Source organism: Streptomyces sp. CB00455 (assembly GCF_001905445.1).
Taxonomy (GTDB): Bacteria; Actinomycetota; Actinomycetes; order Streptomycetales; family Streptomycetaceae; genus Streptomyces.
Genome location: NZ_LIVQ01000001.1, coordinates 1,069,390 through 1,298,558 on the forward strand (window position 1 = coordinate 1,069,390; position 229,169 = coordinate 1,298,558).

Below are 229,169 nucleotides of genomic sequence, written 5' to 3' on the forward strand. Positions count from 1 at the left end.
TTCGACTCGATCCCGGCCGACCTCGGCGCGTACTTCACCGTCGGCCGGCTGCCCGAGGGCGTCCCGCTCACGGTCGACGGGTTCATGCGTTCCAACGCCCTGTTCTCCGGCGGGACCCTGGCCTCCGCGCTGACCGCGCTGGGCCGCGGCCCCCAGACCCTGGCGGCCGCGCGGGCCCGCCGGATGCACGAGCCGCGACTGCTGGGGCGGCGGGCGCGGGGACCGGTGGGAGCGCCGCGGTTCAGCCGGGAGACCGGCACCTGGGCGCTGCCGCTGCCCACCCTGGACCCGGCGGTCGTGGCGCGGTCGGCGGCCGCCCTGGAGCGGTACGGCCCGGACTTCCGCTACCGGCACTACGCCTCGGTCAAGCACCTGCCCGTCGCGTTCGGCGGTACGGCGGCGCTGGGCGCGGCGGTGGCCCTGGCCCAGCTGCCGCCGGCCCGGCGGTGGCTGATGGACCGCTGGCAGCCCGGCCAGGGGCCGGACGCGGAGCGGCGCGCCCGCAGCTGGTTCTCGGTGCGGTTCGTCGGCGAGGGCGGTGGCCGCCGGGTGTTCACCGAGGTCTCGGGCGGCGATCCGGGCTACGGGGAGACGGCGAAGATGCTGGCGGAGTCCGCGCTGTGCCTGGCGCACGACGCCCTGCCGCAGACCGCCGGCCAGCTGACGACGGCCGTGGCGATGGGCGACGCGCTGATCCCCCGTCTGCAGAAGGCCGGCATCACCTTCCGGGTGGCGGACGCGCGCTGACGTCGCCGCGACCGCTACGGGGCCGCCACGCACCCGGGCGATCCCTCCGGGCCCCCGGCCGTCGAACCGCGGCCGGGCCCTGCCCTCGAAGTCCCGCCCGGCCCGCGACGCCCGACCCGCGACGCCCGGCACCGTACCTCTCCCCCGGCTACCGCCGGGGGGGGTACCCCCGGCATTGTCGGAGCACCCCAGTGCGCCGCCCGGTGATCGGGATCTGCTCCGCCTCGCGAGGCACGGCACCGGACGCCGCGGGCCTCGCCGGCGCTACTTCGACGACCGGACCTGGCCGGCGGCCTCGCGCAGGGCGCGCCGGCACAGGGAGTCGGCGTGCCGGGTGGTCTCGGGGATCCGGAAGCGCGGGCTGAGCGCGAGGACGTGGGCGCACGCGTTGTCCAGGCAGACGCGGTTGCCGACGGAGACGTACACCGGCTTGATGCCGTCCTGGGTGCGCAGCGCCCGTCCGACCTCGGTGCCGTCCGCCGCGAGCAGTGGGGCGAAGTCGCCGCGACGGGGGCCCGGTTCCGCGTGGGTGAAGGTGAACGGGTTCTTCGCGACGCCGATCGCCGGGAGACCGGTGACCACCCCGAGGTGGCAGGCCAGGCCGAAACCGCGGGGGTGGGCGAGCCCGTAGCCGTCGCAGACGACGAGACCGGGCTCGGAGTTCAGGGAGTCGAGGGCGGCCAGTACGGTCGGCAGCTCGCGGAAGGCGAGCAGCCCGGGCACATAGGGGAAGCTCACCTGTCCGACGGCGGTGGCCTCCTCCACGACCTCCAGGGTGGCGGCGTCGAGCACCACGGCGGCGGCGGCGACCAGGTCGCGCGCGTCGTCGTAGGCGACGTCCACGCCCGTGACCAGTCCCCTGCCGGCTGCCGGGCCGGGCTCGGTGGTCACGAGGTGATGGCGCAGTTCGTCCTGGATCGCCCGGGCCTCGGCCTCGTCTGCGGGGGTTTTCGTCCTCGTCATGATGGTGCGAGAGTAGCCTGGCGATCATGTTCGTCATGGAGCTCACCTACACCGCGCCCATCGAAGCCGTCGAAGAGCAGATGGACGCCCACCTCGCCTGGCTGGACGGCTACTACGCCGCCGGCGTCTTCCTGGCGTCGGGCCGCAAGGTCCCCCGTGAGGGAGGCGTGATCCTGGCCGGCGGGCTCTCGCGGGCGGAGATCGAGAAGATCGCGGCCGAGGACCCCTTCACGCTGGCGGGCGTCTGCGCCTACCGCATCACGGAGTTCATCGCCACGAAGACTTCCGCGGACCTGTCGACGGTCCGGGAGAACCCGGCTGCGTGAGCGCTCCCGCCGCCGCGTTCCCTCTCCGGATCACCCGCCCTCCCCGTCGCCCGCTCTCCCCGTCGCCCGCTCCGCCGCTCCACCCCTCCGCCCCTCCACCGCTCGCCCGCTCGCCCGCTCGCCCGCTCGCCCGCTCGCCGCGAAGGAGAACGCTCCGGTGCCGCCCCGCCCCGCCACCCCCGCAGACATACCCGAGCTGATACGCCTGCGCGCCGTCGCCCTCGCCTCGCTGGGAGTGGACCCGGGGCCGGCCGATGCCGCCTGGCGGCGCAGCGCCTGCGACTGGTTCGGCGAGCGCGTGGGCGAACGGGCCGACGTGCGCTGCCTGGTCCTGGGCGGTGCGCCCGGCGAGCCGCTGCTGGCCACCGGGATGGCCTGGGTCACCTACCACCTGCCCGGTCCGCAGTGGACGGACGGTCGCCGGGGCTACCTCGACGGGATCGTCACCGACGGGCCGGCGCGCGGCCGGGGCCACGGACGCAGCATCGTCGACGGGCTGGTCGAGTGGCTGTCCGGTCTGGGGATCGGCTACATCCAGCTGCACGCCAGCGCGGACGGCGAGCCGGTGTACCGGGCGGCGGGCTTCGTCACCGGCCGCTATCCGGGCATGGACCGGATCTCCCCGACCGCCTGACCACCGGCGCGGCCACCGCGGTCCTCCCGCGGTCCTCCCGCGCGAGCCCGTCAGCGGCGTTCCAGCCGTGCCACCCGCCCCTTCTCGCCCGCGGCCCAGCATCCGCTGTCCGGCGCGCAGTCGACCGTGTCGAAGGACCCCGCGTCCAGAATCCGCCAGGTGCGGCCCCCGTCCGCGGTCACGTCCGTGCCGGTCGGTCCCACGGCCAGCGCCGTGCCGCCGCTGTACGGGTACCAGGCCGCGCCGGAGCGGTAGGCCGGCGGCGGGGCCGCCGCCCGGCGCCACGTGCGCCCGCCGTCGGAGGAGACGGCCGCGGCCTCGGGAGATGCCTCCCCGGCGCGGTAGTCGCCGCCGACCGCCAGGCCCCTCGTACGGTCCCGGAAGGCGAGGGCGAAGACGCCCCGCGCCGGGTCGCCCGCCGGCACGGTCGCGTCGGCCGCGCTCCAGGTCCGGCCGCGGTCGGCGGAGTGCAGCACCCGCGCGGCCGCCCCGCCGCCCGTGGCGAGCCAGACGTCCCGCGGGCCCGCACTGACCAGGCACTGGCCGCTCGCCGCGAAGCCCGCCTCACCGGGCAGCGCCTCCGGCATGCCCTCGCCCGGCAGCACCCGCCACGTGCGCCCGCCGTCGTCGGTGGACAGGATGCGGAACCTGCCGTCCACCGGGTCGCTCATCGCCAGGCCGTGCCGCGCGTCGAAGAAGGTCAGGCAGTCGTAGAAGGCGCGGGGGTCGGGGTTGCGGAAGGTCTCGGTCCAGGTCGCGCCGCCGTCTTCGGTGCGCAGCACCCGGGAGGCCTCTCCCTCGCCGATCGACAGGGCAACCGCGCGCCGCGCGTCGAGGGCCTCGACGTCGCGCAGCTCCAGGCCTTCCGCGACGGCGCCGGGCGGCGAGACGTCCTGCCAGCTGCGGCCGCCGTCCACCGTGCGCAGGACGGTCCCCTTCGTGCCCGCCACCCAGGCCGTGGTCCGGCTGACGGCGGCCAGGCCGCGCAAGCGCGCCGCCGTGCCGGTGTCCTTCAGCGCCCAGCCCGCTCCGCGCAGCTCCCGCGGGGTCCCGTCATCGGCGGCCCGGGACGGCGCGGCCGCCACCCCCAGCACCAGGACCGCCGCGGCCAGGCCGGCCCGCACACCCATACCCACGCCCACGCCCACGCCCACGCCCATGCCCACGCCCACGCCCACGCCCATGCCCATGCCCATGCCCATGCCCATGCCCATGCCCATGCCCATGCCCATGCCCATGCCCATGCCACCCGGAAGTCTCATGGCGCCGGAAGCTAACGCACGCCCGATATCCCGTCCAGAGCGCCTCGGCGGCCGGCCGGATGCTCCCGTGCGCCCGTTGGAGTGAGCGGTAACCGGCCCTTGTGCGACCGACCGGGGACGGTGGCTGCCGCCCCGGGCTCCTTCCGCCACACCCGCTCTGTCATCACTCTGTGCGATCACACGGACCGCTTCCGGACACTCGGTGACACAGCTCACGTCACCTCCCGTGCACGGATTTGCCGTTTCCGGCGTCTATCGGGTTGCCGGGTTCCACCCCCCAGCCCGGCAGCAGATCCGCCGCAAGGGAGTGAGCTTTGATCACTGTCATCGAGCAGGCCGTACAGGCCCGTCTGGTCGCCACCGCGCCGAAGGTCGACACCGTGCCCGTCACCCTCTGCTACGACCGGGCGGATCCCTTCGCGGTGCGCATGGCCTTTCCCGCCCCGGCCACGCTGGAGGGGGTCGAGGTGTCGTGGACGTTCTCGCGCGAGCTGCTGGAGTCGGGGCTGGAGTGCCCGTCGGGCTGCGGTGACGTGCGGGTGCGGCCGTACGACGCCGACCGGACCACCATCGAGTTCCACGCCCCCGAGGGCGTGGCGATCGTCCTGATGGTGACGTCCGAGCTGCACCGCTTCCTGGAGCGGGCCTCCACCGTCGTCCCGCCCGGGCTGGAGCACCTCTACCTCGACATGGACCACAGCCTGGCCCGGCTGCTGCGCGACACCTGCTGACTGCCCGGCGTCGCCCCGGCCCGCCAGGAGGCTCGTAATTCGATTGCGGGCGGCTGCGGCGGCCCGTAGCTTCGAAGACGCCCCATTGCCGTCGAACGGAGCAGGACATTGCTCGTCTGAGGTCGAGACACCGGCCACCGCCGTGGCACTCATCGCCACCCTCCCCGTCCCGGGGACGGAAGTCGGCTGTCTCCCCGCGTTGCACGCACCATTCACGCAACCTGGAGGCCTCCATGAGTAACGCCCCTTCCTTCGTCACCTGCTCCTCCCTCTCCTTCGACTGGCCCGACGGCACCCCCGTCTTCGACGGGTTCCACCTGGCCGTGGGCCCCGGCCGTACCGGTCTGATCGGACTCAACGGCTGCGGCAAGTCCACCCTGTTGAGACTCCTGGCCGGAGAACTCACGCCCACCGAGGGCCAATTGTCCGTGTCGGGCACGGTCGGGTACCTCCCGCAGAACGCCACCCTCGACACCGCGCTGCGCGTGGACCAGGCGCTCGGCATCCACGCGGCCCGGGCCGCCCTGCACGCCATCGAGGCGGGTGAGGCCACCGCGGCGAACTTCTCCGCCGTGGGCGACGACTGGGACGTCGAGGAGCGGGCCCTCGCCACGCTCGACCAGCTCGGCCTCGGCCGGATCGGCCTGGACCGCACGGTCGGCGAACTCTCCGGCGGCGAAGGCGTGTTGCTGCGGCTGGCCGCCCTGCTGCTGGCGCGCCCCGACGTCCTGCTGCTGGACGAGCCCACCAACAACCTGGACCTGCGGGCCCGCGGCCGCCTGTACGCGGCGGTGGAATCCTGGACCGGTGTGATGGTCCTGGTGAGCCACGACCGGGAACTGCTGGAGCGGGTCGACCAGATCGCCGACCTGCGCGACGGCGAAGTCCGCTGGTACGGCGGGAATTTCACGGACTACGAGGAACTGCTGGGCGCCGAGCAGGAGGCGGCCGAGCGGATGGTGCGGGTCGCCGAGGCCGATGTGCAGCGACAGAAGCGCGAACTGGCCGACGCACAGGTCAAACTGGCCCGGCGCAAGCGGTACGGCCAGAAGATGTACGACACCAAGCGCGAGCCGAAGATCGTGATGAACGCCCGCAAGAGGGCGGCGCAGGAGTCGGCCGGCAAGCACCGCACCCTGCACACCGAGAGGCTGGCCCAGGCCAGGGAACGGCTGGACCACGCGGCGGAGGCGGTGCGCGACGACGACGCCATCCGGATCGAGCTGCCCGCCACCCAGGTGCCACCGGGGCGGCGCGTGCTGACGCTGAGCGATCTGCGCCTGGTCCACGGCGCGGCCGTGCCGGGCGAGTGGGAGCTGCGCGGGCCGGAGCGGATCGCGCTGGTGGGCCGCAACGGTTCGGGGAAGACCACCCTCCTGCGCACGATCGCGGGGCGGCTCGCACCGGAGTCCGGAACGGCACAGACCCATGTGAGCACCCGCTTCCTGCCGCAGCGGCTGGACGTGCTCGACGAGAGCCGTTCGGTGGTGGAGAACGTGGCCCGCTTCGCCCCGCAGGCCACGAACAACGTGATCCGCGCGCGGCTGGCGCACTTCCTCTTCCGGGGCGCCCGGGCGGACCGGCCGGCCGCCACCCTGTCCGGCGGGGAGCGCTTCCGCGCCGCCCTGGCGGCGCTGCTCCTCGCGGAACCCGCGCCGCAGCTGCTCATGCTGGACGAACCGACGAACAACCTGGACCTGTCGAGCGTGCGCCAGCTGACGGACGCGCTGGAGTCGTACGCGGGCGCGCTGGTCGTGGCCAGTCACGACGTGCCGTTCCTGGAGTCGATCGGCATCACCCGGTGGCTGATGCTGGACGGGGAGCTGCGGCCGACCACGGCCGAGGAGGTCCGCGACACGCTCTGGCACGACTGAGGCACCGGCCGACGGCGCGCGGCGACGGCGCCGCCTCCCGGGGGGCGCCCCCCGGGAGGCGGCTCGCCCGAGGCGACTTTCCCTTCTCGCACCCCTCAGACCCCTCCTAAACTGCATAGATAGCCGGACGTAATCAGACATAGCCACCCCTGGGGCTTGGCTGACTCTTGATGTCGCGCTTAACCTACGATTCCGTAGGCTACGGAACCGTAGGTAATTCGCTTTTGCACTCAGGAGTACCCGTGACGATCACCTCTCCCCACCTCGGCAGCTCGGAGGCGTGGACGGACGCCAAGCTGCTGTTCGCGCTGGAAGAAGTGGTCGAGAAGGAGCTCAACCGCCATCTGAAGGTCACCAAGGACTGGATGCCCCACGAGTACGTCCCGTGGAGCGACGGCCGCAACTTCCCCGGCTTCTTCGAGGACGGCGAAGCGTGGGACCCGGAGCAGTCCAAGGTCACCGAGATCGGCAAGATCGCGCTCGTCGTGAACCTGCTGACCGAGGACAACCTCCCCAGCTACCACCACGAGATCGCGTCCCTTTTCGGCCGCAATGGCGCCTGGGGTACCTGGGTGCACCGCTGGACGGCCGAGGAGGGCCGTCACGGCATCGTGATGCGCGACTACCTGCTGGCCTCGCGCGCCGTGGACCCGGACAAGCTGGAAGCGTTCCGGATGCAGCACATGTCGGAGGGCTTCGAGTCCGACAACCGCCACTCCATGCTCCACTCCGTGGCGTACGTCGCCTTCCAGGAGCTCGCCACCCGCATCTCGCACCGCAACACCGGTCACCAGTCCGGTGACCCGGTCTGCGACCGGATGCTGGCGCGCATCGCGCAGGACGAGAACCTGCACATGGTCTTCTACCGCAACCTGCTGGGCGCGGCCTTCGAGATCGCCCCGGACCAGACCATGAAGGCCGTGCGGGACGTCGTGGTCGGCTTCCGGATGCCCGGACACGGCATGCCCGGCTTCGAGCGCATGGCCGCGCAGATGGCGATCGGCGGGGTCTACAACCTGCGGATCCACCACGACGACGTACTGAGCCCCGTGATCCGCTTCCTGAAGATCATGGACATCGACGGTCTGGGCCCCGAGGGACTGAAGGCCCAGGAAGAGCTCGGCCTGTTCATGAACGGCCTGGACGCCGAGGCGCGCAAGTTCGACGAGCGCCTGGCCGCCCGCGCGGCGCGGATCGCCGCCCGCAAGGCCTGACCGGTTTCCGCTCGCCCGGTCGGGTGACGCCGATTGCCCTGGCAGAGCCCCGCTCTGCCAGGGTTTCGCGTCATGACCTCGCTCCGGGTGGACATCGACCAGCTGACCCGTCTGACCCGCGCGCTGGACTCCTCGCTGCTCTCCCTGCGGGACGCCCGGCGCGCGCTGGACCACGTACGGGCCGACCAGCTCGGTACGGCGGACCTGGACGAGGCGTGTGACGGCTTCCAGAAGAGATGGGCGCACGGCGCACGAGAGCTGACCAAGCGCGTCAAAACGGTGCGGGAGGGCGTGGACCGCAGCGCCGCGGAGTTCGCGGAGCTGGAGGAGGCCATCCGAGTGGCCTTCCGCCAGGCGGCGGCCACGCATGACTGAACACGCCGCGCTGGGCTTCGACCCGGCGCCCGGGGATCCGGTGGCCGTCCTGGCCCTGACGAAGCGGCTCTCCACCTCGGCAGCTTCGCTCGGCGAGGCCGCGCGCGTGGTGAAGGCGCTGGTCTCGCACAGCTCGGCCTGGCAGGGGGAGGCGGCGACCGCCTTCCGCGTCTCCCTGTCGCAGGACCTCCCCCGCTATCTCGGCTCCGCGCACACCTCCCTCGCGGAGGCCGTCCGCCGGCTCACGGGGTGGCACGAGACCCTGCTGGCCCACCGCGCCCTGGCGTCCCGGTACGAGGCCAGGGCCGCGGCCGCGACGACCCCGGAGGCGCTGGCGGACGCCCGCCGCCTGGCCCATGAACTGGCCGCGGAACACAGCGCGGCGGCCCGCCGCGTGGCCCACACCCTGAACACGGCATCGGACCGCCTGGCCCCGAAGGAACCGGGCCTGCTGTCCTCGATCTGGCACAAAATCACCGCCGACCCGGCCGACGCCTTGTCGAACGCGTCGGCGATCCTGGGCGCGATCGGAGCCGGCGTGGCACTGCTCTGCCCGCCGGCGGGGCTGGCGGTGATGCTGGTCGCGGGGGGCCTGTCCCTGGCGGCCCTGACGGCGCACATGGCGGATCCGAAGTTTCGCAAGCCGTTGGTCGACGGTGTGACGAAGGGCGAGTTCGACGCGGACTTCTGGAAGAGCAGCGTGACCCTCCTCGGCGACACCGCGGGCTCGGTCCCGGGCCTCGCCGCGGTCGCCTCAGGCGCGAAGGCCGGCACGGCGGCAGCCCGCGCGGCCCTTGCGGCAGCCCCGGAAACCAGCGCCCTGGCGGGCCTCGGCACGGGCGCCCAAACCTTCCGCAGCACGACATGGTCGACCGGCCTCGCCATCCAGGAGGTCGAGAACCCGTTGCTCACGTGGGGCGTGCGGTCCACGAATCCCACGGTCAGGAACTCCGCCAATATGGTCGCTCCCACCATGGGTATGACGACGGCTCTGCTCGACTACGGTCCGGAGAGCGATACGGTCGAGCACGCGTCAACTGCCGCAGACGGTGTCCGAGGTGTACTGGACGACGTCCCTTCGGCCTTGGAGAAGACGAGCCGTGCTTGGTCGGTGATCACGCCGTGAGCGCACCACCCGTTTGGTTCCGACTGCCCCCAGGCTTTCACGACATCTCAGCGAGCGATCGCGGCCTACTGGACGCCGTTGCGGGCGCCTTCGACAGCCCGGTTGCCCAACAGGAGCTAGCGCAGCTCATGGACGGCTTGGACCAGCTCGCCAGGCATGATGTCGTACACGCCGCGCTCGGGATGCACCCTGACGGGATCACAGGGTTGTCCTCGTCGCTGTTCTCCCTGGCGATCCGGCCTGCCGAGCCTTCCAGGCTGCACCTGACCGTGGCCCGAGAGGCACTCGCGGCCGCACGGTCCCCCCTGTGGAAGAGCTCGACGCGCCGGATTGTCGACCTGCCCTCTGAGCTTCCGTGCTACTTGGTCGCCGGAACGATTTCTGTTCCTGGAATCGAGCAACCACTATTTCAGGCCAAAGTCACAACGGCCCACGCGGATGGGCTGCACTTCCTCGTACTGGACCTGACCAGCGCGGCGTTGCAGTACTTGGACTCGTACACCGAAATCATCGAAGCGATCACACACACCATCAGCTTCTCCGACCCAGAACCCAAGCCCGCGCCGCCCGGTCCGCCTGCTACCTCACGCATTCTGGAGGTGCTCCAGTGAGACTTCAGCTCGCCAAAGTGGCATGGGACAACCCGCGAACTGTCAGCGGCTACAAGCGGCTGGCCAGGAGACGCACCATCCAACTGGTCAGCCTGAGTGTGCCATTCCTCCTTGCCGTGGGGTGCCTCGGTCTCGGGAAGTTCCCCGACGGCGTGGTCGCCTTCTTGGTGATTATCATCGGATCCCTCCCCTGGTTGCCGTGGGTCGCCATCACCTATCTCAGACGTCTTCGTGTCGAGGCGATCCTCCGGTCCTACCCCTGGCGTGAGCTGCCGTGTCGGCACGTTCCCTACGTCACCGGGAGCCCCTCGACGATCCTCGTCCGTTTTCAGGAGGACTTCACAGCCACGCTCCGGATCGTCCCTTTCCCCGTCAACCTGGCCGAACGGGAGAACGACCAGCCGGACCGGATCTGGTTCGCGGGGGATCCCCGGTTCGGGGGGGTCGTGTCGCCCGTCGGGGGGCATTACCCCGTTCGGGTTGTGCCCGACAAGGTGGTCCCGGACGGGTGGGTCGGTGGGGATGACGGGCTGGCCCGCCGGGTGGGGCTGGTGCGGCGGAACGGCAAGGCGACGCAGACCTGATCAGCCGCGGCCCGAGCGGAGGGCCTGGCGTTCGGATTCGGACAGGCCGCCCCAGACGCCGAAGCGCTCGTCGTTGGCCAGCGCGTACTCCAGGCACGCCACCCTCCCCTCGCACGCCCCACACAACCGCTTCGCGTCGCGCAGCGAAGACCCCGGCTCCGGGAAGAAGAAGCCCGGCCCCGTCTGAGCGCACAGGGCGAGTTCGTACCAGGCGGCGTCCGCGGTCTCGGCGGTGTCGGCCGTGTGGGTTGCAGTGGTGTTCATCGACATGCGGGAGATACTGACCCGCCAGGATGGACGTCCGATCAACGCCTGATCAACACCCCACCGCATCCGCCCTCCCCAGCATCCCACCCACCACTGACAGCGGGTTCGGGCGGTAGCCGGGCGGTTGCCGGCCGGCCTCAGTCCGCTTGTTTCGCGCGGCTCGGCTGGACCCGTTTCGGTTCGCCCGGCATCTTCGGGTAATCCGGCGGGTAGGGCATGTCGCCCAGGCCGTGGTCCTGTTCCTGGCGGTCCGCGAGCTCCAGGACGGCGTCCAGGGCGAAGGCGTGGTCGTCCATGTCGGCGCGCAGGTCGCCCAGTTCGGCGAAGCGGGCCGGCATCGTGACGATGTCGAAGTCGCGCGGCTCGGCGTCGTCCACCTCGTCCCAGCGCAGCGGGGCCGACACCGGGGCGTGCGGGCGGGGGCGGACGGAGTAGGCGGAGGCGATCGTGCGGTCCCGGGCCGTCTGGTTGTAGTCGACGAAGATCCGCTCGCCGCGTTCCTCCTTCCACCAGGCAGTGGTGACCTTGCCCGGCATCCGGCGTTCCAGTTCCCGGCCCAGCGCGATGGCGCACCTGCGGACCTCGGTGAAGGTCCAGCGCGGTGCGATCGGTACGAAGACGTGCAGGCCGCGGCCTCCCGAGGTTTTGGGCCAGCCCAGCAGGCCCACCTCGTCGAGCAGGGCCCGCAGTTCGTGCGCGGCCGCCACCGCGTGGCGGTAGTCGGTGCCCGGCTGCGGGTCGAGGTCGATGCGCAGTTCGTCGGGGCGGTCGGTGTCCTCGCGCCGCACCGGCCAGGGGTGGAAGGTGAGGCAGCCCAGATTGGCGGCCCACAGCACGGCGGCCGGCTCCGTCGGGCAGATTTCGTCGGCCGTGCGGCCGCTCGGAAAGGCGATGTGGGCGGTCGGGATCCAGTCGGGCAGGTTCTTCGGCGCCCGCTTCTGGAAGAAGGACTCGCCTTCCACCCCGTCCGGGAACCGTTCGAGGGTCGTCGGCCGGTTGTGCAGGGCGCGCGTGATCCCCTCCGCGACGGCCAGGTAGTACTCGGCCACGTCCCGCTTGGTGAGGCCGCGCTCCGGGAAGTAGACCTTGTCCGGATTGGACAACCGCACCTTGCGGCCGCCCGCCTCAAGCTCGATGGCATTGCCCGCAGCACCCATGTGCGCCACGGTAGGCGGGTCCGGCCGGCCGCGCACACCGGGCGGGGCCGGGCGGACCACCGCAGAATCTCAGGTATGGATCTGCCGGTGATGCCCCCCGTGAAGCCGATGCTCGCCAAGTCGGTGGCCAAGATCCCGCCGGGCATGCAGTACGAGGCCAAGTGGGACGGCTTCCGGGCCGTCGTGCACCGTGACGGGGACGAGATCGAAATCGGCAGCCGCACGGGCAAGAGCCTGACCCGGTACTTCCCGGAGCTGGTGGCGGCCCTGAAGGAGAACCTGCCCGCCCGCTGCGTCGTGGACGGCGAGATCGTGATCGTCCACGGTGGGCGTCTCGACTTCGACCGGCTGACGGAGCGGATCCACCCCGCCGCTTCGCGCGTGAAGATGCTGGCGACGACCACTCCCGCCAGCTTCGTCGCCTTCGACCTGCTCGCGCTCGGCGACGAGGCGCTCCTCGCCACCCCGCTCGCCGAGCGCCGCGCCGCCCTGAAGCGGTCCCTCTCCACCGCTCGGCCCCCCGTTCACCTCGCGCCCGCCACCACCGACCCCGCGCTCGCGCAGCAGTGGTTCGAACAGTTCGAGGGCGCCGGGCTGGACGGGGTGGTCGCCAAGCCGCTCGACCTCCCCTACCGGCCCGATGCCCGGGTCATGTACAAGATCAAGCACGAGCGTACGGCCGATGTCGTCGTCGCGGGTTTCCGCTTCCACAAGAGCGGTCCGATCATCGGATCACTGCTGCTGGGCCTGCACGACACCCGGGGCACCCTCCAGCACGTCGGCGTGTGCGCCGCCTTCCCCATGAAGCGCCGCGCCGAGCTCGTCGAGGAGCTCGAACCGCTGCGCATGCCGGACCCCCAGGGCCATCCGTGGGCGGCCTGGGCGGAGGAGTCCGCGCACGAGAGCGCCCGGCTCCCCGGTGCGCAGAGCCGCTGGACCGGGAAGAAGGACCTGTCCTGGGTCCCGCTGCGCCCGGAGCGGGTCGTCGAGGTGGCGTACGACCACATGGAGGGGGACCGTTTCCGGCACACCGCGCAGTTCCGCCGCTGGCGGCCCGACCGGGCGCCGGAGAGCTGCACCTACGCCCAGTTGGAGGAGGTCGTGGGCTACGACCTCGCCGAGGTGCTCGGAGCGCCCCCGGCCGACTGACCGATTCCGCTGACCTCCTCGCCCGCCCGCCCCCCGCCCCCACCCCGCTCGGCGCCCCTCCGCGCCCCGCACCCCGCGCCGGCCCCTCAGGAGCTTGCCGCGCCCCCGTCGGCGCGCCGCGCCGCCCGGTACGCCGCCAGCTCCCGGGCCGTCTCCGCCTCGATCAGGTCGGCATTGACGGCGACGCCGGCGCGCTCCCCCTGGGCGACGGCGCCCGCGACCTTCTCCATGGGAGCGGTCACGTTCCCGGCGGCCCAGACTCCCGGCAGTGCGGTCGCCCCGGTCAGCGGGTCGGACTCGACACAGGTGCCGAGTATGTGGCCGTCCCGTTCCAGGGCGGTCGTGGGCAGGCCCAGACCGGTCAGCACCCCGGAGCGGGCGGTGAAGCGGGGGGCCACCACGAGCGCCCGGCACGCCACGGTGCCACCGCCGGCCAGGCTCATCCCGGTCAGCCGGTCCCCGCCCCCGGCCCTCGCCCTCCCCCCGCCACCGGCCCCGTCGTCCGCCCCTCCGCTCCCGCTCCCGCCGTGCGCCCCTCCGCTCCCGCCCCCGCTCCCGCTCCCGCCGTCCGCCCCGGTCAGGATCCCGGTCACCTCGCCCTCCGCCACCGCGACCCCGCGGGCGGCCAGCAACTCCCGTTCCGCGTCGGTGAGCCGCCAGGTGTGCGACAGCAGGGTGATCCGCCGGGTCCACTGCCGCCACAACCCCGCCTGGTGCACCGCGAGGGGCCCGTCGGCCAGCACCGCGACGGCCTGGTCCCGTACCTCCCAGCCGTGGCAGTACGGGCAGTGCAGCACGTCCCGCCCCCAGCGCTCCCGCAGCCCCGGGACGGCCGGCAATTCGTCCACCAGGCCCGTGGCCACCAGCAGCCGCGAGGCCCGGACCGTCGAGCCGTCCCCGCAGCGGACCAGGAAACCCCCACCGGGCAGCCGGTCCGCGGCGACCGCGCGGCCCGGCCGGATCCGGCCGCCGTAACCGGTGACCTCCGCCCTGCCCCTGGCCAGGAAGCCGGCCGGGTCCTCGCCGTCGAGGCCGAGGTACCCGTGCACGTGCGCGGCGGGAGCGTTGCGCGGGCCGCCGGAGTCGATCACCAGCACGGAGCGGCGGGCCCGGACCAGGGCCAGGGCCCCCGCGAGCCCCGCGGCGCCGCCGCCCACCACCGCCACCTCGAAGTCGAAACGGTTCGTCAGCGCGTCGTCGTCCATACGGGTGAGGGTCGTCCTCGGGGCACCCACTTGACAAATGATGTTGCCGATGCGGCAAATGGAGTCATGGCCACCCCGGAGCAGGACGACGAAGTCGCGGGCGTACTGACCGCCGTCGGCCCGCGGCTGCGCGCCCTGCGACGCCGGCGCGGCACCACGCTGGCCCAGCTCAGCGAGACCACCGGGATCTCGCTGTCCACCCTGTCCCGGCTGGAGTCCGGGCAGCGCAGGCCGACGCTGGAACTGCTGCTACCGCTGGCGCGGGCCCACCGGGTGGCGCTGGACGAGCTCGTCGGTGCGCCCGAGACCGGCGATCCCCGGATCCGCCCGCGTCCGTTCGTCCGGCACGGCCACACCTTCGTACCGCTGACCCGCAACCTCGGCGGTGTGCACGCCTTCAAGCAGATCCTCCCGCCCGCCGAAGACCCGCCGCCCCCGCCGGAACTGCGCGTCCACGAGGGCTACGAGTGGCTGTACGTGCTCTCCGGGCAGGTGCGGCTGCTGCTGGGCGAGCACGACCTCGTGCTCGGCCCGGGCGAGGCGGCCGAATTCGACACGCGCACGCCGCACGGTTTCTCCAACGCCGGCCCCCGGCCGGCGGAGTTCCTCAGCCTCTTCGGCCCCCAGGGCGAGCGGATCCACGTCCGCGCCAGGCCGGCCGCCACCCGATCGGAAGGACCTTCATGACCCCCACCGGCGAGCGTCCCGAACGGGCCGTCCCCCAGCCCAACGCCGTCGTCGGTGTCGGCCTCGTCGTGATCGGCGCCGACGGCCGGATCCTGCTCGGCCAGGCGCACGACGGCCGTTGGGAACTGCCCGGCGGAAAGGTCGACGCCGGGGAGGACTTCGAGCGGGCCGCGGCCCGGGAGCTGGAGGAGGAGACGGCGCTGCGGGCGGATCCCGGGCAGATCCGGGTGCTGTCCGTCCAGATCGACGCCAAGGGCGGCCTGACCCGGCTGACGGCCGCCGCCGTGACCTCGGCGGCGCAGGGCGCCGCCGTCGTCACCGAACCGCACAAGATCGTCCGCTGGCAGTGGTTCACCCCGCAGGAGGTCCCAGGGGCGCTCTACCCCCCGTCCGCGGCGGTCCTGCGCGCCTGGCGCCCGGACCTCCCCACGCTGCCGGACGTGCCCTCGTACGACTACGCGGTCACCCCCACCGCCCCGGCCCCCACCACCACTTAGGAGCGCACGGCGAGCCGCGGCGCGAAGTGGGGAGAAGGTGACGCCGGAGGTCGCGGGGCCGAGGTCGGCGTGGTCGGCGGTGTTCTGCACGACGAAGACGAGCACCCGCATGCACAGGCCGATGCCGGCACCCAGGACGACCATGTGCGCAGGCCCCGTACCAGGGGCGCGCGGGGGGCTGTGCCGGGGCCGGTACCCGGGCCGTGCGGCCCCCGCTCCCCCGCCCTCACTCCCCCGCCCCCGTCAGCGCAGGTAGGCCAGACCCGGGTGCTCCGCCGCGTACCCGTCCACCAGCCGCCGCGCCACCCCCACCGAGTCCACCAGCGGGTGCAGGGCGAAGGCTTTGACCGCGGTCGCCCGCGAGCCGCTCGCCGCCGCCGCCAGCACCTCCCGCTCGACGGCCTTGACGGCGCTCACCAGCCCGACCGCGTGCAGCGGCAGCGGATCGACGCCCACGGGGTGGGCGCCGTTCGCGTCGACCAGGCAGGGCACCTCGATGACCGCTTCGGCGTCCAGGACGGACAGGGTGGCGCGGTTGCGGACGTTGAGGATCAGTGTGGCCCGCTCGTCCCGGGCGATGGCCCGCATCAGCGCGAGCGCGACCCGTTCGTAGCCCCCGGACTCCAGGTCGCTCTCCTCGCGCTCCCCCACGCCCGCCACCTCGCGGTTCTCGGCCATGTAGGTGGCCTCGCGCTCGGCGCGGGTCCGGTCCCAGGCGGCCAGCGCAGCCCCGGCCGGCAGGCCGCCGCTGCCCGCCTCGGCGTAGAAGCCGCGCTGCTGGTCACGCAGGAAGGCCCCGCGCGTCTGCCCGGCCTCCAGGTAGGCGCGTACGGTGTCGCGGTTGAAGTAGTAGTAGTGCAGGTATTCGTTCGGGACCGCGCCGAGCGAGCGCAGCCACTGCGCGCCGAAGAGCCGGCCCTCCTCGAAGGACTCCAGGGCTTCGGCGTCGGCCAGCAGCCGGGGCAGTTCGTCGCGGCCGTTGATGTGCAGGCCCCGGACCCAGCCGAGGTGGTTGAGGCCGACGTAGTCGATCCAGGCGTCTTGCGGCCGGGCCCCCAGCAGCCGGGCGATGCGCCGGCCGAGCCCGACGGGCGAGTCGCAGATGCCGATCACCCGGTCCCCGAGCTCCTCGGCCATCGCCTCCGTGACGAGACCGGCCGGGTTGGTGAAGTTGATGACCCAGGCCTCCGGGGCGCTGCGGGCGATCCTGCGCGCCAGTTCCCGGACCACCGGCACCGTCCGCAGGCCGTACGCGATGCCGCCGGCGCCGACCGTCTCCTGGCCCAGCACCCCCTCCGCGAGGGCGATGCGTTCGTCGGCGGCCCGCCCTTCCAGGCCGCCCACCCTGATCGCGGAGAAGACGAAGTCGGCCCCGCGCAGGGCCTCGTCGAGGTCTGCGGTGGCCGTGACGGCCGGGGCGTCCGCCACCCCGGCGGCGGCCGCCTGGTCCGCCAGGACCCGCGCCATGGCGCCGAGCCGCTCCGGGTCCCGGTCGTACAGGGTCACCCGGGTCACTCGGCCCTCGGCGTGGTCGCCGAGCAGTGCTCCGTAGATGAGCGGTACCCGGAAACCGCCCCCGCCGAGGATCGTCAGCCGCACGTCCCTACCGCCCTTCGTCCGTGCCCCGTGGCGTGCCACTGCCCGTCCGGCCCGTCGAGAGCGCGAGCACGCCCCGTCGAGGACGGCAACGCGCCCGCGCCGGTGCCACGATCCGTGACACCGCGGTCCGGCGCCCGCGGCGAGAACGCCACGGGCGCGCGGTCGGCACACCTGCGGTGCGCCGTCGGCGCACCGCAGTCAGGACACCAGTGTCCCCCGGCGGGTCACGCCCCCAGCGACGGCACGGCGCGCAGCCGGGCGCCGCCCTGCTGGCGGGCGGGTCCGCCCGGCGCCACCGGACCCGTCGGCGCGCCCTGCGGGGCCGAGAGGATCAGGGTGATCCGGGTCAGCCCCATTGCGTCCAGCATGCGGCTGCTCTCGGCCACCATCCGGCAGCGCACGACCCCTCGCCGCGGGTCGGGGTGGCGCACGGTGCGCACCGCTCCGTCCCGCTCGGCGGCCCCCGCTCCGCGCATGCTCAGCCAGTGCGGGACCCCGTACCGGTAGGCCGCCTCCATGAACGGGTCGCGGGCCACCTCCTGACGGATGCTGCGCAGTCCCTCGTCCTGCGGGGCCGCGGCGAGCGCGGTGGCGAACTGGGCCAGCAGCGGCACGCACCAGGCCGGTTCGTGGTCCTCCAGCACGCCCGCGGCGTCCGGGTGGAACAGCACGAAGCGCAGGAAGTTGTCGTCCGGCAGGGCCGTGGGATGCGGCCGGACGGACTGGAAGAGCTGGTCGAAGGCCGAGTTGGTGAGCGCCACGTCCCAGCGGTGGTCCACCAGGAAACTCGGGTAGGGGACGGCCTCCATCAGGGCGGCGTAGTCGCACAGGTAGTCGCGCTGCGCCGGGTCCTCGGGCAGCCTGCTCTCCTCGGCCGCGCGCCAGGTGGGCGGCGGGTCGCGCTCGACCATGACGCGGAAGAGCCAGAAGCACTGCCGCTCGCTCATCTCCAACGCCTCGGCGAGGGCGAGCAGTTTGCGGTCCGTCCACTCCTTGACCAGGCCGCGTTCCCAGTTTCCGTACGCACGCACGCTGATGCGCAGACGCGCGGCGAGGTCCTCCTGGCTCAGTCCGAGCTCCTCGCGGCGCTGGCGCAAAATCTCCTTGCGTCGCTCCGACCGCACGGCGCCGCGTGCGGACTCCTCGCCCGCCAGGCGCTCCTCACCGGCTCGGGCGAGGCCATCGGACGGGCCCACCGCTGCGAGATGTGGCACCGAGAGCTCCCCCTCCTCACGGTCTGGATCTTCATTTCCGTGTGGCGATCCTGCTACCGACCTCATTCGAGTGTCAACTATTGTGGCAATTCCAGCCTCTTGACAGCTCATTCCCGCCACAGCTGTGGCACGTTCTAGCCCTTCGGGGCCGGAACGGCTAGATTCCAGAAGCCGACCATGTGCCCCGTCCGACTTCGCGCGATCTAGGAGAACCCCTGGTGACAGACGGCTTCCCGGCTCCCGTCGCGGTGGCCAACGCACCCCTGGCAGCCACCGTCACGCGCGTCGCCGAACTCGCGGGCAAGATGGGCCGCGACCTGAACCAGGTCTTCGACCTGCGACGCCTTTCCGAGGCCTCGGGCGTGCCCGCGGACGTGGTCAGGACGCTGCTGGACGGCAGGCCCGCAGGCGAACCCGATCTCCAGACCCGCTTCCTCCAGCGTCTCGACCTGCTCCGTCGCACACGGGTCAAACCCAACGGCCGCCGCTACACCCAGCAGGAGATCGCGGACGGCGCGGGCATGTCCCGGCAGCAGGCCGGCGCCCTGATCAACGGCGACCGCCGCCCCACCATGGAGCACTGCGACGCCATCCAGCGCTTCTTCGGCGTGCACGCGGGATTCCTCACCGCCCACGACGCCGACGCCCTCACCGACGCCCTCCAGCGGACCGAACAGCAGCTGCTCCAGGACTTCGCAGGCCGCGCCCGGGAAAACGTACCGGCGGTAACTGCTTCGGCCGGCGATCCGCTGGCAAGACTCCTGCAGAACCACGGCGTACGGGGCATCGCCTGGCGGGCCGCCCAACTGCCCAGCGACAAGCACCGGGACAAGGTGACCGAATGGCTGGACATGCTCCTCGAAAGCGTCAAACCGAACGAATCCTGACCCAGTCGAAAGTCTGGGTCTGATCCTTGAGTCCTGATCCGGATCCGCGCCGACGGGGAGAACGGTGAGCATAGGCAGAGAGCAGCGGCGGTTGTGCGGCGAGCTGGTGGCCGGCATCCGGCTGACCGCCCCCGTGGAACCCATGGACCTCTACGCCGCCCTCTGCGAGGGCATGAGCAGGCACCGCGGCCGCCGGGTGGACTTCCGGATGGCCTCGTTCCCGCCGGGGACGGCCAGCGGACTGTGGCTCGACATGGCGGACCGCGACCTGGTGGTCATCGAGGAACGCACCGCGCCGGACCACCAACTGGTCATCCTGGGACACGAGCTGTGGCACATGAAGGCCGGTCACTGCAGCCACCACGTCGACGGCGCCGCCGTCGCCGCGCGGCTGCTGTCCGACCAGGCGGACATCGGCGAGACGGTGCGCCGCGTCGCCGCGCGCACCCGTGCCGACGTCCAGGAGGAGAGCGAGGCCGAGACCTTCGGCTTGCTGCTGGGCAGCCGGTGCCGGACCTGGCTGGCCGGATCGTCGAGCCACCGGGCTCCGGCGCAGCGCGACCACGTGGCGGGCCGGATCGAGGCCTCGCTGGGCTACCGGGGGCACAGGAACGACCGTTGAACGGCAAGGACTACTACATACCGGCAGCCGCGATGGCGATCTCCCTCGCCTTCAAACTGCCCGCACTGCGGAGCAACTGGCGCGATCCGCTGCTCCGTTCGGTCTGCGCCCTGCTGACCCTGGCCGGTGCGGTCTTCACCTTCGCCGCACCGCCGACCATCGCGGCGGTCAACCGCTGGACCGGGATCCCCAACATCTCGGCCCCCCTGGTCTACTGCCTGATCACGGCCTTCAGCGCCTCCTGCCTGGTCCTGGTCGTCAACTGGCGGGGCGGCCCGCCGGAGCAGACCCGGCGCGTGTCACGCCGCTGGATCCTCGGCTACAGCCTCGTGGTGGTGGCACTGGTCGTGCTGTTCGCCCTCGGCGACGCCCCCGTCGAGCACCTGCGCGACCTGGACACCGCCTACGCGAACACCCCGTACATCCGCGAGATGATCGCGCTCTACCTGGTCGCCCACAACGTGGCCGCCGTCGTGATGGTGTCCCTGTGCTGGCGCTGGTCGCTCCAGGTGCGCGGCTGGCTGCGGGCCGGCCTGGTGATCATCGTCACGGGTTACGTCTTCAACCTCGGCTACGACGCCACCAAGATGTCCGCGGTCGTCGCCCGCTGGACCGGCCACGACCTCGACTACCTGAGCACCTTCGTCGCCCCGCCGCTCGCCTCCCTGGGCGCGCTGATCAGCGCGATCGGGTTCGTGCTCCCGCTGGTCTGCCAGCGGCTGTCGGACAGCTGGCGGTCCTGGTCGACCTACCGCCGGCTCGGACCGCTCTGGCAGGAGGTACAGATCTCCGCCCCCGCCGGCACCCCCTCCGTGCGGATGTCGTGGTGGGCCGCCGTCGAACTGCGCATGATCCAGCGCGAGTCCGACATCCACGACGGCTTCCTGCACCTGGGCCCGTACTTCGACCAGCGGCTGCGCGACGGGGCCCACGAGCGGGCCCTCGCGGAGGGGGCCGACGAGGGGACGGCGCGCGCGGTCGCCGACGCCGCCATGCTCGCCGCCGCCGTACAGGCCCGCGCGGCGGACCCCGAGGGCAAGGTCATCGGAGCCAGCGAGGAGGCCGCCGCCGACACCTCCGACGGCCCCCGCGACCTCCTGCGGATCTCCCACGCCCTGCGCCACTCGCCGGTGGTCCAGACGGTCCGCCGGCGCGCCGCCGCCCTGGAGGGGAGCGCCGGACTCGTCTAGGCGCGTCCGGGCGACTCGTCTGGACGGGCAGCGGCTCGCCTGGACGGGGAGCGACTCGCCCAGACGCGTCCAGACGGGCAGCGCCGGGCCCGTGGGCGGGGCCGCGTGCTGCCGGGAGCGCCGGGCCGCCCCGGCGGATCCCAGGCCGGCGTCCCGCGGCTCAGCCGCCGGCCGCGACCGCCGTCGCCGTGGCCGGGAAGAGGTCCTGGAAGGGGCCCGCCGAGTCGACGCCGGCCCGTCCGTAGGGCGCGTCGAAGCTCCACACCATGAACAGCAGGAACACGATCAGCGCGCTGAACAGCCCGGCCAGCAGCAGCTCCCGCCCGGAGCGGCGGATCTGCAAGGTGAAGATCAGCCCGACCGTGACCACGCCGCCGACGAGCAGCCCGAACCACACCACGCCCGGCAGTGTCGACTCGGAGCTCTGCGTCCGCGAGTGGCGGGCGTCGTCGGCGGCCGCGATGTGGTCCAGCAGCGGCTGGTAGGCCTGCGCCTGGAGTTCGTTGGCGGGACTCTGGTGCGTGACGTCGCTGCGCAGCTTGCCCAGCAGCTGGGCGCCCTCGGCCGACGCGCCCTCACCGGAGGTCAGCCGAGGCCAGTCGACGGCGACGGTGTGCGAGACGTACGCGTCCACCTCGCCGCGAATCCGGTCGCGCACGGGCGCCGGGTAGACGTCGGCGCGCTGCGTGACCTCGTACAGCGACTGCGCCTCACGGCGCACGCTGTCCTCGGCGGCGCCGCGGGCCTCCCAGACGCCCGCGATGGCCAGGCCCAGCACGATGGCGTAGACCACGCCCACCATCATCGTCATGTACTCGATGACGTCGGGGGTTTCGCTGGTGTCCTCGTCGGCGGCGACGCGGCGGTGCCGGATCGCGGTGATGGCGAGGACGACGGTGCAGACGAGCGCCATGGCGATGGCCAGGACCAGCCATTCGGACACGTGGGTTCTCCCGTTGTTGATCGGTGGCAGTGGGGCGGGGGCGGTGGGGCGGGGCGAGTGGCGGTGGGCCGCGCGGGGGCGGCGGGGGTCAGCCGCGGCTCTTGGAGCGCGGCCGCAGGGCGGCTGCGGCCAGTACGGCGGGGGTGGTGACGACGACCATGAGCATCACGGTGGACATGCCGCCGGGGCCGCGCCGCTCCAGGGCCACCGAGTGGTACGGGCGCACGTGGAAGGCGGGCACGGGCGCGGCGGCGGCCTTGAGCCGGGGTGGGGCGGGGGCTCGCGCCGGCTCGGGGCCGGTCCCGGGCCCAGGACCCGGCGCGGGCGCCGGTGGCTGCGACTCCCCGGCCCGGGCCTGCGCGGAAGGCCCGGGGCCGGGCCCGGGCGGCGGCGTCGGCGGCCCCGGCGGACCGGCGACGGTGGCGGGCCGGGTCGGCCGCCCCGGGTGGTGCACGGTGGGCCGCCCGGGACCGGGCACGGCCGGCAGCACCGACGGCGGGCGGAAGACGGGCCTCCCCGGCCGGCCGGCCGGCACGCAGAGGTCGACCCGGGCACCGCCGCCGTTGCCGGTGGCGTTGGCGTTGGCGTGGCCGTTGCCGTTGCCTTCACCGGCGACGGCCACGTGGGCGTGCAGCGGGCACAGGGCCGCCACCAGGCCCGCCCCGGCGAGGTACTGCCAAGCGGTCACGGTCACCGCGCGTCCTCCCGATTCCGCTGCACGTATGAGGGTTACGGCTGAAGAAACGATCACGGAGCGGGTTCGACACGCGGCAGACCGGTCGGAATCCTTGACGCGGGGGTGACGTCGCCGTGCGCCCGCCACCACGCCGCACCCCCACACCCGCCCCATGCCGTCGCAGCGCCACCTCCGCACCCGGGCCCGCCCCCGAGGAGACCCCGGGCGTGTCCCCACAACCGGCCGCAAGAAGCCCCCGGCCAGCGCACCCGAACCTTCCCGCACGCCGCCCGCACCGACCGAGACCCGAGCAGCCCCGCACGCGCCCGGGAACCCGCCCCGGGCCGCCTGACCGGGGCCCAGGCGGCCCCGCAAGGGCCCCGGAACCTGCCCCCGCCCGACCGGGCCGGGTTCGCGCCCCGGGCGCTGCACGGACGGCCCCCGCGCGGCGCCCGCATCGACCCGAGCCAGGCGGCTCCACACGTGCCCCCGGAACGTGCCCCGGGACACCCGACCAGGGCCCAGGCGCCCCCGCACGGGCCCCCGGAACCGCCCCGACGCACACGGCCCCTCTGGTCCGGAACCTGCCCCGGCACACGCCGCCCGACCGAGCCGGGTTTCGCACCACGCGCGCACCCGGCATCCGGACCTTTCCGCACCGCGTCCGCACCGGCCGAGACCCGACGGCCCCGCACGCGCCCGGGAACCTCCCCCGGGACGCCTGACCGGCCCAGGTTCGCGCCCCGGCGCACACCGCCCCGACCGGGCCGGGTCGCGCGCCGGCGCACGTCGCCCGACTGGGCCGGGTTCGCACCACGCGTGCGCCGGTCACCCGGACCTTCCCGCACGGCGTCCGCACCGGCCGAGACCAGAGCAGCCCCGCAGGCGCCCGGGAACCTTCCCCCCGGGCCGCCCGACCGGGGCCCAGGCGGCCCCACACCGGCCCCGGAACTGCCCTGGCGCACGCCGCCGGAGCCTGCCCCTGCGCACACCGCCCTGACCGGGCCGGGGCGCACCCCCGGACGCCCGACTTGGGCCCGGGCGGCCCTGTATGGGGCCGGAACTGCCCCGGCGCGCGACGCCCGACCGCGCCGGTTCGCGCGCCCCGGGCGCGCACGGACGGCCCCCGCGCTCCCAGGACTCCGCGCGGGCCGTTCCGCTGTCCCGGGGGCCGTGGCGGCGGTTCGGCGCGTCACGGCCCGGGCAGGGCCGTCCGCGCAGAGGATGGCGCCTGTGGACACCGACGTCATCGTGACCGGCCGGCCGGCCGGGCCCGGCGGACGGCCGCGCGGCCCCCGCTGCCCGGCGCGCGCCGAGCACAGGCGCGGCCCGCGCGCGATTCCGCTCCGGCCCGCAACATCCCGGAACGGTTCCGGCCCCTGTCCCCCGCCCCACCCGGCGGCGGCAGCGGGGCCGCCGGGCCCGCCCGGCCGACCGCGCCGCGGTCCGGCGGCGCCGGTATGAGCGCCGAGGCCTCCGAGCTGTCCCGGGGTGTGCGGCGGATCAGCCTGGACGCGGGCGGCGCTCCCCTGTCCGCCCTGCTCTGCGAACCGGCCGAGGGCTCCCCGCGGGCGACGGTCGTCGCCGTCCACGGCGCGGGGATGAGCGCGGGCTACTTCGACGCCCAGGCGCTGCCCGACCTCTCCCTGCTCACGCTGGGCGCCCGGCTCGGGTACACCGTGCTCGCCGTCGACCGGCCCGGCTACGGGCACTCCGCGGGCGGCTTCCCCGAGGGCCAGCCGGTCCGCGAGCAGGCCGCCACGCTCGCCACCGCGCTGCGCGACTTCGGCGCCCGGCGCCCGACGGGGGCCGGGGTCTTCCTCCTGGCCCACTCCTTCGGCGGCAAGGTCGCGCTGCTCACCGCCGCCGACCACGCCGGGCCCGATCTCCTGGGCCTGGAGGTCTCCGGCTGTGGCCACCGCTACGTGCCCGACGCCTTCACCGGCGTGGGCGCGTCCCGCGGAGGCCGCCGCAACTGGGGGCCGCTGGCGCTCTATCCGGCCGGCACCTTCAACGCGGGCGGTTCGTTCGCCGCCCCCGTGCCACCGCGCGAGCTGGCCGACATCAGCCGCTGGCCCGAGGTGTTCCGGGGCGCGGCGGGCCGGGTGCGGGTACCCGTACGGTTCACCTTCGCCGAGCACGAGGCGTGGTGGCGGCACGACGCGGAGGCGCTCGCCGAGCTGCGGGCCGCGCTCACGGCCGCCCCGTCGGTGCACGTCGAGCGGCAGGCGGAGGCCGGCCACAACATCAGCCTCGGCCACTCGGCCCGCTCCTACCATCTGCGCTGCTTCGGCTTCTTCGAGGACTGCCTGGTGCGGCGGAACCTCGCGTACGGCTGAGGTGCGCACCGCCGGACAGGCGCCCGACCGCCCCGCCCCGGGCGCGAAGGGCTCCGGCACGAAGGGCCCCGGCACGAAGGACCCCGGCACCAGGGGCCCCGGCACGAGGGGCCCCGGCGTCAGTCGTCCGCCGGGGACGGCGCCCCGGCCGGCGAGGACACCGCGCGGGGATCCGCGGAGCGGGAGACGGCCAAGCCGGCCCCGGCCACGGCCGCGAGGATCCGCAGGGCGGCCCCGGAGGAGGAGCCGCCCTCCGCCGTGTACGTGATCGGCGTCTGGTCCGGATCGTCCGGCAGGTTCAGGCTCTCGCAGGCGCGCGGGGAACTCCCCCACGAGCGGGTGGCGCAGGTGGCAGCCGCCGGTGGCGAGGCGCTCTTCTCCCGCACCTCCTGGGCTTCGCACACGCACCTCCTGGGCCCGGCACGCCGCTGGACTCCGCTCTACACCCGGGCAGTTCGGCGATCGGCGATCGGCGCGGCGAAGCCCGGAGCGTGGGGGTGGCGCCCGGAGTCGAAGCGGAGGGAGGCGACCACATCGCGGCCTTGCGCTCCCGGTTGACGCAGCGCCCGCGCACCTCGGGGTCGGGGACGGCCGGCCACGCCTCGTCGCGCCGTTCCGGCGGCAGCGCGCCGAAACCGGTGACGAGGGTGGCGACGAGGGCGGCGACGAGCGGGTTCCGGGCCGGCACGTCCGTGCGGCGCCGCCCGATGGCGAAGGCAGGGGCCTGCGGCATCGACTCCAGCAAGTCCGAGCAGCCCCGGCCCCGCCGGACGTCCTGCGGCTGCTCCGCGGCCGCCGCGGAAGCCGCAGGCTCCGTGGCGCTCGCCGCCGCGCCCTGCTGCCCGTACCAGCCGGGGCAGGTGCGCCGGCCCGGCGGCGTCCAGGCGCAGGCTCCTCGCAGCGGGGGTGCGGGCCCGGCGGTGGCCCGCGGCCCGGACGCGCCGAAGGGCGCGACCTCGACAGGTCGCGCCCTTCGGGACGGGGTCAGCGCGGGGCTCAGGCCTCCGGCGAACCGCCGAACCGCTCGCGGTAGGACTCCAGGTCCTCCTCGGTGATCTTCGCGAAGAGCACCGGCGGCACGGTGAACGGCGTACCGGCCGGAACGGCGTCCAGCGCCCTGGCCTGCTCCGGGCTCACCCACGCCGCCGTGTCGTCGGCCAGCGCGAAGGCGGAGCGCATGGCGCGCGCCGAGGCGGGGATGAAGGGCTCGGAGACCACCGAGTAGAGGTGGATGAGGTTCATCGCGGTGCGCAGGGTCAGCGCCGCGCCCTCCGGGTCGGTCTTGATCTCCAGCCAGGGGGCCTTCTCCTCCAGGTAGGAGTTGCCCGCCGACCACAGGGCGCGCAGCGCGGCCGCCGCCTTGCGGTACTGCAGGGCCTCCATGTGACCCTCGTACTCGGCGAGGAGGTCGGCGATCTGCTCGCCGAGCCTGGTCTCGGCCTCGCCTGCCGCGTTGCCCGCGGGGACGTCGTCGCCGAAGCGCTTGCGGGAGAAGGACAGGACGCGGTTGACGAAGTTGCCGAGGGTGTCGGCGAGGTCCTTGTTGACCGTGGCGGTGAAGTGCTCCCACGTGAAGGAGGAGTCGTCGGACTCGGGCGCGTTGGCGATGAGGAAGTAGCGCCAGTAGTCGGCCGGGAGGATCTCCAGCGCCTGGTCGGTGAAGACGCCGCGTTTCTGCGAGGTGGAGAACTTGCCGCCGTAATACGTCAGCCAGTTGAAGGCCTTGACGTAGTCGACCTTCTTCCACGGCTCACGGGTGGCCAGCTCGGTGGCGGGGAACATCACCGTGTGGAAGGGGACGTTGTCCTTGGCCATGAACTGCGAGTAGCGGACGTCCTCGGCCTCGTACCACCAGGACTTCCAGTCGCGGTTCGCGGAGTCGAGGTCCGACCACTCCTTCGTCGCACCGATGTATTCGATCGGAGCGTCGAACCATACGTAGAAGACCTTGCCCTCGGCGGCCAGTTCGGGCCAGGTGTCCGCCGGGACCGGGACACCCCAGTCGAGGTCGCGGGTGATGGCGCGGTCGTGCAGGCCCTCGGTCAGCCACTTGCGGGCGATGGAGGACGCCAGCTGCGGCCACTCCTCCTCGTGTTGCGCGACCCACGTCTCGACCTCGTGCTGCAGCTTGGACTGGAGCAGGAAGAGGTGCTTGGTCTCGCGGACCTCCAGCTCGGTGGAGCCGGAGATCGCCGAGCGGGGCTCGATCAGGTCCGTGGGGTCCAGGACGCGGGTGCAGTTCTCGCACTGGTCGCCGCGGGCCTTGTCGTAGCCGCAGTGCGGACAGGTGCCTTCGACGTAGCGGTCCGGCAGGAAGCGTCCGTCGACCGGCGAGTACACCTGCCGGATCGCCCGCTCCTCGATGAAGCCGTTCTCCTGGAGGCGGCGCGCGAAGTGCTGGGTGATCTCGCGGTTCTGCTCCGAGGAACTGCGGCCGAAGTAGTCGAAGGACAGCTGGAAGCCGTCGTAGACCGCCTTCTGGGCGTCGTGCGCCTGCGCGCAGAACTCGGCGACCGACAGACCGGCCTCCTTGGCGGCGAGCTCGGCGGGGGTGCCGTGCTCGTCGGTGGCGCAGATGAAGAGGACGTCGTGGCCGCGCTGGCGGAGGTACCGGGAGTACACATCCGCCGGAAGCATCGACCCGACCATGTTGCCCAGGTGCTTGATCCCGTTGATGTAGGGAAGCGCGCTGGTGATCAGGTGTCGAGCCATCCTCGGATGCTCCATTTCCTCTGAGCGGTACAACGTGACGTGACGGACTGTGAGTGCGGTTCATCGTATCGAACCGCCGAAAGGCCACGCGCCGCATTTGTTCGGGTGGGCGTAACGCAAAAGCGAGGGCAGTGACCTCTCCGTCACGGCCCTCGCGATCGCGCCCATGCTACAGCGGGCCGGGCCGGCCCCCGACCGTCGCCCACCCCCTCGGTCCCGCCCGCCGGACCACCCGTCGAGCACCGTGATGCGGGCGCCGCCGCAGAGCCCGCCCGCAAGGACACGGCTGCGCCCTTCGGGCCCCCGCGGTGAGCGGGGCGGTCAGGGTCCGGCCGTTCGCCTCGGCCCGGACCGCGCCGGTCACCCACGGGGGCGGCCGGCATATGCGTCTGCGCTGGCCAGGACCTTGGTCGATCGACTTCGATCATCAGTCGTTCATCGCCGAACGTAATATTTCCAGGTTTCTTCTCTGCGCCCCCGAGTGCGCCCGCGCTGGTTTCCTGTTCGCGCACAGGGGATGAGGTGGAGCGGTGATTGATGGCGGTCCGGAGGAGTCCGGTGGGGCGGTGGGGCTGCCGAGCCGGCGACGGCGTCCGACCCCCATGAGCCAGTGGGGTCCTACGGCGCGCCTGTCGTACTGGGCGTTCCACGCCAACCGCCGGCCCGCGTACATGCGCTACGCCTACCTTCAGCTGGGTTCGGACGCGGCGGCGGAGGACGCGGTGGACCGCGCCTTCGACTCGATCATGGCCGAGTGGCTCCGGATGCTCCACATGGACCGCCTGGACGCCTACGCGTGGACCGTGCTCAAGCACTGCCTCGCCGAGCGGCAGCCCCTGCGCCGCCCCTGGCGGCGTCACCCTCCCGAGCCGATGGACATCACCGCCTTCGAGGCGGCCCTCAAGGAGGCGCACGCCGACCGGTACGAGGTGCTGTCGGACACCATCCGCTTCTACTGCGCCGTCTCCCGGCTCGCCGAGCGGCAGCGCGACGCGGTGCTGCTGCGGTACGGGCTCCAGTGCTCCCCCGGGGAGGCCGGCGACGTGATGGGCGTCGACGAAGCCACGATCCGCTCCCAGCTCGGCCAGGCCCACCGGCGCCTCGCCCGCCTGCTGGACACCCCCGCGGCACCCGAACCAGCCGCCGCACCCGACCCGGCTGCCCTGCCCGGCCCGGCCGTCCCGCCCCACCCGGCCGCATCATGAAGCGCAGCGAACGGCGCCAGCCGCCGCAGGGTGGCGGGGGCCCCCGCTCCCTGGCCGACTTCCTCGCCCGGGCGGGCGTCCGCGACCGCTATCCGCACTACGACCTGGGCGCAGCCGAGGCCCGCCTGCTGCACGCCGACCCGCTCGCCCCCGCCCACGGCGCGCGCCCCCGGTGCCGGCCGGTCCTTGGCTGGAGCGACCCGGCACGGGACTGCCCGCTGGACTCCGAGCGGGCCCGGCGCGACCTCACGGCCGCCTGCCTGGCCTCGGTGTGCGCCCCCGGGGCCGAGACGCAGCTCGGCACCTTCCTCTCCTGCGAGCACACCGACCCGGCCGGTTCGGTCGTCTTCGGCTGCCTGCTGTACCTGGCCGGGCTGCGCGAAGGGGCCCGGTTCTGGTGGCAGTTCGCCGCGGGCGCGGGCACGTCGCGGACCGCTGCGGCCGCGTACTGCCTCTTCCTCGACCACTCCCGGCGCGGCGAGCACCACGACGCCCGGGTCTGGGCGCGCGAGCTGCACTGCCGCGGCTTCCGGCCGGGCGGTCACCGGGAACCGCGGGAGGCGCGGCCGTGCGCGCAGGCTGCCGTCCTGCGCTACGTCGACCAGCTCGACGACCCCGATCTGGGCCCGGTGCCGCTGCCCAGGCCCGGACTGCCGGGCGTGCTGGCCGCGTTCCGCCCGACCCCGGCCGTCGTCCCGGTCGCCGGGGCTGCCGCCACCGCCGTGTCGCCGGAGGCGGCCGCCTCCCGCTTCGGGTCCGGCCCGCCGCGCCACCCGGCCCTCACGGCGGCTGTCCGCGGGACCGTCGTCCAGACCGCGACGGGCGCCGCCCTGGCGCAGGCCCGGCGGGCCCTGGGCGTCGTACGGGTCCTGGAGCGGCATCCCCTGGGCGTGGGGCTGCGCCGCCTGGCCCGCACGTCCGGCCTCACCGAGGCCCAGCTGCGCCCCCTCCTGTCCATGCTGTGCGAGGAGGAGTACGCGTACCGCGCGGGCGCCGGGTTCTACGCGCGCGGGCCGGCCCTGGACCGGCTGTCCGCCCCGGGCGGCGGCCCGACGGGCCGGCTCCGGAGCACCCCGGTCCTGGCCCGGGACAGTGCGGGCGCCGCCGTCCACCCGGGCCGGTACGCCGAGGGCGAGGTCCGCATCGCACAGACGGCGGGCGGGCGCGGGGCGCCGCCCGTGCGTGAGTGGGTGGACTTCCGGGCGGCCGCGCACACCTGCGCGGCCGACACGTGCCTGCCGTCCCAGCCCGACCGCGACCACCGCGCCGATCACGCCGAACAGCCCCGGCCCGCCCTGTTCACCGCGCAGACCATCACCGGCAGCCGGGCCCTGTTCACGGCGCTGGACGCGGTGGCCCCCGGCGCCGGAGTCCACGCCCTGCTCGGATGCTCCCCGGGGGTCCTCTGCCAGGAGGTCCCGATCTCCGCCCGCAGCGCCGCCGGCAGCCTCGTGCTCCCCCTCCCGGCGCCCCGTGCCCGCCGCCCGCGCCCGGCCACCGAGTCCCTGCACCGCAAGGCCGTCCCGGTCCTCCTGGCACTGCTCCTGACGGGCACGATCCCGCCGTCCGCGACCCTCCCCGAAGCCACCCCCCTGCCCACCCGGCCGGACCTGCCGGTCCTCGGCACGTAAGACGGGACAAGGTGGACCAGCGGACGAACAAAAGGAGCCCCACACATGGTGTGGGGCTCCTGCTGGTGTCCGAGGGGGGACTTGAACCCCCACGCCCGATAAAGGGCACTAGCACCTCAAGCTAGCGCGTCTGCCATTCCGCCACCCGGACCAGGTGGTCGGCCCCGGTTTCCCGCGGCGACATGGACAACAATAGCAAAGGATCGGCCGCTCTCCGACCACATATCCGGTGGGGTGGTCGGCCGCCACGCCGTGCTGACCTGCACGCATACGGCGCGGGGTGCGCCGGTGCGGGGCGCCCGGCCGCTGGCGGCGGCAGCAGGCTGCCGGGGGTCAGGGGCAGCGGATGACCTGGCCGGCGTAGGAGAGGTTGCCGCCGAAGCCGAAGAGGAGGACGGGGGCGCCGGTGGGGATCTCGCCGCGCTGCACCAGCTTGGAGAGGGCCATCGGGATGCTGGCGGCGGAGGTGTTGCCCGAGTCGACGACGTCGCGGGCGACGACCGCGTTGACCGCGCCGATCCTCGCGGCGAGCGGCTCGATGATCCGCAGGTTCGCCTGGTGGAGGACGACCGCGGCCAGGTCCTCGGGAACGATCCCGGCCTTCTCGCACACCTTCCGGGCGAGCGGCGGCAGCTGGCTGGTGGTCCAGCGGTAGACGGACTGGCCCTCCTGCGCGAAGACCGGCGGCGAGCCCTCGATGCGGACGGCGTGGCCCATCTCGGGGACCGAACCCCACAGCACCGGGCCGATGCCCGGCTCCGCGGCGGCCTCGACGACGGCCGCGCCGGCGCCGTCGCCGGTGAGCACGCAGGTGGTGCGGTCGCTCCAGTCGGTGATCTCGGTCATCTTGTCGGCGCCGATGACCAGGGCGCGGGAGGCGGAGCCGGCCCGGATGGCGTGGTCGGCGGTGGCCAGCGCGTGCGTGAAGCCCGAGCAGACGACGTTGAGGTCCATCACGGCGGGGCCGCCGCCCATGCCCAGCTTGGCGGCGACGCGCGCGGCCATGTTGGGCGAGCGGTCGATCGCGGTGGAGGTGGCGACCAGGACGAGGTCGATGTCGTCGGGGGTCAGCCCGGCTCCGGCCAGGGCCTTGCCGGCGGCCTGGAAGGCGAGCTCGTCCACCGGCTCGTCGGGTCCCGCAATGTGGCGCGTCTTGATGCCGACGCGCGAGCGGATCCACTCGTCGGTGGTGTCGACCATGGCCGCGAGGTCCTCGTTGGTGAGCATTCTTGCGGGCTGGTAGTGCCCTAGCGCCACCACGCGTGAACCGGTCATGGGCGGGGTCCCCCCTCGTACGGAAGTCAGGATCACCCAGCTTTGCCTGCTACTGGTGGGTACGTGTGCGTGTGACCCGACAGGATTCCGGCACCGGAATTTGGAGCTTCCCGAGGATCCGGCTGCCGGGGGCGGTGCCGGGAAGCGGAACCGCGACAATGAGGTTGTCCGATGCAGCCGGATCCGGTCGGGTGCGCGGCAGGAGCGAAGGGGTGGCTGGATCACCATGGGACGGGTCACCGAGCGCCGCCGCGTCGTCCGGATCCGCGACGGCGTCGCGGGCGTCCGCCCGGACACGCTGGTGGCGGAGGAGCCGCTGGAGATACGGCTGAACGGAAAGCCGCTGGCCATCACGATGCGGACCCCGGGTGACGACTTCGCCCTGGCAGTCGGATTCCTGGTCAGCGAAGGCGTGCTCGCCACGGCGGCGGACGTCCGCGCCGTCACCTACTGCGAGGGGGCGACGGAGGACGGGTCCAACACCTACAACGTCGTCAACGTACAGCTGGCCGCCGGCGTTGCGGTGCCGGACATCACGCTGGAGCGGAACATCTACACCACGTCCTCCTGCGGCCTGTGCGGCAAGGCCAGCCTGGACGCGGTCCGTACGGCCACCCGTTTCCCGGGCGCCGTGGCCGCCGACGCCGTACGGATCTCCGCGGGTGTCCTCGCCACGCTGCCGGACCGGCTGCGCGCGGCGCAGAAGGTCTTCGAGCGCACGGGCGCGCTGCACGCGGCCGGGCTGTTCACGGCCGGAGGCGAGCTGCTGGACGTACGGGAGGACGTGGGGCGGCACAACGCCGTGGACAAGATCGTGGGCCGGGCCCTGCAGGCCGGCCGGCTCCCGGCGGCGGGCGCGGTCCTGCTGGTGTCGGGCCGGGCCTCCTTCGAGCTGGCCCAGAAGGCCGTGATGGCCGGCATCCCGGTGCTTGCGGCGGTCTCGGCGCCGTCCTCCCTCGCGGTGGACCTGGCGCTGGAGTCGGGGCTGACGCTGGTGGGGTTCCTGCGCGGGCCGGACATGAACATCTACGCGGGCGAGGAGCGGATCACCTTGTGACGGCCCGCCGGTGAACCGCCCCGGCGGACCGCCGCCGGCCCCCGATGCACCGCCGCCGGTCCCGGCGGTCCCGACGGCCCCGGCCGTCCCGCCGCCGGCCGCTCTCCCCGTACCGGCCTTCCCATACCGCTCTTGCCGTACCGCTCTTGCCGTACCGGCGGCGTCAGCGGCCGCGGCGGGAGCGGCGGGACGGGCTCGGGGAGGGCTTGGGCTCCGGCGGGTCGATGCGGTGGAGGTCCAGGGTGGCCGGGATCGGGGCGGAGCCGGGACCGCCGGACCGGGCCCAGGCGATGATCTCGTCGGTCGCGGTGTCGTCCAGGGCCCAGCCGAACCAGGCCGCGCGGGCACCGCGGCGCCGGGCCTCGCTGGTGGGCTGGACCACGATCACGTTGGCCTGCGCGCACGGCCCGAGGCAGTCGCTCGTCCGGACGGCCAGGCGGCCCCCCGAACCGGCGGCGGCCTCGCGCAGCCGGGCGAGCTGACCGGCGTGGTCGGAGCCGGGGTTCTTGCGGGGATCGCCGCAGCAGCAGCCGCGGCAGACCACCAGGGTGCAGGGGCGTTCGGCGTGGGCGGCGATCGGGCGTATCCAGGTCACCGCCGCACGTTACCGGGCCCGGCGCGGGCTGTGGGGCCCCGGGGTCGCACTGCCCGGCGCCGGAGGGCGGGTCCGCAGCAGGGCCGTTCCGGGCCGGGCGAGCGGCCGTTGGGGAGAGGGGCTCCACCGCGCCCCCGCAGACCGGCCCGTTGGCCCTGTCGGCCCCGCGGACGTCACAGCACCCGGGGAGCGGCCGCCGCGGCCGGGGCCGAGACCTCCGCCGGACCGTCGGCGGCCGGTTCGCGTCCGGGCGCGGCGCGGGCGCTCGCGGGGGCGCTCCGGGGAGTGCTCCGGGGAGTGCTCCGGGGAGTGCTCCGGTGCGCCGATTCCCGCTCCGTGCCAGGTCACGGGGGGATCTTGTGGAGGTTTCCGCGGAGCCGCCGGACGGCATGACCGATGCAGTAGCGTCGCCGCGCCGCATGGAGAGGAGCCTGGCCTTGCGCGAGATCACCGTTCCACCGGTCCTCACGGGCACACCCGTCGGCGGTCTGGCCGACGTCGTCTTCCGGCATGCGCAGGAGGACCCGGACCGGGTGGTCCTGGGCCGCAAGACCGACGGGGCCTGGCGGGACGTGACCTCCGGGCAACTGGCGGCGGAGGTGCTGGCGCTCGCCAAGGGGCTCCTGGCCCAGGGGGTGCGGTTCGGGGACCGGGTCGCGGTCATGTCCCGGACCCGGTACGAGTGGACCCTCTTCGACTTCGCCCTGTGGGCCGTCGGCGCCCAGCCCGTCCCCGTCTACCCGACTTCTTCCGCCGAGCAGGTGCACTGGATCCTGTTCGACTCCGAGTGCACCGCCTGCGTCGTGGAGAACGAGGACCAGGCCATGACGGTGGGCTCGGTCATCGACCGGCTGCCGCGCCTGCGCCTGCTGTGGCAGCTCGACGCCGGGGCCGTGGACGGGCTCGTCGCCGACGGGCGCGGTGTCGCGGAGGACGTCGTGCACCGCCACCGCGGGGCGGTGACGCCCGACGCCGTCGCCACCGTCATCTACACCTCCGGGACCACCGGCCGCCCCAAGGGGTGCGTGCTCACGCACGCCAACTTCATGTTCGAGACCGACACCATGGTGAGCCGCTGGAAGTCCGTCTTCCGGGCCGGTCCCGGCGAGCAGCCCTCCACCTTGCTCTTCCTGCCGCTGGCGCACGTCTTCGGGCGGATGGTGGAGGTGGCCGCCATCCGGTCGCGGGTCAAACTGGGCCACCAGCCGGCCCTGGCGGCGGCCGAGTTGCTGCCGGACCTCGCCGCGTTCCGGCCGACCTTCGTCCTGGGGGTCCCGTACGTCTTCGAGAAGGTCTTCGCGGCGGCCCGGCGCAAGGCGGAGGCGGAGGGGCGCACCGGGCCCTTCGACCGGGCGGTGGAGACGGCCGTGCGGTACGCGGAGGCCCGCGAGCAGAAGGCCTTCGGCATCGGGCCGGGTCCCTCGGCCGGGCTGCGGATGGAGCACCAGCTCTTCGAGCGGCTCGTCTACGGGAAGGTGCGCGAGGCGATGGGCGGCCGGGTCCGGCACGCCATGTCGGGGGGTTCGGCGATGTCGCGCCGTCTCGGGCTGTTCTTCGACGGCGCCGGGATCACCGTCTTCGAGGGGTACGGCCTGACCGAGTCCTGCGCGGCGGCCACCGCCAACCCGCCGGGGGCGACGAAGTACGGCACGGTGGGCCGCCCCATCCCGGGCAGCACGGTGCACATCGCGGACGACGGGGAGATCTGGCTGCACGGCGGGCACATCTTCTCCGGCTACCTGAACGACTCCCCCGCCACGGAGGCGGTGCTGCGCGGCGGGTGGCTGGCCACCGGGGACCTGGGACGGCTGGACGAGGGTGGCTACCTCACCATCACCGGCCGCAAGAAGGAGATCCTGGTGACCTCCAACGGCAAGAGCGTCGCGCCGAACGCGCTGGAGGAGCGGGTGCGCTCGCACCCGCTGGTGTCGCAGTGCGTGCTGGTGGGCAACGACCGGCCGTACATCGCGGCGCTGATCACCTTGGACTCCGAGGGGATGGCGCACTGGCTGGCGATGCGCGGGCGTCCGCAGCTGCCGGCGGCCGACCTGGTGCACGACGCCGATCTGGCGGCGGAGGTCCGCCGGGCGGTGGTGGCCGCCAACACCCTGGTCTCGCAGGCGGAGGCGATCAGGACCTTCCGGGTGCTCTCCGAGCAGTTCACGGAGGAGCGGGGACTGCTGACCCCTTCCCTGAAGCTCAAGCGGCGGGCCATCGAGAAGGCGTACGCGCGGGAGGTCGCGGCCCTGTACCGGCCGTGAAGACGGGCCTGTACCGGCCGTGGACACCGACCGTGGACACCGGCCGTGCACACCGGTCGGCGGCCGAGGCGCGGGCGGGCGGGCGGCCCGGTGCGTGAGGCCTGTCCCGGGAGGTGCCCCGGCGCGGGGCGGGAGGGCGCGCCGTGACGGCGGGAATACGTCGTCCGAGGGGCCGGTTGTGGCCCCAGTACGACGCCCCACCGACGCGAGGGAACGATCCAGACGTGAACCAGGTCCCCACCATCAAGCTCAACAACGGCACGTTCATGCCCCAGCTCGGTTTCGGCGTGTGGCAGATTCCGGACGCGGATGCGGAGCAGGCCGTCGCGACCGCGCTGGAGGCGGGCTACCGCAGCATCGACACGGCGGCCGTTTACGGCAACGAGTCCGGGACCGGGAAGGCGGTCACCGGCTCGGGGCTGGCGCGCGAGGAGCTGTTCGTCACCACCAAGCTGTGGAACGGCCCGTCGCAGGCGTGGGGCCGCGACGAGGTGCTGCGCGCCTTCGACGACTCGCTGGCCAAGCTGGGTCTCGACTACGTCGACCTGTACCTGATCCACTGGCCCCGCCCGATGCGCGACGACTTCCTCTCCATCTGGGAGACCTTCGGGGAGATCGCCGCGAGCGGCCGGGCCAAGGCCGTCGGCGTGTCCAACTTCCGCCCCGCCGATCTGGCGCGACTGGCCGGGGCCGGCGATCTGGTCCCCGCCGTGAACCAGATCGAGCTGCACCCGCTCTTCCCGCAGGCCGAGTTGCGCTCCGTGCACGCCGAGCGCGGGATCGCGACCGAGGCCTGGTCCCCGCTGGGCCAGGGCAAGGAGCTGCTGACGCTCCCGGCGGTGGCCGAGATCGCCGGCCGGCGCGGCCGCACCGCCGCGCAGGTCGTGCTGCGCTGGCACCTGCAGCACGGCAACATCGTCATCCCGAAGTCCGTGACGCCGGCGCGCATCCGGGAGAACCTGGACGTGTTCGACTTCGAGCTGGCCGACGACGAGATGGCGGCGCTGGACGCGCTGGGCGCGGACGGGGCGGGCCGCCGGCTCGGTCCGGACCCGGCCGGCTTCGACGCCTGAGGCAGCCGGGGGCAGGGCGAGCGAGAGGGAGGACGGCGCGCGTGGACGTCCCCGACGGGGTGTACCGGATCCGCAACGCGGCGAGTGGCCTGCTGCTCCTGGTAGAGAGCGGCAGCCGGGTCTCGGTGGCCGCCGGGGGAACGCTCCCGGCGGCCGAGCAGTGGGAGATCTCGCCCGTCCACACCGGGGGCGGGATCTGCCACGTGGTCAGCGTCCACAACGGCAGGCTGCTGGACGTGGCCAACGCGTCCACGGAGAGCGGCGCCCGCGTCCAGGTGTGGCGGGCCAACGCCTTCGGCGCGCAGGAGTGGATCGTCGAGGAGCACCTCGACGATCCGGGCGTCGTCTCCCTCATCGCCGTGATCAGCGGGCTGCCCTTGGAGGCGGACCCGCAGGGCCGGGCGCGCCAGTTCGAGGACACCGACTCCCCCGCCCAGTGGTGGCGCCTGGAGCCGGTGTGAGCGCGACGCGGCCCCGGGCGCGCCGCGGCCGCACCGCCGTCCGGTCCTGTCGGTCCCGTCCCGCCGGTGCGCGATGCCGTCAGCGGCGTACGAAGCTCCGTACGCGGTACGTCGGCTCCGCGCGCGGGGCGTCCGGGCCGGGCAGGATTTCCAGACGGGCCGCGAGATCGTGCGGCGTGAGGCCGCGGGTGGCGTCGTACGCCTCGGCCTCCGCGTCGTAGTCGAGCAGGGCGGGTGGCAGCGGCATCAGCTCGCCCCGTGGGACGGGGCGAGCGATGCGACCCGTTCGGCGAGTTCGAAGTCCTTCTCCGTCACCACGCCGCCCGCGTCGTGGGTGTGCACCGAGAGGCGGACGGTGTTGTAGCCGAGGGTCAGGTCGCTGTGGTGGTCCAACTCCTGCTGGAGGCACGCGATGTGGGCGACGAGGGCACTGGCCGCGAAGTGGGTCGCCAGCCGGTAGGTGCGGATGATCCGGTCGTCCTCGAAGGCCCAGCCGGGGAGTTCCCGCAACCGGTCCTCGATCTCCTTCTGTGACAGCGGTGCACTCGGCATGAAGCGGCTCCTTCTCCCGTGTCCCGTCCCCGTGACGTGGAGTCAAGGTTCCCACAGTGCGCCGGCGCGAACCCCTCCCGCCATGCTGTGCGCGGGTCCGTCCGAGCGGCCCCGGCCCGGGCCCGCTGAGCTACCGTCGCGGCATGACGACGACGAGTGTGGGCGCGCTGCTGCGCACCTGGCGGGAGCGGCGCGGCATCAGCCAGCTGGAACTGGCCGGCCGCGCCGACTCCTCCTCCCGCCACATCAGCTTCGTGGAGACCGGGCGTTCGCGGCCGAGCGAGGAGATGGTGCTGCGCCTCGCGGACCACCTGGACGTCCCCGTCCGGGACCGCAACGCGTTGCTGATGGCGGCCGGTTACGCGCCCCGGTACGCGCACACCCCGCTCGACGACCCGTCGCTGGGCGCGCTGCGCGAGGGCCTGGAGCGGCTCCTGACCGGCTACGAGCCGTATCCGGCGCTCGTCGTGGACGGGACCTACACGGTGGTGGCCGCCAACCGGGGCGTCACGATGCTGCTGGCGGGCCTGCCGGAACACCTGCTGCGGCCGCCGCTGAACGCGATGCGGATCACCCTGCACCCGGAGGGGCTGGCGCCGCGCATCCACAACCTGAAGGAGTGGCGCGGCCATCTGCTGGCCCAGATGGAACGTCAGATCGCGCTGGCCCGCTCGGAGCCGCTGCGCGCGCTCCACGAGGAGGTGTCGGCCTACCCGGTGGCACAGCGCCCGGGCGACGCACAAGCGGAGCAGTCCGTACCGTACTTCGCCCTGCCCCTGGTGATCGAGCACGACGGCCGGCTGCTGTCCTTCGTGTCGTCCATCTCCACCTTCAACACCCCGATGGACGTGACGGTCGCCGAGCTGGCCGTCGAGACCATGCTCCCCGCCGATCCCGCGACGGCGAAGTACCTGAGGTCACTGGACTCCTGAACCGCACGCGCGCAGCGCCGGCCGCTGGAGGAGGGCGAAGGCGGCGACCGCGGCGGCCTGCGCGGCGATCCAGCCGGCCCCGGTGCCGGTGGGGCGGGCGAAGCCGCCGAACGGGCTTGCGGACATGGCGGCTCAGCCCGCGTCGAGGGCGGGTTCGCGGGTGGGGGACGGGCTCCGGAGCCGAGTGCGCGGCACCGGAACCCGCGTGTCCCACTGTGCCGGGCGGCCCGCCGGGGGGTCGATTACCTCGGGGGTCATGCCAACCCTTTTTGAGCTGGAGGGCAGGAAACGTTGGGGTTTCCCTGGTTCTGCCTGGGCCGGAAGGTTAGGCTTCACGCAGCCCGAGTCACTCGAACTCCCTGTCGACTTACGGAGAACCAGCCGGTGCGAGCCGCCGCCCGTCCCTGCCTCGCCGCGCTCTGGCGGCGCGTGGAGGAGCTGTCGGAGCGGCGCGGGCAGGACCCCGCGGTCGTCCTGGACGCGCGGCGTCTGAGCCACCTGTGTGGCGTCGAACCCCGCCGGGTCCCCCTGCTGGTCGCGGGCACGGCCGCGGAGGAGCCCCTCGAACAGCGGGTGCACCGGCGCTTCCTGCGGCTGCGCGCCACCCGCCGGGACAAGCACGGCCGGGAGTGGCCGCTCTCCGCGATCGCCGAGGACTTCGATGCGCCCGGCGCCTCCCTGGGGCCGTTGAACGCCGGCACCGGACTGCCGAGGCTCGGTCACGCGGCGGGCGTGCAGCGCTTCTTCGGGGTCTATGCGGGCTTCCTGCTGGCCGACCACAAGAGCGCCGTGGAGCGGGCCCTCGTGCTGTCCGCGGGCACCGCCACGGGCGGCCGGGACGACCTGGAGCACCTCTCGTACCTCACGGGCATCAGCGCGCCGGCCATCCGGCTCACCCTCGACGGCAGCCCGCCGCGCGTCCCGCTGAAGGAACAGGTGCGCCAGCGGTTCGAGCACCTGCGCCGCACCAGGCCGCGCGAGGACGGGCAGGCCCACTCGCTGGCGGCCATCGCCGGGTCCTTCGACGCCTCGGGGCAGTCCCTGACCCGCCTCGCCCGGGGCGAGGGACTGCCCAACCTCGCCGCGGCCGCCGGTATCCAGCGGTTCTACGGGGTCGAGGGCGGCTTCCTGCTGGCCGAGGACACCGAGGCGCTGGCCGGCGCCCTCACCGGCATCGCGCACGAGCTGGAGTCCGCCGAGGCCGAGCACGAGAATCCGATGCTGGCCGTGATGCGGGCCCACGACGTGCGGAGCATCGTCACGCGGGCCGGCCGGCTCTCCCCCCGGGGCTGGAAGTCGCTCGCCGACCACCTCGACGACCTCCTCGCCCGGGAGGGCCACCTCGGCCGCCCGGCCGAAGGCGACGGCGAGGGGCAGGCCCCGTGAGGACCGCCCGGGCGGTGTGGGCACACCCCGGCGCACTGTCCGCCGACGGCCGCCCGCTCCCCGGCGGAGCGGTCCGGCCGGCCGCCGCCCGGGCCGGGCGCGCGGACCCGGCCGGCCTCCGGGCCGAGCTCTCACGCCCGCACCCGGACAGGCTCCTCACTCCGTACCTCCCACCACCCAGGGAAGAACGTTTCCCCGAGGCGATCGAGCGCATCACGACCTCGCTCGGCCGGCGGCGTCCCGCGTCACGCAGGTGACCGGGCCGGCCGGCCGCCGCACCCCTCGCGCCGATGCCCTCAGCACGGCCCTGACAGAGAGCACGACACGATGACCCAGTCCTCCCCGCCCCGCCACGCCGTCGTCATCGGCGGCAGTCTGGCCGGCCTGCTCGCCGCCGCCGTCCTCGCCGACCACGCGACGGTCACGATCATCGACGCGGACCCGCTGCCCGAGGGCCCGGCGCCGCGGCGCGGACTGCCCCAGGCCAGGCACACCCACCTGCTGTGGTCGGGCGGGGCACGCGCCATCGAGGAGATCCTGCCGGGCATCACGCAGGACTGGACGGCGGCCGGGGCGATCCGCCGGAGCCTGCCCACCGACCTGGTCACCAAGACCGCCCAGGGCTGGATCCCGCGCTGCGGGGAGAAGCAGTTCAACATCTCGTGCAGCCGCGACCTCCTCGACTCGGTGGTCCGCGCCCGGGTGACCGCCCTCGAAGGCGTCTCGACGCTCCAGCAGAGCCGGGTCCGGGCCCTGGAGGGCACCGCGTCCCGCGTCGTCGGCGTCCGCGTCGACACGCCGCAGGAGGAGGACCGGCTGGTGCGCGCGGACCTCGTCGTCGACGCGAGCGGGCGCGGCTCGCGCGCCCGGACCTGGCTCCAGGCGCTGGGTGTGACCGGCATCCGCCAGGCCGAGGTCGACTCCGGTCTCGTCTACGCGACCCGGATCTTCGAAGCGCCCGGCGGGGCGCACGAGATGGGCTTCCCCATCGTGAACGTGCAGTCCGACCCGCGGGTGCCCGTGCCCGGGCAGACGGCCACGATCGTGCCCATCGAGAACGGCCAGTGGCAGGCGACGCTGTCCGGCACCCGCGGCGGCCAGCCCACCGGCGACCCGGAGCAGTTCATTCCGTTCGCCAAGGGCATCCGGGACCCGATCGTCGGAGAGCTCTTGGAGGGTCGCAGGCCCCTCACGGACGTCGCCGTCACCCAGGGCACCGCCAACCGCCGGGTCTACTTCGAGAAGGCCGCCCTGCCCGACGGCTTCTTCGCCGTCGGCGACTCGGTCGCCACCTTCAACCCGCTCTACGGGCAGGGCATGACCGTCGCGGCCCAGGGACTCCTGGCCGTACGGACCCTGCTGCGCGCCTCGGACCCCGCGCGCCCCGGCTTCGGCCGGGAGGCGCAGCGCGCGATCACCCCGCTGGTGGGCATCGCCTGGGAACTGGCCACCTCGCAGGACATCCTCTATCCGGGCGCCACCGGGATGAAGCCGCGGGCCGGATCCGGGCTGCTCAACGCGTACACGGGCCGGCTGATGACGGGGGCCACCACGCACGAGGCCCTGACCGCCGCCCTGTTCAAGGTGCTGACCATGAGCAGCGCCCCCACCCACTGGCTGCGCCCGTCGGTGGTGTGGCACGTGCTGCGCGCCTCGGACCGGGGTGCGCTCGACGCGCCGCCGCTGAGCGACGCCGAGCGTGCGGTCGCCGGGCTCGGCCGGGGCGCGGGGCCGGTCGGCCCGGCGGACCCGGTCGGCCCGGCGGACCCGGTCGGCCCGGCGGACCCGGTCGGCCGGGCCCGGTGACGGGCGCTCGTGCGCGTACGGAGCCGGGCGGCCGGGTGCGGCCCGGCCCCGCCGCGGCGGGGTCCGGGAGGCCGGGCCCTCGGCGCGGCCGGGAAACGCGACGCCCCGGGCCCGAGGGCCCGGGGCGTCCACCGTGCGCGGAGGGGGGTCAGAGGGCTCCGAGGTCCAGTCCGGCCTGGGCGGCGGCCGCCCGGACGGTCTGCTCCAGGAGGACGGCGATGGTCATCGGGCCGACGCCGCCCGGTACCGGGGTGATCAGCGAGGCGCGGGCGGCGGCCGACTCGAAGTGGACGTCGCCGACGTTGCCCTCGTTGTAGCCGGCGTCCAGGACGACGGCACCCGGCTTGATGTCCTCGCCCCGGATGAACTCGGCCTTGCCGACGGCGGCGACCAGCACGTCCGCCTGGCGCACGATCGAGGGGAGGTCCCGGGTGCGGGAGTGGCAGTAGGTGACGGTGGCGTTCTGCTCCAGCAGCAGCATGCCGGCCGGCTTGCCCAGGATGGCGCTGCGGCCGACGACGACGGCGTGCTTGCCGGTGAGGTCCACGTCGTAGGCGGCGAGCAGGCGCATGATGCCGCCGGGGGTGCAGGAGACGAAGCCCGGCAGCCCGAAGCCCATGGCGGCGAAGGAGTGCATGGTGACGCCGTCGACGTCCTTGCCGGGCGCGATGGCCTCGAAGGCGGCGCGCTCGTCGATGTGGTGCGGGACGGGGTGCTGGAGCAGGATGCCGCTGATCTGCGGGTCCGCGGAGAGCGCGGTGAGGGTGGCCACCAGTTCCCCGGTGGTGGTCTCGGCCGGCAACTCGACGTGGCGGGAGGTGATGCCGGCCTTGGCGCAGCGGTTCTGCTTCATGCGCACGTAGGTCACGGAGGCCGGGTCCTCGCCGACCAGCACGGTCGCGAGACAGGGCGCCGTCCCCGTGCGCTCGGTGATCTTCGCCGCCCGGGCGGCGGTCTCCTCCGAGATGCGGCGGGCGAGTGCGGTGCCGTCCATCAGACGGGCGGAGGCAGTCTGGGCAGTCGTCACGGGGTCTCCTGAACGTCGCTGCGGATCGCGGATCGCCCAGGCGCGCGGCAGTCGGCGCAGGGGGTGCGCCGGGCCGCTCCCCGGTGGTGATCCACCCGAACGCCAGTCACGGCCCGCCGCCCACTGTAGTCGACCCCCGGGCAATCCGGTGGTCGAGGCGATCCCCACCTGCGACGATCGGGACATGACGCGTACCTTCGACCATCTCGTCGCCGACGCCGAATCCGTCTCCGTGGACGGCTGGGACTTCTCCTGGCTCGACGGCCGGGCCACGGAGCAGCGCCCCTCCTGGGGCTACCAGCGGCTGCTCGCGCAGCGCCTGGCCCGGGTGCGGTCCGCGCTCGACATCCAGACCGGTGGCGGCGAGGTCCTCGCCGGGGCCGGCCCCCTGCCGCCGCTGATGGCGGCGACGGAGTCCTGGCCGCCGAACATCGACAGGGCGACGCGGCTGTTGCACCCGCTCGGCGCGGTGGTGGTCGCCGACGACGACGAGCCGCCGCTGCCCTTCGGTGACGGGGCCTTCGAGCTGGTCGCCAGCCGGCACCCGGTGACCATCTGGTGGGACGAGGTCGCCCGGGTCCTGCGGCCCGGGGGCACCTACCTGTCCCAGCAGGTCGGTCCGGCGAGCGTTTTCGAACTGGTCGAGTACTTCCTGGGCCCGCAGCCGGAGGAGGTGCGCCGCGGCCGGCACCCCGACGACGCCGTGGCCGCGGCGACCGGGGCCGGCCTCGAAGTCGTCGATCTGCGCTCGGAGCGGCTGCGGACGGAGTTCCACGACATCGGAGCCGTGATCTACTTTCTGCGGAAGGTGATCTGGATGGTGCCCGGCTTCACGGTCGGGCAGTACCGGGACCGGTTGCGCGAGCTGCACGAACAGATCGATCGCGAAGGTCCGTTCGTCGCACATGCCGCCCGTTTCCTCATCGAAGCCCGCAAAACGGACTGACGGAGGGGGCGGACGGATCCACGCCGGATCGGTTGCGCGGCCACAGCGTGGCGCAGGTCACTCAATTCAGCGCGTAACGAATCGACTCGGGCATGCGATGAACCGACAGGTGTCCTCGCGCGGCCCCGGAATACAGACCCCCCTCGGGTCTGTTTCCCGAGTTCGCGCGATGATGTCCCGCTCACCCCTTATCTGCTCGCAACGAGAGGCTCCTTGTGTCGCTCAGCCCGTCCCGTACGTTCCCTCCGGAGATCGCCGAATCGGAGGCCCTCGTCACGCTCGTCGAGCGCGGCCGCGAGCAGGGTCACATCAACGGTGACGACGTGCGCCAGGCCTTCGAGGCCGGTCGCATCCCGGTGGACCAGTGGAAGCGGGTCCTGCGCAGCCTGAACCAGGTCCTGGACGAGGAGGGTGTCGCCCTTCACGTCAGCGCGGCGCCCGCCACCAAGGCCGCGGCCAAGAAGCCCCGCAAGGCAGCCGCAGCCCCGGCTCGCACCGTCACCAAGAAGGCGGCCGCCGCGCCGCGCCCCATCGGCGCCCGGAAGGCCTCGGCCGCCGCCGTGGCTCCCGCCGCCGCCGCGGCGATATCCGCTCCGCCGGCTCCCGCCACCGGGGAGGAGGCGGCCGAGGCCGCCGCCGAGCCGAAGAAGCGGACGGTCAAGAAGGCCGCCACCGCGAAGAAGACCGCCACCAAGAAGACGGCGGCGAAGAAGGCCGGTGCCAAGGACGCCGACGAGGGCGAGACCCCCGCGGCCGAGGGCGAGGACTGGGCGGCCGAGGACCTCGCGGACGAGGCCGAGGAAGAGACGCCCAAGCCCGGCGGCACGCAGGGCTTCGTCCTGTCCGACGACGACGAGGACGACGCCCCGGCCCAGACGGTCATGGTGGCCGGCGCCACGGCCGACCCCGTCAAGGACTACCTCAAGCTCATCGGCAAGGTGCCGCTCCTGAACGCCGAGCAGGAGGTCGAGCTCGCCAAGCGCATCGAGGCGGGCCTGTTCTCCGAGTACAAGCTCGAAGAGGAGGAGGACCACAAGCCCGCCTTCAAGCGCGAGCTGGAGATCCTGGTCGAGGACGGCCGCCGCGCGAAGAACCACCTGCTGGAGGCCAACCTCCGACTCGTGGTCTCCCTCGCCAAGCGCTACACCGGCCGCGGCATGCTCTTCCTGGACCTGATCCAGGAGGGCAACGTCGGTCTGATCCGCGCCGTGGAGAAGTTCGACTACACCAAGGGCTTCAAGTTCTCCACGTATGCGACGTGGTGGATCCGCCAGGCGATCACGCGTGCCATGGCCGACCAGTCGCGCACCATCCGCATCCCGGTCCACATGGTCGAGATCATCAACAAGCTCGCCCGCGTGCAGCGCCAGATGCTCCAGGACCTCGGCCGCGAGCCCACTCCGGAGGAGCTGGGCAAGGAACTGGACATGACCCCCGAGAAGGTCATCGAGGTCCAGAAGTACGGCCGCGAGCCGATCTCCCTGCACACCCCGCTGGGTGAGGAGGGCGACAGCGAGTTCGGTGACCTCATCGAGGACTCCGAGGCCGTCGTGCCCGCGGACGCGGTCTCCTTCACCTTCCTCCAGGAGCAGCTCCAGTCGATCCTGGGCACGCTCTCGGAGCGGGAGGCGGGCGTGGTCTCCATGCGCTACGGCCTCAACGACGGCCAGCCCAAGACGCTGGACGAGATCGGCCGCGTGTACGGGGTCACCCGTGAGCGCATCCGCCAGATCGAGTCCAAGACCATGTCGAAGCTGCGCCACCCCTCGCGCTCGCAGGTGCTGCGCGACTACCTGGACTGACCGGGCCGGGCCGGTCGCGAGACCGGCCCCCGGGGGGTGAACGGCGGGGAGGCACCCGCGGAGCCGGGCGGGCCCGCCCGGCTTCCGCAGGTGCCTCCCCGCCGTGTTCTCAGGCGGTGGAGTGCTCCAGCAGGTGCTTGAGCTTCTCCTCGCCGCGCGGCATCTCCTTGCGGGCGAACCGTCTGACGACGAGCGGGACCAACGCCTTGCCCAGCCCGTGCCCCTCGAAGTCGAGGGACAGGGTGACGCGGGAGCGCATCCCGCCGTCCAGGGGTTCGATGCTGCCCCGCACGTCCGGGCGCACCGCCCCCTCGACCCCGTGCATGTGCCAGCTCCTCGGCGGGTCCAGGTCCAGGACCTCCATGGTCGTGGGGAAGCGGCGCTTCCCCATGCGGCGCGTGACGAGGACCCGCGAGCCGACGTGTACGGGGAGCGCGCCCTCGGGGACGGCGGACAGCGCGCTGTCCTGCCACTCGGGCAGGTGCGTGGGATCCGTCACGTAGGAGAAGACCTCGGCGGGACTGCGGTCGATCTCGATGCTCTTCCTGATCGCGGACATGGCGACCCCTTCACTGCCCCCTGGCGGTGCTTCCTTACCACGCTACCGCGCAGGTCAGGCGGCGCGGGACTTGCGGGCCGACATCAGGGCGTGGACGAGCACCCCGGCGAAGAGGAAGATCACGCCCTGGTAGACGGCCGCGTAGCCGGAGCCGGCCACCAGCCACATCGAGAAGGCGAAGGCCAGGCAGGCGACGGCGGTGTCGCGCACCAGGCGGCCCCGGTGGACGCGCTCGGACCGGCCCGAGAACAGGAAGTACAGCTGCGCGGCGCTGGAGAGCAGGTACGGGACCGTCGCGGTGAAGGTGGTGACCAGGACCAGGATCTCGAAAACGCCCTGCGAGGCGGCCGTGTAGTTGTACACGGTGAGCGCCGAGGCGAGGACGGCCGTGACGATCACGCCGGCCACCGGGACGCCACGCCTCTTCGTCTCGAAGACCTTCGGGAAGAGGCCGTCGCGGGCCGCCGCGTACGGGGTCTGGGCGCTGAGCAGGGTCCAGCCGTTGAGGGCGCCGACCATCGAGACCACGGCGGCGCAGGCGACGGCCGTGCCGCCCCAGGTGCCGCCGAACATGGCGTTCACGGCGTCCGTGAAGGGCGCCTGGGAGGAGACGAGGGTGTCGTGGGCGACCAGGCCGAAGACGGCGAGGGTGCCCAGCAGGTAGACGGTGGCGGCGCCGGCGGTACCCAGGATGGTGGCCCGGCCGACGTTGCGCGCCGGGTCGCGGACCTCTCCGGCGCTGACGGCGGCGGACTCGACGCCCAGGTAGCTGAAGAGCAGGATCGCCGCGGAGGCGGAGACGGCGCCGACCGCGCTCTGTCCGGTGGCCCGGAAGGGGCCGAGGTTGGCCGGGTCGAAGAAGAGGAGGCCGCCGACGGCCACGAGCAGCAGCGGGGCGAACTTCAGGACGGTGGAGACCAGTTGGACGGCGCCGACGTAGCGGGTGCCGGCCAGGTTGGCGAGCGCCGGGAACCACTGCACGGCGAGGGCCGCCAGGCACATGGACCACTGGTGGGCACCGACCGCCGGGAAGAGCACGGTGAGGTAGCCGACGGCCGCCACGGCGAGGGCGGCGTTGGAGACCCAGGTGGTGATCCAGTAGCTCCAGGCGGCGAGGAACCCGGCGAAGTCGCCGAAGGCGGCGCGGGCGTAGACGTAGGGGCCGCCGGTCTGCGGGTGGCGGTGGGCGAGGCGGCCGAAGACGAGGGCGAGGGCGATAGCGCCGAGGGTGAGCACGCCGAAGGCGACCAGGCTGATGGTGCCGAAGGGGGCCACCGAGGCGGGCAGGAGGAAGATCCCGCCGCCGATGACGTTGCCCATGACGAGGCAGGTGGCGACGGGCAGCCCGAACCGCCGCGCGTGCGGGGTGCCGTGCGGGTCGCCCTGCCGGGAGTCCTGCGCCTCGCCGTGCGGGGAGTCGGCCGGCGCGGGGCGGCTGGCACGGGCCGGGGGCGTGGTGTCCCCGGCCGCTGGGGCTGCGGTGCTGGTCATCGGTGGTGCGCCTCGGGATGTCTCACATGGTGGGCAGGTCGCCCCATGGTCGACCACCGCGGGAGACGCGCCAAATCAGCGGGTTTCGTCCCGTACGGAACCGTCCGCGGACGGAAAGACTCCGCTCCCGGTGGCCTGCGGCCGGGGATTCTCCACCGGGACCTGGGGGCCGTCCACCTCGCGCAGCCAGCGCCGCAGTACGCCGTGCACCGCCTCCGCGCCCACCAGCCCGGCTCCCCCGCCGGCGCCCTCCCCCGCGGCCTCGACCGGACGCGGACGCGGATCCGCACGCACGTCCGCGCCCTCGCCCGCGTCCGACGCGCCCTCGCCCCCGCCCGCTTCCGTTTCCGCTTCCGTCTCCGCGTCCGACAGTTCCTTCGGCCACATCAGGAAGGCGTGCGACTGCTCCCCGCCCATACCGCCGTGGGAGCCGATCTGCTCCTCGAAGGCGTGCACCTCGCCCGTGTCCGGGTCGTAGGCCGAATTCACCATGATGTCGGCCACGTGCGGGAAGCCGTCGGTACGGCGCACGGCCGCGGCCGCGCCGGGGCCGAAGGGCGCCAGCAGCTCCTCCGCCTCGCCGGGGACGTCGAGGCGGGCCACCGCCCCGCGCGGCCCCAGCACCACGCCGTCCACCAGGACGAAACCCACCCCGGGGTGGTTCGCCAGGGTCGCCAGCAGGGCGGGGTGCGCGTGCTCGACGTGTTCGCGCGAGGCCCGGCCGGGCACGTCCGGGAAGGAGATCAGCCCGAGGTTGCCGGAGGCGAGCACCACCGGGTCGGAGCCCGGACCCGGCCGGGCCTCCTCGCCCTCCTCCACCGGCCGGTGCAGGGCGGCCAGGAAAGCCGCCCGGGCCTCTGCCCCGCTGCGGGTACGGCGCGCCCGGCGGGAGACCGGCAGGCCGCAGCCCGCCCGGACCAGGTCCTTCAGCGTCAGCCCGTACCTGCCGAGGAAGGTCTCCCCCGGGCTCTGGCCGTGGTCGGAGAGCAGCACGATCCGGTACTCCCGAGGCGCGTGCTCGGCGACGCGGGCGATCAGCGCGAGGCTGCGGTCGAGGCGCTCCAGCACCTGGTCGGCGTCCCGGCTGCGGGGGCCGGAGTGATGCGCGACCTCGTCGTAGGCGACCAGGTCGGCATAGACCGCGGCGCGCCCCGCGAGCATGTCGCCGATCACGGCGGCCACCACCACGTCCCGTTCGACCACGGTCGCAAAAGCCCGGATCAGCGGGTAGAGGCCGCCGCGGGAGACGCGCGGCCGGTCCCTGCGGATCCGCGCCCGCACCGACTGGCCGATCTCCCGGCCGGCCTCGGCGAGGAAGGACAGGGCCGTGCGGACGGCGTTGGCCGGATCGGAGAAGTACGCGAAGTAGCCCGCGCGGGAGCGGTTGGACCGGCCCCGGCGTGCGGAGACCGACAGCACGAGCGCCAGCTGGTCCGCCCCGCCGCTGAACAGGTTGCCCCGGCTGGCCCCGTCGAGGGTGAGCAGACCGCCGTCGGCGGTCCGTCCGACGGCGCGCCGCTGCAGCTCGGCGGCGCTGGTGGGCCGGTTGCAGACCACCACCTCGCCGGTGTCCTTCTCGTACCAGCGGAAGGCGGGCACGTCGAAGGTGGAGCCGTGCAGGATGCCGAGCTGGCTGGCGCCCGTCTGGCTCGACCAGTCGGTGCGCCAGGAGGTGATGCGGTGGCTGCCCGCCAGCCACCCGGCGACGGTCGGCATCAGGCCGTTGACCGTGGCGCGGCGCAGCGTCCGGTACCCGACCCCGTCGAGCTGGAGGAAGAGCACGCCGGGCGCGCATCCGCCGGCGCGGGTCGCGTCCGGCCGCGGCTGTCTGCGGCGGCGCCGGTCGGCGAGGCGGTAGAGCCGGCGCCGGTAGGCCTCGTCGTCGCGCACCGCGAGCGTGGTGGAGGTCGCCGAGGCGACGGCGGACATCACGGCGGCCACGACCACGGCCGTCTCGGGTGCCACTTCGCCCCGTCCGGCGGGGACCAGGGCGAGGGCCATCAGCAGCAGCGAGCCGTTGAGGAAGAAGACCAGCACTCCGAGGACCAGGGCGGGCACCAGCAGCAGGGCCCGTACGACCACCGGCCAGACGAGCGCGCTCAGCAGGCCGAAGGCGCCGGCGCCCCAGGCGGCGGCCAGCCCGATCTGGGTGATGCTCTCGTCCCCGCCGGAGCGGAGGCGGAAGTCCGGCAGGATCCCGGCCAGCGCGAGCATGGTCAGCGTGGACACCGCCCAGACGACGGCCACCCGCACCAGGGCTCCGCCCGCCGTCCGCCACCGTCCTCGCACCACGCCCTGCCCGCCTCACCGTCCCGGCCCCCGGGCTCGCGCCCGCCCGGCGCCCCGCGGCCGGCACTGCCAGGCTCGCACAGCCGCACTCGCCCGGCCGGGTGACACCGGTGGGGCACGGATGTCCGCAAAGCCCCGCTCGGGTGGCCCGCCCCGGGCGTCCGGCGGCGGGCGTGTCAGGTACCGGGCCGGGCGGGTCAGGTGCCGTCGTAGCCGGCGGTCGGCATGGACAGCCGGCGGTGCACCTCGGCCTTCATCGCGGAGGTGTACTGCGGCTCCTGGTGCCCGGCGGTCTCCAGGCGTACGCCGCGCCGCTCGCACTCGGCGGTGAACTCCTCGACGGAGCACAGGGCGCGGGCGAGGACACGGGGGTTGGCGGCGACGAAGAGGTCGACCTGTCCGGCGTCGACGTCGGACCAGAGCCCGCAATGGTCGGGGCGCAGGCCGTAGACGAGCAGGTGCCGCGTCACGGCGTACCCGTGCTCGGCCGCCCACCGCGCGCACACGGCGTGCTGACCGCGGGTGTCCACGGCGAAAGGGTCGGCGTCGAGGTCCTCGAGGGGGGCGAGGCTGGCGATCGCGGCCACGCGCAGCGCTTCCATGCCGCCCGACCCTACTCCGATCCACCTCCGGGCAGGAGGCGCGGGCCGGTTCCGGTTCCGGACGGTTCCGCGGGGCAGGACACCCTCGGGGGACCGGGGCCGGGCAACCTTCGGGACCCGGCGGCCCGTGGTCGTGGACGAGGTGCGAAGGAGGAGGCGCGAGTGCCGGTGGAGATCACCTGGTGGGGTCATGCCACGTGCACGGTCGAGGACTCCGGCGTCCGGTTGCTGACGGATCCGCTGTTCGCCCGGCGGCTGGCCCACTTGCGGCGGCGGCGCGGAGCGGTGCCCCCGCCGGAGGCGGCGGTGGCCGATGTGGCGCTGGTGTCCCATCTGCACGCCGACCACCTGCACCTGCCCTCGCTGTCGCGGCTGGCGCCGGGGACGCGGCTGGTCGTGCCCAGGGGCGCGTGCCGGGCGGTGCCGGGCCTGGCGCGGACCGCCCGGCTGGGCGGGCTGGTGTTGACGGAGGTGGCGCGGGGCGAGGAGGTTCCCCTGCGCGACGGCGTACGGGTACGGGCGGTCAGCGCCCGGCACGACGGGCGGCGGCTGCCGTTCGGGCCGCAGGCCGCGCCGGCCCTCGGCTACGTGGTGCAGGGAGCGGCGCGGACGTACTTCGCCGGGGACACCGGGCTGTTCGACGCCATGGCCGAGGAGGTCGGTCCGGTGGACGTGGCGCTGCTGCCGGTCGGCGGCTGGGGTCCGTACCTCGGTCCGGGCCACCTGGACGCGGGGCGGGCGGCGCGGGCGCTGGCGGAGCTGGCTCCGGCGGCGGCGGTCCCGGTGCACTACGGGACGTACTGGCCGATCGGGCTGGACGCGGTGCGGCCGCACGAGTTCCATGCGCCGGGCGAGGAGTTCGCACGCCACGCGGGGCGCCTCGCTCCGAAGGTGACGGTGCGGGTCCCCGCGCACGGCGAGCGGGTGCAGCTGCCGTGACCTGGCGGGACCTCGCGGTGGCGGCGGGCCAGGTGCCGGGGGCCACCGGGCAGGCGGTGGGCTATCCCGCGCTGTTCGTGCTGGTGGCGCTCGGCGCGCTGGTGCCGGTGATCCCGACGGGTGCGCTGGTGAGTTCGGCCGCCGTGGTGGCGTTCCATCAGGATGCGCTGCCCTTCGGGGTGCTGCTGGTGTTCGCGGTCTCGGCTTCGGCGGCCTTCGCCGGGGACGTCGCGCTGTACTGGCTCGGGCGGCGCGGGGTGCGCTCGCGCAACGGGTCGCGCTGGTTGCAGGCGCTGCGCGGCCGGGCCACGCCCGAGCGGCTGGAGCAGGCGCGGACGAAGCTCGACGAGCACGGGGTGCTGGTGCTGGTCGTCTCCCGGCTGCTTCCGGCGGGCCGCATCCCGGTGATGCTGGCCTGCCTGCTGGCGGAGATGCCGCTGCGCCGCTTCGCCCGCGGCGACGCCCCGGCCTGCCTCGCGTGGGCGGCGACGTACGGGCTGATCGGCATCCTGGGTGGCTCCCTCTTCTCGGAGCCCTGGAAGGGCGTGGCCCTGGCGGTGGGCCTGACGCTGCTGATCAGCGCGGGGCCGGCCCTGTGGCGCCGGGCCCGCGGCGGCGGTTCGCAAGAGGGCTAGTTTTCGGGAGGGGCGGCGTGCGGACCGGGCCGGATCGGCCCGGGGCGCGCCGCTACGCCGTGTCCGCGCCGGGCGGGGTGGTGGCGCCCGCGGCCGCGGGGTCGTCGCCCAAGGTGCGCGAGGCGCCGATCGGCAGGTCCCACAGGCGGGTGCGCGCCAGGCCCGCGCGGGACCACGCGGACCGTACCCGGTGCAGCGGCTCCATGACCGGCTCGGCGGACAGGACGAAGGTGGCCCAGTGCATGGGGGCCATTCGCCGCGCGCCGAGGTCGAGGCATGCCCGGACGGCCTCCTCCGGGTCGGTGTGGACGTCGCCGAGCCACCAGCGCGGGGCGTAGGCGCCGATGGGCAGGAGCGCGAGGTCGATGCCGGGGTGGCGGCGGCCGATCTCGCCGAACCAGCGCCCGTAGCCGGTGTCGCCCGCGAAGTAGAGCGTCTTCGGCTCGGGGCTCAGGGTGTCGGTCAGGATCCAGCCGCCCCACAGGGACCGGCAGGTGTCGATCAGCGACCGCTTCGACCAGTGGTGGGCCGGTACGAACTCGAAGCGCACGCCGTGCAGTTCGGCGGACTCCCACCAGTCGAGCTCGGTGACCCGGGTGAAGCCGCGCCGGCGGAACCAGCGGGCCAGGCCGGCGGGGACGAAGAGCGCGGTGTGCCGCGGGAGCCGCTTGAGGGTGGGCGCGTCGAGGTGGTCGTAGTGGTTGTGGCTGATGACCACCGCGTCCACCGGCGGCAGGTCCTCCCAGCGGACCCCGACGGGCGTCAACCGCGCAGGGGTGCCCAGGATCCGCCGGGACCATACGGGGTCGGTCAGTACGGTCAGTCCGCCGGTCCGCAGCACCCAGCTGGCGTGCCCGGCCCAGGTGACGCCGACGCAGCCGGGGGCCGCCGCGGGCAGCGGGCCCGGCTCGTACGGCAGGTCGGGGATGCCGCGCAGCCCGTCGGGGCCGGGCCGGAAGGCCCCCTCGCGGGCGAGCCTGGCGAAGGCGCGGACGCCGGGGAGCGGAGCGGTGAGCCGGTCGGCGAAGGAACGCGGCCAGCGACGGTGCTCGCCGAGGGGACGCGGGGCGCCGGGGAGCGGGACCTCCGGGGGCGGGGCGCCGGGGAGCCGGAGCTCCGGGGGCGGGGTGCCCGAGCCCGGGACAGCGCCGCCGGCGACACCCGGGCCCGCGACGCCGCCACCCGCGACACCCGGGCCGCCGGAAGCCGCCGGGCCCGCGACCGCGCCGCCCGCGACAGCCGGGCCCGCGACGCCGCCGCCCGCGGCCGCGGCTTCCGGAGCGTCGGGGGGTGGCGGCGGGGGCTGGGGCGACGGCGGGGCGGGCCGCCGGCCGGGGGTGTCCCGTGCCGCGTCGGGCGGGCGGGTGGAGGCGTCCGTCCGGTCCCTCATCAGGAAGTCTCCGTCCGCCGGCTCGGACATCAGGCCAGCCCGGCCAGGACGGATCCGAGGAGGTCCAGGGAGCGCCGCACGTGGGGCAGCGCGAGCGGGTCGGGGGCAGTGAGCGCGGCCAGCCGTTCCTCCGGGGTGGCGCCCAGCAGCGGGCCCGTCGACAACCGCACCCGCAGCGCCACCGGCTCGTCCGCGAACCGCTGTCCGCCCGGGGTGGCGGCGCCGAGCCGGCCTGCCAGCCAGTCCTCCAGTTCCATGGCGTCGCCGACTCCGTGCCGGGCGAGTCCGGCGCGCAGCGGGGTCAGGTCCGCGTAGAGGTGCCGCCCGGCCTGCGGGGGCCGGGCCAGCGCGCCGACGGCCAGGAGTTCGCGGTGCGCCGCGGCGGCGACCGCGCCGTGCAGGGTGGCCGCCGCGCAGACCCGTCCGGCGACGGCGTCCGGTTCGTCGAGGGCGTGCGCGGCGGCTCCGGCGACCGGTCCCGCGACCAGCGCGCCGGTGGCCGTCAGGACGTCGAGGGTGCCGGCGCGCAGCCGGGTCCCCCGGGGGGTGTCGGGGAAGCGGACCACGGCCGCGGGCCAGCCTGCGGGCAGCAGCGCCCCGGACAGGTCGAGGAGGACGGCCGCCCGGTCCGGGAGCATCTCTGCGGGGCTCAGGACCAGGGTGTCGTGCGGGCGGTGGACGGTGTCGCGCCAGCTCTCGTCGCTGACGACGAAGAGACCGGCGGACTCGGCGGCCTCGCACGCCTCGCGCAGCATTTCCGGCGGCGGCACGGTGGCCGTCGGGTCGTCGGCGACCGACAGGAGGAGCACGCGGGGGTCGCCCCCCTCGGCGCGCACCCTCCGTACGGTTTCCAGCAGGGCGTAGGGGTCGGGGACGCCGCCGCATTCCGCAGGGGTGGCCACATGGTAGGCGCGCCGTCCCAGCAGCCGGACCTGCGGGGTCCACCAGGCGGGACAGGGTCGGGGCAGCAGCACGTCCCCCCCGTAGGCGCCGAGCAGGGCGAGCAGCAGCGCGGGGGCGCCGGGTCCGGCGGCGACGTCCTGCGGGGCGGTGACCAGTCCGCGGCGCCCCCAGTGCCGGCAGGCGGCCTCGCGCACGGCCTCGCCGCCGCCGGGCGGTTCGGGGGCGGCGCGGCCGGCGGCGGCGGCGAGGACGGAGAGGAGTTCGGGCAGCACGGGCAGGCCGGGCTGCGGAGCGAGCGGGCCGTACCGGACCGGGCCGCGGCCCTGCGCCACCGTGCGCTGCATCCCCTCCACCGCCGACCGCCTTCCGCGCTCGTCCCGCTCGGCCCGTTCCACGGGGCCCGCGGGTCCCGCGAGTGCCGTGGGCTCCGACGTTCCGGCGGCCCGGCGGCTCGGGGGCCCGGGGGTTCCGACCACTCTGCACCTTTAGCGGCCCGGGGGTTCCGCCCACTCTGCACCTTTATACGATTATTTGCGGCCAGATGCCGCCTTTGATGCCGCCTGCCGGGTTCAGGCCCGTCGCCCCATCAGTCCGAGGAGTGCGGTCTGCGCGTCCGCCCCGGCCGGCACCTCCACCGGCGCGGCGAACATCCCGCTCGCCGCGAGCTCGTCGGCATGCGGCGCGACCCGCTCGGCCGCGAAGGCGACCAGGTCCTGCGGCAGGCGGTCGTCGACCCCGACCGCCCGGGCGAGGTCCCAGGCGTGTACGGCGCAGTCGGTGATCAGGTCCGCGCAGTACGCCGAGCCCTCCGCGGGCCCCTGCGAGAGCCGGACGGTGCGGTCCAGCGCACCGGGTGCGGCGAAGGCGGCGTGCGCGGCGGCCGATGCGGTCTCCCAGGCGGCCACCGGGTCCTCGCCCAGCACGTCGCCGGAGAAGGCGTCGCCCACTTCCTCGACGGTGCGCCCCTCGGCGACCAGCGGGGGCACCCACAGCTGCTCCCCGGTGACGTGGTCGACCAGGTCCCGCACGGTCCACTCCGAGCACGGGGTGGGTGCGTCCCATTGGCCGTCCCCTACGGCGCGCAGCCGTTCACCGAACAGCCGCAGCGCTTCGGCGTGCCGATCCAGCAGCGTCTTGGCCATGCCTCTCACCGTCCTGTGGCCCTGTGGCCCCTCCTGCGGTCCACTCTCCTCGCCCCCGCACCGGTCCGCCACGGCCCCGCCCGGCCCCCTTGGCGGGCACGGCAGTCGTCCACATGTCAAAACGCATATCTCACAGGGCGAACATTTCCCTTACGGTGGGGACATCGCTTCGACGAGGAGGGGTCAGGCCATGAACGCCCGCAAGGAGACCGCCGTCTACACGCACGGCCACCACGAGTCGGTCCTGCGCTCGCACCGCTGGCGCACCGCCGCGAACTCCGCCGCCTACCTGACCGGCGAGCTGCGCCCCGGGATGTCGGTGCTGGACGTGGGGTGCGGTCCGGGCACGATCACCGCGGACCTCGCGGAGCTGGTCGCTCCGGGCGGCCGGGTGACCGCCGTCGACGCGTCCGGGGAGGTGGTCGCGCAGGCCCGCGCGTACCTGGCGGAGCGGGGCACCGGCGGGGTGGAGTTCGCGACGGCGGACGTCCACGCGCTCGCCTTCCCGGACGCCTCCTTCGACGTGGTCCACGCCCACCAGGTGCTCCAGCACGTCGGGGACCCGGTCCAGGCCCTGCGCGAGATGCGGCGGGTGTGCCGGCCGGGCGGGACCGTGGCCGTGCGGGACGCCGACTACGCGGCGATGATCTGGTACCCGGCGGCGCCCGGCCTGGACACCTGGCTGGACCTGTACCGGAGGGTCGCCCGCGCCAACGGCGGCGAACCGGACGCGGGCCGCCGCCTGCGGGCCTGGGCGCGGGAGGCCGGATTCACGGACGTGCGGTCCTCGGCGTCGGCCTGGTGCTACGCCACCGCGGAGGAGGCCGCCTGGTGGTCGTCCTTGTGGGCGGACCGGACGACGGCCTCGGCCTACGCGGACACGGCCGTCGGCGGCGGCCACACGACCCCGGCGGAACTGTCGGACATCGCCGGGGCCTGGCGCGCCTGGGGAGCGGACCCCGACGCCTGGTTCTCGGTCCTGCACGGCGAGGTCCTCTGCCGGGTCTGACCGGCCGCCGCAGACAGCCGCAGACCGCCGCAAGACCTCCAGCCCGTCCGTGGCCCAGGCCCTGGGGCGGCAGGGGCGTCACCCCCGGCGAAGCGCCATCCCGCCCGCGCCCCGCCCCCGCTACACCGGCGGTCGCATGCGGAAGTCGTACCGCTCGGGGAGCGGCCGGTCCGTCAGCGCGGCCCAGACCTCGGCCAGGACCTCTTCCCCCTCCCGCAGGTCGGCCAGCTCGAAGCCGTCCTCGAACACCCGCCGGGCCGCCGCCACGTGTCCCTCGGCGGCCAGCAGCCGGGCCGCCAGGAGGCGGAAGCGGCCCTGTTCGCGCACGGCGGGCCGCAGCCGGTCCCATACCCGCCGCGCCTCGGGCAGCCGTCCCACCCCGAGCAGCGCCGCCATGGCCTCCTGCCCCAGCGCGGCCTCCGCGGCCGCCCACGCCTCGCCTCCCCGGCTCTCCCCCGCCAGGTCCTCGAAGGCTTCCGCGTAGCCGTCGGCCGCCCGCGCCGGGTCCCCGGCCAGGGCATCGGCCACCGCCAGGCAACGCAGCAGCGGCCACCGCGAAGGGGCCAGGGGCAGCCCGCGCTGCCAGCTCCGTACCGCCTGGGCCACGTCTCCGGCGTGCCACTGGGCCACGCCCAGGTGGTATTCGGTCAGCGGGTCCGCCGGGGCCGTCTCCAGCATGTCCCGCCAGTGCGCGGCGACCAGGCTCGGACCCGGCGGCGCCACCCGGCGCGGAGTGGGGAAGACGCCCGTGCGCCAGAGCTCCAGCCACGGTTCCTGGACCTCGCCGAGGGTGGACGCCTCGAAAGGGGTGCCCGGCAGCTCGAAGCCCCCGCACAGCACCTCCAGCGCACCCCAGCCCGAGCCCGTCGCGAGCCGCTCCCCCGGCTCGGTGTCGGCGCAGGCCCGCCACGCCTCGTACGCCGCCTGCACCCGCTCCGGGGGCAGTGCGGCGTCCAGCGCCTCCTGGGCCGCGCCGCGGGCCGCCGCCCAGTCGGTGCCGTGCACCGCCGCCGGTTCCGCGGCCAGCGGCCCGTAGGCTTCCAGCCAGCTGAACTCCGCCCCTCCCTCCAGGCGTACGTGTTCCAGCTGGGTCCGGGCGAGCCCGGCCTGGATCTCCGCGTAGCCGTCCGTGCCCGGCTCGGTCAGCCACTCCTGCCAGCGCCTGCCGCCGCCGCCCGCGCCCCACACGAACAGCTTGCGTCCGCGCAGCCGGTCGGTGGAGGTCTGCACGAGCCCCTGACCGGTCTGGTCCAGCGAGGCGATCCAGGGCCGCGTGCCGTCCTGGACGTCGTAGAAGAAGTCGGCGGGGTACTCGCTGCGCAGGGGGTAGGTCCGGTCGGCGCCCTCCCACCGCGGCACCGGGACGCGGCGCAGCGAGCGCTCGTAGCCGAAGTGCCAGGCCTCGTCGGCGGGGGCCAGGACGCGGGTGCCCGCCTCCTCGGGGACGGCGGTGTTGGACCACCAGTACACGGGCGCGGGCCGCTCGTGCGGATTGCGCACGCGCACGCCGACGTAGAGGAAGTGCGACTCCCCGGGCAGCCACAGGTCCACCTGGAAGGGCAGGTCGCGCAGCCGCTCCCACTCCCACAGCCGGACCATCGCACCGCCGTCGGGGGCCGGGACCACCGCGGCGTGCAGCGGGGCGCAGGAGAGGGCGGTGTGCCCGGTGGCGCCGGTGTTCCATTCGATGCCGCCGGAGAACCAGGCGCCGTTCAGGGCCAAGTTGGCCGGCTGGAACACCGGGTTGCGGTAGAGGAGTTCACGGCCGGTCGGCAGGTGGACGAGGGAGTGGACGCGCCCGCCGAGCTCGGGCAGGACGGTCACCCTCAGGTGTTCGTTCTCGATGACGATCGAGGCGAACTCCCGCTCGGAGCGCTCCCGGCCGTAGCCGTCCCGGAGCCGGACGGGCAGCAGCGAACGCAGTGGCTCGTAGCCGATCTGCCGGGCCATGTCGCGCGGCAGGCCGTCGCGCCCGGGGGCACCTCCCGGCGGTAGCCGGGGGACCTCGTCCACCGCGTGCACGCCGTCGGGTGCGCGCAGGGCGGGCAGCGGGTTCTCGGAGCCCAACGGGGCTGCGGGAAGGGTCAGTACGGCGCGTCGGACGGTGGTGGCCATGAGGAAAGGGAACACGCCGGGGCCCCCGCTGCACAGGGGTTCCGCGGATCACCACCGGTCAGGATTACGCAAAGGCGCCCGCGGTGGGTGGTGGACGTGACCGGCGGCCGTCGCACGGACCCGGACCCGGCCGGGGACCCGGACCCGGCCGCGGGAGGGCCCCGGGCACAGCACTAGGGGAGCGGCATGTCGCTGGTCACGGCCCAGCGTTCGTGGTCGCGCCAGGCGCCGTCGATGTGGAGGAAGTCCGGGGAGAGCCCCTCCAGACGGAAGCCCGCTCCCCGGACCAGCGCGATCGAGGCGGTGTTGCCCGGCTGGATGTTGGCCTCCAGCCGGTGCAGGCCCAGACCTTCCCCGGCCGGCGCGAAGGCGTGCGCGAGGACCAGGCGCAGGGCCTCGTGGAAGAGGCCGCGCCCGGCGGCGTGCGCGAAGGCGGCGTAGCCGAGCGCGCCGCAGCGGAAGGCTCCGTGCACGATGTTGTTGATGTTGACGAATCCGGCGAGGGCTCCGGTCCCGAGTTCGCAGACGAGGAAACCCGCCCTGCCCTCGCCTTCGGTCAGCCGGGTCGCGTACGGCTCGTACTCCTCGATGGTGGCGGGCGGGAACAGCCAGGGGCGGTGCAGCTCCCGGCTCTCGTGCGCGCGGGCGGTGAACTCGGGTCCGTCGGCGAGCCGGTAGGGCCGCAGGCCCACCCGCCCGCCCTCCCGCAGGTACGTGGAAAAGGTCATCCGCCCAGGCTAGTGCTGTGGCCGGGAAGGTTTGGGGGCGCCGCGGCCCGGTGAACCTTCCCGGTCACAGCACTGGGAGATGTGACAGGATCCGCGGTGTGATCATCCCCTCCGACACCCGCGGTCTCCTGGCCGCGGCGGCCCGCGACAACGCCGAATGGTGTGACGCGGTGTGCCGCGCCCACGGGCTGCCCGGTGTGTTCGGACCGGACGCCTGGTCCGCCGCGCGCCGGACCCCGCCGCTGTACCCGGACGCCGTGACGCTCACGCCGGAGGCGTCGGGCGCCGCGCTGGTGGCCGGGATCGACACCGGCTCGCCCGGCTGCTCGGTCAAGGACGGCTTCGCCGCGCTCGATCTGGTCCCGGCCGGCTTCGAGGTCCTGTTCGAGGCGCAGTGGATCCACCGGCCCGCCCCGGCGGCCGGGGTGTGCGGCCCGGGCCCCGAGTGGTCCGAGGTCACCACCGCCGGCGAGCTGGAGGCCTGGGAGGCCGCGTGGGACGGAGGGGGGAGCACCGGCCTGTTCCGCCCGGCCCTGCTGGGCGGGGACATCGCCTTCCTGGCGGGCCGGGCCGGGGGCCGCATCGTGGCGGGGGCGGTGGCGCACCGCGGCAGTGGGCCGGTGGTCGGCGTGTCCAACCTCTTCGCCCACGCCGCAGCGGATCCAGCACCCGGACCCGAGGCCCGTGCCGGCGCCGCCGCGCACGCCCGCGCCGACGCCGCCTGGTCCGGCGTCCTCGCCTCGATCGCCGCCCGCTGGCCGGGGCTGCCCGTCGTGGGCTACGAGTCGGGGGACGACCTGGAGGCCGCGGTCCGGGCCGGCTTCACCCCGATCGGCCCCCTCCGCGTCTGGCTGCACACCGCCTGATCACACCGCCCGATCACCACCCGATCGCCGCCTGATCGCCTCCCGATCGCCCGTCGCCCGATCGCCCGATCGCCCGATCGCCCGATCAGGACCGCAGCTCCAGCCGCGGGACGTCGGTGCGCTCGATCCCGAAGACCTGTGCGTACAGCGACAGTTCCGCCTCCAGTGCCCGGACCATCGTCTCGGCCCGCCGGAAGCCGTGCCCCTCGCCCTCGAAGGCCACGTACGCGTGCGGCACCGACCGCCCCCGCATGGCGGCGAGGAAGCGCTCCGCCTGGGCCGGCGGGCAGACGGGGTCGTCCAGGCCCTGGAGCAGGACGAACGGGGCCGTGATGCGGTCGGCGCGGGCCATCGGCGAGCGCTCCCGGCCCCGCACCGCGAGGGTCTGCGGCGGCCCGGCGAGACCGTCGATGTAACGGGACTCCAGATCGTGGGTCTCCTCGGCGAAGCCCGCCAGGTCCAGGACCGGGTAGAGGACGGCCGCGCAGGCGTACAAGCCGGTGGCGGCCAGGGAGGCCGCCGCGGTCCAGCCGCCGGCGCTGCCGCCCCGGATGGCCAGCCGGTCCGGGTCCGCCGTGCCCTCGGCGGCCAGGGCCCGGGCCACGGCCGCGCAGTCCTCGACGTCGACCACGCCCCACTGCTCGCGCAGCCGCTCCCGGTAGGCGCGCCCGTACCCGGTGGAGCCGCCGTAGTTCACCTCGACCACACCGATGCCGCGCGAGGTGAAGTAGGCGATGTGCAGGTCGAGTACGGGCGGCACGTGGTCGGTGGGGCCGCCGTGCGCCCACACCACGTACGGGGGCAGCTCGTCGGCGGCGGCCCGGCAGGCCGGGTGGTGCGGCGGGTAGACGTGCGCGTGGATCTCCCGGTTGTCGGGGCCGGGGAAGGTCCGGCTCTGCGGCTCCGGGTAGTAGGCCGGGTCCACCCCGTCCGCCGGCGGTGCGGCGCGCCCGCCGACCGCCCGGGCGTGCCCGGTGGAGGTGTCCAGCTCCACCACCTCGTAGGCGCTGCGCGGGCTGGCGGCGACCCCGTAGACACGGGTGCCGCTGACCGCGAGCGTCGGCTGCCAGGCCGTCCAGGGGCCCGCCGCGTCCACCAGGCCGCCGCTCTCCGGGTCCAGGACGCCGAGGACCGGGGAGCCCAGACCGTGCAGGACGGCGACGAGCCCTTCGGGCAGCGGGGCGAGCCAGCGCAGCCCGGGCTTCCACAGCGGGCCGCCGAACTCCTCCTCGCGGGGGCACAGGCCGACCGCCTCGCCCGTCTCGGGGTCCACCCGGTACGGGTTCCACCAGCCGCTGCGGTCGCTGACCGCGAGGAGGGTTCCGCCGGGCGTCCACTCGACCTGGGCGACGGCCTCCTCGGGGCCGCCCAGCACGGTCCGCGCTTCGCCCGGTGTCCCGTCGGCGTCGATCTCGGCGAGTTTCAGCTCGGTACCGTCCCAGGGCATCCGCGGGTGGTCCCACACCAGCCAGGCCGCGTACCGGCCGTCCGGGGAGAGCCGCGGCCCGGTGGTGAACCGGTGCCGGTCGTCGGTGAGTTCGCGCACCGCGCCGCGGTCCCGGGCGGCCGATCCGTCCAGCGGTACGGCGGCCAGCACCCGGCGCACGTCGGTGGGGGCGGGACCGGTGAACTCCTCCATCACGCACCACACCTCACCGCCGCGCAGCACCGGGTCGACCCAGCGCAGCCCGCCGCCGACCTCGGAGAGGGGGGTCAGGGGCCGGGGTTCGGCGCCGCCGGGCGCGTCCGGTTCGAAGGCGTAGAGGCGCTGGTCGGCGAAGTGGACGAAGACCAGCAGCGGCCCGCCTTCCGGCCGCTGGACGCCGGCCCAGGGGTGGCCGCCGTACTCGGTGACCCTGCTGCGCACGTTCCACGGCGCGGGCAGGACGGCGCCGTCCCGGCCGGGCCCGCCGGCGCCCTGGGAGGTCCGGCGCACCAGGGTGCGCCGGCCGCCCTCCCGGGGCCGGGGTTCGGTCCACCACACCTCGGGACCGACCGTGCCCACGTATTCGGGGCGGCCGTCGAGCGAGGCGGCGAGCCGGGCGTCGAGGGGCGAGGGCCAGCTTCCGTAGGGCCGGGTCGCCGCCACCGCCATTACGGGGTCCCCCTCACAGGGTGCGCAGGGCGCGGTCGAGGACGCGGACGCCGAAGTGGAGGGCGTCGACGGGCACCCGCTCGTCCACGCCGTGGAAGAGGGACCAGTAGTCGAAGCCGGGCGGCAGCTTCAGGGGGGAGAAGCCGTAACCGGTGATGCCGAGGCGGGAGAACTGCTTGGCGTCGGTGCCGCCCGCCATGCAGAAGGGCACCACGTGGGCGTCCGGATCGAAGTGCTCGACGGACTCGCGCAGGATCCGGTACGTCCGCCCGTCCACGGGCGCTTCGAGGGCGATCTCCCGGTGCTGGAACTCCCAGCGCACGTCCGGGCCGGTCAGTTCGTCCAGGGTGGCGATGAACTCGGCCTCACCGCCTGGCAACGTCCGCCCGTCCACGTAGGCGGTGGCCTGCCCGGGGATCACGTTCAGTTTGTAACCGGCGCTGAGCATGGTCGGGTTGGCGCTGTTGCGTACGGTCGCCTCGACCAGCGCGGCGGCCGGCCCGAGCCGGCCGAGCAGGGCGTCGAGGTCGAAGCCGGGTGCGCGCGGATCCACCGGCAGGCCCTGCAAGGCGGCGAGTTCGGTGAGGCAGGCGACGACGGTGCCGGTGAGCCGGACGGGCCACTCGTGGGCGCCGATCCGGGCCACGGCGGCGGCGAGGCGGCTGACCGCATTGGCCTTGTTGGGCTTGGACCCGTGGCCGGCGGTGCCGTGGGCGGTCAGCTTCAGCCAGGCGGTGCCGCGTTCGCCGGCGGCGATCGGGTAGAGGGCCCGGCCCGGCGCGGTGTGCACGGTGAAGGCACCGGATTCGCCGATCCCCTCCGTACAGCCCTCGAAGAGGTGCGGGTGGCGGTCGGCGAGGAAGCCGGAGCCGTCGACCGCGCTGTCTTCTTCGTCCGCCGTGAAGGCGACCACGATGTCGCGGCGCGGTTTCACGCCGGCCCGCGCCCAGGCGCGTACGACGGCGAGCACCATCGCGTCCGTGTTCTTCATGTCGACGGCTCCGCGGCCCCACACCACGCCGTCACGGACCTCGCCCGAGAAGGGGTCCGCGCTCCAGTCGGCGGCTTCGGCCGGGACCACGTCGAGGTGGCCGTGGACCAGGAGCGCCTCGGCAGTGGGGTCGGCGCCCTCGACACGGGCCACGACGTTGGTCCGGCCGGGGGTGCGTTCGAGCAGCACCGGTTCCAGCCCGGCGGCGGCGAGACGCTCGGCGGCGTATTCGGCGGCGGGCCGTTCCCGGCAGTCGCCGCCGCCGCGGTTGGTGGTGTCGATCCTGATGAGGCCGGAGGTGAACTCGACCACCTCGTCCAGGGCTGTGCGGTCCACGGCGTCGACCGGGACCTCGCTGGTGACTGTGTGCATGTCAGCCATACTGCTCCTCCACGGCTGCCGAGACGACCGTCGTGACCGCCTTGAAGGTCCGGATCCCCTCGTACATCGTCCGGCTGGTGTAGGAAATCCTGCGCTCGCCGCAGCGCTCGGCGCCCGGGACGACGGTGGCGGCCATCGCCAGGTGCTCGGCGTCGAACTCCAGCTCCACGGTGAAGGGGCCGCCGCGCACGGGTTCGCGCCGTACCGCGAGGGCCGTGGCCTCCTTGGCCGCGGCGCGGATGTCGGCGGCGGTGCGGGCGGGCGTCCGGCACACGGCGGCGTAGCGCGAGACGTGGTCCTTGACCGCGACGGTCACCGCACGGGGGGCGTAGCCGGCGGCGTCGAGGCAGGTCAGGTTGTCGCCGGTGACAAGGATGACCGGAACGCCGTACTCGGCCACGACATGGGCGTTGAGCAGTCCCTCGCTGGCGCGCACCCCGTTGACCCAGACGCCGGTGATCGAGTTGGCAAGGTAGGTGTGGGCGAGGACGCCCTCGGAGCCGGCCCCGGTGTGGTAGCCGACGAAGGCGATCCCGTCGACGTCCCCGTGCTGGACGCCTTCGACCATGGAGAGCGACTTGTGGCGGCCGGTGAGCATCTCGACGCGGGCGTCGAGGTGTTCCAGGAGCAGGTTGCGCATGGTCCAGTGGGCCTCGTTGACGAGCACCTGGTCGGCGCCGCCGTCGTAGAAGCCGAGGACGGCGGCGTTGACGTCGGAGGTGAACATCGACCGGCAGCGCTCCCACTGCGGGGTCCCGGGCAGGACGTCCGCGGGCCAGGTGACGCCGGTGGCGCCCTCCATGTCGGCGGAGATGAGGATCTTCATCGGGCCCCCGGGCGGTCTGGTGCACGCGGTCGGTCGCGCGCGGTCGCCGCACCGCCCGCGCGCGTGGTCGTTTCGTACGCACGCGGCCGGTCGGTCCCGCGCACGCGCGTCCGCACGCGCAGCGGCAGCACGCGCGGGCCCAGACTAGCCCTCCGTCCCCCCGCGGGCCCGGGGCCACGCCCCGGGGCGTACGGCGGATCGGGCCGGCGCGCCCGCGCAGGCTCTCGGGTGCGCGCCGGCGGCGGCCGCCGGCCGGGTGGGTCCACCCGTGCGGGCGGGACCGGGCGTCCGGCCCCGCCGTCCACGGGTTTGCTCAGCGCTCGACTTGCGCGGCCAGGTTGGCCAGCACGGTGTCGTAGATCCGGCCGAGGCCCTTGGGCGCGAAGGTGCGCTCGAAGAAGCCGCCGATGCCGCCGGCGCCGTTCCACACGGTGGTGACCACGGCCCTGGCCTTGCCCTCGCCGGCCGGGGTGACGGTCCAGGTGGTGACCATGGAGGAGTTGCGGTCCTTCTCCACCAGCTGGCCGTCGGTGGGCTCGGTGACCTCCAGCAGGCAGTCGCGCACGCGCTTGCTGGTGGCCTGGAGCTTCCAGTGCACGAGGGTCCCCTCGCCGTCGCCGCCCTCGCGCACCTCGTACTCGCTGAAGTGCTCGGGCAGCAGCTTGCCCCGGGTCCCGGTGTAGTCCGCCAGCGCGTCGAACACGGTCTCCGCGTCGGCCGCGATGATCCGCTCCGTGGTGGCCTCGACCTGCGCCATAGCTGTTCCTCCAGCAGTTGTGATCGCTCGTCACGGCGAAGCCAACCACCTCCGGCCCGGGCGCCCAAATCCGGACCGGGCGCGGGCACGCGGCCCGCGCCGGTCGCCCGTCGCGCCCCCCGCGCGCCCGCGGGGAGGGGTCCTGGGCGGCCGCGCCGCGACGAGGTACCGCGGGAGGCCGTCCGCCCCCGCCCCGCCCCACTGACCAGCACGTTCCCCGGGGCGCACGATCATGGGAACGTTTGTTCTATTCTCGACGGGAGCTACCGAGGGAGGCGCTCATGCGCTGGGACAACCTGACCGACGACGACGCCGGGAACACGCCGGGCGGCCCGGTCGCCGGACCGGCCGCGCTCTTCGGGGCCGGCGCCGTCGTCACCCGCACGATCGACACCCCGGAGTTCCGGGGAATCACGTTCCACGAGGTGAGGGCCCGGTCGATCGTCAACCGGGTGCCCGGAGCCTCGCGCATGCCGTTCGAATGGACGGTCAACCCCTACCGGGGGTGCAGCCACGCCTGTGTCTACTGCTTCGCGCGCAAGACCCACAGCTACCTCGACCTCGACACCGGCCTCGGCTTCGATTCCCAGATCGTCGTCAAGACCAACGCCCCCGACCTGCTGCGCCGAGAGCTCGGCTCGCGCCGCTGGACCGGCGCCCACATCGCCATGGGCACCAATGTCGACTGCTACCAGCGCGCCGAGGGCCGCTACCGCCTGATGCCCGGGATCATCGAGGCGCTGCGCGACCACGCCAACCCCTTCTCGATCCTCACCAAGGGCACGCTGATCCTGCGCGACCTGCCCCTCCTCCAGCAGGCCGCCGCGGTCACCGACGTCGGGATCTGCGTCTCCGTCGGCTTCACCGACCCCGGCCTGTGGCGGACGGTGGAACCCGGGACGCCCTCCCCCGCCGCCCGGCTGAACGCCATACGGACCCTGACCGACGCGGGCATCGAGTGCGGGGTGCTGATGGCCCCGGTGATCCCCTTCCTCGGGGACGCCCCGGAGCAGCTGCGGGAGACCGTCCGGTCCGTCGCCGCCTCCGGCGCCACCTCCGTGACACCCCTGGTACTCCATCTGCGGCCGGGCGCCCGCGAGTGGTTCACCGCCTGGCTGGCACAGCGCCACCCGCACCTCGTGGAGCGCTACGAACGGATGTACGCGGGCGGCTCGTACGCGCCCACCTGGTACCAGCGGCAGATCACCCGCCAAGTCCACCAGCTGGCGGCCGAATTCGGCATCGGGCCGAACGGTCGCGGGACGGCCCGCCGGATCACGGCTCCCGAACGGCCCGCGGCCCGGGCGGCGCGGCCCGGGGCCGCCGGACCGACGCAGCTCAGCCTCCTCTGACCCCGCGGGAGGGGCAGCGGGTCATCACATCGGGCCAATGCGGGGCCCAATCCCGCCTTCCAGGCGAGGTTTCCGGGACGATTCCGCCCAGAACCCTCGGCTGGGAGGCCCCATGCTGCACCCCGTGAAGAAGCGCGCCGCTGTCCTGCTGTCCCTTTCCACCGTCGCCGCCGTCCTCGCGGGGCCGGTCGCCGCCGCCCCGGCCGCGCCCGCCCCGCGGCAGGCCGCCGCGTTGCACTGGACGGGCTGCGCGACGACCCGCTATCCCTCGCTCCAGTGCGCCTCCCTCCAGGTCCCCCTCGACCACGCCCGGCCCGCCGGACGCCGGATCACCCTCGCCCTGACCCGGGTCCCGCACACCGCCGCCACCTCCCAGGGGCCGCTGCTGGTCAATCCGGGCGGCCCCGGCGGCAGCGGCCGCTCCCTCGCCGGCTTCGTCGCCTCGGCGCTGCCCAAGGACGTGGCCGCCCAGTACGACGTCATCGGCTTCGACCCCCGGGGCGTCGGCCGCAGCGAGCCCGCCCTCGACTGCGCGGCCGGCCACTTCGCCTCCGCGCGGCCCGACTCGGTACCGCGCGACGCGGCCACGGAGCGGGCCAACCTGGAGCGGGTGCGGTCCTTCGCCGAGTCGTGCGGGGCCAAGTACGCGGATGTGCTGCCGTACATCGACACCGTCTCGGCCGCCCGCGACCTCGAAGTGCTGCGCACCGCCCTCGGCGCCCCGCGGATCAGCTACTTCGGCTACTCCTACGGGACCTACCTGGGCGCGGTGTACGCCAAGCTCCACCCGGGCCGGGTGCACCGGCTCGTCCTGGACTCCGTGGTCGACCCGGACGGGGTCTGGTACGAGGACAACCTCGCGCAGGACCGGGCCTTCGACGCCCGCCACAAGGCGTTCCTGGCCTGGGTCGCGAAGTACAACGCCACCTACCGGCTCGGCACCGACCCGCAGGAGGTCGAGGAGCGCTGGTACGCGATGCGCGACGCCCTGCGCGGGGCGCCGGCGGGCGGGAAGGTCGGGCCGGCCGAGCTGGAGGACACCTACATGCCGGGCGGCTACTACAACGGCTACTGGCCGAGCCTGGCCGAGGCCTTCGCGGCGTACGCGGTGAAGGGCGACCCGGCGCCGCTGGTGTCGGCCTACGAGCGCTTCGGCGCGGTGGAACCCTCCGCCGGCAACGGCTACAGCGTCTACATGGCGGTGCAGTGCCGGGACTCGGCCTGGCCGAAGAACTGGAACCAGTGGCGCGCGGACATGTGGCGCACGCACGCCGCGGCTCCCTTCATGACCTGGAACAACGCCTGGTACAACGCCCCGTGCGCGTTCTGGCCGGCCCAGCCGCTGCGGGCCGTGGACGTGACCAACGACGGCCTGCCGCCCGCGCTGCTGCTCCAGGCGACGGAGGACGCGGCGACCCCCTTCGGCGGTGCGCTCGGCATGCGGGACAGGCTGAAGGGGGCGGCCCTGGTCGTCGAGGAGGGCGGCGGCAACCACGGCGTCGCGCTCAGCGGCAACAAGTGCCTCGACGCGAAGGTGTCGGCGTACCTGCGGACGGGTGAGGCGGCGGACGCGACGTGCCCGGCGCAGGAGGCGCCCGAGCCGACGGCCGCGACCCGCGCGGTCCCGTCCTCGGCGGGCGGCGCGGCCCTGCACGGCCTGCTCGGCTTCCGCGGATGATCTTCGGCGGGCAGGATCGGGGCCGTGACCACTCCTGATCCCGCACCCGCGCCGGTAGCCGTACCCACATCCGCACCCGCACCCGCCGACGGACGCCTCACCCGCGTCGCCGCCCCCGAGGGCGTGAGCCCGAGTCCCCACTACAGCCACGTCGTCTGGGGGACGGGGCGGTTCGTCGCCGTCTCCGGGCAGTGCGCCCTCGACGAGAAGGGCGAGGTGGTGGGCCCGGGCGACGCCGCCGCCCAGGCCCGGCAGGTGTTCGAGAACCTGCGCCGCTGCCTGGCGGCGGCCGGGGCCGGCTTCGCCGACGTGGTGAAGCTGACGTACTTCGTCACGGACATCGGCCACCTGCCGGCCCTGCGGGCGGCCCGCGACGAGGTGATCGCCGCGGACCGCCTGCCGGCCTCCACGGCGGTTCAGGTCGGCGCCCTGTTCCGGCCGGAACTCCTGTTGGAAGTCGAGGCCTTCGCGATCGTGCCGGAGGCGCGCTAGCCGGCGATGTCCCCTAGCCGACGACGTCCACGACCGTGCCCAACGGGTTCCACCCGTGGGGGCCCGAGACGTCGCCGCCGTCGAAGAGGTACGCGCTGACGGCGGCGCCGGTTCCGGCGCCCGCGCCCGCGCCCGCGCCGGTGAGCAGGTAGTCCGCGTGTGTGTCGGCGTCGAAGTCGACGAGGTGGACCCGGGTGTGGTCGGTGGTCACGCCGGAGGCGGTGCGGCTGATGGACTGCCAGCCGCCGTGCCCGTCGCCGCCCCGGTTGACGTAGGTGGTCACCGGGCCGCCCGGGCTGATCATCCAGTAGTCGGCCCGGCCGTCGCCGTCGTAGTCGGCGAGGCGCACCCGGCTCCGGTCGGAGGTGGTTCCGGTGGCGGTCTGGCCGAGGGCGCGCCAACCGCCGCGGCCGTCGCCGCCGCGGTTGAGGAAGACGGTGACCGCGCCGCCGTCGGCGATCGTCAGGTAGTCCGCCCGGCCGTCGCCGTCCCAGTCCGCGAGGCGGACCTGCTCGCTGCGGTTCGTGGTGCCCCCCGCGACGGTGCCGAGGTCCTTCCAGCCGCCGGCGGGGTCGCCGCCGCGGTTGAGGTGGACGTTGACGGAGCCGTCGGGGCGGATCTGGAAGGATCATGGGTGTGATCGACGAGGGCTGGCTCAAGCGCGGCACTCCGGACCCGTCCGACCCGGCGAAGTACGTCATCGACATGGGCAAGGAAGTCGGAACGCAGGGCGAGAAGAAGCTGAAGATCGTGGTGGTCCCCGGGACCAACAAGATCATCACTGCCCACCCCATGTTCTAGGGAGAATCACATTGATCTGGTGTCCTCGATGCGAGCAGGGATGGGTCATCGCAGCCCGCGTGAAGGAACGTGATGACACGTTCATGGTGTGCAAGGAGTGCGACACGGTGTGGGAAGACGGTGATCCCGTAGCCAAGGCTCCTTACGTCATCCTCGAGGAATACATGGCCAGGTTCGGCAAGAGCCAGCTCTGGACGAATCTCGAACAGCTCGAGGGCTAGATCCGTCCGACGGGCGGCCGAGCGGCGGGTACCCACCTCATTGCGAGGGGTGCCCGCCGCTTCGTCCTTCCCGGGGCCGGTGCGCCCGCCGTCACCGCAGGTTGTGCAGGGCCCTGGTTGCCGCCACCGCCAGGCGGGGGTGGGACTGGGCTCGGGTCAGGACCTCGCGGGCCCGGGGGTCGGCCAGGGCGCCCAGGCCTTCGACGCAGGCCAGGGCCACGCGCCAGTACGGGTCGTGCGGGGCGAGCAGCCGGCTCAGGGTGGTGATCAGTGCCGGGGCCGACTCGGGGGCGCGCAGCGCGGTGAGCAGGCGGACGGGCTGGAGGGCGTAGGCGGTGCGCAGCGCGTTGGTCGCCAGCGCCGCCGCCGCGCGGGCGGTGCGGGGGTCGCCGAGCACGGCCAGGGCCTCGGCGGCAGCCGCGCAGCGCGGGGGGTCGCGGTGGTTGAGCAGGAGGACGAGGGGTTCGAAGGCGCGGGCGTCGCCGGCGAGACCGAGCCGGTACGCGGCCAGCTCCCGGGCCCACAGCGGCAGCCCGGTCGAGGCGAGGGAGGCGGCCAGGCCGTCGGGGGGCGCCGCCAGCAGTTCCTCGTACTCCGCCGGGGGCTCGGCGGACGGGTTCTCCGCCGCGCGTCCGGCCTCGGCCCGCAGGCGCTCCAGCACGTCGTTCACCCGGCCACTTTAGGGCGGCGCCGACGCCCCCACCGGCAGTTTTCCGCGATTGATGATCGATGATCGATGATCGGTACATTTGGGCGGTACAGGTCACATCTCCGCGCTCTGGCGCGCCAGTTACCGGCGGGTTACTGTCGCTACAACACGTACGGAGCGGCCTGGTGACGCAGCCGCCCCGTGCCAGTCGGTCCAGCACCACCCGCACCACATCCACGGCGTGACCCCGGGACAGGGTTGCGCCGCTCCGGCCCGCCGGGCTCTTGCCGCCCCGGGGCTCCTCGCCTCCGGGCCCTCGCCCACGGGCTCCCTCCGCACGGCACTCCGTACGGCATCCGCGCGCGCCGTGCGCCGCGCGCTCCCCAGTCGTCACCCTCTTCCACTGGAGTCCCTCGATGGACCGTCCGTCCAGTCACCCCACCCTCCAGACCATCGCCGTCGTCGGCCTCGGCACGATGGGCACCGGCATCGCCGAGGTCCTCGCCCGCGCCGGCCGGGAGGTCATCGGCATCGACGTCAGCGAGTCCGCCGCCCGCCGGGCCGCGGACGCCCTCGCCTCGGCCACCGCGCGCTCCGTCACCCGGGAGCGCCTCACCGAGCAGGAGCGGGCGGACGTGCTGGCCCGTTTCCGCGCCTTCACCGACCTGGGCGCCGCCGCCGAGGCCGACCTCGTCATCGAGGTCGTGCCGGAGTCCTACGAGCTCAAGCAGCAGGTGTTCCGCGAGCTCGACGCGATCGTCCGGCCCGACGCGATCCTGGCCACCGGCACGAACGCCCTGTCGGTCACCCGGCTCGCCGCCGACTCCCAGCGCCCCGAACGCGTGCTGGGCCTGCACTTCTTCAACCCGGCGCCGGCGATGAAGCTGGTCGAGGTCGTCTCCTGCGTCCTGACCTCCCCGCCGGCCGTCGAGGCCGTCACCGAACTGGCCCGTGAGCTCGGCAAGGAGCCCGTCGCCGTCGGCGACCGGCCCGGTTTCGTCGCCGACGGCCTGCTCTTCGGCTACCTGAACCAGGCCGCCGCCATGTACGAGTCGCGGTACGCCTCCCGAGAGGACATCGACGCGGCGATGCGGCTCGGCTGCGGCCTGCCCATGGGCCCGCTCGCGCTGCTCGACCTGATCGGCGTGGACACCGCGCGCACCGTCCTGGAGGCCATGTACACCTCCTCCGGCGACCGGCTGCACGCCCCTGCCCCGATCCTGGGGCACCTCGCCGAGGCGGGCCTGACCGGGCAGAAGGCCGGGCGCGGTTTCTACACCTACGAGGCACCGGGCAGCTCCAAGGTCGTCCGCGACCCGCAGAGCCCGGCGGAGGGTTCCGGCACCGGCGGGGGCCGTGCCGTCTCCTCGGTCGGCGTGGCCGGTTCGGGCACCATGGCGAGCGGGATCGCGCAGGTCTTCGCGCAGTCCGGCTACGACGTGGTCCTGGCGGCGCGCAGCCAGGAGAAGGCGGAGGCGGCGAAGGCCGCGATCGGCAGCTCCCTGGGCCGTGCGGTGGCCAAGGGCCGGCTGACGGACGAGGCGGCGGCGCAGACCCTGGCCCGGATCACGCCGGCCGGTTCGCTGGACGCCTTCGCCGGGGTGGACCTGGCCGTGGAGGCGGTGGCCGAGGACCTCGCGGTCAAGCAGGAACTGTTCGCGGCGCTGGACAAGGTCTGCAAGCCGGGCGCCGTGCTGGCCACGACCACCTCCTCGCTGCCGGTGATCGCGGTGGCCCGCGTGACGTCGCGCCCGCAGGACGTGATCGGCATGCACTTCTTCAACCCGGCCCCGGCCATGAAGCTGGTCGAGGTGGTCCGCACCGTCCTGACCGCCGACGACGTGCACGCCACGGTCCGCGAGATCTGCGTGAAGGTGCGCAAGCACCCGGTGGACTGCGGGGACCGGGCGGGCTTCATCGTGAACGCGCTGCTGTTCCCCTACCTCAACAACGCGATCAAGATGGTCGAGCAGCACTACGCCAGCCTCGACCAGATCGACGCGGCGATGAAGCTGGGCGGCGGCTACCCGATGGGTCCCTTCGAGCTCCTCGACGTGGTCGGCCTCGACGTCTCGCTGGCCATCGAGAAGGTGCTCCACAAGGAGTTCCGCGACCCGGGCCTGGCCCCGTCCCCGCTGCTGGAGCACCTGGTGGCGGCGGGCTGCCTGGGGCGGAAGACCGGTCGCGGATTCCGTGAGTACGCCGCCCGCCGGTAATCCCCGGCCGGGCCACGAACCGGATGCGTGGGGAGGGCTCCTCGGGCCCGCCGGACCAGTACGGCGGGCGAACCCTCCCGGCGAGCACTGTGTGCCCAGTGCCTGCCCTCCCCCGCATCCACCCCCGCCCCACCCCCCTCGGGCGCGGTCCTCCCCGCGGATGAAGTACGTTCGCACTATGTCCCAGCCCGCCAAGCCCTCGCCCCGTGCCTCATCGGCCTCCGACGCGCCGGAGAGCACGGCCGGCACCAAGGCGGCCGCGCAGCGGCTCAAGATGCGCAGGGAGCTGGCGGCGGCGGCCATGGAGCTGTTCGCGACCAAGGGGTACGAGGCGACGACGGTCGACGAGATCGCCGCGACCGCCGGGGTGGCCCGCCGGACCTTCTTCCGGCACTTCCGGTCCAAGGAAGAGGCCATCTTCCCGGACCACGACGACACCCTGACCCGCGCCGAGGCGGTCCTCGACGTCGCCCCGGCGCACGAGCACCCGCTCGACACGGTGTGCCGCGGGATCAAGGAAGTCATGAAGATGTACGCCGCCTCGCCGGCGGTGTCGGTGGAGCGCTACCGGCTGACCCGCGAGGTGCCGGCGCTGCGGGAGCGGGAGATCGCCTCGGTGGCCCGCTACGAGCGGCTGTTCACCCGCTATCTGCTGGCGCACTTCGACGAGCAGGACCACCACGCCGGCAACGACGACCCGCTGCTCGCCGAGGTCGCCGCCTCGGCGGTGGTCACCGCCCACAACCACGTCCTGCGGCGCTGGCTGCGGGCGGGCGGGGAGGGCGACGTGGAGGCGCAGCTGGACCACGCCTTCTCCATCGTGCGCAAGACCTTCGGCACGGGGATCGGCGCGGGCCGTACCCTGGGCACGCCGCCCGCCGCGCCCGCCGAGGTGCGCACCCGGGGCGAGGTCCTGGTGGCGGTGGCCCGGACGGACGCTCCGCTGGACGAGGTCATGCGGACCATCGAAGAGGCCCTGCGCACCAGGTAGCCGGTCGCGCGCACACCATCCGGCGACATCCGTCACAGCGGCCGCCCCCGACCACGGGGGCGGCCGTTTCCGTATGTCCAAGTTGCCCCTACTCGCGGGTAACTCTGATCGATCATCGCTCATCTGCGCAGGTCAATAGGCAAATGAGAGAAACTTTTGGCACGCGGTGCCTTGCTAGGTGACACGGGGTGCCATACGTTGAATCTTGTCCGGATGTCCCCGCGACCCACGCCCACTCGGCACGGAACGCGCCCCGGATGCCTGCGTCACCAGGCCCAGCACGCCCCACCACAGGCGTCGCCAGCACGACCGCACAGCCGGACCGACGGCACGCCGCCCCACCCGCCCACACGCACGCAAACGCGTATCCCCCAGCGCACCCTCATCAGCGCCAAGCCGGAGGCTCTACCGTGAAGGACATCCTGGACGCGATCCAGTCGCAGGCCGCGACGGCCGCCGACTACGCGGCCCTGCCGCTCCCCGACTCCTACCGCGCGATCACCGTGCACAAGGACGAGGCGGAGATGTTCGCCGGGCTCACCACCCGCGAGAAGGACCCGCGCAAGTCCCTGCACCTCGACCAGGTCCCGGTCCCCGAACTGGGACCCGGCGAGGCGCTGGTGGCCGTCATGGCCTCCTCCGTCAACTACAACTCCGTGTGGACCTCGATCTTCGAGCCGGTGTCCACCTTCAGCTTCCTGGAGCGCTACGGGCGCCTGTCGGAGCTCAGCAAGCGCCACGACCTCCCGTACCACGTCATCGGCTCCGACCTCGCGGGCGTCGTCCTGCGCACCGGCCCGGGCGTCAACGCCTGGCAGCCGGGCGACGAGGTCGTCGCCCACTGCCTCTCGGTCGAGCTGGAGTCCTCCGACGGCCACAACGACACGATGCTCGACCCCGAGCAGCGCATCTGGGGCTTCGAGACGAACTTCGGCGGCCTCGCGGAGATCGCGCTGGTCAAGTCGAACCAGCTGATGCCCAAGCCCGGCCACCTCAGCTGGGAGGAGGCCGCCTCCCCCGGCCTGGTGAACTCCACCGCCTACCGCCAGCTGGTCTCCCGCAACGGCGCCGGCATGAAGCAGGGCGACAACGTCCTGATCTGGGGCGCCAGCGGCGGCCTCGGCTCGTACGCCACCCAGTTCGCGCTGGCCGGCGGCGCCAACCCGATCTGCGTGGTCTCCAGCCCCGAGAAGGCGGACATCTGCCGCGCGATGGGCGCGACGGCGGTCATCGACCGCAACGCCGAGGGCTACAAGTTCTGGAAGGACGAGCACACCCAGGACCCCAAGGAGTGGAAGCGCTTCGGCAAGCGCATCCGCGAGCTGACCGGCGGCGAGGACATCGACATCGTCTTCGAGCACCCCGGCCGCGAGACCTTCGGTGCGAGCGTCTACGTCACCCGCAAGGGCGGCACCATCACCACCTGCGCCTCGACCTCGGGCTACATGCACGAGTACGACAACCGCTACCTGTGGATGTCGCTCAAGCGGATCATCGGTTCGCACTTCGCGAACTACCGCGAGGCGTGGGAGGCCAACCGCCTGATCGCCAAGGGCAAGATCCACCCCACCCTGTCGAAGGTCTACTCCCTGGAGGAGACCGGCCAGGCCGCCTACGACGTCCACCGCAACCTCCACCAGGGCAAGGTCGGCGTCCTCGCGCTGGCACCCGAGGAGGGCCTGGGCGTGCGCGACCACGAGCTGCGGGCCGAGCACCTCGACGCGATCAACCGTTTCCGGAACGTCTGAGACCGGTCAAGGGCCAAAGGGACAGCCTGAGATGACAGAGCGCCAGAAGGACCGTCCGTGGCTCATGCGGACGTACGCCGGCCACTCCACGGCCGAGGCGTCCAACGAGCTGTACCGCCGCAACCTCGCCAAGGGCCAGACCGGCCTGTCGGTCGCCTTCGACCTGCCGACACAGACCGGCTACGACCCCGACCACATCCTCGCCCGCGGCGAGGTCGGCCGGGTCGGGGTCCCGGTCTCGCACCTGGGCGACATGCGGCGGCTGTTCCAGGACATCCCCCTGGAGCAGATGAACACCTCGATGACGATCAACGCCACGGCCATGTGGCTGCTGGCGCTCTACCAGGTGGCCGCCGAGGAGCAGGGCGCCGACGTCTCCCGGCTCCAGGGCACCACGCAGAACGACATCGTCAAGGAGTACCTCTCCCGCGGGACGCACGTCTTCCCGCCGGGGCCCTCGCTCCGCCTGACGACGGACATGATCGCGTACACGGTCAACCACATCCCGAAGTGGAACCCGATCAACATCTGCTCCTACCACCTCCAGGAGGCCGGAGCCACCCCGGTCCAGGAGATCTCGTACGCGATGTCGACCGCGATCGCGGTGCTGGACTCTGTCCGCGACTCGGGCCAGGTGCCCGAGGAGCGCTTCGGCGAAGTGGTGGCCCGGATCTCCTTCTTCGTGAACGCGGGCGTCCGCTTCATCGAGGAGATGTGCAAGATGCGCGCCTTCGGCCGCATCTGGGACAAGGTCACCCGCGAGCGGTACGGCATCGAGGACGACAAGCAGCGGCGCTTCCGCTACGGCGTCCAGGTCAACTCCCTGGGCCTGACCGAGGCGCAGCCGGAGAACAACGTCCAGCGCATCGTGCTGGAGATGCTGGCCGTGACCCTCTCCAAGGACGCCCGCGCCCGCGCCGTGCAGCTGCCCGCCTGGAACGAGGCGCTGGGCCTGCCCCGGCCCTGGGACCAGCAGTGGTCGCTGCGCATCCAGCAGGTCCTGGCACACGAGAGCGACCTGCTGGAGTACGAGGACATCTTCGCCGGCTCCCACGTCATCGAGGCGAAGGTCGACTCCCTGGTGACCGAGTGCCTGGCGGAGATCGACCGGATCCAGGAGATGGGCGGCGCGATGGCCGCCGTCGAGTCCGGCTACCTGAAGTCCCAGCTGGTCTCCTCGCACGCCGAGCGGCGGGCGCGGATCGAGGCGGGCGAGGACAAGATCGTCGGCGTGAACTGCTTCCAGCAGACCGAGGAGAACCCGCTCACCGCCGACCTGGACGGCGCCATCATGACGGTCGACGCTGCGGTGGAGGCGCTGACCGTGGAGCGCATCGGCCGCTGGCGGCAGGAGCGGCAGGAGTCCTCCGACCGGCAGGGGAACGGCGACCCCTTCGTCTTCCCCACCACGCAGCAGGCCCTGGAACGCCTCAAGGAGGCCGCGGCGGGCACCGAGAACCTGATGGAGGCCACCCTGGAGTGCGCCAGGGCGGGTGTCACCACCGGGGAGTGGGCGAACGCGCTGCGCGAGGTGTTCGGCGAGTTCCGCGCCCCGACCGGGGTCTCCTCGGCTCCGGTGGCGGTCACCGCCGAGGCGGGCACGCCGATGGCCCTGGTCCGCGAGAAGGTCGCCCGTACGGCCGAGGAGCTCGGCTCGGGCCGGCTGCGCCTGCTGGTCGGCAAGCCCGGCCTGGACGGGCACTCCAACGGCGCCGAGCAGATCGCCGTCCGGGCCCGCGACGCGGGCTTCGAAGTGGTCTACCAGGGCATCCGGCTGACGCCGCAGGAGATCTCCTCGGCGGCACTGGCCGAGGACGTGCACTGCGTGGGACTGTCCATCCTGTCCGGCTCGCACAGCGCGCTCGTCCCGGATGTCCTGGAGCGCCTGCGTACCGCGGGGGCGGGTGACATCCCCGTCATCGTCGGAGGCATCATTCCGAACGCCGACGCCGTGACGCTCAAGGCCGCCGGAGTCGCCGCGGTCTTCACTCCCAAGGACTTCGGCATCACGGAGATCATCGGCCGTATCGTCGACGAGATCCGCAAGGCCAACAAGCTCCACCCGCTCGACAACACCGCAATCGCTGCAAGCTCGGAGGTCCCCGCATGACCACGCCCGTCCACCCGGTGAACCGTCTCCGCCCGCGCCGCTCCTGCCTCGCGGTCCCCGGGTCGAACCCGCGCTTCCTGGAGAAGGCCCAGGGCCTGCCGGCCGACCAGGTCTTCCTCGACCTGGAGGACGCCTGCGCCCCGCTCGCCAAGGAGGGCGCCCGCCACACGATCGTGGACGCGCTGAACAACGGCGACTGGACGGGCAAGACCCGGGTGGTGCGCGTCAACGACTGGACCACCCACTGGACGTACCGCGACGTCATCACCGTCGTCGAGGGCGCCGGGCAGAACCTCGACTGCATCATGCTGCCGAAGGTCCAGGACGCCCAGCAGATCGTGGCGCTGGACCTCCTGCTGACCCAGATCGAGAAGACGATGGGCTTCGAGGTCGGCAAGATCGGCATCGAGGCGCAGATCGAGAACGCCAAGGGCCTGGTGAACGTCGACGAGATCGCCGCGGCGTCCCCCCGGCTGGAGACCATCATCTTCGGCCCGGCCGACTTCATGGCCTCGATCAACATGAAGACGCTGGTCGTGGGCATGCAGCCGCCCGGCTACGGCGCGGACGCCTACCACTACATCCTGATGCGGATCCTGATGGCGGCCCGCACCCACAACCTCCAGGCCATCGACGGCCCCTTCCTCCAGATCCGCGACGTGGACGCCTACCGCGAGGTGGCCGGCCGGGCGGCGGCGCTGGGCTTCGACGGCAAGTGGGTGCTGCACCCCGGCCAGGTCGACGCGGCGAACGAGGTCTTCTCCCCCTCGCAGGAGGACTACGACCACGCCGAGCTGATCCTCGACGCCTACGACTGGTGCACCTCCGAGGCCGGCGGCAAGAAGGGCTCGGCGATGCTCGGCGACGAGATGATCGACGAGGCCAGTCGCAAGATGGCCCTGGTCATCGCGGGCAAGGGCCGCGCCGCGGGCATGCAGCGCACCAGCAAGTTCGAGATCCCGGAGGCCTGAGCGCCATGCAGTTCGGACGCACGTACGAAGAGTTCGAGGTCGGGGCGGTCTACAAGCACTGGCCCGGAAAAACGGTCACCGAGTACGACGACCACCTCTTCTGTCTGCTGACCATGAACCACCACCCGCTCCACATGGACAGCAACTACGCCGAGAACACGACCGACTTCGGCAAGAACGTGGTCGTGGGCAATTACATCTACTCGCTGCTGCTGGGCATGTCCGTCCCGGACGTCTCCGGCAAGGCGATCGCCAACCTGGAGATCGAGTCGCTGCGGCACGTGGCCCCGACCTTCCACGGCGACACCCTCTACGGCGAGACCACGGTCCTCGACAAGACGCCGTCGAAGTCGAAGGACGACCGCGGCATCGTCTACGTGGAGACCAAGGGCTACAAGCAGGACGGCACCCTCGTCTGCGTCTTCCGGCGCAAGGTGATGGTCCCGACCGAGACGTACATCAAGGAGCGCGGCGGCGAGCAGCCCGGCCGGCCCACGCTGAAGGAACAGGGGAAGTAGCCATGGCCCGACTCGCCCAGACCGCCGGGCTCAACGACGTCCAGCGGGAGATCCTCAAGACCGTCCGGGAGTTCGTCGACAAGGAGATCATCCCGGTCGCGACCCAGCTGGAGCACCGCGACGAGTACCCCCAGGACATCGTCGACGGCCTCAAGGAGCTCGGCCTCTTCGGGCTGATGATCCCGGAGGAGTACGGCGGCCTGGGTGAGTCGCTCCTCACCTACGCCCTGTGCGTCGAGGAGATCGCGCGTGGCTGGATGTCCGTCTCGGGCATCATCAACACGCACTTCATCGTGGCGTACATGCTCAAGCAGCACGGCACGCAGGAGCAGAAGGACCACTTCCTGCCCCGTATGGCGCTGGGCGAGGTGCGGGGCGCGTTCTCGATGTCCGAGCCCGCGCTGGGCTCGGACGTGTCGGCCATCACGTCCAAGGCGGTGAAGGACGGCGACGAGTACGTCCTGAACGGCCAGAAGATGTGGCTGACCAACGGCGGCACGTCCACTCTGGTGGCCGTTCTGGTCCGGAGTGACGAAGGACACCCCGAGGGCACGGCGCCCCACAAGTCGATGACGACCTTCCTCGTCGAGAAGGAGCCGGGCTTCGGTGAGGTGCGTCCGGGCCTGACCATTCCGGGCAAGATCGACAAGATGGGCTACAAGGGCGTCGACACGACCGAGCTCATCATGGACGGACTGCGCATTCCGGCCAATCGGGTCCTCGGGGGCCAGACGGGCCGAGGGTTTTACCAAATGATGGACGGGGTCGAGGTCGGGCGGGTCAACGTGGCGGCCCGTGGCTGCGGCGTCGCACAGCGTGCCTTCGAGCTGGGCGTCTCGTATGCCCAGCAACGTCACACTTTCGGCAAGGCGATCGCCGAGCACCAGGCCATCCAGTTCAAGCTGGCCGAAATGGCTACCAAGGTCGAAGCCGCCCATGCCATGATGGTCAATGCAGCACGCAAAAAGGACTCTGGGGAACGAAACGACCTCGAAGCGGGGATGGCGAAGTACCTCGCCTCCGAGTACTGCAAGGAGGTGGTGGAGGACGCCTTCCGTATCCATGGCGGATACGGGTTCTCCAAGGAGTACGAGATCGAGCGCCTTTACCGCGAGGCCCCGATGCTGCTGATCGGTGAAGGTACCGCCGAGATCCAGAAAATGATCATCGGGCGACGCCTGCTGGAGGAGTACCGGCTCCAGGGCTGAAAGTACCTTTTGCGGCGGATCATCCACTGGTCCGTCGCAGAAGTGTCACTGGCAGTCACTGGCCGACGGCCATCGACTCGGCTTCTGGCTTGCCCAGTTGTTGCGCGCAACCGATAGCATTCCAGTAAAGCCGCCGTCCCGTCCCCCTGTTTGCGGCGCGGCAATCACCCGCTACGAAGGTCATCCATGCCCCACAGCCAAACCTCTGCACCTCGCGACAGCCTCCTTGGCGTACGCCTCGCGCGCGGAGCATCGCCGTGGCTTCTGCCGACCGTCGCCACCGCGGCGCTCAGCCTCACCCGGGCTCGCAAGTCCGGGCGCTGGGCCGCGGCGGCCGTGCCCGTCACCGCGCTCGCGGCGGGCATGCTGTGGTTCTTCCGCGACCCCGAGCGTGAGATCGCCCAGGGCCGGGTCATCTCGCCCGCCGACGGTGTGGTGCAGAGCATCATGCCGTGGAAGGACGGCCGGACCCGGGTCGCGATCTTCATGAGCCCGCTGAACGTCCACGTCAACCGTGCACCCCTCGCCGGCACGGTGACGTCCGTGGAGCACATCCCCGGCGGATTCGTTCCGGCGTTCAACAAGGAGAGCGAGAACAACGAGCGCGTTGTCTGGCACTTCGACACCGAGCTCGGCGACATCGAGATGGTGCAGATCGCCGGCGCCGTCGCCCGGCGCATCGTCCCGTACCTCCCGGCCGGCACCAAGGTCGAGCAGGGCGAGCGCATCGGTCTGATCCGCTTCGGCTCCCGCGTCGACATCTACCTTCCCGAGGGTGTCGAGGTCGCGGTCGAGGTCGGGCAGGCCACCACCGCGGGGGTGACCCGAATTGACCGTGACTGACCCCGAGACTCCCGCCACGCCGTCGGGCGGGTGGGTGCCCGAGCCCGCCGAGGAGGAGTCCGCCGAGGACGACATGCCGCTCTCGCTGCGGCTGTCGATAGCGGACACGCTCACCCTCGGCAACGCGACGTGCGGATTCATGGCGGTGTACTTCACCACCACAGGGATCCTCATCCCGCACCTCACCGGCAGCGGGGAATCGGGCATGGCCCGGCACAGCGCCGCGACGGCGGTGATACTGATGCTGCTCGCCGCGGTCTTCGACCTCTTCGACGGCATCGTGGCCCGCAAGCTGCGCAGCTCGCCGATGGGCGCCGAACTGGACAACCTGTCCGACCTGATCAGCTTCGGCCTGGCTCCCGCCTACTTCGTGCTCGTCTACGGCATGGTCGCCGACGACGCGCACCAGAAGGTGTCGGCGCTGGCCGCGATCGTGGTGCTGCTGGCCGTGGTGCTCAGGCTGGCCAGATTCAGCTGCGTGACGATGAAGGACGGCATGTTCCAGGGCATGCCGAGCCCCTTCGGCGCCCTCACGGTCGTCTCCGTCGTCCTGCTGGAGCTGCCCTTCCCGCCCACGCTGCTGGCGATCGTGGGCGTGGCCTGGCTGATGGTGAGCCGGGTCGAGTACCCCAAGCCGCGGGGCGTCCTCGCGGTGGCGATGCTCAGCTGGATCGTCGGTGCGATGGGACTGCTGGCGGCCTGGGCCTTCGACGCTCCGGGCGGCCAGCTGCTGCTCCAGACGGGCTGTGCGCTCCAGATCGCCCTGGCGGCGACCATCCCGCTGTTCGCCACGACCCGTCGGGCGAACACCTTCCGCCACAACCGTCGTGAGGCCCGCGCCGCGACGCCGCGCTGACCACACGCTCCCGAAGGCCCCGGATGCACTCCGCATCCGGGGCCTTCGTGCTGCCGGCCGGCGCCGCCGGACGCTGACCCTGCGACGCCTCCGAGGCCTCCGACGCGCCGTGGGGCGTTAGCCTTGATGTCGGAAAACCGCCAGCCGACAGGGGGCCGGGGCCGGATCCTGGAGCCATGCACACCGATACCGAGCGTTGCGTCAGAGCCGTGCGGTCGAAGGACGCCCGCTTCGACGGCTGGTTCTTCACCGCCGTCCTGACCACCCGGATCTACTGCCGGCCGAGCTGCCCCGCCGTGCCGCCCAAGGTCGAGAACATGACCTTCCTGCCCAGCGCCGCCGCCTGCCAGCAGGCCGGTTTCCGGGCCTGCAAGCGGTGCCGGCCCGACACCAGCCCGGGCTCCCCCGAGTGGAACGCCCGCGCCGACGCCGTGGCCCGCGCCATGCGGCTGATCCAGGACGGGGTCGTCGACCGGGAGGGCGTGCCGGGACTCGCCGCCCGCCTCGGCTACTCCGCCCGCCAGGTGGAACGGCAGCTCGGCGCCGAGCTCGGCGCCGGTCCGCTGGCCCTCGCCCGGGCCCAGCGCGCCCAGACCGCCCGGCTGCTCATCGAGACCTCGGAGCTCCCGATGGGCGACGTGGCCTTCGCCGCCGGATTCTCCTCCATCCGCACTTTCAACGACACCGTGCGCGAGGTCTACGCCCTCTCGCCGAGCGCACTGCGCGAGCGGGCGGTCAAGGCCAGCCTCCGGAAGAACGCGCAGCCCCGGATCCCGGGGACGATCAGCCTCCGGCTGCCGTTCCGGGCGCCCCTCAACCCCGACAACCTCTTCGGCCACCTGGCGGCGACCGCCGTCCCCGGCGTCGAGGAGTGGCGGGACGGCGCCTACCGCCGCACCCTGCGCCTGCCCTACGGCACCGGGATCGTCGCCCTGACCCCCCAGCCGGACCACATCGGCTGCCGGCTGGCCCTGACCGACCTGCGCGATCTGACCATCGCCATCAGCCGCTGCCGCTGGATGCTCGACCTCGACGCCGATCCCGAGGCCGTCGACGAGCAGCTGCGCGCCGACCCGCTGCTGGCCCCGGTCGTGGACAAGGCCCCGGGGCGCCGGGTTCCCCGTACGGTCGACGCGGCGGAGTTCGCCGTACGGGCCGTACTGGGCCAGCAGGTGTCCACGGCGGCGGCGCGTACCCACGCGGCCCGGCTGGTCGCCGCGCACGGCGAACCCGTCGAGGACCCGCTGGGCGGCCTCACCCACCTCTTCCCCTCCCCGCAGGCCCTCGCCGGGGTGGATCCGGAGTCCCTGGCCATGCCGCGCAGCCGTCGGACCACCTTCACCACACTGGTCGCGGCGCTGGCGGACGGCTCGCTCCCGCTCGGCATCGACAGCGACTGGGAGGCGGCCCGGTCCCGGCTCTGCGCGCTGCCGGGCTTCGGCCCGTGGACCACCGAGATCATCGCGATGCGCGCGCTCGGCGACCCGGACGCCTTCCTGCCGTCGGATCTGGGCGTGCGCCGGGCGGCGAAGGGGATCGGCCTGCCGTCCACCCCGGCCGCCCTGACCGCCCGCGCGGTCGGCTGGCGGCCCTGGCGCGCCTACGCCGTCCAGTACCTGTGGGCCACGGACGCCCACCCCATCAACCACCTGCCCGCCTGAAAGGCCCCCGGACCATGAACCGCACGACCACGAACGGCCCGACCGCGCACCGCCCGATGACGGGCGACCAGATGACGGGCGGCCCGATCACGGGCGGCCCGAGCGGGACGGACCGGAACGGGACGGACCCGAGCCCGATGGGCCCGACCGCGACCGGCGCGCACGCGACCCGCCCGGCCGCGACCCGCCCGGCCGCCGCCCGCGGCGGTCTGCACGTGCGGACCGTGCACCTCGCCCGCAAGCAGCACACCGTCGTCGACAGCCCCTACGGCCCGCTCACCGTCGTCGCCACGGACGGCGTCCTCAGCGGCCTCTACATGACCGGCCAGCGCCACCGCCCCGCCGAGGAGTCCTTCGGGGAGCGGGTCGCCGCCTGCGAGGAGCCCTTCCCCGAGGTGGCGCGGCAGCTGACCGCCTACTTCGCCGGGGAGCTCACCTCTTTCGACCTGCCGCTCCGGCTGGAGGGCACCGACTTCCAGCGGCGCGTGTGGGACCAGCTGGTGCGGATTCCCTACGGCGAGACGTGGTCGTACGGGAAGCTCGCGGCCGAGCTGGGCCGGCCGACGGCCTCGCGCGCCGTGGGACTGGCGAACGGGAAGAACCCGGTCGGGATCATCGTGCCGTGCCACCGGGTGATCGGGGCCTCCGGCGCCATGACCGGATACGGCGGCGGGGTGGAGCGCAAGGTGCGGCTGCTGGCCTTCGAAGCGGGCGCCCGGCAGCTCTGAGGCCGGCGCGTGGAGGGGCAAGGGGGTGCCGTGCAGGTCGGGCCGGCCCGGGGCGCGTGCTCCGACCGGCACGGCACCCCCTGGCTGGTGCTGTGACCGGAGAGGTTCACCGGGTCGCGGCGCCCGCCAAACCCTTCCGGTCACAGCACTAGACGACGAGCAGCGGGACCAGCAGGGCGAAGGCGGCGCCCGCCTCCACCGCGTAGCCGTAGAGCGACGGGTGCTGGACGGGCGCCGCGAGCAGGACCACGCTCTGCTGGGCGCAGGCCGCCGCCACCCAGTCGGCGTCGGCGCCGAGGTTGCCCTGGTACCAGCCCTCGCAGGAGCCGGGGCCGTTGACGGCGAGGAGGTCGTCCTCGCGGCGGTAGAAGGCCTGCCACTGGGTGGCGGGCACGGACCATCCCTCGAAGTCGGTGAACTGGGCCCAGCCGCCCTCGCGGATCGCGGTGTCGAACAGCCAGACCGGTGTCCCCTCCGGGGTCACCTCGCCGCCGGCCTGCTCGTCGGTGGTGAAGTGGACCATGGGCAGGGCGTCGGGCCCGTCGGCGGTACTGGGCCAGGCGTACATCGTGATCATCAGCTGATTCTGTCCTGCTCGCAGTAAGCCCGGTGTCACGAGGAGGCCGGGCGCCGGCCGTTCTCCAGTTCCACGGTGCCCTCGCCCGACTGGAGGACCCGGTAGGCCTCCCGGGCGCGCAGACCCAGCGATCCGCCCAGGCGGGCCGTCAGTTCGGCCGGCTCCACGAACCGCCAGGACAGGAGTTCCTCCTCCTGGAGCGTGATGGAGGCGATCTGAGCGGCGTCCAGGACGCCGCCGTCGTAGAGGTAGGCGACCAGCGGCGGACGGCCCGCGCCCAAGGTCCAGTCGACGGCGAGCAACCGGCCGAGCGGCACGTCGATGCCGATCTCCTCGGCGCTCTCGCGGCGGGCTGCGGCCCGCGGTGACTCGCCCTGGTCCGATTCGATCGTGCCGCCCGGCAGGGCCCACCCTTCGCGGTAGTTGGGCTCGACGATCAGGACGCGACCCTCGGCGTCCCGGTAGAGGGCGGCCGCGCCGGCCAGCACCCGGGGCAGGCTCGCGATGTAGGTGGCGTAGTCATCCGTGGTGGTCACTGCGCCACCCTACCCAGGGCCCCACGGCCCGCGGCTGCCCGGTCCGCCCCTGCCCACGCCCGGCTTCGCAGCCGTATGTCCCTGTCTGGACGCATGTCGGGCCGGGTGTGACCCAGGCCACCCATGGGCATAGGAGGATCCTCCGGATAGGCTCATGGCGGCGCGACTGCACTGTTCGATAGCAAGGGATCAGCAAGGTGACGGACGGAGCAGTAAACGAGGCCGCGCGCGTGCTCATCGCCGCGGACAAATTCAAGGGTTCGCTCACGGCCGTGCAGGTCGCGGAGCGGGTGACGGCGGGTCTGCGCAGGGCCGTACCGGGCGTGGAGATCGAGACCCTCCCCGTCGCGGACGGCGGCGACGGCACGGTCGCGGCCGCGGTGGCGGCCGGTTTCGAACGCCGGGAGGTACGGGTCACCGGGCCCCTCGGCGACCAGGTCACGGCCGCCTTCGCGCTGCGCGGGGAGACCGCCGTGGTCGAGATGGCGGAGGCCTCCGGGCTGCAGTTGCTGCCGACGGGCACCTTCGCGCCGCTGACGGCCACCACGTACGGCTCGGGCGAGCTGCTGAAGGCCGCGCTGGACGCGGGCGCGCGCACGATCGTCTTCGGTGTGGGCGGCAGTGCCACCACCGACGGCGGCGCCGGCATGCTGGCCGCGCTGGGCGCGGTCTTCCTGGATGCGAACGGCGAACCGGTCGGACCGGGCGGCGGTGCGCTGGCCGGGCTGGCCTCGGCCGACCTCTCCGGCATCGACCCCCGCTTCGCGGAGGTGGAGCTCGTCCTCGCGAGCGACGTGGACAACCCGCTGACGGGTCCGAAGGGCGCACCGGCGGTCTACGGCCCGCAGAAGGGGGCGTCCCCCGAGGAGGTGGCGGCGCTCGACGCGGCGCTGGCGCACTTCGCGGGGGTGCTGGAGAAGTCGATCGGCGCCAGGGCCGCCGAGTGCGCGGCGCTCCCGGGCGCGGGCGGTGCCGGCGGCATCGGCTACGGGGCGCTGCTCCTCGGGGCCACCTTCCGCCCCGGCATCGAGCTGATGCTGGAGGTGCTGGGCTTCGCCCCCGCGCTGGAGCGGGCGACGCTGGTCATCACCGGTGAGGGCTCGCTGGACGAGCAGACCCTGCACGGCAAGGCCCCGGCCGGTGTCGCGGCGGCCGCCCGGGCCGCGGGCAAGCCGGTCGTGGCGGTCTGCGGCCGGCTTTTGCTGGACCAGGAGGCGCTGGAGACCGCCGGCATCCGCAGGGCGTACCCGCTCTCGGACGTGGAACCCGATCCGGCCAAGTCCATCCCGAACGCCGGTCCCCTGCTGGAGCAGGTCGCGGCCCGCATCGCGGCCGACGTGCTCTGACCCCGTACGGCCGAGGGCCCGGATCCCCGCCCGGGGATGCGGGCCCTCGGCCGTGCTCGCGGCGGCCGGGCGGGCCGCCCGGCCCGCTTCACGGGGCCGCGGGGGCGCTCTGGACGGCCGCCAGCACCTCCGCCGTCGTCACCACGCGGGCGAAGCCCCCGCCTGCCAGGTTGACCGCGGTGGCGGTGGCCAGTTCGTCGGCGGTCAGGCCCGGGCCCTGCGGGCCGGCGAGGTCGAAGGTGTGGGTGGCGTCGAGCGGGACGAGGACGTCGTAACCGAGGTTCCCGGCCATCCGGGCGGTGGTCTCGACGCACATGTTGGTCTGGATGCCCACCGGCACGACCTGGCCGATGCCGCCGGCGGTGAGCCACTCGGCCAGGTCCGGGGTGCCGTAGAAGGCGGAGTTCACGGTCTTGGTGATCAGCAGGGACTCGTACCTGCGTTCCTCGACCAGGTCCTTGAAGGCGTGCCCGGGGTGGTCGGGCGCGAGGACGGAGCCGGGACGCGAGGCGTGCCGTACCAGCACCACCGGCCGGCCCGAGGCGCGCCAGGCGTCCATCAGGGCGGCGATGTTGTCCTCGGCGGCCGGGTTGTTGCGCGGCCCCCAGAAGGAGGGGTCGTCGAAGCCCCGCTGTACGTCGATGACCAGCAGGGCGCTGTTCGGGGCGATCTCGATCGCGGTCTGTGTCATGCCTCCATCCTCTGCGTCCGGGCCGGGCGCCGACAGGGCCGTCGGCGCCCCGGACCGATGGGATCCTGCCAGCGCTGGCAGGATGGCACACTGGGCTGGTGCACCGTGTCGCGATCCTCGTCCAGCCCGGCATCCGCAGCTTCGACCTCGCCGTGATCACCGAGGTGTGGGGCCCGGACCGCAGCCGTGACGGGGTGCCGCCCTTCGAACTGCGCCGGTGCGCGGTGGAGCCCGGGCCGATCTCCCTGCCCGGCGGTCTGACGCTGGCTCCCGACCGCGGGCTCGACTGGCTGGCCACCGCGGACCTGGTCGTCGTACCGGCGCTGGCCGAGCCGGCCCGTCCGACGCCGGGGCCGGCCCTCGCCGCCCTGCGCGGGGCGCACGCCCGGGGCGTCCCGGTGGCGGCGCTGTGCGCGGGGGCGTTCGTCCTGGCGGAGGCCGGGCTGCTGGAGGGACGCCGGGCGGTGACGCACTGGTGGCTGGCGCCACGGCTCGCCGCCCTGTACCCGGGGGTGCTCGTCGAGGACGCCCCGCTCTACGTCGAGGACGGCGGACTGTGGACCTCCGCCGGGGTGGCCTCCGGGATCGACCTCTGCCTGCACCTGGTCCGCGAGGCGCACGGCGCCGAGGCCGCCGCCGCCGTCGCCCGCTCCATGGTGACGGGCCCCTACCGCACCGGGGACCACGCCCAGTACCTGGACCGGCCGACGCCCGCCGCCGACCGGACCGCCGAGGCGCTGGCCGCCGTACGGGAGCGGGCCCTGCTGCGGCTGCACGAACCGCTGGACGTGGGCACCCTGGCCGGCTGGGCGGGCATGTCCCCGCGCTCCTTCGCCCGGCACTTCGTCGCGGCCACCGGCACCACCCCCCACCGGTGGCTGCTGGGCCACCGGCTGGACGCGGCCCGCAGGCTGCTCGAACGCACCGACCATCCGGTCCCGGAGGTGGCCCGGCGGGCCGGTTTCGCCAGCGAGGTCACCTTCCGCCAGCACTTCACCTCCCACGTGGGGCTCAGCCCGCGGGCTTACCGGGCGGCCGCCGCCGTCCCGCAGCCACCCCCAAACACCCGCGACAGTGTTAGAAAGGGCTCATGACCGGACGTTTTGGCCGCCAGCCGACCGGATGGGCCCCGCGCCTGCTGTCGCGGCTGTCCCTCGGGGCGCGCAGCGTCGCCGGTCAGGTCTTCGCCTTGCAGGCCGTCATCGTGCTGCTGCTGATCACCGCGGCCGCGGTGGCGCTGGTGGTGCAGTCCCGCTACGACAGCCAGCGTGACGCCCGCAACCGCTCGCTCGCGGCCGCCGAAGCCTTCGCGCACGCCCCCGGTCTGCCCGCTGCGCTGAAGTCGGACGACCCGAGCGCCGAACTCCAGCCGCTGGCCGATTCCGCCCGCCGGGCCGCGGGCGTCGACTTCATCGCCGTGATGAGCCCCGAGGGCATCCGCTACACCGACTCGCGCCCCGAACTCATCGGCAAGCGCGCCACGGGCGACCTCTCCCGCGCCCTCGCCGGGGAGTCCTTCATCGAGACCTTCAAGGGGGCGCCCAGCGACGCGGTGCGGGCCGTCGTGCCCGTACGCGACGCGCGGGGCGCCGTCATCGGCCTGGTGGGCAGCGGCATCGAGGTGGGGAACGTCTCCGGCGCGGTGCAGGGCCAGCTGCCGCTGCTCCTCGGGGTGGCGGCGGGCGCGCTGCTGCTGGGCACGGGGGGCGCCTTCCTGGTCAGCCGCCGGCTGCGGCGCCAGACCCACGGCTGGGGCGCCGCCGAGATGACGCGGATGAACGAGCACCACGAGGCCGTGCTGCACGCCGTCCGCGAGGGCGTGCTCATCATCGGCGCCGACGGGAGACTGGTCCTGGCCAACGACGAGGCCCGGCGCCTGCTCGACCTGCCGGCCGACGCCGAACAGCGGCACGTCGGCGACCTCGGACTCGACCCGCGCACCGCCGAACTGCTCGTCTCGGGCCGGGTCGCGACCGATGAGGTCCACCTGGCGGGCGACCGGCTGCTCGCGGTCAACGTACGGCCCACGAAGCCGTACGCGGGCCAGCCTTCGGGCACCGTCATGACCCTGCGCGACTCCACCGAGCTCGCCGCGCTCTCCGGCCGGGCCGAGGTGGCCCGCGAGCGGCTCCAGCTGCTCTACGACGCGGGGGTGCGGATCGGTACGACCCTGGACGTGGTGCGGACCGCCGAGGAACTGTCGGAGGTCGCCGTTCCCCGTTTCGCGGACTTCGTCACCGTGGAGCTGCTGGAGCCGGTGCTGCGGGGCGACGAGCCCTCCAAGGCCTCGGGCACGTACACGGAGATGCGGCGCGCGGCGATCAGCGGCGTCAGGCCCGGGCCGCCGCTCCAGCCGGTCGGCGACGTCATCCGGTTCGTGGTGGCGACGGCGCCGATGGCGGCGGCCCTGGAGGCAGGCGAAGCGGTGCTGGCCGCCGATCTGCACGCCGCCATGGGATGGCGGGCCCAGGACGCCGAAGGGACGCGGGTGGCCCTCGACTACGGCCTGCACTCCCTGATCTCCGTCCCCCTCCAGGCGCGGGGCGTGGTCCTCGGCATGGCCAACTTCTGGCGGGCGGCCGACACCCCGGATGCCTTCGAGGAGGAGGATCGTTCCTTCGCGGCGGAGCTCGCGGCCCGCGCCGCCGTCTCCATCGACAACGCCCGTCGCTACACCCGCGAGCACGCGACGGCCGTGACCCTCCAGCGCAGTCTGCTCCCCCGGGTGCTGCCCGACCAGACCGCCGTGGACGTCGCCTTCCGCTACCTGCCCGCGAAGGCGGGGGTGGGCGGTGACTGGTTCGACGTGATCCCGCTGCCCGGCGCCCGGGTGGCGCTGGTCGTCGGCGACGTCGTCGGGCACGGGGTGCACGCGGCGGCCACGATGGGCCGGCTGCGGACCGCCGTGCACAACTTCTCCACCCTGGACCTGCCGCCCGACGAGCTGCTCGGGCACCTGGACGAACTGATCAACCGGATCGACCAGGACGAGACCGCGAGCGGCGACGACGACCCCGGCAACGGCAACGGCAACGACCCCGGCAACGGCAACGGGGACGGGGACGGCATCGCGGACGGGGTGCCCGGACCGGCCGGCGTCACGGGAGCCACCTGCCTGTACGCGGTCTACGACCCGGTGTCCGGACGGTGCGTGGTGGCCAGTGCCGGGCACCCCGGTCCCGCGCTCGTACGACCCGACGGTCAGGTGGAGTTCCCGGAGCTGCCCGCCGGGCTCCCGCTCGGGGTCGGCGGCATGCCCTTCGAGGCCACCGTGCTGGAGCTGCCCGAGGGGAGCCGGCTCGTGCTGTTCACCGACGGCCTGGTGGAGGACCGTCACCGGGACTTCGACACCGGCGTGCGCATGCTGGCCGAGACCCTGACCCGGCCCGGCCGCACTCCCGACCAGGCCTGTGCGGACGTGCTGGCCGCGCTGCTGCCGCCGACGCCCGCCGACGACATCGCGCTCCTGGTCGCCGACACGCGGCGGCTGGACTCCGGCCGGATCGCCGAGTGGGAGGTGCCGGGCGAGCCCTCGGCCGTCTCGCGGGTGCGCAACGCGGGCGCCGCCCAGCTCGCCGCCTGGGGGCTGGAGGGCATCGCCTTCACCACCGAGCTGATCCTCAGCGAGCTGGTCACCAATGCCATCCGGTACGGGAGCGCGCCCGTCCGGGTCCGGCTGATGCTCGACCGCAGTCTCATCTGCGAGGTCTCCGACGGCAGCAGCACCTCGCCGCACCTGCGGTACGCGGCCACGACGGACGAGGGCGGGCGCGGGCTGTTCCTCGTCGCGCAGTACGCCGACCGCTGGGGCACCCGCTACACGGAGCGCGGCAAGGTCATCTGGGCCGAACTACCGCTGACCGGGGGCACGGAACCACCGCCTCCGGCCCCGCTGGACCTGGAGTCCCTGGAGGACCTGGCCTGGTGAGGCGGCAGCGGGACCGGGGGTGGGTGCCGGCAGCCGCTCGGTGACGGCGGCGGGTGAGGGGCTGCGGGCCTCGGCCGGCGGGTGGTGCGGGGCGGGCTGCGGGTGGTGTGGGCGCCGGCCTGCGGCTGCGGGCTGCGGGCTGCGGGCTGCGGGCTGCGCCTGACGGTTCAGGCCGGCCGGGTGCGGGCCAGCAGGACCGCCACGTCGTCCTGCGGGGCGTACGGCAGCAGCTGCTCCAGGATCCCGTCGCAGAGCTCGTCCAGCGGCTGCCCCACCCCGCGAAGGGCCTGCGCCAGCCGGTCCAAGCCCTGGTCCAGGTCCCGGTCCCGGGCCTCGATCAAACCGTCGGTGTACAGCGCGAGCAGGCTGCCCGCGGGCAGCCTCACCTCCTCGGTGCGGAAATCCCGCCCGCCCGCGCCGAGGGGGGTGCCGGGCGGCCCGTCGAGGAAGGTGACCGTCCCGTCGGCGCCGACCACGGCCGGGGGCGGATGGCCTGCGCGGGCGATCACGCAGCCGCCCGTGGCGGGGTCGTGGACGGCGTAGACACAGGTGGCCATCTCGTCCTCGCCGAGGTCGGCCACCGTCTCGTCGAGCGAGCGGAGCATCCGGTCGGGCGGCACGTCGAGGCGCGCGAGGGTCCGTACGGCCGTGCGCAGCTGCCCCATGACGGCCGCCGCGTGGACGCCGTGGCCCATGACGTCCCCGATGACCATCCCGGTCCGGCCGCCGGGCAGCTGGATGACGTCGAACCAGTCCCCGCCGACGTCGTGGTCGCTGGCGGGCAGGTAGCGGCCGGTGAGTTCGAGGCCGGTGACCCGGGGCAGGGCGCTGTTGGTGAGGCTGCGCCGGAGGGTGAGGGCGGCGTGCCGCTGGCGGGTGTACATCCGGGCGTTGTCGATGTTGAGGGCCGCGCGGGCGACCAGCTCGTCGACCAGGACGCAGTCCTGCTCGTCGAAGGGCTCCCGCTCGCGCACCCGCGTGACGACGACGGCGCCGAGCACCGTGCCGCGCGCGACCAGCGGGATCAGACGGGCCGACCCGAGGGTGGCGAGGTAGGCGCGCAGCGGCTCGGCGCGCGGGTCGGTGACCAGCGCCGGGATGTCGGAGACGTAGAGGTTCATCGGCTGCCCGTCGGCGATGACCCGCTCGTAGACGGAGCCCGCGGGGATCTGCCCGGTCTGTCCGGCGGCGAGTTTCGCGGTGGGCGCGGACGGGTCGGGGAAGGTGACCGCGATCCGGCGCATGACGCCGCGGTTGGAGGCGGCGGCGTCGTCCGGTTCGAGCACGCTCTCCAGCAGCTGGACGTCGGCGGAGTCCGCGAGCTGCGGCACCAGGACGTCCACGACCTCCCGTGCGGTCTGGCTGAGGTCCAGGGTGGTGCCGATGCGGGTGCCGGCTTCGGCGAGCAGGGCGAAGCGGCGGCGGGCCCCTTCGGCTTCGGCCTGGGCCCGCTGGCCCTCGGTGATGTCGATGAGCGACGCGATCACGCCGAGGGACCGCCCGGAGACGTCGCGGAGCGGGGCGTAGGAGCAGGACCAGGTCCGCTCCCGTCCGGGATCGGCGGCGGTGCGCCCGCTGCGCCGGACGTCGACGACGGCCCGGCCCGTCTCCAGGACCTGGCGCATCGTCGCCTCCAGTGCGGCGGCGTTGACGCCGGGCACCACCTCGGTGAGCCGCTTGCCCAGGTGGCCGGCGGCGGAGACGCCGTTCATCCGGGCCAGGGCGTCGTTCACCCGCAGGAAGCGCAGGTCGCGGCCGAGGGTGGCGAGGCCGATGGGCGACTGGGTGAAGAGGCTCTGCAGGGCGGCGAGCGAGTCCCTCATGTGGAGTACCTGGGAGGTCTCCACGGCGATGAGCATGGCGCCGGTGCGGCCCTGCGGATCGGGTGCGGGGACGATCCACATCTCCATGGCGACGCGGTGGCCGTCGCGGTGGCGCACGGGCAGGGTGCCGACCACGGTCTCGCCCGCCTGGACGCGGCGGGTGAGGTCTTCGGCGAGTTCGCGGTTGCCCTCCGGGACCAGGACGGCGGTGCCCGGCAGGCCCAGGATGTCCTCGGGGCGGTGTCCGAGCAGGTCCTGGGCGGCCAGCGACCACTCCACGATCCGGCCGTCCGCGTCCTCGCGCCACAGGGCGATCGGCAGCAGCTCGCGGAGCACGCCGGCGTACCCGACCGCCGCCACCGGCGGATCCGGCACCTCGCTCGTCGACTGGTAAGTGTCCAACGCACCGACCTCACCCCGGGGGGCCTGATTCCTACCGATTCACCCTAACCGAGGCATCGGCGCGGGGCTCTGTCTCCGGCGCCTTCCGGCCTCTTCCGCCGGAGGGCGGAAGCGGCGGGCGCCCGGGACCCGGCGGGCACCCGGATGCCTCCGGTAACTCCCGGTGCCTCCGACAGCCCCGGTGCCTCCGGTGCCTCCCGATGCACCGGCTAGTGCACGAGCCCTTCCAGGGGCCGCCCCGCGTGGTCCGAACCGAGGACGCCGGCGATGCCCCGGGCGAGTTGCGGGATGCGGTGGGCCGCGATGCCCGCGATGTTGATCCGGCCCGAGGTCGTCCCGTAGACGGCGTACAGCCGGCGCAGCAGCAGCATCTGCGGCCGTGTGAGCGGCAGCATCGAGAACATCCCCTTCTGCCGCGCGAGCGCCCGCGCCTGGGCTTCGCAGCCCAGCGCGCTCAAGTGGGAGGCCAGCTCCGCCCGGTTGTGGGTGATCCGGCCGCGCATCGCCTCCAGTTCCGCCTGCCAGGCGGCCCGCAGGCCGTCGTCCGCGAGGATCGCCGTCACGACGGCGGCGCCGTGTTCGGGGGGCATGGAGTACAGCGTCCGCGCGGCGTTCTGCAGGGCCGTCTCGGCGTGCCGCACCGCCCGGCCGGAGGCCCCGAGAACGATGGCGCAGCCGGTGCGGTCGGCGTAGAGGCCGAAGTTCTTCGAGCAGCTGACGGCGATGAGCAGCTCCGGCACGCGCGCCGCCAGCAGGCGCGTCGGCCACAGGTCGGCCTCCAGGCCGTCGCCGAGCCCGTGGTAGGCGAGGTCGACGAAGGGGACCCAGCCGTTGCGGGCGGACAGCTCGGCCAGCGCCTCCCAGTCCCGCGGCGCCGGATCGGCGCCGGTCGGGTTGTGGCAGCACCCCTGGAGCAGGACGACGTCGTCCCGCCCGGCGGCGCCCAGGTCACGCAGCACGCCGTCCGCGTCGAAGCCGCCCTCGGCGTCGCACCAGCCGTAGGTGCGCACCCGCAGCCCGGCGGCTTCCAGGATGGGCCGGTGGTTCACGTAGGCCGGGTCGCTGATCCACACCGTCGTCCCGGGGCGGGTGCGGCAGATCAGGTCGGCCAGCAGCCGCAGCGCGCCGGAGCCCGCGACGGTCTGGACGGCGGCGGCCCGGTCGGCGGGTACGCCCGGCCCCAGCACCAGGGCCGCCAGCGCCCGGTTGAAGGCCGCGTTGCCGGACAGCCCCCGGTACTCCTTGGAGTCGGAACGTTGCGCCAGGCGGATCTCGGCCTCGCGCACCGCGGCCATGACGGGCGTGCGGCCGTCGGGGTCGCGGTAGACCCCGAGGACGAGGTCGAGGCGCTCGGGCCGCTCGTCCGCGGCGAATTCGGCGGTCAGCTCCCACAGCGGGTCGGTGGGCGGCGTGGGGAGGAGCTCAAGCATCTGCGGGAACCTCGGGTACGGGGCGGGTGCCGGGGCGGCGGTTGGCGAGGACGACCCCGGCGGTGATGAGGGGTACGCCGACGAGCACGGCGAGGGTGGGCGACTCGTCGAGCAGGGGGACGGCGAGCAGGACGACGGCCACCGGGCTGAGGCTCCCGACGACGGAACTGCGCTCGGCGCCCAGCCTGCGGATGGCGAAGGCGTACAGGAGGCCGGCGCACAGGCCGACGCCGAGTCCCTGCACGACGAGGAACAGGACGATGTCGCCGGCGGCCGCGTGCGCGAGGCCCGTCGGGAGCGCCCCGGTCAGGACGAGGATCCCGATCACGGCGAAGGAGGGCAGGCACAGCAGCCCGATCGAGCCGACGGGGTCGAGGTCGACGTCCCGCAGCCCGACCGTGTAGAGGGCCCACAGTCCGCTGGCGACCAGGAGCGTGCCGGCCCCCTCCAGCACGTCCGCGTCGACCGGGACGACGTAGCGCCAGACGAGTGCGGCCACGCCGAGGGCGATCAGCGCCAGGCCGGCGGCCTGCGTGCCCCGGGGCGCGCCGTGGCCGCGGGCCGCCATGAGCGCGGAGACGAACAGGGGGACCATCCCGGGGACGATCGATCCGACGAAGGCCGCCGAGGTGAGGGCGCCGCCGTGCATCGCGGCCAGGAAGAACGGGACCCCCGCACCGCAGACGATCTTGAGGGCGGGGCCCGGCCGCACCGCGGCGATGCGGCGCCGGCGGCGCCACAGCGCGGGGAGCAGGACGACGAGCGGCACGCCGAAGCGCAGCAGGGCCGCGTCGGCCGGCAGCAGGGTGGAGGCGCTCAGGGCGCGGGCGCTGAGCGCGAAGGCGGCCCAGATCGACACGGTGACCAGCAGGGCGGCTGTTCCACGGGCCTGCGGGGAGAGCCGGTAGGAGGAGATCCGGTCCGGGAGGATCCGGTACGGGGGGAGGAACCGGTACGGGAAGGGCCCGCGCCGGCCGGGGTGCCCGGCCGGCCGGGCCGCCGTGTCGGCGGGCGCGGCCGCCCCGATGGTGTTCGTCGCGACCACGGACATGGCTCCAGCCTCTGAGGGCGGACCGGTCTGGTCCGTCGCGGGCAACGCTAGGGCCTGGAGCGGGGCAGGCGATTGCCAGTTCTGCCTCTCGGACATACGTTTGGGGCAGGATCTGCCAAGGAGCGGCCATGGACGCAGTCGATCTGCAGATCATCAGGGAGTTGCAGGCCGACGGACGCCTGAGCAACCAGGACCTCGCCGACCGGGTCCGCCTCTCCCCTTCGCCCTGCCTGCGCCGGGTCCGGCGGCTGGAGGAGGCCGGCCTGATCCGCGGCTACACCGCCATGGTCGACCAGGTCGCCTTCGGGCTGCCGGTCACCGTCTTCGTGCGGATCCGGCTGGAACGCCACACGGCCGAGGCGGTCGGGGTGTTCGAGGAGCACGTGGCGGTCATCGAGCACATCCAGGACTGCTACCTGATGGCGGGCAGCAGCGACTACCTGCTGCGCGTCGTCATCGAGGACCTGGAGGCGTACGAGGCCCTGGTGCGCCACCGGATCCACGCCATCCCGGGGATCGCCTCGATCGAGTCGAGCTTCGCGTACGGCAGCGTCAAGCAGTCGCGGACCTACCCGCGCCCCTCGCCGGGCGCCTCCGCGCGCCCCCGCTGACGCGCGGGCCGCACAGCGAAGCCCGCGGCGTCCGCGGCGGCCCACCGACGGCTGCCCGTCGGCTAACCGGCGGCTAACCGGCGGCTAACCGGCGGCTTCGAGCGCCGCCGCGAAGGCTTCGTGGGCGGCTTCGCCGAAGAGCACGAACCGCACCTCCTCCACCTCGGTCCGGGTCGCCCGTACGGTCTCCACCGCGATCCGCGCACCGTCGTCCAGGGGCCAGCCGTACACGCCGGTGGAGATGGCCGGGAAGGCGACCGTACGGGCCCCCAGCTCGTCGGCGACGCGCAGGGACTCGCGGTAGCAGGAGGCCAGCAGCTGCGACCGGTCCTCGTCGCGCGACCAGACCGGGCCGACCGTGTGGATGACGTGCGCGGCGGGGAGCCGGCCGGCGGTGGTGGCGACGGCCCGGCCGGTGGGCAGGCCCTTGCCGTAGTGCGAGGCGCGCAGGGCGCGGCAGGCCGCGAGGATCTCCGGGCCACCGCGCCGGTGGACGGCGCCGTCCACTCCCCCGCCGCCGAGCAGCGAGGAGTTCGCGGCGTTGACGATCGCGTCGGCCTTCTCGGCGGTGATGTCGCCGAGCACCAGGGAGATGGCGGCCATCAGGAGTCCTTTCGCAGGTGGCGCCAGACGGCCTTGGCGGCGTTGTGGCCGGACATCCCGTGCACCCCGGGGCCGGGCGGCGTCGCGGAGGAGCAGAGGAAGACCGCCGGGTGGGCCGTCGTGTACGGGGAGAGGGAGATCTTGGGGCGCAGCAGGAGCTGGAGTCCGGAGGCCGCGCCGCAGGCGATGTCCCCTCCGACGTAGTTGGGGTTGCGGGCGGCGAGCTCGGGCGGGCCGGCCGTGGCGCGGGCCAGGACCAGGTCGCGGAAGCCCGGTGCGAAGCGCTCCAGTTGGCGTTCGACGGCGTCCGTGAGGTCTCCGTGCCAGCCCTTGGGGACGTGCCCGTACGCCCAGAAGACGTGCTTGCCCTCGGGTGCGCGGCCGGGGTCGACGAGGCTGGGCTGCGCGGTGATGAGGAAGGGGGTGCGGGGGGCCCGGCCGGTCGAGGCGAGCTGCAGGGCCGCGTCGATGTCACGGGTGCGCGGGCCGATCTGGACGGTGCCGGCGCGGCGCGGCTCCTCGGCGGTCCAGGGGACCGGGCCGTCCAGCGCATAGTCGATCTTGAATACGGAGGCGCCGTACCGGTAGCCGTCGTAGGCGTGCCCCAGCCGGGCGATGCGGGCCAGCGCCGTCGGCGAGGTGTCGAAGACGTAGGTCCGGGCGGGCGGGAGGTCGTCGAGGCGCTTGACCTCGAAGCCGGTGTGGACGGCGCCGCCGAGGTCGTGCAGGTACCCGGCGAGGGCGTCGGAGATGGACTGCGAGCCGCCGCGGGGCACGGGCCAGCCGCCCGCGTGGGCGGCCAGGGCGAAGACGAGGCCCACGGCGCCCGTGCCGATCCCGCCGAGCGGGGCGATGACGTGCGCGACGAGCCCCGCGAACAGGGCGCGTGCCCGCTCGTCGCGGAAACGGCGCATCAGCCAGGTGGAGGGCGGCAGCCCGGTGAGCCCGAAACGGGCGAGGGTGACGGGGTCGCGGGGCAGGGCGGTGTTCGGCAGGGACATGAAGTCCCGGGCCAGGGTGTCCCACTTGCCGAGGAAGGGTTCGACGAGCCGCCGGTAGGCCCCCGCGTCGCCGGGCCCGAAGGAGGCCGCCGTCTCCGCGACCGAGCGGGAGAGGACGGCGGCCGTGCCGTCGTCGAAGGGGTGGGCCATGGGCAGCGGGGCGTGCAGCCACTCCAGCCCGTAGCGCGCCAGCGGCATCGTGGCGAAGACCGGGGAGCCCGCACCGAGCGGGTGCACCGCCGAGCAGGGGTCGTGGCGGAAGCCGGGAAGGGTCAGCTCCTCGGTCCGGGCCCCGCCGCCGACCGTGCCGGCGGCTTCGAACACGGCCACCGAGAAGCCCCGCCTGGCCAGTTCGACGGCGGCCGTCAGCCCGTTGGGGCCCGCTCCCACCACGACCGCATCGAGAAGCGACGGCACTTGCGACTCCTTCGTCCGGCGGCGCCTGCGCTGTCCAGGATATTGCGCCCGCCCGCGCTCCCCGACCGGGCGGGGGTCGGCGCGGCGGGCCGGGGCCCGTGAGGGCGGGCCGGCCCCGGGTCGTGGCGTCGATACGGCACCGCCCCGATATGGCACCGCCACGGGTCGGCCGGGACTACGACGAGCAGGGCCTACGCCCCCCGCAGCAGTTCCCGGATCCGTATCGCCGTGGCCTCGTCCCGCCCGACGGCGAACGGCAGCGCGTTGTCCCGGTCCACCCGGAAGGGGATCCCGTCGACGGTGCTCTGCGCCCCGCCGGCCTCGGCGACCAGCAGCAGTCCCGCCGCGTGGTCCCAGGCCGAGGGCCAGGTGAAGGCGAGGCCGTCCATCTCGCCGCGGGCCACCTTCAGGTACTCCAGGCCCGCCGAGCCGCACGGCCTGGCGGCGACCCCGGGCACGTCCAGCCGGCCCAGGGTCCGCTTGTCCTCCTCGGAGGTGTACAGCGGGTGGGCCATGGCGATCCGCAGCTCCGCGCCGGGCTCGGGGGAGCCGCTGCGGATCCGCTCGCCGTCCACATACGCGCCCTGGCCGCGCACGGCGGTCGCCAGCTCCTCCAGGGCCGGGGCGAAGGTCCAGGAGGCGAGGATCTCACCGCGGTGGGCGAGCGCCACCAGGGTGCAGAAGGCCGGGTCGCCGGAGACGAACTGCCGGGTGCCGTCGACCGGGTCCACGATCCACACCGGGGCGTCGGCGCGCAGCGCCCCGTACACGGTGGGGTCGCCGTGCACGGCCTCCTCGCCGACCACGGCCGAGCCGGGCAGGAGCCGCGTCAGGGAGGCCGTGAGGTGTTCCTCGGCCCGGCGGTCGGCGACGGTCACCAGGTCGTGCGGTCCGCTCTTCTGGTCGACTTCATGGTCGGCGAGCTGCCGGAATCTCGGCATGATCTCGATCGCCGCCGCCTTGCGGACGGCCTCTTCCACATCGGACAGGCCATGGTTCAGGAACTCATCGATCATGCCCCCAGCAAAGCACGCCCGGCTGACAAACCCCACCGACGATCCGGTACGGCCGGCCGGCCCGCGCGTGACCTCCCGGTGAACGGCGGGGCGCTGGGGGCCTGCGGCGGGCCGAGCAGGCGGAAGCGGTCGACGATCCCGTCCGGGAGACCGGCGCAGGTCGATGCGGTGCGCGGGGCAGCGTCCTCACCGCCCGTGCGCTGATCGCGGCCGAAGCCGTCATCGGCCGAACGCCCGCTCTCCGTACCCGCGAAGACGCCTGGGAGAACGACGGCGGGGCGTGCATGTCCCCCATCGGACTCCCGGCCATACGACGAGCGGGCCCCTTGTCCGCCGGCGCCTGGTGGTGAACACCGTGGATGTCGACGCCCGCAAGCTGACGGCGCGGACGGTGCGCGGAGGTCATCCGGTGAGGGCGGGGATGATCTCCGATCCGTACGCGTCGATGGTCGCCTCCCGCGCGTCGTGCATGTCGTAGACGGCGAACTGGTCGACGCCGAGGTCGCGCAGGGCCCGCAGCTTCTCGATGTGGGCCTGCGGGGGCCCCAGCAGGCAGAAGCGGTCGACGATCTCGTCAGGGACGAAGTCCGCGGACGGGTTCCCGGCGCGGCCGTGGTGGCTGTAGTCGTAGCCCTGGCGGGACTTGACGTACTCGGTCAGCTCCTCGGGGACCATCGAGGAGTGCTCGCCGTAGCGGGAGACGAGGTCGGCGACGTGGTTGCCCACCATGCCGCCGAACCACCGGCACTGGTCGCGGGCGTGCGCGAGGTCCTCGCCCACGTACGCCGGGGCCGCCACGCAGACGGTGATCGCGTCCGGGTCGCGGCCGGCCGCCGCGGCCGCCTCCCGGACGGACTTGACCATCCACTCGGTGAGGTAGAGGTCGGCGAGCTGGAGGATGAACCCGTCCGCCTTCTGCCCGGCCAGGGCCAGGGCCTTCGGGCCGTAGGCGGCCATCCAGACAGGCAGCTTCCCGTTCTTGATCCACGGGATCCGCAGCGGCTTGCCGTCCACCTCCGCCTCACGGCCCTCGGCGAGGTCCCGGATCACTTCGATGGCCTGGCCGAGCCGGGCCAGGGTGTTGGGGGCGCGTCCGGCGACCCGCATCGCCGAGTCACCGCGGCCGATCCCGCACACCGTGCGGTTGCCGTACATGTCGTTGAGGGTGGCGAAGGTGGAGGCGGTCACCTCCCAGGTGCGGGTGCCCGGGTTGGTGACCATCGGGCCGACGTGCAGCTTTTGTGTGTTGGCGAGGATCTGGCTGTAGATGACGAACGGTTCCTGCCACAGGACCGCCGAGTCGAAGGTCCAGCCGTAGCGGAAGCCGTTGCGCTCGGCGCGCTTCATGAGGCTGACGACCTGGGAGGCGGGCGGGTCGGTCTGCAGGACGAGGCCGAAGTCCATGGCGGCTCCTTGCTCCTTGCTGCTTGCTGGTGGGCCCTTTACAGGTACTGGCAGGTGGAGCGCGGGATGAAGGCCCCGTGGCCGGCCCGGCCGGTGTACTCGCGCCGGTCGATGACCAGTTCCCCGCGGGAGAGCACGGTGTCGACGCGTCCGGTGATCCGCTTGCCCTCGTACGCCGAGTAGTCCACGTTCATGTGGTGCGTCTCGGCGGAGATGACCTGCTCGGCGTGCGGATCGTAGAGGACGATGTCGGCGTCGGAGCCGGGTGCGATGGTGCCCTTCTGGGGGTAGAGGCCGAACATCCGGGCCGGGCTCGCGCAGGCGATCTCGATCCAGCGGCGGCGGCTGATGTGCCCCTCCACGACGGCCTGGTGGAGGAGGTCCATGCGGTTCTCCACCCCCGGCAGCCCGTTGGGGATCTTGGAGAAGTCGCCGCGGCCGAGCTCCTTTTGACCGCGGAAGCAGAACGGGCAGTGGTCGGTGGAGACCACCTGGAGGTCGTTGGTCCGCAGGCCCCGCCACAGCGCCGCCTGGTGCTCCTTCGGCCGCAGCGGCGTGGAGCAGACGTACTTGGCGCCCTGGAAGTCGGGCTGGGCCAGCTGGTCGGTGGACAGGAACAGGTACTGCGGGCAGGTCTCGCCGAAGACGGGCAGGCCCTTGTCGCGGGCGGCGGCCAGCTCCGCGACCGCCTCCTCGGCCGACACGTGGACGACGTACAGGGGGGCGCCCGCGACCCGGGCGAGCTGGATGGCGCGGTGGGTGGCCTCGGCCTCCAGGAGCACCCTGCGGACCTCCCCGTGGTGGCGGGGGTCGGTTTCGCCGCGGGCCAGGGCCTGTTCGACGAGGACGTCGATCGCGATGCCGTTCTCGGCGTGCATCATGATCAGCCCGCCGTTGGAGGCACCGCGCTGCATGGCGCGCAGGATCTGCCCGTCGTCGCTGTAGAAGACGCCGGGGTAGGCCATGAAGAGCTTGAAGGAGGTGACGCCCTCGCCGACGAGGCGGTCCATCTCCTTCAGGGTGCCTTCGTTGACGTCGGAGAGGATCATGTGGAAGGCGTAGTCGACCGCGCAGTTGCCGTCGGCCTTGGCGTACCAGGTGTCGAGCCCCTCGCGCAGGGAGCGGCCCACGCTCTGCACCGCGAAGTCGACGATGGTGGTGGTGCCGCCCCAGGCGGCGGCCCTGGTCCCGGTCTCGAAGGTGTCCGAGGCCGCGGTGCCGCCGAAGGGGAGCTCCATGTGGGTGTGCGCGTCGACCCCGCCGGGGATGACGTACTTACCGCCGGCGTCGATCGTGCGGTCGGCGGTCCAGGACTCGGCGACGGCGGAGCCGTGCGCGGCCAGGGCCGCCACCCGGCCGTCCTCGATCAGGACGTCGGCGTGCAGTTCGTCGGCGGCGGTGACGACCAGGCCGCCGCGGATCAGTGTGCGGATGCTCATGACAGGCCCCCTACTGGACACCGTGCACTTGGTGGAGTGCCTGTTCGAGGATCTCGGCGCCTTCTTCCGCCTCGGCGACGGTGAGGGAGAGCGGCGGCGCGATGCGCAGCACGCTGGTGTTGTAGCCGCCGCCCTTGCCGACCAGCAGTCCGCCCGCGCGGGCGGCTTCCAGGACGGCGGCGGCCCCCTCGGGGTCGGCCTGGTCGGTGCCGGGCTTCGTCAGCTCCAGGCCGGCCATCAGGCCCCGGCCGCGCACCTCGCGTACGGCGGGCACGGTGGCGGCGATCGCGCGCAGCCGTTCCAGGAGCAGGCCGCCGACGCGGCGGGCGTTGCCCTGGAGGTCGTGCTCCAGCAGGTAGGCGAGGTTGGCGGCGCCGGCGGCCATGGTGACCGGGGAGCCGCCGAAGGTGGAGATGGAGTTGGAGTCGATGCAGTTCATCAGCTCTGCGCGGGCGACGACCCCGCCGATGGACATGCCGTTGCCGATGCCCTTGGCGAAGGTGAGGATGTCCGGCGGGCCGTTCTGGGCGTGCGCCTGCCAGCCCCAGAAGTGCTCGCCGGTACGGCCCCAGCCGGTCTGCACCTCGTCGCTGATCCACAGGATGCCGTGGCGGTCGAGGACCTCCCGGAAGGCCCCGTACAGCCCGTCGGGCGGGGAGGTGAAGCCGCCGACGCCCTGGATCGGCTCGGCGATGAGCGCGGCCACTCCCCCGCGGGTCTGGCCCAGGACGTCTTCGAGGTCCGCTACGGCCGCGGCGGTGAACTCGCCGTCGCCCAGGTGCGCGAAGGGGCCGCGGGTGCGGACGGCGCCGTGGACGTAGTGCGTCTGGAGCGGGGAGAGGCTGGTCGGGGACCAGCCGCGGTTGCCGGTGATCGAGACGGTGGAGAAGGAGCGGCCGTGGTAGCTGTTGCGCATCGCCAGGATCTGGTTGGAGCGGCGGTAGGTGGTGGCGAGCAGCAGGGCGGTGTCGTTGGCCTCGGTGCCGGACGTGGTGAAGAAGACCCGGGCGTCGGGGATGCCGGAGAGGGCGGCGACGCGCTCGGCCAGCTCCACCATCGGCCGGTTGAGGTAGAGGGTGGAGGAGTGGATGATCCGCCCGGCCTGTTCGGAGACGGCCTTGGTGACCTCGGGCAGGGCGTGGGCGGTCATCGTGGTGAGGATGCCGCCGAAGAAGTCGAGGTAGCGGTTGCCGTCGGCGTCCCAGACGTGGCGGCCTTCGCCGTGGGTGAGCTCGATGGGGCGGTCGTAGTAGAGCGCGAGCCAGTCGGGCAGGACGGACTTGTGGCGGCTGTGCAGGGGGATCGGGTTGGTCACGGCTGTACGAGCCCTCCGTAGGCGTCGGGGCGGCGGTCGCGGTAGAAGGCCCACTGGTCGCGGACCTCCTTGATCAGGTCGAAGTCGAGGTCGCGGACGAGGAGTTCCTCCTCCTTGTCGCTGGCGGCCTCCCCGACGAACTGGCCGCGCGGGTCCACGAAGTAGCTGGATCCGTAGAAGTCGTTGTCGCCGTACTCCTCCTGGCCGATGCGGTTGATCGCGGCGATGAAGTACTCGTTGGCGACGGCCGCGGCGGGCTGTTCCAGCTGCCAGAGGTAGGCGGAGAGGCCGCGGTGGGTGGCCGAGGGGTTGTAGACGAGCTGGGCTCCGGCCAGGCCCAGTTGGCGCCAGCCCTCGGGGAAGTGGCGGTCGTAGCAGATGTAGACGCCGATCCGGCCGACGGCGGTGTCGAAGACGGGCCAGCCCAGGTTGCCCGGGCGGAAGTAGTACTTCTCCCAGAATCCCTTGACCTGGGGGATGTGGTGCTTGCGGTACTTGCCGAGGTAGCTGCCGTCCGCGTCGATGACGGCGGCGGTGTTGTAGTAGAAGCCCTCGGACTCCAGCTCGAAGACCGGGACGACGATCACCATGCCGGTCTCGCGGGCGAGGTCCTGCATGCGGCGGACGGTCGGGCCGTCCGGCACGGCCTCGGCCCAGCGGTAGTGCTCGGGCTCCTGCACCTGGCAGAAGTAGGGGGCGTTGAAGACCTCCTGGAACCCGATGACCTTCGCGCCCTGGGCAGCGGCCCGGCGGGCGTGCTCCTCGTGCTTGGCGATCATGGATTCGGTGTCTCCGGTCCAGGTGGCCTGGACGAGAGCGGCACGGACGACTTGGGCCATGAGCTGCTCCTCGCGACGGGAACGCCGGTTCTACGCACGTAGACGGTGTGCGTAGGGAGTAGAACGTAGGCCGCGTCACAGCGTGGGGCAAGACCGCCGTGCGCGGTTGGAGTAGTCGATCACCTTACGTCGCCGGGTGATCGATTGCGGTCAGGAGGCGGACGGTTTACGACGTGGGGATGCCGGCCACGCGGAGGGCGCGGGCCAGGTCCCGGTGGTGGGTGCCGGACAGTGCCGCGGCGGCCCGCAGCAGGCGCGGGGCGAACCACTGCGGGGCCCGGCGGGCGAGGTCGGCGGCCTCGTCCGCGGTGCGGACCCGGACGAAGGCACCGAGCAGGGCGTCGGCCTCGCGGGACCGGCCCGCGCCGCCGAGCGCGAGGGCGGCGTCGGCGATCTCGGCGGTGGGGCGGGCCGCGCCCTGGCGCAGCAGGCGGTCGCAGTCGGCTTCCCGGCCGGCGTCGCCGAGGGCGGCCGCGGCCGCGGCGAGGCGCTCCGGCGGCAGCGAGGCGGCCTCCCACAGCAGGGTGGCCCAGTCGGCCGACAGCCCGGCGCGGCCCAGCTGGTCGGCGAGGCCGGGCAGCCGGTCCGCGGGCCAGGAAGCCGCTTCGCACAACAACGCGTGCGCCTCGCCACCACGGCCCTGCGCACGCAACACGATCAGCTCACCGACCACGACCGGTGTGGCCCGGCTCCCGGGCGGGGACGACGTGCCGTGCGGGGACGACGTGCCGTGCGGCATCTCGGGGCCGAACGGCGCCCCCTGGGGCGACTCGGGGTACCCGGTCCCCTCCCAGACCCCCGACTCCGGCGCCCCGCCCGCACCGTGAGCGGCGACGCCCGCGCCGCCCCCGGCGCGGGACGACTCACCCGGGGATGCCTGCGGGTAACCGGTTCCATCCCACGACCCCGACTCCCACCATCCCGACCCCGACTCCGGTGGACCGGCCGGACCCGCGCTGAGAGTGAAGGCGGCCGGGCCGCGGACCGCGCGGGACGACTCACCCGGGGACGCCTGCGCGTAATCGGCTCCGACCCACGCCCCCGACCCCGGCGGACCGGCCGGACCCGCGCCGTGGACGAAGGCGGTCGGGCCGCCCCCCGGGCGGGGACCCGGCACGCCGGGGCCCGCCGAGGGTCCGGGCCCGGGCAGGTGGGGCAACGCTGTACCAGGGGCAGTGTCCTCGGAGCGGTCGAGCCCGGCGCGACGGAGCGAGGGAGCGGCCTCCGGGCGGCCGGAGCGCGCTCCTCGGGGGGCCGGTCCCGCGAGACCCTCCGCGTCGTGCGGACTGTCACCGTCCGGGTGGCCCGGCGGCGGCGTGAAGGCCGGGGCCTCGGGAGCCGCCGACCCGGCGTACCGCGCACCCCCGGCACGTCGCCCCCCACACGACCACCGGCCTGTGGGTGCGCCCTGGCCGCCGGTCGGGGCGTCGGGCCGCGGGTTCCGGGGCGGTGAGGGGTCGTGGGCGCCGGGGGATGCCGCGGGCGGGCGGAGGGCCGTGAGGCGGGACGTGAAGTCCTCGTGGCGGGCCGCCGCGCGGGCCGCGTCGTCCTGGGTCCAGGAGAGCTCGCGCGCCAGCGCGTCCGCCTCCGCCGGCCCGGCGGCGGCGGCGAGCCGGGCGGTCAGGCTCCGCAACGCCGCCGTCGCCGCGTCCCGCTGCGCGGCCGACTGAGCGCGCTGTAAGCGCAGTTCCTCCCACCCGCCCGGCATCCGGTCCCACGCGGCGACGGCCGCGGCCCGCAACCGCCCGGCGTATACCGTCTCGCGCGCCGCCACCTGCTCGCCGCGCGTCACCGCCAGGTCCCGCAGGAGCGACTCCAGCACGTCCCACGGCGGTATCGCGGCCCCGTCGAGACAGGCCCGGACCCCTGCCGGGTCCCGCCGCAGGAACTCCCCGTACCAACCGGCCCCGGGATCCAGTCTCTGCGTCAACCCACGCAAGTAATCGGCGAGTTGACTGATCACCAGCGAAGTCGCGGTCTCCATGGGCGCATTGGATCCCACCCGTGTTACGGGCGGGCTACGGGCGCCTCAAAGCTTGACGGCGATCGCGGTGTGCGGCCGCTTCCCCCGCCGCGCCAGCGTGGCGGGCACGTCGACGAGCCAGAACTGCCAGGTGTACTTGCGCGACATGAGCCTGCGCACCCGCCGCAGCCCCGCCTCGTCGAGCAGCCTGGCCTCGCCCTCCAGGACGGGCGCCCCCGGCGCGACGCGCCCGCGCACATCGCACGCCGTGACGGTCACCCGGCCGTTGTTGCGGATCCGCTTGACCTTCCACGTCTCCGTGCGCGTCCACACGCACAGCTCCCCGCCGTCGGCCACCGCCCACACCGGCGTCGCCACGGGTGTGCCGTCCTTGCGGAAGGTGGTGAGACTGACGTACCTCGCCCTGCCCAGCTCTTCGAGATCCATGGGCAGACCCTACGGGGGCGTGCGTGCGTGGGATACGGCCGGCCGTGGTCACCCACCCGGCTACCCGGCGCCGGGGTGGCGGCCGGCGAGGACCGATGGCGGCAAGGGGTCTCCCGGCTCCCCCGCCGGGGCCCCGCCGTCGGGGGCGGCGCAGACCGCGAACCGCACTCCCCCGCAAGGAGGGCGCCGGGAAAGCCGGACCGGCACGCCGGGACGCATGCGAGGCGGGCACGCTCCACGCCCGCCCGCACCTTCGCGCCCCCACCGCCGGCCGGGCCGTTCAGCCGCCGGGGCCGCCCGGACGGACGGACCTCAGGCGGGCACCAGCGCGCACCGCCGCATCACCTCGTCCAGGGAGAGCCCGAGGACCCCGGCGAGGGCCGCCACGGTGAAGAAGGCGGGGGTGGGGGCCCGGCCGGTCTCGATCTTGCGCAGGGTCTCGGCCGAGAGGCCGGCCCCCGCCGCGATCTCGACCATGCTGCGCGGGCCGCGCGCCTCGCGCAGCAGGGCGCCCAGGCGCTCGCCGCGCTCGCGCTCTTCGGGTGTCAGGGGGGTGCGGACCATGTCCCCATCCTACCCCGCACGGCAATAACTATCCCGTTACAGTTATACCGGTATAGTTATTGGCATGATGGAACTGAAGACGGACCGATCGATCGAACAGATGCGCGCCGCCGGCCGCGTGGTGGCCCAGGCCCTCGCGGCCGCGCGGGAGAGGGCGCGTGTGGGGGTCTCCCTGCTGGACCTGGACCGGGTGGCCCGCGGGGTCCTGCGCGAGGCGGGCGCGGCCTCGCCGTTCCTGGGCTACCGGCCCGCATTCGCTCCGGTGCCCTTCCCCGCAGTGATCTGCGCCTCGGTCAACGACGCCATCGTGCACGGCATCCCCGGGGACCACCGGCTGCGCGACGGCGACCTGGTCAGTGTCGACTGCGGGGCGCTCCTCGACGGCTGGGCCGGGGACGCGGCGGTCAGCTTCACCGTCGGCCGGGCCCGCCCCGCGGACCTGCGCCTCATCGCCACGGCCGAGGAGGCACTGGCCGCCGGCATCGCCGCCGCCGTGCCCGGCAACAGGATCGGCGACATCGCCCACGCGGTCGGCACGGTCTGCCGCGCCGCCGGCTACGGCATCCCGGAGGGCTTCGGCGGCCACGGCATCGGCCGCCGCATGCACGAGGAGCCGGGCGTTCCCAACGAGGGCCCGCCGGGGCGCGGCACGGTGCTGCGCACCGGGATGGTCCTCGCGATCGAGCCGATGGTGATCGCCGGCGGCACCGACGACTACTACTGCGATGCGGACGGCTGGACCCTGCGGACCGTCGACGGCAGCCGCGCCGCGCACGCCGAGCACACGGTCGCGATCACCGCGGACGGCCCGAGGATCCTCACCGCGCTCTGAGCAGCGCCGAGGGCCCCAGGGCCCCTCACCGCGCCCTGAACGACGCCGACGGCGCGAGGGCCGGCCGCCGGGTACGTCTGGTACGGGCCCTCACCGCGCCCTGATCACCCGGCACCCCGAGGACCCGTACCGCGTCCCGGTCACGGCTTTCCGTACGGGTGGACGACCATCGCCGAGCCGCCGCCCCGGCGGCTCGGCTCGGCCGCCGCCAGCCAGCGCCCGTCCGGCAGCCGCTGCACACCGGTGGCGGCGCCGATCTCCGGGTTCTGCCGGAAGCCATGGCCGAGCGCCTCCAGTTCCTGGCGCAGCGGGCTGTTCCAGAGCGGCGGTTCGAGCTCGGTGGTCGTCTGGTTGCGCTGGCTGGCGCGCGGCGCGGCGATCGCGTCGACCAGCGGCAGCCCCCGGTCCAGATGACCGGTCAGGACCTGCAGGACGGTCGTGATGATGGTGGCGCCGCCCGGGGAGCCCACCGCGAGCACCGGCCGCCCGTCCTCCAGCACGATGGTCGGTGACATGGACGACCGCGGCCGCTTGCCGGGGCCGGGCAGGTTCGGGTCCGGGACACCGGGGGCGGCCGGGGCGAAGGAGAAGTCGGTCAGCTCGTTGTTCAGCAGGAAGCCCCGGCCCGGCACGGTGATGGCGCTGCCGCCGGTGGACTCGATGGTGAGGGTGTAGGAGACCACGTTGCCCCAGCGGTCGGCGACCGTCAGATGGGTGGTGTTCTCCCCCTCGTAGGTGGTCGGCGCGGGCCGGCCGGTGGTGGCGCAGGGCGCCGGGTGGCGCGGGTCGCCGGGGGCGAGCGGGCTGGTCAGTGCCTGGTCGGGCTTGATCAGGCAGGCGCGGGAGTCGGCGAACCGCTGGGAGAGCAGCTCGCGCGTCGGCACGTCCTCGGCGGCCGGGTCGCCGACCCAGCGGCCCCGGTCGGCGAAGGAGATCCGGGATGCCTCGATGAAGCGGTGCAGGTACTGCGCCTCGGACAGCTTCGAGAGGTCGGTGCGCTCCAGGATGTTCAGTGCCTCGCCGACGGTGGTCCCGCCGGAGGAGGAGGGGGCCATGCCGTAGACGTCCAGCCCGCGGTAGCCCACCTGGGTGGGGGCCGGCCGTTTGGTGGCGTACGCCCGCAGGTCGCCGGTGGTCAGGTCGCCGGGGCGGACGTTGCGGGTGGCCGCCGGGTCGACGGGCGGCTTGCGGACGGCCTTGACGATGTCCTCGGCGAGGGGGCCCCGGTAGAGGGCGCCGGTGCCCTTGCGGGCGAGTTCGGCGTACGTGGCGGCCAGGTCCGGGTTCTTGAAGGTGGAGCCGACCACGGGGAGAGCGCCGCCCGGCAGGAAGAGCTCGGCGGTGTCCGGGAAGTCCTTGAAGCGGTCCTGGTTGAGCTCGGTCTGGGCGCGGAAGGTGGCGTCCACGGTGAAGCCGTCGCGGGCCAGTTTCTCGGCGGGCCGCAGCAGTTGCCCCAGCGGGCGGCTGCCCCAGGAGTCCAGGGCGCTCTTCCAGGTGGCGGGCGTGCCGGGCACGCCGACCCCGCGTCCGCTGGTCTGCCCCTCGGCGAAGGGGATGGGCACGCCGTTCTCCTGGAACAGGGAGGCGGTGGCCGTGGCGGGGGCGGTCTCGCGGCCGTCGATGGTGTGCACGCGGTGGCTGCGGGCGTCGTAGTAGACGAAGTAGCCGCCCCCGCCGATGCCGGCCGAGTAGGGCTCGGTGACGCCGAGCGCGGCGGCCGTGGCGACGGCCGCGTCCACGGCGTTGCCGCCCGAGCGCAGGACGTCGATGCCCGCCGCCGAGGCGTCCGCGTCGACACTGGCGACGGCCCCGCCGTAACCGGCGGCGACCGGCACCTTGGCCGGGGCGGCCGTCCCGGCCGCGGAGGGCGGCGCGGCGGCTCCGGTCGAGACGAGCGCGCCGGCGAGGGCGAGCAGCGGTAGAGCGCGGGCGACGGGACGGTGCATCCGGACCTCCAGTGGCAGCGTCCGCCGAGCCTAACCGGCGTTCCGCCGTCCCGTCAGGACGTCCGCGCCGCGCCGCAGTCCGCCCTTCGGGGACGGCGCCCGGCCGCCGTCGGGGGCGTCGCACCCCGGCCGGCGAAACGGCCGGCCCCGGCCTGGTGAACCGCCGCGTTCCCGGCGCTAGCATCCAGCGCATGAACGACGACGTCCGCAACATCGTGCTCGGCGTGATAGCCACCGCCGTCAGCGGCGGGTTCGGCTGGTTTTCCCGGACCTACCTCTGGCGGCGCGCGCTGCGCCGCAAACAGGCCTTCTTCGGACTGCCGACCGGGTCCGACTGCCTGTTCGTGGTCAACCGGCAGATGGGCGGCACCGATTCGTCCCTGCACCGCAACGACGCCTTCGCCCTGCTGGAGATCTCCGCCCTGATCAAGGACTGCGGGGCGAACGTACAGATCGTGACCCACGACGGGGCCCGCCAGGGCTTCGGGGAGCGGGCCGAGTTCTGTGTCGGCGGGCCGGCCTCCAACGCCCGTACGACGGCGCACCTGGTCTCCATGCTCCCGGGGGTGCGGGTCGGCACTTCCGGCGACCCCGGTCCGGACCGGGGGGCCATCTCGGTCGGCGGGGAGACCTACCGCTGGGAGAAGGGCCTGGTGGAGTACGTGCTGCTGGCGCGGCTGACGACCGGGCAGGGTTCCCGGCCGGTGTTCCTGCTGTCCGGGCAGACCGCCAACAGCAACCAGGCGGCCGCCCGGTACCTCGCCAAGCACCACAGGCAGCTGGCCCGCACCTACGGTACGGAGTCCTTCTGCATCGTGCTGAAGGTGATCAATTCGGATGCCTACGGGCCCGACGTGACCGAACTGGTGGCGGACGTCACCGGCCCGGCCCGGACACCCGCAGCGGCAGTCGTGTGATCCCGTTGATGAAGTTGGACACCAACCGCCGCGGCGGGCCGGTCAGTTCGGGCGGGGGCATGGCAGCGCACCACTCCTGGTAGAAGGTGCGCAGCTGGAGCCGGGCGAAGTGGGCGCCGAGGCAGACGTGCGGGCCGTCCCCGAAGGAGACGTGCGGATTGGGCGCGCGGTCGAGGTCGAGGCGTCCGGGGTCGGCGAAGACGCGCTCGTCGTGGTTGGCGGAGGCGTGGAAGACCACCACCTTGTCCCCGGCCCGGATGCGCTGTCCGGCCAGTTCGGTGTCGACGGCGGCGGTGCGGCGGAAGCTGAGCACCGGCGGGTGGGCGCGCAGGAGTTCCTCGACGGCCCGGTCGGCCGGCGCGTGACCCTGGGCGAGGAGCCGGTAGGCCCGTGGCGCGCGGGCCAGCGCGAGCAGGCCGCCGGGCGCCGCACTGCGCACGGTGTCGTTGCCGGCGACGGTGAGCAGGAAGAAGAACATCTCCAGCTCGGCCGGGTCCAGCCCGGCGTGGGCGAGGGCCGTCATCACGTCGTCGCCGGGGTGTGCGCGCTTGTGGGCGGCCAGTTCGCGGGCATAGGCGAACATCTCGCCGAGCAGCGCCGGTGAACGCGGGTTGAGGGGCCTGCCGTCCGGGCCGGGCAGGGGCGCGGGCGCGTCCTCGGGGTCCTGGTAGCCGATGACCCGTACGGTCCACTCCAGCAGCAGTCCGCGGTCGGCGGGCGGGACGCCCAGCAGGTCGGCGAGGTTCAGCAGCGCGTAGTCGTCGGTGACGGTGCGCACGACGTCGGCGGATCCGCCCTTGGCCGCGTCCCGGGCGCCGGCGAGCAGCGTGCGGGCCCGCTCGCGCACCCGCCCGGAGAAGGCGTCGACACGGCCGGGGGTGAAGGTGCGGGAGACCAGCCGGCGCAGCCGGCCGTGGTCCCCCGTGCTCTTCGCCGGGTCCTGGTTGAGCATGGTGCGCCGCAGGAAGGGCAGGTCGGCCGGGTCTGGGTCGCGGATCTGGGTGGCGCCGAGCCAGGAGGAGTACGTCTGGTGGTCGCGCAGGACGCGGACGACGTCGGCGTGGCGCGTGACGGCCCAGAAGCCGGGGCCGGCGTCCCACCCGGCGATCTCCGGCTCCTCCTGCCAGGCCACCGGGTGGTGGGTGCGCAGGACCCGGTAGCGGTCGTGCGGGACGCCCCCGGCGTAGATGCGGGGGTCGAAGACGTCGGGAACGCCGGGAGCCTCGTGGTCCATGGGGCCACCGTGGCGTCAGCGCCCGCGGCCCGCAAGGGGGCGTGCGGGGTGTTCAGCGGGCGATGTCGCAGCGTTCCCCGAGCAGGGCGGCGTCCGGACCGCGCAGCATGACGTCCTCGGCGGTGCTCTCGCTCGGGGCCAGGGACAGCACCGTGCACGCCAGCTGGCGCCGGGCGAGCTGTGACAGGTTCCCGATCTCGATGGGGACCCTTGCCTCCACGTAGCCGCCGGTGAGGACCGTCATGCCGAGCGAGCCGGCGTCCCGGCCCTCCAGCGCGGGCAGCTGCGTGCCGAGTCCGGCGGCCCGCTCCTGGGGGCCGGGGCCGGAGAGCAGCCGCAGCAGGGTCCCGGTGGGAGACGACGGAGGGGAGTCGACCTGGGGCGACGGGACGAGCTTTCCGTCGGGCGTCACGAAGTAGACCACGCCCGCGCGGTCGGGCGGGCCGATGACCACGGTGGCGGGGGCGCCGCTCTCGATCACCCCGGTGGGTTTGATCCCGCAGCCGGCCAGCAGCAGCGGGCCGAGCAGGGCGGCGCCGACGGCCGCGGCCTTGCGTACCCGCCTCACGCAGGGGCCTCCAGCGGCATGTCGAGGGTGAACACGGCGCCTCCGGCGGGTCCGTTGGCCGCGCACAGCGTGCCGCCGTGCAGCCGTACGTTCTCCAGGGTGATGGCGAGGCCGAGGCCGCTGCCCGCCGAGCGGGTGCGGGCGGCGTCGGCCTTGAAGAACCGGTCGAAGATGTGCGGCAGCACATCGGGGGCGATGCCGGGCCCGCTGTCGGCGACCTCGACCAGCAGCCGCGCCCCCTCGGGGGCCGGCCGGGTGGCGACGGTGACGCGGACGGGGGCGCCGCCGTGCCTGAGGGCGTTGCCGACGAGGTTGGCGAGGACCACGTCGAAGCGGCGCGGGTCGAGCCGGGCCCGGACCCCGTGCGGCAGTGCGCTGGTGACCTGCCCGTCGTCCCAGTGGCGGCGTTCGAGGGTCTTGGTGACGGCGACGGCGACGTCCACGTCGTCGAGGTTCAGTTCGGCGGCCCGGGCGTCGAAGCGGGAGATCTCCATGAGGTCCTCGACGAGGACGGCCAGCTTGCCCGTCTCGGCGCTGATCAGGCGCAGGGCCTTGGCGGTGTCGGCATCGAGGTGCTCGGCGTCCTCGTCGAGGACTTCGGTGACGGCGAGCATCCCGGCGAGCGGGGTGCGCAGCTCGTGCGAGACGTCGGCGGCGAACCGGCGGGCCCGGACCTCGGCTTCCCGCAGCTCGGTGACCGACTGTTCGAGGGCGCGGGCGCTCTCGTTGAAGGTGCGGGCCAGCCCGGCGAGTTCGTCGGAGCCCCTGACCTCGATCCGCGTGTCGAGGCGGCCCCGCCCCAGCCGCTGCGCGGCTCGCCGCATGTCCCGCACCGGGCGGAGCACACCGCGTGCGGCGAGCAGCGCGGGGACCACCGCGATCGCCAGACCCGGGACCGCGCCCTGCTTGGCGGCGTCGACCATGGCGTCGACCGTCGCCCGCTCGGTGGTCAGCGGCATCACGGCGTAGAAGACGGCGCCGGTGGGTTCCCGGCGCCCCTTGTGGGCGAAGACGGCCGGCATGGCGACGGCGAGGTAGGGGGACCCGCCGGAGTCCTCCACCCGCTGGAAGGCGCCGTGCGGATTGGCGGAGACCTGTCGGCGCAGCCGCTCGGTGACCATGCCGGAGGTGCCCGGGGCGGTGTTGGAGGAGGCGCGCAGTTCGCCGTACTCGCCGGAGACGACCCAGGGGTGCGGCTTGCCCCGTTTGCCGAGTTCGTTGACCAGGGCCTGGAGGGCTTCCTGGTCCATGGGGATGCGCAGGGCCCTGGAATCGATCTGGTCGCGCAGGGTGCTGACGGCCGTGTCCTGGCTCTGCGCGAGGATCGCGTTGCGCGCCTTCTGGTAGGTGAGGGCGGCCGTGCCCACCGCGCTGATGGCGGCGACCAGCAGGAAGGCCGCGATCAGGCGGGTCCGCAGGCCGACCGGGGCGATACGTTTCACCACCGCCGCCTACAGCGGGCCGAAGCGGTAGCCGAAACCGCGCACGGTCTGGATGTAGCGGGGGGAGGCTGCGGGGTCTTCGATCTTGTGGCGCAGGCGGCGGACGCAGGCGTCCACCAGCCGGGCGTCGGCGTGGTAGCTGTGGTCCCAGACGTATTCCAGGAGCTGCTGGCGGGAGAAGACCTGCTCGGGCGAGGCCGACAGGTGCAGCAGGAGCTTGAGTTCGCTGGGGGCGAGGGGAACGCGCTCGCCGTTCCTGGCGACGGTGAGCCCGGCACGGTCGACGGCCAGCTCGCCGTGCTGTTCGACCTCGGGGCGCAGCCCGGCCGGGTCGCTCAGGCGGCGCAGTACGGCTTTGACCCGGGCCTCTATGACCTCGGTGCGGGCGGGTTTGACGATGTAGTCGTCGGCTCCGGCCTCCAGGCCGACGACTATGTCGAAGTCGTCGCCGCGCGCGGTGAGCATAATGATCGGGACCTCGCTGGTCTCCCGGATGCGGTGGCAGACCTGCACGCCGTTCATCCCCGGCAGCATCAGGTCGAGCAGGACGAGCTCGGGGCGGAAGACGGGCATCAGGGCGAGGCCGGCCTCGCCGGTCTCGGCGGTGCTCACCTCGTGGCCGCGGCGGCTCAGTCCGAGGGCCACGCCCTCTCGGATGGAAGGGTCGTCCTCGATCAGCAGTACGCGTGGCATCCGGTCAGTATCCCAAGGTGGTTCAGGGCATTTCCCGGCGGCCGCGTCGGCGGCGCAGGGAGTCCAGCTGGTCGGTGATCTCCGTCAGACGCAGGGGTCTGGCGAGCAGGACGACGACGAGCACCAGTGCGGCGGTTCCCGCCCCGACCGCGGCGAAGTCGCCGAACCGCTCGGCGGCGCGGGCCGCGCCGTACCCGGCGGCGGCTGCCGGCGCGCAGGCGGCCAGCAGCAGCAGGTGGGTCCGTAGCGCGCTCGTTGGGCGGCCGGCCCGGGTGGTCGCCGCGCGCGGGCCGAGCCGGCGGGCGAGGGTGTACGCGGTCACGGTGGCGCCCGCGAGGAAGGCAACGGAAGAGGCCGCCGCCATGCCGGTGACCGCCCAGCGGGGGGACAGCACGAGGTAGGCGGCGACGGAGAGCCCGGCGTTCAGCGCGGCGATGACCAGGTTCAGGAAGAAGGGGGTCCGGGTGTCGGACAGGGCGTAGAAGCCGCGCGCGAGCACGTACTGCGCGGAGTAGGCGATCAGGCCGGGTGCGAAGGCCGTCAGCATTCCCGCCATCGCCTCCACGTCGGCGGCGTCGGTGCGGCCGTAGCCGAAGACGGCGCCGATCACCCACGGCGCGAGGGCGGCGAAGACGGCGGCCGCGGGGACGACGAGGGCGGCGCTGGAGCGCAGTGCGCGGGAGACGTCGCGGCGGACGGCGCCGAGGTCGCCGTCGGAGGCGGCGGAGCTCATCCGGGGCATCAGCGCCGTGACCAGGGAGACGGTGATGATGCCCTGGGGGACGATCCAGAGCTGGTAGGCGTTGCTGTAGGCGGCGTAGCCGTACCTGCCCGCGAGGTCTCCGACGGTGGTGGACAGCCGGGTCACCACCCAGTAGCCGATCTGGTTGGTGAGGACGAGCATGACCAGCCACCCTGCGTTGCGCAGCGGCCGGGTGAGGCCGCTGCCGCGCCAGTCGAAGCGGGGGCGCCAGCGGAAGCGGGCGGCGCGCAGGGAGGGGACCAGGGCGAGGGCCTGGACCACGATGCCGGCGGTGGTCCCGATGCCGAGCAGCCGGGTGTCGGCGGCGGTGAGGCCGTGCGAGGCGTCGTGGGAGAGGTACAGGAAGAGTCCGAAGACGCCGATGACCACGACGTTGTTGAGGACCGGGGTCCACATCATGGCGCCGAAGCGGCCGCGCGCGTTGAGCACTTGGCCGAGCAGGGTGAAGAGCCCGTAGAAGAGGATCTGCGGCAGGCAGAAGCGGGCCAGGGCGACGGTGGTGCTCTGCCGGGCGCCGCTGTAGGAGGGCGTGTACGCCTCGATGATCAGCGGGGTGGCGAGCACCGCGACGGCGGTGAGCGCGAGGAGCGCCACCGTGCAGGCCGTGAGCAGCCGGTCGGTGTAGGCGGCGCCGCCGTCCGCGTGCTCCTTGGCGGCGCGCACCAGCTCCGGGACGAAGACCGCGTTGAGGGCGCCGCCGACGAGCAGCATGTAGAGGATGTTGGGCACCGTGTTGGCGACGGCGTAGCTGTCGCCGAGCGCCCCGGCGCCCAGGGCGGCGACGACGACGGCGGAGCGGACGAAGCCGGTGGCGCGGGAGACGACCGAACCGGCCGCCATCAACGCGCCGCTGCGCAGCACCGAGGTCCTGGCGGCCGCCGGTGCGGCCGCGGCGGCGACCGCTGCTCCGGCCGGCGGCCCGGCCGGGTGTGCGGCGCCGGGGTGCGGGATGGATCCGCCGGCCGGGGCGGTCGTCGCGGAAGTGCCGTGGTTCACCGGCGCGCCAGGTATGCCTGGAACGCCTTGTAGAGCGCCGCGTTGCCGTATCCGTCCATCGGAGCCTCCCATTCGCCGAGGGTTTCGACGACGTGGCCACCGGTGCCGAGCTTCCAGCGCAGCAGCCCGAAGGAACGCGCCGAGGGGTCGAGGGTGGAGGGTACCCCGCGCATGTCGTATTCGTCCGCCCCGAGGGCATGTGCGTCGCACATCATGCGCCACTGCAGGGCGTTGCTCGGCCGTACTTCGCGCCGGTGGTCGGCGGAGGCCCCGGTCTGGTACCAGACCCGCTTCCCGGCGACGACCATCGTGTGCGCGGCGAGGACCTCGCCCTGGTGGACGGCCAGGTACAGGCGCATCCGGCCGGGTTCCTCGGCGTTGAGGGCCCGGTACTGCCGCTCGTAGTACGCCAGGGAACGGCCGAGCCGGAAGCCGTCGCGCTCCTCGGTCAGGCACAGCAGCCGGTGGAACTCGGGCAGGTCGGCGGCCGAACCCTCGACCGTCTCCACGCCCGCCTTCGTGGCCTTGCGCACATTGCGCCGCCATTCCTGGTTCAGCCCGGCCCACAGGTCGTCGAGGGAGCGGCCGGCCATCGGCACGCGGAAGACGTGGCGGGGCTGGGCGTCGCCGTCGTCCTCGCCGCCGCAGCGCTTCCAGCCGCGGGTGCGCAGCCGGTCGGCGAGTGCGGCCCCGACCGGGTCGACCTCGGTGGCCAGTACGTCGGAGATCTGCCGGCCGGGGCCGGTGGCGGACTTGGCGGTGGCGGCGTCCCAGCGCCGGTAGGCGGGAGCGGGTCTGATGCGAACGGCGAAGGCGCCGGCCGCCTTCAGGTGGCGCACCAGGGGCTGGAGCCAGAGGTCGATCCGCGGATCGGACCAGTCGGCGACCGGGCCTTCGGGAAGGTAGGCGAAGTATTTACGGGTGCCGGGGAACTGGCGGTAGAGGACGAGACCGGCTCCCGACATGTGTCCGTCGGGGTGGTGCCACCCGACCCTTTCGGAGCGCCAGAGGTCCTTCACTTCGGCCCAGGAGGGATACTGCAGGAAACTCGCCCGCCCGTGCCGGTAAAGGAAATTCCGGTATTCCGCGACGGAGAGGGCGCGCACCGCGGGCTCCACGTCCTGGTCCTGTCGCCGGGGCCGGGGGGCGGGGTTCACGAGCAGTGCGCACACGGTCGTCGGCCTTCCTGTACGTCCGGGGTGACGGATGCACAGGACTCTCACAGGGGTCGATGACCGCAGTGCGCGGCGATTATGACCGGACGGTGACCGTTTCGCTGCGGTCCATGTCACAACCATCAGCGCGACTTTCACCCCGCGGCACGCAACCTACAGTCGTCGTGTCCGCTCTTCATTGGCGGACGATCATTTTTCGAAAGGGGTTTTCGTTGAGCCGTACACGCCGCACCGCGCACGCCGTCGCCGCTGCCGCACTGCTGGCCGCCGCCCTGACCGCCTGCGGCGGCGGGTCGCCGACCGCGGGGGGCGGCGGCAAGGCGGAGATGAAGAAGAAGCCGGACATGGCGATATCGGTGAACCTCACGGGTGATCAGGTCAAGGCGGGAGAGCCGGTGAAGGTGACCTTGGCCGACGGCAAGTTCGCCCTCGTGAAGGTGACCGACGCGAAGGGCGGTGAACTGGCGGGGAAGATATCCGACGACGGGAAGTCGTGGACGTCTGAACGCAATGCCGCTCCGGGGGCCGAATACCGGGTCGAGGCGCAGAACACCGACAGCCAGAGCGCGAACACGCAGTTCAAGACGACCGCCGCCGACAAGGTGAACAAGGTCACGATCAATCCCGGAAAGGCCACTGGGGTGGTGGGCATCGCCCAGCCGGTCTCCCTGGTCTTCGACAATCCGGTGAAGAACAAGGCCGATGTGGAGAAGCACCTGAAGGTCACCACCTCGAACGCCACCGAGGGTTCCTGGGGCTGGTTCAAGGACTATTCCGGAAACGACCGCGTCGACTGGCGCCCCAGGGAGTACTGGAAGCCCGGCACCGACGTGAAGGTGGAGATGAACCTCAACGGGGTCGACTCCGGCCAGGGCGGCGGCTATTTCGTGCGGGACTACGACACCGGGTTCAGGATCGGCAAGGACCGCCGGATGGAGGTCGACCTCGACACCCGGAAGATGAAGGTGACCGAGGACGGGCAGGTCGTGGAGACGATTGCGGTCTCGGCCGGCACTCCGGGCGGCCAGAAGGCGTCCTGGGCCGGGAAGATGGTGCTGATGGCCAAGGAGGGCACCATCCGGATGGACTCGCAGACGGTGGGCCTCGGCGACTCCTACGACAAGATGGTCGACTCTTCGATGCGGCTGACCTGGTCCGGCATGTACGTGCACGCCGCTCCGTGGAACAGCGCCAACTTCGGCCGCGCCAACACCAGTTCCGGCTGTGTCGGGATGAGCTCCTCCGACGCCGCAGCCTTCTACGCGCGGGCGCAGCCCGGCGACCTCTTCGAGGTGGTGGGCGACGGCTCCAAGGGCACGGCGGACATCGGCAACGGCTACGGCGAGTGGAACCTCTCCTGGGACGAGTGGAAGGCGAAGAGCGCGCTGTCCGGAGCCCCGCAGAGCGGCTGAGCGGGAACCGGCCACCGACTCTCGTCCAATTGTTACCACCACGTAACTTACCGGCGGGTTACCCGCGGTAAGCCGCTCCCGTTACCGTCGGGTCGCTTTGACACCCCCCGGCGTACGCGAGGAGCGATCCATGCAACGCACCACCACCGCCGCAGCCGTGGCAACCCTGCTGGCGGCAGCCGCCCTGGGCCTGGCCCCCCACCAGGCCCAGGCGGCTCCCGCACCCACCGCGGCCGTCACCGCCGAAGCTCCTGCGGCCGCGTCCGGACCGGGCTTCCACGACATCCCCGGCTCCGGCGGCATCACCCTCAAGGGCAACGTGTTCACGCCGTCCGGTGCCACGGCGGGCAGGACGTACCCGTTGATCGTGCTGCCCACCAGCTGGGGCCTGCCGCAGATCGAATACCTCGCCCAGGCCAAGCAGCTCGCCGACTCCGGCTACGTCGTGGTCAGTTACACCTCCCGCGGCTTCTGGCTCTCCGGCGGCCGGATCGAGGTGGCCGGCCCGCCCGACACCGCCGACGTCTCCGCCGTCATCGACTGGGCCCTGGCCCACACCGCCGCCGACGCGGACCACATCGGCCTCGGCGGGGTCTCGTACGGAGCGGGCATCAGCCTGCTGGCCTCGGCGCACGATCCGAGGATCAAGGCCGTCGTCGCGCTCAGCGGCTGGGCCGACCTCATCGAGTCCATCTACTCCGGCCGCACCCAGCACCTCCAGGCCGCCGCCCTGCTCGGCGCCGCCGGCACGCTCACGGGCCGCCCCGGACCCGAACTCCAGTCGGTCCTCGGGGACTTCCTCGCCTCCCGGCTGGAGAACGAGCCGGCGATGATCGAGTGGGGCCGCAAGCGCTCGGCCGCCGACCAGGTCGACCGGATCAACGCGAACGGCGCCGCGATCATGCTGGGCAACGCCTGGGGGGACACCGTCTTCCCGCCCAACCAGTACGCGAAGTTCTTCGAGCGGCTGACCGGCCCCAAGCGGCTGGAGTTCCGCCCGGGCGATCACGCCACCGCCGAGGCCACCGGGCTGCTGGGCCTGCCCAACGACACCTGGACCAACGCCCACCGCTGGTTCGACCGCTACCTCAAGGGCGAGCGCAACGGGATCGACTCCGAGGCGCCCGTCCAGCTGAAGCCGCGCAGCGACGGCGGGTACGAGGGTTACGCCGACTGGCCGTCGGTCGGCGCCGCCGGCACCGAGAAGCTCCCGCTCTCCGACACCGAGCACCTCTTCGCCAACGTCGACTCCGGCGCCAACGGCGGCATCATCTTCCTCTCCAGTCTCCTGGACCAGCTGGTCCAGGCGCCGCCGGCCGCTTCCGTCCCGCTCCTGCCCCGCGCCTTCACCGCCGTCTGGCAGTCCGGGCGCCACGACGAGCCGCGCCGGGTCCGCGGCACCGTCAAGCTCCACACCACCGTCACCCCGACCAAGGGGGACGGGACCTTCGTCGCCTACCTCTACGACGTCGGCCCGCTCGGCATCGGCAAGCTGATCAGCAACGCCCCGTACACCTTCCACGGCCGCACGCCCGGCACGGCCTTCGGCGTGGACCTGGAGCTGTACTCCACCGCCTACGACGTGCCCGCGGGCCACCGGCTCGCCCTCGTCGTCGACACGGTCGACCCGCTCTACATCGAGCACAACCCCACCGGCGCGCAGCTGACCTTCTCCTCGCCGCGCACCGATCCCTCCTACGTCTCGGTGCCGCTGCGCGAGCAGTGATCCGCGGCTGCGGCCGGCCGGGGGCGCGGCTCCTGGGGGCTACGCCCCCGTCCGCAGCATCGCCGCGGGATCGGCGGGGGCGGGGGCGACCCCCTCGGTCTTGGGGTTGCGGCGCTGCCGGCGCGCCACCCAGGTCGCGAACCAGGACAGGAGCATGCACATCCCGATGTAGATGGGCGAGATGATCATCACGACGGGGATGAAGGGCAGGTCGTAGTCGAGGTTCGAGGCGATCAGCTTCCCGGCGTGCAGGAACTCCTCGTAGGTGATCAGGAAGCCGAGGGAGGTGTCCTTCAGGGCCACCACCAGCTGGCTGATGATGGTGGGCAGCATCGCGCGCACCGCCTGCGGGGCGAGGACGTGGGTCATCACCTGCGTCTTGCGCATGCCGAGCGCGTACGCCGCCTCGCGCTGCCCCCTTTCGACCGAGTTGATCCCCGTGCGGAAGACCTCGGCGAGCACCGATCCGTTGTAGAGGGTCAGCCCCGCCACCAGCGCGGGCAGCGGCTGGACCTTGAGGGCGACGAAGATGAAGAAGATCATCACCAGCACGGGCATGGCGCGGAAGAACTCCACGCACAGGGTGGACAGCCAGCGCAGGGGCCGGTGGACGGAGAGCCGGCCGGTGGCGAGCACCGCGCCGAGGACCAGGGACAGCACCGAGGCGTACGCGAAGGCCTTGAGGGTGTTGCGCAGGCCCCTGAGCAGCAGCTCCTGGATGCCTTCGTACCGGAAGGGACCCCACTTGGCCGCGGTGAACTGGTGGGTGTCGAAGAGCAGGTGCAGGATCCAGCCGGCCAGGGCGAGGATCAGCACCGTCGAGAGGACCCCGTAGAGGAGGTGCCGGCGGCGGGCCCTGGGTCCCGGGATGTCGTAGAGGGCGGTGGAAGCCGTGTCCCCGTAGAGCGCGTGCGCGGTCATCGGGCGACTCCGTAGCGCTTCTCCAGCACGTTGAAGAGCGCGCTGATGGACAGGGTGATGATCAGGTAGCCGACGGCGATCCAGACGAAGGTCCAGACGATGCTGTATCCCAGCTCGTTGAGGGTCTTGTAGGTCCCCAGCAGCTCGGTGACGCTGAAGGCGCCGGCGATCGCGGAGTTCTTGGCGAGCGCGATCAGCGTGGAGCCGATGGGCGGGATGACGGACCGGAAGGCCTGCGGCAGCACCACCGTGCTCAGCGTCTGCCCGAAGGACATGCCGAGGCTGCGGGCCGCCTCGCCCTGGCCCTTGGGCACCGTGTTGATGCCCGAGCGCAGCACCTCGCAGATGAAGGCGGAGGTGTAGCAGCCCAGCGCCAGGACGGCGAAGACCTCGAAGGGCAGGACCAGCCCGAAGCGGGGCAGGCCCAGCAGTACGGCGAAGAAGAGCAGGGTGAGCGGGGTGTTGCGGAGCACGGTGACCCAGACGGTGCCGAAGGCCCGGAAGGAGCCGACGGGGGCGACCCGGAAGGAGGCCATGAGGAAGCCCAGGACCAGGGCCAGCAGGGAGGCGTAGACGGTCAGTTCGACCGTGCCGAAGAAGCCCTGCGAGTAGAGCGCGAAGTTCTCGGTGAGTACGTCCATGACGGTGCCCGTCTCCTTCAGCTCGCCGGGTAGCGGTCGATGGGCGGCGGCGTCGGCGCCGGCACGCCGGACAGGCCGAGGGTGGCCTCGTAGGCGCGTTTCCAGTCGCCGTTCTTCTCCTGGGCCTCCAGGGCGTCGTCGAGGGCGAAGCGCAGGGCGTTGTCGCCGCGCGGGACACCGATGCCGTAGGGCTCCTTGGAGAAGGGCTTGCCGACCACCTTGAGCTCCTCGGGGACCTTGGCGGCGTAGCCGAGGAGGATGGAGTCGTCGGTGGAGACCGCGTCGACCTGGTAGGTGAGGAGGTTGTCGACGCAGACCGAGTAGGTGTCGTAGGCGACGAGGTCCGCCTGGGGGAACTCCTTCTGCAGCCGCTGGAAGGGCGTGGAACCCGCGGCCGAGCAGACCTTCTTGCCGGCGAGGTCCTGCGGGCCCTTGATGTCCTTCTCGTCGCGGCGGACCAGCAGGGACTGGCCGGCCATGAAGTAGGGGCCGGCGAAGCCGACCTGCTTCTTGCGGTTGTCGTTGATCGTGTAGGTGCCGACGTAGTAGTCGATCTGGCCGTTCTGCAGGGCCGTCTCGCGGTTGGCGGAGGCGATGGTCCGGAATTCGATCGTCTTGGGGTCGAAGCCGAGCGAGGCCGACACCATCTTGGCGATCTCGATGTCGAAGCCGGAGTAGCGGCCGCTCGCCGGGTCCTTCTCCCCCATGTAGGGCTGGTCCTCCTTGGCGCCCACCACCAGGTGGCCGCGGCGCCTGGCCCGCTCCCAGGTGGGGGAAGAGGGCAGCCGGAAGGCGCTGTCGACCTTGTACGCGGGCAGGTCCTCGGGCTGCGGGCCCTTGACCGGCGGGCTGCCGGACTTGCCGCAGCCGGTGACGGCGGCGACGGCCAGCAGGAGGGCGGCGAGGGCGCGGGCGGGAATCATCGGGCCGGCCTCCTCAGTGCTTCAAGATCTTGGAGAGGAAGTCCTTGGCCCGGTCGCTCTCGGGGGCGGTGAAGAACTCCTCCGGGGTGCGGTCCTCGATGATCCTGCCGTCGGCCATGAACACGATGCGGTTGGCGGCGGAGCGGGCGAAGCCCATCTCGTGGGTCACCACGACCATGGTCATGCCCTCGGCGGCGAGCTGCTGCATGACCTCCAGCACCTCGTTGATCATCTCCGGGTCGAGCGCGGAGGTGGGTTCGTCGAAGAGCAGGGCCTTGGGGTCCATGGCGAGGGCGCGGGCGATGGCCACGCGCTGCTGCTGCCCGCCGGAGAGCTGGGCGGGGAACTTGTCGGCCTGGTCGGCGAGGCCGACGCGCTCCAGGAGCTCCCGCGAGCGCTCGTCCGCCTCGTCCCTCTTGCGGCCGCGGACCTTCACCTGGGCGAGCGAGACGTTGGCGAGGACGGTCTTGTGCGCGAAGAGGTTGAAGGACTGGAAGACCATCCCGACCTCGGCGCGGAGCCGGGCCAGTTCCTTGCCCTCGTCGGGCAGCGGCTTCCCGTCGAGCAGGATCGTGCCCGATTCGACGGTCTCCAGCCGGTTGATCGTCCGGCAGAGGGTCGATTTGCCGGAGCCGGAGGGGCCGATGACCACCACCACCTCCCCGCGGCCGACGGTGAGGTTGATGTCCTTGAGGACGTGCAACGCCCCGTAGTGCTTGTTCACGTCCCGCAGCTCGATCAACGGATCGACGGCCATGCGCTGCCCTGCCCACTTGTCGGTGTCGAGGTCAGCGCAAACTATCCAGCGCGCGAAGGGCACTTCACCTCGACACGCCTAAAGGGGGCATAAACCTCACGCAGGCCCCGGCACGGCGCCGCCGCGAACCCGCCGGACCTCCAGGCGGCAGCCCCGGGCCGTCCTCAGCCCTCGGACGCCTCGGCGTAGGCCTGGCTGAGTTCCGGGGAGCCGGTCATGGCCCAGGACACGCCCGACTCGATCACGTTGAGCTCCCGGCCGGATGCCAGCCGGATCACCGGCTGCCCGTTGGGCCACACCTGCCAGGCGGCGCCCGGGATCGTGCGGATGATCACGGTCCCGAGGTAGAAGCCGGCGTCGTTGCCGAGCCACGGGACGATCTCGGGATCCCGCCGCCAGCGGGGCATCAGCTGGTCGAGCGCGGCCAAGGAGCCCGGACTCTCGTCGAGTTGCAGCCCCGCGGACCTCGCCTGGTCACGCAGCAACTCGCACTCCGAGAACAGCTCGGCGACGCCCTCGGGATCGTCCGCGAGGGCGGCGGCGAGACCCGCACCCCGTTCCGTTTCGTGCCGGTTCAGCCAGTTGCCCAGGAAAGGGATGTTCATACCGCCCAGCGTCGCACCAGGATCCCCCGCGGGCCATAGGGCGCGCCTGGATCGCCCGCCCGGATCGGCGGGCGGCGGCGCCGGCCCGCGGGCGGCGCCGGCCCGCGCTCAGCGGCCGAGGTCGAGGTCGAGGTCCACGACGACCGGGGCGTGGTCGGAGGCGCCCTTGCCCTTGCGTTCCTCGCGGTCGACGTAGGCGTCGGTGACGGCCTTGGCGAAGGGTTCGTTCCCGTACACCAGGTCGATGCGCATGCCCCTGTTCTTCGGGAAGGCGAGCATCCGGTAGTCCCAGAAGGTGTACGGACGGTCGTACTTGAGTGCGCGCGGGAACACGTCCGACAGCCCGGCGGTGCGCAGCGCCTCCAGCGCGGCGCGCTCGGCGGGGGTGACGTGCGTGGCGCCCGCGAAGACCGCCGGGTCGTAGACGTCCTCGTCGGTCGGGGCCACGTTGAAGTCGCCGAGCACCGCGAAGGGGCGGGGGCCCGCCGCGTCCTCGGAGACGGCGGCGGCCAGGGCGCGGAACCAGTCCAGCTTGTAGCCGTAGTGGTCGTGCTCGACCTCGCGGCCGTTGGGCACGTAGACCGACCAGACGCGCACCCCGTCGCAGGTGGCGGAGATGGCGCGGGGTTCCTGGACGCCCTCGTAGTCCGGCCCGCCGGGCAGGCCCAGGACCACGTCCTCCAGGCCGACCCGGGAGATCAGGGCCACGCCGTTCCACCGGCCGGTCGCGTTCACGGCCGACTCGTAGCCCAGCTCGCGCAGCTCGTCGTGCGGGAACTGCTCCGCCGAGCACTTGGTCTCCTGGACGCACAGGACATCCGTACCGGAGCTCTCCAGCCAGGCCAGCAGGCGCGGCAGCCGGGCGGTGATGGAGTTGACGTTGTACGTGGCGATACGCATGCGTCCCAACCTACCGCCCGGCACCGACAGTCACAGCGTGGCGGCTTCCCCGGGGGCGAGGCGGGTGTACTCGGCGCCGCCGAGGTTCGCGACGTGCGTGCCGTACAGCGGCAGGGCCACCTCGCCGAGGAGTGCGTCGTGGATGGCCAGGGTCCGCCGCGGCCCGACCTCGCGCACGTAGTCGATCACTTCGGCGATCTTGTTCCAGGGTGCGTGCAGCGGGAGCATCAGCGTCTCCACCGGGGCCCCGGGCACCGTCAGCGCGTCCCCGGGGTGGAACAGCGAACCCTCCACCAGGTAGCCGACATTGGTGACCCGCGGGAGGTCCGGGTGGATCACGGCGTGCAGTTCGCCGTGCACCTGGACCTCGAAACCGGCCGCGGTGAAGGTGTCGCCGTGACCGACGGTGTGGACCCGGCCCGGATAGGCCGGCGCCAGCTTCTCGGCCACGCTGCGCAGCGTCCACACGGCCGCCGCGGGGTTGGCGTCGAGCGCCGCGCGCAGCCGGCCCTCCTCGAAGTGGTCGGGGTGCTCGTGCGTGACCAGCAGGGCGTCCGCCCCCAGGCCCGCGTCCGGTTCGCTGAAGGCGCCCGGGTCGATGACGAGCGTGCGCCCGTCCTTCTCCAGCTGGACGCAGGAATGCAGCCGCTTGGTGAGCTTCATGATCCCAGGCTAAGGGATGTCCCGTGATCCCCTGTGGGTCGGCGTACGGCGTCGGATGCGCTGCATCGCACGGCGCGGGGGCGCCCCCGTACCCGGCGTATTCGGGTGTTCCGGCAGCGCAGCGCGGCGCCGTGGCCGGTGTCGTGCGCCGCCGGGATTGCGGAACAGCCCTCGCCCCGCCCCGGGTCACGGGTCACGGGTCACGGGTCACGGGGTGGTCGAGGAGACCACGTAGACCTTGGGGTGCTCCGGGTCCGTCAGGTCGACCGTGATGTCCCGGGTGGGACGCGGGTCGGGCCGCTCCAGGCTGATCTCGTACCAGCTGGCGTGCGGGCTCCAGCTCCAGCCCGCGACCTCGGCGTCGTGCGGGGAGATGGACACGCCGGGGGTCAGCGCCTCCCGGTCGGTGCCGGCGTCGGCCAGGAAGGTGTCCAGGTCCCCGGGGGTGACCGCGAACTGCGTGAAGAGCCGGCTGGTGCGCCAGTTGTTGGTCTCCAGGAACCCCACGCGCCAGGCCTTGTCCGGGATGGGGACCTCGTAGATGCTGCGCTGGACCTTCGAGGGCCAGCCGGGGCGCACCTTCGTCGCGCCGACCTTGGCGGCTTTGTCGCGGCCGCTCTGGCGGCTCTGCTGGGCGGAGACGGCGAGGTAGCCCGCCGGGACGCCGACCAGCAGCAGGATGATGATCGCGGTGATCCAGCGGCGCCGGACGACGTGCCTGCGGTCCTCGGAGGCCGGCGCGGGTGTCCCGCCGCCTTCGGGGGCGGGGGCCTGGTGGGGCAGGGTGGGCGGGGTCACTGCTGTTCCTGCTCTTCGGGTCCGGTGGCCTCGCGCCGGCCCAGCTGCGCGTAGCGCTCGTACCGCTCGACCCGGCGGCGCGTGGCGCGGCGGAAGCGGCGGGCGACGAGCCGGGCGAGGTCGGCGGCGCCGACCATGCCGGCCTCGGGGCCGAGCTGGGCCTTGGCGATCCGCGCCTCGGGGCGGTAGCCGCGGCCGGTGAGGTGGCGGCGGAAGGCGTCCCGCGCGGGGCCGATCAGCAGGTCGTCGGCGGCGCTGACGCCGCCGCCGATGACGAAGCAGGACGGGTCGAGCGCGGCGGCGAGGTTGGCGATGCCGACGCCGAGCCACTGGCCGATGTCCTGGAGGAGCTCGACGCACATCGCGTCGCCGTCGCGGGCGAGCTCGGTGATCAGCGGCCCCGTGATCTCGTTCACGTTGCCGCCGACCTTGGCGATGATGTTGTGGGCGACCGGGGAGTCCGCGGCGGCGAGCTCGCGGGCCTCGCGGACCAGGGCGTTGCCCGAGCTGTACTGCTCCCAGCAGCCGCGGTTGCCGCAGGGGCAGCGGTGGCCGCCGGGGACGACCTGCATGTGGCCGAATTCGCCGGCGACCCCGTAGCGGCCGCGCTTGACCTGGCCGCCTTCCAGGATGGCGCCGCCGATGCCGGTGCCGAGGGTGATCATGACGAGGTGGTCCTCGCCCCGGCCGGCGCCGAAGCGCCATTCCGCCCAGGCCGCGGTGTTGGCGTCGTTGTCGACCATGACCGGGACCGCGAGGCGGGACTGGAGGGCGTCGCGCAGCGGCTCGTCGCGCCAGGCCAGGTGCGGGGCGAACAGGACGCGGGAGCGGTCGGCGTCGACCCAGCCGGCGGCCCCGATGCCCACCGCGTGCACGTCGTGCCGGTCGGAGAGGTCCAGCACCAGCTCGACGATGGTGTCCTCGACGACCTTGGCGCTCTTGGACTTGTCCGGGGTCTCGGCCCGGATCTTCTCCAGGATGATGCCGTCGGCGTCGACGACGCCGGCCATCACCTTGGTGCCCCCGATGTCGATGCCGACCGTCGGGACGCGGGGTGCGGTCAGGTGCGAGCGGCGCTCACGGGTCCCGACGGTCCGCAGGACGGTGCCTCGCGCCGACCCCCGGTGGGCGAGCGTGAAGTCCCGGTACGTGCTCATCGAGTCGTGTCGTCCCTCTGGGCTGCGGTCGGGCCGGCGGGAGCCGGATCGGCTCCGCCGGGTGCGGCGTCTGGCCCCGATTCTGCCACCCGCTCCAGTTCGTGGCTCAGTTCGTCCAGCTCGGAGCCGCCCGCCATCTGCCGGGTGAGCTCGTCCAGGGTGATCGACGCACGGGTGTGGCTGCCCGCCATGGTGCCGCGCTTGAGCAGCACGAACCGGTCGCCGACCAGGTGGGCGTGGTGCGGGTTGTGGGTGATCAGCACCACGCCCAGGCCCGCGTCGCGGGCGGCGGCGACGTACTTGAGGACCACGCCGGACTGCTTGACTCCGAGGGCAGCGGTGGGCTCGTCGAGGACGAGGACCTTCGCGCCGAAGTGGACGGCGCGGGCGATGGCCACGCACTGGCGCTCACCGCCGGACAGGGTGCCGATGGGCTGGTCGACGTCGCGCAGGTCGATGCCCATGCGCAGCATCTCGGCGCGGGTGGTCTCGCGCATGCGCTGCACGTCGAGGCGGCGCAGGGGGCCGCGGCCCCTGGTCGGCTCGGATCCCAGGAAGAAGTTCCGCCAGACGGGCATGAGCGGGACGACGGCGAGGTCCTGATAGACGGTGGCGATGCCGCGGTCGAGGGCAGCGCGCGGGTTGGCGAGCACCGTCTCCTCCCCCTCGATCTCGAAGGATCCGGCGTCGTGCCGGTGCAGCCCTGAGATGATCTTGATGAGGGTGGACTTGCCGGCGCCGTTGTCGCCGAGGACACAGGTGATCTCGCCCGCGGAGACCTCCAGGGACACTCCCTGGAGGGCCCGGATGTTGCCGTAGTACTTGCTGACGTCCGTCAGCTTCACCAGCGCGGTCACTTCGCCTCCGCCCGCTTGCGGACCCATGCGTTGAGCAGCGTCGCGAGCAGCAGCATCGCGCCGAGGAAGAACTTGAACCAGTCCGGGTTCCACTGGGCGTAGACGATGCCGTTGCTGGTCATGCCGAAGATGAAGGCGCCGACCGCCGAGCCGATGGCCGAGCCGTAACCGCCGGTCATCAGGCAGCCGCCGATGACGGCCGCGATGATGTACAGGAACTCGTTGCCGACGCCCTCGCCCGACTGGACCACGTCGAACGAGAAGAGGATGTGCTGCCCGGAGATCCAGGCGCACAGGGCGACGCCCATGTAGAGGCCGATGCGGGTCTTCACGACGGGTACGCCGGTCGCCCGGGCCGCGTCGGCGCCGCCGCCCACCGCGAAGATCCAGTTTCCGGCGCGGGTGCGCAGCAGGATCCAGGTGGCCACGGCGACCAGGGCGAACCACCACAGGATGGTGACCTTCAGGGTGACCGAGCCGATGGTCCACTGGGAGGCGAAGAGCGCGCGGGCGGAGGAGAAGCCCTCCATGTCGGCGATGGTCTTGGTGGAGACCGAACCGCTGATCAGCTTGGTGAACCCGAGGTTCAGGCCGGTCAGCATCAGGAAGGTGCCCAGCGTGATGATGAAGCTCGGCAGTCCGGTACGCGTGAGCATGAAGCCGTTGAAGAAGCCGATGGCCAGGGTGACCAGCAGCGAGACCAGGACGCCGACCCAGACGTCGGCGGTCAACTGGTAGCTGAACATCGAGCTCAGCAGCGCCGAGGTGGTGACCATGACGCCGGCGGAGAGGTCGAACTCCCCGCCGATCATCAGCAGGGCCACCGGGACGGCCATGATCCCGATGGTGGAGGCCGAGTAGAGGACCGTGCTGAGGCTGGAGGCCCGCAGGAAGCTGTCCGCGGCGAAGGAGAAGAAGACGAAGACCGCGGCGGCTCCGACCACCGCGCCCAGCTCGGGTCGGCCGAGCAGTTTGCGGACCACGGACGTGGGCGCGAGCCGTTCGTCCGCGGCGGCGGCGGCGCTCATCGGCTGCCCCGCTTGATGTACTCCTCCAGTGCGGCGGCTTCGGCGCCCGTGACGATCTGCGGTCCGGTCAGGACCGGACGGCCGCCGCCGAGCACGTCCGCGTTGTAGCGGCGCAGCCACAGCAGGTCGATCGCCTCGTAGCCCTGGAGGTAGGGCTGCTGGTCGACGGCGAAGCCGAGGACGCCGGACTTCAGGTCGCGGGCGACGGAGTCGTTGAGGTCGAAGGTGTCCACCTCGGCCTTGCTGCCGGCGGCCTCCTTCGCCTTGACGGCGGTGGGCGCGAAGGGCGCGCCGAGGGTGAGGATCGCGTCGATCGACGGGTCGGCCTGCAGCTTGGCCTGGAGGGCGGCCTGGACGGAGGGCATGTTGGTGCCCTCGACGTACAGGTTCTCCATGGCGCCGCCGAAGGTCTTCTTCGCGCCGGCGCAGCGCTGTTCGTGGCCCACGTTGCCCTGCTCGTGCAGGACGCAGACGGCCTTCTTCTTGCCTCGCTCGGTGAGCTCGGTGCCGACCGCCTCGCCGGCGATCTGCTCGTCCTGGCCGATGTGGGTCAGTGCCCCGTACTCGGCGGACTGGGCGGAGCCGGAGTTGACGGTGACCACCGGGATGCCCGCCTTGACGGCCTTGGCGATGACGTCCTTGAGGGCTTCCGGTTTGGCGAGACTGACCACGATCCCGTCGACCTTCTGGTCGATGGCGTTCTGTACGAACTGCGCCTGCTGCTGAGCCTGGTCGTCGTGGGCGTAGACGAAGTTGATGTTGTCCTTCGCCGCGGCCTCCTTGGCGCCCTTCTGGACGATGTCCCAGAAGGTGTCGCCGTCCCCCGCGTGGGTCACCATGGCGAAGGTCCAGCGCGGGGTGGACACGGCCGGCCGGCCCGCCTCGGCGGCCTTCGCCCGCTCCTCGGCGCGCTTGCCGCCCGTACTGCTGCAGCCCGCGAGCGAGGCTCCCAGTACCGCCGCGAGCACGGCGCCCACGACGCGTACCCCTGTCCGAACCCTAGCCACGTCGCCGCGCCCTTCCCTCGTCCGTCATCATTCGGTCATTCCGGTTCCAGCCGCCCAGTATCCGCCACAGTGGACCATGAGGGGTCATCGGGGCGGGTGCGCGCGGATTGACAGGTCCCCCGTACGGGGTCAGGTTGAGTGCATGCGCATCGGGCTCATCGGAACGGGCCGGATCGGGTCCTTCCACGCGGCGGCGCTGGCCCGCCGGGCGGACGCGGGCTCGCTCCTGCTGGCCGATGCCGACCCGGCGCGGGCCGTGCGCCTCGCCGACCGGCTCGGCGCCACCGCCGCGCCCTCCGTGGAGCAGGTCTTCACCTGGGGCGTGGACGCCGTGGTCGTGGCCTGCGCCACCGAGGGGCACGCGGAGCTCGTGGTCCGGGCCGTGCGCGGCGGCCTTCCGGTGTTCTGCGAGAAGCCGCTGGCCACGGACCTGGCCCGGACCCTGGCGGTGCTGCGCGAGGTGGAGGCGCACGGCGGGGTGCTCCAGCTGGGCTTCATGCGGCGCTTCGACGCGGGCTGCCGCACGGCCCGGGAGCTGGTCCGCTCGGGCGCCCTGGGCCGGCTGCACACCGTACGCACGATGACGGCCGATCCGTCCCCGCCGCCCGCCGGCTATCTGGCGACTTCCGGCGGCCTGTACCGGGACTGCCTGGTGCACGACTTCGACATCGTGCGCTGGGTGACCGGGCACGAGGTGGCCGAGGTGTACGCGACCGGTTCGGACGCGGGAGGGGCCGTGTTCCGGGAGGCGGGGGACATCGACACGGCCGCGGCCGTGCTCACCCTGGACGACGGGACGCTGGTCACGGCGACCGGCACCCGGTGCAACGGCGCCGGCTACGACGTCCGGATGGAGCTGGCCGGGGAGCGGGACCAGGTCTCCGCCGGGCTGGACGACCGTACGCCCATCGCCTCGACCGAACCGCAGGGACCGCCCCCGGCGAGCAAGCCGTGGACGGGCTTCCTGGAGCGGTTCGGTCCGGCGTACGAGGCGGAACTCGCGGCCTTCGTGCGCCTGGTGCGCGGCGAGGGGGCCAATCCGTGCGACGGCCGGGAGGCGCTCGCCGCGCTGCGGGTCGCGGAGGCGTGCGAACTCTCGCGTCGCGAGCGGCGTCCGGTCCGGCTGGAGGAACTCCCGGACCTGTGAACGGAGGGCTCCCGGCGGCGGCATGGGGGCCAGCGTACGGGCCCCTTCCCGGAACCGGACGGGCATGATCCGGCCATTTGCTCAGCCCGCGGCGCGGCGCCCCCAGGCCGTCCCGGCCAGGACGAGGCCGGCCCCGGCGAGTCCGAGCGGCCCGAGGTGCTCGCCCCCGATGACGATGCCGGCGGCGGCCGCCCACAGCGGCTCCGTGCCGAGCAGCAGGCTGACCCGGGAGGGGGAGGTGCGGCGCAGGGCCCACGTCTGCACGAAGAAGGCGAAGAGGGTGCACAAGACGGACAGGAAGACGAGACCCGCCCATTGCGGGGCGCCGAAGCCGGCGGCCGCTGCCCACGGGCTGTCCCCGCTGCCCGGAGTCGCGGCCAGCAGGGCGAAGACGAGGACGGCTCCGCCGAGCTGGACGGTGGTGAGGGAGAGCGGGTCGGCGTCCTCAAGGGCCTTCATCCGGGCCGTGAGCAGCACGTTCACCGTGCGGGCGAGGGCGGCGCCGAGGATCAGCAGGTCGCCTGCGCCGGGCGCGGTGAATCCCGCGCCCTGGGTGAGGAGGACGACTCCGGCGACCGAGACGGCGGCCGCGCCCAGGAAGGCGGCCGGGGGCCGGACCCGGCGCACCGCGGCCTCGGCGAGCGGGGTGAAGACCATGGTCAGGCTGATGATCAGCCCGGCGTTGGTGGCGGAGGTGTGGACGACCCCGTAGGTCTCCAGGAGGAAGATCCCGCCCAGTACGAGGCCCAGCAGCCCCCCGCCGCGCAGCTGCGCAGGGGTCAGCGCCCGCAGTCGCCGCCGGCCGGCCAGGGCCAGGACGGGCAGCACCAGCGCGAAGCGCAGCACCAGTACGGCGATGACGGTGTGCGCGGTGGTGACGCCCTTGGCCGCGAGGTAGCTGCCGCCCCAGACGACGGCGACGGCCAGGACGGGCAGGTCGGCGAGCCAGGCCCGCCGGGGGGCCGGGGGTCCTGCGACGAGGGCGGGCGAGGTCACGGTCACCGGGTGTCTCCATCGGCGGTCAGGGGTGGAGACTTCGGCGGCTCGCACGGGAGGCGGCCACGGTATCGGAGGCGATCACGCCCGGCGACCCGTTTCCCCGCGACCCGTTTCCCCGCGACCCGTTTCCCGACGGTCATGGCCGCCGCCGTCCCCGGTCCCACGGCGAGCGGTTGGCCCCGCGACGAGGTCCGGCGGTGAGGTCCGGCGGTGAGCGGGCCCCGGCGGGGTCAGTCCGCGAAGGTGCCGAAAGCGGCACGGCCCGTCGGCCGGTAGGTGTGGATGGCCGTGCCGCGGGAGGTGGTGCGGGAGGCCGTCAGTTCACAGGCCGTCGGCAGGCCGCCCGTGGGGAACAGCCTGCGTCCGGCTCCCAGGAAGACGGGGAAGACCAGCAGGTTCAGTTCCTCCACGAGGTCGCGGGCCAGTAGCCACTGCGCGAGCGCGCCGCTGCCGTGCACCTGCAGCTCGCCGTCGAGCGCGTCCTTGACCCTGATGATCTCGCTCTGGAGGTGCTCGCCGTCGAGGACGGTCGCCGGGCCCCAGGCCGGGGCCTTCAGAGTGGTGGAGGCCACGTACTTCGGCAGTCGGTTCAGCCGGCGGGCGACCGGATCGCCCGGGTCGTCGTGCTGCGGCCAGTGCCGCGCGAACATCTCGTACGTCCGCCGCCCGAGCAGGAACGCCCCCGCCCGGCCGAAGAGGCCGCTGACGAACTCCCCCATGCCCTCGTCGGCGAACGGCACCAGCCACCCCCCGTACGCGAACCCGCCGGTGCGGTCCTCCTCCGGTCCTCCCGGCGCCTGCATTACGCCGTCGAGGGTCAGGAAGGTGGTGAGGGTCAGCTTGCCCATGGCTCTGCGCTCCTGGATCGGTTCCGTCTTGCCGGTGTTCCCGGGACCAGACTCCAGGGCCGCGGCGCACTCACCGGTGCGGCGCGCGAGGAACGCGGCGTCTGCTTCCCGCACCGGCGACGGCGCCGCGTACGCGGGAGGGGCGCACCCGGCGGGGGGTGCGCCCCTCGGGGCCGTGCGCAGGGCGCCCGCCCCGGGGGTGCCGGCCCCCCGGGGCGGGCGCGTCACGGGGCGGGCGCGTCACGGGGCGGGCGCGTCACGGAGCGGGCGGGGTCAGCCGCCCAGCTCCTGGTGGCGGGCGGCGAAGGCGGCCGAGCCGGCCTGCGTCGGCGAGCCGAACAGGCGCAGGCGGGAGAAGCCGCCGTCGGGGAAGATGTCGATCCGCACGTGCGTGCCGACCGCCGGGGTGTCCAGCACGAAGCGGTGGTTGGTGTCGGGCTGCAGGCGGGTGCGCGGCAGGAACTGCGTCCACTCGCCGTCCTCGCCCGTCTTGACCGACAGCGAGGCCCAGCCCGCCGCGTTGCCCTTGAGGTAGGCGGTGTCGATCTCGACGGCGCGGATCTCGGACTCGGTCACCAGCCGGTAGCGGATCCAGTCGTTGCCGTTGTCACGGCGGCGGGCGGTCTCCCAGCCGTCGTCCATCTTGCGGGAGCGGCCCGGATTGATGGTGTTGGACGGCGGGGAGTAGAAGCGGTTGGACGCGTTCTCCACCGAGCCGCCGTTCTCCAGGGCGACGACGTCGAAGGTGCCGAGCGCGGCGAGCCACTTCGGGTCGGGGCGGACCTCGCCGTAAACGCGCAGGCGGGCGACACCGCCGTCCGGGTGCTGGTTCAGGCGCAGGTGCGTGAAGCGCTGCTCGGCGTTCACCTCGAAGCCGTTGGCCGCGTGGCCGCCGACGGGGGTGCGCTCGACCAGGGTCGTCCACTTCACGTCGCCGGACAGGAGCTCCTGCGCCGTCGGGGAGCCCGCCACCGAGGCGCCCTGCACCGATACGGCCTGCGGCATGTTGCCGCGGAAGTGGGCGGTGTCGACGACGATGCCGCGGATGACGCCCGGGGCGCCCAGGCGGATCAGGGCGTAGTCGTGGTCCTCGGCGGTCGGCCAGGGCTGCTCGGCCGAGACGCCGCGGCGGCGGCGGGTCTCCCAGCCATCCATGACCTTGCCCTTGTGGCCGAAGTGCTCGGGGTCGAAGTGCGCGGCCTCGGCGATGAGCAGGTTCTCGCGCTCGGCGAAGAACTCGTCGTTGGCGGCGATGACACCGGCGCCCAGCTCGCGGGCGGCGAGATTGGCGTACTGGGTGAACGGGAAGTCCGCGGTGCGGTAGTCCGCGTACGGGTCGCCGCCTCCGTACGGGTTCGCGTTGCCGGTGAAGGATGCGATCGCCACTGTCAGTTCTGCCTTTCGAGGAGGAGGCCCGTGGGCCCGGTCGGGGTGCCGTGGTCGGCGATCTGCGTGCCGCGCAGCCAGGTGGACTTCACGACGCCGTGCAGGGTCTTGCCCGCGTACGCCGTGACCTGGTTGCGGTGGTGGAGGTGGGCCGGGTCCACGGTGAAGGTCTCTTCGGGGGCCAGTACCGCGAAGTCGGCGTCGCGGCCGGCTTCGATGGCGCCCTTGCGGCTCAGGCCGGCCAGCTCCGCGGGGGCGGCGGACATCCAGCGGACGACGTCCTCCAGGGTGCGGCCGCGCCTGCGCGCCTCGGTCCAGATGGCGGGGAGGCCCAGCTGGAGGGAGGAGATGCCGCCCCAGGCGGTGGAGAAGTCGCGGGTCTTGAGGTCCGCGGTGGAGGGCGAGTGGTCGGAGACGATGCAGTCGATGGTGCCGTCGGCGAGCGCGTCCCACAGCAGGTCCTGGTTGGCGGCCTCGCGGATGGGCGGGCAGCACTTGAACTCGCTGGCTCCGTCGGGCACTTCCTCCGCGGTGAGGGTGAGGTAGTGCGGGCAGGACTCGACGGTGATCCGCACGCCTTCGGCCTTGGCGGCGGCGATCAGCGGCAGCGCGTCGGAGGACGACAGGTGCAGCACGTGGACGCGGGCGTCCAGCCGCCTGGCCTGGGCGATCAGGTTGCCGATCGCGGTGTTCTCGGCGTCGCGCGGGCGGGAGGCGAGGAAGTCGGCGTACTTGGGGCCGGGGACGACGGGCGCGGCGTCGAGGTGGTGCGGGTCCTCGGCGTGCACGATCATCAGGCCGCCGAAGCCGGCGACCTCGGCGAGGGAGGCGGCGAGCTGCTCCTGGTCGAGCTCGGGGAACTCCTCGACGCCCGAGGGCGACAGGAAGCACTTGAAGCCGAAGACGCCGGCGTCGTGCAGCGGGCGCAGGTCCTTGACGTTGTCCGGCAGGGCCCCGCCCCAGAAGCCGACGTCCACGTGCGCCTTGGCGCGGGCGACCTCCTGCTTGACGCGCAGGTTGTCGGTCGTGGTGGTCGGGGGCAGGGAGTTCAGCGGCATGTCGAGGAGCGTGGTGATGCCTCCGGCCGCGGCGGCGCGGGTCGCCGTCCAGAAGCCTTCCCACTCGGTGCGGCCCGGGTCGTTCACGTGGACGTGGGTGTCGACCAGGCCGGGGAGCAGGACGTCGTCGCCGAAGTCCTCCAGCCGGGCTCCGGCCGGTACCTCGGCCCCGTGCGCCAGCACGGCCGTGATCTTCCCGCCGGCGACGGCCACCGAAGCGGCGCGCGTCCCCTCGGGGGTGATGACGCGCGTCGAGCGCAGTACCAGTTCCACAGCCGCGTCGGCCACCGGAACCTCCCCATCTACTTCCGCAGAGCGAAATTCAACGTTCTGTTGACGGAGTCTTCACGGCGATCCGGGACCCGTCAAGAGCGTCCGGACGGACCACCGGCCGACCTGTACCGCACTTGGAGGTTTCCACAAGATGGAATGGGAATTTCGCCATACAGAATGTAGCTACCACCACCGGGGGACGGCGGGTAACTTCACGAGCACGTTCTCCACCCGGACAAACCCGCTCTGACCGGCGGGGAAGGCGCCGCCCCGGCTCTAGGGCCGGCGCCGGCCGACCGGTAGGCTGCTTCCTTGCCTGCCAGCACCGAAAGGACCGCGCCGTGCCGACGTCCAGCGCCAGCACCACCGACGCTTCCGCCAAGTCCACCGCCGCCGGCGGTGGCGTCCAGTCCCTGGAGCGCGCCTTCGATCTGCTCGAACGCATGGCCGACGCGGGAGGCGAAGTCGGGCTCAGCGAGCTCTCCGCGGCCAGCGGTCTGCCCCTGCCGACCATCCACCGCCTCATGCGCACCCTCGTGGCGTGCGGCTACGTCCGCCAGCAGCCCAACCGGCGGTACTCCCTCGGCCCCCGGCTGATCCGCCTGGGCGAGTCGGCCGCCCGGCTGCTCGGGACCTGGGCCCGCCCCTACCTCGCCCGGCTCGTCGAGGAGACCGGCGAGACCGCGAACATGGCGCTGCTCGACGGGGACGAGATCGTCTACGTCGCCCAGGTGCCGTCCAAGCACTCCATGCGCATGTTCACCGAGGTCGGCCGCCGGGTGCTGCCGCACTCCACCGGTGTGGGCAAGGCGCTCCTCGCCCACACCCCCGCGGACGAGGTGCGGGCCCTGCTCGCCCGCACCGGGATGCCCGCGGCGACCGAGAAGACCATCACCACGCCCGAGGGCTTCCTCGACGCGCTGGAGCACGTCCGCAAGGTGGGCTACGCCGTCGACGACAACGAGCAGGAAATAGGAGTCCGCTGCCTCGCGGTGTCGGTGCCGAACTCGCCGACCGCCGCCGCGATCTCCATCTCGGGTCCGGCCGGCCGGGTGACCGAGGCGCTGACCGACTCGATCGTGCCGATCCTGCAGGGTGTCGCGGCGGAGCTGTCGGTGGCCCTGTCCAGCCAGAACCCCGCCTGACGGGCTGCGGGACCCGCCTGACGGGCTGCGGACCCCGCGTACGGCGCCAGGCCCCCGCGGCCCCTTCCGAAGGGGCCGCGGGGGCCTTCGTACGCCGCGCGCAGGCGGTCAGGAGGCGGCCGTGACCGGCGCCCGCCCGCCGGTGTCCCGGTCCGGTCCCTGCACCAGGCGGCCGTCCGCCATCGTCGCCGTGCGGTCCATCCGGTCCAGATGGGCGTGGTCGTGGGTGACCAGCACCGTGGCCGTGGAGCGCTCGCGGGTCAAGGTGACCAGCAGGTCGAGCACGGCCGCCCCGCGCTCGTGGTCCAGGGCGCTGGTCGGCTCGTCGACCAGCAGCACGGCGGGCTCGTTCATCAGGGCGCGGGCGATGTTGACCCGCTGGCGCTGGCCCCCGGAGAGCTGGTGGGGGCGCTTGTCGGCCTTGTCCGCCAGGCCCACTGCGTCCAGCAGCTCCAGGGCGCGCAGGCGCAGCGTCCGCGCGGGACGGCCGCAGAGGTGCGCCATGAGCTGGAGCTGCTCGGCGGCGGTCAGCGAGGCCGGCAGGTTCGGCTGCTGGAAGACGATGCCGATCTTCTCCCGGCGCAGCGCCGACTTCTCAGCGGCACTGAGCCCGGCCGTGTTCCGGCCGGCGACGACCACCCGCCCCGAATCCGGGGTGGCCAGGGTGGCGGCGACCGCGAGCAGGCTGGACTTGCCGGAGCCGGAAGGCCCGATCACTGCCGTCAGGGTGCCGGCGGGCACGTCCAGGCGGACCGCGTCCAGGGCCGTGAGCCGGGCGTCGCCGTCCGGGTAGGTGAGCGTGACGTCGTGCACGGACAGGGTCATCGGGCGCTCCCGAGGGCGGTCAGCGGGTCGACGGCGGTGATCCGCCGGATGGACAGGGCGGCGCCGAGGACGCCGAGCACGATCATGACGGCGGCCGGGAGGAGCACGGTGGCGGCGTCGAGGACGAAGGGCACGTTCCCGCCGCCGATCAGCACTCCGAAGCCGGCGGCGAGCGCCGAACCGAGCCCGGTGCCGGCGGCGAGCATGACCACGGCCTGGCCGAGGGCGTCCTTGAGCAGGTAGGGGGTGGAGGCACCCAGTGCCTTCAGCACCGCGATGTCTCCGCTCCGCTGGATCGTCCACACCGTGAAGAAGGCGCCGATGACCAGGGCCGAGATGGCGAAGAGGAAACCGCGCATCAGCTGGAGCGACCCGTTCTCGGCCTGGTAGGAGCCGATGGCGCCGAGCGCCTCGTCCAGGGTGCGGGTCTCGGTGCCGGCGGCCCGGTCCGCGGCGGCCAGGTCCATGCCGTCGCCGCGGACGGCGACGACGGTGGCGAGCGTCTCGGGGGAGGTGCCCGGACCGCCGGTTCGCTGCCAGTCGCCCAGATCCATCCAGACGACCGGGGTGTGGCTGTAGGCGGCGGTTCCGGAGACGGCCGACACGGTCAGTTCGAGCGTGCCGATCCGCAGCCGGGCGCCGGGGCCCAGGCCGCCCAGCTCCTCGGCGGCCTTCTCCGTGAGGACCGCCTTGCCCGGGGCGAGGTCGCCGCCGCGCGGGCCGAGGCCCCCTGAGGGCTCCACCCCGAAGGCGGACACCGCGGCGGTCCGCTCCCCCGAGGCGGCGTGGGCCGTACGGATGCCGAGCGGCTCGGCCGCCGTCACCCCGGGCTGCGACCGCCAGGCCTGCCAGGCCCTCTCCGGCACCTGGGAGCCGGTGAAGGACACCTCCTGGTCACCGGCGGGCGCGGCGAAGGCCAGATGGGTGGCGGGCAGGCCGGTGACGGCCGAGGTGTTCTCCCTGGCCAGGCCCGAGGTGAGGCCCGACAACAGGCCGACCAGCAGGGTGATGAGGAGGACGACCGAGCCCATGAGGGCGAAGCGGCCCTTCGCGAAACGCAGATCTCTCCATGCGACGAACATGTCCCCCACCCTGGTCCTCCGCACGGGCCCGGGGCATCGCGCCCCGGTGGCGATCCCGGCGTCGAAGGGTGCACCGCGACATCGAACTTTCGATTGACCGGAGGTGGCCGGGCCCCGCTTACGCTGGTCGGGCGATGACTGTTCCGGACCCCCGCCCCGCCCGGCCCGCCGGCCCCGCCCGGCCCGCCGGCCCCGTCCGGCCGCTCACCCCCGTCTCGAAGGTGCTGCGGCTGTGCCTGCACGCGCTGCTGTTCGGGCTGCTCGCGCTGGCCGCGGGCCGGGCCGTCGCCGGCTCGGCGCCCCGGACCGGCTGGGTGATCGCCGTGTGCGCGGTGCTGGCCGCCGTGTACGCGGGCGGCGTACGGGCCCCCGCCGTGCACACCTCGCCGCGCGCCGCGGCGGTGTGGCTGACCGCGCTGGGCGCGCTCTGGGCGGCCCTGCTCGCCCTCTCCCCCGAGGGGCTGTGGGTCGCCTTCCCGCTGTACTTCCTGGAGCTGCACCTGCTGCGGCCGCGCCGGGGGGTCGCCGCCGTCGCGGTGACCGCCTGCGCGGCCATAGGCGGCTTCCTCGTACACAGCAGCGCGCTGACGCCCGGGGCGTTCCTCGGGCCGTCGCTGGGCGGGGCGGTCGCGGTGGCGACCGTCCTGGGCTACCAGGCGCTCTACCGCGAGAGCGAGCGCCGCCGCGAGCTGATCGAGGAATTGATCACCACGCGGGCGGAGCTGGCGGCCGCGGAGCGGGACGCCGGGATCCTGGCCGAGCGGGAACGGCTCGCGCGGGAGATCCACGACACCCTGGCCCAGGGGCTGTCCTCCATCCAGCTGCTGCTGCGGGCCGCCGAGCGGGCGCTCTGCGAGGACCGGCCGGGAGCGGCCACGCCGGCCCCGGCTACGGGCACGGGCACGGGCACGGGCACGGGCGCGGGCGCGGGTACAGCTGGGGGTACGGCCGGCACCGGCACCGGCGTCACCACCCGAGTCGTCCCGGCCGTGTCCCCCGCCGCGCTCGTGGCAGCGCTCGCGCACATCGCGCGGGCCCGGGAGGCCGCCCAGGAGAACCTCGCCGAGGCGCGTCGCTTCGTACGGGCCCTCACCCCGCCCGATCTGGAACACGGGTCGCTCGCCGCGGCGCTGGAGCGGCTCTGCTCGGGGGTGGCGGGGCCGCGCGTGCGGTTCTCCCTCAGCGGCGATCCACGCGCACTGCCCACGCCGTACGAGGTCGCGCTGCTGCGGATCGCCCAGTCGGCACTGGCCAATGTGGTGCGCCACGCCCGGGCCGGGCGCGCCGGGATCACGCTCACCTTCATGGACTCCTCGGTCACCCTGGACGTGGTGGACGACGGGCAGGGCTTCGACCCGGATCCGGCCGCCTCCGCCGCCGGTGACAGCCCCGGCCCCGGCCACGACCACGGCGGCTTCGGCCTGCCTGCGATGCGCTCGCGCGCCGAGAGCCTGGGCGGGCTGTTCACCGTGGAGTCCGGCCCCGGCCAGGGCACCGCCGTGGCCGTCACCCTGCCGCTGCCCGTGGAGGCGCTGCGATGACCATCCGGCTGCTGCTCGCGGACGACCACCCGGTCGTCCGGGCGGGACTGCGCGCGGTACTCGACACCGAGCCCGGCTTCACGGTGGTCGCCGAGGCCGCGACCGCGGAGCGGGCGGTGGAGCTGGCGGCGGCCGGGGCGGTGGACGTGGTGCTGATGGACCTGCAGTTCGGTCCGGGCCCCGCCATGCACGGTTCCGAGGCCACCGCCCTGATCACGGCCCGCCAGGGCGCCCCCCGGGTGCTGGTGCTGACGACCTACGACACCGACGGGGACGTCCTGGCGGCGGTGGAGGCGGGCGCCTCGGGCTACCTGCTCAAGGACGCCCCGCCGGAGGAACTGGCCACGGCGGTGCGGACGGCGGCGGCGGGCCGGTCGGCGCTGGCCCCGGCGGTGGCGCTGCGCCTGATGGACCGGATGCGGACGCCCGCGCAGGCGCTGACGAAGCGGGAGCTGGAGGTGCTACAGCTGGTCGCGGACGGCCTGTCGAACCAACAGATCTCCAAGAGGCTCTTCCTCAGCCAGGCCACCGTCAAGTCCCACCTGGTGCACGTCTACGCCAAGCTCGGCGTCGACTCCCGCACCTCCGCCGTGGCGGCCGCGGCCACCCGCCGCCTGATCCGTACCCTCTAGGACCTACGCGACCCAGTGCGGCCGCTGCACCGCCGGGGCCAGCGGGACCCCTTCGTGGAAGGCCCGCGCGAGGCGCCGTACGCCCTCCTCCAGGCGGTCGGCGGGCAGCGTGTACGGGATCCGGAGCCGGTGCTCGAAGGTCCCCGGATCCACCCCGAAGCGGGCCCCGCGGCCGATGTGCACGCCCGCGGCGGCGGCCCGCTCGGTGAGGGCGGAGCTGACCGGTTCGCCCAGGTCGACCCAGAGCGAGAGCCCGCCGGGCGGGAGCCGCCAGGACCATTGCGGGGTGTGCCGCTGGAGGGAGCCCACCAGTGCCTCGCGCTGGGTCCGCAGCCGTGCCAGACGCCCGGGCAGGGTCCGGTCCAGCCCTTCCATGAGCGGCAGCGCCACCAGCTGGTCGAGTACGGACCCCGTCATGTCCGCCGCGACCCGTACGGCCGTCAGCTCGGTGACCATCTTGGCGCCGGCCCGGATCCAGCCCACGCGCAGGCCGCCCCAGTGCGTCTTGCTCAGGGACCCGATCGTGATCACGTGGTCGGCTCCGCCGCGTGGGGCGAGCGAGGCCAGCGGCGGCGGCGGGGGGACGTCCAGCGCGATGTCCGCGATGGTCTCGTCCACCACCAGCCAGGTGCCGGTGGTGCGCGTGGCGGCGAGCAGCCGCTGCCGCTGGTCCGGGGGCATCAGGGCGCCCGTCGGGTTGTGGAAGTCGGGGATCGCGTACGCCAGCCGGGGGACGGTCTGGCGCAGCGTGGACTCGGCTATCTCCATGTCCCAGCCCGCGTCGGACACGGCGATGGAGCCGGTGCGCAGGCGGGCGTGGCGCAGGGCGTCGAGGGCGTTGGCGTAGGTCGGGTTCTCGGTCAGGACCCGGTCGCCGGGCCGGCAGAGCAGGCTGACGACGAGGGCGAAGGCCTGCTGGGCGCCGGACGTGACGAGGATCTGCTCGGGGCGGGTGGGCAGTCCGCGCCGGGTGAAGCGCTCGGCGACCGCCGTCCGCAGGTCGGGCAGGCCGAAGGGGTGGTAGCCGGGGTCGCGCGCCGCGCCGGGGAGCCGGGCCGCGGCCCGGGCCAGCGCGTCGGCGAGGGCCTCTTCCGGGGCGCCCATGGCCGCGATGGCGAGGTCGATCCCGGGGTCGCCGCCGGCGCCGTGGGCGCCCGCCGCGACGAGCGTGTGGGCGCCGACCGGGCGGTGGCCCTCGGGCAGTTCGGTCCAGGTGCCGGATCCGCGCCGGCTGCGGACGTAGCCGCTCTCGCGCAGCAGGTCGTAGGCGCCGGTGACGGTGGCCCGGCTGGCGCCGACGGCCCCGGCGAGTTCGCGCTCGGCGGGCAGCCGCACGTGCAGCGCGATCCGCCCGTCGAGGATCAGGGTGCGCAGGGCGTCGGCGAGCGCCCGGTAGCCGGGGCGGGCCAGCACCCCGGCCGGGAGCAGCGCCGCGAGCTGCCGGCTGCCCAGGGTCCTGTCCGCCATGTGGACCCCTTGTCCGTGTCCCATGCCAACCTCCCCCGATTGGCTCTGACGTCCAGGCCAATCGGGGACCAGACTCGCCTCATTGGCCCCCGATTGGCAAGGAGACGCCGCGATGATCACAGACCGTGCCGAACGAGCCCTGCTGGCCGCCGCGGAAGACCGGATCGGCGAGCCGCTGCGGATCGGGGCCGCGCTGGCCGCCCTGCGGCGCGCGTGGAGGCGGCGGGGGCGGCTTCCGGTTGCCGCGCAGGAGCGAGAATCGTCGGCATGTCATCCCACGGCCACACCGACCGCGCCGGCCACGACCGGAGCCCCGGCCCCGGCCCCGATCCCCGTCCGGGCCTCCCCGGCGCCGCGGATCCCGGCGTCCGCGGCGCCGCCCCGGTGATCGCCGGGCTGCTCCTGGCGGCCGGGGGCGGCCGGCGGCTCGGCGGCCGGCCCAAGGCCCTGCTCCCCTACCGGGGCCGCCCGCTGGTGGAAAACGCCGTACGGGTGCTGCGCGAGGCGGGCTGCGGCCCGCTGCACGTGGTGCTGGGCGCCTCGGCGGCCGAGGTCCGCGCGCGGGCCGACCTGGCCGGCTGCGTGGTCGTCGACAACCCCGCCTGGCAGGAGGGCATGGGCTCCTCACTGCGGGTGGGCCTCGCCTCGCTGGCCGGGACGGGCGCCGCGGCCGTCCTGGTCTGCCTGGTGGACCAGCCGGGGATCGGGGCGGCGGCCGTGGCCCGGGTGCGGGGGGCCTACCGCTCGCCGGCGAGCCTGGCGGCGGCGGCCTACGACGGGGAGCGCGGCCATCCGGTGCTGTTCGGCGCCGACCGCTGGGCGGACATCACCGCGACGGCGACGGGCGACAGGGGCGCGCGGGACCACCTGGCCCGACACGCGCACGAGCTCGTGCTGGTGGAGTGCGCGGACGTCGCTGCGGCCTTCGACATCGACACGCCGTCGGACCTGGCACACCTTGACTGAGCGCGGTGTAACGGTGGTGGCACCGAGGGCCACCACCCACCAGGATCTGTCGACTCGGAGAATCTCGACATCAACAAACCATTGAACTTCCACCATGAGGAAATTACTATCCACTGGTCAGAAGCGCCCTGAACCCCCAGACGGCGCCCGCGACCGTTTGCCGGAACTCTCCACACCCGACGACACTGCGTGCCGTCTCGCGCGAGCATTCCCCGCGGCCGCCAGGCACCGCCGCTGAAGGAGTGACAGATATGTCCGCACCAGCGCCGTCCCCGCTGGCCATCGTCGACGCCGAGCCCCTGCCCCGGCAGGACGAAGTCCTCACCGAAGCGGCCCTGGTCTTCGTGGCCGAGCTGCACCGGCGGTTCGCCCCCCGCCGCACGGAGCTCCTCGCCCGCCGCGGCGAGCGCCGCGCCGAGATCGCCCGGACCTCCACCCTGGACTTCCTCCCGGACACCGCACAGGTCCGCGAGGGGGACTGGAAGGTGGCCCCGGCGCCGGCCGCGCTGAACGACCGCCGCGTGGAGATCACCGGCCCGACGGACCGCAAGATGACCATCAACGCCCTGAATTCGGGCGCCAAGGTCTGGCTCGCCGACTTCGAGGACGCCTCCGCCCCCACCTGGGAGAACGTCGTCCTCGGCCAGCTCAACCTCATCGACGCCTACGAGCGCCGCAGCGACTTCACCGACCCGCGCACCGGCAAGGCGTACGCCCTGGGGCCCGCGGACCAGCTCGCCACCGTCGTGATGCGACCGCGCGGCTGGCACCTGGAGGAGCGCCACCTGCGGTTCGAGGGCGGCCCGGCCTCCGGCTCGCTGGTGGACTTCGGCTTGTACTTCTTCCACAACGCGAAGCGCCTGATCGAGCTCGGCAAGGGACCGTACTTCTACCTGCCGAAGACGGAATCGCACCTGGAGGCGCGCCTCTGGAACGAGATCTTCGTCTTCGCCCAGGACTACGTCGGCATTCCGCAGGGCACCGTCCGCGCGACGGTCCTCATCGAGACGATCACGGCCGCGTACGAGATGGAGGAGATCCTCTACGAGCTGCGCAACCACGCGTCCGGCCTCAACGCGGGCCGCTGGGACTACCTCTTCTCCATCGTCAAGAACTTCCGTGACGGCGGCGAGAAGTTCGTCCTGCCGGACCGCAACGCGGTGACGATGACGGCCCCGTTCATGCGGGCCTACACCGAACTGCTCGTCCGCACCTGCCACAAGCGCGGCGCGCACGCCATCGGCGGCATGGCGGCCTTCATCCCGTCCCGCAAGGACGCCGAGGTCAACAAGGTCGCCTTCGAGAAGGTCAAGGCCGACAAGGACCGCGAGGCGGGCGACGGCTTCGACGGCTCCTGGGTCGCCCACCCCGACCTCGTCCCGATCGCGATGGCCTCCTTCGACGCGGTGCTCGGCGACCGGCCCCACCAGAAGGACCGCCTGCGCGAGGACGTCTCGGTGGCCCCGGGCGAACTCATCGCGATCGACTCGCTGGACGCGAAGCCCACCTACGAGGGCTTGCGCAACGCGGTCCAGGTCGGCATCCGCTACATCGAGGCCTGGCTGCGCGGGCTCGGCGCGGTCGCCATCTTCGGTCTGATGGAGGACGCGGCCACCGCCGAGATCTCGCGCTCGCAGATCTGGCAGTGGATCAACGCCGGAGTCGTCTTCGAGAACGGCCGGACGGCCACAGCGGAGCTGACCCGTGAGATCGCCGCCGGGGAACTGGCCGCCATCCGCGCCGAGGTGGGCGAGGAAGCCTTCTCCTGCGGCAAGTGGCAGCAGGCCCACGACCTGCTCCTCCAGGTGTCCCTGGACGCGGACTACGCCGACTTCCTGACCCTGCCGGCGTACGACCAACTGATCGGCTAGACAATGGTGTTCGGCTGAATCGCACAGCAGTCGAAAGCGGCCGCAACGGCCGGCTCCGCCCCCGTCGCCCCACGGCGCCGGGGGCGGAGCCGTGTGCGCGGCCGAACGACCGGTCGGTCGTTACTCCATCGTGATCTGCGGCTACCTAGCGGTAACAACGTGCGGCGTGTCACCTTTCCGGTTGCCACCGGCCGGCGGTACCCCCACTTACCCAGCCATGCGGCGGAGCCGTGCCCGGCTCCCGCTCCCGCATGGCCTACCGCAGGAGTTCCGCAGTGATCGGATTCCGCAACGTCAGCAAGGACCGGGCCGGCAGTCGTGTGCGACGACTCGCCGGAGCCGGGATGGTTCTGCCGCTCGCCTTCGGCGCGCTGCTGGCCACAGGGACCGGGGCCGTCGCCGCCGGACCCGGCAGCGGACCCACCGCGGTGGTGTCCATGGGCGACAGCTACATCTCCGGCGAAGCCGGGCGCTGGCAGGGCAACAGCCTGACCAACAGCGGCAGCAGGAACGGGACCGACCGGGGCTGGGCCGGCGGTAGCACCTATGACCCCGGCAGGGTGTACGGGACCACCGCGGGCGGCTGCCACCGGTCCGACTCCGCCGAGGTGCGCAGCGCCGGGGCGATCGCCGACGTCGCCGTGAACCTGGCCTGTTCCGGGGCCACTTCCGAGAACGTCTTCCGAGCGGCGAACGGCGGCGTGGCCTTCAAGGGCGAGGCCCCGCAGGCCGACCAGCTGGCCGCCGTCGCGGCGAGCCACGACGTCAAGGTGATCGCGCTGTCCATCGGCGGGAACGACCTCGGCTTCGCCGACATCATCAAGGACTGCGCGTACGACTTCATCCTCTGGAACTCGTACTGCCACGACGACCAGCAGTACGGTGTCGACCAGAGGATCGACGGCGTGATGGGCAAGGTCGGCAAGTCCGTGGACGAGATCCGCGCCGTGATGCGCGGGGCCGGATACGCCGACGCCTCTTACCGGATCGTGCTGCAGTCCTACCCGTCTCCGATTCCGCGCGCGGCGGAGAACCGCTACGCGCAGAGCGACTGGAGCCGGCTCAACTCGGGCGGGTGCCCCTTCTGGAACCGGGACTCGGACTGGGCGCGCGACTCGCTGGTGCCGCAGATCGCGAACCGGATCAAGGGCGTGGCCGCCGTCAAGGGCGTGCAGTTCCTCGATCTGAGGGACATGCTCCAGGGGCGCGAGGTGTGTGCGAAGGCCAGCAAGCAGGTGACCGCCACGGTCCCGGCCTCGGCCAGGACCAGCGAGTGGGCGCGCTGGATCGACAACAACGAGTCCCAGGGCCTGATCCAGGAGTCCATGCACCCGAACCACTACGGGCAGCTGGCGGCGGGGCGCTGCCTGGCCCTGGTGGTCGCGCAGCCCGCGACCTCGGGCTTCGGCTGCAAGAACACCCCCGGCGGTGACCAGAGCGGGATGTACCTGACCCCCGCGCCGTAGCGGCGGGCCGCTCGCGCGGCGGCACGCGGACGGGCGACGGCACGCGGACAGCGGACACGCCGGCACGCGCACACGCGGACACGCGGACACGCGGACACGGCCGTGCGTACGCCACACCCGCAGTGGGTGGCGTACGCACCGCCGTGCGCGGCCGGACGGCCGGGTCAGTGCATAGGGACCGGTTCCGGCGCGGCCGCCGCGCCCTTCTTGGCGCCGAGGTGGTTGAAGGCCAGGTTGAGCACGATGGCCACCACACAGCCGGTGCTGATGCCGGAGTCGAGGACGACCAGCAGGTCTTTCGGGAAGGCGTGGTAGAAACCGGGCACCGCGATCGGGATCAGGCCGATGCCCACGGAGGCGGCCACGATCAGGGCGTTCTCGCCCTTCTCCATGGCCGCGCCGGCCAGGGTCTGGATCCCGCTGGCGGCGACCGATCCGAAGAGCACGATGCCGGCGCCGCCGAGGACGGGCAGCGGGACGACTCCGATGACGGAGGCGGCCATGGGGCACAGGCCGAGGAGGATCAGGATGCCGCCGCCGGCCGCGACGACGAACCGGCTGCGGACCTTGGTCATGGCGACGAGCCCGATGTTCTGCGCGAAGGCGCTGCACATGAAGCCGTTGAAGAGGGGGCTGAGCGCGCTGCCGAGGGTGTCCGCGCGCAGGCCGCCCTCAATGGTCCCGGCGTCGGCCGGCCGACCGACGATCTTGCCGAGCGCGAGGATGTCCGCGGTGGACTCGGTCATGCAGACGAGCATCACGATGCACATCGAGATGATGGCGGCGACCTGGAACTCGGGGGCGCCGAAGTGGAAGGGGGTCGGGAAGCCGATGACGGGGGCGTCTCTGACGGTGTCGAAGCCGGCCATCCCCAGCGGAAGGGCGATGAGCGTACCGGCGACCAGGCCGAGCAGGATGGATATCTGCTGGAGGAAGCCGCGCAGGAACTTGCGCATCAGCAGGACGATCACCAGCGTGAGGGCCGCCATGCCGATGTTCTTCATCGAGCCGTAGTCGGTGGCGGTGCGGTTGCCGCCCTGCGACCAGTTGAAGGCCACGGGCAGGAGCGAGACGCCGATCAGGGTGATGACCGTACCCGTCACGACCGGTGGGAAGAAGCGGACGAGTTTGCCGAAGTAGGGGGCGGCGAAGAAGCCGACGATCCCGGCGACGATGATCGCGCCGAAGATGACGGGGATGGCGTCGTCCCCCTCCCCCTTGCCGATCGCGATCATCGGGGTCACACCGGCGAAGGAAACGCCGTTGACGAAGGGGAGTTTGGCGCCGATCTTCCAGAAACCGAGGGTCTGGAGGAGGGTGGCGAGCCCTGCGGTGAAGAGCGAGGCACCCATCAGGAAGGCTGTCTCGGTGGCGGAGAGGCCCACGGCGGGGCCCACGATCATGGGCGGGGCGACGACGCCGGCATACATGGCGGCCACGTGCTGGAGACCGCTCGTGAACATCCTCAGCGGAGGCAGGGTCTCGTCGACCGGGTGCTTCTCCTCCGGTACTGCGACTGCGTCTTTGCGAAACCTGGGCGCCTTGGCCACGGCTTCCTCCGGTCGGTTAAACACGTCGGCAGGACGTGGGTGTCATGGAGGTGGTGCGAAAGCTGTGCGAGTCGAGCCTGTGTTCAGTTGTGGGTGCTGCACCGGCTGTCTCGGCACTGCGGAAGCGATGCGCCCGAACCGTTTCCGCGCCGTCTCCCGCGCTGCGGGGCTGGGGGTCCCGTGGCGGTGGCGCGCCGGGCGTGCTGCGGGGTGAGTGGCACGAGTCACCGCACCCGGGGGCGCCTTCGGATTGCCTGGGGCGCTTCCCGGGAGCGGCTGCCGCGGACCCCGCTCGGGTCCGCGGCCGCCGGCCGGGGGCCGTCCCCCCCGGCCGGATTCCGTGGGATCAGGCCTGCGCGGCCAGATCGCTAAGAGTGCAGTCGCGCGAGGCGCTGTGCCTCTTCGCGCGTGGACACGGCGATGGCGTCCTCGTCGGCGAAGAGCAGTCGGTTGTCCTCGACGATCTGCTTGCCGTTGACCAGCGAGAGGGTGACCGGCGCGGCCGCGCCGAAGACCAGCGCGGTGACCGGATCGGCGATGGAGGAGTGGAGCAGCGTGCTCAGGTTCCACATCACGAGGTCGGCGCACTTGCCGACCTCCAGCGAGCCGATGTTGTCGGCGCGGCCGAGGACCTGGGCGCCGCCGTAGGTGCCCAGGCGCAGGGCCTGGCGCGCGTTCAGGGCGCGCTCGCGGTGGACCGGGTTGAGGCGGTTGATCAGCAGTGCGTTGCGCAGCTCGGTGTGCAGCTCGCCGGACTCGTTGGAGGCGGTGCCGTCCACGCCGAGGCCCACCGGCACGCCGGCGGCCAGCATGTCCGGGACGCGGGCGATGCCGGCGGCCAGCCGGGCGTTGGAGGACGGGCAGTGCGCGACACCGGTCTTGGTGCGGGCGAACGCGGCGATGTCGGAGTCGTTCATGTGGACGCTGTGCGCCATCCACACATCCTCGCCGAGCCAGCCGGTCGACTCGAAGTAGTCGGTCGGGCCCATGCCGAACAGTTCCTTGCAGAACTGCTCTTCCTCGACGGTCTCGGAGCCGTGCGTGTGCATGCGCACGCCCAGGCGGCGGGCCAGTTCGGCGCCCTGCTTGAGCAGCTCGGTGGAGACCGAGAAGGGGGAGCAGGGGGCGACGGCGACCTGCGTCATCGCGTCGAAGGAGGCGTCGTGGTACTTCTTCACGGTCGCCTCGGTGTCGGCGAGCGCGCCTTCCAGGGTCTCGACGGCGTGGTCCGGCGGCAGACCGCCGTCCTTCTCGCTGCGGTCCATGGAGCCGCGGGCGAGGGTGAACCGTACGCCCATTTCGGAGGCGGCGCGGATGATCGCACCGGACAGGTCGCCGGCGCCCTTGGGGTAGACGTAGTGGTGGTCCATCGCGGTGGTCACACCGCCGCGGGCCATCGCCGCGAGGGAGCCCTGCGCGGCCGTGTACGCCATCTGCTCGTCGATGCGCGCCCACGTCGGGTACAGCGCGACGAGCCAGTTGAAGAGGTTGTGGTCGGTGGCCAGACCGCGCGTGATCCACTGGTAGAAGTGGTGGTGCGTGTTGACCAGGCCGGGGGTGACGAGGTGCCCCGTGCCGTCGATGCGGCGGACCACGTTCTCGAGGTTCTCGGGGGCCCTGCCCGCACCGATGGACTCGATCCTGTTGCCTGCGACTACCACGTGGCCCGAGGCGTACTCGGTGTCGTTCGCGTCGACGGTCGCGATCGCGCAGTTCTCGATGACGATGCGCGGGGCCGCGCTGCCAGGGGCTGCCGATGCTGCCATGGGACTTCCTCGTGCTTTCAGTGGCGGTGCGGGCACGGCAGGGCCCGGGGGATTTGAGTGCCGGAGCCGGGGGCCTTGACAGCTGACGGTACTGCCGCCCCGTGTGATGCGTCCGGGTGCCGATTCACGAAGTGGGGGTGTCGCGCCCCGGGGCCACTGCGGTACCCCGGGGCGCGCGTGCCGTATCAGAGGTTGGTCATGTCCACGGGGATGCGGGCATCGACGCCGTCCCTCAGGACAGTGGCCTCGATCAGACCGTACGGACGGTCCGCGGCGAAGTAGACCTCGTTGTCGTTCTTGAGGCCGAAGGGCTCCAGGTCGACGAGGAAGTGGTGCTTGTTCGGGAGGGAGAAGCGGACCTCGTCGATCTCCGAACGGTGGTTGATGATGCGCGAACCCATCTGGTAGAGGGTCTGCTGCAGCGAAAGGGAGTAGGTCTCCGCGAAGGCCTGGAGCATGTGCTTCCTGGTCTCGGCGTAGGACTTCTCCCACTGGGGCATCCGCTGCTCGTCGTCCGACCAGTTGAAGCGCCAGCGGGCCGACACCTGGGTGGCCAGGATGCGGTCGTAGGCTTCCTTCAGCGTCGTGTACTTGTCCTTCACGTAACCCCAGAACTCGGAGTTCGTGGAGTTCATGACGACCAGGTCCTTGAGGCCGGAGATGACCTCCCAGTTCTGCCCGTCGTAGGTGATCTGGGTGACGCGGGTCTCCATGCCCTGCCGGACGAAGGAGTGGTTCACCTCGTCGGAACCGATGAACCGGGAGTTGGCGTCCGACGTGGCGATCCGGTCCCAGGCGTACTCCTCGATCCGGATGCGCGCCTTCTGGATCGGCTCCTGGCTGCCCACGAACCAGCGGGCCAGGTGGATGCCGAACTGCTCGGCGGACTCGATGCCGTGTTCCTTGGCGAAGGCGTACACCGTGTTCTTGGTGGTGTCCGTCGGCAGGACGTTGGCGTTCGAGCCGGAGTAGTGGACGTCGTCCATGTCGCCGGAGAGGGCGACCGAGACGTTCAGGTCCTTGATGTGGTGGGTGTCGCCGTCCCGCGTGATCTTGACGACGCGGTTCTCTGCCTTGCCGTACTGGTTCTGGCCCAGAATCGTGGCCATGACTAGCTCCCTCGGTAAACGGAGTAGCCGAACGGGTTGAGCAGCAGCGGTACGTGGTAGTGCTCGCCGGGGGTGACTGCGAAGGTGATCGTCACTTCCGGGAAGAACGCACCGCTGTCCCTTACGCGGGGGGCGTCCTGCTGCGCCTCGGCTTGCTTCTTGGAACGGTGCTCACTGAAGAAGTACGTCTCGGTCTCGAAGTCGAGACGTACGTGGGTGGTGCCCTCCGGCAGCGCCGGCAGGTCCTTGCAGCGCCCGTCCGCATCGGTGGCGGAGCCACCCAGGGCCGCCCACTCGCCGGCCGGACCCGTGCGGGCCGACAGGGAGATGGCGACGCCCTCGGCGGGCTTGCCGATGCTGGTGTCCAGGATGTGCGTGGACACCGACGCGGTGGTCTCGGTGCTCATGGTTCACGCTCCTTGTGCGGGTGCGGCCAGGCGGGTCAGGCGGATCCTGTTGATTTTGACGAGCTCGCCGCGCGCGATCTCTCGCTCCTGCTCCGGCGAGTGGTCGATCCGTACCTTGACCGCGTCCCGCATGAACTCACCGGTCGCGCCGGTGGCACAGATGAGGAAGACGTGGCCGAACTTCTCCTGGTAGGCCAGGTTCAGTTCGAGGAGCTCGTTCTTGAGCTCCGCCGAGGCGCCGGCCATGCCACGCTGCTCGCGGGCGGAGGTCGGGTCTCCCGGCTTCGGCCGGCCGATCGGCGCGTGGCCTCCCATGGCTTCGCCCAGGTCCTCGGCGGTGAGCTCCGCCATGGCGGACTCGTTGGCCGCGAACAGGGACTCGACGCTGGAGAAGGGGCGCCGGGCGAGCATTTTGGCGCCCCATGCCGAACTGGCGCACACCTCGTGGAGCTCGGCCGCGGCCGCGCTGTCGTCCAGGGTGTTGAACCGGGCGAGACCCGGTGTCGGACTCGAAGTCACGGTAGGCCTCCGTGGCCTGTTGTTGCTTTGACGGGCTGCGCATAGCTAACGCCCTCCACCACACGGCGTCAACACTTTGTTGAAACTTCCCGTATACAAAAGCCGCCGCCCGGATGAATCGGGCGGCGGCTCGTCACCGTGCGTCAAGCAGCGTTCACGCTTGGCTGTTCTTGTTGGCGTTTTCCCTGTTCAGGTAGTTGTAGACCGTGAACCGGCTGACGCCGAGGGCGCCCGCGACCGTCTCCACGCCGTGCCGGACGGAGAAGGCGCCGCGCGCCTCCAGTATCCGGACCACGTCCTGCTTGGACTTCCGGTCCAACTGGGACAGCGGCACGCCGTGCCGGCGCTCCAACGCCGCCAGGATGTGGTCCAGGGAGTCCGAGAGCTGGGGCAGCCGGACGGCCAGCAGGTCCTGACCCTCCCAGCTGAGCACGACATCGTCGGGCTGCGCCAGGGCGGGGTCCATCAGCTCGCCGCCCATGGCGTCCACCAGCGGCTTGACCGCGGCGATGAAGGGGTGGTCGCGGGGCTCGGTCACGGCGCGCCCTCCCCGATGACGTTGACCTGGAGCGACACGCGGGTGGCGCCGGACTCCAGACAGTCGCGCAGCAGCGCGCCCACCGCGTCCAGCACCCGGCCGGCCTCCCCCTCCGCGGTGTTGCCGAAGGGGCCGACGTCCACCGCGTCCAGCTGGGCCTTCTGGATGACCTCGCGGGCGGCCACGGCATGGGCAGGGGCCTCTTCGAGATCGAAGGGCTCGGTCGTGAACTCCACTCTCAATCGCACGCGGTCAAGCTACCCCCCGGTCAGGATTTTTCGGCAGTCCGCACTTGACATCGGCGCGGAAGCCCATGCAGTCTTCCATCAAGCAGAAAACAACTTCCGCAATACGGAAGGAGCGCACACCCTTCATGGGATACACGGACCAGCGCTTCGATGTGAACCTGTCGATCCTCTTCACGGAACTCCCGCTCCTGGAGCGTCCCGCGGCTGCCGCCGCGGCGGGCTTCACGGCGGTCGAGCTGTGGTGGCCCTGGATCGAGACCCCCACCCCCGCACAGGAGGAGCTCGACGCCCTCAAGAAGGCTCTTGAGGACGCCGGCACCCAGCTGGTGGGCCTGAACTTCTACGCCGGGCAACTGCCGGGACCGGACCGCGGCGCAGTGTCGGTTCCCGGTGCGGAGTCGGAACGTTTCAACGCCAACGTCAACGTGGCGGCGGACTTCGCCGCCTCGGTCGGCTGCAAGGCGCTGAACGCCCTTTACGGCAACCGCGTCGACGGCGTGGACCCGGCGGTCCAGGACGAACTCGCGCTGAAGAACCTGGTCGTGGCCGCCGAGGCCGCGCACCGCGTCGGCGCGGTCCTCCTGATCGAGACCCTCAACAAGCCCGAGTCGCCGCTCTACCCGCTGGTGAGCGCCCCGGCCGGCATCGAGGTGGTGGACAAGGTCAACGAGGCCACCGGCCTCGGGAACGCCAAGTTCCTGCTCGACCTGTACCACCTGGCGATGAACGATGAGGACCTCTGTGAGGTCATCGAAAAGTACGCCGCCAAGACCGGCCACGTCCAGATCGCGGACAAGCCGGGGCGGGGCGCCCCCGGTACCGGCGGGCTGCCCCTCGAAGAGCTGCTCGACCAGCTGAAGAAGGCCGGTTACGACGGCTACGTGGGCCTGGAGTACAAGGCCGCCGACGCCGCCGCGTCCTTCGGGTGGCTGCCGGCCGAGGCCCGCGCCGCGCAGTAGGCCGACAAAGTCCAGGCGATCCGCCAGGCACGTCACGAACTTTTCGTACGAAGCATGAACAGAAGGACCCTCATCATGAGCAACCCCGCTGCGCTCCCGTCGATTGCCTGGATCGGTCTCGGAATCATGGGCTCCCCCATGGCCGAGAACCTCCTGAAGGCGGGCTACCCGGTCACCGGCTTCACGCTGGAGCAGGACAAGCTGGACCGCCTGGCCGCCGCCGGCGGCACCGCGGCCGGCTCGATCGCCGAGGCCGTCAGGGACGCCGACGTCATCATCACGATGGTGCCCGCCTCCCCGCAGGTCGAGGCCATCGCCTACGGCGCGGACGGCATCCTGGAGAACGCCAGGTCCGGTGCGCTGGTCATCGACATGTCGTCGATCACCCCGCAGACCTCCGTCGACCTGGCAGCGAGCGCCGCCGAGAAGGGCATCCGCGTCATCGACGCCCCGGTGTCCGGCGGCGAGGCCGGCGCCATCGAGGCCGTCCTGTCGATCATGGTGGGTGGTGAACAGGCCGACTTCGACGAGGCCCTGCCGATCCTCGAAGCCCTCGGCAAGACCATCGTGCTCTGCGGTCCGCACGGTTCGGGCCAGACGGTCAAGGCCGCCAACCAGCTCATCGTCGCGGTGAACATCCAGGCGTGCGCCGAGGCCGTCGTCTTCCTGGAGAAGTCCGGTGTGGACCTCCGGGCCGCCCTGGACGTCCTCGGCGGCGGTCTGGCCGGCTCCACGGTCCTGGCCCGCAAGAAGGACAACTTCCTGAACCGCGACTTCAAGCCCGGCTTCCGGATCGACCTGCACCACAAGGACATGGGCATCGTCACGGACGCCGCCCGCAACGTCGGCGCCGCCCTTCCGGTCGGTGCGGTCGTCGCCCAGCTGGTCGCCTCGCTGCACGCCCAGGGCGACGGCGGCCTGGACCACTCCGCGCTGCTGCGCGCCGTCGAGCGCCTCTCCGGCTCGCAGGTCTGACCGTCCGGGTCCGCGGCCCGCTCACCGGCCCGCACCCACCCCGCCCCGGGGGCAACTCCCCGCGGGCGCCCGAGTCTCCGGATGGTGCCGGTGCTGACACCTGTCCTGTCGCGCCCAAGTGCCGGCACCGTCCGGATCACCTCTCCTCATCATTCTTCAACAAACTGTTGACGTTGAGTTCACGCCGAAATTAGGCTGTTCCGCATGACGGAAGGCACTTTCCGTCGCAGTTACCCGTACGGAAGGTCACCATGTCGAAGCGCACGCTGACGACCGAGTCCGGCGCCCCGGTCGCCGACAACCAGAACTCCGCCACCGCCGGCGTCGGTGGCCCGCTCCTGGTCCAGGACCAGCAGCTCCTCGAGAAGCTCGCCCGCTTCAACCGCGAGCGCATCCCGGAGCGTGTGGTCCATGCCCGCGGCTCGGCCGCGTACGGCTACTTCGAGGTGACCGACGACGTCACCGCCTACACCAGCGCCGCCTTCCTGAACACGGTCGGCAAGAAGACCGAGACCTTCCTGCGGTTCTCCACCGTGGCGGACTCGCTCGGCGGTGCGGACGCGGTACGCGACCCGCGCGGTTTCGCGCTGAAGTTCTACACCGAAGAGGGCAATTACGACCTCGTCGGCAACAACACCCCGGTGTTCTTCATCAAGGACCCGATCAAGTTCCCCGACTTCATCCACTCCCAGAAGCGCGACCCCTTCACGGGCAAGCAGGAGCCGGACAACGTCTGGGACTTCTGGGCGCACTCCCCCGAGGCGACGCACCAGATCACCTGGCTGATGGGTGACCGCGGCATCCCCGCGTCCTACCGTCACATGAACGGCTACGGCTCCCACACCTACCAGTGGACCAACGAGTCGGGCGAAGCCTTCTTCGTCAAGTACCACTTCAAGACGAACCAGGGCATCCGCTGCCTGTCCTCCGAGCAGGCCGCCGAGGTCGTCGGCAGCGACGCCAACTCGCACCAGACCGACCTGCTCCAGGCCATCGAGCGCGGCGTGAACCCGAGCTGGACCCTCTACGTCCAGATCATGCCCGCCGCCGAGGCCGCGGACTACCGCTTCAACCCGTTCGACGTCACCAAGGTGTGGCCGCACGCCGACTACCCGCTGCAGCGGGTGGGCCGCCTGGTCCTCGACCGCAACCCGGACAACGTCTTCGCCGAGGTCGAGCAGGCCGCCTTCTCCCCGAACAACTTCGTCCCCGGCATCACCGCCTCGCCGGACAAGATGCTCCAGGGCCGCCTCTTCGCCTACGCCGACGCCCAGCGCTACCGCCTCGGTGTGAACCACACCCTGCTGCCGGTCAACGCCCCGAAGGCGACCAAGGCCGACAACTACGGCCGCGACGGTGTCATGGCGCTGCGCAACGGCTCGCGCCACGACAAGAACTACGAGCCCAACTCGTACCAGGGCCCGGTCGAGACCGGTCTCGCGCTCGGCGCCCCGAAGGCCGTCTCCGGCTACACGGGCACCCACGAGACCCCGGCCCACACCAAGGACGACGACTTCTTCCAGGCCGGCGAGCTCTACCGTCTGATGTCGCAGGCCGAGAAGCAGCGTCTGGTGGCGAACATCGCCGGTGGCCTGTCCCAGGTCACCCTCGAAGACGTCATCGAGAAGAACCTGGCTCACTTCCACGCCGCCGACGCCGACTACGGCAAGCGCGTCGAGGAGGCCGTCCGCGCCCTGCGCGACGCCTGAGCCGATCAGCTGTACCCGGGGCCTGACGGGAGGTCATGCCCCGGGTGCGGAGCCCGGACCGCGGACCCGGATGAGGGGTGGTGCGCGGTGCGGGCCAACTGCGCCAGCCCCTGCGGCTGGCGCCGCGTGAGGACCGTGGCGGGCGTGCGAGCCAGTGCGGTGGTCATGGGTTCGCAAGGCCCGTCTCTTGACCTGAGGGAGACGGCGCCGGAGTTCTCGTCGCCGCCCGCCACGGTCCCGGCCACTCCTCCTCCGTACCGGGGCCGCGCACGAAAGCGCCCTGTTCGCCGAGGAGCCTTCCACTCCGCCCGGCGGTGCGAACGTCCTGTCGCGCCAGCCTCGCTCCGTCGGGCGGTCGCACCAGAGCGCCGGGTCACGGACGGTCCCGTGACCCGGCGCTTTGACGTGCCCCGGCGCCGTCCTGTCCGCACGGCCCTGCCGGCCGCGCCTGTCCGCGCCTGTCCGCGACGGCCCCGCCTCCCGGTCGGCGTTGGCGGCCGAGGCCGGGTCTCCACCGCGCTCGCCCACGACCACTTCAAGGACCGGGCCGGCCTGGTCCGGCGCACCCCGGCCTTGGCGAGCGACCGCGCCACCGCCCGTAACGGCGGCGCCCCCGAGGGCGCGCGGGGACCCGTACGGCACGTACTGCCGTACCGCTCCCCTCCGTACCGACCCTCCCACCGGCAAGACCCCCGCTCCTCCTCACGGAGGGACGGGGGTCTTGCCGGTACTGGGGCCGTCCGGCGGGCCGGGGCGGCGGACGGTCAGACCGCGAGGGCCTTGATCGCGGTCGGGGCGTGGCCCCGCTCGGTCGCGAGCTCCTCGAACTCGGTGACGTCGCTCATGTCGACCGTCTTGCTCATCGAAATGTTGGTGACGCGCTCCAGGATGGCCTCGACGACGACCGGGACCTGGAACTCCTGCGCCAGCTTCTTGGCCTGCTCGAAGGCGGCGCCCAGCTCGTTCGGGTCGGTGACGCGGATCGCCTTGACGCCCAGACCTTCGGCGACCTTGACGTGGTCGACGCCGTAGACGCCGATCTCCGGGGTGTTGATGTTCTCGAATTCGAGGTTCACCTCGAAGTTGATGCCCAGACCGCCCTGCGCCTGACGGATCAGGCCCAGGTAGGCGTTGTTCACGAGGACGTGGACGTAGGGGACCTTGTGCTGCGCCGCGACCGCGAGCTCCTCGATCATGAACTGGAAGTCGTAGTCGCCGGACAGCGCGACGATCGGCGTCTCCGGGTCCGCGGTGGCGGCACCGATCGCGGCCGGGATGGTCCAGCCGAGGGGGCCGGCCTGACCGCAGTTGATCCAGTTGCGCGGACGGTAGACGTGCAGCATCTGCGCGCCGGCGATCTGGGAGAGGCCGATGGTGGTGACGTAGCGCGTCTCCGGGCCGAAGGCCTTGTTCATCTCCTCGTACACGCGCTGCGGCTTCATCGGGATGTTGTCGAAGTGCGTACGGCGCAGCAGGGTCGCCTTGCGCTCCTGGGCGGATTCCGCCCAGGCGGAGAAGTCGGGCAGCCTCCCCTCCGCCTTGAGCTCCTTCGCGATCTCGACGAAGAGCACCAGCGCGGCCTTGGCGTCGGAGGCGATGCCGAAGTCCGGGGCGAAGATCTTGCCGATCTGGGTGGGCTCGATGTCGACGTGGACGAACTTGCGGTCGCCGATGTACGCGTCGAGGTTGTAGCCCGTGTGGCGGTTGGCCCAGCGGTTGCCGATGCCGAGGACGAAGTCCGACTCCAGGAAGGTCGCGTTGCCGTAGCGGTGCGAGGTCTGCACACCGACCATGCCGGCGCTCAGCGCGTGGTCGTCGGGGATGGTGCCCCAGCCCATGAGGGTGGAGATGACCGGGATGTTGGTCAGCTCGGCGAACTCGACCAGCAGGTCGCAGGCGTCGGCGTTGATGATGCCGCCGCCGGCGACGATCAGCGGGCGCTCGCACTCCAGCATGAACCGCAGGGCCTTCTCGGCCTGGGCGCGGGTGGCCTGCGGCTTGTAGACCGGCAGCGGCTCGTAGGTCTCCGGGTCGAACTCGATCTCGGTCAGCTGGACGTCGATCGGGAGGTCGATCAGGACCGGGCCCGGCCGGCCGGAGCGCATGAGGTGGAAGGCCTGCTGGAAGACGCCGGGGACCTGCGCCGCTTCCAGGACGGTGGTGGCGGCCTTGGTGACCGGCTTGGCGATCGAGGCGATGTCGACGGCCTGGAAGTCCTCCTTGTGGAGCTTCGCGACCGGGGCCTGGCCGGTGATGCAGAGGATCGGGATCGAGTCGGCGATCGCCGAGTACAGACCGGTGATCATGTCCGTGCCGGCCGGGCCCGAAGTACCGATGCAGACGCCGATGTTGCCCGCCTTGGCACGCGTGTAGCCCTCGGCCATGTGCGAAGCGCCCTCCACGTGGCGGGCCAGGGTGTGCTTGATGCCGCCCACGTTCTTGAGCTCGCGGTAGAACGGGTTGATCGCAGCACCGGGCACGCCGAACGCTTGCCCGACACCCTCACGCTTGAGGATCTCAACTGCGGCAGCGGCGGCTGTCATACGAGGCATCTGGTTCTCCTGCGGGTCCGACGGTCAGGCTTTTCCGTAATGCGGAAGTATTGTTCTGCTATACGGAACAAGCTAAGCGGAGGCTCCACACACGTCAAGGCGGTCCGGGACCCCCGATGGCACCAAAAGCCGGGCCCGGCTCCGTCTGTTGCACAGAGCCCGGGCGCACCGGCAGCGGTGATCCGCGGCCTTCCGCCCCCCTCGCGGTCGCCGGTGGTGGACCATGGACCCACGCGCGGCGACGGAGGGGGTCCAGGTCTCATGGCGGAAGCGGTACCGGTGCGCTGCCCGGCGTGCCTGCGCGAGAACGGCTACACCGCTCCCGTCTTCCCGTGCGCCTGCGGCAGCCCGGTGCGTCCGCCGCTGGACCTGACCGCGCCGCCCGTGGCGCTGACGCACCGGACCTGGTCGGACAGCTGGGTGGCGGTGCGCTGCGGGTCCTGCGGCCGGGAGGGCGAGTGGCCGCACCCTGAGCTGGGGTGCGGATCGTGCGGGACGGTGGTGCGGATCCCGGTCCACCCTGTGGAGCGCCCCGCGCCGGGGACGCCGGCGGGACCCGGCCGGGGCGACGGGTTGCGAGAGGACCGTCCGGACCGGCGCCGGGGCCGCGTCGAGGACCACCGCGGGGGTCTCCCGGCGCACATACCGCTCCCGCCGACGGCTCCTGGGCCGCGGCCCGCTTTCCGGCCGGTGACCATCCGTACGGCCCGCGATGCGGTGGCCACCGCCGCGCTGTACCTGCGCTGGCTCGGCTTCCCGGACGTGCGGCAGCCCGACGGGCGCCCGGTTCCGTCGGCGGTCGTGGACCTGCGGGCCCCGGGGCTGGTCGCCCAAGTGGACCCGACCACCGCGCCGGCCGGGCTGCGGGCGGTGGAGTGCGTCTGGCTGAACGGGCTCACGGCCTCCGCGACCAGCGTCTACTTCTCCCTGGCCGGCTACACGCAGGAAGCGCGGGCCCGTGCGGACGACCTCGGCGTACCGCTCTTCGTCATGGACCTCACGGGGATGCCGCAGCCGGTCAACGACCCGGCGGACGAGCTGATGGGGCCGGACCCCCGGGACGCCTGAGCCGGGACGCCTGAGCCGGCACGCCGGTCCGCCGGGCGGGAGAATGTCCGGCGAGAGGTCGGCGGGGGGCCCGTCGAGGGCCCTGGCGGAACGCCCCGCGGGGGCTCGGCGGGACGCCCGGGAGGGGCTCGGCCGGGATCACCTACGCTCGGAGGCGTCATCCGCTTCCGCCAGGAGAGCCCCATGAGTCTTTACGACATCCCGCTGACCACGCTGTCCGACGAGCCCACCAGCCTCGGCGCCCACAAGGGCAAGGTGATCCTGCTCGTGAACACCGCCTCGCAGTGCGGGCTCACCCCGCAGTACTCGGGTCTCGCCCGGCTGCAGTTCGCCTACGAGGAGAAGGGCTTCACCGTCATCGGCGTGCCCTGCAACCAGTTCGGCGAGCAGGAGCCCGGCAGCGCCGAGGACATCCAGACCTTCTGCGCGGCCGGTTTCGGCGTCACCTTCCCCATGCTGGAGAAGTCCGAGGTCAACGGCGAGAACCGGCACCCGCTCTACCAGGAGCTGGTGAAGGTCCCCGACGCCGAGGGTGCGGCCGGCGACGTCCAGTGGAACTTCGAGAAGTTCCTGATCTCCCCCGCCGGCGAGGTCGTCGCGCGCTTCCGCCCGCGCACCGAGCCGGAGTCCCCCGAGGTCGTCGCCGCGATCGAGGCGCACCTGCCGGCCTAGCCGGGCCCGCCCGGTCCCGCCCCGCGCCGGGCCGGCGTACGGGGCGGGCGTACGGGAGAGGCGCGGGGGCGGGCCGCGGGGACGGATCGGGCCCGGTCAGTTGACCTCGCGCTCCCGGCCGGACCAGTACGGCTGCCGGAGCTTGAACTTCTGGATCTTGCCGGTGGCCGTGCGCGGGATGGCCTCCAGGAACTCGACCGACGTCGGCGCCTTGTATCCGGCCATCCGTTCCTTGCAGTGGGCGATGATGTCGGCCTCCCCCACCCCTGCCGCCCCCTCGGCGAGGACCACGAGGGCCTTGACCGTCTCGCCCCATTTCTCGTGCGGCACCCCGATCACCGCGACCTCGGCGACCGCCGGATGGCTGAAGATCGTGTCCTCCACCTCGATCGAGGACACGTTCTCGCCGCCGGTGATGATCACGTCCTTCTTGCGGTCGGAAATCGTGAGGTGGCCGTCGCCCTCGTCGACGGAGCCTCCGTCACCGGTGTGGAACCAGTCGTCCTCCAGCGCGGCCGCGGTCTCCTGCGGCTTGTCCCAGTAGCCGTCCAGCACGACGTTCGACCGCGCCAGCACCTCGCCCGAACCGGCCACCTTCAGCTTGACCCCGAGCGCGGGCAGCCCGGCGCGCGACAGCTTGCGCGCCCGCTCCTCGGCGGGCAGCTGCGCGTCCTCGGGGCGGGCCCGGTTGAAGGTCAGCAGCGGCGACGTCTCGGTCAGGCCGTAGATCTGCGTGAACTCCCACCCCAGCTCCTCGCCGACCCGCTGGATCATCCTGCTCGGCGGCGGAGCCCCGGCGCAGACGATCCGTACGCGGTCACGGCCCGGGACCTGGCCCTCCCAGGTGGCCGCCGCGTCCAGCACGGCGTTCCACACCGCGGGCGCGCCGCACATGAGCGTGACGCCGTGCTCCTCGACCCGGCGCAGGATCTCGGCGCCGTCCACCTTGCGCAGCACCACCTGCTTGACGCCGAGTCCGGCCATCACGTAGGGCATGCCCCAGCCGTTGCAGTGGAACATCGGCAGCGTGTGCAGGTAGACGTCGCGTTCCCACACGCGGGTGTGGAGGCCGAAGGTGAGTCCGTTGACCCAGATGTTGCGGTGGGTGAGCTGGACCCCCTTGGGGCGGGCAGTGGTGCCCGAGGTGTAGTTGATGGTGGCGGTGGCGTCCTCGTCCGGCTTCGACCAGGGGCGGGGCTCGACGCCGAACCGCATCAGCTCCCCTTCCGTCTGCGTGCCGAGGACGAAGCGGTGGCGCGCCGTGACGCCCGCGAGGGACTCGTCCAGCTCCGGGTCGACCAGCAGGACCGACGCCCCGCTCTGGCGCACCAGGTAGTCGACCTCCTCGGGCCGCAGGCGGAAGTTGACGGGGACGCAGATCCGGCCGCTCATGGGCACGGCGAACAGCAGCTCCAGCATGCGGGCCGAGTTGTGGCTGACCACCGCCACGCGCTCGCCCTCGCCCACGCCGAGCGCGTCGAAGCCCGCCTGCCATGCCCGGACCCGCTCGCCGAGCCGTCCGTAGGTCGACTCGGGGACGGGCGGTCCGGGTTGGTACGGCTCGTCGACGACTCCGGGGCTGGAGGAGAACCCCAGCTCCGCCCGGTCGAGGAAGTCCGTGACGGTCATCGGAATCCGCATGCGCTCTCTCCTGTGTCGCGGGAGGCCACGTGGCGGGGTGGGTCGCCGTGTGGGTGAGTCGGAACCTCAGGTGGTACGGAGTCTGGCATGCCGGCCGCCGCTCGCCCCTCCTCCCGGGCTCAGCGGTCGATCGGTCCGAAGCGTACGGAGGCGGAGCCGTGTCCCTCGTCGTGCGGTCCGCTCATCGCGGCGATCAGCCGCTCGCCCTCGGCGACGATGCCGTCCTTCTGCTCCTCGGCCGTGGCCGACGGGAAGAGCTCCACGGTGATCACGTTCCCCTCCCGGCGCCACAGGCCGGCGAGGAAGCCGTCGACGAGCAGGGTGCAGTGGGCCTGGTTGCCCGTCCAGGTGCGCCCCTTGACCTCGGGGGCGATGACACGGGTCCGGTCGGCGTGCGAGAGCAGGAGGTGGTCGAACTCCGGGAGGAAGCGCGGCGGCGCGGGGGTGCCGGGGTCGGGCCGGGGGGGCGTCGGGCAGGTCGAAGAGCTCCGTCCCGTTCTCGTCGCGCAAGAGCGCCAGGCCCGGACGCAGCCGCTCGAACGCCTCGCGCAGCCGGGTCAGGCCGGCCCAGGTCTGCATGTCCTTGACGGACGGGGCCCGAAGGCGGCGAGGTAGCGCAGGACGACGTCGTCCACGGGCTGCGCCTGCCCGGCGGGCGCGGACAGGGCCCTTCCGGACGTGGTACGCCGCCTGCCGGGAGGCCGGGGGGCGGCTGCTGGACGCGCGCGTGGAGTGGTACGAGCCGCCGGCGGGGCCGGACGGAGCCGCTGCCTGGCTGATGACCGTCACCGTCGCTCCGGGCGACGGCTCCGGCCCCGCCGTGGGCCGTCTGCTCGCGGCTCAGGGGCAGGGGCAGGGGCAGGGCATGCTCATGTAGAGCGCCCGCTCGCCCTCGGACGCGGTGCCCTGGTAGAGGGTGGTGTCCAGGCCGCAGAAGGTGAAGCCCAGACGCCGGTAGGCGTGGATGGCCGGGGCGTTGACGTTGGTGACTTCCAGCCAGACGTGCCCGGCACCCCGCTCACGGCCGAAGTCCACGGCGTGCTCCATCAGGGCGCGGCCGACGCCCCGGCCCCGGTGGCCGGGGGCGACCTCGATGTCCTCGATGGTCAGGCGCCGGTTCCAGGGGGAGCAGGAGACGGCGGCGAAGCCGGCGAGCGTGCCGTCGGCGCCCACGGCCACGAACGTACGGCTGTCGGCGTCCGCCGCGTGCGTGTCGTCGCCGCCGTCGCCGTCGTCACCGCCGTCGTCCGCGGGGAACACCTTGACCAGCGGCGGGTCCACCGGGACCTCGCGGAGGGCGAAGCCGTCCTCGGTCGCGGCCACCTCGAAGACGGTGCTGGTGGTGAAGGAGCCGTCGAGGGCCTCGATGGCCGCGGTGTCCTCGGGGCGGGCGACGTGGAAGTCGTACATCGTGTCATGGGTCGTGGTCATGACCCGAGGCTATGACCGGCCTGCCCGCATGAGGGCTGGTTTCAGCCGGATGGGGCGCAGGCCCGCCCGGGCTTCGGCGGGCACGTCGTGTCCGGGCGTGCGTACGGGCCGGGGCTCCGGCCCCGCGGCCGGGGTCAGCGCAGTTGGCGGCGGACCAGTTCGTGGAAGAGGCCGGACGGGTCGCCCAGCAGGACCGCGGGCGGGCCCTGCTGCACGATGCGGCCCTCCGCCATCACGATCACCCGGTCGGCGTCCATGATCGTGGAGAGCCGGTGGGCGATCACGATGCGGGTGGCGCGCAGGGTGCGGGTGGATTCGATGACCACGCGCTGGGCTTCGTTGTCCAGCGCGCTGGTGGCCTCGTCGAAGAAGAGGATGCGCGGCTTGCGGATGAGGGCCTGGGCGATCATCAGGCGCTGGCGCTGGCCGCCCGAGACGGTGCCGCCGCCGTCGGAGAGCATCGTGTGCATGCCCATCGGCATCGCCTTGAGGTCCTCGGCCAGACCGGCCATCGCGGCGGCTTCCCATGCCTCTTCCAGCGAGAACGTCTCGGCGCCGCAGATGCAGTCGAGGACGGAGCCGGAAAGGGGCTGGGCGTTCTGCAGGACGACCCCGCACTGGCGGCGCACGGCCGTCTGGTCGAGCGCCGCCAGGTCCTGGCCGTCGTAGAGCACACTGCCCTCGCAGGGCCTGTCGAAGCCGATGAGCAGGCGCAGGAGGGTCGACTTCCCGCAGCCGCTGGCGCCGACGATCGCGACGAACTCCCCCGGCCGGACCTGGAGGCTGACGTCGTCCAGGACGAGCGGGCCGTCGTCGGTGTAGCGGTAGGACAGGTTCACGCCCTCGACCGCGCCGGTCAGCGGGCCGGGCCGGGTCCCGGCGCCCCGCACCTCCGGGGCCTCCCGCAGGACCGGCTTGACCTGCTCGAACATCGGCAGCACGGCGACCGCCGAGATCAGCGCGCCGGTCAGCTGCGTGACGGAGGACAGCAGCATCGCGACGGAGGTGCCGAACGTGAGGAACTCGCCGGCCGACAGGGTGCCGCGGGCCGGCCCGGCCAGCAGCATGAACATCACCAGTGTGCACAGCGGCAGGTAGACCGACCCCAGCACCGTGCTGAGGTTTTGCAGCCGGCCGATGCGCTGCTGTAGCTCGCGGGTGCGGGCGAACTCCCTCGCCCAGGCCGCGTAGGCGAAGCTCTCGGCCGCGGCGACGCGCAGTTTGGGCAGCCCGCGCAGGGTCTGGAAGGCCTGGTTGTTGAGCTTGTTGCCGAGCTTGATCAGTCGGCGCTGGTAGCGCAGCTGCCACAGCCCGAGGCCCAGGAAGACCGCCGCGATGACGACCAGCATGGCGAGCGCGGCCATCGCCAGCGGCACGCTGAAGACGAGGAGCAGGACGAGGTTCATCGTGCCGACGGTGCTCGCCTGGACGCAGACCGAGCCGATGCCGGACAGCACCCGGCGGATGGAGCTGATGCTCATGGCCGCACCGGCCAGTTCCCCGGTGGAGCGGCCCGTGAAGAACTTCGTCGGCAGCCGCAGCAGCCGGTCCCATACCGCGGGCTGCAAGGTGGCCTCGATATGGCCTTCCATGCGCAGGATGGAGAGGTTCTGCAGCAGCAGGAAAGCGGCCGAGACGACGCTGGTCGCCATGAGCGCGACGGCGGTCTGCACGATGAGGCCGTTCTCCGCCCCCGGCACGTACTGGCCGAGCACCTTGCCCGTGGCGATGGGCACGAGCGCGCCCAGGACCATGGCGACCAGCCCGCCGAGGAGGAGGCTGCGCAGCTCCGGAAGGGTGCCGTGCAGGCTGAAGCGCAGCAGCCCCGGGAGGGTCACCCGCCCTTCGGGCAGGGGCCGGTAGAACATGACGGCACGCGCCTCGACGGCGGCATTCCCCTCTCCCCGGGCGGCCGTGCCTTCCGTGTGCCCCCCGGCACCGCCCCTGCCGATGCGCTCCCGCGTGCCGGTGGCGGGGTCGACCGCCTCGTAGCCGCCGCGCCGCCACAGCAGGGCCACCGGCGCGCCGTCCTGGGCGCGCCGGCCCACCAGGGGGCCGCTGTTCTCGCGCCACCACCGGCCTTCGAGGCGTACCGCGCGGGTACGGATCCGGGAGGCGAGCGCGATGCGCTCGACGGGGTCGGTCCGCTCGGATCCCGGGGCCTCGCCCGGTTCGCGCAGGGCGATGCCCGCCGCGTCGGCGACCAGGCGGCACACCGCGAAGGTGGCGTCGGTGCCCGCGCCGCCGTGGGCCCGGCGCCCGCCGCGGCCGATGGACGCCAGCAGCGTGCGGTCCGCCTGGCTGCGGGCCGCCCGGCCGGCTTCGATGCCGGCCGCCGTGCGGTCCTCGTGGGTGCGTTCGAGCTGTTCGATCCAGCGGTCCAGCGTGTGCAGCAGCCGGTACTGCTGGTCGACCATGCCCTGCCACACCGCCGGGTCGACCAGGAGGGTGCCCACGGCCTCCGTCTCGTACGCGGCCCCGTACTGCAGACTGCCGGGTGTGAGCTGCATCCACAGGATGTCGTCGTCGGCCCCGTCCCCCGCGGTGGTGGGCCGGCCGTCCAGCGGCGCCTGGTAGAGCACCCTCAGGCCGCGGCCGATGCCCCGCGCGAAGGCCTCTTCGAGGGGGCTCAACTGCCCTTCCGGGAAGCCGTACGCCCCTTGGTCGGCCCACCACCGGCCGTCCTGGAACGCTGTCCCGTACTCAGGTCCCGGCAGTTCCCGCAGCTCGATGCGGCGCAGCCGGCAGCCCTGGAGGGGCCGCCCGACGAGCGTGTGCTCGGGGCCCTGGGCGGGCCCGAGCAGCAGGGTGCCCGTCTCCAGCCGGCCCAGGAAGTGCCAGGGTCCGGCCTGGGCCGCGTCGACGGCGAAGAGGTCCAGCGCGCCGTCGGCGACGAGCCACAGCACGAGCGGGCCCTCCAGCGACAGGCTGCGCAGGCCGGCGCAGTCCACCGGGGCGCCCAGTGCGCCGAGGGCCGCGACGACCGTGTCGGGAGCCGCGCCCTCGATCCGGCCCGGCGGGCCGGCGGCGGGCACGGCCGTACCGCTGCCCGTCACCCCGGTCGGGGCCGTCCCCTGGTACGGGACCGAGTCCGCCGGCGGCTGCCGGTACGCATACGCGTGCGGATACGGCTGCGGTTGCGGCTGCGGCTGCGCGTAAGGGTGCGTCACCTCAGTGCTCCCTGACCAGAGCGGCGTACCGGCCCTGTGCGGCCACCAGTTGTTCGTGCCGCCCGCGTTCCACCACGGCGCCCCGGTCGAGCACGAGGATCTCGTCGCTGTCGCGCACCGTGCTCAGCCGGTGCGCGATGACCACGCAGGCGCACCCGCGCCGGCGCAGGTTGTCGATGATGACCTGCTCGGTGGCCGCGTCCAGGGCGCTGGTCACCTCGTCCAGGACCATGACGCCGGGCCGGCGCACCAGTGCCCGGGCGATCTCCAGGCGCTGGCGCTGGCCGCCGGAGAAGTTCCGCCCGTCCTGCTCGACACGGCTGTGGATGCCGCCGGGCCTGCGCGCGACCACGTCGAGGACGGCGGCGTCCTCCAGGGCGGCGGTGACGGCCTCGTCGGGGACGGAGGGGTCCCACAGCGTGACGTTGTCGCGCACGGTGCCCTCGAAGAGGAAGACGTCCTGGTCGACGAAGGACACGGAGGCCGCGAGGACGCCGCGCGGGATGTCCGCGAGCCGCATCCCGTCGACCCGGATGGTCCCCGCCCAGGGGGTGTAGAGGCCGGATATGAGCCGGGAGACGGTGGATTTGCCGCTGCCGGAGCCGCCGACGAGGGCGACCTGCTGCCCGGGCCCGACCGACAGGGAGAAGTCCTTGAGCAGCGGGGCGTCCAGGGGGCTGTAGCCGAAGGTGACGCCGTCGAGCTCGAGGTGGCCCTTGAGGCGCCGGGTGCCCCCGGCGGGTTCGGGGCGCGCGTAGACCGGGTCGGCCGGGAAGTTCTCGACGTCCCCGAGGCGGGCCACGTCGGCCGCGAAGTCCTGGATCCGTCCGGCGACGCCGCCCAGCCGGGAGACCGGCGCGGTGAAGCTGGTCACCAGCGCCTGGAAGGCGACGAGCAGTCCGACGGTGAGGTGTCCCTCCACCGCCCGCAGGCCGCCGATCATCAGGATCAGGGCGCTGTTGAGGGCCGCCAGCGTGGGCGCGACGATCGCCAGCCAGGCGCTGGGCACCCCGAGCCGCTGCTGCACGTCGAGGGTGACGGCGTGCTGGCCGGCCCAGCGGCGGAAGAAGCCGTTCTCGCCGCCGGTGGCCTTCATCGTCTCGATGAGCTGGAGGCCGCTGTAGGAGGTGTTCGTGAGCCGGGCGTTCTCGGCGCGCAGCATCTGGGTGCCGGTGGCCCGCAAGTGGATCACGATCCGCATGGCCGCCACGTTGAGGAGGGCCACGGCCACGCCGACGAGGGTGAGCTGGGGGTCGTAGGTCCACAGCAGCACCGCGTAGAGCACGATCACCACGGCGTCCACGCCCGCGGCGGTCAGGTCGCGGGCGAGGGTCTCGGCGACCGCGTCGTTGGACTGCAGGCGCTGGACCAGGTCGGCCGGGTTGCGCTGGGCGTAGAAGGAGACGGGGAGGCGCAGCAGGTGCCGCAGGAAGCGGGCGCTGCCCAGGGTGGAGGAGATGATCCGCCCGCGCAGCAGGTTGGCCTGCTGCAGTGCGGTGAGCGTGGCGGTCAGCACGAGGGCGACGGCCATGGACGCGAACAGCACGCCGAGCAGGGACGTCTGCCGTCCGATGAGGAACATGTCGATGTACGTGCGGCTCAGGGCGGGGACGGACGCCCCGACGGCCACCAGCAGGAGGCTGGAGACGACGGCGACGGCCGTGGTGCCCGCGGTGCCGCGCAGGCGGCCCGGTACGGCGCGCAGGACGCCCGGTCTGCGGCCGCCGCGGCGGAAGGCCGGACCGGGTTCGAAGGTGAGCACGACGCCGGTGAAGCTGGTGTCGAACTCCTCCATGGGGACGAACCGGCGCCCCTTGGCGGGGTCGTTGACGTAGACGCCCTTGCGGCCCAGGCGCCGGCCCGTGCCGTCGTAGACGACGTAGTGGTTGAACTCCCAGAAGAGGACGGCCGGTGCGCGCACCTCGGCGAGCGCCGCGAGGTCCATCTGCATGCCCTTGGCCGTCAGCCCGTAGCCGCGTGCGGCCTTCAGCAGGTTGCCGGCGCGTGAGCCGTCGCGGGAGACGCCGCAGGCGATGCGCAGTTCCTCCAGGGGGACGCGGCGGCCGTGATGGGCGAGGATCATGGCGAGGGCGGCGGCCCCGCACTCCACCGCCTCCATCTGCAGCACGGTGGGGGTGCGTACGGTGCGGGGCTTTTTGGTCCGGGGGTCGCGTGCGGGGGCCGGCCGGCGGCGGGCGCCGCCCGTGGGCTCGGGGCGGTGGCGCCGGCGCCCGGCCGCGGGGAGCCTGGGGGCGGGGGCGGGGGCGGGTGTTCCCGGCTGCGGGGCGCTCACGGCAGGAGCCAGTCGGCGGGGCGCTGCGCGGCGAGGTGGACGGCGCCGGTGACGGGCGTGGTGGAGTCGAGGGCGTACGGGGGGCCGCCCGCGGAGGACCACCGGTAGCCGGACTTCGTACGGGAGGAGCGCTCCAGCCGGACGAGGACCGCGACCGGGCTGTCCTGGCGGGAGAACTGTCCGGCGAGTGCGCTGTCGCCGAGGAAGCCGGCGATCTGCGCCGGTGTCTGGGGGGCGTGGCCGACGGCTTCGACACGGCCGCGCAGCGTGCCGAACTCGCTGTGCGGGACGGACTGGACGCTCAGGTCGACGGGGGCGCCCACGGCGATCGTCGCGCTGTCCGCGCCCGGTACGTACAGCACGGCCACCAGCGGCTCGTCGGGGCTCTCCACGCGTTCGACGGTCGCCACGTCGGCGCCGGTCGCGACGACCGAGCCCACCTTGGCGAGCAGGGTGGTCAGCCGGCCGCCGGTGACGGCGCGCACGGGCCGGTCGCCCTGCTCCGTACGGACGTTGAGGAGGGGGGTGCCGGCTGACAGGAGCCGGCCCTGCTCGGCGAGGACCGTGGTGACCTGTCCCGCGACGGGGCTCTGCAGCACGTAACTGCCCGCGGCGTGGGTGAGGATGCCCGGTGCGCTCAGTTTGGAGGAGACGGTGCCGGTCAGGGCCCAGAAGCTCGCGGCGGCCATGACGACGACGGTGACGGCGAGCACGAGCCGCCCCTGCGGGCGCGCGAAGCGCACGGGCATGTCGAGTTCGTCGGGCGATTGCAGCTTGGAAAGAGCCTTTTGGCGAAACTGCACGGACTATTCCTTCAGCGGCATTCGTATCGGTCGGGCCGGGCGTGCGGGCGCCCTTTGGGGCACCCCTGAACCCCGGAGCCGTGGGGGACGCTCCGGAGTTCAGGGCCAAGGGGATATCCCGGTCAGAGACCGGCGATACCGGTGTTCAGGGAAACGCCGGTGGTGCCCGCGACCAGGCCGGGGACGTTGCCGACGAGACCGTGCGCGGCCTGGACGGTGTGGAGGGAGCCCACGACGCCCACGACGTTGCTGACGTCGCTGGTCACGGCGCCGACCAGGCCACCGGAGATGCTGACGAGACCGCCGGAGACGGCGTCCAGCTCGGTGTCGTCGATCTCGCGGGTCTCAAGGTCGTTACGCATTGCGCGCACCTTTCATTTGTCGGGAGGTTTTTCCCGCAGCGGCCCGGCGGCCGGAACTCGGTCGCCTTTTCTCAACTGCTGCGGTGCGCACGATGTAAGCACGTGAACGGGGCGCCGGGCCAATCTCCTTGACGCCCTTTCACGGGCGGACGGCCGCCCCGCAGGACGGCCGTGCAGCTACGTTCACCGAATGATGACGACTTCTTCGCAAGATCGAGTAACAGATATGCGCTACGCGTTCCCTACAAGGAACAGAACAGGACAGACCCGTACGTAACGCACAGGACACATCCGGCATTTCCCCCAGCGGTCGAGGTGGGCGGCGCACGTCATGCACATGATGTGCAGATTCTTGGGAGGCGCGTGGCGTGACGGGCCCTGCACACCGCGTTCACGGCCGGCCCGCGTCCAGGCGGCTCCGCCGGCCCCTCAGCGCGCGGGGATGATGTCGGGGGCGCCGAGCCGGACCGCGTCCGCGGTCAGGTCGTCGGGCTGCTCCTGGGCCTCGCGTTCGGCCGCGACCCGCTTGAGGTAGTGGTCGACCTCGCGCTCCCGCTGGGCCTCGTCCCATTCCAGGTGCGGTGCGATGAGCTCGGCGACGGTGCGTGCCGCGTCCACGCCGCGGTCCCAGGACTCGATGGAGATCCGGGTGCGCCGCGCCAGTACGTCGTCGAGGTGGCGCGCCCCCTCGTGGGTCACCGCGTAGACGGCCTCGACGGCCAGGTAGTCGTCGGAGCTGGGCAGCGGCTCGCCGAGCGCGGGGTCGGCGGCGACCATGGCGAGCAGTTCGTGGACGAGCGAGCCGTACCGGTTGAGCAGGTGCTCGATGCGGGCGACGTGCAGCCCGGAGCGCTCGGCGAGGGTGTGCCGGGAGTTCCACAGCGCCGGGTAGCCGTCGGCGCCGAGCAGCGGCACCCGTTCGGTGATGCACTCGGCGACCTTCTCGTCCAGGCCGCGGGCCGCCTCGTCGACGGCGTCCTTGGCCATCACCCGGTACGTCGTGTACTTGCCGCCGGCGACCACGACCAGCCCGGGGACCGGGTGGGCGACCAGGTGCTCGCGGGACAGCTTGCTCGTCTCCGCCGCCTCGCCGGAGAGCAGCGGGCGCAGGCCCGCGTAGACGCCCTCGACGTCCTGCGCGGCCAGCGGTGTGGTCAGCACGCTGTTGACGTGGTCCAGCAGGTAGGTGACGTCCTTCGAGCTGAGCGCGGGGTGGGCCTTGTCCAGTGTCCAGTCGGTGTCGGTGGTTCCGATGATCCAGTGGCGTCCCCACGGGATCACGAACAGGACGCTCTTCTCGGTGCGCAGGATCAGCCCGGTCCGGGAGTTGATGCGGTCGCGCGGGACCAGCAGGTGGACGCCCTTGGATGCGCGGACGTGGAACTGGCCGCGCGTGCCGGCCATGCTCTGGGTGTCGTCGGTCCACACGCCGGTGGCGTTGATGACCTGCTTGGCCCGCACCTGGGTCTCCTGGCCGGTCTCCAGGTCGGTGACCACGGCGCCCACCACGCGCTCGCCCTGGCGCAGGAAGCGGCTGACGCGGGTGCGGTTGGCCACCAGCGCCCCGTAGGCGGCGGCGGTGCGGGCGAGGAACATGGTGTGGCGGGCGTCGTCGACCTGGGCGTCCCAGTACTGGATCGCCCCGACCAGGGCGTCCGCGCGCAGCGAGGGCGCCTCCCGCAGCGCCTGGCGCTTGAGCAGGTGCCGGTGGAGGGGCAGGCCGCCCCGGGTGCCGGAGGCGGAGGCCATGGCGTCGTACAGCAGGACGCCGGAGCCCACGTACGGCCGCTCCCAGAGCCGGTGTTGCAGCGGGTAGAGGAAGGAGACCGGCCGGACCAGGTGGGGCGCGAGCAGGCCGAGGAGCAGGCCGCGTTCCTTGAGCGCCTCGGCGACGAGGCGGAAGTCCAGCATCTCCAGGTAGCGCAGCCCGCCGTGGATCAGTTTGCTGGAGCGGCTGGACGTGCCCGAGGCCCAGTCCCGGGCTTCGACGAGGCCCACGCGCAGGCCCCGGGTGGCGGCGTCGAGGGCGGCTCCGGAGCCGACGACTCCGCCTCCTACGACGAGAACGTCCAGCTCACCCTGTCCGAGCCGGACGAGGGCCTCCGCGCGTGCCGCGGGCGAGAGAGCCGCCGGGTTCACCATGGTCTCCTCCTCCTGCCGCGCACGGGGGCGTGCGCACCTGGCCGGGGCGCCCCGCGAGGCGCCCCGGCGGGGCGGTCCTATTCGACCTTGGCCCAGTCGAGCGTGCGCTCCACTGCCTTCTTCCAGCCCGCGTAGCCCTCCGCGCGCCGTTCCTCGCTCCACTGCGGCTCCCAGCGCTTGGACTCCTGCCAGTGGGTGCGCAGTTCGTCCGTGTCCCGCCAGAAGCCCGTGGCCAGGCCCGCCGCGTAGGCGGCGCCGAGCGCGGTGGTCTCGGCGACGACCGGCCGGCTGACCGGGACGCCGAGGACGTCGGCCTGGATCTGCATGCACAGGTCGTTGGCGGTGACGCCGCCGTCGACCTTGAGCACGTCCAGGTGGACGCCGGAGTCCTGCTCCATCGCCTCCACGACGTCGCGGCTCTGGTAGCAGATGGATTCCAGGGTGGCCCGCGCCAGGTGGCCGCCGTCGTTGTAGCGGGCGAGGCCGACGATCGCGCCGCGGGCGTCGGAGCGCCAGTACGGGGCGAACAGGCCGGAGAAGGCGGGGACGAAGTAGATGCCGCCGTTGTCCTCGACGGTGCGCGCGAGGCGCTCGCTCTCACCGGCATCGCCGATGATCTTCAGTTGGTCGCGCAGCCACTGCACCGCGGACCCGGTGACGGCGATGGAGCCTTCCAGGGCGTAGATCGCCGGGCTGTCGCCGAACTGGTAGGCCACGGTGGTGAGCAGGCCGTGCTGGGAACGGACCAGTTCGGTGCCGGTGTTGAGCACCAGGAAGTTGCCGGTGCCGTAGGTGTTCTTGGCCTCGCCCGGCGCGTAGCAGACCTGCCCGACCGTGGCGGCCTGCTGGTCTCCGAGCACCCCGGTGATCGGGATGGCGGCGCGCAGCGGGCGCGAGGTGCGGGTGGATCCGTACGCCTCGCGGTGGGAGGACGGGTTGATGGTGGGCAGCATGGCGCGGGGGACGCCGAAGAAGCCGAGGAGTTCGTCGTCCCAGTCGAGGGTCTCCAGGTCCATCAACATCGTGCGGCTGGCGTTGGTGACGTCGGTGGCGTGGATGCCGCCGTCGGGGCCGCCCGTGAGGTTCCACAGCACCCAGCAGTCCGTGTTGCCGAAGAGGGCGTGGCCCTGCTCCGCCGCCTCGCGCACCCCGTCGACGTTCTCCAGGATCCACTGGATCTTGCCGCCGGAGAAGTACGTGGCGGGCGGGAGTCCGGCCTTGCGGCGGATGACGTCGCCCTGGCCCGAGCGGTCGAGCGCCGCGGCGATGGAGTCGGTGCGGGTGTCCTGCCAGACGATGGCGTTGTAGTAGGGGCGGCCGTTGCGGGGGTCCCAGACGACGGTCGTCTCACGCTGGTTGGTGATGCCGATGGCCGCGAGGTCGTCCGGCGACAGGTTTCCGTGCCGGAGCGCGTTCTGGATGACCGAGTTGGTGCGCTCCCATATCTCCACCGGGTCGTGTTCGACCCATCCCGAGCGCGGGAGGATCTGGGAGTGCTCCAGCTGGTGCTTGGCCACCTCGTTGCCGGCATGATCGAAGATCATGAAACGGGTGCTGGTGGTTCCCTGGTCCACCGCGCCGACGAAGTCCGCCATGGGATGCCGCCTCTCGTTGGGGCTCTCCCGGGGCGGCCGGGTCGCGGCCGCCCCGGGAGCCGGTCAGCTCTCGTCCGGGGCCGGGACGCGTCCCGGGGGCTCCGGCTCAGCGGTCGGCAGGAACCGGCCGATGAAGAACTTGTACAGGCTCGCTCCGAGCAGACCACCGATGAACGGACCGATGATCGGCACCCAGAAGTAGAAGTGCCCGTACTGATCCCGCCACGCTCCGCCGTAGCCGGTCAGGAAGCTGGCCAGGCGGGGCCCGAAGTCACGCGCGGGATTGATCGCGTAACCCGCGTTGGTGCCCCACGCCATGCCGATCGCCACGACGATCAGGCCGACGATGAACGGCGCCAGGTTGGCTCCGGGGGGCGTGTTGAGCAGATCGGTGACCGCCAGGATCAACAGCAGCAGGATCGCGGTGCCGATGATCTGGTCGCGCAACGCGCCCCACTCGGTGACCGGCAGGTTCGGGTTGCCGTTGGCGGGCAGCGTCGAGAAAACACCCTGCGTTTTGATGGTGTGGGTGGGGTCCGCCTTCGCCAGCGCCTCGGTGTAGTTCCACCGCACGATCAGGGCCGCCACGAACGCCCCGGCCGTCTGGGCCAGCGCGTACGGAGCCACCTTGCTCCACGGGAATCCCTTGAACGCCGCGAGGGCGACGGTCACCGCCGGGTTGAGGTGCGCGCCGCTCAGGCGCGCCGCCACGTACACGCCCAGGGTGACGCCGAGACCCCAGGCCCAGGCGATGCTGTCGTGGTTGCCGAGGCCGCCGGGGGGATCGGTGAGAGCTCCGCCGGCCACCACCTGGGCGACCACACCGCAACCGAAAAGGATGAGGATCATGGTGCCGGCGAATTCCGCGGAAAGCTCGCCGATCAAACCCGATCGCTTGAGACGCTCAGCCATGGGTGCCCGCTTCCCGCCGGCCCTGGAACGGACCGGCCGTCGCTCCCCCGAGTCCCTCGGATCTCATCGTAAATCGGTCCGGACGCGGCCGCCTGGCCTCAGATCGGGTCCACGTCCAGGAAGACCGAGAGATCGGGCTCCGAGGCCCCCGGGGAGCCGGGCAGTTCCAGCTCGGCCCAGATGACCTTGCCCTCGGGGGTGTAGCGGGTGCCCCAGTGCTCGCTGAGCTGCGCCACCAGGAACAGGCCGCGACCTCCTTCGTCCGTGGTGGCGGCGTACCGCAGGTGCGGGGCGGTGCTGCTGCCGTCCCACACCTCGCAGGTCAGCGTGTGGTCGTGCAGCAGCCGTACCCGGACCGGCGCGATGCCGTGCCGCACGGCGTTGGTGACCAGCTCGCTGAGGATCAGCTCCGTGGAGAAGGCCAGGTCCGCGAGGCCCCACGCATCGAGCTTCTTCGACGCGGCGTTGCGCACGGCGCCCACCGCGCTGGGCTCGAACGGCACGTCCCATTGTGCGACCCGGTCGGGGCCGAGGGTCCGCGTCCGCGCGATGAGCAGGGCCACGTCGTCGGTGGGCCGGACGGGCAGCAGGATGTCGAGCACGGCCCGGCAGCTCTCGTGCGGGTCCCGCGCGGGATGGCTCAGTGCCGCCCGCAGCAGTTCCAGCCCCTCGCCGATGTCGCGGGTCCGCTCCTCGATGAGGCCGTCCGTGTACAGGACGAGCTGGCTGCCCTCCGCCAGGTGCAGTTCCGCTGTCTCGAACGGCATGCCTCCGAGCCCTAGCGGAGGCCCGGCCGGCAGCTCCACGATCTCCGTGGTGCCGTCGGGGGCGACCACCAAGGGCGGCAGGTGCCCCGCCCGCGCCACCGTGCAGCCCTGGGACACCGGGTCGTAGATGGCGTAGAGGCACGTCGCGCCGAGGACGCCGCCGTCGCTGTCGTCGCCGTCCCCGTCGTGGTCGATGCGCTGCACGAGGTCGTCGAGGCGGGCGAGGATCTCGTCGGGCGGCAGGTCGAGGGAGGAGAAGTTGTGGACCGCCGTCCGCAGCCGGCCCATGGTGGCCGCGGCGTGCAGGCCGTGCCCGACGACGTCTCCGACGACCAGCGCGACGCGGCTGCCGGGCAGCGGGATCACGTCGAACCAGTCGCCGCCCACCCCGGACTGCGCGGGCAGGTAGAAGTGCGCCACGTCCACCGCGCTCTGTTCGGGCAGGGCGCGGGGCAGCAGGCTGCGCTGGAGGGTCTCGGCGAGGGCGTGTTCGCGGGTGTAGCGGCGGGCGTTGTCCATGCTGATCGCCGCGCGGGCGACCAGTTCCTCGGCCAAGGACAGCTCGTCCTCGTCGAAGGGCTCGGGCTTCTGCGACCGCCAGAAGTTGACCACCCCGAGGACGACGCCGCGGGCCGTGAGCGGGGCCGCGATGAGCGAGTGGATGCCGTAGTCGAGGATGGCCTTGGTCCGCTCCGGGTCCTGGGCCTGCCAGCCGGGCGCGTCCGCCAGGTGGGGCACCAGCTCGGCTTCTCCGGTGCCGTAACCGCGGGCCTGCGGGGTGGACGGCAGGAAGTCGATCAGCAGGCCGCGCGGGTAGAGCGGGTGGTCGTCGCGGATGCCGCTGACCGCCGTGCGCCGCATGTCGGCTCCCGGACCGGGCTCGTCGCCGCCGAGGACGGGATCCGCCAGGTCGACGGTGACGAAGTCCGCGAACCGGGGGACGGCCACGGCGGCGAGCTCCTCGGCCGTGCGCACCACGTCGAGGGAGGTGCCGATGTCGCCGCCCGCGTCGTAGAGCAGCTTGAGCCGCCTGCGGGCGGTTTCGGCCCGGCTGGTCAGGACCTGCATCTCGGTGGAGTCGCGGATGGTGACCGCGGCGCCCTCCGGCCGGCCCCGGGGGTGGGTGGGCCGCTGGTTGACGACGAGCAGCCGCTCGCCGGTTTCCAGCACCTCGTCGGTGGCCACCCGGCCGGACAGCAGCAGCTCCGCCATCCGGCGGTCCAGGCCCGGTACGTCCCCGATGTGGCGGCCCTCGGCGTCCGCCGGCAGGTCGAGCAGCCGTTTGGCCTCGTCGTTGGCGAGGAGCAGCCGCCCTTCGCCGTCGGTGATCAGCACCCCCTCGCGGACGGCGTGGAGCACCGCGTCGTGGTGCTCGTACATGCGGGTCATCTCCTGCGTGCCGAGCCCGTGGGTCTGGCGGCGCAGCCGCCGGCTGATCAGGGCCGTGCCGGCGGTGGCCAGGGCCAGACCGGTCGCGATGGCCAGGAGGATGACGGGGAGCTGCCGGTCCACGACACCGGTCACGTTCTTCACGGTCAGGCCCGCCGAGACCAGCGCCACGACCTGGCCGTCGGCCGCGGTGACCGGCACCACCGCCTGGATCTCCTTGCCGAGCGGGCCCTGGACGCTCTCGGTGTGGACCTGACCCGCGAGCGAGGGCTCGATGGTGCCGACGAAGCGTTTGCCGATGCGGTCCGGTTTGGGGTGGGTGTAGCGGATGCCCTTGGTGTCCATGACCACGATGAAGTCCACGCCGGCGTCCTTGCGCGTGGCCTCGGTGAGGGGCTGCAGGATGGCCGAGGGGTCGGACGTCTTCAGGGCGGCCTCCAGACCCAGGGAGTGGGCGAAGGTCTGGGCGACGTACACCGAGCGGTTGCGCGCCTCGCGGTCGATGTCGTGCCGCGACTGGAGGACGAGGGCCAGCAGCGCCCCGGCGGAGAGCAAGACCACGATCGCCACCTGGAGGACGAATACCTGGCCGGCGACGCTCTTGAACCGGATGCCTAGGGGTGACCGCACCGACGTGCCCGGCACGGGTCGCAAGGAAGGGTCACGCACCCAGTTGTAGCACTTCCGGGCGCCCGGGGCCCCCGGCATGCACGAACTGCGTCCCACCGGTCACTGCCGGCTCCTGCCGCGCGGCCGGCGCGGCGGCCGGTGGGACGGGCGGCGGGACGGTCCGGGGCCGGGCGGCGGGAGCGCCGCCCGGGTCCGTCCTCAGACCGGGCGCGGGGCGGCCTCGGCCGTGGCGGCCGCGGGCTGCGGGGCGGGGGCCTGCGGTGCCTGCGGTGCCTGCGGTGCCTGCGGGGAGGGCGTCTGCGGGGTGCAGGTGACCTCGTCGCGGGGCGTGTAGTGGGTCTTGAACTGTTCGTGCCCGACCTCGCGGCCGCCCTGTACGAAGACCCGGCCGACGGTCACGTCGAAGCCTTCGAGAGGGGTCTGGACCTCGCAGGCCGGCCCGCTGCCCGTGCGCTTCCCGGGCGGCGTGACGTGCGTGCGCGGCCCCTTGGTCGCCCGCACCTCGTCGTACTTCTTGGTACCGAGGAGGGTGATGGTCAGCGACGTGTCGGTGGACCGGGCCTGGACGTAGAGCGCGTGACCGGAGTCGTTGAGCCAGCGCAGGTCCAGGCTGCCCCACGCCACGGTGGCCTCCCGGCCCTCGGGGTAGCGCTCGATGTAGAAGGAGTGGGCGCCGTGCTCGACGGGCTTGACGCCCGCGAAGAAGGCGGCGTTGTACATGGTGGTGGCGACAGCCGAGACGCCGCCGCCGGGCGACTTCACGTACTGGCCGTCATTGATCATGATGCCGTCGACGAAGCCGTTCTCCGGGGTGCGCTCCCCGACGGTCCGGTTGAAGCTCCACTCCTTGCCGGGCATGACCACGGAGCCGTTGATGAGCTCCACGGCGCGGCCGATGTTGGTGGTGCGGTACGGGGCGGCCGGGAAATTCACCGTGAAGGAGGAGACCTTCTCCTTGATGCCGAGCCGCCGCGCCTCGGCGCTCGTGAGGTCCGGCTGGACCGGCGCCGCGGCCAGTGCGCCGCTGCGGTCCCCGCCCGAGCGGGTCAGCAGGGGCAGCACGGCCTGGTGGAGCGCCCCTTCGGTGACCTGGCGTCCCGTACGGTCGGCGGCGTCGACCACCACCCGGCCGTTCGCGTCGAGGCCGAGCCGGGCGTCGCGCGGGGCCCGGGTGACCTCACCGACCGGACCGGCCACGGCGGGCTCGGTGAGCAGACCCTTGGAGTCGAGGGCCGGAACCAGGCGGTCCCGGGCGTCGGGCTTCATCGACAGGTGCTTGCCGAGGACGGCGGGGCTGATGGATATGCGCTGGTCGGCGAGGGCCAGCGTGACCGGGCCCGACATCGCGGGCTGCGCGAACTGCCGCAGGGCCCGTCCGGTCTCCTGCGCGCCGATGCGCGGCTCGGTGCGCCGGACCGGCAGGACGACGGGGCCCGCGCCCGGACGCAGGTACGCCTCGCGCAGGGTGTCCAGGGCGCGGTCCTCGACCAGGTCGACACCGGTCAGCGGTGCGGTGGCCTTCACCGCGCCCTTGTCGAAGGCGATCATCCCGTCACGGACCTGCTGCGCGGCGCTCGCGCCGATGCGCTCGACGGCGGCGCGGCCCGCGTCCCGGTCCATCCGGACCACAGGCTCGACGTCCCGGTCACCGGAGGCGAAGAGCCTGCCGATGACGGTCGCCGGGCCGTGACCGGGCCGGACGGCCTGGTCGACGGTCGCGGCGGCGTCCAGGGACAGCCCCAGCGCCGCGGGCTCCGCCTCCTCGACGCGGTCGCCGATCTTCATGGCGACGGGCGCCGCGGCGGTGGGCCCGAGCTCCCGGGTCAGCGTCTGCCGTGCTTGCTCCCGGCTCATGCCGCCGATGTCCACCCCCCGGACCCGGGTGCCCTGGGCGACGTCGTCCCCGGCCACCAGGCCGGTGGCGTACAGGCCGCCCAGGCCGAGTACGACAGCTCCGCCCGCCACCGGCAGGGCGATCCGCCAGTTACCGGTCCAGTTGCCCGCGCGTCCCATGTGTCTCCTGCCCATATCCGACAATTCAGGTGATTAATGATGGCCGCGAATCACTCGATCGGGGGAGGAATGTGCCGATTGTCACCAGCTGCGGGGCCGGCCGGCGACCGCCCGGAAAGCCGTCAGCCGAGACGGGCCGGGGAGGACGCGAACGGCATGAGGAGGCGGGGCGTGCCGGTGCCGTCGGCGGGGACCGTCCACAGGTCGGTGCTGTCCACGGCGCCCTCGACGGGCAGGGCGTAGGCCAGGGTGCGGTCGTCGAGCCAGGTCGCCTGGTCGTCGACGCTGCGCTTCTCGGCGAGCGGGTGCTCCCGCAGCGTGCCGAGGTCGAGGACGTGTTCGCGCCACAGTGACGCGCCCGGCTGCACGCGCTTCTTGTACGCGATGCGCGTCTCGTCCGGGGACAGGGACGGGCACTCGACGTTGCGGGCCAGGGTGGTGACGCTGCGGCCGGAGACCGAACCCCTGACCAGGTAGGTCTGGCCGCCGGTGGCGAGGGTGGCGTAGAAGGTGTCGTCGTCCCGGGCGAAGGTGACCCCCCAGAAGTTCGCGTCGGCGGAGCGGTGGGCCTTGCCGTCCATGACGACGGCGAAGTCCTCCAGCGTCGGTTCGAGCCGCCAGGTACGGGTGTCCAGGATGGCGGTGCGCGTGGAGAAGAACGCGGAACCGTAGGACTCCCCCGAGACGAAGACCGTCCAGGCGGCGAACCGGCCGCTGGGGGACACCCGGGCCCGGCTGGGCGTTCCCGCGAGGGGGAAGCTGCGCAGGGTGCGCAGGCCCGCGTCGAGGATCACGGCCTGGTTGTCCTGGGCCAGCGCGCCCGGCGTGGAGCGCAGGCACACGCCGGTGCCCGCGGCCGCGAAGAAGCGCCGGCAGGTGAGGCCGGAGGCGGTGCGCCCGGCCTGCGGCGTCCGGGCCGGGACGGAGGCCAGGGCTCCGCGGTGCGGGCCGGGGGCGCCGTTCAGGAACGCCAGCCCGCCCTGCCAACTGAGGGAGACGTCACCGGCGGTGACCGCCGGTCCGCCCGTCCGCGGCCGGTCGGCGCGGGCGGCGGCGCGCAGCACCAGTGCGGTGCCGAGGCCGCCGAGGAGCAGGACCGCCACGGCGAGCACGAGCAGGCGGCGGAAGGGCGTCATCGGGTTCCTCACGGGGGCGGGGACGGGGACTGGAACCGGGGCGGGGGCGGGGGCAGAGGCGGGGAGGACGGATGCGGAGACGGATCGTCAAGGCTCCCGTCCGGGGCGGCCGGCCGCAGTACGACGCCGGCGACGGCCGTGCAGCAGACCAGGCCGGCCGCGGCGGCGGCGAGGGCCGGTCCGGGGCCCCACAGGGTCCAGGCCCCGCCGAAGGCGAGCGAGCAGCCGGACCGGGCGAGCGCCTGCCCCGTGCCGACCAGGGCCATACCGGTGGCGCGCAGCCGGGACGGGACGGTGGCGGCGACCGCGGCGGGCAGCACGCCGTCGGTGGCGGCGTAGAAGGCGCCGTGCAGCGCGAGGACCAGGCAGGGCAGCGCCGGCCGGCCGGGCGCCCACAGCAGCAGCCCGTAGGCAGCGAGCAGGAGGGCGTGGCCGGCGAGGAACACGGTCCGCCTGCCGATCCGGTCCGCGAGGGCCCCGGCGGGGACGGCCAGGAGCAGGAACACGGCGGCGGTGCCGAGGGGCAGGAGCGGGAACCACTGATCGCCTATGCCGGTGCGGCGTTGCAGCAGCAGGTAGACGAAGGCGTCGCTGACAGTGGTGAGACCCAGCAGGACGGCGCAGAGCGCCAGGGCGCGCAGCCGGGGCAGCCTCAGCAGGGCCAGCGCCTCGCGTGGACTCACGGCGGGCGGCCGCACACCGTCCCGGGCGGCCGGCACGGCGGCGGCCGGCCCGGCGGGGGCCGCGGGGCCCGCACGGTCCGCGTGACGCAGCGGGTCGGGCCGGCCGCCGGGGACGAAGAGCACGAGCACCACGACGCCGAGGACCGCGACGCAGGCGCTGACGCCGAAGACGGTGTCGTAGCCGTCGGCCACCACGCTCAGGATGAGGAAGGCCGCGAGGGGGCCGAGGAGCGCGCCGGTGGTGTCCATGGCCCGGTGCACGCCGAAGGCCCGGCCCTGTAACCGGGCCGGGGTGGACAGGGAGATCAGGGCGTCGCGCGGAGCGGTGCGCAGGCCCTTGCCGGTGCGTTCCAGGGCGAGGACCACGCCGACCGGTCCCAGGCTGTGCGCGAGCAGCAGCAGCGGTTTGCACAGGGCGGACAGGCCGTAACCGATCCCGGCGATCAGCTTGTGGTTGCGGACCCGGTCGGCGAGGTGCCCGCCGGTCAGCTGCACCAGCGCGCCGACCCCGTTGTAGACGCCGTCGAGCGCCCCGAAGCCCAGGGGGCTCAGGCCGAGTCCGGCGACGAGGTACAGGGGCAGCACGGCGGTGACCATCTCGGAGGAGACGTCCGTGATGAGGCTGACCGTGCCCAGCGCCAGGACGGCCGGGGCGAGCGCGAACGACCTGCCGGGCCGGCCGTCCGGCCCGGTCGTCGCCGCGCCGGGGGCGGAGCGGTCCGCGAGGTACATGCTCAGGAGCTCCCGATTCCGCAGGTGTGGGCCGGCCCCGGGCTCGGGCCGGGGCAGCAGGTCGTGGCGGGGGCAGGTGGGGGCCGGGGCAGGTGGGGGCCGGGGCAGGCCGTGGCCGGCAGGCCGTGGCCACGACCGGGACGGGGCCGGGCCCCACGCGCTCCAACGCGCGAGTGGGACCCCGGTGCTTGTGCGGACCACCCGAAGGGGAGGCGGCCCGATCCGGCTGAACGGCGCAAGCCGCTCCCGCACACCACGGGTCACAGGCTGCTCCCGCACGCCACGGGTCACAGGCCACACGCCACACCCCACGGGTCACACACCTCACACCCCACCCTCAGCCCTGCCGACTGCTCTCGTCCCGCAGCCAGGTGGAGAAGTCGCCGCTCCTGACGGCCTTGCGTGCTCCCGCGCGGGCGGCCAGGGCGGCCAGGACGAAGACCGACACCGCCGGCAGCAGACCGGGCTCGGACCGCAGCAGGGCGCGCAGATCGGCCGTGCCGGTGCGGGCGGAGGGCGCGGCCGGCGTCCGCCCCTGGACGCGTTCGAGCTCGGCGCAGGAGGTCGCCGCGCGGATCCTCCGCCTGACCAGGTCGGACCAGGTGCGCGGCGGGTGGACGACGACCCGGGCCGTCTCCACCACGCGCCGCTCCCCCGGCCCGAAGGCGAGGGACGCGGCCAGATCGTCGGCCATCAGCGGCGGCAGCGCGGCGATCCGCGCGTGCCCCGCCGCGGTGACCGCGATGACGCCCCGGCCGAACAGCCCCTCGCGGACCGCGGGAAGCCGCTGCCACACCCGGTAGTACGCCCGTACCGGCCATGCGCAGTCCGCCAGCGGGATGTCCCGGCCGGGGGCCGCGGCCAGGAGGTCCGGGCTGCCGGTGAGCGTGTCGGCCAGGGCCCGCACGTCGGCGGCCCCGAGGACGACGTCGGCGTCCACGTACAGCCGGGGGAAGCCGCGGGCGTGCTCGTCGCCGACCCGAAGTGCCGCGTGCTTGGAAGGGGTCGGGATCTCGACCACCCGTACGCGGGCGCCGCGCGCGGCCGCCACCTCGGCGGTGTCGTCCGTACAGCCGTTGCAGACGACGACGATCTCGGTGTCCCCGGCGGCCGGTCCCGGCTGAGGCGAGGACGCCGGGGTGTCGGCCAGGAGCACGTCGAGGAGCCGGCCGATGACCCGGCTCTCGTTGTGGGCCGGGATCACGATGCTGGTCACCCGCGCAGTATGCACGCTCGAACACACGCGCCGGGTGTTTCCCCCAACTCCGCCCCGGCGTAGGCCCGGTGGACTAGATTGGACGTCGCCGACCGGATTCGGCGTGCTTCGGCAACGCCGGGATCGATCCGGAACGGGCAAGGGCGTTACGGGTCTGGCTGCTTGGGGGAACACGCAGCCTGCCCGTGGCCGGACGGGCGCGAGGGGCGCGCCGGTCGGCCGGGGGGCGGAAGTACGCGGTCGAGCGGATCGAGCGGATCGAGCAGATCACCGGTTGTGGGGGGCCATCACCGCCCAGCGGGCCACGCACGGGCGCGGAGGCGTCCGGTGTGCCGCCGACGGCGTTGCCCTCCTCGCTTCCCTCCCCCGCACGCGTCCCTGTCACGGGTCGTCGTCACGCCGGACGGCGTGCGCGCAAGGAAGGGGAACGCTGTGAAGGACACCGCTCAGGCGCCGGCCCGGGAAGCCGGCTCCGCCGACCGGGGGCCCACGGGTCCGTTAGGCGTCGCCGTGGTCGGCGCCGGCTACTGGGGGCCCAATCTCGTCCGCAACTTCCAGTCCGCCCCGCAGTTCCGCCTCCGCTGGCTGTGCGACCTGGACGTGGACCGGGCGCGGCAGGTGCTCGGCGGGTACTCCACGGTCGGGGCCACCTCCGACTACGCGGCCGTACTGGCCGACCCGGCCGTCGAGGCGGTCGCCGTCGCGACCCCGGCGGGGACGCACCTGGAGGTCGCGCTGGCCGCCCTGCGCGCGGGCAAACACGTCCTCGTGGAAAAGCCCCTCGCCGCCACCTACGAGGACGGCCGGCGGCTGGTGGCCGAGGCCGAGGAGCGCGGTCTCACCCTGATGTGCGACCACACGTACTGCTACACCCCGGCGGTGGGCCGCATCCGGGAGATGGTCCGCGCCGGTGAGCTCGGCGAGATCCAGTTCGTCGACTCCGTCCGGATCAACCTCGGACTCGTCCAGAAGGACGTCGACGTCTTGTGGGACCTGGCGCCCCACGACCTGTCCATCCTCGACTTCATCCTTCCGGACCACGTCCAGCCCGTCGCCGTCGCCGCGCACGGAGCCGACCCGATCGGGGCCGGGCAGTCCTGCGTCGCCTACCTGACGCTCCAGCTCAACACCGGCGCCATCGCCCACGTGCACGTCAACTGGCTCTCTCCGACGAAGGTCCGCACCACCATGGTCGGCGGCTCCAAGCGGACCCTGGTGTGGGACGACCTGAACCCCGCGCAGCGCATCGCCGTCTTCGACCGCGGCGTGGATCTGAGCGCACCGCAGGAGATCGGCGCGGACGAGCGCCGCGACATGCTCGTCTCCTACCGGACCGGCGACATGGTGGCGCCCGCGATCGGCGAGAAGGAAGCCCTGCGCAGCATGGTCGAGGAGTTCGCCGCCGCGATCAGGACGCACCGTCCCGCGCTGACCGACGGCCGGGCCGGCCTGCGGGTGCTGGACATACTCGAAGCCGCCTCCCGGAGCCTGGAGTTCCGCGGCGCGGTCGTCGGACTGCGCACCGGGCGTTGACCGTTCGCACGGCAGCCGCGGCGACCGCCGCACAGTGCGCCGGACGGGGCGCGGCACAAGACACCATGACCGACTCAGTGGGGGCAGGGCGTTGAGCAGCGTACGAGGCAAGAGGATTCTGGTCACCGGCGGGGCGGGCACCATCGGCTCGCACGTGGTGGACCTGCTGGTGGACAACGGGGCCCGCGAGGTCGTGGTGCTCGACAACTTCGTACGGGGACGGACGGCGAACCTGGCCCGCGCCCTGCCGAGCGGCGTGGTGGAGGTCGTCGAGGGCGACATCCGCGACGTGACGGCGGTGCGCAAGGCGACGGAGGGCGCCGACCTGGTGTTCCACCTGGCGGCCATCCGCATCACCCAGTGCGCGGAGGAACCGCGGCTGGCGAACGAGGTGATGGTGGACGGCACCTTCAACGTGCTGGAGGCGGCGGCCGCCGCCGGGGTGGGCAAGGTGATCGCCTCGTCCTCCGCCTCGGTGTACGGACTGGCCGAGACCTTCCCGACCACCGAGCGCCACCACGCGTACAACAACGACACCTTCTACGGTGCGGCGAAGGCCTTCAACGAGGGCGTGCTGCGCAGCTTCCACTCCATGTACGGGCTGGACTACGTAGCCCTGCGCTACTTCAACGTGTACGGGCCCCGGATGGACATCCACGGGCTGTACACCGAGGTGCTCATCCGCTGGATGGAGCGGATCGCCGCGGGCGAGCCGCCGCTGATCCTCGGCGACGGCACCCAGACCATGGACTTCGTGCACGTCAGGGACATCGCCCGGGCCAATGTGCTGGCCGCCGAGTCGGAGGTGACGGACGAGGTCTTCAACGTCGCGAGCGGGACCGAGACCAGCCTGCTCGACCTCGCGCTCGGCCTGCTGGAGGCGATGGATGCGGGCGGCCTGGTGCCGGAGCACGGTCCGGCCCGTGCCGTGAACGGGGTGACGCGGCGGCTCGCGGACACCACGCGGGCGGCACGGCAACTCGGCTTCGCCGCGCAGATCGACCTGCGGAGCGGTTTGCGGGACCTGGTGGACTGGTGGCGGACCGAGCGCGCCGCCGACGCGGCCGGGCGGGCGCAGCCCGGGCACGCGCAGACCGGCCAGGCCCAGACCGTGCACGTGCCGACCCGGCAGCCGCAGACCGGGCAGGCCGGACGATGAGCACCCACACCGCCGGTCCCGCCCCGGGCCCCGCCCCCGACCCCGCACCCGGCCGGATCCCCGTCATGCTGCCGTGGCTCGGCGAAGAGGAAGCGCGGGCGGCCTCCGAGGCGGTGCTCTCCGGCTGGGTGGCCCAGGGCCCCCGCGTCGCCGAGTTCGAACGGGCCTTCGCGGCACGGGTGGGCGCCGGACACGGCATCGCGCTGAGCTCGTGCACCACCGCCCTGCACCTGGCCCTCGTCACGCTCGGCCTGGAGCCCGGCGACGAGGTGGTCGTCCCGTCCCTGTCCTTCATCGCCACCGCCAACGCGGTGCGCTACGTGGGGGCGCGACCGGTCTTCGCGGATGTCGAGGAGGCCACGGGCAATCTGACCGTGGCCACCGTGGACGCGGTCCGCACGCCCCGGACCAGGGCGGTCATCGTCGTCCACCAGGGCGGCGTCCCCGCGGACGTGCACGCGCTGCGCACCGCCTGCGCCGGCTGGGCCCTCCCGCTGGTGGAGGATGCCGCCTGCGCCATCGGGGCGACCGTGGGCGGCGAGTCCGTCGGCCGGGGGGCGCTGCTGGCGGCCTGGTCCTTCCACCCCCGCAAGGTGATCACCACCGGCGAGGGCGGCATGCTGACCACGGACGACGCGCGGTGGGCGGAGCGGCTGCGCCGGCTGCGCGAACACGGCATGAACGTGTCCGCCGCCGAGCGGCACGCGAGCAGCCGGCCGGTCGCCGAGAGCTACCTGGAAGTCGGCTACAACTACCGGATGACCGACATCCAGGCCGCGGTCGGCCTGGTGCAGCTGGGCCGGCTGGACGCGATCGTGGCCCGGCGCCGGGCGCTGGCGGCGCGGTACGCGCAGTTGCTGGGCGCGGTCCCGGGCCTGCGCCCGGTCCGTGACCCCGGCTACGGCCGGAGCAACTTCCAGTCGTACTGGGTGCTGCCGGCCGGGGACTTCCCGGTCGGGCGGGACAAGCTGCTGGCCGTGCTCGCCGAGGCCGGGATCTCGGCCCGGCGCGGGATCATGGCCTCGCACCTGGAGCCGGCCTACGAGGGGCACGGCGCGGCGCCGCTGCCGGTGACCGAGCGGATCAGCCGCGACTCGCTGATCCTGCCGCTGTTCCACACCATGACGCACGCCCAGCAGGACCGGGTGGTGGCGGTGCTGCGGGAGCAGGCCGGCGCATGAGCGGGAGCGTGACCCGGGACCTCCTGGTCGTCGGTGCGGGCGGGTTCGCGCGGGAGACCGCGCAGGCGGTCCGGGACGTCGTCGCCGCCGACACGGCGCACGGCCGCGCCCCGCGGTGGCGGCTCGCCGGCCACCTCGACGACGATCCGGCCCTGCACGGCCGGGAGGTCGGCGGGGTGCCGGTGCTCGGCGGCTGCGAGGTGGCGCGCGACCTGTCGCCGGGGGCGCGGCTGGTGGTCTGTGCGGGCAGTCCGCGCGACTACGCGGTACGGGCCCGCCTGGTGCGGCGTCTGGCGCTGCCGGAGAGCCGGTACGCGACGGTGGTCCACCCCACGGCGGTGGTGTCGGGGTCCTCGGTGCTCGGCGCGGGCTCGGTGCTGCTCGCGCACTGCGTGCTGACCGCCGGCGTCCGGGTGGGGCGCCACGTGGCGGTGATGCCACAGGTGGTCCTGACCCACGACGACGAGGTCGGCGACTTCGCCACGCTCGCCTCCGGTGTCCGCCTCGGCGGCGGGGTGCGGCTGGGCCGGGGCGCCTACGTGGGCGCGGGGGCGCTGGTCCGCGAGCACACGGCCGTCGGCGCCTGGTCGCTGACGGGCATGGGGAGCACGGTCCTGGCCGATGTGCCGCCCGGGGAGGTCTGGGCCGGCAGCCCGGCCCGCCGGCTGCGCGAGGCGGGTGGTCCGGCGCTCGACGAGCTGCGGGCCGATGGCGGAGCGGCCGGTCTGCGGCCACGGACACCGATGGGGAGCCCGGTCACATGAACCAGATACCGCTCGTCGACCTGAAGGCGGCGCACGCCGAGGTCGCCGAGGAGTTGCGGGCCGGCTTCGACCGCGTGCTGGCCGCCGCCGCCTTCATCGGCGGCGAGGAGGTCGGCGCCTTCGAGCGCGAGTACGCCGCCTTCGCCGGGGTCGGGCACTGCGTGGGTGTCGCCAACGGCACCGACGCCCTCGAACTGGCCCTGCGCGCGAGCGGGGTCGGCGTCGGCGACGAGGTGGTGCTGCCCGCCAACACCTTCATCGCCACCGCCGGCGCCACCGCACGGATCGGTGCCCGGCCGGTCCTGGTCGACTGCCTCCCGGACACCCTCCTGATGGATCCGCAGGCCGCGCTGGACGCGGTCGGCCCGGCCACGCGCGCGGTGGTCCCCGTCCACCTGTGGGGGCAGTGCGCCGACACCGCCGAAGTCGCCGCGCGGCTGCCGGGGCACGTACGGGTCGTCGAGGACGCCGCACAGAGCCAGGGCGCGACGCGCGACGGCCGCTCGCCCGGCAGCGGCGGGATCGCGGCGACCAGCTTCTACCCGGGCAAGAACCTGGGCGCCTACGGCGACGCGGGCGCGGTGGTGACCGACGACGAGGAGGCGGCGGACCGGGTGCGGGCGCTCGCCAACCACGGCGGCGTCGCCAAGTACCGCCACGACGTCGCCGGTTTCAACAGCCGGCTGGACGGCCTGCAGGCCGTGGTGCTGCGGGCGAAACTGGCCCGGCTGGCCGAGGGGAACGCGGCCCGCCGGGCGGCGGCCGCCCGGTACGACGCGCTGCTGGGCGGCCTGGCGGCCGCCGGCCGCGTCACCCTGCCGGTCACCGCGCCGGGCAACCTCCATGTGTGGCACCTGTACGTCGTGCGGGTCGCCGGAGCGGACCGCGACGCCGTCGTCGGCAAGCTCAACGCGCAGGGCATCGGGGCGGGCGTGCACTATCCGGCGCCGGTGCACCTCACCCCGGCCTTCCGCCACCTCGGTCACGGCCCGGGCGACTTCCCGCACGCCGAGCGCGCCGCGGACCGGATGCTCTCCCTCCCGCTCTTCCCGCAGATCACCTCCGCTCAACAGCAGCGAGTCGTGGACGCGTTCACCGACGCCCTGCGCTGACGCAAGAAGAGGTACAGATGAACAGACGGAGAAGGTTGCTCCGGTACGGTCTCTTCACCGTGGTCGCGGCCCTGATGGCCACGGTCCTGCCGCCGGCCGCGGTGGCCGGCGCGGCCGACCCCTGCGGGCCCGGCACCAACGCGATCGTGTGCGAGAACTCCAAACCGGGCACGCCCATGTCCGACTGGTTCGCCCCCGGCGCCTACGGGGACATCAAGGGCTTCAGTGCCCAGATGAGCGTCCAGGCGGGCGACACGGTGCAGTTCAAGATCCAGTCACCGACGCCCTACCGCGTCTCGGTGTACCGGCTGGGCCACTACGGCGGGGACGGGGCCCGGCTGCTGTCGACCGCGGCGCAGGCGGCCCAGACCCATCCCGCCAACGTCGCACCGGGAGGCAGTGCGCGCAGCTGCGCCACCAAGGCGTCCACGGGCCTGGTCGACTGCGGCAACTGGCCCGTCACGGCGACCTGGAGCGTGCCGGCCGACGCCGTCTCAGGGCTGTACGTCGCCAACTTCGACCAGGCGGACGGCAACGGCGTGATGCCCTATCCGTTCGTCGTGCGCGACGACTCCAGCCACTCCGACATCGTGGTGCAGACCAGCGACCAGACCTGGCAGGCGTACAACAACTACGGCGGCCAGGACCTCTACGACGGCGGGGGCCCCGCCCCGGACGGCCGGGCGTACGAGGTGAGCTACAACCGGCCGATGGACATCGGCGGGGAGAACGGAATCTACGGATCCGAGTTCCAGATGATCTCGTGGCTGGAGCGCAACGGCTACGACGTCAGCTACCTGTCCGGCATCGACGTGTCGACGCGCGGCGCGCAGCTGGCCGGCCACAAGGTCTTCATGTCCTCGGGGCACGACGAGTACTGGACCCAGGACCAGTTCACCAACGTGCTGAACGCCCGGCGGGCCGGCCGGCACCAGACGTACTTCAGCGGCAACGAGGTCTTCTGGAAGACCCGGCTCGCGCCGAGCATCGACGCGGCGGGGACCGCCGACCGGACCCTGGTCTGCTACAAGGAGACCAAGCTGTCCTTCCCCCGGCCCAATGGCGTCCCCGATCCGAGCGGGATCTGGACCGGCACCTTCATGGACCCGGCCAGTGGTCTTGGCGGGCGTCCCTTCCAGCCGCAGAACCAGCTCACCGGCTCGTTGTTCAGCGTCAACGGCTACCGCAGTGACGCCATCACCGTGCCGGGCGCCTTCGCCAAGCTGCGGCTGTGGCGGGGCACCACCGTCGCGAACCTCACCCCCGCCCAGACGGCGACCTTCCCCGTCGGCACCCTCGGCTACGAGTGGGACAGCGACGTGGAGGACAGCAGCCGCCCGCCCGGCCAGATCCAGCTGTCCTCCACCACCGTGGACGTCAACGACGGCAAGCTGCGGCTCGACTACGGCAACACCTACGGGAACGGCACGGCGACGCACAGCCTGGTCGCCTTCCGCGACCAGACCTCGCACGCCCTCGTGTTCGGGGCGGGCACCGTGCAGTGGTCCTGGGGCCTGACGAACATGCCGACCGGGAACCCGGACGACGCGGTGGTCACCGAGGACAAGCGGATGCAGCAGGCCACGGTGAACGTCTTCGCCGACATGGGCGTCCAGCCGGGGTCCCTCCAGTCCGGCCTGGCGGCGGCGACCGCGTCCACGGACGCCGCCGGCCCGGCCGTCACGGTGACCGGCCCGGCGGCCGACGCCACCGTGCCGGCCCTGCGGCCCGTGACCGTTACCGGCACCGCGACCGACACCGGAGGCGGTGTGGTGGCCCGCGTGGAGGTCTCCACCGACGGCGGCACGACGTGGAAGGCGACCACGGGACTCGGGTCCTGGAGCTACAAGTGGACCCCGGCGGCGCCCGGCCCCGCCCGGATCAAGGTGCGCGCGGTGGACGACAGCGTCAACATCGGCCCCACCACCACGGTGGCGCTGACCGTCGGACCCCAGCAGTGCCCGTGCACCGTCTGGCCGGCCGCCACCGTGCCGGGCACGGTCAACGCGGGTGACGGCAGCGCCGTCGAACTCGGTGTGAAGATCCGCTCCTCCGTGCCCGGCACGATCACCGGTGTCCGCTTCTACAAGGCGCCCGGCAACACCGGCACCCACACCGGCAGCCTGTGGAGCAGCTCCGGCCAGCGCCTGGCCACCGGCACCTTCACCAGCGAGACGGCCTCCGGCTGGCAGCAGCTGAACTTCTCCTCCCCCGTCCCGGTGAAGGCCGACACCACGTACGTCGCGTCCTACTTCGCGCCCCACGGCGGCTACTCCTTCGACCCCACCTTCGCGGGCGGCGACGCCGGACTGGCCCCGCTGACCGCGCTGCGCAGCGGCAGCGACGGTGGGAACGGCGTCTACCGGTACAGCTCCACCGGCGGGTTCCCCTCCACCGCCTCGTCCGGCAGCAACTACTGGGTGGACGCCGTCCTGGACACCTCCACCGCCAGCACGGCGCCGCCCACGATCGGCTCCACGTCACCGCAGTCCGCGGCGACCGGGACCCCGATCACCGCGACGATGGCGGCCACCTTCAGCGAGGGCATCGACGCGGAGTCGCTGGTGTTCACCCTGAGGGACGCCGGGGGCACCCCCGTGCCCGGCACCAAGGTGCTCGGGGCCGCGAACAGCGCCACCTTCACCCCGTCCACCGAGCTGGCGCTGAACACCACCTACACGGCGTCCGTGCAGGCCGCCGACCTGTGGGGCAACACCATGGCCGCGCCGGTCACCTGGAACTTCACCACCAGCACCACGCCGCCGGCGGTGCACTGCCCCTGTTCCCTGTGGGGCACGGGCGCCACCCCCAGCACCGCCAACGCGGGCGACGACGCCAACTCCGTCGAGCTGGGCACCCGCTTCCAGTCGGCCGTGGACGGATACGTCACCGGCGTCACCTTCTACAAGGGCCCCCGCAACACCGGTACGCACACCGGCAGCCTGTGGGCGGCCTCCGGCGCCCTGCTGGCCACCGGCACCTTCGCCGGGGAGACCCTCTCCGGCTGGCAGCAGCTACGGTTCACCGCCCCGGTGCACGTCACCGCGGGCGCCGTCTACGTGGCCTCCTACCACGCGCCCAACGGCAACTACTCGGTGGACGGCGGCTACTTCGCCGCCGCGCACCGCTCCTACCCGCTGGTCGCCCCGGCCGACGGGAGCAGCGGCGCCAACGGCCTCTACACGTACGGGCCCGCGACCGCCTTCCCGGCGAACACCTTCGGCTCGGTGAACTACTGGGTCGGCCCGGTCTTCACCACCTCGCCCCCGCCCGGCAGCGCCCCGGCGGACGGCGCGACGGAGGTGGCGGGCCGGTGAGCACCGTGAGCGTGGTGATCCCCTGCTACAAGTACGGCCACTTCCTGGCCGACTGCGTCAGGAGCGTCCTGGACGAACAGGAAGGGGTCGACGTCCGGGTACTGATCATCGACGACGCGTCGCCCGACGACTCGGCGGCGGTGGCGCGCGCCCTGGCGGCCGCCGACCCGCGGATCGAGGTCCGGGTCCACGAGACCAACCAGGGACACATCGCCACCTACAACGAAGGGCTGCTGGAGTGGGCCGACGGCGACTACGTCGCCCTGCTCTCGGCGGACGACCGGCTGGTCCCCGGCGCCCTGGTGCGCGCCGCCGCCCTCCTGGACACACATCCCGAGGCGGGCTTCTGCTACGGTCGGCCGCTGCGTTTCCAGCACGGCGGGCCGCTGCCCGCGGCCCGCACCGCCACCACCGGGTCCGTCGTCTACCCGGGACGGTGGTGGCTGGAGCGGCGTTTCCGGGAGGGCACCGGATGCATCACCTCGCCCGAGGTCGTCGTGCGCACCAGCCTCCAGCGCAAGGTCGGGGGCTACGATCCGCAGCTTCCGCACGCCGGGGACATCGAGATGTGGATGCGGCTGGCGGCGCACGCCGACGTGGGCTACGTCCGCGGCGCCGACCAGGCCTTCTACCGGGTCCACGGGAACAACATGTCCACCACCGACTTCGGCGGGCAGCTCGACGACCTGCGCCAGCGCCTCGCCGCCTTCGACGCGGTGCTCGACAAGTGCGCGGGCCTGCTCCCGGAGGCGGAGCGGCTGTCGCAGGCGGCCCGCACCCGGCTGGCCCGGTACGCGCTGCGGCGCGCCTACCGGGCGTACGACCGGGGGCGTACCGCGGTGGTACCGGTCGACGAGCTGGTGGAGTTCGCCGCTGAGTGCCTGCCCGGATACACCGGGCTGCCCGAGTACCGGGCGCTGCTCAGACGCCGGCGCATCGGCGCGCGCGCCATGCCCTACCTCCAGCCGCTGGTGCTCTCGGCCGTCGCCGACCGGGGGCGCGAGTGGCTGTGGTGGCGGTCCTGGAAGCGCCGGGGGATCTGATGGGCCGTCCGCACGAAGGGCGTCCCTCAGCGGGACGCCGCGGCGGCCGCCGGCGCCCGCCCCGGGGCGGGGCGGGCGCCGGCCTCCCCGGTGGGGCGCCCGCCGGGGCGGCGGCGCACCAGGAGCCGGTCGGTCCACAGCGCCGCCGCCACCCCGCCGACCAGGGCCAGCAACGCCACCCCGGCCAGGCCGCGGCTCTTGGTGCCGCTCTGCGCGACCGCGGTCGGCGGCACGAGCAGGTCCACGCTCATCCGGGCCGCGGCGGGGATGTCCTGCTGTGTCTGCAGGTCGGCCAGGTGCTTCGTGTAGACCTCGATGATCTTGCGCACGGTGGTGTCGGCCGCGGCCGGCCCGGGCTGTTCCGCCTGGATCTGCAGCGAGGGGATGAGGTAGCGCGGGGTGACGCTGGTGCCGCTGTTGCGCGGGATGAGCCGGTAGGTGCCGCCGACCCCCGCGGCGCGGAGCTCGGCCGCCCCGGCGGGCGAGGCGAGCTGCTGCACCACGGCGTAGGCGACGGCGGCGAGCGGCGGCTGGAGATTGGCGAGCTGGTTGGGGTGGCTGCCGGTCACCGGCGGTTCGACCACCACGATGGCCGAGCTCAGGTACACGGGCGCGGGACGGAGCACCGCAACGGCTCCGGCGGCCGCGAGCGCCATCGCCACGACCAGGACGTACCAGCGCCGGCGCAGCGCACGGACCAACTCACCAGGCGACACGGGGATTCCTTCCGTCCTGACCGATCTTCGCAGGGGACGCGCGGGACCGTCGCCGATTGCGGCACCACGCGGAGGAGTTCATGAGCATCGGCGAGATGGCGGCGGTGCTGCGCCGGCGCTGGTACGTGATGGTCCCCCTGACCCTCCTCAGTCTCCTCGCGGGTCTGCACCTGTACCGGTCGGTGCCGGTGACGTACCAGTCGCAGAGCTCGGTCGCCCTGCTGGACTCCACGGCGGTGGCCGAGCTGGCGCCCGCCTTCGGCAATCCCCTCTCCCATGCCGGCGGTGCGCTGGTGGTCACCGCGGACGTGCTCATCAGGACGCTGTCGGGGACCGACGCGGCACGGGACCTGCACGGTCTCGGCGTGACGGACCCCTACACGGTCGGCTTCGCCACGAAGACCTCGGGGCCGCTGCTCACGCTGACCGTCACGGGGACCGACCGGGCGAAGGTACTGGAGGAGACCGGCACGCTCACCGTCTTCGCCGGGGAGCAGCTCAAGGCGCTCCAGACGGCGGCGAAGGTGCAGCCGGCGTACTTCGTGCAGACGGCGCCGGTGGTGCTGCCGCAGACCCCGGTGGCGCAGCTCAAGAGCCGCTACCAGCAGGTGGCCGGGGTCGTCATCCTGGGGACCACGGCCGGTTTCACGCTCTCCTTCGTCACCGAGAGCCTGGTGGTGGTGCGCCGGCGCCGGCGGGCGGCCGCTTCCCCGCAGGCGCCGGTGGAGCGCCGCCGCATCCGCAGGCGTCCGCGGCGCCGGCGGCCGGACGCCACCGCCGTGCTCAGCTGCTACCTGGCGCTGGCCTTCTTCATCCCCTCGAACCTGACGCTGCCGGGTCTGGGCGGCGTCGGCACCCCGGCGAACGCCTTCGCGCTCCTCGGGCTGTTCTGGTACCTGGCGACCTGGCTCACGGGCGGGATCCGGCCGGCCTGCGCCACCCGGCTGCCCCGGGTGGTGCTGTGCCTGCTGGCGGTCTCGGTGCTGGCCTCCTACGTCGCGAACGCGGCGCGGGGCGCCTCGCACAAGGAGATCCTCGCGGCGGACCGCGGTCTGATCGCGCTGCTCGTGTGGGTGTCGCTGGTGGTGCTGGTCTCGGCCGGCATCCAGGACCGGGCGCGGCTCGACGTGCTGCTGCGGCGGACCGTCGTGATGGGGGCGGTGGTCGCGGCCATCGGCTACTACGACTTCTTCACCGCGACGAACATCGCCGACCACATCGGCGTTCCGGGCCTCCAGTCCGGTGTCGCCCCGATCACCACGCTGGACCGCGGCTCCTTCACCCGTCCGCGCTCCACCACGGCCCAGCCCCTGGAGTTCGGCGGGATGCTCGCCATCCTGCTGCCCTTCGCCGTGCAGCAGGCCCTCGATCCGGTACGGCGGCACCTGGGCCGTGCGCGGCGCTGGGGGCCCGTCGTGCTGATGGGCGGCGCCTTGCCGCTGACGGTGTCGCGGACCTCCATCATCGGGGCGCTCATCGTGGTGCTGGTGATGGTGCCGCGGTGGAAGCCGCAGCGGCGGTGGACCGCGATCGGCCTGCTGCTGGGCTCGGTGGCCTGCTTCAAGGTGGTGGTCCCCGGGCTGATCGGCACCATCACCACGCTGTTCGCGTCTTTCCTGTCGAACTCCGACAGCAGTACCCGGGCCCGTACCGTCAAGTACAGCGCGATCCTGCCCTACCTGGACGAACGTCCCCTGTTCGGGCGGGGTTTCGGGACCTTCCTCCCCGAGCTCTACTTCTTCACCGACAACCAGTACATGCTGACGCTGGCCGAGACGGGCCTCATGGGGCTGGTCGCGCTCCTGGTCCTCTTCTGCACCGGGATCCACCAGGGCGGCGCCATCCGCCGGCTGGCCCGCGACGAGTCCGACCGGGAGCTCGGGCAGGCGTTCTTCGCCTCGGCCCTCGTCGCCCTGGTCATCAGCGCCACCTTCGACGCCCTCAGCTTCCCGATGTTCGCCGGGATGTTCTTCCTGACGCTCGCCGCCGGAGGCGGTTACCTCGGCTTCCTGCGGCGCGCGGCGCCGGAGCCCCTCACCGTGGAGTCCCCATGCCCTCCCGTCCTCCCGGCCCCGTCCCGGCCGCCGTGCCCGGCGCCGGACCCTCGACCGGTACCCGTCCCGTGACCGGTCCCCGTCCCGCGACCGGTCCCGTGGCCGTCGTCGCCGTCACCTGGAACAGCGCGGCGGTGCTGCCGCAGTTCCTCGCCTCGCTGCCGGCGGGCATGGCCGGGCTGGAGTGGCGGCTGGTCGTCGCCGACAACGACTCCGCCGACGGCACCGTGGAACTGCTCCGCTCCCTGGCCCCGGAGGCGACGATCGTCCAGACGGGCCGCAACGCGGGTTACGCGGCCGGGGTCAATGCCGCCCTCGCGGCCGCCGCCGCGTGGGCGGGCGGCTTTCGCGCCGCCCTGGTGTGCAATCCGGACGTCCGGATGCGGCAGGGGTGCGCCGCGCTGCTGGTGGACGCGCTCGACGCGGCGCCGCCCGGGGTCCGCGGCCGGGTCGGGATCAGCGTCCCGCTGCTGTACGAGGAGGACGGCCACACGCTCCTGCACTCGCTGCGCCGCGAGTCGCGCGTGGGCCGGGCGCTCGGCGAGGCGGTGCTCGGCAACCGGCGGGCCGGGCGCTTCCCGCGCTGGAGCGAGCTGGTCACCGACCCGGCCGCCTACGAGCGCCGGACGGTCGCGGACTGGGCCACGGGCGCGCTGATGGCGCTCTCCCGTGACTGCCTGGACGCATGCGGGGACTGGGACGAATCGTTCTTCCTGTACTCGGAGGAGACCGAGTACTGCCTGCGTGCCCGGGACCGCGGCTTCCTCACCCGGCTGGAACCGGCGGCCTCGGCCACCCACCTCGGCGGGGACTCCCGGGTCTCGCCCCGGCTGTGGACGCTGCTGACGCTCAACCGCGTGCGGCTGTACCGGCGCAGGCACGGGGCGGCGGCGACCGCCGCGTTCCGGGCGGCCGTCCTGCTCCGCGAGACCTCGCGGGCCGCCCTCGGCCGCCCGGCCAGCAGGGCGGCCGCCCGCGCCCTGCTGAGCCGCTCCGCCCTGCGCGCCGTCCCCGGTCCCCGAGGGCGCCGTCAGGCCCCGGGGGGCTGCCAGGCCGTGTAGAAGCTCTCCGGGTTGACCAGGTAGCGGACGGTGGGGTGGGGCAGGTGGCGCACCTCGTGGCGGCGGGCGTAGCGGCGGATCAGTTCCCAGTCCTCGCGGGGCAGCACCTCGGGGGCGCGGCGCAGCCGGCTGAAGTGCAGAGCGCGGTTGCGGCGGGCCACGAACGCGTTGGTGTCCAGGAACGCCTCGTGGGCGGCGCGGCGGCGGTCGAAGGGCACCGACAGGACGTCCCTTTCGGTTCCGTCGGGCAGCACCCTGCGCAGCGCGGTGTAGACGGCGTCCGGGCCGGCGGGCCGCTCCAGGACCGCCAGCGCCCGCTCCAGGTGGTCGGGTTCCCACAGGTTGTCGTCGTCGAGGAAGGCGACGTACCGCGACCTGGTCAGCCGGATCCCGACGTTGCGCACGACTCCGGCCGTGCCGGTGCTGCGTGCCAGGGACACGGCGAACAGCCGTGGGTCGGGCGGTAGTTCGGGGAGACCTGCGCCGTCGTCGACGACGAGGACCACCTGGTCGGTGACGGTCTGGCCGAGCGCCGAGCGGACGGCCGCGCGCAGGGCCTCGGGGCGCCGGTGCGTGGCGATCACGGTGGCGACCAGGGCGGCCGGCGCCCCGCCCAGGGTGGCCGCGAGCCGGGCGCTTTCGGCGCTCTCGAAGCGGCGCAGCCGCAGGGCCGAGGGGGCCAGCAGGATCTTGTTCCTGGCCTCGAAGAGCACCAGCCAGCCGAAGGCCCGCTTGAGCAGCTCCCACGGGGCCCGCACGGTACGGCGCATCATGTCCCTCTCGGTCGCTCGTCAGCCTGGGGGTGGGGGGACGACGGGCCTGCCGTCGGACATGCGGTTGCCCTTCCACACGTTCCCGGCGCCGCCGGCGTTCCAGGCGGTGACGGGACCGTAGGCCCCGCCGCCCGGGTGGTACTGGGTGGAGAAGACGTTGTCGGTGACCTGGATGCCGGTGGCGCCCGGGCCGCCGCCGTAGAGCGCGTACGCTCCTCCGGCGAGCCAGTTGCCGTCGACGACGACGGAGGAGACCACGCCGGTGTCGGCGAAGAGGCCGATGCTCGCGGAGGCTCCCCGGTCCACCGCGACGGAGTTCAGCAGGGTGTTGTGGCGGATCGTCAGCCGGCCCTTGTTGCCGCCGCCGCTGATGACGGCGTCCGTGTGCTGCCACTCGCCGCCCAGGTTTCGGAAGGCGACGATGTCGTGCACGTAGTTGTCGTGCAGGTCCCCCTGGCCCATGGACAGGGCGTTGCCGAAGACCGAGATGTCGCACCAGCCGACCTCGACGGAGCCGACGCCCATGTTGGAGACCGCGTAGTTCACCCCTCCGTTGTCGGGGCCCTCGCCGGGCACGGCGGTGATGGTGGTGTGCAGGACCTTCAGGCCGCTGAAGCCGGGGCGCAGGTTGATGCCCCACCAGTTGGCCGAGGTGATCCGGCTGTCGATGACGGTCACGTCGTCGGCGTAGACGTCGAGTGCGCCGTGGATGTCCCAGCCGCGGATGACCGCGCCGTTGGTCCTGACGGACATGTTGCCCGTGTCGTGGCGCTGGAGGCCGGTGCGCGGACCGGTGGAGGCCGCGTCGGGGAATCCGCAGGCGCCGGGCGAGGCGCAGTCGCGGGCGGGCGGGGGCTGCGGGCTCCGGTCCTGCGGGCCCGTCGGCGAGGGCGGTGCGGTGGTGGCGGGGCCGGTGGAGGCCGCCGAGGGACCGCTCGGCGTGGTGGCGGGCTCCGTGACGGGCGCGGAGACCGCCGGGGCCGGGGCCCCGTCGGCGGGGGGCTCGTGCACCCCGGTGCGGCCGGCCCGGTACACGACCAGGACGACGGCGAGCAGGAGCCCGGCGAGCAGCCACGCCCGGAGGCGTCTTCGGCGGTGGGTCACGGCCGCCTACCCGGGGACCGGTGCGGCCGCCGCCGCCCCGTCGCCGCGCAGGAAGGCGCGGCTGGGCAGGACGCACAGGGCGTAGCAGAGGAGGCCGGAGACGGCCGTGGCGAGGAGCGCGGCCGCGCCGTCCCCGAGGTACCGCTCCAGGCCGAGGGCCACGGCGGTCATGGCCGCCCCGCCGAGGAACGGCCAGGAACAGGCCCGGGCGACGGTGCCGATGCCGATGCCGCCCCGGTGCAGCACCAGGAGGAAGACCGGCACCACGACGGCGCCGGCGACCAGCACGTGGGCCCGGGCCACACCGACGATCCCGCCGAGGTCCGCGCCGGCCACGAGGGCGGGGACCAGGACGAGGAGCCACAGTCCCTGAACGCCGATGAGCGAGCGGCGCCGGCCGATGGCCACGAGGCAGTCGTAGGCGAGCTCGCAGCCGATACGGACCAGACCGAGCCCCATCAGCCAGGGCAGCGCGCGGGCGGCGGGCAGCCAGCGCTCGCCGTAGACGAGCTCCACGACCGGTGCGGCGAGGGCGGCCAGAAGGACGCAGAGCGGGACGGTCGCGGTCACGACCACGCCGAGCGCGCGGCCGAACCCGTCGGCGAGCGCCCGTGGGGAGCCCGCCAGCCGGGAGAACCCCGCGAAGGAGACGCGCCGGGCCGCCTCGGAGATGATCCGGACGGGCCAGCCGGACATGTTGAAGGCGAGCACGTAGAAGCCGAGGGCCCGCTGGTCGAGGGCCGAGCCCACCACCATGGTGTCCACGTTGACGACACCGAGCGCGAGCATGCTGGCCCCGGCGAGGGGCAGGCCGAAGCGCAGCAGGGCGCGGGCCTGTTCCCGGTCCCAGCCGAACCTGAGGGTGCCCGGCACCGCGAGGCAGCAGCCGATGAGGGCGGCGGCGTTCCCGGCGACGGATCCCCAGGCGAAGCTCATCGCGCCCCATCCCTCGACGGCCAGCAGCAGCGTGAGCGTGGTACTGAGGACGAAGTTGACTGCGTCGACGGCCATCCGCCGGCCCTGGGCGAACTCCCGGGTGAGGAAGCCGGCGGGCACCTGGGACAGGCCGTCGAGGACCACGCACAGGCACATCACCCGCAGGACGCCGGCGGCCTCGGGCGAACCGAGGATGCGGGCCACGGCAGGGGCCGCGGCGAACAGGCCGGCATAGAGCAGGCCGCTGGAGACGGCGCTCAGAGTCAGGACGGTGGGCGCGAAGCGGCGCGGGTCGCCCTCCCAGCGGACGATCGCGAGCGAGACGCCGAGCTCGTTGGCGGAAAGCAGGACCAGCAGGACGGTCTGGGCGATGCCGTAGACGCCCCAGGCCTCGGGGCCGAGGAAGAAGCGGGCGAGGACGATGCCGGTCGCGAAGTTGCCCAGTCGCATGACGACGGTGTTGACCAGGCTCCAGCGGACCGCGGATCCGACCTTGCGCCCCAGGGACGGCGCCGCCGGGGTGCTCTGCGTGTCGCTCCCGGGGGCGGTCACGGCGTCCCGGCCGGGGACGCGGCGGCGTGCACCGCGGCGGGGTCGCCGCCCGGGGCGGACCGCCCCACGGCCGGCCCGGCGGGGTCGCGCGCGTCCGGATGGGCTTCGGCCTCGGCTTTCGCATCGGCCTGGGTTCCGGCCTCCGCCTCGGCCTGGGCTTGGGCTTGGGCTTGGGCTTGGGCTTGGGCCTCGGCCTCGGCAGCCCCGCCGGTACCGGCGGCGGGCCGGTGCCGGCCGGCCGTCCGGCGGCGGGCCTCCACGAAGAAGGTGGCCACCAGGCTCAGTACGAAGCCCAGCACCCCGGCCATGACGAGGTACTGGAGCCGGGTCTTGGTCTGCGCCTGCGGCTTCTGCGGCGGCACGATCGTCGTCATCCGGATCATGGCTTCCGGCGCCACCGACTGCTGGGCCTGGAACTGCCGGAGCCGTTCCTCCGCGTAGGAGGTCAGGAGCTCGTCCGAGGTCAGGACGGCCGCCGGGTCGGTACCGGTGACGCTCAGCCACATGAAGGGCCCCTGGGCGTTGTCGGCGATCATCGCCTCGTGCTTCCCGGTGACCCCCCGCGCCTTGAGGTCGGCGGCCGAGCCGTCGGAGTTGAGGTTGCGGGCCAGGCCGTCGGCCATTCCGGTCAGCGAGGCCTGGGTGCTCAGGAAGGGGTTCCCGTCGAAGGCCACGGTGGCCTTCGAGGAGTTCAGGAGCGTCACCGTGCTCTGCGACCGGTACTCCACCGGCACCAGCAGGTACACGGCGGCGGTCAGCACCGCCGTGAGCAGCAGCCCGGGCAGCAGCACGTACCAGCGCCTGCGCATGACCCGCGATATCTCCGCGAGATCCATGGTGTGTCCCCCTCGCGGCGGCGCCCGCTCGCGCGTGCGCCGCCGCACTGTCATTGCCGATGGTGCGGTCGTGGGCGGTGTGGACGGCGTGCACGATGTGGAGGGCGTGCACGGTCGTCGCGGCTACCGCGGTGGTCGCGTACCGGCTCCGGCTGCCGCCCCGTGCGGGACGAGGTCGGTGGGCCTGGGCCGGGTGCGGGCCGACCCGCCGTCCAGCAGGACGCCCGCGATGCGCTCGCTCGCGCGGCCGTCCCACAGCCCGGGGCAGCGCGCCGTGGGCGGACGGTCGAGCACCCGGTGCACGGTGGCCACGATCCGCCCTGGGTCCGTACCCGCCAGCACGTTGGTGCCCTGCTCGACGGTGACGGGCCGTTCGGTGTTCTCCCGCAGGGTCACGCAGGGCACGCCCAGGGCCGTGGTCTCCTCCTGGACGCCGCCGGAGTCGGTGAGCACCACCCGCGCGGCGTCCTGCAGGGCGATGAAGTCGAGGTATCCGGCGGCCGGAACCAGCCGGATGCCGCCGGGCACCCCCAGTTCGGCCAGTCGCCCCGCCGCCCGCGGGTGCACGGGCAGCAGCAGCGGACAGCGGCCGGCGATCTCGGCCAGGGCCTTGAGCAGCCCGCGCAGCACCGTGGGATCGTCCACGTTGGCCGGCCGGTGCAGGGTGACCAGGCCGTAGCCGCCCCGGGTCAGCCCGTACCGGTCGAGGACGTCCGACTGCCGGGCCCGCTCCAGATTGGCGAAGAGCGTGTCGATCATGACGTTGCCGACGACGTGGATCTGGTCGTCGCGGTAGCCCTCCGACCGCAGGTTCGCGGCCGCGTCGTCCGAGGGGGCCAGCAGGTAGTCGCTGACCCGGTCGGTGGCGACCCGGTTGACCTCCTCCGGCATGCTCCAGTCGCGGCTGCGCAGACCGGCCTCCACGTGGGCCAGCAGGGGGCCGGCCTTGGCGGTGACCAGCGCGCAGGCGAGCGTGGAGTTGATGTCGCCGACCACCACCACCGCATCGGGGGCCAGTTCCGCCAGCAGCGGCTCGAAGGCCGCCATCACCCGGCCGGTCTGCTCGGCATGGGTGCCGGAGCCGGCGCCGAGGTACCGGTCGGGGGGGCGGATGCCGAGGTCGCGGAAGAACACGTCGTTCATGGACTCGTCGTAGTGCTGCCCGGTGTGGACGAGGGTCACCTCGGCGCCGCGGCGCTCCAGTGCGTCCATCACCGGTTTGATCTTCATGTAGTTGGGCCGCGCCCCGGCGACGCAGACGATCCTGGTGCTGGTGCTGGTCATGGTCAGAGCACCTCCACGGTGGCGCCGGACAGCCGGTTGCGGCAGTCGAGGACGAAGGAGGCGTGCTCGGTGACCAGTGCGTAGTCGAAGGAGTCGTGGTCGGTGAGCAGGACGACCACGTCCGCGGCCGCCAGCTCCTTGCGGGTCGGCTCGACGCGGACGAGCCGGGCGTCGACCTTGACGTCCTCCACCACGTGCGGGTCGGCGGCGCGCACCTTGGCACCCATGTCGAGGAGCAGTTGTGAGATGCGCACCGCCGGGGACTCCCGGGCGTCGCCGGTGTTCTTCTTGTACGCGAGCCCGAGGAGCAGGACGCGGGAGCCGTTGACCGAGCGGCGTTTGGCGTTGAGGGCGTCGATGACGCGGCGCGTCACGTACTCGGGCATGTGGCTGTTGATGTCGTTGGCCAGTTCGACGAAACGGAAGCTCTGGCCGAGCTCGCGCTGCACCCTCCACGACAGGTAGGAGGGGTCGATCGGCAGGCAGTGGCCGCCGACTCCGGGGCCGGGGGTGAACTTCATGAAGCCGAAGGGCTTGCTGGAGGCCGCTTCGATGGCCTGCCACACGTCGATGTCGAGGTGGCGGGCGAACATCGCTATCTCGTTGACCAGGGCGATGTTCACGTGCCGGAAGGTGTTCTCCAGCAGTTTGGCGAGCTCGGCCTCCTTGGGCGAGCGCACCGGGACGGTGGTGTCGACGAGTTCGCCGTAGAAGGCCTCCACGGCCTTGAGCGAGGCCGGATCGACACCGGAGACGACCTTGGGCGTCTGCTGGAAGCCCCAGACGGCGTTCCCGGGGTCGATGCGTTCGGGGCTGTAGCCGAGGTGGAAGTCGATCCCGGCCGTGAGTCCCGAGCCGTCCTCCAGGATCGGCGCGAACAGCTCCTCGGTGGTGCCCGGGTAGGTGGTGGACTCCAGCACCACGGTGGCGCCGGGACGCAGGTAGCGGGCCAGGGTGCGGGCCGATTCCTCGATGTGGCGCAGGTCGGGTGTGCCCTCCTGCAACGGGGTCGGCACGGTGACGACGGCGACGTCGAAGCCCCCGCAGTCGCGTGCCAGTTCGCTGGGCCGGTAGGTACCGAGTGCCAGTGCGCGGCCCAGCCGCTCGCAGGAGACGTCCTCCACGTACGACTCGCCGGCGGCGAGGCTCTTGACCCGCCGCGCGTCCACGTCGTATCCGATCACCTGGTGTCCGACCTCGGCGGCCCGGACGGCCAGCGGCAGCCCGACGTATCCCTGTCCCACGACGACGACGCGCATCAGTGACTCCTGTTCGCGGAACCGGCAGACGGTGTGCGGTGGATGAGCTCCCGTACCGTCATGAGGAGGAAGGCAGCATTGGTGGTGAGGTAGCGCCTGCCGAGGCGGCGGGGCTCCTGGAGGGTGCGGTAGAACCATTCGAGCCCCATCCGCTGCCAGACCAGGGGGGCCCGCTTGGTGATGCCGGCGAGGATGTCGAAGGAGCCGCCGACGCCGTGCACGACGTGGGCGCCGGTGCGCTTGCCGTAGCCGGCGGTGAAGATCTCCTTCTTGGGCGAGGTCATGCCGAGGAAGAGCAGGTGGGCGCCGCTGTCCGCGATGGCGTCGGCGATCGCCTCCTGATCGGCGTCCTCGAAGTAGCCGTTGCGGCTGCCCGCCACCCGCAGGGCGGGGAACCGCTCACAGACGCGGTCGAGCATCATCTCCAGGACGTGCTGCTCGGCGCCGAGCAGGTAGACGGGGACGGCGGCGCTCTCGGCCGCGGCGAGCAGGCGCATGAACAGGTCGATCCCGGCCACCCGTTCGGGCAGCCGGACGCCGAGGACGCGGCCGGCCCAGACGACCGCCTGGCCGTCGGCGAGGACGAGGTCGCAGCCGCCGACCGCCTCGGCGAGGCGGGGGTCGCGCCGCATGTTGACCAGCTTGGCGGCGTTGACCATGCCGATCTCGATCCGCTCCCCGCGCCGCACGGCGTCGAGGCAGCGCATGACGGTCTCGTCCATGGTCAGGGCGTCCAGTGCGAAGCCGAAGAGGTGCTGGCGCCGGGTCATCCGCGCGGTCCCCCGAGCCAGGCGAACAGGAGCCAGCCCAACTCGTAGGGTCGGCATTCGCGGTCCACCGCGAGGGGTGGCAGGAGCCGGTCCAGCGGTGCGAGCCGGGCGTGCGGTGCCACCCGGGTGGTGAGGCCGCGGACGGCCCGGACGGCCTTCTTCGGGTCGCCCCGGTGGACCTTGCGCCAGGTGACGCCCAGCTCGTCGCGGATCACCGGTTCGCGCGGGGCGCCGCCGGGTCCGGTGATCTCGGGCACCTCGGTCATCCAGCGCAGGCCCCTGCGGATCTGCGGTCCGAAGTCGGTGCCACCCGCTTCGGCCAGGTCGAACAGGGCGCTGGGTGCCATCGCGTGCTGGTGGACGCTGTAGACGGGGTAGCCCTCCACCACCGTGCCGTGGCGGGCGTCGTAGTGCCACCACCACTGGCCGCCGTCCCCCTGCAGGGCGCAGATGCGGGCGGCGCAGGCGTCCGCGGCCGCCAGGGCCCGCGGGTCGTCGCGGCTCGCGTGCAGCCGGGCCAGGGCCTGGAGCGGATAGGTCTGGTCCGCGAAGCAGGCCACGTGGGAGCGGTACCCGGGCACCAGGCCCGGCGCGGTGGCGTGCGGGAAGAGGGGGCTGTCGCCGGCCCTGGCCGCGAGCAGGCGGTCGCGGGCGGCCGTGATGCGCTCCTCCACGTCCACGTCCACGGCGCCGCGGGCGGCCACGAGCGCGGAGAGCACCCAGGCGGCCTCCACCGTGTACCGGGGCGTGCCCGGCGCGTCGAGCGCGGCGACCCGGTCGAGGGCGTCGGAGAGTTTGGCGTGGCCGGTCTCGGCGGCTGCCCACGCGATGAGGGCCGCGTCCCCGAGGTCGCTCACCCCGGGCAGGCGCTGGACGAGCAGTCCGGCGAACTCCTCGGCGGTGCGCCCGCCGAACAGGGTCCGCTGCCGCTCCTGCGGCAGGAACCGGGCGCCCAGCGCGGTGATGGCCGCGTACCGGGTACTGGTCCCGCGTGATGCGAGGCCGCGGACGCCCTCGGGTGACACCGTCCCCACCCGAGTGAACAGGAACGTTTCCTCTTCCGGCAGGTACATCGCCGGCAGCCCCGCCTCAGCCAGTTCGAGCAGCCGGCGGGCGAGTGCCTGCAACGGCTCGTCGTGGGCCAGTGATGCTAATCGTGAGGCGGTCACCGGATCCCCACCCCGGTTCCCCCCGTACTGCGCGCACCCCGTGTGTCCGAGCTGTACGGCTCCAACACGCCTACCCCCTCTGATCGCTCCCCGGACGGACCTGGCGGACCACTCCACGGAGGGGAATCGCGCATGACGGCGCCCGTGCGCACGGCGGCATCCCGCCCCGGCACGAGCCGTCCGACGGCTGCCGTCTGGATCCCCCCAGCGATGCCCCGGACCGGGACACGCGTGGACGGTCGGCGTCCCGCGGGCGCGCTGCGCACGCCTGCCACGCCACCGCCGACGATGCCCTCGTCGCGTACAACCCCCCACTGATCAGCGCCTGTTGGCTGCTCAGTTCCCGCTCAACAGGGACACGGTATGCCTACGGATGTTCGTTGATTGTCCTTTTGAGGAAATGCCGCCGACCCAAGTTGTCGGCGTCCCGTCAAGCGCGCTCGAAGAGTGCGCCCTCCTTCTCGTCGTGCAGCGTGCCGGTGCGCGGGCACTCCCACACGCCCGGCTCGCCCTCGCGCTCCACCAGCCGCACCCCGGCCCGGCCCACCCAGCCGATCCGCCGGGCGGGCACCCCCGCCACGAGGGCGAAGTCCGGCACGTCGCGGGAGACCACCGCACCGGCCGCGACCAGCGCCCAGCGGCCGACGTGCACCCCGGCCACGCACACCGAGCGGGCCCCGAGCGAGGCCCCCTCGCCCACGACGACCCCGGCGGGTTCCCAGTCGCCGTCGCCCTTGCGGCGGCCGTCCGGTTCCACGGCGCGCGGGTAGAAGTCGTTGGTGAGCACCACCGCCGGGCCGATGAACACCCCGTCGCCGAGCACGGCGGGCTCGTACACGAGGGCGTAGTTCTGCAGCTTGACGTGGTCCCCGATCCGCACGCCCGGCCCGACGTACGCCCCGCGCCCCACGATGCACCCGCGGCCGAGCCGGGCCCCCTCCCGGATCTGCGCCAGTTCCCAGACGGTGGTCCCCTCACCGAGCTCGGCGGTCCCGTCGACCTGGGAGGTGGGCTGTATGCGGACACTCACGAGGCGTTCCCCTTACGGTTCGCGGGGCGTACGGAGGCGTGTGCGTATGACGGAGGCGTGTGCGTACGACGGAGGCGTGTGCGTACGTACGTGCGGCCCGAGCATATGCGCCGGCGGACCGGACCGCCGGTTGATCAACCAACCTTTCACGCACCCGACTTGAGGAAGCGGGGCCGCCCTCAGCCCAGGAAGCTCAGGCGCACCTGACGGTCCGGGTTGTCCTTGTTGGTGTCGACCAGGCACACCGACTGCCAGGTGCCGAGGGCGAGCCGGCCGGCGACGACCGGGAGCGTGGCGTGCGGCGGGAGGAAGGCCGGCAGGACGTGGTCGCGGCCGTGGCCGGGGCTGCCGTGGCGGTGGCGCCACCGGTCGTCGGCGGGCAGCAGCGAGGCCAGCGCCCCGAGCAGGTCCTCGTCGCTGCCCGCGCCGGTCTCGATGACGGCGATGCCGGCGGTGGCGTGCGGGACGAAGACGTTCAGCAGGCCGTCGCCGCCGGCAGCGGCCTCGCCGAGGAAGTCCTCGCAGGCACGGGTCAGGTCGGTCACGGTCTCCTGGCTGCCGGTGGCCAGCCGCAGGACCGTGGTGCGGAAGGGCTGCGCGTGATCGCTCATCGGCCCATCCTTCCCCACCGGTGCGGCCGGCCGCCACGGCTCCCCCGGGTGTCGTGGCACGTTTCGCCCCTGCGGCCCGCCCGGTGAAACCCGATCGCGTGTGCGGCGTGAGAAGGGCGGACCGCCGCGCCCCACCCGGGCGCCCTGGGTGAGGACGAGTACGAGCAGCATGAGAGTCCCGCGGCCGGCCGGACGCGGCCGCATGAAGCCGGCCGCACGCTGCCGGGCGCGTTCAGTCGACGGACACGCGGTCCCCGTACGGCCGGGCGTCGGCCGGCAGCTCGCTGCGCCGGCGGCCCGGGGCACGGCCGGGGCGGACCGGCCACCAGGTGCTACGGCCCAGGAGCGCGGCGAGCGCCGGCACCAGCACGATGGACAGGACGAAGGCGGAGAGCATGATGCCGAGCCCCGTCGCGAAGCCGATCTGCTGGGTGGAAGGCGCCGAGTTGACGGCGAGGCTGCCGAAGGAGGCGGCCAGGACCACGCCCGCCGTGGCGATGGCGGGGGCGGTGTGCCGCACGGCGCGGGCGACGGCGGCGCGGGCCGGCCCGGGGCGCTCCATCTCCTCTCGGATGCGGTCGCTGATCAGGATGTTGTAGTCGGTGCCGAGGGCCACGACGAAGAGGAACAGCACCAGTGGCAGGACGAAGTTGACGCCCGGCTTGTCGAGCAGGTGCTGGAAGAAGAGCGCGGAGGCGCCGAGCGTGGCGGCGAAGCCCAGGCCGACGGCGACCATGAGGATGACCGGCGCGACCAGACTGCGCAGCAGCACGAGCAGGATGAGGGCGATCAGCACGGCGGCGACCGGGAAGACGATCCTGAGGTCGTGGCCCACGGCGGTGGAGATGTCCGCGAATATCGCCGCCGTGCCGCCGACATGGGCTTGCAGTCCCGGGGGCGTGTGGGCGGCGACGGTCTCACGCAGGGGGCCGGCGACCAGGTCGCGGGCCTGCTGGGACTGGCTGTCCACGGTGAGATAGAGGTCGATGCGGACGGCGTCGGCCTCCTCGTTCAGGGTGACCCCGCCGACCTGGCCGACGCCTTCGACCTCGGCGAGGGCCGCGGGCAGCGTGCCCACCGCCTCGGCGGTGAGGGCGCCGCCGTCCCGGGCCGTGACGTAGACGGTGGCCGGGTCGGACACACCGGCGGGCAGCGCGCGGGAGATCTCGGCGGAGGTGGTGGCGGCTGGGGTGTCGTGGGACCCCGCACTCTGGCCGAAGTCCATCCGCAGGCCGGCCAGCCCGGCCGCCAGTGCGCCGAGCAGGGCGACGGAGGCCAGGACCAGCGTGAGCGGGCGGCGGGCGACCAGGCCGCCGAGACGGGCGGCCGTGCCGGGGCGGGGCTCGCGGCGAAGGGAGCGGGAGGGCCAGAACATCTTCCGGCCGGCGACCGCGAGCAGCGCGGGCATCACGGTGAGGCTGGCGAGCAGCATGACGAGTACCGAGACCGCGATGGCGGGACCTAGCACCCGGAACTGCCCGAAGGTCGCGACGCCGAGGGTGGCGAAAGCGGCCACGATGGTGAGCGCGGCGGAGGTGATCGCGGTGCCCACCCGCGCGCTGACCTCGGCCGACACGGTGCGCGCGGGTGCGTCGGGGCGGGCCCGCAGCTCCTCGCGGAAGCGGAAGAGGAGGAAGAGGAAGTAGTCGACGCCGATGCCGATCAGCACGACGCCGATCATGCTGGGGGTGGAGGTGTCGAGCGTGATGCCGGTGAGCATGGCGGCGCCCACGACCACACCCGCGGCCGCGCCGCCGATGACGACGACCGCGAACAACGGGACGAAGGCGGCGAGCGCGCTGCGGAACACCAGGACGTTGATCAGCACGATCAGGCCCGTCATCAGCAGTCCGACGATCAGCTGGGTGGTCTTCTCGGCTTCGGCGGTGTCCACGAGGTCGGCCAGGCCACCGGTGAAGCCGGTGCGCATCCCGGCCTCGGCGAACACGTCCTTCGCGTGGTCGCGGAAGGCGCGGTAGAGGTCGTGCAGCCGGGGGTCCGTCGCGTTGCCGGTCAGCTGGACGGAGAGCAGCTCGAAGCCGCCGCCGGGCGCGGTCATGGCGGGACTGACCTTCGGAGTCTGGGAGTAGTCCTGGGTCAGGAAGTCCGGGAGCTCCTCGCCCTCCTCGGGGTCGGGCATCGACACGTGCCGGCTGCCCAGCTGTCCGGCGAGGGCGCCGACCCGCAGGTGGTCGGCGTCCGTGAGCGGTTTGCCGTCGGCGCGGGCGACCAGCACGGTCACGGCGTTGGCGTCGGGCTTCACCCCGAAATGGTCCTCTGCGATTTCCAGGGCGGCGGCGGAGTCGTACCGGGCGGGCAGGAAGTCGCCGCTCTGCGTCTGGGTGACGCGGAAGATCAGCGCCTGGCCGAGCACGGAAAGGAAGATGCCCAGTACCGCCCACAGGGCGATGACCTTCCAGGGATTGCGGGTGGAGAACCCGGTCAGGGCGCGGATCACATCGTCCTCCGGCAGTGGGTGGGCGGCCGGGTCCTCCCGGCCGTTGTCCAGCTCATCAGCGCGGACGGCCCGGATCGTCCGGAGGCGGGACGAGAAGGCGGATGGGAGCACGGGCCGGGTGCGGCCGCCGGCCAGGACCCTGGTCCTGGTCCGGCATCGGTCCGGGGACCCGGGCCGGGAGCCGGCTCCGGTGTCAGAATGGCTCGTGAGACGACGGTCGCGCCGCACCGGCGGCAGCGGCCGGGGGGAGGACGACCATGCCGACGACGAGCCCTGCTTCCGGGGCCTCCGGGTCCCCGGAAGGCCCGAAGTCCGCGGAGGATTCAGGGGGTCCGACGGCTCCTACGGCATCGGGGACTGCAGGGGGCTCCGGCACGACCGGAGCGCCGCCGCGCGGCGACGCGCTGCCGTGGACGCGCAACGACGCGCTGGTCGCGGTCGGGGCGGCGGTGGTGGACCTGATCGGTTTCACGCTCACCATCCATGACGAGCAGGGGACGGTCCCCGCGGCCGGCTGCGTGCTCCTGGTGGTGTCCGCGCTGCCGCTGCTGGTGCGCCGCCGCATGCCGGCCCTGGTGCTCGCGGCAGTCCTGCTGCTCGGCCTGGTGCTGAACCTGAACATGCCGGTGGGCCAGCATTTCAACACCACGGCCGTGGTGGCCCTCTACACGGTCGTACGGTCCCGCGGACCGGTCGTGTCGGCTCTGGCGACGCTCGCGTCCGTCGCGACACCGCTGGCCGCGCAGACGTCGTGGCCGCCGAGGATCGTCGACGTGGTGGGCAACGGCGCCGCCGGGGCGATCGTGGTCGTCACCGCGACCGTGGTCAGCCGATGGCAGCGGGACATCGAGGCCAACCGCCGGCTGCTCGCGGACCGCGCGGTGGCCGATGAACGGCGCCGCATCGCGCGGGAGTTGCACGACATCGTGGCGCACCACATCACCACCATGCAGCTGATGGCCGGAGGCGCCCGGGCCAACCTCGCGCGCGACCCGGAGGTGGTCAGGGAGGCCCTGGTCACGCTGGAGGGATCAGGACGGATGGCCTTGCGCGAGATGCGGCAGCTGCTGGACGTACTGCGTGCCGGGGACGAGATGGAAGAGGCGCCGACCGCCCCGCAGCCCGGTGTCGGGGACCTGGGCCGGATCGTCGACGAGTCGTGCCGGGCCGGCCTGCCCACCGCGCTCGACCTTCGGGGCGAGGAACGCCCGCTGCCGCCCAGCGTGGGCCTGACCGTGTTCCGCATCGTGCAGGAGGCGCTGACCAACGCGCGCAAGTACGCGGGCGGGGCGCGGGCGACCGTACGGCTGACGTACGGACCCGACGCGGTGGCCGTGGACGTGTCGGACGACGGTGGGGGCGAGGACGGCGGTCTCGCCGGGGCCGGGGCCGTGACCGCAAGCGCATCCGGAGCCGGTTCCGCAGCTCACGGGTCCGTAGCCGGGGTCGCGGCGCGGTCGGGCGCGGGGCCGGGGTACGGCTTGATCGGGATGCGGGAGCGGGTCGCACTGCACGGCGGGACGCTCGTGACCGGCCCGCTGGACGGCGGGGGTTTCCTGGTGTCGGCCTCGCTGCCGCTCAAGGCCGACGGGGCGGTGCTGTGATGAGCCGCACGCAGCAGAACGCGACCGCCGGACCGGCGGAAGAACCGGCGGAGGGGCCGCCCGGTGAACCGGCGGGCGGCCGGCCGATCAGGGTGCTGATCGCGGACGACCAGCCGCTGGTGCGCCGCGGTCTGGCGCTCATCCTCGGGCCCGACCCGGCCTTCGAGGTGGTGGGCGAAGCCGGCGATGGGGCGCAGGCGGTGGACCTCGCGCACCGGCTTCGGCCCGACGTCGTCGTGATGGACATCCGGATGCCGGTGCTGGACGGGGTCGCCGCGACCGGCCGGCTGGCGCGCGAGCTGCCCGGGTGCCGGGTGCTGGCGCTGAGCACCTTCGACATGGACGAATACGTGGTGGCCGCACTGCGGGCGGGTGCCTTCGGGTTCCTGCCCAAGGACATCTCACCGGAGGAGCTGGTGGCCGCGGTGCGGGTGGTGCACACCGGGGAGGCCGCGGTCGCGCCCCGGCTGCTGACCCGGCTGATCTCCACGTACGTCCGGGCCCCGCAGCGTCCGCGCCCGCCGGTCGCGCGAGCGGGCGAGCTCACGCCGCGCGAGCTGGAGGTTTGGCGCCTGATGGCCTCGGGCTTCGACAACGCCGCGATCGCCCGGTCCATGGACATCAGCGTGTCGACCGTGAAGAACCACATCACCAGCGTCTTCGGCAAGCTGGGCGTGCGGGACCGTGCCCAGGCCGTCATCGCCGCGTACGAGACGGGCCTGGTCGAGGTCGGCGGCGGGGGGTAGCTGCCGTACCGCCGGGGCCGCGCCCCGCGGCACGCGCAGGCGGGACGCGCGACAGGACGGCAGGCCCGGCGGGAAGGCGGCGGTCAGCCGCGCGGCACGACCGTCCCCAGCACCTGGGGCAGCGGGTACCAGTCGGCGGAGACGATGGAGGCGTGCCGTCCGGCGAGGAGGGCGAGGCGGTCACGGGCCTGCGCCTCGGTCGGGTGCGTGGAGTCGATGGCCGGGGTGACGTTGTGGGCGTCGGTGGCGATCAGCAGGTAGTGGTTGCGGTCGTACCAGCCGGTGTCGACGGAGCCCGAGGCGTAGGTGCTCGCGTCCCCGTCGAAGACGACGAACCAGGGGCGCAGGGAGGCGTCGGCGTAGCGGACGCGCGGGTCGCCCGCCTCGGCCCGGTGCACGGCCGGGAAGGCGGCGGCCTGGCCGAGCCGGCCCTGGGCGGCGAGTGAGCGCAGGTGGGTGGCGTACTCCCGGTCGGTCCACAGAGTGTCAGAACTGTTGCCCTCCTCCAGGGTGCCGGGGATCAGCTCCACGATGAACTTTCCGGCCAGGGCGGCGCGACTCGGCCATGCTCCGGCGCGGGCGGCGGTGTCGAGGTCGAGGCGGCCGGCGGCCAGCTCGCCGGGGCGGTAGACGGCGCCACCGAGCCCGGCGTTCAGCAGGGCGTCCAGCTCGGCCGGCCCGCGTCCGAGGTTGGCGGCGAATCCGTCCTTGAGTTCCAGTTTGAGGATGACGGGCCGGTGGCCGGGGTGGGCCTCGTGCCAGCTGCGGATGTCGGCAAGGCAGCCCGCCAGGTTCTGGTTGCGGGACTTGGTGCGCAGCTGGGCCGGGCTGGTGGCGTTCTCGCAGTTGTTGTCGTTGCCGAAGGGGTTGTCGTGGGAGACCCGCCAGGAGGTGCCGAAGAAGTTCGTCCACACGTCGAGTTCGAGCATGGCGGCGCCGGAGTCCAGCGCGTCGGCGAAGTAGGGGTACTTGGCCTTCTCGTAGGCGTTGTGCACGCCCACTCCGGTCGAGCCCGCGTAGGGCAGGCCGTCGGAGACACCCGCCGCGCCCGCGGGGGCCGTACCGAGCGCCAGGGCGACGGCCGCCGAAACCGCCGTCACCAGGCCCGCCATCCGGTTGCGCAATCTCATCCTGTCGGCTCCTGTCGGTCCTGTGGGGTTCAAGTCGCGCGCAGCGTAGGCGAGTTGGATGGACCACGGAAGACCGGGGAGTGTCGCGGAGGCGACCGGGGGCCGCTGTGAGAACGGACACGTCGGGTTTTCGGAACCCGGCCCCGTGCTCTCCCCCTCGAACGGAGAGTCGGACGCGTCTGCGGGGCGGGGAGTGCCACATGTTCACCAAGGTCAGCGGGCGGGTCGTACGGATCTGCGTGGTCCTCGCCGCCCTCGGCGTGCCGGCCGTCGCGGGCGGCACCTACCTCTGGGAGCTGCGCGGCATGGTGGCCCACCGTGCGGACGGGGACGCCGCCCAGGGCGTCTACCGGCAGGACCCCGAGCGCGCAGACCGGACGGCGGCCGCCGTGCTGGACGGCATCGCCCGTGAGGAACCGGACCCGCCGAAGGACGGCAGGGCCTTCGCCGACACCGGTCCGGCCGAGCGGTGGAGGTCCGGCGGCTGGCAGCCTTCCGAGCCGCTCCGGGCCCGGCCCGCGCCGGCCGAACCCGCCGTCGGGGCCCTCTTCTCGCCCGGTACCGACGGCGACCCCGACCACCACTGCTCGGCCGGTGTGGTGCACTCCCCCGGCGGCGACCTCGTCGCCACCGCCGCCCACTGCGTGTACTCGGGCGGCTTCCGCACGAACCTCGCCTTCGCCCCCGGCTACCACGACGGCGTGGCACCGTACGGGGTCTGGGTGCCCACCCGCATCGACGTGGACCGCCGCTGGAGCGAGGACCAGGACCCCGATCACGACGTCGCCTTCATCCGGCTGCGCCGCCCCGGCTACCCCGGTCAGCGGCTGGAGGACGTCACCGGGGGCCTGACGATCTCCTTCCGCCCCGAACTGCCCGCCCCGGCCCGGCTCGTGGGCTACCCGAACACCTCCGAGCAGCCGCTGGACTGCCGCAACACCGCCCGGGCCGCCGGCCCGGCGCAGCTGCGGTTCGACTGTGCGGACGTGCCCAACGGGACCAGTGGCGGACCGGTGCTGACGGACGGGCACACGCTGATCGGGCTGATCGGCGGCCGCGACGGCGGGGGTGACGACGAGACCTCGTACAGCAGCTACTTCGGCGACGACGTCCGGGTCCTGTACGAACGCGCCACGACGCCCTAGGTTGCGAGTTCTGCGGACGCATCCGGCAGTTCGGGCCGCGACGGCGGCGGCCTCGTCGCGGCGCTGTACCGACGGCGGCGCGGCGGCCCGGACATCCGGGGGATCAGCGCGGCAGGGAGGCGTAGGAGACGCGGGTGAGCTGTTCGGAGGCCGCCCAGAGCCGTTCGCCCGCCGTGTCGTCCAGGGTCCACCTCGCCCGCCAGGACGGCGCGGGCGCGCCGCGCCAGCCGAGCCGGGGCCCCACGAACGCGTCCGGCCGGACCCCCGGCGCGGTGGCCGCGTAGAGGGTGGGCAGCGCGCCGGAGGAAGCGGGCTGCGCGATGACCGTGTTGCCCAGTGCCATCACCCGGGAGGCGAGTCCGCGGCCTTCCTGGCCGGCGGCTCCCGCGTGCAGGTTGGTGGACGCGTAGCCCGGGTGGGCGGCGGCCGCCACGATGGAGGAGCCGGCGGCCCCGAAGCGCCGGGCCAGCTCGTGCGTGAAGAGCAGGTTGGCCGTTTTGGAACGGCCGTAGGCGACCCAGCGCCGGTAGCCGGGCTCGGCGCTGAGGGCGCCCGGGTCGTCGAGGTCGCCGGGGACCAGCTTTCCGAGGACGTGGAAACCGCTGGAGACGTTCACGATCCGGGCCCCAGGGGCGGCTGCCCTCAGCCTGGGCAGCAGCAGCCCGGTCAGCGCGAAGTGCCCCAGGTGGTTGACCCCGAACTGGGTCTCGAAACCGTCGGCGGTCCGCCCGTACGGCAGCGCCATCACACCGGCGTTGTTGACCAGCAGGTCCAGGGAGGCGTGACGCTGCCCGTACCCCTTCGCGAACTCCCGCACCGACGCCAGGTCGGCCAGGTCCAGGGCCGCGAACTCCACCTCTGCGCCCGGCACTTCGGAGCGCATCCGGACCTGGGCCGCCCGTCCGCGCGCGGCGCTGCGACAGGCCAGCACCACCCTCGCCCCGCGCCGTGCGAGTTCGCGGGCGGCGACGTAGCCGATCCCGCTGTTGGCCCCGGTGACGACGGCGGTCCGGCCGCTCTGGTCGGGGATGTTCGTGGCGTTCCAGCCGGGCATGGCAGCTCCCTCGCGAACGGTGGGTGACCGAGCGTAGACCTCCCGGGGCCAGGGGCGGCAGCGGGGGCCGCAGGGGCAGGCCAGTAGGCTGCGGGTCCGCCCCTTGTCCCTTCCCGTTCCGAGGTACCGCGCAGTGAGCTCCGCACCGCCCCCCATGCCCGTGACGGTCGTCGGCCTCGGCGCCGACGGCTGGGCCGGGCTCACCGCCGCCGCGCGGTCCGCGCTGACCTCCGCCGAGGTGCTGATCGGCGGGCCGCGCCAACTGGACCTGCTGCCCCCCGCCGAGTGCGCCGGTGAGCGGGTCGCCTGGCCGAGCCCCCTGCGGCCGGCCGTGCCGAAGCTGATCGCCGGGCACGCGGGCCGCCGGATCGCGGTGCTCGCCAGCGGCGACCCGATGTTCTACGGGATCGGCCGAGCCCTCGCCGAGGAGCTGGGCGCCGGGGCGCTGTGCGTCCACCCCCACCCCTCCTCCGTCTCCTACGCCTGCGCCCGTCTGGGCTGGCCGGTGGAGGACACCGAGGTCCTGACGGTCGTCGGCCGGCCGGTGGAGCGGATCGCCGCGGCGCTGTACGAGGGCCGGCGGGTGCTGGTGCTGAGCGCCGGGGCCGGCTCCCCGGGCGAGATCGCCGCCCTGCTGCGCGACCGGGGCTTCGGTCCCAGCCGGATCCGGGTGCTGGAGCAGCTCGGCTCGGAGCGGGAGGACGCGTACGAGGGCCTCGCCGAGAGCTGGGACCGGGCGCCGGGCGACCCGCTGAACGTGGTGGCCGTGGAGTGCCGCCGTGATCCCGCCCACCCGGCGCCCCGGCTCGGTGCGACCCCCGGCCTGCCGGACGCCGCGTACGAGCACGACGGACAGCTCACCAAGCGCCGCGTCCGGGCCGCGACCCTGTGCGCGCTGGCCCCGGCCCCCGGTGAGCTGCTGTGGGACGTCGGTGGCGGCTCCGGTTCCATCGGCATCGAGTGGATGCGGACGCACCCCTCGTGCCGGGCGGTGGCCGTGGAGCGCGTACCGGAGCGGGCGGAGCGGATCGCCCGCAACGCGGCGGCGCTCGGTGTGCCCGGGCTGCGCGTGGTGGTGGGCGCGGCGCCCGACGCGCTCATCGGCCTGCCGGCCCCCGATGCCGTGTTCATCGGCGGCGGGCTGACCGCGCCGGGGCTGCTGGATACGGCCTGGGCGGCGCTGGCCCCCGGCGGCCGGCTCGTGGTCAACACCGTCACCCTGGAGTCGGAGGCGGTCCTCACCGACCGCTACCGGCGCCACGGCGGCGAACTGGTCAAGCTCTCGGTGGCCCGCGCGGTACCGGTCGGCGGCTTCACGGGCTGGCGGCAGGCGATGCCGGTCACCCAGTGGTCGGTGACGAAGCCGGCGGCGCAGGACGGGGAGGACGCCGCACCCACGAAGCGCGCAGAGCCCGCGGAGTCCGCGGACACCGCGGAGCCGACGGAGCCGACGAAGCCCACGGGGCCGACGACGGCCCAGGACAACGAGGAGAAGGATCAGCCATGACCGTGTACTTCATCGGTGCGGGCCCCGGCGCCGCCGACCTGATCACGGTGCGCGGTGCCCGGACCCTGGCCGCCGCCCCGGTCTGCCTGTACGCGGGCAGCCTCGTCCCGCGCGAGCTGCTGGCCGAGTGCCCGCCGCACGCGCGGCTGGTCGACACCTCGCGGCTGAACCTGGACGAGATCATCGCCGAGTGCGTACGGGCGCACGAGCAGGGCCACGACGTGGCGCGGCTGCACTCCGGAGACCCGTCGGTCTTCAGCGCCGTCGCGGAGCAGATGCGGCGGCTCGACGCGGCGGGCATCGACTACGAGGTCGTCCCGGGGGTACCGGCTTTCGCCGCGGCGGCGGCGGCGCTGAAGCGGGAGCTGACCGTCCCCACCGTCGGCCAGACGGTGATCCTGACCCGCATCGCCCAGCAGGCCACCCCGATGCCGCCCGGCGAGGACCTGGCGACCCTGGGCCGCAGCGGCGCGCTGCTGGTCCTGCACCTGGCCACCCGGTACGTGGACCGCGTCGTCGCCGAACTGCTGCCGCACTACGGCGCCGAGTGCCCGGTGGCGGTGGTGGCGATGGCCAGCCGGCCCGACGAGCTGATCCTGCGCGGCACCCTGGCCGACATCGCGGGCCAGGTCAAGGAGGCGGGCCTGGTCCGTACCGCGGTCATCATGGTGGGCCGCACGCTGGGCGCGGAGCAGTTCCGCGACAGTCACCTGTACTCCCCCGAGCGCGACCGGCATGTCTGCTGAGTCCGGTCCCCGCCCCGGGAGCCACGTCCTGATCCTGGGGGGCACGACGGAGGCCCGGCAGCTCGCGCAGTCGCTGGCGGCCGAGCCCTCGTACCGGGTGACCTCCTCGCTCGCCGGCCGGGTCGCCTCGCCCGTGCTCCCGCCGGGCGGGACCCGCGTCGGAGGCTTCGGCGGCGCCGCGGGTCTCGCGGGCTGGATCGCCTGCAACGACGTCACCCACGTCGTCGACGCCACCCACCCCTTCGCAGAGCGGATGAGCTTCAACGCCGCCGGGGCGCGGGCCCTGACCGGTGTCCCCCTGCTGGCACTGCGCCGCCCCGGCTGGACGCCGCGGCCGGGCGACGCGTGGACCTTCGCGGACGGTCTGGAGGAAGCGGCCCGCCTGCTCCCCGATCTCGGCTCGCGGGCGTTCCTGACCACCGGCCGGACGGGCCTGCACACCTTCGCACACCTCACCGGGACCTGGTTCCTGGTGCGCTCGGTGGACCCCCCGGCCGCCCCGGCGCCGCCGCACCTGGAAGTCCTGCTGGCCCGCGGCCCGTTCACCCTCGCCGACGAGCGTGCGCTGCTGGCCCGCCACCGGATCGACCTCCTGGTCACCAAGGACAGCGGCGGCACGGCCACCGCGCCCAAGCTCACGGCCGCCCGCGAGGCGGGGGTCCCGGTGCTGGTCGTACGCCGCCCCCCGGTTCCGCAGGGCGTGCCGGAGGCCGCCACGGTGGCCGCGGCGCTGCGATGGCTCGGCGCCACCGGGCCCGCGCGGTAGGCCCGGCAGGCCCGGCAGGCCCGGTCAACGCGTCACGGGGCCGGGGCCGGGGGCGCCCGCCCCACGTCCCCGGCCCCGCTTCCCCGGCACCCGCCTCACGCGGTCGGGGTCACCGTCCCGGTCACGGGTAGCGGCGCGGCGTCCACGTGATCCGCGAGCCGTCCGCCCGTTCGGTGACCCGGGTCTGCGAGGAGCCGATCAGCAGGAGCGTGCGCATGTCCACCTCGGAGGGGTCCAGTTCGGCGAGCGTGAGCGTCCGCACCGACTGCCCAGGCCCGCCCACGTCGCGCGCGACGACCACCGGGGTCCCGGGCGAGCGCAGTTGCAGCAGCAGCTCGCGGGCCTGCGCCACCTGCCAGGTCCGGCTGCGCGAGCCGGGGTTGTACAGCGCGAGGACCAGGTCCGCCGCGGCGGCGGCCCGCAGCCGCTCCGCGATGACCTCCCAGGGCTTGAGCCGGTCCGAGAGGGAGATCGTCGCGTAGTCGTGGCCCAGCGGCGCGCCCGCCGCGGCGGCCGCCGCGTTGGCCGCGGTCACGCCCGGCAGGACCCGTACGGGCACGTCCTTGTACTCGGGCTGTCCGGCGACCTCCAGGACCGCGGTGGCCATGGCGAAGACCCCGGGGTCACCGCCGGACACCACGGCCACCCGGTGCCCGCGCCGGGCGAGGTCGAGGGCGAACTCGGCCCGCTCCGACTCCACCTTGTTGTCGGAGCCGTGCCGGATCTGGCCGGGCCTGACGGGCACCCGGTCCAGGTAGGTGGTGTAGCCGACGAGCACCTCCGCGTCGGCCAGCGCGCGCCGGGTCTCGGGGGTGAGCCACAGGGGGCCGGCCGGTCCGGTGCCGACGACGGCGACCTGTCCGGGGCCGGACGGCACACTGCCCGGGTTCCCGATGCGGCTGGGGACGACGGCGACGGCGAAGTACGGCACGGATCCCGGGTCCGTGTCGGCGAGGGCGCCGGTGCGCTCCCCGGCCATGGTGGCGCGCTCGACGTAGCGGGCCTCGGCGAGCCGGCCGCTCTTCTCCATCGCCGCGCGCACGGCGGGGAAGGTCCGGCCGAGTTTCATCACGACCGCCGAGTCGGTGGCGGCCAGGCGCGCGGTGAGCTCGTCCTCGGGCAGGGTGCCGGGGAGGATCGTCAGGACCTCCTCGCCCTCCACGAGCGGCGTGCCCAGCCGGGCGGCGGCGGCGCTGACGGAGGTGACGCCGGGGACCACCTCCGTCTCGTACCGGTCCGCGAGCCGCTTGTGCATGTGCATGTACGAGCTGTAGAAGAGCGGATCGCCCTCCGCCAGCACGGCGACGGTCCGTCCGGCGTCCAGGTGGGCGGCGAGACGGGCGGCGGCGGACTCGTAGAACTCCTCCATCGCCCCCTGGTAGCCGCCGGGGTGGTCGGTGGTCTCGGTGGTGACCGGGTAGACCAGCGGCTCTTCGACGTGGTCGGCGCGCAGGTGCTTCGCGGCGATCGAGCGGGCGATGGACCGGCCGTGGCGGGCGCTGTGGTAGGCCACGACGTCGGCTTCGGCGATCACCTCGACCGCGCGCAGGGTCATCAGGGACGGGTCGCCGGGCCCGAGCCCGACGCCGTAGAGGCGCCCCTTGGTCTCGGCGGCGCTCATTCGGCCACGCTCGCGATGGCGTTCACGGCGGCCGCGGCGATGGCGCTGCCGCCGCGCCGGCCGCGCACGATCAGGTGGTCGAGCGCGGACGGGTGCGCGGCGAGCGCGTCCTTGGATTCGGCGGCGCCGATGAAGCCGACGGGCACTCCGATGACGGCGGCGGGGCGCGGGGCGCCCTCCTCGATCATCTCCAGCAGCCGGAACAGCGCGGTGGGGGCGTTGCCGACGGCGATCACCGAGCCTTCCAGCAGGCCGCGGTCACGCCACAGTTCGAGGGCGGCGGCGCTGCGGGTGGTGCCCGTCTTCGCGGCCAGCCCCGGTACGGCCGGGTCGGAGAGCGTGCAGATCACCTCGTTGCCGGCGGGAAGCCGCTTGCGGGTGACGCCGCTGGCGACCATCTGCACGTCGCACAGGATCGGCGCGCCCGCCTCCAGGGCGGCGCGGGCCCGCAGCACCACCTCGGGCGTGTACCCGAGGTCCTGCGGGAGGTCGGTCATCCCGCAGGCGTGAATCATGCGCACCGCGACCTGGGCGACCGAGACGGGCAGCCCGGAGAGGTCCGCCTCGGCGCGGATCGTGGCAAAGGACTGGCGGTAGATCGCGGCGCCGTCCTTCTCGTACTCGAACACTGTGTACTCGCTCATTTCTTCACTGCGTCTGCGGATTCTTCAGGGGTGTTGCGCGCGGCCGCGAGGGCCTCGGAGAGGTCGGGGCGGTCGGGGTCGGGCGGCAGTTCCCGGCCGTGCACGGAGAGCCGGTACCCGTTCCCGGTGGCGACCGCGTCCACCCATGCGGTGCCCCGCGGGTGACCGCACCTGCGCTCGCAGCCGGACCAGTGCACGGGCAGCGTGCCGCGCGTCCGCCGTACGAGGGCGCGCGCGTCGGCGCGCACGTCGGCGAGGGACTTGGCGCAACCGGGCCTGCCCGTACAGGCGGTGACGGACCGCCAGGGGTCGTCGGGGGTGGTGACCAGACCGGCGCCGGCCAGTGCGGCGAGGGCGTCCCCGGCCGCGTGGCCGGGCAGGCCGACGACGACCACTCCGCGCCACGGCGTGAGGCGGATCCGGCCCGTGAGGCCGGCCAGGTGGGTCCACTGGTCCGCGGTGAGCCGGCCGAGGGGCGCCAGCACGCTGAGTGCGGCGGTGTCACCGGGCCCGGGCACGATGCCCGGCTCGGGCGGGCGCCCGGGCGCGGGGGCGGCGGCGGGCTCGGGAGCGGACGCGGGGGCGGACGCCGGCCCGGAAGTGGACGCGGGGGTCGCCCGGATGCCGGCGGCGGCCAGCCGGGACGTCAACCGCGTCCCGCAGAGGGCGTGTCCGGGCGGAAGCTCGGCCACGCGCCAGGCGCGGGTGCCGGCAGCCCGGACGGCGTCGAGGAAGTATTCGGCGGCCAGCAGCGCGGCCCTGGGGGCGTCGTGCGCGGCCACGAGCACGGCGTCGCGCGGGTCGCCGGTCCACAGCAGGGCCCGGCCGTCGTGCCGGGCGGCGAGGTTCACATCGGCGGCGAGGGAGACGACGTCGCCGCGACCGTCGTCGAGGGCGAAGAGGAACCGCCCGGACAGACCGGCGGCCGGTCCGCTCGCACACAGCAGCCGGTCCAGCTCGCAGACCCAGGGGGACACGTCGGGGAGCCCGCTGCGGTCGAGTCCGGTCAGCGGGGAAGCGACGATGTTGCGGACCCGTTCGTGGGTCGGCGCGGGAAGCAGCCCGGCACGCCCCAGCAGGTCCGCCAGTTCGCCGCCGCAGCTCTCGCCGAGACCGCGCAGCTGCACGTTGCCGCGCGAGGTGAGGTCGATGTGGCCGTCGCCGAGTCGCCGGGCGGCCTCGGCCAGCACCCGGGCCGCGCCGCCGTCGAGCAGGCCGCCGGGGATCCGGATCCGTGCCAGGTGGCCGTCGTCGGCCGCGTGCAGCCGCAGCGCGCCGGGGCAGGCGTCGCCGCGCTCCCGTATGACGGGTTCGTCCCGCGATGCGGCGGCAGGGGGCTGGGGCATGGCGGCGAGCATACCCACGATTCCCCTCCGCCGACCTGTGTCCGTCACCACCCCAACCCCTGCGACCAGCGCCCCAGCCCGGCGGCCCCGTCCGCCACCACCCCCTCCCCGCCCCCCGGAGGAAGTCCCGCGCCCCGGGGACGCCTCCCCGCGGCGACCGGAGGAAGTCCCGCGGCCGGGGACGCCTCCCCGCGGCGACCGGAGGAAGTCCCGCGGCCCGGGGCGCGGTCGCGGCACCGGCGCCGCACCCCCGCCCTCCGCGTCCGCCCGCCCCGGGGCGCCACAGCCCCGCGGCCCCGGCGGCGGTCGCCCGCGCCGCCCGCACCCCCGCTCCTGGCCTCAACACGGCTCCCAGGGGGTGTCTTGGGATGTCTTGACGCCCCGGGTCCGACCACGGCCGGGGAAAGTCCCTGGGCCCGGGGCGCGGTCGCGGCACCGGCGCCGCACCCCCGCCCCCCGCATCCGTCCGCCCGCACCCCCGCTCCCGGCCGGAACACGGCCCCCAGGGGGTGGCTTGGGGTGTCTTGGGATGTCTTGACGCCCCGGGCCCGACCCGACCGACGAGGCACCCCCTAGGATGGCTTTTGGCGGACCGTTCGGCCCGCCGTCGCCGAGGACGGCGACATGGGAGGAAGCCCGGTGAGATTCCGGCGCGGTCCCGCCACTGTGAACCCCGCGGAGCGATCGGCGGGGTGAGTCAGGAACTCCCGCTGTCCTCACTGCCCGGGGCGCGGAAACCCCGAGGAAGGCCTGCCGCCGCATGATCCTGCTGCTGTCGACGTCCGACACCGATCTGCTCAGCGCCCGCGCCGCGGACGGCCCCGTCCCGTACCGGTTCGCAAACCCCTCCCGTCTTCCCCTCGACGACCTCCCGGGCCTCCTCGACGGCGTCGACCTGGTCGTCGTACGCCTCCTCGGGGGCCTGCGCGCCTGGCAGGAGGGCCTCGACCTGCTGCTGGCCCCCGGCCAGACCCGTCCGGTCGTGGTCCTGACCGGCGAACAGGCTCCGGACGCCCAGCTGATGGAAGCCTCCACGGTGCCCATCGGCATCGCGGCCGAGGCCCACGGCTACCTCGCGCACGGCGGCCCCGCCAACCTCGACCAGCTGGCCCGCTTCCTGTCCGACACGGTCCTGCTGACCGGCCACGGCTTCGAGCCGCCCGCCGCCGCCCCCACCTGGGGCCCGCTGGAGCGCACCGCGCAGCGGACGGACGGCCCCCGGATCGCCGTGCTCTACTACCGCGCCCACCAGATGAGCGGCAACACCGCCTTCGTGCACGCCCTGTGCGAGGCCGTCGAGGCCCACGGCGCGCAGGCCCTCCCGCTCTACGTGTCCTCCCTGCGCACGCCCGAACCGGAGCTGCTGGCCCGCCTGGAGGGCGTCGACGCCGTCGTCACCACCGTGCTCGCGGCCGGCGGCACCAAGCCGGCCACCGCCTCCGCGGGCGGGGACGACGAGTCCTGGGACGCGGGCGCGCTCGCCTCGCTCGGCGTGCCGATCCTCCAGGCCCTGTGCCTGACCGGTTCGCGCAGCACCTGGGAGGAGAACGACGAGGGCCTCTCCCCCCTCGACGCCGCCACCCAGGTCGCCGTGCCCGAGTTCGACGGCCGCCTGATCACCGTCCCGTTCTCCTTCAAGGAGTTCGACGAGGACGGACTGCCCGCCTACGTGGCCGACCCCGAGCGGGCCGCCCGGGTGGCGGGCATCGCGGTGCGCCACGCCCGCCTGCGCCACATCGAGCGCCGCGACAAGAAGCTCGCCCTGGTCCTCTCGGCCTACCCCACCAAGCACTCCCGCATCGGCAACGCGGTGGGCCTGGACACCCCCGCCAGCGCCGTCGAGCTGCTGCGCACCCTCATCGCCGCGGGTTACGACTTCGGTCCGGTGGAGGAGATCCCCGGCCTGGTCTCCGGTGACGGCGACGAGCTGATCCGCGCCCTGATCGAGGCCGGCGGACACGACCAGGACTGGCTCACCGAGGAGCAGCTCGCGCGCAACCCCGTCCGGATCCCGGCCGCCGACTACCGCCGCTGGTTCGCCGAGCTCCCCGCCGAACTGCGCGAGAGCGTGGAGCGGCACTGGGGCCAGGCCCCGGGCAACATGTTCGTGGACCGGTCGGCGAATCCCGAGGGCGACATCGTGCTGGCCGCCCTGCGCCGCGGGAACCTGCTGATCCTGATCCAGCCCCCGCGCGGCTTCGGCGAGAACCCGATCGCGATCTACCACGACCCGGACCTGCCGCCCTCGCACCACTACCTGGCCGCGTACCGCTGGATCCAGGCCCGCGCCGAGGACGGCGGCTTCGGCGCCGACGCGATGATCCACCTGGGCAAGCACGGCAACTTGGAGTGGCTGCCGGGCAAGAACGCGGGCCTGTCCGCGGCCTGCGCGCCCGACGCCGCGCTCGGCGACCTGCCGCTGATCTACCCGTTCCTGGTCAACGACCCGGGCGAGGGCACGCAGGCCAAGCGCCGCGTGCACGCCACGCTCGTCGACCACCTGGTGCCGCCGATGGCCCGCGCGGAGTCGTACGGGGACATCGCGCGTCTGGAGCAGCACCTCGACGAGTACGCCCAGATCTCCGCGATGGACCCGGCGAAGCTTCCGGCCATCCGCGCACAGATCTGGACCCTGATCCAGGCGGCGAAGCTCGACCACGACCTCGGTCTCGAAGAGCGCCCGGACGACGACGGGTTCGACGACTTCCTGCTGCACGTCGACGGCTGGCTGTGCGAGGTCAAGGACGCGCAGATCCGCGACGGCCTGCACGTGCTCGGCGGCGCCCCCACGGGTGCCGCCCGGGTGAACCTGGTCCTCGCCATCCTGCGCGCCCGCCAGATCTGGGGCGGTACGACGGCGCTCCCGGGTCTGCGCGAGGCACTGGGCCTGGACGAGTCGGCGGCCACCCGCACCTCGGCGGACGCCGTGGAGGAAGCGGCCCGCGCCCTGGTGCAGGCGATGGAGGACGCCGACTGGTCCCCGCAGGCCGTCGCCGAGGTGGCCGCCGGGCAGCCGGCGGAGGTCGCCGCGGTGCTGGACTTCGCGGCGCGCGAAGTGGTGCCGCGGCTGGCGGGCACGGTCGACGAGATCGCCCATGTCGTCAGAGCCCTGGACGGCGGCTTCGTCCCGGCCGGCCCGTCCGGCTCCCCGCTGCGCGGCCTGGTCAACGTCCTGCCGACGGGCCGCAACTTCTACTCGGTCGACCCCAAGGCCGTCCCCTCGCGCCTCGCGTGGGAGACCGGCCAGGCCCTCGCCGAGTCGCTGCTGACCCGCTACCGCACGGACAACGGCGACTGGCCCGCCTCCGTCGGCCTGTCCCTGTGGGGCACCAGCGCGATGCGCACCTCGGGCGACGACGTGGCGGAAGCCCTCTCCCTGCTGGGCATCCGCCCGGTGTGGGACGAGGCATCGCGCCGCGTCACCGGGCTGGAGCCGGTCCCGCTCGCGGAGCTGGGCCGACCCCGCATCGACGTCACCCTGCGCATCTCGGGCTTCTTCCGCGACGCCTTCCCGCACGTGATCGGCCTGCTGGACGACGCGGTGCGGCTCGCGGCCTCGCTGGACGAGCCGGCCGAGCAGAACTTCGTCCGGGCCCACGCCCAGGCGGATCTGGCCGAGCACGGTGACGAGCGGCGCGCGACCACCCGTATCTTCGGCTCGCGCCCGGGCACGTACGGGGCGGGCATCCTCCAGCTGATCGACTCCCGTGACTGGCGTACGGACGCCGACCTCGCGGAGGTCTACACGGTGTGGGGCGGCTACGCCTACGGCCGCGGCCTGGAGGGCCGTCCGGCGCGCGCGGAGATGGAGACCGCCTACAAGCGGATCACCGTCGCGGCGAAGAACACGGACACCCGTGAGCACGACATCGCCGACTCGGACGACTACTTCCAGTACCACGGCGGCATGGTGGCCACGGTGCGCGCCCTGCGCGGCACGGCGCCGGAGGCGTACATCGGCGACTCCACCCGCCCGGAGACGGTCAAGACCCGCACCCTGGTGGAGGAGACCTCACGCGTCTTCCGCGCCCGGGTCGTGAACCCGAAGTGGATCGAGGCGATGCGCCGCCACGGCTACAAGGGCGCCTTCGAGCTGGCGGCGACGGTCGACTACCTCTTCGGCTACGACGCCACGACGGGCGTGGTCGCGGACTGGATGTACGACAAGCTGACGGAGACGTACGTCCTGGACCCGGAGAACCGCGCCTTCCTGGAGGAGGCCAACCCCTGGGCCCTTCACGGCATCGCGGAGCGCCTCCTGGAGGCCGAGTCCCGCGGCATGTGGGAAAAGCCGGACCCCCAGATCCTCGAAGCCCTGCGCCAGGTGTACCTGGACACGGAGGGCAACCTGGAGGGCGAGGCGGAGTAGATAGCAGGATTGAAACGATGCAGGCCCTGCCCCGATTCCCGGGCAGGGCCTGCTTGGTTCGCCGTCAGCTCATGGAGATGGCGGATGTTTCAGGATCTTCATCGAGCCGATCCGCCCCGGAGCCCCCAGGGCGGTCCGGCGGGTAGTACCCGCCGGACCGCTCCTCGTGATCACTGGCCGGTCAGTGCCACGATCAAGCAGAGGACGAAGAAGGCCGTAGAGGCGAATTCCGGCGCGAAGCTGGACCGCTGATGTCGCAGCGGGTCTCCCGACCCGCCGGACGAGGAATCTCTCATGACTTCCATGTCAGCCAAGAGCCGCGTCCTTGCTGCTTCCCCATCCCGGGTCTTC

199 protein-coding genes, 1 tRNA gene, 1 pseudogene and 2 riboswitches (2 of these 203 only partly in view) are annotated in these 229,169 nt (G+C 73.3%); of the genes and pseudogenes, 84 read left to right on the plus strand and 117 right to left on the minus strand.

Going from position 1 to position 229,169, the window contains the following annotated elements; genetic code table 11:
* Positions 1–747, plus strand: partial view of a saccharopine dehydrogenase family protein gene (locus AMK16_RS04890; RefSeq protein WP_073908981.1) — the 3' portion only. Its footprint begins 453 nt before the window's first position; 747 of the gene's 1,200 nt are visible here — the last part of the coding sequence; its start codon lies beyond the left edge, outside the window; the stop codon is at positions 745–747.
* A 264-nt stretch (positions 748–1,011) separates the two neighbouring features.
* Here the strand turns inward: AMK16_RS04890 and AMK16_RS04895 are convergent, their stop codons facing one another.
* Positions 1,012–1,710, minus strand: coding sequence for an endonuclease V (locus AMK16_RS04895; RefSeq protein ID WP_073908983.1), 699 nt, complete (start codon positions 1,708–1,710; stop codon positions 1,012–1,014).
* A 26-nt stretch (positions 1,711–1,736) separates the two neighbouring features.
* On the opposite strand from AMK16_RS04895, the gene AMK16_RS04900 reads away from it, so the two are divergent.
* Entirely contained in the window at positions 1,737–2,036 is a 300-nt protein-coding gene (locus AMK16_RS04900; RefSeq protein ID WP_073908986.1) for a YciI family protein, read from the plus strand.
* Between the two features lie 157 nt (positions 2,037–2,193).
* Positions 2,194–2,670 (plus strand): GNAT family N-acetyltransferase, encoded by a 477-nt coding sequence (locus AMK16_RS04905; RefSeq protein WP_073908988.1) that lies wholly within the window; start codon positions 2,194–2,196, stop codon positions 2,668–2,670.
* Positions 2,671–2,720: 50 nt separating this feature from the next.
* Here the strand turns inward: AMK16_RS04905 and AMK16_RS04910 are convergent, their stop codons facing one another.
* Complete coding sequence (locus AMK16_RS04910) at positions 2,721–3,800, minus strand: WD40/YVTN/BNR-like repeat-containing protein (protein ID WP_073910495.1); 1,080 nt, start codon at positions 3,798–3,800, stop codon at positions 2,721–2,723.
* Positions 3,801–4,246: 446 nt separating this feature from the next.
* Between AMK16_RS04910 and AMK16_RS04915 the strand changes: the two genes are divergently transcribed.
* The 7 genes from AMK16_RS04915 to AMK16_RS04945 all read left to right on the plus strand — a co-directional run bounded on the left by AMK16_RS04915 (position 4,247) and on the right by AMK16_RS04945 (position 10,447).
* Positions 4,247–4,663, plus strand: a complete 417-nt coding sequence (locus tag AMK16_RS04915) for an SsgA family sporulation/cell division regulator (RefSeq protein ID WP_073908991.1) — start codon at positions 4,247–4,249, stop codon at positions 4,661–4,663.
* Between the two features lie 233 nt (positions 4,664–4,896).
* Positions 4,897–6,537 (plus strand): ABC-F family ATP-binding cassette domain-containing protein, encoded by a 1,641-nt coding sequence (locus tag AMK16_RS04920; protein WP_073908994.1) that lies wholly within the window; start codon positions 4,897–4,899, stop codon positions 6,535–6,537.
* Positions 6,538–6,779: 242 nt separating this feature from the next.
* Positions 6,780–7,751, plus strand: coding sequence for an acyl-ACP desaturase (locus tag AMK16_RS04925; protein WP_073908997.1), 972 nt, complete (start codon positions 6,780–6,782; stop codon positions 7,749–7,751).
* Positions 7,752–7,823: 72 nt separating this feature from the next.
* A complete protein-coding gene (locus AMK16_RS34865; protein WP_073908999.1) occupies positions 7,824–8,126 on the plus strand; it encodes a hypothetical protein in 303 nt (100 codons plus the stop codon).
* Positions 8,119–9,252, plus strand: coding sequence for a hypothetical protein (locus AMK16_RS04935; RefSeq protein WP_073909002.1), 1,134 nt, complete (start codon positions 8,119–8,121; stop codon positions 9,250–9,252). The genes AMK16_RS34865 and AMK16_RS04935 overlap by 8 nt, the downstream gene beginning before the upstream one ends.
* A 128-nt stretch (positions 9,253–9,380) precedes the next feature.
* Positions 9,381–9,863 carry a hypothetical protein gene (locus tag AMK16_RS04940; RefSeq protein WP_073909004.1) on the plus strand — a complete coding sequence of 161 codons (483 nt, stop codon included), beginning with the start codon at positions 9,381–9,383 and terminating at the stop codon, positions 9,861–9,863.
* Positions 9,860–10,447: a hypothetical protein gene (locus AMK16_RS04945; RefSeq protein WP_073909007.1), complete on the plus strand. Its 588-nt coding sequence runs from the start codon at positions 9,860–9,862 to the stop codon at positions 10,445–10,447. The genes AMK16_RS04940 and AMK16_RS04945 overlap by 4 nt, the downstream gene beginning before the upstream one ends.
* Here AMK16_RS04945 and AMK16_RS04950 read toward each other — a convergent pair whose 3' ends face one another.
* Both AMK16_RS04950 and ligD read right to left on the minus strand, forming a co-directional pair.
* A complete protein-coding gene (locus AMK16_RS04950; RefSeq protein WP_073910498.1) occupies positions 10,448–10,717 on the minus strand; it encodes a WhiB family transcriptional regulator in 270 nt (89 codons plus the stop codon).
* Between the two features lie 134 nt (positions 10,718–10,851).
* Complete coding sequence (ligD, locus tag AMK16_RS04955; RefSeq protein WP_073910501.1) at positions 10,852–11,871, minus strand: non-homologous end-joining DNA ligase; 1,020 nt, start codon at positions 11,869–11,871, stop codon at positions 10,852–10,854.
* A gap of 75 nt (positions 11,872–11,946) precedes the next feature.
* On the opposite strand from ligD, the gene AMK16_RS04960 reads away from it, so the two are divergent.
* Positions 11,947–13,020 (plus strand): ATP-dependent DNA ligase, encoded by a 1,074-nt coding sequence (locus tag AMK16_RS04960; RefSeq protein WP_073909010.1) that lies wholly within the window; start codon positions 11,947–11,949, stop codon positions 13,018–13,020.
* Positions 13,021–13,106: 86 nt separating this feature from the next.
* Here the strand turns inward: AMK16_RS04960 and AMK16_RS37020 are convergent, their stop codons facing one another.
* On the minus strand, positions 13,107–14,225 hold the full coding sequence (locus AMK16_RS37020) for an NAD(P)/FAD-dependent oxidoreductase (RefSeq protein ID WP_073909012.1): 1,119 nt from the start codon (positions 14,223–14,225) through the stop codon (positions 13,107–13,109).
* A gap of 66 nt (positions 14,226–14,291) precedes the next feature.
* On the opposite strand from AMK16_RS37020, the gene AMK16_RS04970 reads away from it, so the two are divergent.
* Entirely contained in the window at positions 14,292–14,912 is a 621-nt protein-coding gene (locus AMK16_RS04970) for a helix-turn-helix domain-containing protein (RefSeq protein WP_073909015.1), read from the plus strand.
* Positions 14,909–15,409, plus strand: coding sequence for a nucleotide triphosphate diphosphatase NUDT15 (locus AMK16_RS04975; protein WP_073909018.1), 501 nt, complete (start codon positions 14,909–14,911; stop codon positions 15,407–15,409). The genes AMK16_RS04970 and AMK16_RS04975 overlap by 4 nt, the downstream gene beginning before the upstream one ends.
* Positions 15,410–15,652: 243 nt before the next feature.
* Here AMK16_RS04975 and AMK16_RS04980 read toward each other — a convergent pair whose 3' ends face one another.
* Together AMK16_RS04980 and AMK16_RS04985 are read right to left on the minus strand one after the other, a co-directional pair.
* Positions 15,653–17,008: a 6-phospho-beta-glucosidase gene (locus tag AMK16_RS04980; RefSeq protein WP_073909020.1), complete on the minus strand. Its 1,356-nt coding sequence runs from the start codon at positions 17,006–17,008 to the stop codon at positions 15,653–15,655.
* 224 nt (positions 17,009–17,232) lie between these two features.
* Positions 17,233–18,222, minus strand: coding sequence for a helix-turn-helix domain-containing protein (locus AMK16_RS04985; RefSeq protein WP_242438586.1), 990 nt, complete (start codon positions 18,220–18,222; stop codon positions 17,233–17,235).
* A gap of 218 nt (positions 18,223–18,440) precedes the next feature.
* Between AMK16_RS04985 and AMK16_RS04990 the strand changes: the two genes are divergently transcribed.
* The 3 genes from AMK16_RS04990 (at position 18,441) to AMK16_RS05000 (ending at position 20,921) form a co-directional block, all read left to right on the plus strand.
* Positions 18,441–19,109, plus strand: coding sequence for a helix-turn-helix domain-containing protein (locus AMK16_RS04990; protein ID WP_073909023.1), 669 nt, complete (start codon positions 18,441–18,443; stop codon positions 19,107–19,109).
* Positions 19,110–19,173: 64 nt separating this feature from the next.
* Positions 19,174–19,731, plus strand: coding sequence for a toxin-antitoxin system, toxin component (locus AMK16_RS04995; protein ID WP_242438587.1), 558 nt, complete (start codon positions 19,174–19,176; stop codon positions 19,729–19,731).
* Entirely contained in the window at positions 19,728–20,921 is a 1,194-nt protein-coding gene (locus AMK16_RS05000) for an MAB_1171c family putative transporter (RefSeq protein WP_073909025.1), read from the plus strand. The genes AMK16_RS04995 and AMK16_RS05000 overlap by 4 nt, the downstream gene beginning before the upstream one ends.
* Before the next feature lie 160 nt (positions 20,922–21,081).
* Here AMK16_RS05000 and AMK16_RS05005 read toward each other — a convergent pair whose 3' ends face one another.
* Positions 21,082–21,864 (minus strand): bestrophin-like domain, encoded by a 783-nt coding sequence (locus AMK16_RS05005; protein WP_073909027.1) that lies wholly within the window; start codon positions 21,862–21,864, stop codon positions 21,082–21,084.
* An 88-nt stretch (positions 21,865–21,952) separates the two neighbouring features.
* Complete coding sequence (locus AMK16_RS35715; protein ID WP_073909030.1) at positions 21,953–22,558, minus strand: hypothetical protein; 606 nt, start codon at positions 22,556–22,558, stop codon at positions 21,953–21,955.
* A gap of 1,442 nt (positions 22,559–24,000) precedes the next feature.
* Between AMK16_RS35715 and AMK16_RS05015 the strand changes: the two genes are divergently transcribed.
* Positions 24,001–24,879: an alpha/beta hydrolase gene (locus tag AMK16_RS05015; RefSeq protein ID WP_073909033.1), complete on the plus strand. Its 879-nt coding sequence runs from the start codon at positions 24,001–24,003 to the stop codon at positions 24,877–24,879.
* A 119-nt stretch (positions 24,880–24,998) separates the two neighbouring features.
* Here the strand turns inward: AMK16_RS05015 and AMK16_RS36560 are convergent, their stop codons facing one another.
* The 3 genes from AMK16_RS36560 to metG form a co-directional block, all read right to left on the minus strand.
* Positions 24,999–25,283: a hypothetical protein gene (locus AMK16_RS36560; RefSeq protein ID WP_073909036.1), complete on the minus strand. Its 285-nt coding sequence runs from the start codon at positions 25,281–25,283 to the stop codon at positions 24,999–25,001.
* Positions 25,178–25,624, minus strand: coding sequence for an MmyB family transcriptional regulator (locus AMK16_RS38490; RefSeq protein ID WP_158071205.1), 447 nt, complete (start codon positions 25,622–25,624; stop codon positions 25,178–25,180). Before AMK16_RS38490 ends, AMK16_RS36560 begins: the two co-directional genes overlap by 106 nt.
* A 251-nt stretch (positions 25,625–25,875) precedes the next feature.
* Positions 25,876–27,591 (minus strand): methionine--tRNA ligase, encoded by a 1,716-nt coding sequence (gene metG, locus AMK16_RS05025; protein WP_073909038.1) that lies wholly within the window; start codon positions 27,589–27,591, stop codon positions 25,876–25,878.
* A gap of 602 nt (positions 27,592–28,193) precedes the next feature.
* Here metG and AMK16_RS05030 point away from each other — a divergent pair.
* Both AMK16_RS05030 and AMK16_RS05035 read left to right on the plus strand, forming a co-directional pair.
* A complete protein-coding gene (locus AMK16_RS05030) occupies positions 28,194–28,796 on the plus strand; it encodes a sigma factor-like helix-turn-helix DNA-binding protein (RefSeq protein WP_242438589.1) in 603 nt (200 codons plus the stop codon).
* Positions 28,793–30,427 carry a helix-turn-helix domain-containing protein gene (locus AMK16_RS05035; protein ID WP_073909041.1) on the plus strand — a complete coding sequence of 545 codons (1,635 nt, stop codon included), beginning with the start codon at positions 28,793–28,795 and terminating at the stop codon, positions 30,425–30,427. The genes AMK16_RS05030 and AMK16_RS05035 overlap by 4 nt, the downstream gene beginning before the upstream one ends.
* Positions 30,428–30,490: 63 nt before the next feature.
* Here AMK16_RS05035 and AMK16_RS05040 read toward each other — a convergent pair.
* Positions 30,491–30,578: transfer RNA gene (locus AMK16_RS05040), tRNA-Leu, on the minus strand.
* 182 nt (positions 30,579–30,760) lie between these two features.
* Positions 30,761–31,702 (minus strand): beta-ketoacyl-ACP synthase III, encoded by a 942-nt coding sequence (locus tag AMK16_RS05045; protein ID WP_073909043.1) that lies wholly within the window; start codon positions 31,700–31,702, stop codon positions 30,761–30,763.
* Between the two features lie 226 nt (positions 31,703–31,928).
* Here AMK16_RS05045 and fdhD point away from each other — a divergent pair, with 226 nt between their 5' ends.
* On the plus strand, positions 31,929–32,759 hold the full coding sequence (gene fdhD, locus AMK16_RS05050) for a formate dehydrogenase accessory sulfurtransferase FdhD (protein ID WP_073909046.1): 831 nt from the start codon (positions 31,929–31,931) through the stop codon (positions 32,757–32,759).
* Between the two features lie 163 nt (positions 32,760–32,922).
* On the opposite strand, the gene AMK16_RS05055 is transcribed toward fdhD, so the two are convergent.
* Positions 32,923–33,354, minus strand: a complete 432-nt coding sequence (locus AMK16_RS05055; RefSeq protein ID WP_199885343.1) for a (2Fe-2S) ferredoxin domain-containing protein — start codon at positions 33,352–33,354, stop codon at positions 32,923–32,925.
* Between the two features lie 437 nt (positions 33,355–33,791).
* On the opposite strand from AMK16_RS05055, the gene AMK16_RS05060 reads away from it, so the two are divergent.
* From AMK16_RS05060 to AMK16_RS05070, 3 genes are all read left to right on the plus strand, one after another.
* Positions 33,792–35,615 carry an AMP-dependent synthetase/ligase gene (locus AMK16_RS05060; RefSeq protein WP_073909048.1) on the plus strand — a complete coding sequence of 608 codons (1,824 nt, stop codon included), beginning with the start codon at positions 33,792–33,794 and terminating at the stop codon, positions 35,613–35,615.
* 224 nt (positions 35,616–35,839) lie between these two features.
* Entirely contained in the window at positions 35,840–36,688 is an 849-nt protein-coding gene (locus AMK16_RS05065; RefSeq protein ID WP_199885344.1) for an aldo/keto reductase, read from the plus strand.
* A 41-nt stretch (positions 36,689–36,729) separates the two neighbouring features.
* Positions 36,730–37,149, plus strand: coding sequence for an RICIN domain-containing protein (locus AMK16_RS05070; RefSeq protein ID WP_073909051.1), 420 nt, complete (start codon positions 36,730–36,732; stop codon positions 37,147–37,149).
* Positions 37,150–37,228: 79 nt separating this feature from the next.
* On the opposite strand, the gene AMK16_RS36150 is transcribed toward AMK16_RS05070, so the two are convergent.
* Positions 37,229–37,396, minus strand: coding sequence for a hypothetical protein (locus AMK16_RS36150; protein ID WP_158071206.1), 168 nt, complete (start codon positions 37,394–37,396; stop codon positions 37,229–37,231).
* Complete coding sequence (locus AMK16_RS05075; RefSeq protein WP_073909054.1) at positions 37,396–37,701, minus strand: 4a-hydroxytetrahydrobiopterin dehydratase; 306 nt, start codon at positions 37,699–37,701, stop codon at positions 37,396–37,398. Before AMK16_RS05075 ends, AMK16_RS36150 begins: the two co-directional genes overlap by 1 nt.
* A gap of 143 nt (positions 37,702–37,844) precedes the next feature.
* On the opposite strand from AMK16_RS05075, the gene AMK16_RS05080 reads away from it, so the two are divergent.
* Positions 37,845–38,633, plus strand: coding sequence for a helix-turn-helix domain-containing protein (locus AMK16_RS05080; RefSeq protein WP_073909057.1), 789 nt, complete (start codon positions 37,845–37,847; stop codon positions 38,631–38,633).
* Here AMK16_RS05080 and AMK16_RS36155 read toward each other — a convergent pair.
* Positions 38,619–38,759 (minus strand): hypothetical protein, encoded by a 141-nt coding sequence (locus AMK16_RS36155; RefSeq protein ID WP_158071207.1) that lies wholly within the window; start codon positions 38,757–38,759, stop codon positions 38,619–38,621. The two genes, AMK16_RS05080 and AMK16_RS36155, sit on opposite strands and share 15 nt — an antisense overlap.
* 258 nt (positions 38,760–39,017) lie before the next feature.
* Between AMK16_RS36155 and AMK16_RS05085 the strand changes: the two genes are divergently transcribed.
* Together AMK16_RS05085 and AMK16_RS05095 are read left to right on the plus strand one after the other, a co-directional pair.
* Complete coding sequence (locus AMK16_RS05085) at positions 39,018–40,019, plus strand: hypothetical protein (protein WP_073909060.1); 1,002 nt, start codon at positions 39,018–39,020, stop codon at positions 40,017–40,019.
* A 327-nt stretch (positions 40,020–40,346) separates the two neighbouring features.
* Positions 40,347–41,825, plus strand: a complete 1,479-nt coding sequence (locus AMK16_RS05095; RefSeq protein ID WP_107417046.1) for an NAD(P)/FAD-dependent oxidoreductase — start codon at positions 40,347–40,349, stop codon at positions 41,823–41,825.
* A 148-nt stretch (positions 41,826–41,973) separates the two neighbouring features.
* Here the strand turns inward: AMK16_RS05095 and AMK16_RS05100 are convergent, their stop codons facing one another.
* Positions 41,974–42,819, minus strand: coding sequence for a bifunctional 5,10-methylenetetrahydrofolate dehydrogenase/5,10-methenyltetrahydrofolate cyclohydrolase (locus AMK16_RS05100; RefSeq protein ID WP_073910519.1), 846 nt, complete (start codon positions 42,817–42,819; stop codon positions 41,974–41,976).
* A gap of 60 nt (positions 42,820–42,879) precedes the next feature.
* Positions 42,880–42,972: riboswitch (ZMP/ZTP riboswitch) on the minus strand.
* 64 nt (positions 42,973–43,036) lie between these two features.
* Between AMK16_RS05100 and AMK16_RS05105 the strand changes: the two genes are divergently transcribed.
* A complete protein-coding gene (locus AMK16_RS05105; protein ID WP_073910522.1) occupies positions 43,037–43,798 on the plus strand; it encodes a methyltransferase domain-containing protein in 762 nt (253 codons plus the stop codon).
* Between the two features lie 215 nt (positions 43,799–44,013).
* Positions 44,014–45,600 carry an RNA polymerase sigma factor gene (locus AMK16_RS05110; RefSeq protein ID WP_073909065.1) on the plus strand — a complete coding sequence of 529 codons (1,587 nt, stop codon included), beginning with the start codon at positions 44,014–44,016 and terminating at the stop codon, positions 45,598–45,600.
* Positions 45,601–45,709: 109 nt separating this feature from the next.
* Here the strand turns inward: AMK16_RS05110 and AMK16_RS05115 are convergent, their stop codons facing one another.
* The 4 genes from AMK16_RS05115 to AMK16_RS05130 form a co-directional block, all read right to left on the minus strand.
* Positions 45,710–46,159, minus strand: a complete 450-nt coding sequence (locus tag AMK16_RS05115; protein WP_073909069.1) for an SRPBCC family protein — start codon at positions 46,157–46,159, stop codon at positions 45,710–45,712.
* Between the two features lie 54 nt (positions 46,160–46,213).
* Entirely contained in the window at positions 46,214–47,650 is a 1,437-nt protein-coding gene (locus AMK16_RS05120; protein WP_073909072.1) for an amino acid permease, read from the minus strand.
* A 75-nt stretch (positions 47,651–47,725) separates the two neighbouring features.
* Entirely contained in the window at positions 47,726–49,942 is a 2,217-nt protein-coding gene (locus tag AMK16_RS05125) for an alkaline phosphatase family protein (protein ID WP_107417047.1), read from the minus strand.
* Positions 49,943–50,136: 194 nt separating this feature from the next.
* On the minus strand, positions 50,137–50,541 hold the full coding sequence (locus AMK16_RS05130) for a hypothetical protein (protein ID WP_073909076.1): 405 nt from the start codon (positions 50,539–50,541) through the stop codon (positions 50,137–50,139).
* Positions 50,542–50,703: 162 nt separating this feature from the next.
* On the opposite strand from AMK16_RS05130, the gene AMK16_RS05135 reads away from it, so the two are divergent.
* Together AMK16_RS05135 and AMK16_RS05140 are read left to right on the plus strand one after the other, a co-directional pair.
* Positions 50,704–51,480, plus strand: coding sequence for an MBL fold metallo-hydrolase (locus AMK16_RS05135; protein ID WP_073909080.1), 777 nt, complete (start codon positions 50,704–50,706; stop codon positions 51,478–51,480).
* On the plus strand, positions 51,477–52,115 hold the full coding sequence (locus AMK16_RS05140) for a DedA family protein (protein WP_242438591.1): 639 nt from the start codon (positions 51,477–51,479) through the stop codon (positions 52,113–52,115). Before AMK16_RS05135 ends, AMK16_RS05140 begins: the two co-directional genes overlap by 4 nt.
* A 52-nt stretch (positions 52,116–52,167) precedes the next feature.
* Here AMK16_RS05140 and AMK16_RS05145 read toward each other — a convergent pair whose 3' ends face one another.
* The 3 genes from AMK16_RS05145 to AMK16_RS05155 all read right to left on the minus strand — a co-directional run bounded on the left by AMK16_RS05145 (position 52,168) and on the right by AMK16_RS05155 (position 55,550).
* Complete coding sequence (locus AMK16_RS05145) at positions 52,168–53,505, minus strand: MBL fold metallo-hydrolase (protein WP_079191389.1); 1,338 nt, start codon at positions 53,503–53,505, stop codon at positions 52,168–52,170.
* A gap of 29 nt (positions 53,506–53,534) precedes the next feature.
* Positions 53,535–54,752 (minus strand): aminotransferase class I/II-fold pyridoxal phosphate-dependent enzyme, encoded by a 1,218-nt coding sequence (locus AMK16_RS05150; protein ID WP_073910529.1) that lies wholly within the window; start codon positions 54,750–54,752, stop codon positions 53,535–53,537.
* A 225-nt stretch (positions 54,753–54,977) separates the two neighbouring features.
* Positions 54,978–55,550 (minus strand): TIGR03086 family metal-binding protein, encoded by a 573-nt coding sequence (locus tag AMK16_RS05155; RefSeq protein WP_073909083.1) that lies wholly within the window; start codon positions 55,548–55,550, stop codon positions 54,978–54,980.
* A 190-nt stretch (positions 55,551–55,740) separates the two neighbouring features.
* On the opposite strand from AMK16_RS05155, the gene AMK16_RS05160 reads away from it, so the two are divergent.
* Positions 55,741–56,559 carry a methyltransferase domain-containing protein gene (locus AMK16_RS05160; RefSeq protein ID WP_073909087.1) on the plus strand — a complete coding sequence of 273 codons (819 nt, stop codon included), beginning with the start codon at positions 55,741–55,743 and terminating at the stop codon, positions 56,557–56,559.
* A 120-nt stretch (positions 56,560–56,679) separates the two neighbouring features.
* On the opposite strand, the gene AMK16_RS05165 is transcribed toward AMK16_RS05160, so the two are convergent.
* Complete coding sequence (locus tag AMK16_RS05165; RefSeq protein ID WP_073910533.1) at positions 56,680–58,674, minus strand: DUF5107 domain-containing protein; 1,995 nt, start codon at positions 58,672–58,674, stop codon at positions 56,680–56,682.
* A 173-nt stretch (positions 58,675–58,847) separates the two neighbouring features.
* The gene (locus AMK16_RS05170; RefSeq protein ID WP_073909090.1) at positions 58,848–59,402 is read right to left on the minus strand and encodes a GNAT family N-acetyltransferase; all 555 of its coding nucleotides are present in this window, start codon (positions 59,400–59,402) and stop codon (positions 58,848–58,850) included.
* Between the two features lie 98 nt (positions 59,403–59,500).
* On the opposite strand from AMK16_RS05170, the gene AMK16_RS05175 reads away from it, so the two are divergent.
* Complete coding sequence (locus AMK16_RS05175) at positions 59,501–60,268, plus strand: hypothetical protein (protein WP_443333531.1); 768 nt, start codon at positions 59,501–59,503, stop codon at positions 60,266–60,268.
* Between the two features lie 85 nt (positions 60,269–60,353).
* Here the strand turns inward: AMK16_RS05175 and AMK16_RS05180 are convergent, their stop codons facing one another.
* From AMK16_RS05180 to AMK16_RS05195, 4 genes are all read right to left on the minus strand, one after another.
* Positions 60,354–62,363: a prolyl oligopeptidase family serine peptidase gene (locus AMK16_RS05180; protein ID WP_073909094.1), complete on the minus strand. Its 2,010-nt coding sequence runs from the start codon at positions 62,361–62,363 to the stop codon at positions 60,354–60,356.
* 13 nt (positions 62,364–62,376) lie between these two features.
* Positions 62,377–63,726, minus strand: a complete 1,350-nt coding sequence (locus AMK16_RS05185) for a M20/M25/M40 family metallo-hydrolase (protein ID WP_107417048.1) — start codon at positions 63,724–63,726, stop codon at positions 62,377–62,379.
* A 1-nt stretch (position 63,727) separates the two neighbouring features.
* The gene (locus AMK16_RS05190) at positions 63,728–64,561 is read right to left on the minus strand and encodes a M55 family metallopeptidase (protein ID WP_073909102.1); all 834 of its coding nucleotides are present in this window, start codon (positions 64,559–64,561) and stop codon (positions 63,728–63,730) included.
* Between the two features lie 313 nt (positions 64,562–64,874).
* Entirely contained in the window at positions 64,875–65,318 is a 444-nt protein-coding gene (locus tag AMK16_RS05195; RefSeq protein ID WP_073909105.1) for an SRPBCC family protein, read from the minus strand.
* Between the two features lie 281 nt (positions 65,319–65,599).
* Between AMK16_RS05195 and AMK16_RS05200 the strand changes: the two genes are divergently transcribed.
* The 3 genes from AMK16_RS05200 to AMK16_RS05210 all read left to right on the plus strand — a co-directional run bounded on the left by AMK16_RS05200 (position 65,600) and on the right by AMK16_RS05210 (position 68,840).
* On the plus strand, positions 65,600–66,670 hold the full coding sequence (locus AMK16_RS05200) for an Rv2578c family radical SAM protein (protein WP_073909107.1): 1,071 nt from the start codon (positions 65,600–65,602) through the stop codon (positions 66,668–66,670).
* Positions 66,671–66,782: 112 nt separating this feature from the next.
* The gene (locus AMK16_RS05205; RefSeq protein WP_107417049.1) at positions 66,783–68,348 is read left to right on the plus strand and encodes an alpha/beta hydrolase; all 1,566 of its coding nucleotides are present in this window, start codon (positions 66,783–66,785) and stop codon (positions 68,346–68,348) included.
* A gap of 123 nt (positions 68,349–68,471) precedes the next feature.
* A complete protein-coding gene (locus AMK16_RS05210) occupies positions 68,472–68,840 on the plus strand; it encodes a RidA family protein (protein ID WP_073910543.1) in 369 nt (122 codons plus the stop codon).
* Positions 68,841–68,853: 13 nt separating this feature from the next.
* Here AMK16_RS05210 and AMK16_RS36160 read toward each other — a convergent pair whose 3' ends face one another.
* On the minus strand, positions 68,854–69,459 hold the full coding sequence (locus tag AMK16_RS36160) for an FG-GAP-like repeat-containing protein (protein ID WP_143196795.1): 606 nt from the start codon (positions 69,457–69,459) through the stop codon (positions 68,854–68,856).
* Between the two features lie 11 nt (positions 69,460–69,470).
* On the opposite strand from AMK16_RS36160, the gene AMK16_RS36165 reads away from it, so the two are divergent.
* Entirely contained in the window at positions 69,471–69,641 is a 171-nt protein-coding gene (locus AMK16_RS36165) for a hypothetical protein (protein WP_158071208.1), read from the plus strand.
* A 59-nt stretch (positions 69,642–69,700) separates the two neighbouring features.
* Positions 69,701–69,862: a hypothetical protein gene (locus tag AMK16_RS36170; RefSeq protein WP_158071209.1), complete on the plus strand. Its 162-nt coding sequence runs from the start codon at positions 69,701–69,703 to the stop codon at positions 69,860–69,862.
* Positions 69,863–69,953: 91 nt separating this feature from the next.
* Here AMK16_RS36170 and AMK16_RS05225 read toward each other — a convergent pair whose 3' ends face one another.
* Complete coding sequence (locus tag AMK16_RS05225; protein WP_073909113.1) at positions 69,954–70,532, minus strand: adenylosuccinate lyase; 579 nt, start codon at positions 70,530–70,532, stop codon at positions 69,954–69,956.
* Between the two features lie 395 nt (positions 70,533–70,927).
* Here AMK16_RS05225 and AMK16_RS05230 point away from each other — a divergent pair, with 395 nt between their 5' ends.
* The 11 genes from AMK16_RS05230 to AMK16_RS05280 all read left to right on the plus strand — a co-directional run bounded on the left by AMK16_RS05230 (position 70,928) and on the right by AMK16_RS05280 (position 84,361).
* Positions 70,928–72,727: a 3-hydroxyacyl-CoA dehydrogenase family protein gene (locus AMK16_RS05230; protein WP_073909116.1), complete on the plus strand. Its 1,800-nt coding sequence runs from the start codon at positions 70,928–70,930 to the stop codon at positions 72,725–72,727.
* A gap of 178 nt (positions 72,728–72,905) precedes the next feature.
* On the plus strand, positions 72,906–73,718 hold the full coding sequence (locus AMK16_RS05235) for a TetR family transcriptional regulator (RefSeq protein WP_199885345.1): 813 nt from the start codon (positions 72,906–72,908) through the stop codon (positions 73,716–73,718).
* A gap of 410 nt (positions 73,719–74,128) precedes the next feature.
* Positions 74,129–75,466, plus strand: a complete 1,338-nt coding sequence (ccrA, locus tag AMK16_RS05240; protein WP_073909121.1) for a crotonyl-CoA carboxylase/reductase — start codon at positions 74,129–74,131, stop codon at positions 75,464–75,466.
* 31 nt (positions 75,467–75,497) lie between these two features.
* Positions 75,498–77,576 carry a protein meaA gene (locus AMK16_RS05245; protein ID WP_073909124.1) on the plus strand — a complete coding sequence of 693 codons (2,079 nt, stop codon included), beginning with the start codon at positions 75,498–75,500 and terminating at the stop codon, positions 77,574–77,576.
* Entirely contained in the window at positions 77,573–78,547 is a 975-nt protein-coding gene (locus AMK16_RS05250) for an HpcH/HpaI aldolase/citrate lyase family protein (RefSeq protein ID WP_073909127.1), read from the plus strand. The genes AMK16_RS05245 and AMK16_RS05250 overlap by 4 nt, the downstream gene beginning before the upstream one ends.
* Positions 78,548–78,552: 5 nt before the next feature.
* Positions 78,553–79,065: a MaoC family dehydratase gene (locus tag AMK16_RS05255; RefSeq protein WP_073909130.1), complete on the plus strand. Its 513-nt coding sequence runs from the start codon at positions 78,553–78,555 to the stop codon at positions 79,063–79,065.
* A 2-nt stretch (positions 79,066–79,067) separates the two neighbouring features.
* Positions 79,068–80,273, plus strand: coding sequence for an acyl-CoA dehydrogenase family protein (locus tag AMK16_RS05260; RefSeq protein WP_073909133.1), 1,206 nt, complete (start codon positions 79,068–79,070; stop codon positions 80,271–80,273).
* A gap of 186 nt (positions 80,274–80,459) precedes the next feature.
* A complete protein-coding gene (locus AMK16_RS05265) occupies positions 80,460–81,116 on the plus strand; it encodes a phosphatidylserine decarboxylase (protein WP_073909135.1) in 657 nt (218 codons plus the stop codon).
* On the plus strand, positions 81,103–81,972 hold the full coding sequence (gene pssA / locus AMK16_RS05270) for a CDP-diacylglycerol--serine O-phosphatidyltransferase (protein ID WP_107417051.1): 870 nt from the start codon (positions 81,103–81,105) through the stop codon (positions 81,970–81,972). Before AMK16_RS05265 ends, pssA begins: the two co-directional genes overlap by 14 nt.
* A gap of 176 nt (positions 81,973–82,148) precedes the next feature.
* Entirely contained in the window at positions 82,149–83,633 is a 1,485-nt protein-coding gene (locus tag AMK16_RS05275; RefSeq protein ID WP_073909141.1) for an AlkA N-terminal domain-containing protein, read from the plus strand.
* Between the two features lie 224 nt (positions 83,634–83,857).
* Positions 83,858–84,361: a methylated-DNA--[protein]-cysteine S-methyltransferase gene (locus tag AMK16_RS05280; protein ID WP_073910546.1), complete on the plus strand. Its 504-nt coding sequence runs from the start codon at positions 83,858–83,860 to the stop codon at positions 84,359–84,361.
* 148 nt (positions 84,362–84,509) lie between these two features.
* Here the strand turns inward: AMK16_RS05280 and AMK16_RS05285 are convergent, their stop codons facing one another.
* Together AMK16_RS05285 and AMK16_RS05290 are read right to left on the minus strand one after the other, a co-directional pair.
* The gene (locus tag AMK16_RS05285; RefSeq protein ID WP_073909143.1) at positions 84,510–84,938 is read right to left on the minus strand and encodes a hypothetical protein; all 429 of its coding nucleotides are present in this window, start codon (positions 84,936–84,938) and stop codon (positions 84,510–84,512) included.
* A 35-nt stretch (positions 84,939–84,973) separates the two neighbouring features.
* On the minus strand, positions 84,974–85,474 hold the full coding sequence (locus AMK16_RS05290) for an NUDIX domain-containing protein (protein WP_073909146.1): 501 nt from the start codon (positions 85,472–85,474) through the stop codon (positions 84,974–84,976).
* Between the two features lie 197 nt (positions 85,475–85,671).
* Between AMK16_RS05290 and AMK16_RS05295 the strand changes: the two genes are divergently transcribed.
* Entirely contained in the window at positions 85,672–86,820 is a 1,149-nt protein-coding gene (locus AMK16_RS05295; protein ID WP_073909148.1) for a glycerate kinase, read from the plus strand.
* An 88-nt stretch (positions 86,821–86,908) separates the two neighbouring features.
* On the opposite strand, the gene AMK16_RS05300 is transcribed toward AMK16_RS05295, so the two are convergent.
* Complete coding sequence (locus AMK16_RS05300) at positions 86,909–87,511, minus strand: cysteine hydrolase family protein (protein WP_079191318.1); 603 nt, start codon at positions 87,509–87,511, stop codon at positions 86,909–86,911.
* A 98-nt stretch (positions 87,512–87,609) separates the two neighbouring features.
* Here AMK16_RS05300 and AMK16_RS05305 point away from each other — a divergent pair, with 98 nt between their 5' ends.
* Both AMK16_RS05305 and AMK16_RS05310 read left to right on the plus strand, forming a co-directional pair.
* Positions 87,610–88,605: a GlxA family transcriptional regulator gene (locus AMK16_RS05305; RefSeq protein WP_242438593.1), complete on the plus strand. Its 996-nt coding sequence runs from the start codon at positions 87,610–87,612 to the stop codon at positions 88,603–88,605.
* Positions 88,602–91,439 carry a SpoIIE family protein phosphatase gene (locus tag AMK16_RS05310; RefSeq protein WP_073909151.1) on the plus strand — a complete coding sequence of 946 codons (2,838 nt, stop codon included), beginning with the start codon at positions 88,602–88,604 and terminating at the stop codon, positions 91,437–91,439. Before AMK16_RS05305 ends, AMK16_RS05310 begins: the two co-directional genes overlap by 4 nt.
* A 167-nt stretch (positions 91,440–91,606) precedes the next feature.
* Here the strand turns inward: AMK16_RS05310 and AMK16_RS05315 are convergent, their stop codons facing one another.
* The 3 genes from AMK16_RS05315 to AMK16_RS05325 all read right to left on the minus strand — a co-directional run bounded on the left by AMK16_RS05315 (position 91,607) and on the right by AMK16_RS05325 (position 96,145).
* Positions 91,607–93,664 (minus strand): SpoIIE family protein phosphatase, encoded by a 2,058-nt coding sequence (locus tag AMK16_RS05315; RefSeq protein WP_073909153.1) that lies wholly within the window; start codon positions 93,662–93,664, stop codon positions 91,607–91,609.
* A gap of 209 nt (positions 93,665–93,873) precedes the next feature.
* Positions 93,874–95,094, minus strand: a complete 1,221-nt coding sequence (locus tag AMK16_RS05320; protein WP_073909156.1) for an amino acid aminotransferase — start codon at positions 95,092–95,094, stop codon at positions 93,874–93,876.
* The gene (locus tag AMK16_RS05325; RefSeq protein ID WP_079191319.1) at positions 95,087–96,145 is read right to left on the minus strand and encodes a DMT family transporter; all 1,059 of its coding nucleotides are present in this window, start codon (positions 96,143–96,145) and stop codon (positions 95,087–95,089) included. The genes AMK16_RS05320 and AMK16_RS05325 overlap by 8 nt, the downstream gene beginning before the upstream one ends.
* A 128-nt stretch (positions 96,146–96,273) precedes the next feature.
* Here AMK16_RS05325 and AMK16_RS05330 point away from each other — a divergent pair, with 128 nt between their 5' ends.
* Positions 96,274–96,756, plus strand: coding sequence for an Lrp/AsnC family transcriptional regulator (locus AMK16_RS05330; RefSeq protein WP_073909158.1), 483 nt, complete (start codon positions 96,274–96,276; stop codon positions 96,754–96,756).
* Positions 96,757–96,840: 84 nt separating this feature from the next.
* On the opposite strand, the gene AMK16_RS05335 is transcribed toward AMK16_RS05330, so the two are convergent.
* The 10 genes from AMK16_RS05335 to AMK16_RS05380 all read right to left on the minus strand — a co-directional run bounded on the left by AMK16_RS05335 (position 96,841) and on the right by AMK16_RS05380 (position 107,764).
* A complete protein-coding gene (locus tag AMK16_RS05335) occupies positions 96,841–97,359 on the minus strand; it encodes an O-acetyl-ADP-ribose deacetylase (RefSeq protein ID WP_073909161.1) in 519 nt (172 codons plus the stop codon).
* The gene (locus AMK16_RS05340; protein ID WP_073909163.1) at positions 97,359–98,777 is read right to left on the minus strand and encodes a phytoene desaturase family protein; all 1,419 of its coding nucleotides are present in this window, start codon (positions 98,775–98,777) and stop codon (positions 97,359–97,361) included. The genes AMK16_RS05335 and AMK16_RS05340 overlap by 1 nt, the downstream gene beginning before the upstream one ends.
* A gap of 191 nt (positions 98,778–98,968) precedes the next feature.
* Complete coding sequence (locus tag AMK16_RS05345; RefSeq protein WP_073909166.1) at positions 98,969–99,793, minus strand: inositol monophosphatase family protein; 825 nt, start codon at positions 99,791–99,793, stop codon at positions 98,969–98,971.
* Positions 99,794–100,195: 402 nt separating this feature from the next.
* Positions 100,196–101,197: a TIGR03842 family LLM class F420-dependent oxidoreductase gene (locus tag AMK16_RS05350; protein WP_073909168.1), complete on the minus strand. Its 1,002-nt coding sequence runs from the start codon at positions 101,195–101,197 to the stop codon at positions 100,196–100,198.
* A gap of 38 nt (positions 101,198–101,235) precedes the next feature.
* Positions 101,236–102,636 carry a dihydropyrimidinase gene (gene hydA, locus AMK16_RS05355; RefSeq protein WP_073909171.1) on the minus strand — a complete coding sequence of 467 codons (1,401 nt, stop codon included), beginning with the start codon at positions 102,634–102,636 and terminating at the stop codon, positions 101,236–101,238.
* Between the two features lie 10 nt (positions 102,637–102,646).
* Complete coding sequence (locus AMK16_RS05360) at positions 102,647–103,951, minus strand: aspartate aminotransferase family protein (RefSeq protein ID WP_242438595.1); 1,305 nt, start codon at positions 103,949–103,951, stop codon at positions 102,647–102,649.
* Positions 103,948–104,790 (minus strand): nitrilase-related carbon-nitrogen hydrolase, encoded by an 843-nt coding sequence (locus AMK16_RS05365; protein ID WP_073909172.1) that lies wholly within the window; start codon positions 104,788–104,790, stop codon positions 103,948–103,950. The genes AMK16_RS05360 and AMK16_RS05365 overlap by 4 nt, the downstream gene beginning before the upstream one ends.
* 166 nt (positions 104,791–104,956) lie before the next feature.
* On the minus strand, positions 104,957–106,720 hold the full coding sequence (locus tag AMK16_RS05370; protein WP_143196796.1) for a hypothetical protein: 1,764 nt from the start codon (positions 106,718–106,720) through the stop codon (positions 104,957–104,959).
* 99 nt (positions 106,721–106,819) lie between these two features.
* Positions 106,820–107,200: a PPOX class F420-dependent oxidoreductase gene (locus AMK16_RS05375; RefSeq protein ID WP_073909177.1), complete on the minus strand. Its 381-nt coding sequence runs from the start codon at positions 107,198–107,200 to the stop codon at positions 106,820–106,822.
* 312 nt (positions 107,201–107,512) lie between these two features.
* Positions 107,513–107,764, minus strand: coding sequence for a helix-turn-helix domain-containing protein (locus AMK16_RS05380; RefSeq protein WP_073909180.1), 252 nt, complete (start codon positions 107,762–107,764; stop codon positions 107,513–107,515).
* 64 nt (positions 107,765–107,828) lie between these two features.
* Here AMK16_RS05380 and map point away from each other — a divergent pair, with 64 nt between their 5' ends.
* On the plus strand, positions 107,829–108,596 hold the full coding sequence (map, locus tag AMK16_RS05385) for a type I methionyl aminopeptidase (protein WP_073909182.1): 768 nt from the start codon (positions 107,829–107,831) through the stop codon (positions 108,594–108,596).
* A 140-nt stretch (positions 108,597–108,736) separates the two neighbouring features.
* On the opposite strand, the gene ggt is transcribed toward map, so the two are convergent.
* Positions 108,737–110,542 carry a gamma-glutamyltransferase gene (gene ggt / locus AMK16_RS05390; RefSeq protein ID WP_073909185.1) on the minus strand — a complete coding sequence of 602 codons (1,806 nt, stop codon included), beginning with the start codon at positions 110,540–110,542 and terminating at the stop codon, positions 108,737–108,739.
* 191 nt (positions 110,543–110,733) lie between these two features.
* Here ggt and AMK16_RS05395 point away from each other — a divergent pair, with 191 nt between their 5' ends.
* Entirely contained in the window at positions 110,734–111,459 is a 726-nt protein-coding gene (locus AMK16_RS05395) for a hypothetical protein (RefSeq protein ID WP_073909187.1), read from the plus strand.
* On the opposite strand, the gene AMK16_RS05400 is transcribed toward AMK16_RS05395, so the two are convergent.
* From AMK16_RS05400 to AMK16_RS05425, 6 genes are read right to left on the minus strand one after another with little or no spacing between them, the layout of a single operon-like run.
* Positions 111,419–112,693, minus strand: a complete 1,275-nt coding sequence (locus AMK16_RS05400; RefSeq protein ID WP_073909190.1) for a cytochrome P450 — start codon at positions 112,691–112,693, stop codon at positions 111,419–111,421. The two genes, AMK16_RS05395 and AMK16_RS05400, sit on opposite strands and share 41 nt — an antisense overlap.
* Before the next feature lie 52 nt (positions 112,694–112,745).
* Positions 112,746–113,261: a hypothetical protein gene (locus AMK16_RS05405; protein WP_073909192.1), complete on the minus strand. Its 516-nt coding sequence runs from the start codon at positions 113,259–113,261 to the stop codon at positions 112,746–112,748.
* Entirely contained in the window at positions 113,258–114,706 is a 1,449-nt protein-coding gene (locus AMK16_RS05410; protein ID WP_073909195.1) for a sensor histidine kinase, read from the minus strand. Before AMK16_RS05410 ends, AMK16_RS05405 begins: the two co-directional genes overlap by 4 nt.
* 6 nt (positions 114,707–114,712) lie before the next feature.
* Positions 114,713–115,396, minus strand: a complete 684-nt coding sequence (locus tag AMK16_RS05415) for a response regulator transcription factor (RefSeq protein WP_073909197.1) — start codon at positions 115,394–115,396, stop codon at positions 114,713–114,715.
* Between the two features lie 22 nt (positions 115,397–115,418).
* Positions 115,419–117,227, minus strand: a complete 1,809-nt coding sequence (gene murJ / locus AMK16_RS05420) for a murein biosynthesis integral membrane protein MurJ (RefSeq protein ID WP_079191321.1) — start codon at positions 117,225–117,227, stop codon at positions 115,419–115,421.
* A complete protein-coding gene (locus AMK16_RS05425) occupies positions 117,152–118,327 on the minus strand; it encodes a lipid II:glycine glycyltransferase FemX (RefSeq protein ID WP_073909200.1) in 1,176 nt (391 codons plus the stop codon). Before AMK16_RS05425 ends, murJ begins: the two co-directional genes overlap by 76 nt.
* Before the next feature lie 215 nt (positions 118,328–118,542).
* On the opposite strand from AMK16_RS05425, the gene AMK16_RS05430 reads away from it, so the two are divergent.
* Positions 118,543–119,742: a L,D-transpeptidase gene (locus tag AMK16_RS05430; RefSeq protein WP_242438596.1), complete on the plus strand. Its 1,200-nt coding sequence runs from the start codon at positions 118,543–118,545 to the stop codon at positions 119,740–119,742.
* 130 nt (positions 119,743–119,872) lie between these two features.
* Positions 119,873–121,468: a CocE/NonD family hydrolase gene (locus AMK16_RS05435; protein WP_073909202.1), complete on the plus strand. Its 1,596-nt coding sequence runs from the start codon at positions 119,873–119,875 to the stop codon at positions 121,466–121,468.
* 39 nt (positions 121,469–121,507) lie between these two features.
* Here AMK16_RS05435 and AMK16_RS05440 read toward each other — a convergent pair whose 3' ends face one another.
* The 12 genes from AMK16_RS05440 to AMK16_RS05495 all read right to left on the minus strand — a co-directional run bounded on the left by AMK16_RS05440 (position 121,508) and on the right by AMK16_RS05495 (position 131,725).
* A complete protein-coding gene (locus AMK16_RS05440; RefSeq protein ID WP_073909205.1) occupies positions 121,508–122,389 on the minus strand; it encodes an amino acid ABC transporter permease in 882 nt (293 codons plus the stop codon).
* Positions 122,386–123,030, minus strand: coding sequence for an amino acid ABC transporter permease (locus tag AMK16_RS05445; RefSeq protein WP_073909207.1), 645 nt, complete (start codon positions 123,028–123,030; stop codon positions 122,386–122,388). The genes AMK16_RS05440 and AMK16_RS05445 overlap by 4 nt, the downstream gene beginning before the upstream one ends.
* A 17-nt stretch (positions 123,031–123,047) precedes the next feature.
* A complete protein-coding gene (locus tag AMK16_RS05450) occupies positions 123,048–123,953 on the minus strand; it encodes a glutamate ABC transporter substrate-binding protein (protein ID WP_073909210.1) in 906 nt (301 codons plus the stop codon).
* 13 nt (positions 123,954–123,966) lie between these two features.
* Positions 123,967–124,710 (minus strand): amino acid ABC transporter ATP-binding protein, encoded by a 744-nt coding sequence (locus AMK16_RS05455; protein WP_073909213.1) that lies wholly within the window; start codon positions 124,708–124,710, stop codon positions 123,967–123,969.
* 164 nt (positions 124,711–124,874) lie between these two features.
* Entirely contained in the window at positions 124,875–125,315 is a 441-nt protein-coding gene (locus tag AMK16_RS05460) for a DUF6278 family protein (protein ID WP_073909215.1), read from the minus strand.
* A 108-nt stretch (positions 125,316–125,423) separates the two neighbouring features.
* Positions 125,424–126,215: an exodeoxyribonuclease III gene (locus tag AMK16_RS05465; protein ID WP_073909219.1), complete on the minus strand. Its 792-nt coding sequence runs from the start codon at positions 126,213–126,215 to the stop codon at positions 125,424–125,426.
* Between the two features lie 30 nt (positions 126,216–126,245).
* A complete protein-coding gene (locus AMK16_RS05470) occupies positions 126,246–126,878 on the minus strand; it encodes an MBL fold metallo-hydrolase (protein ID WP_073909221.1) in 633 nt (210 codons plus the stop codon).
* A 207-nt stretch (positions 126,879–127,085) separates the two neighbouring features.
* Positions 127,086–127,676, minus strand: a complete 591-nt coding sequence (locus tag AMK16_RS05475) for a hypothetical protein (RefSeq protein ID WP_073909224.1) — start codon at positions 127,674–127,676, stop codon at positions 127,086–127,088.
* Positions 127,673–128,833, minus strand: a complete 1,161-nt coding sequence (locus tag AMK16_RS05480; protein WP_073909226.1) for an ROK family glucokinase — start codon at positions 128,831–128,833, stop codon at positions 127,673–127,675. The genes AMK16_RS05475 and AMK16_RS05480 overlap by 4 nt, the downstream gene beginning before the upstream one ends.
* Positions 128,830–129,717: an ATP-binding cassette domain-containing protein gene (locus tag AMK16_RS05485; RefSeq protein WP_079191322.1), complete on the minus strand. Its 888-nt coding sequence runs from the start codon at positions 129,715–129,717 to the stop codon at positions 128,830–128,832. Before AMK16_RS05485 ends, AMK16_RS05480 begins: the two co-directional genes overlap by 4 nt.
* Positions 129,687–130,718, minus strand: a complete 1,032-nt coding sequence (locus AMK16_RS05490; protein WP_073909232.1) for an ABC transporter permease — start codon at positions 130,716–130,718, stop codon at positions 129,687–129,689. The genes AMK16_RS05485 and AMK16_RS05490 overlap by 31 nt, the downstream gene beginning before the upstream one ends.
* Positions 130,715–131,725, minus strand: a complete 1,011-nt coding sequence (locus AMK16_RS05495) for a sugar ABC transporter substrate-binding protein (protein ID WP_073909234.1) — start codon at positions 131,723–131,725, stop codon at positions 130,715–130,717. Before AMK16_RS05495 ends, AMK16_RS05490 begins: the two co-directional genes overlap by 4 nt.
* 142 nt (positions 131,726–131,867) lie before the next feature.
* Between AMK16_RS05495 and AMK16_RS05500 the strand changes: the two genes are divergently transcribed.
* Complete coding sequence (locus tag AMK16_RS05500; protein WP_073909237.1) at positions 131,868–132,872, plus strand: Gfo/Idh/MocA family protein; 1,005 nt, start codon at positions 131,868–131,870, stop codon at positions 132,870–132,872.
* A gap of 81 nt (positions 132,873–132,953) precedes the next feature.
* Here the strand turns inward: AMK16_RS05500 and AMK16_RS05505 are convergent, their stop codons facing one another.
* From AMK16_RS05505 to allB, 4 genes are all read right to left on the minus strand, one after another.
* Positions 132,954–133,874 carry a DMT family transporter gene (locus AMK16_RS05505; protein WP_073909239.1) on the minus strand — a complete coding sequence of 307 codons (921 nt, stop codon included), beginning with the start codon at positions 133,872–133,874 and terminating at the stop codon, positions 132,954–132,956.
* A gap of 227 nt (positions 133,875–134,101) precedes the next feature.
* Positions 134,102–134,719, minus strand: coding sequence for a dihydrofolate reductase family protein (locus AMK16_RS05510; protein ID WP_073910572.1), 618 nt, complete (start codon positions 134,717–134,719; stop codon positions 134,102–134,104).
* Between the two features lie 273 nt (positions 134,720–134,992).
* Positions 134,993–136,105, minus strand: a complete 1,113-nt coding sequence (alc, locus tag AMK16_RS05515) for an allantoicase (RefSeq protein ID WP_073909243.1) — start codon at positions 136,103–136,105, stop codon at positions 134,993–134,995.
* 2 nt (positions 136,106–136,107) lie between these two features.
* Positions 136,108–137,451 carry an allantoinase AllB gene (gene allB / locus AMK16_RS05520; RefSeq protein ID WP_073909246.1) on the minus strand — a complete coding sequence of 448 codons (1,344 nt, stop codon included), beginning with the start codon at positions 137,449–137,451 and terminating at the stop codon, positions 136,108–136,110.
* Positions 137,452–137,777: 326 nt separating this feature from the next.
* On the opposite strand from allB, the gene AMK16_RS05525 reads away from it, so the two are divergent.
* Complete coding sequence (locus tag AMK16_RS05525; RefSeq protein WP_073909248.1) at positions 137,778–138,581, plus strand: IclR family transcriptional regulator; 804 nt, start codon at positions 137,778–137,780, stop codon at positions 138,579–138,581.
* Positions 138,582–138,689: 108 nt separating this feature from the next.
* On the opposite strand, the gene AMK16_RS05530 is transcribed toward AMK16_RS05525, so the two are convergent.
* A complete protein-coding gene (locus tag AMK16_RS05530; RefSeq protein ID WP_073909251.1) occupies positions 138,690–139,406 on the minus strand; it encodes an ABC transporter ATP-binding protein in 717 nt (238 codons plus the stop codon).
* A complete protein-coding gene (locus tag AMK16_RS05535; protein ID WP_073909253.1) occupies positions 139,403–140,488 on the minus strand; it encodes an ABC transporter permease in 1,086 nt (361 codons plus the stop codon). The genes AMK16_RS05530 and AMK16_RS05535 overlap by 4 nt, the downstream gene beginning before the upstream one ends.
* A gap of 134 nt (positions 140,489–140,622) precedes the next feature.
* On the opposite strand from AMK16_RS05535, the gene AMK16_RS37025 reads away from it, so the two are divergent.
* Together AMK16_RS37025 and AMK16_RS05550 are read left to right on the plus strand one after the other, a co-directional pair.
* The gene (locus tag AMK16_RS37025; protein WP_242438597.1) at positions 140,623–142,029 is read left to right on the plus strand and encodes a sensor histidine kinase; all 1,407 of its coding nucleotides are present in this window, start codon (positions 140,623–140,625) and stop codon (positions 142,027–142,029) included.
* Positions 142,026–142,661 (plus strand): response regulator, encoded by a 636-nt coding sequence (locus AMK16_RS05550; protein ID WP_073909256.1) that lies wholly within the window; start codon positions 142,026–142,028, stop codon positions 142,659–142,661. The genes AMK16_RS37025 and AMK16_RS05550 overlap by 4 nt, the downstream gene beginning before the upstream one ends.
* Before the next feature lie 3 nt (positions 142,662–142,664).
* On the opposite strand, the gene yczR is transcribed toward AMK16_RS05550, so the two are convergent.
* A complete protein-coding gene (yczR, locus tag AMK16_RS05555) occupies positions 142,665–144,128 on the minus strand; it encodes a MocR-like transcription factor YczR (RefSeq protein ID WP_338014410.1) in 1,464 nt (487 codons plus the stop codon).
* Between the two features lie 384 nt (positions 144,129–144,512).
* Here yczR and AMK16_RS05560 point away from each other — a divergent pair, with 384 nt between their 5' ends.
* The 3 genes from AMK16_RS05560 (at position 144,513) to AMK16_RS05570 (ending at position 148,431) form a co-directional block, all read left to right on the plus strand.
* Complete coding sequence (locus tag AMK16_RS05560) at positions 144,513–145,094, plus strand: nucleotidyltransferase family protein (RefSeq protein ID WP_073910575.1); 582 nt, start codon at positions 144,513–144,515, stop codon at positions 145,092–145,094.
* A 251-nt stretch (positions 145,095–145,345) separates the two neighbouring features.
* Positions 145,346–146,965 carry a malate synthase A gene (gene aceB, locus AMK16_RS05565; protein ID WP_073909260.1) on the plus strand — a complete coding sequence of 540 codons (1,620 nt, stop codon included), beginning with the start codon at positions 145,346–145,348 and terminating at the stop codon, positions 146,963–146,965.
* 275 nt (positions 146,966–147,240) lie between these two features.
* A complete protein-coding gene (locus AMK16_RS05570) occupies positions 147,241–148,431 on the plus strand; it encodes a GDSL-type esterase/lipase family protein (protein WP_242438598.1) in 1,191 nt (396 codons plus the stop codon).
* A 164-nt stretch (positions 148,432–148,595) separates the two neighbouring features.
* Here AMK16_RS05570 and AMK16_RS05575 read toward each other — a convergent pair whose 3' ends face one another.
* From AMK16_RS05575 to AMK16_RS05605, 7 genes are all read right to left on the minus strand, one after another.
* A complete protein-coding gene (locus AMK16_RS05575; RefSeq protein WP_073909262.1) occupies positions 148,596–149,981 on the minus strand; it encodes a nucleobase:cation symporter-2 family protein in 1,386 nt (461 codons plus the stop codon).
* Between the two features lie 368 nt (positions 149,982–150,349).
* Positions 150,350–151,747, minus strand: coding sequence for an 8-oxoguanine deaminase (locus AMK16_RS05580; RefSeq protein WP_073909265.1), 1,398 nt, complete (start codon positions 151,745–151,747; stop codon positions 150,350–150,352).
* Positions 151,748–151,932: 185 nt separating this feature from the next.
* Positions 151,933–152,856 carry a factor-independent urate hydroxylase gene (gene pucL, locus AMK16_RS05585; protein WP_073909267.1) on the minus strand — a complete coding sequence of 308 codons (924 nt, stop codon included), beginning with the start codon at positions 152,854–152,856 and terminating at the stop codon, positions 151,933–151,935.
* A 2-nt stretch (positions 152,857–152,858) separates the two neighbouring features.
* Positions 152,859–153,263, minus strand: a complete 405-nt coding sequence (gene uraH, locus AMK16_RS05590; RefSeq protein ID WP_073909269.1) for a hydroxyisourate hydrolase — start codon at positions 153,261–153,263, stop codon at positions 152,859–152,861.
* Positions 153,264–153,266: 3 nt separating this feature from the next.
* On the minus strand, positions 153,267–153,782 hold the full coding sequence (uraD, locus tag AMK16_RS05595; RefSeq protein ID WP_073909271.1) for a 2-oxo-4-hydroxy-4-carboxy-5-ureidoimidazoline decarboxylase: 516 nt from the start codon (positions 153,780–153,782) through the stop codon (positions 153,267–153,269).
* Between the two features lie 154 nt (positions 153,783–153,936).
* Positions 153,937–154,320, minus strand: a complete 384-nt coding sequence (locus AMK16_RS05600) for a helix-turn-helix domain-containing protein (protein ID WP_073909273.1) — start codon at positions 154,318–154,320, stop codon at positions 153,937–153,939.
* A complete protein-coding gene (locus tag AMK16_RS05605; RefSeq protein WP_073909275.1) occupies positions 154,317–154,568 on the minus strand; it encodes a thiamine-binding protein in 252 nt (83 codons plus the stop codon). The genes AMK16_RS05600 and AMK16_RS05605 overlap by 4 nt, the downstream gene beginning before the upstream one ends.
* Positions 154,569–154,693: 125 nt before the next feature.
* Here AMK16_RS05605 and AMK16_RS05610 point away from each other — a divergent pair, with 125 nt between their 5' ends.
* The 3 genes from AMK16_RS05610 (at position 154,694) to AMK16_RS05620 (ending at position 158,211) form a co-directional block, all read left to right on the plus strand.
* Positions 154,694–155,527 carry a TIM barrel protein gene (locus AMK16_RS05610; protein WP_073909277.1) on the plus strand — a complete coding sequence of 278 codons (834 nt, stop codon included), beginning with the start codon at positions 154,694–154,696 and terminating at the stop codon, positions 155,525–155,527.
* Between the two features lie 75 nt (positions 155,528–155,602).
* Positions 155,603–156,502: a 2-hydroxy-3-oxopropionate reductase gene (locus tag AMK16_RS05615; RefSeq protein ID WP_073909279.1), complete on the plus strand. Its 900-nt coding sequence runs from the start codon at positions 155,603–155,605 to the stop codon at positions 156,500–156,502.
* Between the two features lie 251 nt (positions 156,503–156,753).
* On the plus strand, positions 156,754–158,211 hold the full coding sequence (locus AMK16_RS05620; RefSeq protein WP_073909281.1) for a catalase: 1,458 nt from the start codon (positions 156,754–156,756) through the stop codon (positions 158,209–158,211).
* A gap of 764 nt (positions 158,212–158,975) precedes the next feature.
* Here the strand turns inward: AMK16_RS05620 and gcl are convergent.
* Entirely contained in the window at positions 158,976–160,763 is a 1,788-nt protein-coding gene (gene gcl, locus AMK16_RS05625) for a glyoxylate carboligase (protein ID WP_073909283.1), read from the minus strand.
* A 261-nt stretch (positions 160,764–161,024) separates the two neighbouring features.
* Between gcl and AMK16_RS05630 the strand changes: the two genes are divergently transcribed.
* Entirely contained in the window at positions 161,025–161,831 is an 807-nt protein-coding gene (locus AMK16_RS05630) for a hypothetical protein (protein WP_073909285.1), read from the plus strand.
* Between the two features lie 183 nt (positions 161,832–162,014).
* Positions 162,015–162,503, plus strand: coding sequence for a glutathione peroxidase (locus AMK16_RS05635; protein ID WP_073909287.1), 489 nt, complete (start codon positions 162,015–162,017; stop codon positions 162,501–162,503).
* A 96-nt stretch (positions 162,504–162,599) separates the two neighbouring features.
* Here AMK16_RS05635 and AMK16_RS05640 read toward each other — a convergent pair whose 3' ends face one another.
* The 15 genes and pseudogenes from AMK16_RS05640 to AMK16_RS05715 all read right to left on the minus strand — a co-directional run bounded on the left by AMK16_RS05640 (position 162,600) and on the right by AMK16_RS05715 (position 185,418).
* Positions 162,600–164,144: an AMP-binding protein gene (locus AMK16_RS05640; protein WP_073909289.1), complete on the minus strand. Its 1,545-nt coding sequence runs from the start codon at positions 164,142–164,144 to the stop codon at positions 162,600–162,602.
* 119 nt (positions 164,145–164,263) lie between these two features.
* Positions 164,264–164,827: pseudogene (locus tag AMK16_RS05645) on the minus strand (DNA glycosylase AlkZ-like family protein); the annotation flags it as partial.
* 157 nt (positions 164,828–164,984) lie between these two features.
* A complete protein-coding gene (locus AMK16_RS05655) occupies positions 164,985–165,575 on the minus strand; it encodes a GNAT family N-acetyltransferase (RefSeq protein WP_073909291.1) in 591 nt (196 codons plus the stop codon).
* 134 nt (positions 165,576–165,709) lie between these two features.
* Positions 165,710–168,610 carry an NHLP bacteriocin export ABC transporter permease/ATPase subunit gene (locus AMK16_RS05660; RefSeq protein WP_073910583.1) on the minus strand — a complete coding sequence of 967 codons (2,901 nt, stop codon included), beginning with the start codon at positions 168,608–168,610 and terminating at the stop codon, positions 165,710–165,712.
* A gap of 136 nt (positions 168,611–168,746) precedes the next feature.
* Positions 168,747–171,038, minus strand: coding sequence for an NHLP family bacteriocin export ABC transporter peptidase/permease/ATPase subunit (locus AMK16_RS05665; protein ID WP_073909293.1), 2,292 nt, complete (start codon positions 171,036–171,038; stop codon positions 168,747–168,749).
* On the minus strand, positions 171,035–171,841 hold the full coding sequence (locus AMK16_RS05670; RefSeq protein ID WP_073909295.1) for an HlyD family efflux transporter periplasmic adaptor subunit: 807 nt from the start codon (positions 171,839–171,841) through the stop codon (positions 171,035–171,037). The genes AMK16_RS05665 and AMK16_RS05670 overlap by 4 nt, the downstream gene beginning before the upstream one ends.
* Positions 171,842–171,963: 122 nt before the next feature.
* Positions 171,964–172,203, minus strand: a complete 240-nt coding sequence (locus AMK16_RS05675) for a hypothetical protein (protein WP_073909297.1) — start codon at positions 172,201–172,203, stop codon at positions 171,964–171,966.
* Between the two features lie 429 nt (positions 172,204–172,632).
* Positions 172,633–174,345, minus strand: coding sequence for a glycerol-3-phosphate dehydrogenase/oxidase (locus tag AMK16_RS05680; RefSeq protein ID WP_073909299.1), 1,713 nt, complete (start codon positions 174,343–174,345; stop codon positions 172,633–172,635).
* 77 nt (positions 174,346–174,422) lie between these two features.
* Positions 174,423–175,940 (minus strand): glycerol kinase GlpK, encoded by a 1,518-nt coding sequence (glpK, locus tag AMK16_RS05685; protein ID WP_073909301.1) that lies wholly within the window; start codon positions 175,938–175,940, stop codon positions 174,423–174,425.
* Between the two features lie 63 nt (positions 175,941–176,003).
* The gene (locus AMK16_RS05690) at positions 176,004–176,852 is read right to left on the minus strand and encodes an MIP/aquaporin family protein (protein ID WP_073909303.1); all 849 of its coding nucleotides are present in this window, start codon (positions 176,850–176,852) and stop codon (positions 176,004–176,006) included.
* 98 nt (positions 176,853–176,950) lie between these two features.
* Complete coding sequence (locus tag AMK16_RS05695) at positions 176,951–179,578, minus strand: SpoIIE family protein phosphatase (protein ID WP_443333538.1); 2,628 nt, start codon at positions 179,576–179,578, stop codon at positions 176,951–176,953.
* A 258-nt stretch (positions 179,579–179,836) separates the two neighbouring features.
* Positions 179,837–181,651, minus strand: a complete 1,815-nt coding sequence (locus tag AMK16_RS05700; RefSeq protein WP_073909305.1) for a VanW family protein — start codon at positions 181,649–181,651, stop codon at positions 179,837–179,839.
* A 122-nt stretch (positions 181,652–181,773) separates the two neighbouring features.
* On the minus strand, positions 181,774–182,787 hold the full coding sequence (locus AMK16_RS05705) for a TolB-like translocation protein (protein WP_073909307.1): 1,014 nt from the start codon (positions 182,785–182,787) through the stop codon (positions 181,774–181,776).
* 8 nt (positions 182,788–182,795) lie between these two features.
* Positions 182,796–184,202, minus strand: a complete 1,407-nt coding sequence (locus AMK16_RS05710) for an MFS transporter (RefSeq protein ID WP_079191325.1) — start codon at positions 184,200–184,202, stop codon at positions 182,796–182,798.
* Between the two features lie 337 nt (positions 184,203–184,539).
* Positions 184,540–185,418 carry a glycosyltransferase family 2 protein gene (locus tag AMK16_RS05715; protein ID WP_079191326.1) on the minus strand — a complete coding sequence of 293 codons (879 nt, stop codon included), beginning with the start codon at positions 185,416–185,418 and terminating at the stop codon, positions 184,540–184,542.
* A gap of 432 nt (positions 185,419–185,850) precedes the next feature.
* Here AMK16_RS05715 and AMK16_RS05720 point away from each other — a divergent pair, with 432 nt between their 5' ends.
* The 7 genes from AMK16_RS05720 to AMK16_RS05750 all read left to right on the plus strand — a co-directional run bounded on the left by AMK16_RS05720 (position 185,851) and on the right by AMK16_RS05750 (position 195,527).
* On the plus strand, positions 185,851–186,951 hold the full coding sequence (locus AMK16_RS05720; RefSeq protein ID WP_079191327.1) for a Gfo/Idh/MocA family protein: 1,101 nt from the start codon (positions 185,851–185,853) through the stop codon (positions 186,949–186,951).
* 91 nt (positions 186,952–187,042) lie between these two features.
* A complete protein-coding gene (locus AMK16_RS05725) occupies positions 187,043–188,110 on the plus strand; it encodes an NAD-dependent epimerase/dehydratase family protein (protein ID WP_079191328.1) in 1,068 nt (355 codons plus the stop codon).
* Entirely contained in the window at positions 188,107–189,291 is a 1,185-nt protein-coding gene (locus AMK16_RS05730) for a DegT/DnrJ/EryC1/StrS family aminotransferase (protein WP_199885348.1), read from the plus strand. Before AMK16_RS05725 ends, AMK16_RS05730 begins: the two co-directional genes overlap by 4 nt.
* On the plus strand, positions 189,288–190,055 hold the full coding sequence (locus tag AMK16_RS05735) for a NeuD/PglB/VioB family sugar acetyltransferase (RefSeq protein ID WP_073909311.1): 768 nt from the start codon (positions 189,288–189,290) through the stop codon (positions 190,053–190,055). The genes AMK16_RS05730 and AMK16_RS05735 overlap by 4 nt, the downstream gene beginning before the upstream one ends.
* Positions 190,052–191,167, plus strand: a complete 1,116-nt coding sequence (locus AMK16_RS05740) for a DegT/DnrJ/EryC1/StrS family aminotransferase (protein WP_073909313.1) — start codon at positions 190,052–190,054, stop codon at positions 191,165–191,167. Before AMK16_RS05735 ends, AMK16_RS05740 begins: the two co-directional genes overlap by 4 nt.
* Positions 191,168–191,184: 17 nt before the next feature.
* Positions 191,185–194,484, plus strand: coding sequence for a DUF4082 domain-containing protein (locus AMK16_RS05745; RefSeq protein ID WP_073909316.1), 3,300 nt, complete (start codon positions 191,185–191,187; stop codon positions 194,482–194,484).
* Positions 194,481–195,527: a glycosyltransferase gene (locus tag AMK16_RS05750; protein ID WP_073909318.1), complete on the plus strand. Its 1,047-nt coding sequence runs from the start codon at positions 194,481–194,483 to the stop codon at positions 195,525–195,527. Before AMK16_RS05745 ends, AMK16_RS05750 begins: the two co-directional genes overlap by 4 nt.
* A gap of 26 nt (positions 195,528–195,553) precedes the next feature.
* On the opposite strand, the gene AMK16_RS05755 is transcribed toward AMK16_RS05750, so the two are convergent.
* Positions 195,554–196,243 carry a hypothetical protein gene (locus AMK16_RS05755; RefSeq protein ID WP_199885349.1) on the minus strand — a complete coding sequence of 230 codons (690 nt, stop codon included), beginning with the start codon at positions 196,241–196,243 and terminating at the stop codon, positions 195,554–195,556.
* Positions 196,244–196,323: 80 nt separating this feature from the next.
* Here AMK16_RS05755 and AMK16_RS05760 point away from each other — a divergent pair, with 80 nt between their 5' ends.
* Together AMK16_RS05760 and AMK16_RS05765 are read left to right on the plus strand one after the other, a co-directional pair.
* Complete coding sequence (locus tag AMK16_RS05760; protein ID WP_073910597.1) at positions 196,324–198,369, plus strand: O-antigen ligase family protein; 2,046 nt, start codon at positions 196,324–196,326, stop codon at positions 198,367–198,369.
* Positions 198,366–199,358 carry a glycosyltransferase gene (locus AMK16_RS05765; protein ID WP_073910601.1) on the plus strand — a complete coding sequence of 331 codons (993 nt, stop codon included), beginning with the start codon at positions 198,366–198,368 and terminating at the stop codon, positions 199,356–199,358. Before AMK16_RS05760 ends, AMK16_RS05765 begins: the two co-directional genes overlap by 4 nt.
* Here AMK16_RS05765 and AMK16_RS05770 read toward each other — a convergent pair.
* The 11 genes from AMK16_RS05770 to AMK16_RS05820 all read right to left on the minus strand — a co-directional run bounded on the left by AMK16_RS05770 (position 199,328) and on the right by AMK16_RS05820 (position 212,251).
* Positions 199,328–200,131 (minus strand): glycosyltransferase family 2 protein, encoded by an 804-nt coding sequence (locus AMK16_RS05770; protein ID WP_242438600.1) that lies wholly within the window; start codon positions 200,129–200,131, stop codon positions 199,328–199,330. The genes AMK16_RS05765 and AMK16_RS05770 overlap by 31 nt on opposite strands.
* A gap of 18 nt (positions 200,132–200,149) precedes the next feature.
* The gene (locus tag AMK16_RS05775; RefSeq protein WP_073909323.1) at positions 200,150–201,235 is read right to left on the minus strand and encodes a hypothetical protein; all 1,086 of its coding nucleotides are present in this window, start codon (positions 201,233–201,235) and stop codon (positions 200,150–200,152) included.
* Positions 201,236–201,241: 6 nt separating this feature from the next.
* Positions 201,242–202,723 (minus strand): oligosaccharide flippase family protein, encoded by a 1,482-nt coding sequence (locus tag AMK16_RS05780; protein WP_073909325.1) that lies wholly within the window; start codon positions 202,721–202,723, stop codon positions 201,242–201,244.
* Entirely contained in the window at positions 202,720–203,559 is an 840-nt protein-coding gene (locus AMK16_RS34885) for a chain length determinant protein (protein ID WP_073909328.1), read from the minus strand. The genes AMK16_RS05780 and AMK16_RS34885 overlap by 4 nt, the downstream gene beginning before the upstream one ends.
* A gap of 123 nt (positions 203,560–203,682) precedes the next feature.
* Entirely contained in the window at positions 203,683–204,843 is a 1,161-nt protein-coding gene (wecB, locus tag AMK16_RS05790) for a non-hydrolyzing UDP-N-acetylglucosamine 2-epimerase (protein ID WP_073909330.1), read from the minus strand.
* A gap of 2 nt (positions 204,844–204,845) precedes the next feature.
* Entirely contained in the window at positions 204,846–206,102 is a 1,257-nt protein-coding gene (locus tag AMK16_RS05795) for a nucleotide sugar dehydrogenase (RefSeq protein WP_073909333.1), read from the minus strand.
* The gene (locus AMK16_RS05800) at positions 206,102–206,872 is read right to left on the minus strand and encodes a WecB/TagA/CpsF family glycosyltransferase (protein ID WP_073909335.1); all 771 of its coding nucleotides are present in this window, start codon (positions 206,870–206,872) and stop codon (positions 206,102–206,104) included. The genes AMK16_RS05795 and AMK16_RS05800 overlap by 1 nt, the downstream gene beginning before the upstream one ends.
* Positions 206,869–208,041, minus strand: a complete 1,173-nt coding sequence (locus AMK16_RS05805; protein WP_073909338.1) for a hypothetical protein — start codon at positions 208,039–208,041, stop codon at positions 206,869–206,871. Before AMK16_RS05805 ends, AMK16_RS05800 begins: the two co-directional genes overlap by 4 nt.
* Positions 208,042–208,471: 430 nt before the next feature.
* The gene (locus AMK16_RS38045) at positions 208,472–209,071 is read right to left on the minus strand and encodes an acyltransferase (RefSeq protein WP_073909340.1); all 600 of its coding nucleotides are present in this window, start codon (positions 209,069–209,071) and stop codon (positions 208,472–208,474) included.
* A 179-nt stretch (positions 209,072–209,250) separates the two neighbouring features.
* Complete coding sequence (locus tag AMK16_RS05815; protein ID WP_073909343.1) at positions 209,251–209,682, minus strand: YjbQ family protein; 432 nt, start codon at positions 209,680–209,682, stop codon at positions 209,251–209,253.
* A 232-nt stretch (positions 209,683–209,914) separates the two neighbouring features.
* Positions 209,915–212,251 (minus strand): MMPL family transporter, encoded by a 2,337-nt coding sequence (locus tag AMK16_RS05820; protein ID WP_242438601.1) that lies wholly within the window; start codon positions 212,249–212,251, stop codon positions 209,915–209,917.
* Between the two features lie 146 nt (positions 212,252–212,397).
* Between AMK16_RS05820 and AMK16_RS05825 the strand changes: the two genes are divergently transcribed.
* Positions 212,398–213,744 (plus strand): sensor histidine kinase, encoded by a 1,347-nt coding sequence (locus AMK16_RS05825; protein WP_079191330.1) that lies wholly within the window; start codon positions 212,398–212,400, stop codon positions 213,742–213,744.
* The gene (locus AMK16_RS05830) at positions 213,744–214,490 is read left to right on the plus strand and encodes a response regulator (RefSeq protein ID WP_079191331.1); all 747 of its coding nucleotides are present in this window, start codon (positions 213,744–213,746) and stop codon (positions 214,488–214,490) included. Before AMK16_RS05825 ends, AMK16_RS05830 begins: the two co-directional genes overlap by 1 nt.
* An 83-nt stretch (positions 214,491–214,573) precedes the next feature.
* Here the strand turns inward: AMK16_RS05830 and AMK16_RS05835 are convergent, their stop codons facing one another.
* Complete coding sequence (locus AMK16_RS05835; RefSeq protein ID WP_073909346.1) at positions 214,574–215,620, minus strand: phosphatidylinositol-specific phospholipase C domain-containing protein; 1,047 nt, start codon at positions 215,618–215,620, stop codon at positions 214,574–214,576.
* Positions 215,621–215,820: 200 nt separating this feature from the next.
* Here AMK16_RS05835 and AMK16_RS05840 point away from each other — a divergent pair, with 200 nt between their 5' ends.
* Positions 215,821–216,765, plus strand: coding sequence for a trypsin-like serine peptidase (locus AMK16_RS05840; RefSeq protein WP_073909348.1), 945 nt, complete (start codon positions 215,821–215,823; stop codon positions 216,763–216,765).
* A gap of 103 nt (positions 216,766–216,868) precedes the next feature.
* Here the strand turns inward: AMK16_RS05840 and AMK16_RS05845 are convergent, their stop codons facing one another.
* Entirely contained in the window at positions 216,869–217,819 is a 951-nt protein-coding gene (locus AMK16_RS05845) for an oxidoreductase (protein ID WP_073909351.1), read from the minus strand.
* A 154-nt stretch (positions 217,820–217,973) separates the two neighbouring features.
* Between AMK16_RS05845 and cbiE the strand changes: the two genes are divergently transcribed.
* Genes cbiE through AMK16_RS05860 form a run of 3 tightly spaced genes read left to right on the plus strand, consistent with a single transcriptional unit; the run spans position 217,974 to position 220,838 of the window.
* On the plus strand, positions 217,974–219,326 hold the full coding sequence (gene cbiE / locus AMK16_RS05850) for a precorrin-6y C5,15-methyltransferase (decarboxylating) subunit CbiE (RefSeq protein WP_079191332.1): 1,353 nt from the start codon (positions 217,974–217,976) through the stop codon (positions 219,324–219,326).
* Positions 219,323–220,072, plus strand: a complete 750-nt coding sequence (cobM, locus tag AMK16_RS05855) for a precorrin-4 C(11)-methyltransferase (RefSeq protein ID WP_073909353.1) — start codon at positions 219,323–219,325, stop codon at positions 220,070–220,072. Before cbiE ends, cobM begins: the two co-directional genes overlap by 4 nt.
* The gene (locus AMK16_RS05860; protein ID WP_073909356.1) at positions 220,062–220,838 is read left to right on the plus strand and encodes a cobalt-precorrin-6A reductase; all 777 of its coding nucleotides are present in this window, start codon (positions 220,062–220,064) and stop codon (positions 220,836–220,838) included. The genes cobM and AMK16_RS05860 overlap by 11 nt, the downstream gene beginning before the upstream one ends.
* Before the next feature lie 121 nt (positions 220,839–220,959).
* On the opposite strand, the gene AMK16_RS05865 is transcribed toward AMK16_RS05860, so the two are convergent.
* From AMK16_RS05865 to cobG, 3 genes are read right to left on the minus strand one after another with little or no spacing between them, the layout of a single operon-like run.
* Positions 220,960–222,459 (minus strand): precorrin-2 C(20)-methyltransferase, encoded by a 1,500-nt coding sequence (locus AMK16_RS05865; protein ID WP_073909358.1) that lies wholly within the window; start codon positions 222,457–222,459, stop codon positions 220,960–220,962.
* A complete protein-coding gene (locus tag AMK16_RS05870; RefSeq protein WP_073909361.1) occupies positions 222,456–223,103 on the minus strand; it encodes a precorrin-8X methylmutase in 648 nt (215 codons plus the stop codon). Before AMK16_RS05870 ends, AMK16_RS05865 begins: the two co-directional genes overlap by 4 nt.
* Positions 223,100–224,449, minus strand: coding sequence for a precorrin-3B synthase (gene cobG, locus AMK16_RS05875; RefSeq protein WP_242438603.1), 1,350 nt, complete (start codon positions 224,447–224,449; stop codon positions 223,100–223,102). The genes AMK16_RS05870 and cobG overlap by 4 nt, the downstream gene beginning before the upstream one ends.
* A gap of 593 nt (positions 224,450–225,042) precedes the next feature.
* A riboswitch (cobalamin riboswitch) is annotated at positions 225,043–225,169 on the plus strand.
* Positions 225,170–225,209: 40 nt separating this feature from the next.
* On the opposite strand from cobG, the gene cobN reads away from it, so the two are divergent.
* Positions 225,210–228,818, plus strand: a complete 3,609-nt coding sequence (cobN, locus tag AMK16_RS05880) for a cobaltochelatase subunit CobN (RefSeq protein WP_073909363.1) — start codon at positions 225,210–225,212, stop codon at positions 228,816–228,818.
* A 170-nt stretch (positions 228,819–228,988) separates the two neighbouring features.
* Here cobN and AMK16_RS05885 read toward each other — a convergent pair whose 3' ends face one another.
* A protein-coding gene (locus AMK16_RS05885; protein WP_143196797.1) for a hypothetical protein crosses the window boundary here: on the minus strand, positions 228,989–229,169 show its 3' portion. 290 nt of this gene lie beyond the right edge of the window; 181 of the gene's 471 nt are visible here — the last part of the coding sequence; the start codon falls outside the window, past its right edge; it ends in the stop codon at positions 228,989–228,991.

Bases quoted from the DNA above. Each gene is read 5' to 3' on its own strand.
- AMK16_RS04975 (WP_073909018.1), top strand. From the start codon at position 14,909: ATGACCCCCACCGGCGAGCGTCCCGAACGGGCCGTCCCCCAGCCCAAC.
- AMK16_RS05740 (WP_073909313.1), top strand. From the start codon at position 190,052: ATGAACCAGATACCGCTCGTCGACCTGAAGGCGGCGCACGCCGAGGTC.
- AMK16_RS05265 (WP_073909135.1), top strand. From the start codon at position 80,460: ATGCCCCACAGCCAAACCTCTGCACCTCGCGACAGCCTCCTTGGCGTA.
- AMK16_RS05190 (WP_073909102.1), bottom strand. From the start codon at position 64,561: ATGAAGATCCTCATCTCCGCCGACATGGAGGGCGCCACCGGCGTCACC.
- AMK16_RS05795 (WP_073909333.1), bottom strand. From the start codon at position 206,102: ATGCGCGTCGTCGTCGTGGGACAGGGATACGTCGGGCTGCCGCTGGCC.
- AMK16_RS36155 (WP_158071207.1), bottom strand. From the start codon at position 38,759: ATGTCCGCAAGCCCGTTCGGCGGCTTCGCCCGCCCCACCGGCACCGGG.
- AMK16_RS05345 (WP_073909166.1), bottom strand. From the start codon at position 99,793: ATGATCGATGAGTTCCTGAACCATGGCCTGTCCGATGTGGAAGAGGCC.
- AMK16_RS05415 (WP_073909197.1), bottom strand. From the start codon at position 115,396: ATGCCACGCGTACTGCTGATCGAGGACGACCCTTCCATCCGAGAGGGC.
- map (WP_073909182.1), top strand. From the start codon at position 107,829: ATGATGGAACTGAAGACGGACCGATCGATCGAACAGATGCGCGCCGCC.
- AMK16_RS05635 (WP_073909287.1), top strand. From the start codon at position 162,015: ATGAGTCTTTACGACATCCCGCTGACCACGCTGTCCGACGAGCCCACC.
- AMK16_RS05440 (WP_073909205.1), bottom strand. From the start codon at position 122,389: ATGACCGCGCACGCGCTCTACGGGGACACGGCTTCCACCGCCCTCTAC.
- AMK16_RS05255 (WP_073909130.1), top strand. From the start codon at position 78,553: ATGCAGTTCGGACGCACGTACGAAGAGTTCGAGGTCGGGGCGGTCTAC.
- AMK16_RS05615 (WP_073909279.1), top strand. From the start codon at position 155,603: ATGAGCAACCCCGCTGCGCTCCCGTCGATTGCCTGGATCGGTCTCGGA.
- AMK16_RS05455 (WP_073909213.1), bottom strand. From the start codon at position 124,710: ATGGCCGTCGATCCGTTGATCGAGCTGCGGGACGTGAACAAGCACTAC.
- AMK16_RS05205 (WP_107417049.1), top strand. From the start codon at position 66,783: ATGCTGCACCCCGTGAAGAAGCGCGCCGCTGTCCTGCTGTCCCTTTCC.
- AMK16_RS05705 (WP_073909307.1), bottom strand. From the start codon at position 182,787: ATGACGCCCTTCCGCCGCCTGCTCGTGCTCGCCGTGGCGGTCCTGCTC.
- AMK16_RS05145 (WP_079191389.1), bottom strand. From the start codon at position 53,505: ATGAGGGACCGGACGGACGCCTCCACCCGCCCGCCCGACGCGGCACGG.
- AMK16_RS05165 (WP_073910533.1), bottom strand. From the start codon at position 58,674: ATGGCCACCACCGTCCGACGCGCCGTACTGACCCTTCCCGCAGCCCCG.
- AMK16_RS05155 (WP_073909083.1), bottom strand. From the start codon at position 55,550: ATGGCCAAGACGCTGCTGGATCGGCACGCCGAAGCGCTGCGGCTGTTC.
- AMK16_RS05700 (WP_073909305.1), bottom strand. From the start codon at position 181,651: ATGGGACGCGCGGGCAACTGGACCGGTAACTGGCGGATCGCCCTGCCG.
- AMK16_RS34865 (WP_073908999.1), top strand. From the start codon at position 7,824: ATGACCTCGCTCCGGGTGGACATCGACCAGCTGACCCGTCTGACCCGC.
- AMK16_RS04910 (WP_073910495.1), bottom strand. From the start codon at position 3,800: ATGGGTGTGCGGGCCGGCCTGGCCGCGGCGGTCCTGGTGCTGGGGGTG.
- AMK16_RS05610 (WP_073909277.1), top strand. From the start codon at position 154,694: ATGGGATACACGGACCAGCGCTTCGATGTGAACCTGTCGATCCTCTTC.
- cobN (WP_073909363.1), top strand. From the start codon at position 225,210: ATGATCCTGCTGCTGTCGACGTCCGACACCGATCTGCTCAGCGCCCGC.
- AMK16_RS05445 (WP_073909207.1), bottom strand. From the start codon at position 123,030: ATGGACGTACTCACCGAGAACTTCGCGCTCTACTCGCAGGGCTTCTTC.
- AMK16_RS05845 (WP_073909351.1), bottom strand. From the start codon at position 217,819: ATGCCCGGCTGGAACGCCACGAACATCCCCGACCAGAGCGGCCGGACC.
- AMK16_RS05230 (WP_073909116.1), top strand. From the start codon at position 70,928: ATGGACCGTCCGTCCAGTCACCCCACCCTCCAGACCATCGCCGTCGTC.
- AMK16_RS36165 (WP_158071208.1), top strand. From the start codon at position 69,471: ATGGGTGTGATCGACGAGGGCTGGCTCAAGCGCGGCACTCCGGACCCG.
- AMK16_RS05830 (WP_079191331.1), top strand. From the start codon at position 213,744: ATGAGCCGCACGCAGCAGAACGCGACCGCCGGACCGGCGGAAGAACCG.
- AMK16_RS37020 (WP_073909012.1), bottom strand. From the start codon at position 14,225: ATGGACGACGACGCGCTGACGAACCGTTTCGACTTCGAGGTGGCGGTG.
- AMK16_RS05640 (WP_073909289.1), bottom strand. From the start codon at position 164,144: ATGCGGATTCCGATGACCGTCACGGACTTCCTCGACCGGGCGGAGCTG.
- gcl (WP_073909283.1), bottom strand. From the start codon at position 160,763: ATGCCTCGTATGACAGCCGCCGCTGCCGCAGTTGAGATCCTCAAGCGT.
- AMK16_RS04940 (WP_073909004.1), top strand. From the start codon at position 9,381: ATGGACGGCTTGGACCAGCTCGCCAGGCATGATGTCGTACACGCCGCG.
- ligD (WP_073910501.1), bottom strand. From the start codon at position 11,871: ATGGGTGCTGCGGGCAATGCCATCGAGCTTGAGGCGGGCGGCCGCAAG.
- AMK16_RS05770 (WP_242438600.1), bottom strand. From the start codon at position 200,131: ATGATGCGCCGTACCGTGCGGGCCCCGTGGGAGCTGCTCAAGCGGGCC.
- yczR (WP_338014410.1), bottom strand. From the start codon at position 144,128: ATGGCGGACAGGACCCTGGGCAGCCGGCAGCTCGCGGCGCTGCTCCCG.
- AMK16_RS04935 (WP_073909002.1), top strand. From the start codon at position 8,119: ATGACTGAACACGCCGCGCTGGGCTTCGACCCGGCGCCCGGGGATCCG.
- glpK (WP_073909301.1), bottom strand. From the start codon at position 175,940: ATGGCGGACTTCGTCGGCGCGGTGGACCAGGGAACCACCAGCACCCGT.
- ggt (WP_073909185.1), bottom strand. From the start codon at position 110,542: ATGCACCGTCCCGTCGCCCGCGCTCTACCGCTGCTCGCCCTCGCCGGC.
- fdhD (WP_073909046.1), top strand. From the start codon at position 31,929: ATGGGACGGGTCACCGAGCGCCGCCGCGTCGTCCGGATCCGCGACGGC.
- AMK16_RS05655 (WP_073909291.1), bottom strand. From the start codon at position 165,575: ATGACCACGACCCATGACACGATGTACGACTTCCACGTCGCCCGCCCC.
- AMK16_RS05735 (WP_073909311.1), top strand. From the start codon at position 189,288: ATGAGCGGGAGCGTGACCCGGGACCTCCTGGTCGTCGGTGCGGGCGGG.
- pucL (WP_073909267.1), bottom strand. From the start codon at position 152,856: ATGGCCACGATTCTGGGCCAGAACCAGTACGGCAAGGCAGAGAACCGC.
- AMK16_RS05250 (WP_073909127.1), top strand. From the start codon at position 77,573: ATGACCACGCCCGTCCACCCGGTGAACCGTCTCCGCCCGCGCCGCTCC.
- AMK16_RS05115 (WP_073909069.1), bottom strand. From the start codon at position 46,159: ATGTCCGCGATCAGGAAGAGCATCGAGATCGACCGCAGTCCCGCCGAG.
- AMK16_RS05825 (WP_079191330.1), top strand. From the start codon at position 212,398: ATGCCGACGACGAGCCCTGCTTCCGGGGCCTCCGGGTCCCCGGAAGGC.
- aceB (WP_073909260.1), top strand. From the start codon at position 145,346: ATGTCCGCACCAGCGCCGTCCCCGCTGGCCATCGTCGACGCCGAGCCC.
- AMK16_RS05235 (WP_199885345.1), top strand. From the start codon at position 72,906: ATGTCCCAGCCCGCCAAGCCCTCGCCCCGTGCCTCATCGGCCTCCGAC.
- hydA (WP_073909171.1), bottom strand. From the start codon at position 102,636: ATGAGCATCCGCACACTGATCCGCGGCGGCCTGGTCGTCACCGCCGCC.
- AMK16_RS05690 (WP_073909303.1), bottom strand. From the start codon at position 176,852: ATGGCTGAGCGTCTCAAGCGATCGGGTTTGATCGGCGAGCTTTCCGCG.
- AMK16_RS34885 (WP_073909328.1), bottom strand. From the start codon at position 203,559: ATGGATCTCGCGGAGATATCGCGGGTCATGCGCAGGCGCTGGTACGTG.
- AMK16_RS05105 (WP_073910522.1), top strand. From the start codon at position 43,037: ATGACGCGTACCTTCGACCATCTCGTCGCCGACGCCGAATCCGTCTCC.
- AMK16_RS05870 (WP_073909361.1), bottom strand. From the start codon at position 223,103: ATGAGCGAGTACACAGTGTTCGAGTACGAGAAGGACGGCGCCGCGATC.
- AMK16_RS05335 (WP_073909161.1), bottom strand. From the start codon at position 97,359: ATGGCCGCCATCTCCCTGGTGCTCGGCGACATCACCGCCGAGAAGGCC.
- AMK16_RS05580 (WP_073909265.1), bottom strand. From the start codon at position 151,747: ATGGCAGCATCGGCAGCCCCTGGCAGCGCGGCCCCGCGCATCGTCATC.
- AMK16_RS05510 (WP_073910572.1), bottom strand. From the start codon at position 134,719: ATGGGCAAGCTGACCCTCACCACCTTCCTGACCCTCGACGGCGTAATG.
- cobG (WP_242438603.1), bottom strand. From the start codon at position 224,449: ATGCCCCAGCCCCCTGCCGCCGCATCGCGGGACGAACCCGTCATACGG.
- AMK16_RS05400 (WP_073909190.1), bottom strand. From the start codon at position 112,693: ATGGACCACGAGGCTCCCGGCGTTCCCGACGTCTTCGACCCCCGCATC.
- AMK16_RS05195 (WP_073909105.1), bottom strand. From the start codon at position 65,318: ATGGCGCAGGTCGAGGCCACCACGGAGCGGATCATCGCGGCCGACGCG.
- AMK16_RS05800 (WP_073909335.1), bottom strand. From the start codon at position 206,872: ATGACCCGGCGCCAGCACCTCTTCGGCTTCGCACTGGACGCCCTGACC.
- AMK16_RS05620 (WP_073909281.1), top strand. From the start codon at position 156,754: ATGTCGAAGCGCACGCTGACGACCGAGTCCGGCGCCCCGGTCGCCGAC.
- cobM (WP_073909353.1), top strand. From the start codon at position 219,323: ATGACCGTGTACTTCATCGGTGCGGGCCCCGGCGCCGCCGACCTGATC.
- AMK16_RS05470 (WP_073909221.1), bottom strand. From the start codon at position 126,878: ATGAAGCTCACCAAGCGGCTGCATTCCTGCGTCCAGCTGGAGAAGGAC.
- AMK16_RS05275 (WP_073909141.1), top strand. From the start codon at position 82,149: ATGCACACCGATACCGAGCGTTGCGTCAGAGCCGTGCGGTCGAAGGAC.
- AMK16_RS05075 (WP_073909054.1), bottom strand. From the start codon at position 37,701: ATGCCGAGTGCACCGCTGTCACAGAAGGAGATCGAGGACCGGTTGCGG.
- AMK16_RS05150 (WP_073910529.1), bottom strand. From the start codon at position 54,752: ATGCAGCGCACGGTGGCGCAGGGCCGCGGCCCGGTCCGGTACGGCCCG.
- AMK16_RS04900 (WP_073908986.1), top strand. From the start codon at position 1,737: ATGTTCGTCATGGAGCTCACCTACACCGCGCCCATCGAAGCCGTCGAA.
- AMK16_RS05730 (WP_199885348.1), top strand. From the start codon at position 188,107: ATGAGCACCCACACCGCCGGTCCCGCCCCGGGCCCCGCCCCCGACCCC.
- AMK16_RS05760 (WP_073910597.1), top strand. From the start codon at position 196,324: ATGAGCATCGGCGAGATGGCGGCGGTGCTGCGCCGGCGCTGGTACGTG.
- AMK16_RS04920 (WP_073908994.1), top strand. From the start codon at position 4,897: ATGAGTAACGCCCCTTCCTTCGTCACCTGCTCCTCCCTCTCCTTCGAC.
- AMK16_RS05500 (WP_073909237.1), top strand. From the start codon at position 131,868: ATGCGCATCGGGCTCATCGGAACGGGCCGGATCGGGTCCTTCCACGCG.
- AMK16_RS05185 (WP_107417048.1), bottom strand. From the start codon at position 63,726: ATGCACACAGTCACCAGCGAGGTCCCGGTCGACGCCGTGGACCGCACA.
- metG (WP_073909038.1), bottom strand. From the start codon at position 27,591: ATGGCTCGACACCTGATCACCAGCGCGCTTCCCTACATCAACGGGATC.
- AMK16_RS05435 (WP_073909202.1), top strand. From the start codon at position 119,873: ATGCAACGCACCACCACCGCCGCAGCCGTGGCAACCCTGCTGGCGGCA.
- AMK16_RS05530 (WP_073909251.1), bottom strand. From the start codon at position 139,406: ATGACCCTGTCCGTGCACGACGTCACGCTCACCTACCCGGACGGCGAC.
- murJ (WP_079191321.1), bottom strand. From the start codon at position 117,227: ATGGGAGGCTCCGATGGACGGATACGGCAACGCGGCGCTCTACAAGGC.
- AMK16_RS05030 (WP_242438589.1), top strand. From the start codon at position 28,194: ATGAGCCAGTGGGGTCCTACGGCGCGCCTGTCGTACTGGGCGTTCCAC.
- AMK16_RS05200 (WP_073909107.1), top strand. From the start codon at position 65,600: ATGCGCTGGGACAACCTGACCGACGACGACGCCGGGAACACGCCGGGC.
- AMK16_RS05630 (WP_073909285.1), top strand. From the start codon at position 161,025: ATGGCGGAAGCGGTACCGGTGCGCTGCCCGGCGTGCCTGCGCGAGAAC.
- AMK16_RS05015 (WP_073909033.1), top strand. From the start codon at position 24,001: ATGAGCGCCGAGGCCTCCGAGCTGTCCCGGGGTGTGCGGCGGATCAGC.
- wecB (WP_073909330.1), bottom strand. From the start codon at position 204,843: ATGACCAGCACCAGCACCAGGATCGTCTGCGTCGCCGGGGCGCGGCCC.
- AMK16_RS05460 (WP_073909215.1), bottom strand. From the start codon at position 125,315: ATGAACATCCCTTTCCTGGGCAACTGGCTGAACCGGCACGAAACGGAA.
- AMK16_RS36150 (WP_158071206.1), bottom strand. From the start codon at position 37,396: ATGCCGCTGCCACCCGCCCTGCTCGACTACGACGCGGAGGCCGAGGCG.
- AMK16_RS05860 (WP_073909356.1), top strand. From the start codon at position 220,062: ATGTCTGCTGAGTCCGGTCCCCGCCCCGGGAGCCACGTCCTGATCCTG.
- AMK16_RS05465 (WP_073909219.1), bottom strand. From the start codon at position 126,215: ATGCGTATCGCCACGTACAACGTCAACTCCATCACCGCCCGGCTGCCG.
- AMK16_RS05095 (WP_107417046.1), top strand. From the start codon at position 40,347: ATGACCCAGTCCTCCCCGCCCCGCCACGCCGTCGTCATCGGCGGCAGT.
- AMK16_RS04950 (WP_073910498.1), bottom strand. From the start codon at position 10,717: ATGTCGATGAACACCACTGCAACCCACACGGCCGACACCGCCGAGACC.
- AMK16_RS05120 (WP_073909072.1), bottom strand. From the start codon at position 47,650: ATGACCAGCACCGCAGCCCCAGCGGCCGGGGACACCACGCCCCCGGCC.
- AMK16_RS05310 (WP_073909151.1), top strand. From the start codon at position 88,602: ATGACCGGACGTTTTGGCCGCCAGCCGACCGGATGGGCCCCGCGCCTG.
- AMK16_RS05325 (WP_079191319.1), bottom strand. From the start codon at position 96,145: ATGTCCGTGGTCGCGACGAACACCATCGGGGCGGCCGCGCCCGCCGAC.
- AMK16_RS05680 (WP_073909299.1), bottom strand. From the start codon at position 174,345: ATGGTGAACCCGGCGGCTCTCTCGCCCGCGGCACGCGCGGAGGCCCTC.
- uraH (WP_073909269.1), bottom strand. From the start codon at position 153,263: ATGAGCACCGAGACCACCGCGTCGGTGTCCACGCACATCCTGGACACC.
- AMK16_RS05840 (WP_073909348.1), top strand. From the start codon at position 215,821: ATGTTCACCAAGGTCAGCGGGCGGGTCGTACGGATCTGCGTGGTCCTC.
- AMK16_RS05045 (WP_073909043.1), bottom strand. From the start codon at position 31,702: ATGACCGGTTCACGCGTGGTGGCGCTAGGGCACTACCAGCCCGCAAGA.
- AMK16_RS05245 (WP_073909124.1), top strand. From the start codon at position 75,498: ATGACAGAGCGCCAGAAGGACCGTCCGTGGCTCATGCGGACGTACGCC.
- AMK16_RS05535 (WP_073909253.1), bottom strand. From the start codon at position 140,488: ATGTTCGTCGCATGGAGAGATCTGCGTTTCGCGAAGGGCCGCTTCGCC.
- AMK16_RS05480 (WP_073909226.1), bottom strand. From the start codon at position 128,833: ATGAGCACGTACCGGGACTTCACGCTCGCCCACCGGGGGTCGGCGCGA.
- AMK16_RS05835 (WP_073909346.1), bottom strand. From the start codon at position 215,620: ATGAGATTGCGCAACCGGATGGCGGGCCTGGTGACGGCGGTTTCGGCG.
- AMK16_RS05130 (WP_073909076.1), bottom strand. From the start codon at position 50,541: ATGGAAGCGCTGCGCGTGGCCGCGATCGCCAGCCTCGCCCCCCTCGAG.
- AMK16_RS05365 (WP_073909172.1), bottom strand. From the start codon at position 104,790: ATGGCCCAAGTCGTCCGTGCCGCTCTCGTCCAGGCCACCTGGACCGGA.
- AMK16_RS04960 (WP_073909010.1), top strand. From the start codon at position 11,947: ATGGATCTGCCGGTGATGCCCCCCGTGAAGCCGATGCTCGCCAAGTCG.
- AMK16_RS05375 (WP_073909177.1), bottom strand. From the start codon at position 107,200: ATGGATCTCGAAGAGCTGGGCAGGGCGAGGTACGTCAGTCTCACCACC.
- AMK16_RS05745 (WP_073909316.1), top strand. From the start codon at position 191,185: ATGAACAGACGGAGAAGGTTGCTCCGGTACGGTCTCTTCACCGTGGTC.
- AMK16_RS05180 (WP_073909094.1), bottom strand. From the start codon at position 62,363: ATGGCGGTGGCGGCGACCCGGCCCTACGGAAGCTGGCCCTCGCCCCTC.
- AMK16_RS05485 (WP_079191322.1), bottom strand. From the start codon at position 129,717: ATGGGTCCGCAAGCGGGCGGAGGCGAAGTGACCGCGCTGGTGAAGCTG.
- AMK16_RS05675 (WP_073909297.1), bottom strand. From the start codon at position 172,203: ATGCGTAACGACCTTGAGACCCGCGAGATCGACGACACCGAGCTGGAC.
- AMK16_RS05285 (WP_073909143.1), bottom strand. From the start codon at position 84,938: ATGATCACGATGTACGCCTGGCCCAGTACCGCCGACGGGCCCGACGCC.
- AMK16_RS05160 (WP_073909087.1), top strand. From the start codon at position 55,741: ATGAACGCCCGCAAGGAGACCGCCGTCTACACGCACGGCCACCACGAG.
- AMK16_RS05395 (WP_073909187.1), top strand. From the start codon at position 110,734: ATGAACGACGACGTCCGCAACATCGTGCTCGGCGTGATAGCCACCGCC.
- AMK16_RS05170 (WP_073909090.1), bottom strand. From the start codon at position 59,402: ATGACCTTTTCCACGTACCTGCGGGAGGGCGGGCGGGTGGGCCTGCGG.
- AMK16_RS05380 (WP_073909180.1), bottom strand. From the start codon at position 107,764: ATGGTCCGCACCCCCCTGACACCCGAAGAGCGCGAGCGCGGCGAGCGC.
- AMK16_RS05550 (WP_073909256.1), top strand. From the start codon at position 142,026: ATGACCATCCGGCTGCTGCTCGCGGACGACCACCCGGTCGTCCGGGCG.
- AMK16_RS05710 (WP_079191325.1), bottom strand. From the start codon at position 184,202: ATGTACCTCGCGGACCGCTCCGCCCCCGGCGCGGCGACGACCGGGCCG.
- cbiE (WP_079191332.1), top strand. From the start codon at position 217,974: ATGCCCGTGACGGTCGTCGGCCTCGGCGCCGACGGCTGGGCCGGGCTC.
- AMK16_RS05080 (WP_073909057.1), top strand. From the start codon at position 37,845: ATGACGACGACGAGTGTGGGCGCGCTGCTGCGCACCTGGCGGGAGCGG.
- AMK16_RS05260 (WP_073909133.1), top strand. From the start codon at position 79,068: ATGGCCCGACTCGCCCAGACCGCCGGGCTCAACGACGTCCAGCGGGAG.
- AMK16_RS05490 (WP_073909232.1), bottom strand. From the start codon at position 130,718: ATGAGCGCCGCCGCCGCCGCGGACGAACGGCTCGCGCCCACGTCCGTG.
- AMK16_RS05100 (WP_073910519.1), bottom strand. From the start codon at position 42,819: ATGGACGGCACCGCACTCGCCCGCCGCATCTCGGAGGAGACCGCCGCC.
- AMK16_RS05865 (WP_073909358.1), bottom strand. From the start codon at position 222,459: ATGAGCGCCGCCGAGACCAAGGGGCGCCTCTACGGCGTCGGGCTCGGG.
- AMK16_RS37025 (WP_242438597.1), top strand. From the start codon at position 140,623: ATGACTGTTCCGGACCCCCGCCCCGCCCGGCCCGCCGGCCCCGCCCGG.
- AMK16_RS05815 (WP_073909343.1), bottom strand. From the start codon at position 209,682: ATGAGCGATCACGCGCAGCCCTTCCGCACCACGGTCCTGCGGCTGGCC.
- AMK16_RS05300 (WP_079191318.1), bottom strand. From the start codon at position 87,511: ATGACACAGACCGCGATCGAGATCGCCCCGAACAGCGCCCTGCTGGTC.
- AMK16_RS05320 (WP_073909156.1), bottom strand. From the start codon at position 95,094: ATGCTTGAGCTCCTCCCCACGCCGCCCACCGACCCGCTGTGGGAGCTG.
- AMK16_RS04970 (WP_073909015.1), top strand. From the start codon at position 14,292: ATGGCCACCCCGGAGCAGGACGACGAAGTCGCGGGCGTACTGACCGCC.
- AMK16_RS04895 (WP_073908983.1), bottom strand. From the start codon at position 1,710: ATGACGAGGACGAAAACCCCCGCAGACGAGGCCGAGGCCCGGGCGATC.
- AMK16_RS05035 (WP_073909041.1), top strand. From the start codon at position 28,793: ATGAAGCGCAGCGAACGGCGCCAGCCGCCGCAGGGTGGCGGGGGCCCC.
- AMK16_RS05350 (WP_073909168.1), bottom strand. From the start codon at position 101,197: ATGGACTTCGGCCTCGTCCTGCAGACCGACCCGCCCGCCTCCCAGGTC.
- AMK16_RS05450 (WP_073909210.1), bottom strand. From the start codon at position 123,953: ATGATTCCCGCCCGCGCCCTCGCCGCCCTCCTGCTGGCCGTCGCCGCC.
- AMK16_RS05330 (WP_073909158.1), top strand. From the start codon at position 96,274: ATGGACGCAGTCGATCTGCAGATCATCAGGGAGTTGCAGGCCGACGGA.